Source organism: Helicobacter cappadocius (genome assembly GCF_030688855.1).
Taxonomy (GTDB): domain Bacteria; phylum Campylobacterota; class Campylobacteria; order Campylobacterales; family Helicobacteraceae; genus Helicobacter_J; species Helicobacter_J cappadocius.
The window spans coordinates 1-228,018 of sequence record NZ_JAUYZK010000002.1 but is presented as its reverse complement, the minus strand read 5'-3'; the positions used below and the strand labels follow the sequence as shown (position 1 = coordinate 228,018).

At 32.6% G+C, this 228,018-nt stretch carries 220 protein-coding genes, 2 tRNA genes, 1 other RNA gene and 2 pseudogenes; 89 read left to right on the top strand and 136 right to left on the bottom strand.

Going from position 1 to position 228,018, the window contains the following annotated elements; translation table 11 throughout:
• Positions 1–3,857 (bottom strand): beta strand repeat-containing protein (locus tag Q5I06_RS02450; protein WP_305516620.1); only part of this gene is annotated, 3,857 nt, incomplete at its 3' end.
• A gap of 162 nt (positions 3,858–4,019) precedes the next feature.
• On the opposite strand from Q5I06_RS02450, the gene Q5I06_RS02445 reads away from it, so the two are divergent.
• Positions 4,020–5,120, top strand: a complete 1,101-nt coding sequence (locus Q5I06_RS02445; protein ID WP_305516619.1) for a tyrosine-type recombinase/integrase — start codon at positions 4,020–4,022, stop codon at positions 5,118–5,120.
• 22 nt (positions 5,121–5,142) lie between these two features.
• Here Q5I06_RS02445 and selD read toward each other — a convergent pair whose 3' ends face one another.
• From selD to mnmG, 4 genes are read right to left on the bottom strand one after another with little or no spacing between them, the layout of a single operon-like run.
• Positions 5,143–6,114, bottom strand: a complete 972-nt coding sequence (gene selD, locus Q5I06_RS02440) for a selenide, water dikinase SelD (RefSeq protein ID WP_305516618.1) — start codon at positions 6,112–6,114, stop codon at positions 5,143–5,145.
• 59 nt (positions 6,115–6,173) lie between these two features.
• Positions 6,174–6,524 carry a hypothetical protein gene (locus Q5I06_RS02435; protein ID WP_305516617.1) on the bottom strand — a complete coding sequence of 117 codons (351 nt, stop codon included), beginning with the start codon at positions 6,522–6,524 and terminating at the stop codon, positions 6,174–6,176.
• Positions 6,521–7,675: a succinyl-diaminopimelate desuccinylase gene (gene dapE / locus Q5I06_RS02430; protein WP_305516616.1), complete on the bottom strand. Its 1,155-nt coding sequence runs from the start codon at positions 7,673–7,675 to the stop codon at positions 6,521–6,523. The genes Q5I06_RS02435 and dapE overlap by 4 nt, the downstream gene beginning before the upstream one ends.
• An 8-nt stretch (positions 7,676–7,683) precedes the next feature.
• A complete protein-coding gene (gene mnmG, locus Q5I06_RS02425) occupies positions 7,684–9,582 on the bottom strand; it encodes a tRNA uridine-5-carboxymethylaminomethyl(34) synthesis enzyme MnmG (protein WP_305516615.1) in 1,899 nt (632 codons plus the stop codon).
• Between the two features lie 99 nt (positions 9,583–9,681).
• Between mnmG and Q5I06_RS02420 the strand changes: the two genes are divergently transcribed.
• Together Q5I06_RS02420 and dxr are read left to right on the top strand one after the other, a co-directional pair.
• On the top strand, positions 9,682–10,494 hold the full coding sequence (locus tag Q5I06_RS02420; protein ID WP_305516614.1) for a phosphatidate cytidylyltransferase: 813 nt from the start codon (positions 9,682–9,684) through the stop codon (positions 10,492–10,494).
• A 10-nt stretch (positions 10,495–10,504) separates the two neighbouring features.
• A complete protein-coding gene (gene dxr / locus Q5I06_RS02415) occupies positions 10,505–11,596 on the top strand; it encodes a 1-deoxy-D-xylulose-5-phosphate reductoisomerase (RefSeq protein WP_305516613.1) in 1,092 nt (363 codons plus the stop codon).
• Between the two features lie 38 nt (positions 11,597–11,634).
• Here the strand turns inward: dxr and dnaJ are convergent, their stop codons facing one another.
• Positions 11,635–12,801 (bottom strand): molecular chaperone DnaJ, encoded by a 1,167-nt coding sequence (gene dnaJ, locus Q5I06_RS02410; protein ID WP_305516612.1) that lies wholly within the window; start codon positions 12,799–12,801, stop codon positions 11,635–11,637.
• 89 nt (positions 12,802–12,890) lie between these two features.
• On the opposite strand from dnaJ, the gene recR reads away from it, so the two are divergent.
• The 6 genes from recR to folE all read left to right on the top strand — a co-directional run bounded on the left by recR (position 12,891) and on the right by folE (position 17,631).
• Entirely contained in the window at positions 12,891–13,472 is a 582-nt protein-coding gene (gene recR / locus Q5I06_RS02405; RefSeq protein WP_305516611.1) for a recombination mediator RecR, read from the top strand.
• A gap of 112 nt (positions 13,473–13,584) precedes the next feature.
• Positions 13,585–13,899 (top strand): c-type cytochrome, encoded by a 315-nt coding sequence (locus Q5I06_RS02400; protein ID WP_305516610.1) that lies wholly within the window; start codon positions 13,585–13,587, stop codon positions 13,897–13,899.
• Positions 13,900–13,933: 34 nt separating this feature from the next.
• On the top strand, positions 13,934–14,962 hold the full coding sequence (locus tag Q5I06_RS02395) for an alanine racemase (protein WP_305516609.1): 1,029 nt from the start codon (positions 13,934–13,936) through the stop codon (positions 14,960–14,962).
• Positions 14,962–16,107 (top strand): tRNA pseudouridine(13) synthase TruD, encoded by a 1,146-nt coding sequence (truD, locus tag Q5I06_RS02390; protein ID WP_305516608.1) that lies wholly within the window; start codon positions 14,962–14,964, stop codon positions 16,105–16,107. Before Q5I06_RS02395 ends, truD begins: the two co-directional genes overlap by 1 nt.
• Positions 16,108–16,155: 48 nt before the next feature.
• Positions 16,156–17,082 carry a zinc metalloprotease HtpX gene (htpX, locus tag Q5I06_RS02385; protein WP_305516607.1) on the top strand — a complete coding sequence of 309 codons (927 nt, stop codon included), beginning with the start codon at positions 16,156–16,158 and terminating at the stop codon, positions 17,080–17,082.
• Positions 17,083–17,631, top strand: a complete 549-nt coding sequence (gene folE / locus Q5I06_RS02380; RefSeq protein ID WP_305516606.1) for a GTP cyclohydrolase I FolE — start codon at positions 17,083–17,085, stop codon at positions 17,629–17,631.
• Positions 17,632–17,683: 52 nt separating this feature from the next.
• Here the strand turns inward: folE and ppa are convergent, their stop codons facing one another.
• From ppa to Q5I06_RS02360, 4 genes are read right to left on the bottom strand one after another with little or no spacing between them, the layout of a single operon-like run.
• Positions 17,684–18,202, bottom strand: coding sequence for an inorganic diphosphatase (gene ppa / locus Q5I06_RS02375; RefSeq protein WP_305516605.1), 519 nt, complete (start codon positions 18,200–18,202; stop codon positions 17,684–17,686).
• A gap of 10 nt (positions 18,203–18,212) precedes the next feature.
• The gene (locus tag Q5I06_RS02370) at positions 18,213–18,785 is read right to left on the bottom strand and encodes an adenylate kinase (RefSeq protein WP_305516604.1); all 573 of its coding nucleotides are present in this window, start codon (positions 18,783–18,785) and stop codon (positions 18,213–18,215) included.
• Between the two features lie 19 nt (positions 18,786–18,804).
• Complete coding sequence (aspS, locus tag Q5I06_RS02365) at positions 18,805–20,553, bottom strand: aspartate--tRNA ligase (RefSeq protein ID WP_305516603.1); 1,749 nt, start codon at positions 20,551–20,553, stop codon at positions 18,805–18,807.
• 18 nt (positions 20,554–20,571) lie between these two features.
• Positions 20,572–21,516, bottom strand: coding sequence for a chemotaxis protein CheW (locus Q5I06_RS02360; protein ID WP_305516602.1), 945 nt, complete (start codon positions 21,514–21,516; stop codon positions 20,572–20,574).
• Between the two features lie 112 nt (positions 21,517–21,628).
• On the opposite strand from Q5I06_RS02360, the gene ligA reads away from it, so the two are divergent.
• Positions 21,629–23,608, top strand: a complete 1,980-nt coding sequence (gene ligA / locus Q5I06_RS02355) for an NAD-dependent DNA ligase LigA (protein WP_305516601.1) — start codon at positions 21,629–21,631, stop codon at positions 23,606–23,608.
• Positions 23,609–24,469: 861 nt separating this feature from the next.
• On the opposite strand, the gene Q5I06_RS02350 is transcribed toward ligA, so the two are convergent.
• The 23 genes from Q5I06_RS02350 to Q5I06_RS02240 all read right to left on the bottom strand — a co-directional run bounded on the left by Q5I06_RS02350 (position 24,470) and on the right by Q5I06_RS02240 (position 41,502).
• Complete coding sequence (locus Q5I06_RS02350) at positions 24,470–25,030, bottom strand: FKBP-type peptidyl-prolyl cis-trans isomerase (RefSeq protein WP_305516600.1); 561 nt, start codon at positions 25,028–25,030, stop codon at positions 24,470–24,472.
• A complete protein-coding gene (locus tag Q5I06_RS02345; RefSeq protein WP_305520903.1) occupies positions 25,011–25,970 on the bottom strand; it encodes a tetratricopeptide repeat protein in 960 nt (319 codons plus the stop codon). The genes Q5I06_RS02350 and Q5I06_RS02345 overlap by 20 nt, the downstream gene beginning before the upstream one ends.
• 78 nt (positions 25,971–26,048) lie before the next feature.
• Entirely contained in the window at positions 26,049–26,567 is a 519-nt protein-coding gene (locus tag Q5I06_RS02340; RefSeq protein WP_305516598.1) for an OmpA family protein, read from the bottom strand.
• Positions 26,568–26,649: 82 nt separating this feature from the next.
• Positions 26,650–27,906, bottom strand: a complete 1,257-nt coding sequence (gene tolB, locus Q5I06_RS02335) for a Tol-Pal system protein TolB (protein ID WP_305516597.1) — start codon at positions 27,904–27,906, stop codon at positions 26,650–26,652.
• A complete protein-coding gene (locus Q5I06_RS02330) occupies positions 27,906–28,622 on the bottom strand; it encodes a TonB C-terminal domain-containing protein (RefSeq protein WP_305516596.1) in 717 nt (238 codons plus the stop codon). Before Q5I06_RS02330 ends, tolB begins: the two co-directional genes overlap by 1 nt.
• Complete coding sequence (locus Q5I06_RS02325) at positions 28,622–29,020, bottom strand: ExbD/TolR family protein (RefSeq protein ID WP_305516595.1); 399 nt, start codon at positions 29,018–29,020, stop codon at positions 28,622–28,624. The genes Q5I06_RS02330 and Q5I06_RS02325 overlap by 1 nt, the downstream gene beginning before the upstream one ends.
• The gene (locus tag Q5I06_RS02320; RefSeq protein ID WP_305516594.1) at positions 29,020–29,592 is read right to left on the bottom strand and encodes a MotA/TolQ/ExbB proton channel family protein; all 573 of its coding nucleotides are present in this window, start codon (positions 29,590–29,592) and stop codon (positions 29,020–29,022) included. Before Q5I06_RS02320 ends, Q5I06_RS02325 begins: the two co-directional genes overlap by 1 nt.
• Positions 29,589–29,984, bottom strand: a complete 396-nt coding sequence (gene atpC, locus Q5I06_RS02315) for an ATP synthase F1 subunit epsilon (RefSeq protein ID WP_305516593.1) — start codon at positions 29,982–29,984, stop codon at positions 29,589–29,591. The genes Q5I06_RS02320 and atpC overlap by 4 nt, the downstream gene beginning before the upstream one ends.
• Positions 29,985–29,996: 12 nt before the next feature.
• Positions 29,997–31,397: a F0F1 ATP synthase subunit beta gene (atpD, locus tag Q5I06_RS02310; RefSeq protein ID WP_305516592.1), complete on the bottom strand. Its 1,401-nt coding sequence runs from the start codon at positions 31,395–31,397 to the stop codon at positions 29,997–29,999.
• A gap of 15 nt (positions 31,398–31,412) precedes the next feature.
• Positions 31,413–32,309, bottom strand: a complete 897-nt coding sequence (gene atpG, locus Q5I06_RS02305; protein WP_305516591.1) for an ATP synthase F1 subunit gamma — start codon at positions 32,307–32,309, stop codon at positions 31,413–31,415.
• Positions 32,310–32,324: 15 nt separating this feature from the next.
• Positions 32,325–33,839: a F0F1 ATP synthase subunit alpha gene (gene atpA, locus Q5I06_RS02300; RefSeq protein ID WP_305516590.1), complete on the bottom strand. Its 1,515-nt coding sequence runs from the start codon at positions 33,837–33,839 to the stop codon at positions 32,325–32,327.
• A 20-nt stretch (positions 33,840–33,859) separates the two neighbouring features.
• Entirely contained in the window at positions 33,860–34,399 is a 540-nt protein-coding gene (locus tag Q5I06_RS02295; protein ID WP_305516589.1) for a F0F1 ATP synthase subunit delta, read from the bottom strand.
• On the bottom strand, positions 34,399–34,908 hold the full coding sequence (locus tag Q5I06_RS02290) for a F0F1 ATP synthase subunit B (RefSeq protein ID WP_305516588.1): 510 nt from the start codon (positions 34,906–34,908) through the stop codon (positions 34,399–34,401). Before Q5I06_RS02290 ends, Q5I06_RS02295 begins: the two co-directional genes overlap by 1 nt.
• Positions 34,909–34,919: 11 nt before the next feature.
• Positions 34,920–35,345, bottom strand: a complete 426-nt coding sequence (locus Q5I06_RS02285) for a F0F1 ATP synthase subunit B family protein (RefSeq protein WP_305516587.1) — start codon at positions 35,343–35,345, stop codon at positions 34,920–34,922.
• Between the two features lie 75 nt (positions 35,346–35,420).
• The gene (locus Q5I06_RS02280; RefSeq protein ID WP_305516586.1) at positions 35,421–36,308 is read right to left on the bottom strand and encodes a ParB/RepB/Spo0J family partition protein; all 888 of its coding nucleotides are present in this window, start codon (positions 36,306–36,308) and stop codon (positions 35,421–35,423) included.
• 2 nt (positions 36,309–36,310) lie between these two features.
• Positions 36,311–37,099 carry a ParA family protein gene (locus tag Q5I06_RS02275; RefSeq protein WP_305516585.1) on the bottom strand — a complete coding sequence of 263 codons (789 nt, stop codon included), beginning with the start codon at positions 37,097–37,099 and terminating at the stop codon, positions 36,311–36,313.
• A gap of 14 nt (positions 37,100–37,113) precedes the next feature.
• Positions 37,114–37,743, bottom strand: a complete 630-nt coding sequence (locus Q5I06_RS02270; RefSeq protein ID WP_305516584.1) for a biotin--[acetyl-CoA-carboxylase] ligase — start codon at positions 37,741–37,743, stop codon at positions 37,114–37,116.
• A 37-nt stretch (positions 37,744–37,780) separates the two neighbouring features.
• The gene (gene fmt / locus Q5I06_RS02265; RefSeq protein ID WP_305516583.1) at positions 37,781–38,692 is read right to left on the bottom strand and encodes a methionyl-tRNA formyltransferase; all 912 of its coding nucleotides are present in this window, start codon (positions 38,690–38,692) and stop codon (positions 37,781–37,783) included.
• A gap of 25 nt (positions 38,693–38,717) precedes the next feature.
• Complete coding sequence (gene obgE / locus Q5I06_RS02260) at positions 38,718–39,842, bottom strand: GTPase ObgE (RefSeq protein WP_305516582.1); 1,125 nt, start codon at positions 39,840–39,842, stop codon at positions 38,718–38,720.
• A complete protein-coding gene (locus tag Q5I06_RS02255; protein WP_305516581.1) occupies positions 39,842–40,333 on the bottom strand; it encodes a hypothetical protein in 492 nt (163 codons plus the stop codon). The genes obgE and Q5I06_RS02255 overlap by 1 nt, the downstream gene beginning before the upstream one ends.
• A 110-nt stretch (positions 40,334–40,443) precedes the next feature.
• Positions 40,444–40,698: a 50S ribosomal protein L27 gene (rpmA, locus tag Q5I06_RS02250; RefSeq protein WP_305516580.1), complete on the bottom strand. Its 255-nt coding sequence runs from the start codon at positions 40,696–40,698 to the stop codon at positions 40,444–40,446.
• A gap of 10 nt (positions 40,699–40,708) precedes the next feature.
• Positions 40,709–41,020, bottom strand: coding sequence for a 50S ribosomal protein L21 (rplU, locus tag Q5I06_RS02245; protein ID WP_305516579.1), 312 nt, complete (start codon positions 41,018–41,020; stop codon positions 40,709–40,711).
• A gap of 110 nt (positions 41,021–41,130) precedes the next feature.
• Positions 41,131–41,502, bottom strand: a complete 372-nt coding sequence (locus Q5I06_RS02240) for a RidA family protein (protein WP_305516578.1) — start codon at positions 41,500–41,502, stop codon at positions 41,131–41,133.
• Between the two features lie 69 nt (positions 41,503–41,571).
• Between Q5I06_RS02240 and Q5I06_RS02235 the strand changes: the two genes are divergently transcribed.
• The 3 genes from Q5I06_RS02235 (at position 41,572) to hsrA (ending at position 45,665) form a co-directional block, all read left to right on the top strand.
• Positions 41,572–41,970 carry a hypothetical protein gene (locus Q5I06_RS02235; RefSeq protein WP_305516577.1) on the top strand — a complete coding sequence of 133 codons (399 nt, stop codon included), beginning with the start codon at positions 41,572–41,574 and terminating at the stop codon, positions 41,968–41,970.
• 151 nt (positions 41,971–42,121) lie between these two features.
• Positions 42,122–44,668, top strand: coding sequence for a flagellar hook-associated protein FlgL (gene flgL, locus Q5I06_RS02230; protein ID WP_305516576.1), 2,547 nt, complete (start codon positions 42,122–42,124; stop codon positions 44,666–44,668).
• A gap of 319 nt (positions 44,669–44,987) precedes the next feature.
• Positions 44,988–45,665, top strand: a complete 678-nt coding sequence (hsrA, locus tag Q5I06_RS02225; RefSeq protein WP_305516575.1) for a homeostatic response regulator transcription factor HsrA — start codon at positions 44,988–44,990, stop codon at positions 45,663–45,665.
• An 8-nt stretch (positions 45,666–45,673) separates the two neighbouring features.
• Here hsrA and Q5I06_RS02220 read toward each other — a convergent pair whose 3' ends face one another.
• Both Q5I06_RS02220 and Q5I06_RS02215 read right to left on the bottom strand, forming a co-directional pair.
• Positions 45,674–46,672 (bottom strand): SAM-dependent methyltransferase, encoded by a 999-nt coding sequence (locus tag Q5I06_RS02220; protein WP_305516574.1) that lies wholly within the window; start codon positions 46,670–46,672, stop codon positions 45,674–45,676.
• Positions 46,669–47,826 (bottom strand): aminotransferase class III-fold pyridoxal phosphate-dependent enzyme, encoded by a 1,158-nt coding sequence (locus tag Q5I06_RS02215; RefSeq protein ID WP_305516573.1) that lies wholly within the window; start codon positions 47,824–47,826, stop codon positions 46,669–46,671. Before Q5I06_RS02215 ends, Q5I06_RS02220 begins: the two co-directional genes overlap by 4 nt.
• Before the next feature lie 142 nt (positions 47,827–47,968).
• Between Q5I06_RS02215 and Q5I06_RS02210 the strand changes: the two genes are divergently transcribed.
• The 5 genes from Q5I06_RS02210 to motB are packed head-to-tail and all read left to right on the top strand — an operon-like array spanning position 47,969 to position 51,408.
• A complete protein-coding gene (locus tag Q5I06_RS02210; RefSeq protein WP_305516572.1) occupies positions 47,969–48,580 on the top strand; it encodes an MBL fold metallo-hydrolase in 612 nt (203 codons plus the stop codon).
• 11 nt (positions 48,581–48,591) lie between these two features.
• Positions 48,592–49,371 (top strand): HesA/MoeB/ThiF family protein, encoded by a 780-nt coding sequence (locus tag Q5I06_RS02205; protein ID WP_305516571.1) that lies wholly within the window; start codon positions 48,592–48,594, stop codon positions 49,369–49,371.
• A complete protein-coding gene (locus Q5I06_RS02200; protein WP_305516570.1) occupies positions 49,368–49,781 on the top strand; it encodes a M67 family metallopeptidase in 414 nt (137 codons plus the stop codon). Before Q5I06_RS02205 ends, Q5I06_RS02200 begins: the two co-directional genes overlap by 4 nt.
• 60 nt (positions 49,782–49,841) lie before the next feature.
• Positions 49,842–50,612: a flagellar motor stator protein MotA gene (gene motA / locus Q5I06_RS02195; protein WP_305516569.1), complete on the top strand. Its 771-nt coding sequence runs from the start codon at positions 49,842–49,844 to the stop codon at positions 50,610–50,612.
• A gap of 10 nt (positions 50,613–50,622) precedes the next feature.
• Positions 50,623–51,408, top strand: a complete 786-nt coding sequence (motB, locus tag Q5I06_RS02190; RefSeq protein ID WP_305516568.1) for a flagellar motor protein MotB — start codon at positions 50,623–50,625, stop codon at positions 51,406–51,408.
• A gap of 585 nt (positions 51,409–51,993) precedes the next feature.
• On the opposite strand, the gene Q5I06_RS02185 is transcribed toward motB, so the two are convergent.
• Genes Q5I06_RS02185 through Q5I06_RS02175 form a run of 3 tightly spaced genes read right to left on the bottom strand, consistent with a single transcriptional unit; the run spans position 51,994 to position 54,603 of the window.
• Positions 51,994–52,854 carry a c-type cytochrome gene (locus Q5I06_RS02185; RefSeq protein ID WP_305516567.1) on the bottom strand — a complete coding sequence of 287 codons (861 nt, stop codon included), beginning with the start codon at positions 52,852–52,854 and terminating at the stop codon, positions 51,994–51,996.
• On the bottom strand, positions 52,848–54,089 hold the full coding sequence (locus Q5I06_RS02180) for a cytochrome b (RefSeq protein WP_305516566.1): 1,242 nt from the start codon (positions 54,087–54,089) through the stop codon (positions 52,848–52,850). Before Q5I06_RS02180 ends, Q5I06_RS02185 begins: the two co-directional genes overlap by 7 nt.
• A gap of 10 nt (positions 54,090–54,099) precedes the next feature.
• Positions 54,100–54,603: a Rieske 2Fe-2S domain-containing protein gene (locus Q5I06_RS02175; RefSeq protein WP_305516565.1), complete on the bottom strand. Its 504-nt coding sequence runs from the start codon at positions 54,601–54,603 to the stop codon at positions 54,100–54,102.
• A gap of 371 nt (positions 54,604–54,974) precedes the next feature.
• On the opposite strand from Q5I06_RS02175, the gene Q5I06_RS02170 reads away from it, so the two are divergent.
• Entirely contained in the window at positions 54,975–55,763 is a 789-nt protein-coding gene (locus Q5I06_RS02170) for an NAD+ synthase (protein ID WP_305516564.1), read from the top strand.
• A gap of 10 nt (positions 55,764–55,773) precedes the next feature.
• Positions 55,774–56,682, top strand: a complete 909-nt coding sequence (locus tag Q5I06_RS02165; RefSeq protein ID WP_305516563.1) for a tetraacyldisaccharide 4'-kinase — start codon at positions 55,774–55,776, stop codon at positions 56,680–56,682.
• A gap of 3 nt (positions 56,683–56,685) precedes the next feature.
• Here Q5I06_RS02165 and Q5I06_RS02160 read toward each other — a convergent pair whose 3' ends face one another.
• From Q5I06_RS02160 to Q5I06_RS02150, 3 genes are read right to left on the bottom strand one after another with little or no spacing between them, the layout of a single operon-like run.
• Positions 56,686–57,324, bottom strand: coding sequence for an ABC transporter ATP-binding protein (locus Q5I06_RS02160; RefSeq protein WP_305516562.1), 639 nt, complete (start codon positions 57,322–57,324; stop codon positions 56,686–56,688).
• Between the two features lie 12 nt (positions 57,325–57,336).
• Entirely contained in the window at positions 57,337–58,614 is a 1,278-nt protein-coding gene (gene lnt, locus Q5I06_RS02155; protein WP_305516561.1) for an apolipoprotein N-acyltransferase, read from the bottom strand.
• 16 nt (positions 58,615–58,630) lie between these two features.
• Positions 58,631–58,765: a hypothetical protein gene (locus Q5I06_RS02150; protein WP_305516560.1), complete on the bottom strand. Its 135-nt coding sequence runs from the start codon at positions 58,763–58,765 to the stop codon at positions 58,631–58,633.
• A 198-nt stretch (positions 58,766–58,963) separates the two neighbouring features.
• Between Q5I06_RS02150 and Q5I06_RS02145 the strand changes: the two genes are divergently transcribed.
• The 5 genes from Q5I06_RS02145 to Q5I06_RS02125 are packed head-to-tail and all read left to right on the top strand — an operon-like array spanning position 58,964 to position 63,861.
• Positions 58,964–59,647 (top strand): CvpA family protein, encoded by a 684-nt coding sequence (locus Q5I06_RS02145; protein WP_305516559.1) that lies wholly within the window; start codon positions 58,964–58,966, stop codon positions 59,645–59,647.
• A gap of 14 nt (positions 59,648–59,661) precedes the next feature.
• A complete protein-coding gene (gene lysS, locus Q5I06_RS02140; protein WP_305516558.1) occupies positions 59,662–61,182 on the top strand; it encodes a lysine--tRNA ligase in 1,521 nt (506 codons plus the stop codon).
• A gap of 1 nt (position 61,183) precedes the next feature.
• Positions 61,184–62,434, top strand: a complete 1,251-nt coding sequence (locus tag Q5I06_RS02135) for a serine hydroxymethyltransferase (RefSeq protein ID WP_305516557.1) — start codon at positions 61,184–61,186, stop codon at positions 62,432–62,434.
• Between the two features lie 9 nt (positions 62,435–62,443).
• Positions 62,444–62,986 (top strand): DUF1882 domain-containing protein, encoded by a 543-nt coding sequence (locus Q5I06_RS02130; protein WP_305516556.1) that lies wholly within the window; start codon positions 62,444–62,446, stop codon positions 62,984–62,986.
• 20 nt (positions 62,987–63,006) lie between these two features.
• Positions 63,007–63,861, top strand: a complete 855-nt coding sequence (locus Q5I06_RS02125; protein ID WP_305516555.1) for an SPOR domain-containing protein — start codon at positions 63,007–63,009, stop codon at positions 63,859–63,861.
• Between the two features lie 73 nt (positions 63,862–63,934).
• On the opposite strand, the gene bioV is transcribed toward Q5I06_RS02125, so the two are convergent.
• Genes bioV through Q5I06_RS02095 form a run of 6 tightly spaced genes read right to left on the bottom strand, consistent with a single transcriptional unit; the run spans position 63,935 to position 71,482 of the window.
• On the bottom strand, positions 63,935–64,444 hold the full coding sequence (gene bioV, locus Q5I06_RS02120) for a pimelyl-ACP methyl ester esterase BioV (RefSeq protein ID WP_305516554.1): 510 nt from the start codon (positions 64,442–64,444) through the stop codon (positions 63,935–63,937).
• A gap of 6 nt (positions 64,445–64,450) precedes the next feature.
• Positions 64,451–66,112 carry an AAA family ATPase gene (locus Q5I06_RS02115; RefSeq protein WP_305516553.1) on the bottom strand — a complete coding sequence of 554 codons (1,662 nt, stop codon included), beginning with the start codon at positions 66,110–66,112 and terminating at the stop codon, positions 64,451–64,453.
• On the bottom strand, positions 66,102–67,367 hold the full coding sequence (mtaB, locus tag Q5I06_RS02110) for a tRNA (N(6)-L-threonylcarbamoyladenosine(37)-C(2))-methylthiotransferase MtaB (protein ID WP_305516552.1): 1,266 nt from the start codon (positions 67,365–67,367) through the stop codon (positions 66,102–66,104). Before mtaB ends, Q5I06_RS02115 begins: the two co-directional genes overlap by 11 nt.
• 1 nt (position 67,368) lies before the next feature.
• Complete coding sequence (locus tag Q5I06_RS02105; protein ID WP_370690907.1) at positions 67,369–68,997, bottom strand: mechanosensitive ion channel domain-containing protein; 1,629 nt, start codon at positions 68,995–68,997, stop codon at positions 67,369–67,371.
• Positions 68,998–68,999: 2 nt separating this feature from the next.
• Positions 69,000–70,040, bottom strand: a complete 1,041-nt coding sequence (gene aroB, locus Q5I06_RS02100) for a 3-dehydroquinate synthase (RefSeq protein WP_305516625.1) — start codon at positions 70,038–70,040, stop codon at positions 69,000–69,002.
• A gap of 14 nt (positions 70,041–70,054) precedes the next feature.
• Entirely contained in the window at positions 70,055–71,482 is a 1,428-nt protein-coding gene (locus Q5I06_RS02095) for a COG3400 family protein (RefSeq protein WP_305516551.1), read from the bottom strand.
• Between the two features lie 76 nt (positions 71,483–71,558).
• Here Q5I06_RS02095 and tgt point away from each other — a divergent pair, with 76 nt between their 5' ends.
• Positions 71,559–72,686, top strand: a complete 1,128-nt coding sequence (gene tgt / locus Q5I06_RS02090; RefSeq protein ID WP_305516550.1) for a tRNA guanosine(34) transglycosylase Tgt — start codon at positions 71,559–71,561, stop codon at positions 72,684–72,686.
• Between the two features lie 26 nt (positions 72,687–72,712).
• Here tgt and Q5I06_RS02085 read toward each other — a convergent pair whose 3' ends face one another.
• The 6 genes from Q5I06_RS02085 to Q5I06_RS02060 form a co-directional block, all read right to left on the bottom strand.
• On the bottom strand, positions 72,713–73,459 hold the full coding sequence (locus tag Q5I06_RS02085) for a carbonic anhydrase (protein WP_305516549.1): 747 nt from the start codon (positions 73,457–73,459) through the stop codon (positions 72,713–72,715).
• Between the two features lie 133 nt (positions 73,460–73,592).
• Positions 73,593–73,690, bottom strand: an RNA gene (ffs, locus tag Q5I06_RS02080) — signal recognition particle sRNA small type.
• 67 nt (positions 73,691–73,757) lie between these two features.
• The gene (gene tcuC / locus Q5I06_RS02075; protein WP_305516548.1) at positions 73,758–75,032 is read right to left on the bottom strand and encodes an MFS transporter; all 1,275 of its coding nucleotides are present in this window, start codon (positions 75,030–75,032) and stop codon (positions 73,758–73,760) included.
• A gap of 156 nt (positions 75,033–75,188) precedes the next feature.
• The gene (locus tag Q5I06_RS02070; RefSeq protein WP_305516547.1) at positions 75,189–76,028 is read right to left on the bottom strand and encodes a bifunctional riboflavin kinase/FAD synthetase; all 840 of its coding nucleotides are present in this window, start codon (positions 76,026–76,028) and stop codon (positions 75,189–75,191) included.
• Positions 75,994–76,707 carry a 23S rRNA (cytidine-2'-O)-methyltransferase TlyA gene (tlyA, locus tag Q5I06_RS02065; protein ID WP_305516546.1) on the bottom strand — a complete coding sequence of 238 codons (714 nt, stop codon included), beginning with the start codon at positions 76,705–76,707 and terminating at the stop codon, positions 75,994–75,996. Before tlyA ends, Q5I06_RS02070 begins: the two co-directional genes overlap by 35 nt.
• A gap of 13 nt (positions 76,708–76,720) precedes the next feature.
• A complete protein-coding gene (locus Q5I06_RS02060; protein WP_370690906.1) occupies positions 76,721–77,212 on the bottom strand; it encodes a hypothetical protein in 492 nt (163 codons plus the stop codon).
• Between the two features lie 90 nt (positions 77,213–77,302).
• Here Q5I06_RS02060 and Q5I06_RS02055 point away from each other — a divergent pair, with 90 nt between their 5' ends.
• Both Q5I06_RS02055 and Q5I06_RS02050 read left to right on the top strand, forming a co-directional pair.
• Entirely contained in the window at positions 77,303–78,181 is an 879-nt protein-coding gene (locus Q5I06_RS02055) for an aspartate carbamoyltransferase catalytic subunit (protein ID WP_305516545.1), read from the top strand.
• A gap of 140 nt (positions 78,182–78,321) precedes the next feature.
• Positions 78,322–79,746, top strand: a complete 1,425-nt coding sequence (locus Q5I06_RS02050; protein WP_305516544.1) for an outer membrane family protein — start codon at positions 78,322–78,324, stop codon at positions 79,744–79,746.
• An 87-nt stretch (positions 79,747–79,833) separates the two neighbouring features.
• Here the strand turns inward: Q5I06_RS02050 and Q5I06_RS02045 are convergent, their stop codons facing one another.
• The 15 genes from Q5I06_RS02045 to Q5I06_RS01975 form a co-directional block, all read right to left on the bottom strand.
• A complete protein-coding gene (locus tag Q5I06_RS02045; RefSeq protein ID WP_305516543.1) occupies positions 79,834–80,208 on the bottom strand; it encodes a hypothetical protein in 375 nt (124 codons plus the stop codon).
• Between the two features lie 447 nt (positions 80,209–80,655).
• Positions 80,656–81,276 (bottom strand): ankyrin repeat domain-containing protein, encoded by a 621-nt coding sequence (locus Q5I06_RS02040; protein ID WP_305516542.1) that lies wholly within the window; start codon positions 81,274–81,276, stop codon positions 80,656–80,658.
• Between the two features lie 13 nt (positions 81,277–81,289).
• Positions 81,290–81,997, bottom strand: coding sequence for a hypothetical protein (locus Q5I06_RS02035; protein ID WP_305516541.1), 708 nt, complete (start codon positions 81,995–81,997; stop codon positions 81,290–81,292).
• A 15-nt stretch (positions 81,998–82,012) separates the two neighbouring features.
• The gene (locus tag Q5I06_RS02030; RefSeq protein WP_305516540.1) at positions 82,013–82,135 is read right to left on the bottom strand and encodes a hypothetical protein; all 123 of its coding nucleotides are present in this window, start codon (positions 82,133–82,135) and stop codon (positions 82,013–82,015) included.
• A gap of 80 nt (positions 82,136–82,215) precedes the next feature.
• Positions 82,216–82,911, bottom strand: a complete 696-nt coding sequence (locus tag Q5I06_RS02025; protein WP_305516539.1) for a hypothetical protein — start codon at positions 82,909–82,911, stop codon at positions 82,216–82,218.
• Positions 82,912–82,926: 15 nt separating this feature from the next.
• Positions 82,927–83,118 carry a colicin E3/pyocin S6 family cytotoxin gene (locus tag Q5I06_RS02020; protein ID WP_305516538.1) on the bottom strand — a complete coding sequence of 64 codons (192 nt, stop codon included), beginning with the start codon at positions 83,116–83,118 and terminating at the stop codon, positions 82,927–82,929.
• Positions 83,115–83,423, bottom strand: coding sequence for a hypothetical protein (locus Q5I06_RS02015; protein ID WP_305516537.1), 309 nt, complete (start codon positions 83,421–83,423; stop codon positions 83,115–83,117). The genes Q5I06_RS02020 and Q5I06_RS02015 overlap by 4 nt, the downstream gene beginning before the upstream one ends.
• Positions 83,374–83,664, bottom strand: coding sequence for a hypothetical protein (locus tag Q5I06_RS02010; RefSeq protein ID WP_305516536.1), 291 nt, complete (start codon positions 83,662–83,664; stop codon positions 83,374–83,376). The genes Q5I06_RS02015 and Q5I06_RS02010 overlap by 50 nt, the downstream gene beginning before the upstream one ends.
• A gap of 35 nt (positions 83,665–83,699) precedes the next feature.
• Positions 83,700–83,858 carry a hypothetical protein gene (locus Q5I06_RS02005; protein ID WP_305516535.1) on the bottom strand — a complete coding sequence of 53 codons (159 nt, stop codon included), beginning with the start codon at positions 83,856–83,858 and terminating at the stop codon, positions 83,700–83,702.
• Positions 83,851–84,171: a hypothetical protein gene (locus Q5I06_RS02000; protein WP_305516534.1), complete on the bottom strand. Its 321-nt coding sequence runs from the start codon at positions 84,169–84,171 to the stop codon at positions 83,851–83,853. Before Q5I06_RS02000 ends, Q5I06_RS02005 begins: the two co-directional genes overlap by 8 nt.
• Before the next feature lie 42 nt (positions 84,172–84,213).
• Positions 84,214–84,399 carry a hypothetical protein gene (locus tag Q5I06_RS01995; protein WP_305516533.1) on the bottom strand — a complete coding sequence of 62 codons (186 nt, stop codon included), beginning with the start codon at positions 84,397–84,399 and terminating at the stop codon, positions 84,214–84,216.
• A gap of 713 nt (positions 84,400–85,112) precedes the next feature.
• Positions 85,113–85,247 carry a hypothetical protein gene (locus Q5I06_RS01990; protein WP_305516532.1) on the bottom strand — a complete coding sequence of 45 codons (135 nt, stop codon included), beginning with the start codon at positions 85,245–85,247 and terminating at the stop codon, positions 85,113–85,115.
• A 308-nt stretch (positions 85,248–85,555) separates the two neighbouring features.
• Positions 85,556–85,786, bottom strand: coding sequence for a hypothetical protein (locus tag Q5I06_RS01985; protein WP_305516531.1), 231 nt, complete (start codon positions 85,784–85,786; stop codon positions 85,556–85,558).
• A gap of 51 nt (positions 85,787–85,837) precedes the next feature.
• The gene (locus Q5I06_RS01980; RefSeq protein ID WP_305516530.1) at positions 85,838–86,974 is read right to left on the bottom strand and encodes a hypothetical protein; all 1,137 of its coding nucleotides are present in this window, start codon (positions 86,972–86,974) and stop codon (positions 85,838–85,840) included.
• Positions 86,971–93,663, bottom strand: a complete 6,693-nt coding sequence (locus tag Q5I06_RS01975; protein WP_305516529.1) for a two-partner secretion domain-containing protein — start codon at positions 93,661–93,663, stop codon at positions 86,971–86,973. The genes Q5I06_RS01980 and Q5I06_RS01975 overlap by 4 nt, the downstream gene beginning before the upstream one ends.
• 474 nt (positions 93,664–94,137) lie before the next feature.
• Between Q5I06_RS01975 and Q5I06_RS01970 the strand changes: the two genes are divergently transcribed.
• Complete coding sequence (locus Q5I06_RS01970) at positions 94,138–95,898, top strand: ShlB/FhaC/HecB family hemolysin secretion/activation protein (RefSeq protein WP_305516528.1); 1,761 nt, start codon at positions 94,138–94,140, stop codon at positions 95,896–95,898.
• 1 nt (position 95,899) lies between these two features.
• Here the strand turns inward: Q5I06_RS01970 and Q5I06_RS01965 are convergent, their stop codons facing one another.
• Positions 95,900–97,237: an aminotransferase class V-fold PLP-dependent enzyme gene (locus Q5I06_RS01965; protein ID WP_305516527.1), complete on the bottom strand. Its 1,338-nt coding sequence runs from the start codon at positions 97,235–97,237 to the stop codon at positions 95,900–95,902.
• Between the two features lie 12 nt (positions 97,238–97,249).
• Positions 97,250–97,582, bottom strand: coding sequence for a histidine triad nucleotide-binding protein (locus tag Q5I06_RS01960; protein WP_305516526.1), 333 nt, complete (start codon positions 97,580–97,582; stop codon positions 97,250–97,252).
• A gap of 113 nt (positions 97,583–97,695) precedes the next feature.
• Here Q5I06_RS01960 and pheS point away from each other — a divergent pair, with 113 nt between their 5' ends.
• From pheS to serA, 7 genes are all read left to right on the top strand, one after another.
• The gene (gene pheS / locus Q5I06_RS01955) at positions 97,696–98,685 is read left to right on the top strand and encodes a phenylalanine--tRNA ligase subunit alpha (protein WP_305516525.1); all 990 of its coding nucleotides are present in this window, start codon (positions 97,696–97,698) and stop codon (positions 98,683–98,685) included.
• Complete coding sequence (gene pheT / locus Q5I06_RS01950; protein ID WP_305516524.1) at positions 98,685–101,054, top strand: phenylalanine--tRNA ligase subunit beta; 2,370 nt, start codon at positions 98,685–98,687, stop codon at positions 101,052–101,054. Before pheS ends, pheT begins: the two co-directional genes overlap by 1 nt.
• 68 nt (positions 101,055–101,122) lie before the next feature.
• On the top strand, positions 101,123–102,412 hold the full coding sequence (gene aroA / locus Q5I06_RS01945) for a 3-phosphoshikimate 1-carboxyvinyltransferase (RefSeq protein WP_305516523.1): 1,290 nt from the start codon (positions 101,123–101,125) through the stop codon (positions 102,410–102,412).
• A 9-nt stretch (positions 102,413–102,421) separates the two neighbouring features.
• The gene (locus tag Q5I06_RS01940) at positions 102,422–103,246 is read left to right on the top strand and encodes a 4-hydroxy-3-methylbut-2-enyl diphosphate reductase (protein WP_305516522.1); all 825 of its coding nucleotides are present in this window, start codon (positions 102,422–102,424) and stop codon (positions 103,244–103,246) included.
• A gap of 86 nt (positions 103,247–103,332) precedes the next feature.
• Complete coding sequence (locus tag Q5I06_RS01935) at positions 103,333–104,991, top strand: 30S ribosomal protein S1 (RefSeq protein ID WP_305516521.1); 1,659 nt, start codon at positions 103,333–103,335, stop codon at positions 104,989–104,991.
• Between the two features lie 8 nt (positions 104,992–104,999).
• Positions 105,000–105,470, top strand: a complete 471-nt coding sequence (locus tag Q5I06_RS01930) for a hypothetical protein (protein WP_305516520.1) — start codon at positions 105,000–105,002, stop codon at positions 105,468–105,470.
• A 15-nt stretch (positions 105,471–105,485) separates the two neighbouring features.
• The gene (gene serA, locus Q5I06_RS01925) at positions 105,486–107,075 is read left to right on the top strand and encodes a phosphoglycerate dehydrogenase (RefSeq protein WP_305516519.1); all 1,590 of its coding nucleotides are present in this window, start codon (positions 105,486–105,488) and stop codon (positions 107,073–107,075) included.
• A gap of 7 nt (positions 107,076–107,082) precedes the next feature.
• On the opposite strand, the gene Q5I06_RS01920 is transcribed toward serA, so the two are convergent.
• Both Q5I06_RS01920 and Q5I06_RS01915 read right to left on the bottom strand, forming a co-directional pair.
• Complete coding sequence (locus Q5I06_RS01920) at positions 107,083–107,805, bottom strand: NYN domain-containing protein (protein ID WP_305516518.1); 723 nt, start codon at positions 107,803–107,805, stop codon at positions 107,083–107,085.
• 27 nt (positions 107,806–107,832) lie between these two features.
• A complete protein-coding gene (locus Q5I06_RS01915) occupies positions 107,833–109,836 on the bottom strand; it encodes an FUSC family protein (protein ID WP_305516517.1) in 2,004 nt (667 codons plus the stop codon).
• 200 nt (positions 109,837–110,036) lie between these two features.
• Here Q5I06_RS01915 and Q5I06_RS01910 point away from each other — a divergent pair, with 200 nt between their 5' ends.
• The 10 genes from Q5I06_RS01910 to Q5I06_RS01865 all read left to right on the top strand — a co-directional run bounded on the left by Q5I06_RS01910 (position 110,037) and on the right by Q5I06_RS01865 (position 119,558).
• Complete coding sequence (locus tag Q5I06_RS01910; protein ID WP_305516516.1) at positions 110,037–110,489, top strand: hypothetical protein; 453 nt, start codon at positions 110,037–110,039, stop codon at positions 110,487–110,489.
• The gene (gene uvrC, locus Q5I06_RS01905) at positions 110,486–112,288 is read left to right on the top strand and encodes an excinuclease ABC subunit UvrC (RefSeq protein WP_305516515.1); all 1,803 of its coding nucleotides are present in this window, start codon (positions 110,486–110,488) and stop codon (positions 112,286–112,288) included. The genes Q5I06_RS01910 and uvrC overlap by 4 nt, the downstream gene beginning before the upstream one ends.
• Positions 112,289–112,336: 48 nt before the next feature.
• Positions 112,337–113,611, top strand: coding sequence for a homoserine dehydrogenase (locus Q5I06_RS01900; RefSeq protein ID WP_305516514.1), 1,275 nt, complete (start codon positions 112,337–112,339; stop codon positions 113,609–113,611).
• Positions 113,604–113,930, top strand: a complete 327-nt coding sequence (locus Q5I06_RS01895; RefSeq protein WP_305516513.1) for a YraN family protein — start codon at positions 113,604–113,606, stop codon at positions 113,928–113,930. Before Q5I06_RS01900 ends, Q5I06_RS01895 begins: the two co-directional genes overlap by 8 nt.
• A 75-nt stretch (positions 113,931–114,005) precedes the next feature.
• Positions 114,006–114,323 (top strand): thioredoxin, encoded by a 318-nt coding sequence (gene trxA / locus Q5I06_RS01890; protein WP_305516512.1) that lies wholly within the window; start codon positions 114,006–114,008, stop codon positions 114,321–114,323.
• A 104-nt stretch (positions 114,324–114,427) separates the two neighbouring features.
• The gene (gene trxB, locus Q5I06_RS01885) at positions 114,428–115,366 is read left to right on the top strand and encodes a thioredoxin-disulfide reductase (protein WP_305516511.1); all 939 of its coding nucleotides are present in this window, start codon (positions 114,428–114,430) and stop codon (positions 115,364–115,366) included.
• A 12-nt stretch (positions 115,367–115,378) separates the two neighbouring features.
• Complete coding sequence (gene dapB, locus Q5I06_RS01880) at positions 115,379–116,143, top strand: 4-hydroxy-tetrahydrodipicolinate reductase (protein WP_305516510.1); 765 nt, start codon at positions 115,379–115,381, stop codon at positions 116,141–116,143.
• A gap of 235 nt (positions 116,144–116,378) precedes the next feature.
• The gene (gltX, locus tag Q5I06_RS01875; RefSeq protein ID WP_305516509.1) at positions 116,379–117,758 is read left to right on the top strand and encodes a glutamate--tRNA ligase; all 1,380 of its coding nucleotides are present in this window, start codon (positions 116,379–116,381) and stop codon (positions 117,756–117,758) included.
• A 65-nt stretch (positions 117,759–117,823) separates the two neighbouring features.
• Positions 117,824–118,378, top strand: a complete 555-nt coding sequence (locus tag Q5I06_RS01870; protein ID WP_305516508.1) for a YceI family protein — start codon at positions 117,824–117,826, stop codon at positions 118,376–118,378.
• A gap of 94 nt (positions 118,379–118,472) precedes the next feature.
• Complete coding sequence (locus tag Q5I06_RS01865; protein ID WP_305516507.1) at positions 118,473–119,558, top strand: hypothetical protein; 1,086 nt, start codon at positions 118,473–118,475, stop codon at positions 119,556–119,558.
• Here the strand turns inward: Q5I06_RS01865 and fliY are convergent, their stop codons facing one another.
• The 14 genes and pseudogenes from fliY to Q5I06_RS01795 form a co-directional block, all read right to left on the bottom strand.
• Positions 119,559–120,389 carry a flagellar motor switch protein FliY gene (fliY, locus tag Q5I06_RS01860; protein WP_305516506.1) on the bottom strand — a complete coding sequence of 277 codons (831 nt, stop codon included), beginning with the start codon at positions 120,387–120,389 and terminating at the stop codon, positions 119,559–119,561.
• Positions 120,386–121,447 (bottom strand): flagellar motor switch protein FliM, encoded by a 1,062-nt coding sequence (fliM, locus tag Q5I06_RS01855; protein ID WP_305516505.1) that lies wholly within the window; start codon positions 121,445–121,447, stop codon positions 120,386–120,388. Before fliM ends, fliY begins: the two co-directional genes overlap by 4 nt.
• A complete protein-coding gene (locus tag Q5I06_RS01850; protein ID WP_305516504.1) occupies positions 121,440–122,144 on the bottom strand; it encodes an RNA polymerase sigma factor FliA in 705 nt (234 codons plus the stop codon). The genes fliM and Q5I06_RS01850 overlap by 8 nt, the downstream gene beginning before the upstream one ends.
• Positions 122,141–122,476, bottom strand: coding sequence for a hypothetical protein (locus tag Q5I06_RS01845; protein WP_305516503.1), 336 nt, complete (start codon positions 122,474–122,476; stop codon positions 122,141–122,143). The genes Q5I06_RS01850 and Q5I06_RS01845 overlap by 4 nt, the downstream gene beginning before the upstream one ends.
• An 8-nt stretch (positions 122,477–122,484) precedes the next feature.
• Positions 122,485–123,345 (bottom strand): MinD/ParA family protein, encoded by an 861-nt coding sequence (locus tag Q5I06_RS01840; RefSeq protein ID WP_305516502.1) that lies wholly within the window; start codon positions 123,343–123,345, stop codon positions 122,485–122,487.
• A complete protein-coding gene (gene flhF / locus Q5I06_RS01835) occupies positions 123,342–124,733 on the bottom strand; it encodes a flagellar biosynthesis GTPase FlhF (protein WP_305516501.1) in 1,392 nt (463 codons plus the stop codon). Before flhF ends, Q5I06_RS01840 begins: the two co-directional genes overlap by 4 nt.
• The gene (gene folK, locus Q5I06_RS01830; RefSeq protein ID WP_370690911.1) at positions 124,730–125,215 is read right to left on the bottom strand and encodes a 2-amino-4-hydroxy-6-hydroxymethyldihydropteridine diphosphokinase; all 486 of its coding nucleotides are present in this window, start codon (positions 125,213–125,215) and stop codon (positions 124,730–124,732) included. The genes flhF and folK overlap by 4 nt, the downstream gene beginning before the upstream one ends.
• Before the next feature lie 15 nt (positions 125,216–125,230).
• Positions 125,231–126,283, bottom strand: a complete 1,053-nt coding sequence (locus tag Q5I06_RS01825; protein ID WP_305516499.1) for an aminopeptidase P family protein — start codon at positions 126,281–126,283, stop codon at positions 125,231–125,233.
• Between the two features lie 82 nt (positions 126,284–126,365).
• A pseudogene (gene aroQ / locus Q5I06_RS01820) lies at positions 126,366–126,836 on the bottom strand (type II 3-dehydroquinate dehydratase); the annotation flags it as partial.
• A 72-nt stretch (positions 126,837–126,908) separates the two neighbouring features.
• On the bottom strand, positions 126,909–127,679 hold the full coding sequence (locus tag Q5I06_RS01815; protein WP_305516498.1) for a MotE family protein: 771 nt from the start codon (positions 127,677–127,679) through the stop codon (positions 126,909–126,911).
• On the bottom strand, positions 127,676–128,101 hold the full coding sequence (locus tag Q5I06_RS01810; protein WP_305516497.1) for a flagellar export protein FliJ: 426 nt from the start codon (positions 128,099–128,101) through the stop codon (positions 127,676–127,678). The genes Q5I06_RS01815 and Q5I06_RS01810 overlap by 4 nt, the downstream gene beginning before the upstream one ends.
• On the bottom strand, positions 128,098–129,339 hold the full coding sequence (locus Q5I06_RS01805; RefSeq protein ID WP_305516496.1) for an adenylosuccinate synthase: 1,242 nt from the start codon (positions 129,337–129,339) through the stop codon (positions 128,098–128,100). Before Q5I06_RS01805 ends, Q5I06_RS01810 begins: the two co-directional genes overlap by 4 nt.
• Positions 129,332–130,198, bottom strand: a complete 867-nt coding sequence (locus tag Q5I06_RS01800) for an ATP phosphoribosyltransferase regulatory subunit (protein WP_305516495.1) — start codon at positions 130,196–130,198, stop codon at positions 129,332–129,334. The genes Q5I06_RS01805 and Q5I06_RS01800 overlap by 8 nt, the downstream gene beginning before the upstream one ends.
• Before the next feature lie 17 nt (positions 130,199–130,215).
• Entirely contained in the window at positions 130,216–131,145 is a 930-nt protein-coding gene (locus Q5I06_RS01795; RefSeq protein ID WP_305516494.1) for a ribose-phosphate pyrophosphokinase, read from the bottom strand.
• Between the two features lie 187 nt (positions 131,146–131,332).
• On the opposite strand from Q5I06_RS01795, the gene Q5I06_RS01790 reads away from it, so the two are divergent.
• Positions 131,333–132,778: a catalase gene (locus Q5I06_RS01790; protein ID WP_305516493.1), complete on the top strand. Its 1,446-nt coding sequence runs from the start codon at positions 131,333–131,335 to the stop codon at positions 132,776–132,778.
• Between the two features lie 68 nt (positions 132,779–132,846).
• Positions 132,847–133,764: a transglutaminase-like domain-containing protein gene (locus Q5I06_RS01785; protein WP_305516492.1), complete on the top strand. Its 918-nt coding sequence runs from the start codon at positions 132,847–132,849 to the stop codon at positions 133,762–133,764.
• Positions 133,765–133,796: 32 nt separating this feature from the next.
• Here Q5I06_RS01785 and mnmA read toward each other — a convergent pair whose 3' ends face one another.
• The gene (mnmA, locus tag Q5I06_RS01780) at positions 133,797–134,825 is read right to left on the bottom strand and encodes a tRNA 2-thiouridine(34) synthase MnmA (RefSeq protein WP_305516491.1); all 1,029 of its coding nucleotides are present in this window, start codon (positions 134,823–134,825) and stop codon (positions 133,797–133,799) included.
• A 609-nt stretch (positions 134,826–135,434) separates the two neighbouring features.
• Between mnmA and Q5I06_RS01775 the strand changes: the two genes are divergently transcribed.
• On the top strand, positions 135,435–136,295 hold the full coding sequence (locus Q5I06_RS01775) for a hypothetical protein (protein ID WP_305516490.1): 861 nt from the start codon (positions 135,435–135,437) through the stop codon (positions 136,293–136,295).
• Between the two features lie 61 nt (positions 136,296–136,356).
• Here the strand turns inward: Q5I06_RS01775 and purB are convergent, their stop codons facing one another.
• The 10 genes from purB to Q5I06_RS01725 form a co-directional block, all read right to left on the bottom strand.
• The gene (purB, locus tag Q5I06_RS01770) at positions 136,357–137,685 is read right to left on the bottom strand and encodes an adenylosuccinate lyase (RefSeq protein ID WP_305516489.1); all 1,329 of its coding nucleotides are present in this window, start codon (positions 137,683–137,685) and stop codon (positions 136,357–136,359) included.
• A gap of 75 nt (positions 137,686–137,760) precedes the next feature.
• On the bottom strand, positions 137,761–138,705 hold the full coding sequence (locus tag Q5I06_RS01765; protein WP_305516488.1) for a thiamine pyrophosphate-dependent enzyme: 945 nt from the start codon (positions 138,703–138,705) through the stop codon (positions 137,761–137,763).
• Between the two features lie 10 nt (positions 138,706–138,715).
• Positions 138,716–139,939: a 2-oxoacid:ferredoxin oxidoreductase subunit alpha gene (locus Q5I06_RS01760; protein ID WP_305516487.1), complete on the bottom strand. Its 1,224-nt coding sequence runs from the start codon at positions 139,937–139,939 to the stop codon at positions 138,716–138,718.
• Between the two features lie 10 nt (positions 139,940–139,949).
• Entirely contained in the window at positions 139,950–140,342 is a 393-nt protein-coding gene (locus Q5I06_RS01755; protein WP_305516486.1) for a 4Fe-4S dicluster-binding protein, read from the bottom strand.
• A 10-nt stretch (positions 140,343–140,352) separates the two neighbouring features.
• Positions 140,353–140,913, bottom strand: a complete 561-nt coding sequence (locus tag Q5I06_RS01750; protein ID WP_305516485.1) for a pyruvate flavodoxin oxidoreductase subunit gamma — start codon at positions 140,911–140,913, stop codon at positions 140,353–140,355.
• A gap of 230 nt (positions 140,914–141,143) precedes the next feature.
• Positions 141,144–141,794, bottom strand: a complete 651-nt coding sequence (locus Q5I06_RS01745; protein ID WP_305516484.1) for an HAD family hydrolase — start codon at positions 141,792–141,794, stop codon at positions 141,144–141,146.
• Entirely contained in the window at positions 141,776–143,161 is a 1,386-nt protein-coding gene (locus tag Q5I06_RS01740) for an MATE family efflux transporter (protein ID WP_305516483.1), read from the bottom strand. Before Q5I06_RS01740 ends, Q5I06_RS01745 begins: the two co-directional genes overlap by 19 nt.
• 225 nt (positions 143,162–143,386) lie before the next feature.
• On the bottom strand, positions 143,387–143,776 hold the full coding sequence (gene rpsI, locus Q5I06_RS01735; protein WP_305516482.1) for a 30S ribosomal protein S9: 390 nt from the start codon (positions 143,774–143,776) through the stop codon (positions 143,387–143,389).
• A gap of 11 nt (positions 143,777–143,787) precedes the next feature.
• A complete protein-coding gene (gene rplM / locus Q5I06_RS01730; protein ID WP_305516481.1) occupies positions 143,788–144,213 on the bottom strand; it encodes a 50S ribosomal protein L13 in 426 nt (141 codons plus the stop codon).
• A 96-nt stretch (positions 144,214–144,309) separates the two neighbouring features.
• Positions 144,310–144,774 carry a hypothetical protein gene (locus Q5I06_RS01725; RefSeq protein WP_305516480.1) on the bottom strand — a complete coding sequence of 155 codons (465 nt, stop codon included), beginning with the start codon at positions 144,772–144,774 and terminating at the stop codon, positions 144,310–144,312.
• Between the two features lie 140 nt (positions 144,775–144,914).
• On the opposite strand from Q5I06_RS01725, the gene Q5I06_RS01720 reads away from it, so the two are divergent.
• The 3 genes from Q5I06_RS01720 to Q5I06_RS01710 are packed head-to-tail and all read left to right on the top strand — an operon-like array spanning position 144,915 to position 147,327.
• Complete coding sequence (locus Q5I06_RS01720) at positions 144,915–145,850, top strand: D-2-hydroxyacid dehydrogenase (RefSeq protein ID WP_305516479.1); 936 nt, start codon at positions 144,915–144,917, stop codon at positions 145,848–145,850.
• Positions 145,847–146,545, top strand: coding sequence for an ABC transporter ATP-binding protein (locus tag Q5I06_RS01715; RefSeq protein ID WP_305516478.1), 699 nt, complete (start codon positions 145,847–145,849; stop codon positions 146,543–146,545). Before Q5I06_RS01720 ends, Q5I06_RS01715 begins: the two co-directional genes overlap by 4 nt.
• Positions 146,542–147,327, top strand: a complete 786-nt coding sequence (locus tag Q5I06_RS01710; RefSeq protein WP_305516477.1) for a hypothetical protein — start codon at positions 146,542–146,544, stop codon at positions 147,325–147,327. Before Q5I06_RS01715 ends, Q5I06_RS01710 begins: the two co-directional genes overlap by 4 nt.
• A gap of 1 nt (position 147,328) precedes the next feature.
• On the opposite strand, the gene Q5I06_RS01705 is transcribed toward Q5I06_RS01710, so the two are convergent.
• The 3 genes from Q5I06_RS01705 to msrP form a co-directional block, all read right to left on the bottom strand.
• The gene (locus Q5I06_RS01705; protein WP_305516476.1) at positions 147,329–147,889 is read right to left on the bottom strand and encodes a bacteriohemerythrin; all 561 of its coding nucleotides are present in this window, start codon (positions 147,887–147,889) and stop codon (positions 147,329–147,331) included.
• A 107-nt stretch (positions 147,890–147,996) separates the two neighbouring features.
• Complete coding sequence (gene gdhA / locus Q5I06_RS01700) at positions 147,997–149,343, bottom strand: NADP-specific glutamate dehydrogenase (protein WP_305516475.1); 1,347 nt, start codon at positions 149,341–149,343, stop codon at positions 147,997–147,999.
• An 80-nt stretch (positions 149,344–149,423) separates the two neighbouring features.
• Positions 149,424–150,416, bottom strand: a complete 993-nt coding sequence (msrP, locus tag Q5I06_RS01695) for a protein-methionine-sulfoxide reductase catalytic subunit MsrP (protein ID WP_305516474.1) — start codon at positions 150,414–150,416, stop codon at positions 149,424–149,426.
• 76 nt (positions 150,417–150,492) lie between these two features.
• Here msrP and prfB point away from each other — a divergent pair, with 76 nt between their 5' ends.
• The 10 genes from prfB (at position 150,493) to hisH (ending at position 160,106) form a co-directional block, all read left to right on the top strand.
• Positions 150,493–151,587 (top strand): peptide chain release factor 2, encoded by a 1,095-nt coding sequence (gene prfB, locus Q5I06_RS01690; RefSeq protein WP_305516473.1) that lies wholly within the window; start codon positions 150,493–150,495, stop codon positions 151,585–151,587.
• Between the two features lie 62 nt (positions 151,588–151,649).
• Positions 151,650–152,345, top strand: coding sequence for a chemotaxis protein (locus Q5I06_RS01685; protein WP_305520902.1), 696 nt, complete (start codon positions 151,650–151,652; stop codon positions 152,343–152,345).
• Positions 152,345–153,625, top strand: coding sequence for a peptidase U32 family protein (locus tag Q5I06_RS01680; RefSeq protein ID WP_305516471.1), 1,281 nt, complete (start codon positions 152,345–152,347; stop codon positions 153,623–153,625). Before Q5I06_RS01685 ends, Q5I06_RS01680 begins: the two co-directional genes overlap by 1 nt.
• Before the next feature lie 10 nt (positions 153,626–153,635).
• Complete coding sequence (gene purE / locus Q5I06_RS01675; protein ID WP_305516470.1) at positions 153,636–154,130, top strand: 5-(carboxyamino)imidazole ribonucleotide mutase; 495 nt, start codon at positions 153,636–153,638, stop codon at positions 154,128–154,130.
• A gap of 95 nt (positions 154,131–154,225) precedes the next feature.
• Entirely contained in the window at positions 154,226–154,735 is a 510-nt protein-coding gene (locus Q5I06_RS01670) for a DUF3972 domain-containing protein (RefSeq protein ID WP_305516469.1), read from the top strand.
• Complete coding sequence (locus tag Q5I06_RS01665; protein WP_370690905.1) at positions 154,710–155,615, top strand: damage-control phosphatase ARMT1 family protein; 906 nt, start codon at positions 154,710–154,712, stop codon at positions 155,613–155,615. Before Q5I06_RS01670 ends, Q5I06_RS01665 begins: the two co-directional genes overlap by 26 nt.
• Positions 155,616–155,678: 63 nt before the next feature.
• Positions 155,679–156,317, top strand: coding sequence for a hypothetical protein (locus Q5I06_RS01660; protein ID WP_305516468.1), 639 nt, complete (start codon positions 155,679–155,681; stop codon positions 156,315–156,317).
• A 131-nt stretch (positions 156,318–156,448) separates the two neighbouring features.
• Positions 156,449–158,854 (top strand): molybdopterin guanine dinucleotide-containing S/N-oxide reductase, encoded by a 2,406-nt coding sequence (locus Q5I06_RS01655; RefSeq protein WP_305516467.1) that lies wholly within the window; start codon positions 156,449–156,451, stop codon positions 158,852–158,854.
• A 1-nt stretch (position 158,855) separates the two neighbouring features.
• Positions 158,856–159,395 (top strand): hypothetical protein, encoded by a 540-nt coding sequence (locus tag Q5I06_RS01650; protein WP_305516466.1) that lies wholly within the window; start codon positions 158,856–158,858, stop codon positions 159,393–159,395.
• A gap of 90 nt (positions 159,396–159,485) precedes the next feature.
• Entirely contained in the window at positions 159,486–160,106 is a 621-nt protein-coding gene (gene hisH, locus Q5I06_RS01645; protein WP_305516465.1) for an imidazole glycerol phosphate synthase subunit HisH, read from the top strand.
• 15 nt (positions 160,107–160,121) lie between these two features.
• Here the strand turns inward: hisH and Q5I06_RS01640 are convergent, their stop codons facing one another.
• The 3 genes from Q5I06_RS01640 to lysA are packed head-to-tail and all read right to left on the bottom strand — an operon-like array spanning position 160,122 to position 163,319.
• Positions 160,122–161,024, bottom strand: a complete 903-nt coding sequence (locus Q5I06_RS01640; protein ID WP_305516464.1) for a DUF2156 domain-containing protein — start codon at positions 161,022–161,024, stop codon at positions 160,122–160,124.
• A gap of 2 nt (positions 161,025–161,026) precedes the next feature.
• On the bottom strand, positions 161,027–162,097 hold the full coding sequence (pheA, locus tag Q5I06_RS01635) for a prephenate dehydratase (RefSeq protein ID WP_305516463.1): 1,071 nt from the start codon (positions 162,095–162,097) through the stop codon (positions 161,027–161,029).
• A complete protein-coding gene (gene lysA / locus Q5I06_RS01630; protein ID WP_305516462.1) occupies positions 162,084–163,319 on the bottom strand; it encodes a diaminopimelate decarboxylase in 1,236 nt (411 codons plus the stop codon). The genes pheA and lysA overlap by 14 nt, the downstream gene beginning before the upstream one ends.
• 86 nt (positions 163,320–163,405) lie before the next feature.
• Here lysA and Q5I06_RS01625 point away from each other — a divergent pair, with 86 nt between their 5' ends.
• On the top strand, positions 163,406–163,795 hold the full coding sequence (locus tag Q5I06_RS01625; RefSeq protein WP_305516461.1) for a hypothetical protein: 390 nt from the start codon (positions 163,406–163,408) through the stop codon (positions 163,793–163,795).
• A 27-nt stretch (positions 163,796–163,822) separates the two neighbouring features.
• Here Q5I06_RS01625 and Q5I06_RS01620 read toward each other — a convergent pair whose 3' ends face one another.
• The 5 genes from Q5I06_RS01620 to mltG all read right to left on the bottom strand — a co-directional run bounded on the left by Q5I06_RS01620 (position 163,823) and on the right by mltG (position 167,888).
• Complete coding sequence (locus Q5I06_RS01620) at positions 163,823–164,392, bottom strand: 2-oxoacid:acceptor oxidoreductase family protein (protein ID WP_305516460.1); 570 nt, start codon at positions 164,390–164,392, stop codon at positions 163,823–163,825.
• Between the two features lie 2 nt (positions 164,393–164,394).
• Positions 164,395–165,222, bottom strand: coding sequence for a 2-oxoglutarate ferredoxin oxidoreductase subunit beta (locus tag Q5I06_RS01615; RefSeq protein WP_305516459.1), 828 nt, complete (start codon positions 165,220–165,222; stop codon positions 164,395–164,397).
• A 1-nt stretch (position 165,223) separates the two neighbouring features.
• Positions 165,224–166,351: a 2-oxoglutarate synthase subunit alpha gene (locus tag Q5I06_RS01610; RefSeq protein WP_305516458.1), complete on the bottom strand. Its 1,128-nt coding sequence runs from the start codon at positions 166,349–166,351 to the stop codon at positions 165,224–165,226.
• A 16-nt stretch (positions 166,352–166,367) separates the two neighbouring features.
• Positions 166,368–166,682 (bottom strand): 4Fe-4S dicluster domain-containing protein, encoded by a 315-nt coding sequence (locus tag Q5I06_RS01605; protein WP_305516457.1) that lies wholly within the window; start codon positions 166,680–166,682, stop codon positions 166,368–166,370.
• 276 nt (positions 166,683–166,958) lie between these two features.
• A complete protein-coding gene (gene mltG / locus Q5I06_RS01600) occupies positions 166,959–167,888 on the bottom strand; it encodes an endolytic transglycosylase MltG (protein WP_305516456.1) in 930 nt (309 codons plus the stop codon).
• Here mltG and Q5I06_RS01595 point away from each other — a divergent pair.
• The 11 genes and pseudogenes from Q5I06_RS01595 to mnmH all read left to right on the top strand — a co-directional run bounded on the left by Q5I06_RS01595 (position 167,836) and on the right by mnmH (position 180,136).
• A complete protein-coding gene (locus Q5I06_RS01595; RefSeq protein ID WP_305516455.1) occupies positions 167,836–170,874 on the top strand; it encodes a YhdP family protein in 3,039 nt (1,012 codons plus the stop codon). The genes mltG and Q5I06_RS01595 overlap by 53 nt on opposite strands.
• Positions 170,875–170,956: 82 nt before the next feature.
• Positions 170,957–171,187 (top strand): FeoA family protein, encoded by a 231-nt coding sequence (locus tag Q5I06_RS01590; RefSeq protein ID WP_305516454.1) that lies wholly within the window; start codon positions 170,957–170,959, stop codon positions 171,185–171,187.
• Positions 171,187–171,825: an endonuclease III gene (nth, locus tag Q5I06_RS01585; protein ID WP_305516453.1), complete on the top strand. Its 639-nt coding sequence runs from the start codon at positions 171,187–171,189 to the stop codon at positions 171,823–171,825. The genes Q5I06_RS01590 and nth overlap by 1 nt, the downstream gene beginning before the upstream one ends.
• Before the next feature lie 202 nt (positions 171,826–172,027).
• Positions 172,028–172,330: pseudogene (gene fliN, locus Q5I06_RS01580) on the top strand (flagellar motor switch protein FliN); the annotation flags it as partial.
• 6 nt (positions 172,331–172,336) lie between these two features.
• Entirely contained in the window at positions 172,337–173,155 is an 819-nt protein-coding gene (locus Q5I06_RS01575; RefSeq protein ID WP_305516451.1) for a hypothetical protein, read from the top strand.
• Between the two features lie 19 nt (positions 173,156–173,174).
• Positions 173,175–174,044, top strand: a complete 870-nt coding sequence (locus Q5I06_RS01570; protein WP_305516450.1) for a TonB family protein — start codon at positions 173,175–173,177, stop codon at positions 174,042–174,044.
• A 260-nt stretch (positions 174,045–174,304) separates the two neighbouring features.
• Positions 174,305–175,327 (top strand): dihydroorotase, encoded by a 1,023-nt coding sequence (gene pyrC / locus Q5I06_RS01565; protein WP_305516449.1) that lies wholly within the window; start codon positions 174,305–174,307, stop codon positions 175,325–175,327.
• Complete coding sequence (locus Q5I06_RS01560; protein ID WP_305516448.1) at positions 175,324–176,454, top strand: exo-alpha-sialidase; 1,131 nt, start codon at positions 175,324–175,326, stop codon at positions 176,452–176,454. Before pyrC ends, Q5I06_RS01560 begins: the two co-directional genes overlap by 4 nt.
• Positions 176,451–177,026, top strand: coding sequence for a hypothetical protein (locus Q5I06_RS01555; protein WP_305516447.1), 576 nt, complete (start codon positions 176,451–176,453; stop codon positions 177,024–177,026). The genes Q5I06_RS01560 and Q5I06_RS01555 overlap by 4 nt, the downstream gene beginning before the upstream one ends.
• 67 nt (positions 177,027–177,093) lie before the next feature.
• Complete coding sequence (locus Q5I06_RS01550; RefSeq protein WP_305516446.1) at positions 177,094–179,112, top strand: LTA synthase family protein; 2,019 nt, start codon at positions 177,094–177,096, stop codon at positions 179,110–179,112.
• Positions 179,093–180,136: a tRNA 2-selenouridine(34) synthase MnmH gene (gene mnmH, locus Q5I06_RS01545; protein WP_305516445.1), complete on the top strand. Its 1,044-nt coding sequence runs from the start codon at positions 179,093–179,095 to the stop codon at positions 180,134–180,136. The genes Q5I06_RS01550 and mnmH overlap by 20 nt, the downstream gene beginning before the upstream one ends.
• Here the strand turns inward: mnmH and Q5I06_RS01540 are convergent.
• The 7 genes from Q5I06_RS01540 to metK all read right to left on the bottom strand — a co-directional run bounded on the left by Q5I06_RS01540 (position 180,109) and on the right by metK (position 185,124).
• A complete protein-coding gene (locus Q5I06_RS01540; RefSeq protein WP_305516444.1) occupies positions 180,109–180,714 on the bottom strand; it encodes a DUF1643 domain-containing protein in 606 nt (201 codons plus the stop codon). The genes mnmH and Q5I06_RS01540 overlap by 28 nt on opposite strands.
• Positions 180,715–180,717: 3 nt before the next feature.
• A complete protein-coding gene (locus tag Q5I06_RS01535) occupies positions 180,718–181,704 on the bottom strand; it encodes a beta-ketoacyl-ACP synthase III (protein ID WP_305516443.1) in 987 nt (328 codons plus the stop codon).
• 6 nt (positions 181,705–181,710) lie between these two features.
• Positions 181,711–182,694, bottom strand: coding sequence for a phosphate acyltransferase PlsX (gene plsX / locus Q5I06_RS01530; protein ID WP_305516442.1), 984 nt, complete (start codon positions 182,692–182,694; stop codon positions 181,711–181,713).
• 59 nt (positions 182,695–182,753) lie between these two features.
• The gene (gene rpmF / locus Q5I06_RS01525) at positions 182,754–182,903 is read right to left on the bottom strand and encodes a 50S ribosomal protein L32 (RefSeq protein WP_095273487.1); all 150 of its coding nucleotides are present in this window, start codon (positions 182,901–182,903) and stop codon (positions 182,754–182,756) included.
• Between the two features lies 1 nt (position 182,904).
• On the bottom strand, positions 182,905–183,270 hold the full coding sequence (locus Q5I06_RS01520) for a hypothetical protein (RefSeq protein WP_370690904.1): 366 nt from the start codon (positions 183,268–183,270) through the stop codon (positions 182,905–182,907).
• A gap of 6 nt (positions 183,271–183,276) precedes the next feature.
• On the bottom strand, positions 183,277–183,693 hold the full coding sequence (gene ndk / locus Q5I06_RS01515; RefSeq protein ID WP_305516440.1) for a nucleoside-diphosphate kinase: 417 nt from the start codon (positions 183,691–183,693) through the stop codon (positions 183,277–183,279).
• Positions 183,694–183,966: 273 nt separating this feature from the next.
• The gene (metK, locus tag Q5I06_RS01510) at positions 183,967–185,124 is read right to left on the bottom strand and encodes a methionine adenosyltransferase (protein ID WP_305516439.1); all 1,158 of its coding nucleotides are present in this window, start codon (positions 185,122–185,124) and stop codon (positions 183,967–183,969) included.
• 198 nt (positions 185,125–185,322) lie between these two features.
• On the opposite strand from metK, the gene Q5I06_RS01505 reads away from it, so the two are divergent.
• Complete coding sequence (locus Q5I06_RS01505; RefSeq protein ID WP_305516438.1) at positions 185,323–185,919, top strand: peroxiredoxin; 597 nt, start codon at positions 185,323–185,325, stop codon at positions 185,917–185,919.
• Between the two features lie 44 nt (positions 185,920–185,963).
• On the opposite strand, the gene Q5I06_RS01500 is transcribed toward Q5I06_RS01505, so the two are convergent.
• On the bottom strand, positions 185,964–186,593 hold the full coding sequence (locus Q5I06_RS01500; protein WP_305516437.1) for a class II aldolase and adducin N-terminal domain-containing protein: 630 nt from the start codon (positions 186,591–186,593) through the stop codon (positions 185,964–185,966).
• Between the two features lie 233 nt (positions 186,594–186,826).
• Between Q5I06_RS01500 and Q5I06_RS01495 the strand changes: the two genes are divergently transcribed.
• The 5 genes from Q5I06_RS01495 to Q5I06_RS01475 all read left to right on the top strand — a co-directional run bounded on the left by Q5I06_RS01495 (position 186,827) and on the right by Q5I06_RS01475 (position 191,247).
• On the top strand, positions 186,827–187,615 hold the full coding sequence (locus tag Q5I06_RS01495) for an HrcA family transcriptional regulator (protein ID WP_305516436.1): 789 nt from the start codon (positions 186,827–186,829) through the stop codon (positions 187,613–187,615).
• Positions 187,616–187,637: 22 nt separating this feature from the next.
• Positions 187,638–188,165 (top strand): nucleotide exchange factor GrpE, encoded by a 528-nt coding sequence (gene grpE, locus Q5I06_RS01490; RefSeq protein ID WP_305516435.1) that lies wholly within the window; start codon positions 187,638–187,640, stop codon positions 188,163–188,165.
• A 21-nt stretch (positions 188,166–188,186) separates the two neighbouring features.
• The gene (dnaK, locus tag Q5I06_RS01485; protein ID WP_305516434.1) at positions 188,187–190,064 is read left to right on the top strand and encodes a molecular chaperone DnaK; all 1,878 of its coding nucleotides are present in this window, start codon (positions 188,187–188,189) and stop codon (positions 190,062–190,064) included.
• Between the two features lie 99 nt (positions 190,065–190,163).
• On the top strand, positions 190,164–190,307 hold the full coding sequence (locus Q5I06_RS01480; protein WP_305516433.1) for a hypothetical protein: 144 nt from the start codon (positions 190,164–190,166) through the stop codon (positions 190,305–190,307).
• On the top strand, positions 190,267–191,247 hold the full coding sequence (locus Q5I06_RS01475) for a glycosyltransferase family 8 protein (protein WP_370690910.1): 981 nt from the start codon (positions 190,267–190,269) through the stop codon (positions 191,245–191,247). The genes Q5I06_RS01480 and Q5I06_RS01475 overlap by 41 nt, the downstream gene beginning before the upstream one ends.
• Positions 191,248–191,256: 9 nt before the next feature.
• On the opposite strand, the gene Q5I06_RS01470 is transcribed toward Q5I06_RS01475, so the two are convergent.
• The 6 genes from Q5I06_RS01470 to Q5I06_RS01445 all read right to left on the bottom strand — a co-directional run bounded on the left by Q5I06_RS01470 (position 191,257) and on the right by Q5I06_RS01445 (position 198,933).
• Positions 191,257–191,961 carry a tRNA (5-methylaminomethyl-2-thiouridine)(34)-methyltransferase MnmD gene (locus tag Q5I06_RS01470; RefSeq protein ID WP_305516432.1) on the bottom strand — a complete coding sequence of 235 codons (705 nt, stop codon included), beginning with the start codon at positions 191,959–191,961 and terminating at the stop codon, positions 191,257–191,259.
• Entirely contained in the window at positions 191,961–193,406 is a 1,446-nt protein-coding gene (gene guaB, locus Q5I06_RS01465; RefSeq protein WP_305516431.1) for an IMP dehydrogenase, read from the bottom strand. The genes Q5I06_RS01470 and guaB overlap by 1 nt, the downstream gene beginning before the upstream one ends.
• A gap of 8 nt (positions 193,407–193,414) precedes the next feature.
• A complete protein-coding gene (gene gatA, locus Q5I06_RS01460; protein WP_305516430.1) occupies positions 193,415–194,773 on the bottom strand; it encodes an Asp-tRNA(Asn)/Glu-tRNA(Gln) amidotransferase subunit GatA in 1,359 nt (452 codons plus the stop codon).
• Positions 194,774–194,940: 167 nt separating this feature from the next.
• Positions 194,941–195,534: a dephospho-CoA kinase gene (gene coaE, locus Q5I06_RS01455; RefSeq protein WP_305516429.1), complete on the bottom strand. Its 594-nt coding sequence runs from the start codon at positions 195,532–195,534 to the stop codon at positions 194,941–194,943.
• A 2-nt stretch (positions 195,535–195,536) separates the two neighbouring features.
• The gene (locus tag Q5I06_RS01450) at positions 195,537–196,331 is read right to left on the bottom strand and encodes a spermidine synthase (RefSeq protein ID WP_305516428.1); all 795 of its coding nucleotides are present in this window, start codon (positions 196,329–196,331) and stop codon (positions 195,537–195,539) included.
• 73 nt (positions 196,332–196,404) lie between these two features.
• On the bottom strand, positions 196,405–198,933 hold the full coding sequence (locus tag Q5I06_RS01445; protein ID WP_305516427.1) for an FtsK/SpoIIIE family DNA translocase: 2,529 nt from the start codon (positions 198,931–198,933) through the stop codon (positions 196,405–196,407).
• Between the two features lie 162 nt (positions 198,934–199,095).
• Here Q5I06_RS01445 and Q5I06_RS01440 point away from each other — a divergent pair, with 162 nt between their 5' ends.
• On the top strand, positions 199,096–200,553 hold the full coding sequence (locus tag Q5I06_RS01440; protein ID WP_305516426.1) for a hypothetical protein: 1,458 nt from the start codon (positions 199,096–199,098) through the stop codon (positions 200,551–200,553).
• Between the two features lie 44 nt (positions 200,554–200,597).
• On the opposite strand, the gene Q5I06_RS01435 is transcribed toward Q5I06_RS01440, so the two are convergent.
• Both Q5I06_RS01435 and tkt read right to left on the bottom strand, forming a co-directional pair.
• The gene (locus Q5I06_RS01435) at positions 200,598–202,868 is read right to left on the bottom strand and encodes a PD-(D/E)XK nuclease family protein (RefSeq protein WP_305516425.1); all 2,271 of its coding nucleotides are present in this window, start codon (positions 202,866–202,868) and stop codon (positions 200,598–200,600) included.
• 61 nt (positions 202,869–202,929) lie between these two features.
• Positions 202,930–204,864, bottom strand: coding sequence for a transketolase (gene tkt, locus Q5I06_RS01430; RefSeq protein WP_305516424.1), 1,935 nt, complete (start codon positions 204,862–204,864; stop codon positions 202,930–202,932).
• Positions 204,865–205,063: 199 nt separating this feature from the next.
• Between tkt and Q5I06_RS01425 the strand changes: the two genes are divergently transcribed.
• From Q5I06_RS01425 to Q5I06_RS01415, 3 genes are read left to right on the top strand one after another with little or no spacing between them, the layout of a single operon-like run.
• On the top strand, positions 205,064–206,488 hold the full coding sequence (locus Q5I06_RS01425; RefSeq protein WP_305516423.1) for a COG3014 family protein: 1,425 nt from the start codon (positions 205,064–205,066) through the stop codon (positions 206,486–206,488).
• Positions 206,485–207,099 (top strand): penicillin-binding protein activator LpoB, encoded by a 615-nt coding sequence (lpoB, locus tag Q5I06_RS01420; protein WP_305516422.1) that lies wholly within the window; start codon positions 206,485–206,487, stop codon positions 207,097–207,099. Before Q5I06_RS01425 ends, lpoB begins: the two co-directional genes overlap by 4 nt.
• A 7-nt stretch (positions 207,100–207,106) precedes the next feature.
• Complete coding sequence (locus tag Q5I06_RS01415; RefSeq protein ID WP_305516421.1) at positions 207,107–208,033, top strand: LPP20 family lipoprotein; 927 nt, start codon at positions 207,107–207,109, stop codon at positions 208,031–208,033.
• A 13-nt stretch (positions 208,034–208,046) separates the two neighbouring features.
• Here the strand turns inward: Q5I06_RS01415 and Q5I06_RS01410 are convergent, their stop codons facing one another.
• The 6 genes from Q5I06_RS01410 to glmM all read right to left on the bottom strand — a co-directional run bounded on the left by Q5I06_RS01410 (position 208,047) and on the right by glmM (position 220,809).
• Positions 208,047–216,470, bottom strand: a complete 8,424-nt coding sequence (locus Q5I06_RS01410; RefSeq protein ID WP_305516420.1) for a two-partner secretion domain-containing protein — start codon at positions 216,468–216,470, stop codon at positions 208,047–208,049.
• A 36-nt stretch (positions 216,471–216,506) separates the two neighbouring features.
• Positions 216,507–218,162, bottom strand: coding sequence for a ShlB/FhaC/HecB family hemolysin secretion/activation protein (locus Q5I06_RS01405; protein ID WP_305516419.1), 1,656 nt, complete (start codon positions 218,160–218,162; stop codon positions 216,507–216,509).
• Entirely contained in the window at positions 218,159–218,647 is a 489-nt protein-coding gene (locus Q5I06_RS01400) for a hypothetical protein (RefSeq protein ID WP_305516418.1), read from the bottom strand. The genes Q5I06_RS01405 and Q5I06_RS01400 overlap by 4 nt, the downstream gene beginning before the upstream one ends.
• A gap of 259 nt (positions 218,648–218,906) precedes the next feature.
• Positions 218,907–218,982 (bottom strand) — tRNA-Val (locus Q5I06_RS01395).
• Between the two features lie 31 nt (positions 218,983–219,013).
• Positions 219,014–219,463: a signal peptidase II gene (gene lspA / locus Q5I06_RS01390; protein ID WP_305516417.1), complete on the bottom strand. Its 450-nt coding sequence runs from the start codon at positions 219,461–219,463 to the stop codon at positions 219,014–219,016.
• A gap of 8 nt (positions 219,464–219,471) precedes the next feature.
• Positions 219,472–220,809 carry a phosphoglucosamine mutase gene (gene glmM, locus Q5I06_RS01385; protein ID WP_305516416.1) on the bottom strand — a complete coding sequence of 446 codons (1,338 nt, stop codon included), beginning with the start codon at positions 220,807–220,809 and terminating at the stop codon, positions 219,472–219,474.
• A 112-nt stretch (positions 220,810–220,921) separates the two neighbouring features.
• Between glmM and rpsT the strand changes: the two genes are divergently transcribed.
• Together rpsT and prfA are read left to right on the top strand one after the other, a co-directional pair.
• Complete coding sequence (gene rpsT, locus Q5I06_RS01380) at positions 220,922–221,197, top strand: 30S ribosomal protein S20 (RefSeq protein WP_305516415.1); 276 nt, start codon at positions 220,922–220,924, stop codon at positions 221,195–221,197.
• 62 nt (positions 221,198–221,259) lie between these two features.
• Complete coding sequence (gene prfA, locus Q5I06_RS01375) at positions 221,260–222,321, top strand: peptide chain release factor 1 (protein ID WP_305516414.1); 1,062 nt, start codon at positions 221,260–221,262, stop codon at positions 222,319–222,321.
• Here prfA and Q5I06_RS01370 read toward each other — a convergent pair whose 3' ends face one another.
• The 5 genes from Q5I06_RS01370 to Q5I06_RS01350 form a co-directional block, all read right to left on the bottom strand.
• Positions 222,322–223,161: a cysteine ABC transporter substrate-binding protein gene (locus Q5I06_RS01370; RefSeq protein WP_305516413.1), complete on the bottom strand. Its 840-nt coding sequence runs from the start codon at positions 223,159–223,161 to the stop codon at positions 222,322–222,324. It abuts the gene before it with no gap.
• A gap of 262 nt (positions 223,162–223,423) precedes the next feature.
• On the bottom strand, positions 223,424–223,858 hold the full coding sequence (locus Q5I06_RS01365) for a Dps family protein (protein ID WP_305516412.1): 435 nt from the start codon (positions 223,856–223,858) through the stop codon (positions 223,424–223,426).
• 80 nt (positions 223,859–223,938) lie between these two features.
• Positions 223,939–224,934, bottom strand: a complete 996-nt coding sequence (locus Q5I06_RS01360) for a sensor histidine kinase (protein ID WP_370690909.1) — start codon at positions 224,932–224,934, stop codon at positions 223,939–223,941.
• Positions 224,935–224,995: 61 nt separating this feature from the next.
• Positions 224,996–225,298 (bottom strand): hypothetical protein, encoded by a 303-nt coding sequence (locus Q5I06_RS01355; protein ID WP_370690903.1) that lies wholly within the window; start codon positions 225,296–225,298, stop codon positions 224,996–224,998.
• Positions 225,298–226,302, bottom strand: a complete 1,005-nt coding sequence (locus Q5I06_RS01350) for a flagellar basal body P-ring protein FlgI (protein WP_305516621.1) — start codon at positions 226,300–226,302, stop codon at positions 225,298–225,300. Before Q5I06_RS01350 ends, Q5I06_RS01355 begins: the two co-directional genes overlap by 1 nt.
• Before the next feature lie 149 nt (positions 226,303–226,451).
• Between Q5I06_RS01350 and Q5I06_RS01345 the strand changes: the two genes are divergently transcribed.
• The 3 genes from Q5I06_RS01345 (at position 226,452) to Q5I06_RS01335 (ending at position 227,226) form a co-directional block, all read left to right on the top strand.
• Positions 226,452–226,529, top strand: a tRNA-Pro gene (locus Q5I06_RS01345).
• Positions 226,530–226,702: 173 nt separating this feature from the next.
• Positions 226,703–226,873 (top strand): integrase arm-type DNA-binding domain-containing protein, encoded by a 171-nt coding sequence (locus Q5I06_RS01340; RefSeq protein WP_305516410.1) that lies wholly within the window; start codon positions 226,703–226,705, stop codon positions 226,871–226,873.
• A gap of 104 nt (positions 226,874–226,977) precedes the next feature.
• Positions 226,978–227,226, top strand: coding sequence for a site-specific integrase (locus Q5I06_RS01335; RefSeq protein ID WP_305516409.1), 249 nt, complete (start codon positions 226,978–226,980; stop codon positions 227,224–227,226).
• A 220-nt stretch (positions 227,227–227,446) separates the two neighbouring features.
• Here Q5I06_RS01335 and Q5I06_RS01330 read toward each other — a convergent pair.
• Positions 227,447–228,018: phospholipase D-like domain-containing protein (locus Q5I06_RS01330; protein ID WP_475581209.1), on the bottom strand; the 572-nt coding region annotated here is incomplete at its 5' end.

Below are 228,018 nucleotides of genomic sequence, written 5' to 3'. Positions count from 1 at the left end.
TTACCATTAGCACTAGTTTGAAAACTATTTCCATAAATATCCCCAATGATGCTTGTATTCTTTGAGGTGAGGGTAGAATCACTAGAGAGGCTTACTGTCTTGCTAAGCCCTGTGAGTTTTAAAACTCCACCTGGATTATCTAAAATCAGTTTGTTTTTGGAGCTATCAGTATTAGAAAAATTAATTGTAGGAACATCAAAAATTGAAGTTATGCTTCCTGAGGGAGTGCTTTTCAATTTTCCTTGATATGAGTTTTTTACATTTGAATCAGAGCTAGATAGGAGTGAATTGTGATTTAAGATTACACTCAAAGCAGAATTGTTGTTACTAGAAAGCCTTCCATAGAATTTCGAATTCACAAGCGAAGATGTTCCATCCGCATTTAAAAGAACATTATCCCCAAAGATAAAGCTCCCTCCATTATTCCAATCGCCTATCAAAGAAGTATTAGAAAGTTTTAAACTTGAATTAGTTGCTACTTTATCGGTATTTGTTAGAACCAAAGTAGAATTCGTATCTATTGCTACTATATTCGTTTTGCCACTTCCTAGTGTAACATTAAGCAAATTAGACTTATTAGTAATAGAACCTTGTCCCAAAAAAGAGAGGTTATTATCATAAATATTACTACCTAAATCAATATACTCTCCATTAAAAGAAGAAGCCACTAAAGGAATCGAGGTGTTAGGGTTAAAAACTGGGGAACTTGGATCGTTATTGGCATTTTTAATATTAGCTTCATTGGCAACTTCTGCTGAAGTGAAGGTCAAATCCAAAGCATAATCACTTTCTTTGAGATCAGAGTTAAAAGTGGTATTTAAGAATTTAAAGGTAGTGCCTTTAGTAATAATATTTTTATCAGTACTCTTAACATCCTTATAACCTGAAATATGAGCTTGAGATTTTGAATCAGTAAAAGAATCCGTAGTTCCATTTGAGTTTTTAATACCATCAACCGCATTAATTCCGATCACTCCGGCATTATGTAAAAGTTCAACTAAAGAGTTGTTAGAATCACTTTGTTTGTTTTCAACTCCCTCTAAACCGTAAATAGTGATTTGATTATCAGTATTGTTGCTTCCTGCTATTTTATCAGTGGTTCCTCCTAGAAGAGTACCTCCAAACTTAATAGCATTACTATTGTCAGTGAAGTTAAAAGTTATGTTATGCTTTCCAATTCCTACAATCCCTAGTCCGTAAGGATTGGAATTTTTAGAATAATCTAACGAAATAGAAACATCTTTGGGTGTAGAAGTGACAGTTCCATCTGCTGCTTTGGTTTCAATGGTCTTTCCAATCACATCCACTAGCAATGTATTGTAAAGATTGAGTGTTCCTAAATAATCGGTGATTTGAGAAACATTAAGAGAACCTGCATTATAAAATCCATAGGTAGAATTTGCTGTTCCACCTCTTATAGTTCCTGTATAACCACTTGTTTTATTATCAAAGGTACCTTCTGTAAAAACAAAATTGATATGTTTTTCAATATTATCTCCCACATAACCAATATTTCCATTAGAAGATTTCCCTTTTACATATTCTGCATTTGTGGTGCTAGAAGCAGTATTTGTGAGAGTATAAAAAATATTTGAATCATTAGCAACAATATTAGGAGTCCTATTTGCACTATCTTCCAACATAGCATTTCCAAAGGTTGCATTTAATGCTAAGGAGGTATTAGCCTTACTTAAAGAAAAACTAGAAGTGTTATCAGGAGTTGATGTGTCAGTAGAGGAGGGGGCTAAGATAACGTTAGTCTTAGAGAGAGAAAGGTTTCCTTTGATATTACTTAGAACAATCCCTGTGTTATCAGTAATGCTGTCTAATATATCTGTTTTTAAAGATAAGGTGCCAATATTAGAAAAACTAAAAGAAGAAGAGGCATTTCCTCCAGTAATTTTTGCATTGGATTGCTTGTTGTTGATAATATTATTGTCATCTGAAACAGAAAAGTTAAAAGAAATATCTGCCTTAGAATTAGAACCAAGATAAATATTTCCTATAGTAGTTTTAGAATTTTCATTATCTGTAAAATCAAAATTTGCAAATAAACTTCCATTATATGCAAGAGAACTTGTTCCAATATTTCCATAGCTTTGTCCTTGCGTATTTTTTAAAGACAAAGAGGAATTTTGAGAAGTGTTGATAATATCACCCAAAGAGGAGGAAGAAAAATCACCTGTTATTGTGCCATTATTAAAAGAGATATTTCCTATTTTGGCATTAGAAATATTTTTAAAATTAAGCGTAGAGTCGCTACTAGCAGAAGTAGCTGAAATAGATTTTATATTAAGAGTTGTGTTATCAAAGGAAGCATCCAAGGTAACTTTTCCTGCTTTTAAATTAGTCCCTGCGGTGCTATCAGTGCTAACAGTACCTTCAAAGGAGGAATTTCCAGAAAACGAAACCTTTAATTCATTATTTAGGGTCGTAGGGTTGATTTTTGATACTAATTTGCTTTTAAGTACGATATTTCCCTTCATAGAAGAATCAACAAATGTAACATTACTAACAGTATTTTTTAAATCAGGATCTACAGTACTTGGTGTAATGCCACCACCAATATCTCCTATGAATTGGGAATGGTTTTTAAAAGTAGCATTGAGAGTTCCATCTCGCCAAGTCATCCTTCCGTACATAGTAGAATTATCCAAATTAACAGCAATGCTTCCCCATCTTGCAAATAGCTCATTTGAACTAGAATTAGCAGATTTGCCAATAATGGAATTAGACTCTGCGTTCAATGTGAGTGTGCCACCTAATTTGCCTTGTGTGATACTGCCTCCTGAAGTGGTTATAGTGCCTGCAAAAGAACTTGAGTTTAAAACAATATTAGAAGTGCCACCTGTTGCTTTTATATTACCATCTATTGTAGAGTTGCTCTCTGAAGTGATACTTAAATATCCAGAATCGATTTCTATATCTTTCTTCATATTTGATTGATTTTTAAGAGTAAATATAAAATTAGAATTATCTGTTAATTTTATATTAGCATCTATGCTAGAATTATCTAAACTCCAATTCCACTGCTCTCCTGTGCGATTTGTTATGCTTCCTACTATAGAAGAATTGTTAGTAAAAGTGGCATCTATATTTCCATATGAGGGGGATAAAGTGGTTAACCACTTAGAGCCAGAATCAAAGGTAGCTTCAAGCATAGCTCCTTGTTCTTTATTGTCTTTGTAATTTTTTCTTATTCCACCTTTCCATATGGCACCATCACTAAAGGTCATTTTCATTTTGGCGAGGCGGCTACTAACATTCCCCACAAAAGCATAACCTTTCAAACTTGCATTGCTATCTCCTGTATAATTTCCACTGAAACTAAAGCTAGAAACTCCACCAAAGTTGTTATCAGAATTCTCAATATCTCCATTCCATACAGAATCTTTAAGAGAAGCATTGACAGTTGATCCACTAGCGTAATAAAAATCATCTTTACCTGAACCTGTATTCAAGATACTTTTATATACATTCATAGATTTTATTGAACTTGAACCACTCCAAAAACCACCACTTAGCTTTAAAGTTCTATTGTCGCCACTTCCTGAGAGGGTTAGTCCGCCTCCAGAGTAATTTCCACCTATACAAGCAGATTCTGAATCAAATGTACAGTTAGAATTTCCAAATGTAGTTGCTCTGAGTTCTCCACTAAAAGAAAGAAAAAAACTAGATAAAACTAAAGAAATAATTGGAATAAAAGTTTTTTTTTGAATTTTTTTATTGTTTAAATCTAAAAGTTTATCAAAATCCTTTGAAAAAGGACTTTTAAATAAAGACGATGGGGGGGGGGGCATTACTGAATTTTGTACATCATAAGGCATTAATTTGGTTTTATACGTTATATTTCTCACAGGATTTCCTTGTTTAATTTTAGTTGTCTTTTCGGGGGCGGAAGTGTAGCACAAAAAAGTAAACTTCATATAATGGTTTAGATACTTAGATGTATCGCGGTTAAATACATATAGTTTGAAAATTATGGTTTTCATAACTAAATATAATTTAAAAGGCAAATAATGAGATACTCCTTAGAGGCTGAAGGTTTTGCAAACGATTTATTGTTTTGGTGTTCCAGGTTTATTAGACATAAAATAACCACACTTTCTAATCGCAATGTAAAAGACAAAGAATGCGTCCGAGATGCTCTATTTAAAATAGACAAGATTAAAAATATTTCAGAATTAGAGACTATATGCAAAAATGTCAGAAATGCTGGATTAATAGGCATTGGAACTTACGCATCTCCTGTTATTAAACTTTATGAGCATTTTGTAAGTAAGAATATTTTTACCTCAATGAAAGAAATAGACGAAGAATCTCTGATTGATTTTTTAACCATATATACGAGCAACTTAAGCGTCGCGAGTAAGAAAAACTATCGTATTGCACTCATAGGTCTTTTTGGGTATATTGACAAACAAAATCGTGACAATACAGGCATTTCATATGTTTATAATATAGAACTTAAAAACATTGGTGGCACCAGAGGCAAATCTGGTCAAAAACTCCCGACCTATATGAATGAATCAGAGCTAGAAAAATTTTTTCGTGGCATAGAATGTTTTAAAATGTCCCCAAAAATTGCTTCAAGAAACCGCTTAATTATCAAGATGATTATCTATACTGGAATTCGCGTGAGTGAAGCACTCAATCTAAGATTAAAAGACATAACCTTAGAAAATGATGTATATCTTTTAAGTATCAGAGGTAAGGGAGATAAATATCGTATGGTGATGATTCGTAAAAAAAATATAGAGATTCTTCTGAAAGACTGGCTAAGTATTCGCAATACTATCAAAGATATTGAAAATAATCTACTTTTTTGTAATCAAAAAGGAGCAGCTCTCTCTCAAGCTTATATCTACAAAAATGTTGAAAATATTTTAATGAGTGCTGGAATCAGAAAAGAAAAAAATGGAGCACATATGTTACGACATTCTTTTGCTACCCTACTCTATCAAAAACATCAAGATTTAGTTCTTGTTCAAGAGGCACTTGGACATGCTGATCTAAATACAACGCGTATTTACACACATTTTGACAAAAAGCGACTACTAGAGGCTGCGAACACAATGGAAGATATTCCAAAAGATATGGAAGATATTCCAGAAGATTAAGACAAGAAAATTATAGTTAATATCATTTCAAATAAACATCATATTCACTTTTTATAACAACTTCTGCAATTATACTCGCTTGTATTCCTTCATTGCGAAGTTCATAGACAAGTTTTTGTGCATTTTTTTCATCCATAGCTATAAGCAATCCTCCTGAAGTCTGAGCATCATAGCAAATAATATCATTATATTTGGTTGTATTTTTTACCCTATGTTCTAATGCCTTTTTATTCTCATAACTCCCTCCTGGAACAACACCCTTATCAGCGAGTGTTATAGCATTTTCAAAAAATAAAATCTTATCATAATGCAAACATATAGAAATATCCTTATTCACCATTTCGCATAAATGTCCTATAAGTCCATATCCTGTTACATCCGTACAAGCACTGAGAGGATATTTTTTTGCACACATAGCAGTATTTAGATTTAAAGTCATCATGCTAGAAACCACATCTAAATTCGTGGCAAATTCCAACTCATCATTTTTAAATGCTGTAGTAAGTATCCCACTTCCAATAGGCTTGGTAAGAATAATCACATCACCAATTTTTGCAGTATTGTTGCGCCAAAAAATATTATCTTTAATGATACCGCTTACAGATAATCCATATTTTTGTTCTGTATCATTTATACTATGCCCCCCTAATAACGCACATTCACATTCAATCAATGTATCTAAAGAACCCTGCAAGATTGCATTAATATCTTGAGTATCTAAATGTTCTTTATCCCACATCAGAATACTCATAGCACTGATAGCTTTTGCCCCTTTGGCAAATATATCACTCAGAGAATTTGCTGCAGCAATTCGTCCATAAATATAAGCATCATCTACAATAGGCGTGATAAAATCCACACTTTGAACTAAGAGAGTGTTATTATCTAAACGAAAAATACCACAATCATCGTTGTTTTTAAAATCTAGCAAAAGATTTTTATAATCAGGTTGTTTGAGATTGGCTGTGATTTGTTTGAGATCTTCCAGACCCACTTTAGCAGCTCAACCCGCACAACGAACAAATTTTGTCAATTTTTTGTTCATATCCTTCCTTATAGTGAGATTGTACCTTCATTGCAGAGCATATCTTTCATTACATCAAGTGCGTTACTGATTTTACCCACAAGAACCTTATCTTTTAAGTCAAAATGCACAAGACAAGTTTCGCAAGAAAGTATCTGTACTCCAAATCCTTCTAAAATTTTTAAAGAGGAAATAATATTAGCATTTTGCACGATCGAATTTTCAGTGCTAAGTAGCACTCCACGATTAAGAAAGACAATTTTTTTAGGTAAGATTTCTTTGGGCATTTTGGTGATTGCTATAAAACCATTTGCAACAATACTGCCCAAATCACCCTCTCCTATTTTATCTGATTTCAAAAGTATAGTTTTATTTTTCATTTATTTACTCCTTGATTAAAACAATGGATTGTTTTTAAAAATACTTCATATAAAATTCTTAAATCTTCGATTTTTACACATTCATTAGCTGAGTGAATTCTATCATTTAATACCCCAAATTCTACAACCTCTACCCCAAAACTACTAAAATAACGAGCATCACTTGTTCCTCCACTTGTGCTAAAACTTGGCGTTATGGAGCAAATTTCTACAACAACACTGGATAAAACTTTAGCGATCTTTGAATTGCTACTTGTAATAAATGGCATAGAACTTTGCTTAAGTTCAAGATCGTATTTGAGTCCATTTAGGATTTTCTTAATATAAGTTTCTACATCAGTGATATTTGTGCGAGTAGAATTTCTGATATTAAACATCATTTTAAGGTTTGCCGGGGTTACATTGACTGCTTGTATTCCACCTCTTATATCGGTTACTACAAGCTTACTAGGAGAAAAATGCTCATCTCCATCATCTAGCTCTATACCCGCTATTAAGCCTAGTTTATCACCTAGTAGTTCAATTGGATTAGAACATTTTTCAGGATAGGCAACATGACCTTGAATACCTTGTATATTTATCACTCCATTGATAGAACCACGTCTCCCAATCTTGATCGTATCTCCTATCTTCATGCTGCAAGTTGGTTCAGCAACAATAGCCATATCTGGAAGCAAATTTCGCTTCTTTAAAGTTTCTAAAACAACCTTAGTTCCATAAATACCCGGACCTTCTTCATCGCTTGTTAGCAATACAGAAATAATAAGAGATTGTTTTGCTTGAGCAGATGAATAAGTAGTAGCAAAATCTCTTATTGCACATATAAAAGCACTCACACCACTCTTCATATCTTGCGCACCTCTTCCATAGAGATACCCATCTTTTAAAGTAGATTTAAACGGATCGTACTCCCATCCATCTCCAGGTGGAACAACATCTATATGTCCAGCAAAACATAAATGTAATGGCTTCCCCTCCCCTACTTTAAAATGTTTGAATAAAAATATATTTTTTACATCGCCTTCATGGATTGTCAAAACCTCAAAATCTGGTAGTTGTGATTGAATAAAATCATAGATACCACATTCTTTTGGTGTAACGCTAGGATAGCTTATGAGGTGAGATAAAAATTCACATACATTTGGATACATTTGCTTCCTTAACAAGATTTTCGCAAGTGAATATACAGATGCAATACATCCAAACTTGCAGGGGTTATCCCACTAATTTGAGAAGCATTAAATAAGCTTTTAGGACGAAATTTGTTAAGTTTTTCAACTACCTCAAGACTTAGGCCAGGAATCCCATCAAATACAAAACCTTCAGGAATTTGAACCTCAAGCATTTCATTCATTTTAGAAATACTCTCATATTGTTTTTGAATATAGCTATGATATTTACATTGTATGCGAATTTGATCCAAAGCTAATTCGCTAAAATCCTGAAATATAGGATTAAATTTCTTTAATTTTGCATTATCAAAACTATCCCTACCTATTACAAGCATTGGGGAACATTTATCATTTATTGGAATCTCATTAAGGCTATCAAGCAAAGCTAGATTTTCTTTTGAAGGTGTGAGGGTGGCATTTTCTAAAAATTCCATCGCTTCTGAAATATTTTTGATATCTTTGGAAAATTTTTCATAATCCTTCTGCTCAATTGTCCCTAAAACATGTGCGTATGGTATTAATCGAAAAATTGCATTATCTTCGCGAAGCAAAAGTCGATATTCTGCCCGAGAAGTAAAAACCCTATATGGCTCTTTTGTCCCTTTTGTTACCAAATCATCAATCATTACACCGATATAGGCTTCATCTCTACGTAAGATAAACTCTTGCATATCTCCAAAACAATTAGAAAATCTATCACTCTCTTTTTTTAAGCTCAAAACCGCATTGATACCCGCCATAATGCCTTGTGCTGCTGCTTCTTCATATCCTGTAGTACCATTGATTTGACCAGCAAGATAGAGATTTTTAATTTTTTTGGTCTCTAGTGTATGAAAAAGCTCTGTAGGTTGTACATAATCATATTCGATTGCATAACCATAGCGAGTGATTCTTGCATTTTCAAGTCCTTCTATGGAAGCAATGATTTTTTCTTGAATATCAAAAGGCAAAGAAGTACTCAATCCATTCACATAGTATTCTGTTGCTTCTATGGTTTGAGGTTCTAAAAACAATTGATGACGTTCTCTATCTGCAAAACGATTAACTTTGTCTTCGATACTTGGACAATATCTAGGACCCACCCCTTCTATTTGACCTGTAAATAAAGGGGCTCTATGAAAATTATCACGAATGAGCTGATGCGTTTTCTCGTTTGTATAAGTCACATAACAGGGAAGTTGTATTGGATTAAAATTTTTAACATCAGTTTTATAGCTAAAGCTAGGAGCAGGAAAATCTCCGTTATGAATCTCAAGTTTAGAAAAATCAATCGTTTTTCCATCTATCCTTGCACAAGTGCCAGTTTTAAGTCTTCCCATTTCAAAGCCTAGAGATTCTAGGCTTTTTGAAAGCCCTATTGAAGCATTTTCTCCAAATCTACCATTTTGACTCTTGCTCTCCCCTATATGAACCAAACCTCTAAGAAAAGTTCCTGTTGTGATAATGATTTTATTTGCATAATAAATCTTTCCAATGCTTGTTTTAACTCCAACAACACTATTATTTTGCACAATCAGTTCTTCTGCAATTTCTTGAGAAACGCTTAAATTAGGAGTATTAAGAACAAGATTTCTAGCAAAAATTCTGTATTTATCCATATCAATCTGTGCTCTAGTTCCTCTCACAGCAGGACCCTTAGAGGCATTTAAAGTCCGATACTGTATCCCACAATTATCCGTAATAATCCCTATTGCCCCTCCTAGTGCATCCACCTCTTTTGTCAAATGCCCCTTTCCTAGTCCCCCTACAGCAGGATTACAACTTGCCAACCCTATATTCTCTACCAAAATTGTCAAAAGATGGGTTTTTGCCCCCATTTTTGCACTCACAAGACTTGCTTCAATCCCAGCATGTCCTCCACCAATCACGATCACATCATATTTCATATTTTTTCTTACCCTTAAAAAAATAATTTTTTAGGATTATAACAAGCTTTAATCAGTTTTAGATTATAATTTATCAACAATATTAAGGATGAGGCAAAAATGAATTTTAAAGATTTTTTTTCAAATAGCTTTAGCAAAGAAAAACAACGTTATATCACTGGATTGATCATTATAGCAGCCCTTGTGCTGATTTTTTGGATCAATGAAATCATTCTTGTTTGGGCAGTTCTAGGGGCTGCTTATTTGATTGGATTTTCTGAATCCATCAAGCTTTTTGGTTGCAAATCACATTTTATGATGTATGTGTTAGCTATTCTTGTATGGATATTTGCTGGGCTTAATGGCAGACCTATAGAATCAAGTATTTTTGTGGCAATGTTAATGGCTGGATACTTGGGCTATAGAAAATCTTTTGAACCTAAACAAATCCTCCCTTTTATTTATCCAAGCATCCCTTTTTTAGTGTTATTTGCCGTGTATAAAGATTTTGGAGTTAGGGCTATTATATGGCTTGTTGTAGTGGTTGCACTTACTGATATTGGAGCATATTTTGGAGGAAAAGCATTTGGACGAACTCCTTTTAGTCCTACTTCTCCAAACAAAACCCTTGAAGGGGCTATTATTGGCTTAGCAGTTGCCGTTGCGGTGGGTAGTTTCTTTGGTATAGGGGTAGGAGGAAATTTTATTGTTGGAATAGTATTTAGTTTTGCGATCTCTATCAGTGCTATTTTGGGAGATCTATATGAAAGCTACCTCAAAAGAAATGCAAATCTCAAAGATAGTGGAAGAATTTTACCCGGTCACGGAGGTATTTTAGATAGATTAGATGCGATTTTATTTGGAGCTATTATGATGCACTTTTTGTTGTATTTTTTAGAAATGTGGAAAGAATCCTCCATAATAATGATTTGAGGAATTTTTCGTGATACTTTTAGGAAGCACAGGAAGCATTGGCGTAAATACGCTCATAATGGCTCAAAAATTTAATATTAAAGTGGAATCTTTGAGTGCAGGAAGAAATATAGAGTTATTAAACTCTCAAATTGCCAAGTATCGACCAAAAAAGATTGCCATAATCCACGAAGAAGATATACACAAACTAACTCCCCAAGGTGCAAAAATTTATGTCGGAAATGAAGGTATTTGCGAGATGATTGCTGAATCTTCCTCTTCTTTGGTTGTAAATGCTATCGTCGGATTTGGAGGTCTTGACCCCACACTTACTGCTTTAAAGTACAATAAAAAACTTGCACTAGCAAATAAAGAATCTCTTGTTATTGGTGGCTGGATGATAGATGCTAGTAAGATAATCCCTATTGATAGCGAACATTTTGGATTATGGTATCTAAGTGGCAGTAGGCCTATTAAAAAACTCATTATCACTGCTAGTGGCGGAGCATTTAGAGATATTTCATCAAAAGAAATTCCTACAAAAAAACCCATAGATGCACTCAAACATCCTAACTGGAAAATGGGGAAAAAAATCACCATTGATTCTGCAAGTATGGTGAATAAATTATTTGAAATCCTAGAAGCAAAATGGCTCTTTAGATACGATGAGATAGAAGCTTATATTGAAAGAAGCTCCAATATACACGCCTTGATTGAATTCTTAGATGGAAGCTTGGTGGCACATTTTGCCACTCCAGATATGAAGCTACCCATCGCATATGCCCTAGACACACTTCAAGCAAAAAATACTCCTGTGATAGATGGTATTGATATTTTGAATATCCCTCCCATAAAATTTGAACCTATAGATATTAAAAAATACCCTTTATGGGAACTAAAAGAATCTCTTATAAAAAATCCAAAATTAGGAATTGTATTGAATGCAAGCAATGAAATTGCAGTAGAATATTTCCTCAACCACAAAATTAATTTTGGCAATATTAGTTCCATAGTGCTAAAAAGTATTGAGAGATTCGATCGTGAGGTTAATAGAGTTCAAAATAAAAATGATATATCAGAAATAGATAAAGAAGTTAGAGAATTCAGCAAAAGCTTGATTTAAAAATCAAGCGACCAAAAAAATATTCCAAACTGCTATTTCTAATTTTTCTTATTCTTGGTCTTATTTTCTGGTTTGAACCAATTTTTGATTCTATCAAAACACTCTTCAAAAAGATTTTTGTGTGGCTCACTCTCATAGCCAAAACTATTATGAAGTTCTAGCAAAAGCTCTCTTTGTTCTTCGTTGATAGACTTTGGATAGACAATCTTGATCACTGCTATAAGATTTCCGTAATTATTCCTATTGACCTCCTTAATCCCCTCACCTTTAAACACAAACCTAGAACTATCTTCAGAATTTGGCGGAATGCGAAGTTCAAGCTCTCCTTTCAAAGATGGAATTTTTACATTTGCTCCAAGCGGGATTGAAGTAAAAAATACAGGAACTTCAATATATATATCAATACCATCGCGTACAAAATAATCGTCAGATTCTACATAGGTAAGAATATATAAATCTCCCCTTGATCCATTTTTCTGCTGATTACCCTTGCCAATAATACGAATTCTATTTTCATCATCTACACCTTCTGGCACATTGATTTCAAATTCTTCTTCTATAAAAACAAATCCTTCAGCATGACAGGTTGAACATTTTTCTTTTGCAAGACTTCCTTCTCCATTACATTTTGAACAAGTTTGGGCAAAGGTCATAAAACCTTGACGCATAAATACCTGCCCCTTACCTTGACATTCTGGACAAGTTTCAATCTTTCCATCTTTTGCACCCGTACCGTTGCAATCTTTGCAAAAAGATTTGTATTTGGTTTTGATGTTTTTCTTACATCCAAAAACAGCCTCTCTAAAGCTCAAATCAAGCTTATAAAGATAATCAGGTATAAATTTGCTCTTAGATTCTTTTTTCCTAGAGCCTCCAAAGTTAAACCCAGAACCAAATGCTGACTCAAAAATAGAGCCTAAATCTCCAAATATATCTCCAAAATCCTTGCCACTAAAACCACTGAAACCATTATTTTCAAGTCCTTGTTTGCCATACCTGTCATAAATTTGTCGTTTGGATTCATCACTTAAGACCTCGTAAGCTTCGTTGATTTTTTTGAACATTTCCTCAGCTTCTTTATCATCTGGATTTCTATCTGGATGATATTTGAGTGCCATTTTTCTATAAGCTTTTTTGATTGTTTCTTTATCGCTAGTTTGACTAACTTCTAAGATTTCATAATAATCAAAACTTTCCAAAACCATACTCTCCCAAATCTCAAAATTTTAATTTGTAATTCTATCTCAAAAAAGTTTTATTCATTGTTAAAATACCTTGAGATATTATTTTGATTATGAAAAACTATAAAAACAGCTTAAATCATTTTTTTTCACTTATAGAAGCTTTTGAACAAACCCCTAGCATAGGGAAAAAATCTGCCCAAAAGATGGCTTATAACCTAAGTGTTAGTGATAAATATCTAGGATTAAAGATTGCTCATTTACTAGAAAATGCAATTGATAATATTCGTAAATGCAATCTATGTGGAGGACTTAGCGAAGATGAAATCTGCGAAATTTGTATGGATGAGGAACGAAATAATGGACAACTTTGCATTGTTTTGCACCCTAAGGATATTTTTACAATCGAAGAGATTGGAGATTTCAAGGGCTATTATCGAGTAATTGAAGATCTTGAAAATTTAGATTTTGAGACTCTAAAAAAGCATATCCAAAAATGTGCAATTAAAGAAATTATTTTTGCTTTTTCTCCCACTCTTGCAAATGAAGCTATTATGCTTTATATTGAAGACAAATTAAATGATATTGATATTATTTTTACCAAAATTGCACAGGGAGTACCTACTGGAATTGGACTTGAAAATATCGATCAACTATCTCTTTTGAGAGCATTTAGCAGTAGAGTAAAATTATGATTTTTGGCATTATCATTTTTGTTTCATCTTAGGATTGTCTAAGCTTAAAGCTTGTACAATGATCACCTGAGTTGCTTAATTTGGGCAATTGAGAAAAACAAAAGGAGACACGATGAACAAACTTCTCATTCTAACACTAGTAGGTGCTATGAGCGTAGCAATGGCAGCTGAAGCTCCAGCAGCATTCAAAAAATGCATGGCTTGTCATGGTGCAAATGGACAAAAAGTAGCTCCAGGTGCAAAAGGTGGTATCACAATCGCTGGTTTGCCAAAAGACAAACTACTCAAAGATCTCAAAGGTTACAAAGCTGGAACCGCTGATAATGGTGGCGCAAAAGCAATTATGTATAGTCAAATGAAAAACGTTTCTGATGCAGATATAGAAGTTCTTGCTGATTATATTAGCAAACTTCCTGCAAAAAAATAAATGGTTAGGTGGGGGAAATCCCCGCCAATAAAATATGTCAGAAATACTTATAAATTCAACAAAATTTAAAAATAATCTTGATCTCATCGCTGAACATATTGGCGATAAAGATAAACTAGCTCTTGTCATGAAAGATAATGCTTATGGTCATGGGCTACAAGAAATCGCCACCTTAGCTTGTGCTTATGGTATCAAGAATATTTTTGTTAAAAATGAATCTGAAGCTCTAAAAATAGCTCATTTATTTGAACATATCACTGTTTTATACGGTCGTATCTGCAATGATTCTCCATTGAACATCCACGTTTCCATAAACTCTATGGATAATATTCATTCACTTGAGCCATCGCGTTGCGTAGAACTCAAGGTAAATACAGGAATGAATCGCAATGGAATCCCCAGAGAAAAATTGCAAACTTTTATCGAGGAAATACTCTTAAAGAAACTAGTTCTATTTGGAGTATTTGCGCATAATGGGTATGGAGATGTGTCAGAACAATCTTTTCAAGACGCTCAAAAAGTTTTCTCAGAGGTCAAAGAAGAGGTTTTATATCTAGCCGAAAAATTGAGTTTCAAAATTCCAAGATTTCATTCTCTAAGCTCCTCAGGAACACTAAGAAGTGATAAAATAGAAGATGATCTAGTTAGAATAGGAATCGCTGCATATGGGTATCTTAGCAATACTTTTGATATTCCTTTGAGCAAGAAGCTCACTCCCATAGCTTCACTTTGGGCAGATAAAATCTGCGAACAATCCCTAAAAAAAGGATCTAAAATCGGTTATGGTGGCAAAACCGTATTAGAAAAAGATACCATTATTAGCACTTATGATATAGGCTATGGAGATGGATTGTTTCGTATTAATGGAAATAAACCATCATTAAAAACTGCGGAAGGCTATATCATATTGCCTGTGACTTCAATGGATTGTTTTTCTTGCGAAAGCACCCTTGAAAGAGTTTGTGTTTTTGATGATGCAACCTCAATAGCCAAATTATTTGATACAATCCCTTATGAAGTTCTCACTAGCTTATCTCCCTTTATAAAACGTTCTGTTATTTAATGAATAAAATCTACTCACTCAACCACTCGCCGATTGATTTTCATTTTTCACAAAATCCTAGAGATTTTATTGTTAGAGAAGTTCCTCTTTATCATTTTAGCAATGAAGGTGAGCATCATATACTCAATGTGCGAAAAAAAGGTTTGAACACCATAGAGATGATTAATATTTTTTCCAGTATATTAGGAATCAAATCAAGCGAAATCGGTTATAGCGGACTAAAAGATAAAAATGCGATGACTTCCCAATATATCTCTATTAATAAAAAATTCACTCAAAATCTAGATTCCATACTTCCACTTTTAGAAGAAAAAAATATTAAAATACTCTCCTGCACTTATCACAACAATAAATTAAAAATAGGACACTTAAAGGGAAATAACTTTTTTATTCGTCTCAAAAAAGTCACACCAAGCGTCTTTGAAAAAATAAACTCTGTTCTTAAAATAATCGAAAAAAATGGTTTGCCAAATTATTTTGGTTATCAGAGATTTGGGAAAGATGGAGAAAATTTTTTAGAAGGTCAAAAAATTGTTCGAGGGGAGCTGAAGATAAAAAATAAAAGAATGAGTGATTTTCTCATATCCTCATATCAAAGTTTTTTATTTAACCAGTGGCTTAATTTTCGAGTAAAAATTAGCAAAATTTTCCAAGCTTTTGAACCTCAAGAAATTCTTCAAGCTCTGTGTATGGATAATATATTTTCTGAATACAGACAAACAAATATACAAAATCTAAAAACACTTGATATTGCAAAAATCAAATCTATCAAAAACCAACCTTCTTTATTTAAACTCTTTGAGGGCGATATTATGCACCATTATCCTTATGGAAAAGTTTTTGAACTTGAAACACAAAACGACATTTCTCGTTTTTTTGATCGAAATATCACCCCTACAGGACTACTCAGTGGGAAAAAGGTTCTAAATGCTACAAAAGTAGCTGGAGAAATTGAGACTTGTTTTATTGATAAATCTATCCATGCAACAGGTACAAGACGTTTTGCATGGATTTGGATAGAAAATCTAAAATATAACTATATTCAAGAAAATGCATGGCTAGAGCTTGAATTTTTCTTACCTAAGGGTAGCTATGCAACAACTCTTATTGAGGAGATTGCTCATAGAAATGTTAAGATTGATTAAAATTCTTTTGCGATAATAGAATATATTCATCTGACAAAGGGCAACTAAATGAATTTTCAAAAAATCATATTTCGTAATCATTTAAAAACAAGTGCCGTTTTAGTGACTTATATCGTGATTTTTATTTTTATTGGACTGCTTGTAGATATTATTCGTATCAATGCCCCATCTTTTTTTGAGGCATTGATAAAACTTATCACTTTTCAGATTTTTCCACTTGCAACACTCTGCATGCTTGGAGTGGCTGTTTTGATTATTTGTTTTTCTGTTATAAATTTTAAACAAATTATATTGAGTGGAAGTGAGTATAAACTCTTAGATCCTTCAAAAGTGATGAATCAGACAGAACGTAGAATATATGGTATTTTAGAAGATCTTATCAAAGAATCTGATACCTTATTTGTCCCTAAACTTTACATTATCGATGCTCCCTATATCAACGCATTTGCAAGTGGATGGAATGAAAACAACTCCCTAATTGCACTCACAAGCTCTCTGATAAAGAGACTTGAATATGAAGAAATAAAGGCAGTGATGGCACACGAACTAAGCCATATAAGACATGGAGATATAAGACTTACAATGTGTGTGGGAATATTAAGCAATATTATGCTTTTGGTCACGAATTCTATTGTATGGATATTTTTAGGTTCAAATCACCAAAAAGGTGCAAATACAGCAAGGACAATCTTATTGATTTTGCAATTTATTTTACCCATCTTTACTTTCTTTTTACAGATGTATTTAAGCCGAAGTCGAGAATATATGGCAGATAGCGGAGCTGCGTACATTATGAATGATTCTAGACCTATGATTAGAGCATTACAAAAAATTAGTGCTGATTATAATAGCACCGATTATTCTCAGGTTGATACCAATCCTACCCGCAAGGCTGCCTATATTTTTGATGCTTCTGAAACCTTTAGCACACATCCTAGCACCCAAAACAGAATAAAATCTCTATTAGGTAGATAAATGACTAATCAAAATTATTTCGATTATTTTTTTAAAAAAATCGGTGAAAATATCGATAGAGAAGGACTTAAACAGACTCCTGCAAGAGTAGAGGAATCTTGGGATTTTCTATATAGTGGCTACACAAAAGATCCAAAAATGGCACTTGGAAGTGTGTTTGAACAAGGTGCTTGTGATGAAATGGTAATGATAAAACAAATCGAATTTTATTCAATGTGCGAACATCATATTCTTCCATTTTTTGGACATATTAGCATCGGATACATCCCAGATAAAAAAATAGCTGGGATCAGTGGATTGGTGCGATTAGTAGAAATTTATTCAAGAAGACTTCAAATACAAGAAAGATTAACAACTCAAATAGCAGATACCATCATGGAAGTCTTAAGTCCAAAAGGCGTAATGGTGGTATGCGAGGCTAAACACTTATGCATGAGTATGAGGGGGGTCCAAAAACAAAATGCAAAGATCAATACAAGTGCAATTCGAGGACTTTTTAAATCAGATTCTAAAACCCGATCGGAGTTTATGCAACTTCTAAAATCTTAAAACTTAATTTCCTTAGACATCCCCCCTCCCCACGAAGAGAGAGTTTGTATTCTTATTTAACTGCTTTGATAGCTTTTTCTAAAATTACCTGTGCTTCTGCTTTACCTTGAAAGCCTTTTACCTTTACCCATTTATTTGGTTCAAGCATCTTATAAGTTTCAAAGAAATTCTTGATTCTATCTAATGTAATTTTAGGTAAATCACTCAATTCTTTAATATGATCATATCTAGGATCAATTTTACTCAATGGCACAGCCAAAAGTTTTTCATCCATACCACTTTCATCCTCCATAATAAGAACACCTATCAAGCGAACTTTGATAACACTCCCAGCTTGAAGCGGGTATTCATTCAGAACCAAAATATCAGCTGGATCGCCATCATCACTCAATGTATTAGGAACAAAACCATAGTTAGCAGGATAAAACATCGCACTATACATAATGCGATCTACAACGACTGCTCCACTATCTTTATCTATCTCATATTTAATATTTGATCCATAAGGTATCTCTATGACTGCATTTATTTTGTCTGGATTTTCTCCTACAGGGATTTTTGATATATTCATTTTTAACTCCTTATATTTTAGTTTGGATAAATGTTTCCATTTCACTCACGATTTCTTGAATACTTCTCTCGCCATTGATTTTTTTCAAAATATTCTTTTGGGTATAAAAATCTTGAATCGCATTTAATGGATCGGTATAAACCTTCATTCTATTGTTGAAAACTTCTATATTATCATCAGCTCCCCTTGCTCTTCCCAAAACTCTATCACGAGCTATTTCTTCACTAACTGTTACTTCAATAACACTTATCAAAGAAACTTCATTTTGAGATTTTAGTTCAACATCTAACGCATTCATTTGTTCAACGCTTCTAGGATACCCATCAATAAGAATAACTTCTTTAGGTGCATTTTTTATAGCCGTGATAATAGTACGAACAACGATTTCTAATGGAACTAAATTGCCCTTGCTAGTAAAACTCTCTATTAATTTCCCCTGTTCGCTACCACTTGCCACTTCTGCTCTAAGAAGATCACCTGTAGAATAATGCACGATTTTATCGCTAAAATTTTTTGCGATAAGTTCTGCATCGGTAGTTTTTCCGCTTCCGGGTGCTCCGATAATTAAAAATAACTTTTTCATTTTTTCTCCTCTTAAAATTTTAATTCTTAGAACTTGGGTTTCGTAGTCGAATATGAAGCTCTCTCAACTGTTCTTCACCTACAACACTTGGAGCATTTGTAAGTGGGCAGGTGGCTTTTTGAGTTTTTGGAAATGCAATCACATCTCGAATGCTATTAGATTTTGTCAACAACATCACCAATCTATCAAGCCCTATGGCAAATCCACCATGTGGGGGTGCTCCAAAACTCAAAGCATCAAGCAGGAATCCAAATTTATCCTTTGCTTCTTCTTGAGAAATTCCTAAAATATTAAATACCTTCTCTTGAATTTCTTCTTTATGTATCCTAATACTCCCCCCTCCAAGCTCAACACCATTTAAGACAACATCATAGGCGATTGATTCTATTTCTTCAACATCTTCTTTATCTATATTTTTTGGCATAGTGAAGGGGTGATGTAGGGCATAAGCACGTCCATCCGCTTTTTCAAACATTGGAAAATCCACAACCCATAAAAATTCAAATTGATTGTCCTGGTACATTTTCATATCTTCAGCGATTTTCAAACGCAATCTTCCCATATAATCCCAAACAATCTTTTTATCCCCTGCTCCGAAAAACACAATATCCCCGACTTTTGCTTCAAGTCTCTGTATTAGTTTTTTTAGATTCTCTTCAGATAAAAATTTTACTAATGGTCCCTTTGCTCCATCTTCTTTAATCTGAATATAAGCCAAACCTTTAGCACCAAATTTTCGAACAAATTCTTCAGCTTCCCCCAAAGTCTTACGAGTAAAAAATTCATCGCCTCCATCAACCTTCAATGCCTTGAAGCGATTTTTTCTTGTATCTAAGGCAATGTTTTTAAATATTTCATTACTAGAATCTACAAATAAATCACTCACTTCAAATAATGGCATATTAAATCTCAAATCGGGTTTATCTGAACCATATGATTCCATCGCTTCAAAATATTTCATGCGTCTAAAGGGAGTTTGTATTTTTATCGAGGCTACATCAAAAATGTCTTTGATAAGATTCTCTGCTACTTGCATGACATCTTCTTGAGAACAAAAGCTCATCTCAACATCGATTTGTGTAAATTCAGGCTGTCTATCCGCTCTCAAATCCTCATCCCGAAAACATTTTGCAATCTGAAAATATCTATCAAACCCACTCATCATCAAAAGCTGTTTATAAAGCTGCGGACTTTGTGGCAATGCAAAAAATTCACCATCATTTACCCTGCTTGGAATCAAATAATCTCTCGCTCCTTCAGGAGTCGCTTTTGATAATATGGGAGTTTCCACTTCCATAAATCCCATCTTCATCAAAGAATTTCTTGTGGTTATAGCCACATCACTGCGAATTTTAAACACATTATAAGATTTCTTCGATCTTAAATCTAAATATCTATATTTAAGTCTCAAATCTTCATTTACACTCTCATCGCCAATAGCTATAGGAGGAGTGAGACTTTTGTTTTCTATAATCAGATCACTCAAAATAACTTCAATCTTACCTGTTTTCAACTTTGGATTCTCAAGCCCCTCTCCTCTTGCTCTGATTTTTCCTCTACCAATAAGCACATATTCATCGCGTACATTTGTTGCCACAGAATGCGCTGTTGTAGCAGGATCGGAAACTAGCTGTATAAGTCCGCTCTTATCTCTAAGATCAATAAAAACAACTCCTCCATGATCTCTATAAGTATTACACCAACCACACAAGACAACTTCTTTTCCAATATCTTTTTCATTTAAATCAGCACATAAATGTGTTCGCATTCTTTTCCTTTTATTCAATTAATTTATTAAAAAATTTCTCAATAATTCTTCTATTTCATCAGCATTTGATTTTGTAATAAACCCATCTGCGTGCAAAGTATGTGCCATTTGTTTGTTAGAATCGCTGCTCATTGAAGAATTTACAATCACTGGAATATTATTGGTTTGAGGATTTTCTTTGATGGTTTTCAAAACTTCAAAACCAGAGACTACAGGCATTTCAAGATCTGTAATAATTGCCCCTATATGATCAATTGAAGATTCTGAAAATACATAATCTAAAAGCATTTTTCCATTTGGAAATGTAAAATACTTCAAATCAAGCTTTTCGATGATTTTCTGCAAAGATTTTGCCGCTGATTTAGAATCCTCAGCAAGAAGAATAACTTTATCACTGTGTATCGCCTCCAAAGATTGAAGGTTGAGATTCAAAACATTGTCAAACATAGGAAAAACATCAGCAACCATGCGCTCTACATCTAGTATTTGAATAACAGAACCATCATCATATTTGGTAGTAGCAGTTACCTTACTTGCCCCATCAAAACCATATTCACTACCCACGCTCACTTCTGACCAATTCTTTTGGATAATACGTTTCACTCCCAATATCTTAATACCTACAGTGTAATTTGAAAAATTACAAATCACCACAAGGCTCTTTTGAGAATCAATAGAATAAGCCCTCAAATCACGTTTAGGATCACTAGAGCTATAATATAGCCAACGTCTCATATCTATTAAAGGTATCGACTCACCCCTTACAGTCAAAAATCCTACCATTACGCCATCGTTTTCCCCCGCAGTTTCGGTAAAATCTCCGGTATAATAAATAATCTCACGAATTTTAAAAACATTCATCGCATATAATTGCGAATCACTCTGTTTATCAAGCGTGAAACATAAAAATTGAACCTCATTATTCAGATGTAGCGAAGTAGTTTTGTCAATATCATTTATCAAGATAGATTCCTTGAATGTAAATTTTGGTTTATTTTATCTAAACCAAACAACCCAAATCAATGCTATAATATTACCCAAAAATAGATTGATTTCATATCAAAATGAGGTATCAATGATAGAAAATTTTCAAAAATACCAAGAAATTACCGATCTAGTCAAGAAAATGGCTTATCACTATTATGTGCTTGATGATCCTATCGCAACAGATGAAGAATATGATACACTCTATCACCAGCTCAAAGACTACGAAGAAAAAAATCCTGACAAAATTATCTCCACTTCCCCCACCCAAAGAGTAGGAAACAAACTCTTAGAAGGATTTGAAAAATACAAACATATTGAGAGAATGTGGAGTTTAGATGATATTTTTGAGCCACTAAAGCTTCAAGAATGGGTTAATAGAATCTACAAAGCCTACCCTCAAGCCATTTTTACTTGTTCGCCAAAGTTTGATGGAGCTTCCTTAAACCTATACTACAACAACGGAATCCTCCAAAGTGCTGCCACAAGAGGAGATGGTATAGAAGGAGAGCTAGTAACACAAAACGCAAAAACCATTCAATCTATTCCTTTAGAAATCCCATATAAAAACCCCATTGAAATTAGAGGAGAAGTCGTCATCACAAAAGAAGACTTCGAAGAAATTAATAAAGAAAGATTGAAAAATGCCGAAAGTCTTTTTGCAAATCCCAGAAATGCAGCTGCAGGAAGCCTAAGACAGCTTGATCCTAAAATAACAGCAAAAAGAAAATTGAAATTTGTCCCTTGGGGGATGGGAAAAAATGATTTTGACACAGGGAGTTTTTACAAACTTTTAAATACAATATTAGAGTATGGATTTTATAAAACACCTTTTATCACCCTATGTCAAAATATTCAAGAAATTCAAACCCTCTATGAAACCCTCATAAAAAAACGACAAGATTATTCTATTATGCTCGATGGAATGGTAATCATGGTTGATTCGCTTCAGAGTCAAAAACAAATGGGCTTTACTATCAAATCCCCAAGATATGCCTGTGCTTACAAGTTTCCTGCGATTGAAAAAACTTCTAAAATCCTCTCTATAACACTCCAAGTAGGACGAAGCGGTGTTATTACTCCTGTAGCAGAACTCCAGCCCACAGAGATAGAAGGAGCAATAATTTCTAGAGCTACCCTGCACAATTATTCAGAAATCCAAAGAAAAGATATCAAGATTAATGACACCGTCATCATTATCCGCAGTGGAGATGTGATTCCCAAGATCATCAAACCTATCGTAGAATTACGAGATGGCACACAAATAGATATCAAAAAACCTACTCATTGCCCACAATGTGGTAGCGAAGTACTGATTGAAGATATTTTTATACGTTGTCAAAACCTTTCTTGCAAAGCAAGAGTAAAGGAATCCATCGTTTATTTTGCCTCCAGAAAGGCTCTAAACATCGATGGATTGGGTGAAAAAATAGTCGATCAATTATTTGAAGAAAAAATCATTTCAAATATTTTAGATCTTTATTCTATCAAGATAGAAGATTTGCTTTGTCTACAAGGATGGCAAGAGAAAAAAGCTCAAAATCTTATTGAATCCATCAAAAGCACCAAAAATATCCAGTTATGGCGACTTTTAAATGCTCTGAGCATAGAGCATATCGGCGAAGGAGCAAGCAAAAAACTAGCGATGAGTTTTGGCCGCAAGATTTTCGAAACTCCAGCAGAAGAACTTAGCAAAATCGATGGTATAGGCATAGAAATGGCAAATTCTATTGTTGATTTTGGTATCGTAAATAAAGATTTGATAGAAAAACTCTTTGAAGTTATCGATCCCAAAGAGCCAGAACAAACGATTCCCTCTCACATCTCAGTTTTTACAAACAAAACAATTGTACTAACAGGGACTTTAAGCAAACCTAGAGAGGAAGTTAGTATTCTCTTAGAGTCACTAGGGGCAAAAATGACATCATCTGTAAGCAAAAATACAGATCTGCTCATCTATGGAGAAAACGCCGGAAGTAAACTTGATAAGGCAAAAAGTTTGATGGTAACATCAATAAACCAAGCAGAACTAATTCAATTATTGCAAAAAGAAGGGATAAAATGGGAATAAATCATCAATAAGCATCCAATATAGAAAACATAACTCTTCAGAGATTCCAAACATACCCCTCTTATAAAGATACCGCCATAGACTATCTAGGCTTCATCCCTACCCACTGGGGAGGTTAAAAAGCTGAAGCATGTTTTTAGTCTAATCGTTGAATCTGCTCCAAAAGAAAATAATGAAGAATTGCTTTCAATTTACACAGACATCGGTGTAAAACCTAGAAAAGAGCTTGAAGAAAGAGGAAATAAGGCTTCAACGACTGATGGCTATTGGAAGGTAAAAAAGTAATTTTATTGTGAATAAATTGTTGGCTTGGTTGGGAGCAATTGGATTATCCGAATATATGGAGTTACAAGCCCGGCTTACGATATTTCAAGAGCAAAAGCTCCAATAATTGGAAAATATTATCACGAACTATTTAAAAAAGATTTTCAAAGAAAGTAAAGAAGTATTCTCGTGGTATTATGGAAATGAGATTAAGATTGTATTTTGATAAATTTGGAGATGTTTTAATCCCCCTTCCACCCCCTATTAGAACAAAAGCAGATCGCGGATCTTCTCGATGAAAAGGTAGATAAGATAGACAAAGCCATAAATGCCCAAAACAAATACATTGCCTTGCTCAAAGAATACAAAAACAGCCTGATCAATGATGTAGTCATCGGGAAAATAAAGATAGCTTGAATTATAAACGACTTGATTGACAAGGGAAGCTAAAAAACCCTGCTTTTGGTTCGCCTCTTAGTCCTATGGGAAAAGAGGAGATTTTGTAAAAGCAAAATCCCTCACTATTGCATATCCATATTCCCTAGTCCCGCAATGCTATACTCGCTGTGCTTGGCATAAAGAGATCGGTGTGTGATTCTAGTGTGAGCAGCCACAGCCTCCACCGCCTCCACCACAACATCCACCTTCTCCGTGATGATGTTCATGTTTATCTCCTGATTGGCAACCGCAACCTCCACCGACTCCACCGCTAATAATTTCTTGTTCTGTAGGATCTCTAGAGTCCAAAACCGTGATATTAAAAAGCAAAGTTTTCCCCGCCAATGGATGATTATAATCTATCATTACCATTTTATCACTAAAATCTTTGACCACAACTTGAACAGTTTGTCCATTTTCACCTTGTCCAAAAAGAGTCATGCCTTTTTGTAATTCAATACCTTCAAATTGTTCTCTTGGGACTTCTTGTAAAAAATCATTCTGATAAATCCCGTAAGCTTCTTCTGGTTTGACTTGTATTTCCAATTTTTTGCCTATTTCTGCACCGATAATCGCTTTTTCAAGACCTGTAATCACCTGACCAGCACCGACCAAAAACTCTAAAGGCTTCGCACCGATATTTGAATCAACTATTTCTTTGCTTTCAAAATCCATCACTTCATATTCGATAGATACAACTTTATTTGTTTCTATGTTCATTTTTATCCTTTGTTTTTTTTCTAATGTCCTTGGCCTTTTGACCTTGCTCACTATTGGGATATAAGTATATCAAAGAATCCAAAAATTTTTCATAATTTGGCAAATCTTTTGAATATCTAAACGCCCAAGCAGTGTGCCACAACAAAATAGGCATATAATTTGCCTTATCATTTTCTAGCGCACTTTTTTTATAAAACACAACCGCTTGTTGATAATTCTTCTGTTTGTATGCAATTTCACCCAATAAATATAGGCTGTTTGCAGGTCTGTAGTTCATTTCTACCAACCATTCAAAACGTTCTTTTGCTTCTTTTAGCTTCCCTTTTTTGTAAAGCTCCTCAGCTTCAATGAAGATTGTCTTTTGTTTTGAGCCATCTTTTTTAAATGTATCTGTGTTTGATGTTTTTGATTCTTTGGGTGTGGTTTGTTTTTTTACATTAGAAATTTTAGAGGTATTTGAGGTGCTTGTTGGAGTTGTAGGAATTTCCAAATTTTTTTTAATAAGCTCAAGTTGTGCCATCAAATCAGAATTAATATGTCCGATAAGTTCTGTAATATCATCGACTTTTTTATTCAAACCCTCGATAGCTTTTTGATTTTTATCAATACGATCTTTTAGAAGAGTCAATAAATCAGATTGTTGCTTAAGTGTGTTTGAATGTGTATCTTGAACAGAGCTTAAAGACTTTATTGAATTCTCTTGAGAAGCCGAAGCGTCCAAAAGATTTTTTATCTTCAGGGATTGACCTTCAAACAAGCTTTTCACTCCATCTTGAGATTGATCAAGAGATATAACCTTATTTTGAAGTTCTGTTATAATAGTTTCGAGATTTTTACTACTTGTTTGAAGAGATCTGAGTTCTTTTTTTGTAGCACCACTTTGCATTTCAAATGCCGATGGTTCTGCAGACAAAGGGATAATAAAAAATGGGTGAATCATCACCCCAATTAAAAAATATGAACCAATCTTATGAGGAGATAATATAGTTTGCCTCATATATAATCACTGTTTTTAGTTTTATTTAACTAACTTAACATCAGCTCGTCTATTTTTTTCGTAACAAGCTTTTGTTTTCTCTTGGCAAATTGGTTTGCTCTCTCCATAACTTATTGTTTTAATCTTATCTTTTGCTATGCCTTTTACCACCAAAGCATTTTTTACAGTCAAAGCTCTTTTTGTTCCAAGTGCGTAATTGTATTCATCACTTCCGAACTCATCAGTATTACCTTCAATTAAAACATTCATATCGGAGTCTTTTATTTTTTGTGCAGAATCATCAACTGTCCCTTGCATATCAGGTCTTATGTTATATTTATCAAAATCAAAATAAACACTGCCCACTACTGTTCCACTAGGAATCGCTTCTGTTGTTTGTGGCTGTGGTGTTTCCTCTTGCGGCTGTGGTGCTTCAGCAACTGCAGTTTCAATATTTTCCTGTTCTGAAATTCCAGAATTTGCAACACTGACATCTTTTTCAGCACAAGCACTGATTAATAAAGCGATGGAAACAAATCCGATACCTAGAATTTTATTCATAAAAAAGCTCCTCAAATTTAATTATAGCTCTGATTATACCCAAAAAAATTAATTTTATCCTCAAGTGCTCTCAACTTTTAGGTTACCAATCAAATGCTTGAATTTTAATATTGCTCAATGGAAACAAAAAGCTACGATTATAATCTAATCTAATGATTCCTAAAGCACTTTGATTTTGTGTGTGTTTTAAAAACATAATGCTCCCTCCATCACTAGAAAATCTAGGCATTTGGTTTGTGCCATTGGCTGTAAGGCGTCTGATATAATCACTTTTTGTAGAAATCAAGTATAAATTAAATGTATTTAGTCCAAATTCATTGGCACTTTCTCTGCTTGTATATACGACATAATCGCCATTTGCAGAAGCTGAACTATTATTTCTACCATGATAGACTACCTGCTCTACAGGTGCATTTATATCTAGTTTTTTTGCAAAAATATTAGGATAACCAGCCCTATCTGAAACGAAAATCATCGCGGTATCATTGTTGATAAAATTCCCAGAAACATCTATGCCAGGGTATTTTGTAAGCTGCGTATTTTTTTTGCTGACAAGATCATAAAGATAAATATTTGATTGTGTTTCTGGTGCAAGCGACAACAGCAGTTTAGTTCCATCCTTGCTAACATCTGAAACGATAGCCATACCATCGCTTTGAATAATTTTTTGAGTGATGCCTGTATAGATGTTATATCTAACAATCGTTGGTTTTTTTAAATATTTTGTAAAAAAGATTTCTGTCTGATCCGCATTGGCCCATTTTGGAAAAATATTAAGCCCACCTCGCACAACAATTTTTTGATAAGTCAAACTATAATCAGAGATCAAAATATCAGTTTCTCCAGGATTGGTATATTTAGAGAGAACAACAAATCGATTCATCCACGCTATAGAAGGAGCTTTTATATAATCGTTAATATCAATAGCCATTTTATGTGAAGCAAATGGATATAAGGCTTTATCGGTGATATTATATGTTTTACTTATCTTAATACTTGAAGCGTTTATGTCATATAGGTATAAATTAGCCTTAACTCCATTATCAGTATTTTGAACTTCTACTCGTGCCACAAGATCAATTTTTTTGCTTTTATAGGCAGGGAAATTCACATTACCGCTATATTTGTCCGCATCAAATACTTCAAAATGACCGCTAACTTTTAAATCATTCATTAAAATTTTATAGATTTTTTTAGCCATTTCGGAATTTTTTGAATCCAAATAAGCGACCTCAATATTTGGCGTTTGAATTGTTTTTACAATGTCTAATGTTGCATCTATAGCAAATAAATTTGCATAAAAACTACAGATCAATAATAAAATTTTAAATATTTTCATCAATTTCCTTCTGTTTTAAAATTTACTTCTATACTAATAGATTTTCCTTTGGGATAAGGAGGAAACTTTTTTCCCTGTAATGAATCTAGCAATGCTTGAACACTTTTGTTGTACTCATCATAACGAGAATATCTTAATATTTTATAACTAAAATCTCCATTATCAGTAATCGTAAGCAGAACACTGACAGACGCATTCTGATAAAAACTAGCGTTCCATTTTGAATACAAAATTTTATACACTTTAGAAAACCATTCATCATAAAGTCCATCAGAAGTGTCAGGTTTTGGGGTTTGTGATTTTATATCAATAGTTTTATTTCTAATATTCTGAAGTTTAGAATTGATATTTTGCAAGTTTCCTTGAATTTCTTCAAAGGCTTTCTTTCTTTTTTTGTTTAATTCCAAGTTTTTTGCGATCTCATCACGATTGTCAGATATTTCATCAGTAGGCTGAGTTTCAGAATCAATGGAAGAAAAAATATCTTTTATCCCTGTGCCTTCTACAGGACTACCCCCTTTATCCTCTTGATCTTGTTTTTCAAAAGAAGACACAATGGCATCAATGCTTATGGACTGCTCTATACTTGTATCAGATTTTGAAACATAACGTTTGGGATTGGAAAGATTGAATCCAAAAATCAAAGAAAAAATAACAATAAAATAGATCGCGACAGAAAAAATACCAGATAATATAAATAACTTTTTTGTATTCATCAATCGCTAGTAACCAAAGAAACTTTCAAAAACCCTGCCTCTTTGATACTCTTGAGTAAATAAACAATATTATCATATTTGAGGTTTTTATCTGCACGGATATAAACGCTAGTATTTTTATCATATTGTTTTGCTAAAAGATTAAGACTATCAGGAAAAGAATTATAATCATAAACAGTATTTTTGATATATATTTTCTTTTTTGCATCCATTCGGATTTCAAGAGATTTTTGTTCATCTGCTTTAGAAGTTTTAGAGCCTTTTGGAAGTGATATTTGCTCTTGATAAGTAATAGTGGGTGTTGTCACCATCAAAATAGCTAACAAAACTAGCATAATATCAACTAATGGCGTGATATTTAATTCAGGTTTTTCATCCCAATTAAAATCATTTTCCATTATTTGTGCTCAATATTTTTTGAAAGAATAACATCAATCTGCATTTGAATATATACAGACAAATCATAAGTTTTTCTTCTAAGTAGGAGAAAAAATGAATAAGCCGGAATTGCTGTCAATATACCCGCTGCAGTTGCAACCAATGCCTTAGATATAATAGGTGCTATAACATCAAATGATACTTGACCACCAAGACCAAGCCTACCAAAAGCATTTAAAATCTCAATCACTGTTCCAAAAAGACCTATAAAAGGAGCTGTGGATGAAACTATACTCAATACGACTAATCCTGTAGTGCTATATTTTAGAACTTGATTTTTCCAGATTTGTAACATTTCTTTTGGGGTATTTCCATTTGTACCAAGAATATCAAATATAGGATAATTTGGAAGTTTTTGTTCATTTTTTATGATTCTATCAAGGGATTTTTTTTCTCTTTCAATTGATGCTCTAATAGAAAAAAATTTATATACAAAAATCCATAATGTCAAAACAAAATATATAGATAACCAAGATATTACAAATATCGTTACTGCACCACTTTCATAAAAGAAGGCTTGAATGGAGGTCATTGTATCTTACCTCTAGCGGAGTTTTCTATCCTGGATACAACATTTGATATCGCCACTTTATCTGAAGTAGCTTCTTCTAAAAGTTTTTTTGCACTAGAAATGGCATTAGAAATTTCATTTTCATCTTTACCGCCAATTGCAACTGCACCATCTGCTAGAATATTTACTTTAGTTTCTTTTACTTCCGCATAGCCCCAATTAATAGCGACCAAATCTTTAGTTTTATTCATTCTTTCGATCTCAATTACACCTGTTTTGAGCAAAGAAAGCATATGACTATGTCCTCTAAGAACGCCAAATTCCCCTTCTGAACCAGGGAGAGTAATGCTTCGAACTTCTCCAGAAAAGATTTCCCCATAAGGGGTAATAATATTAACCAATAACTCTTCCATAAGATATACCTTTTATGCGCTTTTCATTTTTTCTGCTTTTTCTATAGCCTCTTGTATATTTCCTACCATATAAAATGCATTTTCAGGAATATGATCATATTTGCCTTCTAAAATTCCCTTGAATCCTTCCAAGGTTTCCTCAAGAGTTACATATTTGCCCGGACTTCCCGTAAAAACTTCCGCAACAAAGAATGGCTGAGAAAGGAATTTTTCTATTTTCCTAGCTCTTTCAACGGTTTTTTTATCCTCTTCAGATAACTCATCCATACCCAATATAGCAATAATATCTTGAAGATCTTTATATTTTTGTAAAATTTGTTGAATGCCTGTAGCAATTCTATAATGTTCATCGCCTACAATCTGTGGATCTAGAATTCTTGAAGTAGAATCAAGCGGATCAACTGCAGGATAGATGCCTTTTTCTGCAATTTTTCTATTTAAAACCGTAGTTGCATCAAGATGTGAAAAAACAGAGGCAGGAGCGGGATCGGTTAAATCATCGGCCGGTACATAAACAGCCTGTACGGAAGTGATAGAACCTTTTTTGGTTGAAGCGATTCTCTCTTGAAGTTTTCCCATCTCACTTGCCAAAGTGGGTTGATAGCCAACCGCAGAAGGTATTCTCCCTAATAATGCAGACATCTCAGCACCTGATTGAGCATATCTAAAAATATTATCAATAAACATCAAGACATCAAGACCTTTTTCATCTCTAAAATATTCAGCCATAGTCAGACCTGTAAATGCGATTCTATTTCTCGCACCTGGTGGCTCATTCATTTGACCATAGCATAGTGCGACCTTATCCAAAACGCCACCTTCTTTCATTTCATGATAAAGGTCATTACCCTCCCTAGTTCTTTCACCAACTCCTGCAAAGACAGAATACCCACTGTGTTTATAAGCGACATTATGAATAAGCTCCATAATAACAACCGTTTTACCAACACCAGCACCACCAAATAAACCAACCTTACCACCCTTTGAATAAGGAGCTAATAAATCAACTACTTTTATACCTGTCTCAAACATCTCTGTTTTAGTGCTTTGGTTTTCAAAAGTGGGTGCACTTCTATGAATAGGCCAAGTTGTTGGATTTTTTATAGGTTCTCCTCCATCAATAGTCTCACCCACAACATTGAAAATCCTGCCCAATACTTGATCTCCAACTGGCACCTCAATCATTTTTCCTCTAGCAAGAACTTCCTGTCCCCTAGTAAGTCCCTCTGTCATATCCATAGCGATAGTCCTGACTCTACTATCACCTAGATGGGCAGCAACCTCTAAAACTAAAGATTTTGAAATACCATCAAAATCATATTTTACATCTAATGCCTCATTAATAGCGGGTAAATATGATTCAAAATCAACATCTACCACTGGTCCCATAACTTGAATAATTTTTCCTTGCATATTTATCTCCTAACTTTATTTCATAGCCTCAACGCCCGCATTAATCTCTACAAGTTCTGTAGTGATAGCCTCTTGCCTTGCCTTGTTATAAGAAATTGTCAAACTTTTTACCAACTCCCCAGCATTATTTGTCGCAGTATCCATTGCCTGCATCCTAGCACTATGCTCCGCAGCCAAAGAATCAATCAAAGCATAATACATATTATATTGTATATATTTCTTAGCTAACTCTTCCAATACAACATCTTCTTCCTCGTCGGGTTCGATTGAAACCGCATCCATACTTGATGAAGCATCTTGTGTTTGAAAATCTAGTGGTAATACTACCTTTACTTTCAGCTCTTGAGATATCATATTTTTAAACCCATTATGAACAATCAAGACTTCATCAGTAAGCCCTTCTAGGTAATCTTGTGTAACTTTCATTATAAAATCAGCAGCTCTTTGAAAATCAGGAAGCGAACTTAGATCTGTTATTTTATCTAACACTTTAATATCATTGAATAGAAAGTAAGCAATACCCTTTTTGCCAATTCCTCTGAGTCTAACTTTGATACCCTTATTTTTATACTCAGTCATAAGACGGCTGACCTCTTTAATGGTTGCAGAATTAAATCCACCACAAAGACCCTTATCTGCAGTAACAAAAATAATATCTACCTTTTTAATATCACGATCTTTTAAGTTCAGAAAATACTTGCTGTTAATATTCTCTAATCCTCTGGTTTTCATTTTTGATAATATATCATCAAATACTTCATTTAACTTGTTTGCAAAAAGTCTGGAGCGTTTGGCCATCTCCTCTGCTTTTTTCAATTTTGAAGTGGAAACTAACTTCATAGCTCGGGTTGTTTTTTGGGTATTTTTAACACTTCCAATTTGTTTTCTAATTTCTTTTAAGTTATTTCCCATTTACAATTCCTAATATCAAGCTGTAAAACTTATTTTAAACTCATCCAAAGCTTTTGACAAGACAGCTTCCAAATCCTTATCCAATGCTTTTTTCATTCTAATGTCTTCAAAAATTTTAGGATATTTTGCTTCTAGGAATGGGTAAAGTTCATCTTCGAATTTTACGACTTTATTAACAGGAATATCATCTAAAAATCCCTTAGCCCCCGCATAAATAGCAACAACTTGTTTTTCAATAGACAATGGAGAATACGGAGGTTGTTTGAGAACTTCAATCATTCTTTGACCTCGGTCTAATTGTTTCCGGCTTGACTCATCTAGATCTGAAGCAAACTGTGCAAAAGCCTGTAATTCTCTATACTGTGCGAGATCTAATCGAAGCGTACCAGAAACCTGTTTGGTTGCCTTGATTTGAGCAGCACCACCCACTCTAGAAACGGATAATCCCACATTGATAGCAGGTCTAATACCAGAGAAAAATAAATCGGTTTCTAAAAAAATTTGACCATCGGTAATAGAAATTACATTTGTTGGAATATATGCCGAAACATCCCCTGCTTGAGTCTCTATGATAGGCAATGCAGTCAAAGAACCAGCACCTTTTTCATCGCTAACTTTTGCAGCTCTTTCAAGTAATCTTGAATGAATATAAAATACATCTCCAGGAAATGCCTCTCTACCAGGAGGTCTCCTCAAAATCAAAGACATCTCTCTATAAGCTACAGCGTGTTTGCTCAAATCATCATATACAATCAAAGCATGTCTAGCATTATCCCTAAAATATTCTCCGATCGTTACTCCCGTATAGGGAGCTAAAAATTGCATAGCTGCAGATTCGGAAGCAGAAGCATTAACGATAACAGTATATTCCATAGCTCCATATTCTTCAAGTTTTCTAACAACTTGAGCGACAGTAGATTCTTTTTGACCAATAGCAACATAAATACAAACAACATCTTGACCTTTTTGATTGATAATAGTATCAATAGCCACAGTTGTTTTTCCAGTCTGGCGATCTCCAATAATAAGTTCTCTTTGACCTCTACCAATAGGAACGAGTGCATCAATAGCTTTTATTCCTGTCTGAAGTGGTTCATGAACTGATTTTCTATCCATAATTCCGGGTGCTTTTTGTTCAACAAACTGATACTCTGCACTTTCAATAGGACCTTTGCCATCTATAGGTTCGCCTAAAGTATTGATGACTCTTCCTACAATAGCATCTCCAACAGGAACTTTCATCAATTTGCCTAATCTTTTGACCGATGTTCCTTCTTTGATATTCTTACCAGATCCAAGAACAACAACCCCCACACTGCCCTCTTCAAGATTTGAAGCAAGTCCCCTATCTCCTGTATCAAACTCAACCATCTCGTAGGACATAACATTTTTCAACCCATAAACTCTAGCAACCCCATCAGCGTAGGCAATTACCTCTCCTGTTTCGGCTATATCAATATTGATTTCAAAATTTTCTATTCTTTCTTTGATGATTGAACTTATTTCTTCTGGTTTTAGTTTTGATAGCACTTTTTAACTCCTTTTTTAAATTAAATTGCTTTTAATATATAAGATCGAAGCTCTCTTAAGAAATATTCTTTAGAAAAAGAAATTTCTATATCCAGGTCTTCAATCACAAGTTTGATACCTTCAATGCTAGTAACTACTTGCTCAATATTAAAATCTATATCCAAACGTTTTGAAAGATTTTTTCTAATATGTTCTATATCTTCAGGTTTTATCTGTTTATCTGTATATAAGATACCTGTATAGAAGTTATTTTGCTCATCAAGGTAGGTCTTAAGCATATCACAAATATATGGAATTAAATCAATTCTATTGCTTTGAACTAATATTTTAATAAAATTCTTCATTTCATTAAATTTAGAATATTTCTTGTCGATAAAATCAAGTAAAAAATCCTGTTTTTTTGTTTTTGAAATATGGGGTGAGTCGATAATATCTACAAACTTATCTGAAGCAAATGCTTGTGTTATTGTTTTTAAATTTTGCAAAAAAGAATCAAGATCAGCAAACCCAATACTCTGAACAACAGCTTTAGCATATTTTTTAGCGATTATTTCAACCATCAGGCAACCCTTTTATTTAGTATATTTACATATTTTGAAACATCAAAAGAACTAGCATCTGTTTGAAACAACCTAGAAAGAATCTCTTCAACTACCTTTTTTTCCATTCGTTTACGTTCAAACTCCATCAACGCTTCATTATTTTTAATCATATTCTCAACATCTAATTTAAACTGTTCATCTAGCTTTTGAGATACTAAATAAGCTTCTTTTTTTGCTAATGCAACCATATCTGTTGCTCTTTCTTTTGCTTCATCTAACCTTTTTATGGCTTCTTCTCTTGCTTTCTTTGCTATCTTTAATTTTTCCTGCGTTTGATTGAGACGTAAAACAATTTGTTCTCGACGATTTGTAAATATATATTTGAGTTTATCTGCGACAAAATACCACAAAATAGCCAAAAAGATAAAGAAATTGATAGTTCTCTCCACAATATCAGTTTGAGAAATATTTACGTCTGCGGCAAATAGCATCGAACTTCCAAGTAAAAATAATAAAATATATTTCATTCTAACTCCACCTACATCTGAGATATTTTAGTCTTAAGAGATAACTCAAAGTCGCTTATATGAGCCACAAGAGAATCTTTTAATACACTCTCTTCTTTCTTTAGTTCTACAAAGAAATCTTCTAATTTTGAAGCAAACTCAACCTTTTTCTTTGCAATTTTGGCTTCATATTCTAGTTTGGCTTCATTGCTAGCTTGTTCTATAATTTGAGTTGATTCCAATCGTGCATTTTCGATGATTTGTTTTATTTCCTCGTTGATTCTAATAATTTCCTGATCGCTTTGTTGCACATGTTGTAAATCTTGAGTTATGGAAGCTTCTCGCTTATCCATAAAACTAAGTAGTGGTCTATAAAGCCAAGTATTCAAGAAAAAAACACTGACCAAAAACACTATAAAGACCAAGAGCATCAAATAAGGATTTACAGTTATGGTCATTTTAACTCCCTGTTTCATATAAAATATCAAATTTAAGGTATTTTAGCATAAAATACCTTAAAAACAATGTTTGAATCAGGATAATTTCTTGATGACCTCGCTGATTTTTGATCTATCAGAAATATCTAATATAAGATGATTGTTTTTTATTGAAGCAGAAATAAGGTATTTTTTTAATAAACTTACCAACTCTCCAATCTTGGGATCAGAGTTTAATACTGTTTTTGGTGATTTGTTTCTATCTGCAAAAGATTCAATTTTGCCTTTGGATTCATTGCTGTCTTTAAGTTTTTTTACCAAACTCTCAGTATCGCGTACTGAAAGTTTTTGCCCCACTATTGAATCTAGTACTATTTTTTGCTCTTTTTGTTCTAATGCTACTAGTATTTTTGCATGACCTTGAGAAATTTTTTCTTCTATTAGCATTTCTTGAATCTCTGTAGATAGATTCAAAATACGCAATGTATTTGTTATTTGTGTCCTCGATTTTTTGATTCTCTTTGCCAATTCTTCATGGGTAATTTGATAATCATCTATCAACTCCCTATACGAATTAGCTAAATCAATTATATTCAAATCTTCTCTTTGAATATTTTCAATTAAGGCAATTTCTCTAAGTTTGGTCAAATCCATTTCAACAATGATGGCTTTAATCGTTTTTATACTAGCAAGTTTAGTAGCTCTTAGACGACGTTCTCCTGCTATTAAGACATAATCGTTATTTTCATCCTCATATACTAAGATAGGTTGCAAAAGCCCATGTTCTGATATCGACTGCGATAGTTCACTTACTGAATCATCAGAGAAATGTTTTCTAGGCTGATAAGGATTTGGTTTGATATTATCAACATCTAATTCAACTACAAGCTCTGAATTATCAGAGAAATTGTTTTCATAAGCCTGACCAACCTCGCTAAGTATAGCACCTAAACCCCTACCTAATGCCAGATTTTTTTTTGCCAAAATTATGCCCCTTGAAGTATTGTTTGTGCTAATGCCTGATAAGCAACACTTCCATTTGATTTTACATCATACAGCAAAACAGGTTTTCCAAAGCTTGGTGATTCAGCAAGTTTGATACTTCTAGGCACGATAATATAGTTGTTATTGGTTTTGTCTTTAAATAACTTCTCGTCAAAATGTTGAGATAAGTCAGAAAAAACCTGTTTAGAAAGATTATTTTGAGATGAATACATAGTAGGTAAAAATCCCTTGATTTTCAAATTTGGATTGATGGAATCACGCAAAATTTTAATAGTACTTAAAAGCTGTGCCAACCCTTCTAGTGCAAAAAATTCACATTGGATAGGAATAATAACTGAATTAGCTACTGAAAGTGCATTGATAGTCAAAGGTCCGAGTGCGGGTGGAGAATCAATAATAATAAAATCATAAGAATCCACAACTTCTTGAACTTTCTTTTTGAGTATAAGTTCTCTCCCGGCATTTTTTTTGCTATAAAATTCTTTTTCAATACCTACCAAACCAATATTTGAAGGTGCTAAATGCATAAAAGGCATTTCAGTTTCTTTTATAATCTGAGAGAGTTTTTTTGTTCCCATCAGCACATGATAAATATCAAATTCAATATCATTTTTACGAAAACCCAAACTTGTTGTAGCGTTTGATTGAGGATCAAAATCTATCAACAAAACATTTTTTTCAGCCAAAGCCAAAGAAGCTGCTAGATTCACTGCTGTAGTAGTTTTACCTACGCCACCTTTTTGATTTGCAACTGCTATAATCTCACACATATTATCACCTCAATTTATCTAAAACTATAAATTTTCTCGCCATTTATTTCTATTCCGCCATCTGAACACAGTTTAGCCTCTTGTAGGTCTATTTTGCGATTTTGATGATGGAAGCTGAAACTAAAATTCTTGTAAAATTCTAGCTCATATTTACTAAAAATATCCTTCCATTCAAGAGTATTTTTGATTTTTTCAAAAAAAATCTCCAAAAATGCCTTTTTATCGATAGTTGTTTTCAATGAGGCAAAGTTACTTGCACTAATATTTAATCCAATCCCACAAACAAGATTATTTTTCCAAACATTCACAATAATACCTGCAATTTTTCTATCTTCGAAATAAACATCATTTGGCCATTTTAACCATACATCAAAGCCCATTGAAGCTAGAGTTTCTTTGAAAATAAATCCAAAGAAAATAGATGCACTCTGAGTAGGTAAATCTTGAGGCAAACTAGATATTTCATAAGAGAAAGAAAATGTAAGAGCATTTTCAACTTGTTTCCAATCATTGCCCCTACTCCCAATTCCTGCACTTTGTTTTTTTGCAACAATGCAAATAGGCGATTTAAGCAATCCCGATCGAAGATTTTCTACTAGATATGTTTGAGTTGATGGGAGCTCATCAAAATCTATTATTTTCATCATCACCTCTTTAGAAATATTTTTTAATCAAGTTTTTTTATTTGAGTATATGCCCAATTTCGAATCTCTTACCTCTAACATAGGCACTCGCAGATATTTTTTGTTTTCCCGGAGCTTGGAGAGTTGTTATTTCTATAATGCCCTTTTTACAACCTACAACAATAGTATTTTTTCTAATCTCCAATATCTCTCCAGGAGAAAAACTCCCATCTTCATCTACGAGATTAATTCCAAAAAATTTCAAGCCATTTTTTAAAAATATATTTGGCCAAGATGCATAAGCTAAGGACTTTAAAAATATTTTTTTAGCATCTCCAAAATCAATTAGTCCATCTTCTTTGAGTATTTTCTTACAATAAGAGCTTTCTGAATGTATTTGTCTAATAGGCTGAATATGACTTAAATTTTGTAAAATTCTTAAAACTAGATCTGCTCCCATCTGTGCTAGAACCCTACTTAAACTATCAATATCCATATATTCTTTTACTTCAAAGGAATGTACCCCTAAAATATCTCCGCTATCAAGAGATTCTTCCATATTAATTACACTCACGCCATATTCACTGTCATCATTTAAAATCATTTCCTGTATCGGAGATGCTCCGCGATATTTTGGCAAAATAGAGGCGTGAATATTGATGCACTTACTCAATGATAATATTTTTTTGGGTAATATCTTCCCATATGCAACCACCAAAATCACATCCGGAGATAAACTAGAGATTATATCCACACATTTTTCATCCAATACTTCAGGTTGAAAAATTGGAATTTTTTCTTTCCTTTGAATTAAAAATTCTTTTGTATCTGGAAACTTTAACTCTTGTTTTCTGCCAAAAGGTCTGTCTGGCTGGGAAAATAAACCAATAATTTGATGAGTAGAGTCCTCTAAGATTTTTTCCAAAACAATTTTAGCAAAACAAGGAGTGCCCATAAATAAAATTTTCATTCAATCTCCTAATGTATCAAAAAATCTACTGATTATCTTTGTATCTCATATCCACTTCAGATATTTTTGTCAATATTTTTGACAAAATAAATTTCAATGCAGTTGTATTAATATGAGCTGATGAAGAAATAGGCAATACAAACAAAGGACTTAATGAACTCTCCAGAATATTTTCATCAAAAAAATCTTTCCTAAAAAGAAAATCCCATTCTTTGCTCAACCCAAATTCATCTCTAGCAGAAGGTTTCATATTAAAAAAATGATAAAACTCATTTTTTTCATCAAAATCTGGATTTATAGTATCTATTTTACTCAAAACTATTCCAAAAGGTCTGTTGGCAAGATCTTGTGAAAAATTCTTTAGCTCTGCTTTAAGTCTTTCGTATTGATCGATAAGTTTTCTATACCCACCTGCTTCGATTACAAAGAGTAAAAATTTTGTTCTCTCTATATGCCTTAAAAACTCTATTCCTAATCCCTTGCCCTCACTTGCTCCATCAATGATACCTGGAATATCTGCCACCACAAAAGAGTTTATTTCATCAATTTCCACAACTCCAAGATTGGGTATTAGGGTTGTAAATTCATAATTAGCTATTTCTGGTTTTGCATTTGAGATGGTAGAAATAAGTGTAGATTTGCCAACATTTGGAAAACCCACAAGTCCTACATCTGCAATCATCTTGAGCTCAAGACGAATATGGCACTCAACGCCAGATAAACCACTTTGTGCATAAGTGGGTCTTTGATTTACTGAGTTTTTAAATCTTGCATTTCCAAGTCCGCCCTTTCCGCCTTTTAAAACCATAATTTTGTCTGTTTGGTTTGTAAAATCATAGAGCAATTGATCTGTGTCAAAGTCGAATATCTGGGTGCCTGGTGGGATTTTTATAACAATATCTTCCCCTCTTTTTCCGCTACATTTTTTACCCCCACCTGGTTGACCATTTTTTGCTCTGTAGTGTTTAGTGCCTCGAAATCGCGAGAGTGTGTCAGTATTTTTATCAATTTCAAAATATACATCTCCTCCATCTCCTCCATCTCCTCCATCTGGACCACCATTGAGAACAAATTTTTCTCTCCTGAAGCTGACAGCCCCAGCCCCTCCATTACCCGAAGAAATAAAAATATCTACATTATCAACAAACATCAATACTCACCTAATTTTTTATCTGAAGAATTCTCTAGCTTTTGATTGCAAATATCCCCCATTTGCTGAAATATTTTAAAATATTTTTCATACATTGAAGGTTTATCATTAAGACTTTTTTGTTTATAGGTCAAGCAACAATGCTTAGATACTTCCATAATATTCAAAGCTTCTACTCTTTTTCTCCAAAAATAAATACCATCTCGCAAATAAAGTCTTCGTATAGAACAAATATCTAAAACTACGTATTCATATCTTTGTTTTGATCTGAACCCTCTACTGTAAAAACATTTAATCACAACATCGCAAACAACAGAGCAGTTTTGAAAAAAGTCAGGAATATAAATTAGTCGCTGAGTATTGATAAGTTTTCCGTTTTTCTCAACATGATGATGAAAAATAATCTTTCTTATATAATATGATAGATAATAATTTAGAGTGACTTTTAGTTTGATGTTTTTTAGACAACATAAAGTAAAAAACCGCCTCATCAATCCCCTTTATAATTAAGCCCCCCAATAAAAATTGTACTATACTAGAAGAAGAGTAAATTTGAAGAATAGGAAAGGATTTCTTAAAAGAAATACTTTCCTGAATTGTATTATGCGGAGACAACAGAGACTTTTTTGCGATATTTATCTTTTTGTTGAAACTTTACAATTCCATCAACCAAAGCAAAAATTGTATGATCTTTACCCATACCAACATTTAAACCAGGATGAACCTTTGTTCCTCTTTGTCTGATAATAATATTTCCAGCTCGAACAAACTGCGAACCAAACTTTTTTACACCTAATCTTCTACCCGCTGAATCACGGTTATTTTGGGTACTACCCTGACCTTTCTTGTGTGCCATTTTTTACTCCTTATCCTACAATCTTCAAAACTCTTACTCGAGTAAAATCTCGTCTGAAACCTCTTTTGGTTTTGCTATCTTTTCTTCTTCTTTTCTTGAATGTAACGACTTTTTTCGCTCTTCCTTCGTTGATAACCTCAATCTCAATTTTAGCTCCTTTTACAAAAGGAGTTCCTAGACTGAATTTATCTTCATTGGAAATAGCTAAAACTTCGTTTAATTCTAATTTTGACTTTGGCTCAAGGCTCATTTTATCAAGTAGGATTATATCACCTTCTTTGACCTTGTATTGTTTGCCTCCATTCTTAAATACTGCATACATTGCTTTTCCTTGCGAAGTTGTTCTTTTGAGACGCTCCAGAGTTTTCAGCTTTTTGGTGCGAAACAAGTGTGCGATTATACATAATAGAATCTGATTTTTAGTTTAAATTTCTATTTTTGTGCAATACATTCTATCTCAACAAGTGCGTTTCTTGGCAATGTTTTTACCGCAACAGTTGTTCTAGCTGGTTTATGGTTTTCAAAATATTGAGCATAAACCTCATTAAGCTGATTAAAATTATTCATATCAGACAAAAAAACTGTTGTTTTAATCACTTTACTCAAAGAACTGTTTTGAGACTCTAGAACGTGTTTGAGATTTTCTAAAACTTGCCTTGTCTGTGAGATAATATCTCCATCCAAAAAACTTCCATCAGGTCTGAGTGCAATTTGCCCTGATGTATAGATAATATCCCCTAAAATAATCGCTTGAGAATAAGGTCCTATGGCTTGTGGAGCATTGGGAGTAGAAACGATTTTCACTTTATATCCTTGTAATTTTTTGTTTTCTCTATTATAATACAGCAAGTCTGAAAATATGAAGGGGCAGTCATGAAAATCCACTTTATTTTTATTATTTTGGGTATTTTTTTTGGCAATCTATTGGCTGATACTACGATCAGCGAAGATGAAATCATCGCAAAAATCCCCCTAAAAGATAATCAAGTTTTATTGTTTGATGGTAGAACTCAAAAAGCTATTGGCATCATAGAGGTAACTCAAAGTGGAAAAATAATCAGAATCCCCCTACCAAAAAAATCCAACAATAATAATGCAGAAAATATCATCGCTCCTACCACAAAAATAGATTTAAACAAAAAAAGCGACGATACTCAAGATGCTACCCCTATAAAATCAACACAACAGATTCCGCTTATTAACAAAAACAAACAATGGGACAAAAAAAAGATTCCTTACTTAATGAAAGAAGAAATTATTCCTGCTGAATAAAAAATTTAAACCATTTATCTAAAAATCCGATGTGCATATAAATATTCATTTGGAAAGCAAAAAGGCTGTATTTATATCAGCCATTAAGACAAGTGGAATTATTTTTGCTTGGCTAATGAAATGATTTTAAACTTATTTTGGGATACTTGGAATGCGTATAACCTTTGGGACAAAATACAATCAGATGAATTATTATCAAAATGTCCTGCAAAACAAATTAAATGAAATGAACACAAAAATAGCCTCAGGATTAAAGATCCAATACGGCTATCAAGATAGCAGTGTGAATAATCAAAACCTCAAGTTAGAGTTTGAAAAAAATACTCTTGAACAAGGTATAGATGTAGCAAAAGATGCTCAAAATACCACCTTAAATACAGATAAAGCACTCTCTGAATTATCTGAAATAATGGTCCAATTCAAAACTAAGCTTATTCAAGCTGCTAATGATATTCACTCTCCAAATTCACGCGAAGCCATTGCCAAAGATCTAGAAAAACTCAAAGATCATATCATCAATTTAGCCAATACCTCTATAGGTGGGGAATTTTTATTCGGTGGAAGCAAAGTTGATAGAGCACCTTTTGATTCGCAAGGAAACTACTATGGCAATGATGAAAAACTCAACGCTCTTATTAGTTCTAACAACCTTGTTCCCTATAATATAACAGGGCAAGAATTGTTTTTTGGTAGAGATTCAGACAAACAAAAACTTATCACTTCAAACATTAAAATGTTCAATCAAAACAAACTTCATCCTGATGTAATGGATGCGCTAAAAAAGGGAGATGCACCAGAGGAAGTCTATATTAAGCCTGAAGACACACTAAGAGATCTTATAGGTGATAATGACAATGATACAACCAATGATGCTAAAGAGTATTTTTATTTGCGGGGTGTAAGACCAGATGGTTCCACATTCAAGTCAAAATTCAGTTTTGATAAAGCTTATAAAAATAAAAACAATGCCACCACTGTAAATGATTTGCTTGAACAAATTGGAAAGGAATATGGTAATACTCCTCAAAACAAAGTTGTAGATGTTTCGATGAATTCTTGGGGTCAAATAGAAATAAGGGATCTTAAACCAGGAAACAGCGTTATTGACTTCAATCTTGTCTCTAGCGATCAAGATGTAGATAATCTTGAAGAACTCAAAAGTAATGGAGCACGTATCACTTCTTTTAATAAAAGTCCTTTCCTAACAGATAGATCGCTATCTAGCATAAAAAGTGTAGATGATACTTATGATTTTAGATACGTACATATTCCTACAGCTTTTATTGATAAAGACAACTCTGCTGCTACAAAAAATACAAAATTGTCAGATATTTTAGGTCCAGATACAGCGACGCTTATCATCGATGGCACACGCCCAAACAACAAAGATGGCACTATCAACCAAGAACCTTTAGAGCCACTTCAAATTGATGTTGAAAACTCTACAATGCAAGATTTAATGGATAATATCAAATCACACTTTGGTGGAAATATAGAAGTAGAATTATCAAATGGAAGACTTAGCATTCTTGATAAAAATGTTACAAACAAGCAACACGATAGCAAATCTCCTCCATTTGATGGAGAACACGGATTAAATGTAACATTAAAAACATTTGATAAAAATGGCTTAGAAACAGATGGTATACCAGCTGATTATGAAACCGAATATGATAAAACCTACTTCACTAATAAAGGTCCAAAACTTATCGGGAATATTTCTCAGGTTTTGGCTGATGGCAGTGGTTTTGCAAGCCCAAATACAAAACTCTCTGAAGTTGCTGGAGGAAGCATCAATGGACAATCCTATACCTTAAAACTAAACGATCATAATGGAATCCCACTACAAGCTCAAATTTTATTTGACGATAAGGGTTCTTATCTCAAACTTCCAAGTAAAACTCCCAATAAATCTGAGTATATTATCCCTTTATATAATCCACATGATGAGCCTCCTGCTATAAGCGTCACAAAAGCTGATGATGTAACCTATCAACAGCTCATGGATGCGATCTCTATAGCACTCAATTATAGTAATGAACCTGCGGATAATTTTCTAAAAGCAGAAGGAAAACGTAACGAGCCCTCCCAAGATGGGAAAGATAATTATGAAGCAATTCTTCAAAGATCTAAAGGACCATTATCTATAAGTATGACCAGAGATGGAAAGATACAAATAGAAGATAATGTTCGTTCAGTTAGCAAAATGAAATTTATGCTTTATAACGATAATACAAGTGATTTTTCAGCACAAGGTATAAAAAATGATATTTCTTCTATTCGTTTAAACGCAAATAATGCACTCACAATTGATCAACCTGATATTAATTTTTTTGAACAAATTGATGATATTATAGACTCAGTGAGAAGGGGTATTTATAGACCCGATGCAACCGGAAAAAACTATACTGAAGATATGCGAAAAATAGGTATACAAAATGGCATATCAGCACTTGATCATCTAAGCGATCATGTTGAAAAAATGGTCTCTTTAAATGGAGTTCATGGAAAAACCTTTGAAAATATTATCAGAAGAAATGAAATATTGAAGGTCCAAGTAGATTCCATCAAAGGCGAGACAATAGGCACGGACATCGCAGAGACTTATAATAAATTTTCAAACCTAACCACAAACTACAATGCAGTCCTAGCATCAACAAGCAAAATCAATCAAATGTCTTTAGTGAATTATTTATAATTTAGGATTTTTTTAAAAATGATAACCACCACCCCTTTATAAGGTGGTGATTACATAGTGGTATTTTTATAAACTTAACAAAACAAAAAGGAGTCGATGTGCAACAAGAGTAGAGAAGGAGGGGAGGTTGCTCTACTCTGCACATCTAACCAAACCCAAATATTAAAGAATTTGGCTAGGACAATTATATGAACAAAAAGTATATAATTAGCTAACGATGTTTAATGAAATTCTAAGTATTATTTCGTTTAAAATAATCTAAAACTATGCTATAATAGCAAGATTTAAAAATATTAAACTTTAAGCTCAAGGATAGTAGATGCGTATTTTAATAATAGAAGATGATTCTGAACTAAGCAAAACTCTTAGTGAATTCTTAAACCAAAATGGCTATCAAATGGATCTAGCAGAGAATTTAAAAGATGGTGAATATTTCATTAGCATTAGAAACTACGATTTAGTGCTTACTAGTGCCAAACTCAGAGATGGTGAAGCTACTAATATTATTCCTCATATCAAATCAAAATACCCTCGCGTTCCAGTAATTATGATTTCTCAAAAACATAGTCCTGAGGAAGAGGTTTTTGCATTTAAGGCCGGTGCGGACGATTTTATTGCAAAACCTTTTGATATGAATGTCTTGCTCGCCAGAATAGAAGCTAGACTTAGATTTTGGGGTTCAAGCCTCATTGAAATAGAAGATTTAGTTATTAATCCAGATGAAGAAAAAATTACCTACAAAGGCAAAGAAATAGAAGTAAAAGGGAAACCTTTTGAAGTGCTTACACATTTGGCAAGACATAGAGATCAAATTGTATCAAAAGAACAACTCCTTGATGCTATTTGGGAAGAACCTGAACTCGTAACTCCCAATGTTATTGAGGTTGCCATCAATCAAATCAGACAAAAAATGGATAAACCATTAAATATTTCAACTGTAGAGACGGTTCGACGAAGAGGCTATCGATTCTGCTATCCAAAACAAGCTGAAGAATAATACTTCTACTATCCTCCAAAGCTTATACATTGAAACCTTTCTCCTAGCCCCATAGGGCTGATGAGAGGTTTTATTTTGCCGACCTCTCTTAGATAGATTGAATAATCTACATTTTCAGAAAATTTTTCTAATAGTTCTAAAATACCCATTTCTATCATTGCTTTTGCTTGAGAAGTGTAAAATATTTTCTTTGCTCCATTTTTTGTAAAAATCCTATCAAGTAAAGAAAAATTTACATCATATGTAATATCGGACTTCTGATAAAAATTCTCCAATCTATCAGAAATTTCCAAAAAATTCTCAACCTGATGTTTTTGATAAGTTCTCAAATTAATATCATTTCTAGCTTCCCAATAACCATAATCAAAACTTAAAAATTCCCATTTTTTACTTTTATTTAAAACATTCACTAAAGAAAAAACAAACTCTTCTAATTTGACAGGTATCTCTCCTTTAATAATCTCATATTGTTTTGCTAAATGCTTTATTTGTGGAGATATATCTCTCCATAGAACTTTATGATTATCTATATAAATCATTTTTGATTCATTGATAACCTCACAAACAAAAGAATCAAAAACTTCATTGGAAAACACAAAAACACTCTCATTTTTATTCAAGATTAAATCTTGAATTTTTTCATAAATTTTAAGTTGATGACCCACGCGATACAAAAAAGCTTCTTTTTGCATCTTGGCTAATTCTGACAATGGCTCAATGGTAGCAAATTCACATTCCTCTATCACTCCAATAGATATAGAGGATAAAAATTCTGCAACATCTCCTATCAAATGAGCCTTATCAGCACCTATTTCAATAATTTTTAAAGGTAAGCTAAGTTTCTCTTGTTCTAAAAGTTTTACAATATATTGAGCAATACTTCCACCAAAAAATTTACTGACTGAAACAGAAGTATAAAAATCTCCATTTTTACCAATCATGGCGGCACGATAATAGCCATTATTCCCGTAGAGCCATTCGTTCATATAAGAAGAAAAACTAATCATAACTTTTCGCAAGCTTTATGTAAACGTTCAAATCCTTCATTGATTTCATCAATGCTTATATTCAACGCAGGTAAGAATCTTATTCTGTCTTTATCTCCTTTGAGTATCAAAAGCTGTTCTTCAAAAGCACTTTCAATAATATTTTTTTGATTTTTTTCATCCTTGATCACCAAACTCAACATAAGACCTACTCCAACTTTTTTTTCAAATAAATTAGAAAAATTCTTTAGTATTTTATCCAATTGAATATTGAATAAATCAATCGTTCTTTCCAAATTTCCACTCTTATGCTCTTCTTCCAATGCTTCAAACACAAGCAATCCAGCCCTTGAAGAAAGAAAATTTCCTCCGAATACATTTTCATAATCACCATGTGTAAAGATATCTTTTAGACTGCATATCGTAGCTCCAATAGGCACTCCTCCACCCAATCCTCCTGAAATTGTCAATACATCTGGCATCAATCCATACAAACTAGATACAAAGATTTCTCCACTTCTATATACTCCACTCTGATTTTCATCAACCATAAAAAGAATTTTCTTTTTTTTCAAAAAATCTGCTAGATGTGTTATTTGAACCATGTGTGTTCTTAAAAATTCTACTCCATCTTCAGAGAACTCCATAAAAATAGCACAAGTTTTATGATCAACCAAGGAATAAATATCATCAATGTCTTGAGCACATATAAAATATTCAGAAACAAAATCATTCTCACCCATAATCCGATCATAAAATTGATTGCCCAATACAATAATCTTATCTCTATCTTTGTCTCCAAACTTCTTTGCAATTCTTATCGCACATCTATTTGCATCCTCTCCAGAGTTTCCAAAAAATATCCTCGCATCAAAACCGCTAAGTTCTAATATTTTTTTTGCTAAAAGAGCTTGAGGTTCTACTAAATAATAATTGGACAAACTTATCAAATCTCGTGCTTGTTCGCTTATACCCTTGACAAATTTTGGATTTCCATATCCTAATATATTCTCACCAATCCCACTTCCAAAATCGATAAATTGCTTACTGCAAGGGGTGTAGAGTTTTGAACCATCTCCATAAGCAAAGCGAATCTTTTTACGTTCATAAGTATGCAATATATATTGATTATCAATCTCCATCAAATCATCTATTTTGTAATTCTTGTCAAACATCTCTTAAGCCTTTTTTACATATTTAATGTGTGTTTTCATAGATTGTACTATCTTTGCCTGAATATTTAATAAAATCTTAGGTTGATATTAGCTAGAATACAACATACTTTGGTTGCAAATGTATAAAAGAAGGAAATAACTGATGAAACTCCTCAAAAAGGCCTTTGGAGCACCTCAAACAAACTGCTATATATATGGTACTTCTAAGGGAGACTTTATTGTAGATCCTGGCATTGGAGCAAGTGAGTGGGTGCTAGAAAACTCTACAAACCCTTTGGCCATACTAATAACTCACGGACACTATGATCATATTTGGAGTTTGGCAGAGTTAAAATCAAACCTTCCGAATACCCCGATTTATTGTCCAAAAAAAGATGTATTTATGCTGGAAACTGATTGTTTTCAAACCGGTCTAACGCCATGCACTCCAAGTAATATAATAGAAGGAGAAAAATCCACTTCTACGTTAAAAATTTCTGATTATACAATCAAATATCATCATCTTCCTGGGCATACGCCCGGATGTTCCATTATTGAAATAGATAATATTATTTTTAGTGGCGATTTTATATTCTATCGCTCAATTGGTAGATATGATTTTCCGTATTCCAACCCTTCTGATATGAAAGAATCTCTTATAAGGTTCCGACAAATTCAATCAGACACAGATAAAACGATTTATCCTGGTCATGGTCAAAACACTTCTTTATTTCAAGAACAAAAAAACGCAGATCTATGGATCAAAAGAATCTAAAAGGAGAAAAAATGAAACTTACTCAAAGTCAAAAAGAACGTTATTTGAGACATATTATGCTTGAAGATGTTGGAGAAGAGGGGCAAGAAAAACTCCTTCACTCAAGCGTTCTTATCATAGGAGCTGGAGGATTAGGATCCCCCAATGCTATGTATTTGACAGCTGCAGGAATAGGAAAAATTGGTATTTTAGATTTTGATATAGTTGAAATCAGCAATCTTCAAAGACAGATTATTCACACGACAGATGAAATTTCGCACCCAAAAACTAGATCTGCGAAAATCAGAATGAATGCCATCAATCCAGAAGTAGAGGTGCATACTTACTTTGAAAAATTTACCTCTTTAAATGCTCTAAAGATTGTGCAAGAATACGATTTTATCATAGATGCTACAGATAATTTTGCAGGAAAATTCCTCATTAATGATGCTTGTATCCTAGCAAATAAACCATACTCCCATGCAGGGGTGCTAAAATACAGAGGACAGACAATGACAGTTATTCCTCATAAAACCGCTTGTTTTGCTTGTGCTTTTGATACCCCTCCCCCAGTGGAACTCAATCCCAAGTTTAGGGCTGGTTTATTTGGAGTTATTCCGGGAATTATAGGCTGCATACAAGCTGCAGAAGCAATAAAATATTTGTTAAATATTGAAGAACTCATCACCAATAATTTGCTAATGATGGATGCAAAAACGATGGATTTTAGGAAAATACAAGTATCTAAAAATCCCGAATGTCGTGTATGTGGTAAAGATGGTATCAAAAAACTGAAGGATTACCCGCAATGATAGTTTTAGGCGAGGTATTTTTTCAAGAACTTATCAACTATGCCAAATTGCACTCACCTAAGGAGTGTTGTGGATATTTTTTTGGTTTTAGAGATACATCAAATAATCAAAACATTGTCAAACAAATATTCAAGATGAATAATATTCATGAAAATCCAAAAGACTTCTTTATGTTTTCTCCTCAAGAACAATTAGATGCTCTAATAAAGTGCAAAAAAGAAAATCTTGAAATTATCGGTATATTCCATTCACATCCACATTCAAAAGCATATCCGTCTAATGAAGATATGAAATATATTTATGATCATAGACATAGCTACACTATCATATCCTTGCTAGAAAAAATACCCCAAGTCAAATCTTTCAGGATCAAAGAAACAGAAATTTGTGAAGAAACAATAAAAATTTAAAAAAATGCCGATTAATTGGTTATAATATATTCAAAATAAAATCAAAATGATGGATGGATTATGGATCTCTCGACTTTATTAGGTATGGTTCTTGCACTCTCTTCAATATCACTAGGAGATATTTTAGAAGGTGGAAATCCATTGCACATTGTCCATTTAAGCTCTGTTATTATTATCGTTCCCACAACCTTGTTTTCTGCAATGACCGGTACACATGCTCGTTTTGTAAAAGCTGGTTACAAAGAACTTAAGGTTGTTTTTCTTGGTTCAAAAGTCAATTTAAACGCTACGATAAGACAACTTGTGGAGTTTGCCACTCTAGCTAGAAGAGATGGTGTTCTATCGTTAGAAGCAAAAGCTGCACAAATTGAAGATGACTTTACCAGAGAAGCTTTATCCATGATTATAGATGGAAAAGATGCTAAATCTGTTAGAGAAGATATGGAAGTTCAAATAGAAGAACTTGAAGAGTATTATCACGGGGCAGCCCATTATTGGATTATCGCAGGAGAATCAGCTCCTACATTTGGTCTTGTTGGGGCAGTTATGGGTCTAATGTTAGCACTACAAAAACTTGATAATCCTGCTGAAATGGCAGCGGGAATAGCAGGAGCATTTACAGCGACAGTTACGGGTATTATGTGTAGTTATGCTATATTTGGTCCTTGGGGAAATAAACTCAAAGCGAAATCAAAAGACATCGTAAAAGAAAAGATTGTCGTCTTAGAAGGAATTATCGGAATCGCCAATGGCGATAACCCTAGAAGTTTGGAAGCAAAATTATTGAGCTTCTTAGGTCCTGACGAACCTAAGGTTTCACAGTTTGAATAAAGAAAAATGAATGGCTAAAAAGAAAAAAGCAGAAGAATGTCCAGCAGGTGAAAAATGGGCGGTACCCTATGCAGACTTTTTGTCCTTATTACTTGCACTTTTTATTGCTCTTTATGCTATATCTGCAACGAATAAATCAAAGGTTGAAGCTCTAAAAGTTGAATTTATAAAAATATTTGACTCTACTGCCAAACCCGAAACCCTCCAGCCTGTTTTACCCATACCTCCAAATCCTGGCGAAGAATCCGAACAGACTGAGGGAGAAAAAATTAGGCAGTCTGATCAAAATTCTTCTTCGATGTCAATAGAAAATGTTGCTCAACTCCAAGATATGACCGAGGAAGGTGGTATTTTAGAACAAATAGAACAAGGAACAACACTTAGACTTCCTGCAAATCTTATATTTAAGGAAGGAAGCTCAGAGATTGCTAATAGCGATATGATAATGTATATCAAAAGAATCGCACAAATCATAAAAAAACTTCCTCCTCAAGTGATGATTGATGTCAGAGGTTTTACAGATAATTCTCCATTGAGCAAAACTTCCGATTTTAAAGATCATTATGAGCTTGCCGCAAGTAGAGCTGCTAAAGTAATGAGAGCGTTAATACAAGATGGTGTTTCACCTAACCAACTCTCTTTTTCGTCTTATGGAGATAGCAAACCTATCGCACCAAATAATAGTCCAGAAAACAAAATTAAAAATAATCGTGTAGAGATTTATCTCTCCACAAATCCAAATAATCTTGAAGAAGTAAAATCCATTCTTGATAAAAATAAGAAAAAAGATAAGTAAATCGTTATATTAATTTTTAATAATTAATCCTAATTAGGTAGTATCATTTTTTTAATTTTAAGATACTATATTTTATTTTTAATTTCCAATCCTTGCGATATCGATTTGCTTTGAATTTGAAAATATCAATAAAGTCCCTCATTGTGAAGCAAGTGAGCTTGATTGAAGATCGCGATAGGATTGCATTTAACTGATAATGACGATTTGGTAAAAAGCTTAAAAAGATAACTTGATATCAAGGTGATAGATATTGATATTGCCTTATTATAGGAAATGATTCTTTTTAGAGTGCTTGAGTTTGCATTCCACAAATTTATTCTTAATTATTCTCTAAATAATAATCGCAATTAAGTATATATGACTGCAAACATTGGTTTAAATTAAAACAGCAATATATTGAGCCTAGTCATCTTATAGTCTTTCCTAAGAAAAACCCTAATAAGATTATTAAAATAAAGGAATATTAAGAATTTATTTGATAATAATTTTTAATTAAACTCAAAACATGAGTAAAATATAGAAGATATACCCTCCCCTCGTAAAACAAGGGAGGGTATTATAATATGAAGCTTTATGTTATTTTTTTTAATGTAAATCACTCCATATTTTCCGTTTCCAAGCATATGCAAGTAATGCCATTACTGCAAAGAATATCATAATCTTAATTCCAAGTGAATCTCTTTGTGCTTTTTTACTATCACCTACTTTTTCCAAATAGCTAATAACTTGTTTCTCGGCCTGTTGTGTAAGTCCAACTCTAGGCATTGGAGTATTAGGTATCATTTTTTGAGGATTATTAATAAATACGCTCAATTCTTTAGGACCTCGACTTCTTATCATCATAGACAAGTCAGGAGCTTTGGTACCCAAATACCTTTCCAAATCAGCATCAGGAGTAAGGGCAACCATTTTATCATACCTGATACTATGACATCTATCACAAGCTTGAGTGAATACATCTTTATCGCTAAGGTTCTTAGATGCGATAGAAGCAAGATAAGCTACAATATCAGAGATTTCATCATCACTCATCCAGTCATAACCAGGCATTGGATAGGGATTGGAGTCACCAAACTTATGAGAAAGTTCAGTTGCCTTAACAGGATTTTTAATGAAGTTTGCCAAAAAATTATGATCAAGCACTGCTGCAATATTTGATAGATCAGGAGGAACTACTCCGTAGCTACTCGCAGAAGAAGCATTATCCATGGGAGGATTAATTTTTTCAGCTTTGATTCCATGACAAGCAGTACAATTCTCTGTAACTAACTTTTTTCCCTTCTGGGCATCACCCTTACTCAAATCTATTTTGTCCAAATCTTTAAACTCATAATCTGCAGGTGCAACCTTTGGATGCATAATAGAATGAGCTAAAGGCTCAACACCCCAATAAATAATACCCACAACAATAATTAAAAGAAGAAGTATTTTTAACTCCCTTAGCATTTTGCACCTCCATTTTTATTTCTTTCCATAATTGTAATCACTGGTAATGCCACAAGAAATAAGAACAAAAATGCTATAGAGGCAACAAACCCTATATAAATACTGTTTCCTTCTGGTGGTAGCTTTCCAAAGATTGTTAAAACAATCAGATCAATTATCATCAACCAATACCAAATAAAAAATAAAGGTCTCTTATGTGCTGGTGCTACTTTTTGACTTCTATCTAACCAAGGTAAGAAAAAGAAAATAACTTGAGCAATACCAAAAGCTATCAATCCTAGATTTGCACTAAAAAAGAATCCTCTAAGTACTTCATAACTCCATAAAAAATACCACTCAGGATAAATGTGTGTAGGTGTTTTCAAGCTATTAGCAGGATCAAAATTTACAGGATCCATAGCAAATTCATAGTGATAACAAACCAAATAAAAGAAAAATATCATGAAGGTACAGATAACAAATATATCTTTTGAGAGAAATACTGGCCAAAATGGAATTACTTTTGAATCTTTTTTCTTCCCTTCAATGTATTTTTTCTCCTCAGCTTCAAAATCAAAAACCTCGCCTTCTTGATTATTAACATGAGGAATTCTAAGCGAATAAAAATGCACTACGATCAAGATCATAATCACTACGGGAAGTAAAAATACGTGCAACATAAAAAATCTTGTCAGTGTAGAATCTGCAACTACATAGTTTCCTCTTATCCATTCAACAACATCATTGCCTATAAAAGGAATACCACCAAAAAGATTTGTAATAACTGTTGCAGCCCAATAACTCATCTGCCCCCAAGGCAACATATATCCACTGAATGCTTCTGCAGAAAATGTCACAAACAGCAACATACCACTTACCCAAATCATCTCTCTGCCTCTTTTATAAGAGCCATAGTAAATGGCAACAAACATATGAATATAAAGAATAACAAATATCATACTTGCTGCAACAGCATGAATATGTCGCCATAGCCAACCATATGCAACTTCTTGCATAATTGTATAATTAACACTATCAAAAGCCATATTTGCATCGGGCTTATAATACATCAATAAAAAAATTCCCGAAACAAGAAGTATGGTAAATAGAGCTGTCAAAACAACTCCCATAGCCCACAAAAAATTTATGTTTTTAGGAATCCAGTATTCAGTCATCAAAACTTTTGTTAATTTTTTGACTCCCAGCCTCTGATCTAACCAATCAATGAATCCATCAGCCTTTTTAATTTCTGCCATTTTTTCCTCCTTATGCCTTGCCTATCATTGTTTGATACTCAACACCCACTTCTCCAAACACAATCTTTGTTCCATCAACCTTAAAAGGTGGTATATCAAAAGGTCTTGGTGGTGGAGTACCCTTTATATTAATTCCATCAATAGTGAATTTTCCTCCATGGCATGGACATAAAAATTCTTTTAAATCTGGATGAAAAATAGGAATACATCCCAAGTGTGTGCAAATTTGAATACCTAATGTAAAAACACTATCATTTATCTTAAAATCTCTTTTGGGATCAAAACCCTCATCGGATGTTTTTCGAATAATATAGATAGGCTTACCTCTCCATTCAGATTGAAAAAACTCTCCTTCTTTGATTCCACTAATATCCACAGTTGTAAAACCTGCAGATACAACACTTGGCAAAGGATCCCAAGTTTTTTTCATAGCGACCAAAGAAGTTATTGCTCCAACAGCGGTTACGCCACCGAGCGTCATTCCTAAAAAATCACGTCGTTTAATCTCAGCCATCGTCCATTCTCCTTTTTGTTGTTAGGTTGTTTTTTTGAAAAACGTAGATTAAAATCTCTGAATTGTATTTGATTTAGACTTAAATATTTTTGATTTTAGAAAAATAACCTAAATTTTAACTCTAAAAATGTTTCAAACAGGGATTGAGATTACTATTTTAACTCCTCATTACTGCGTAAAAATAGGAATTTGTTAGAAGATTATTCAAGTCCATAAAAATTCTAAAAAATCTAAGAAAAAAATCAAAAAAAACATTATAAAAAATCAATTTTTATAAAAAATTACAAAAATTTTCCTCACCATAGCAAAATTAGCAAATATTTTTGGTAGAATTTCACCATTATTAAATCTCTTAAGAATAGGAAAAATATATGAATATACCTGCTTTACCTCAAAATATCGTTAAGTCACTGATAAATTTTTTATATCAAGAAGCAAAAAGTCGTGGCTTCAATCGTGTTGTTTTGGGAGTAAGCGGAGGAATAGATAGTGCAGTGGTCGCAGTCTTATGCAAAATGACTTTTGGTACGCACTTAGAGGCACTTTTAATGCCCTCCATCACCTCCTCAAAAAATAGCCTTACTGATGGTATCGCATTATGCGAACAATTTGATATTCCTTATCAAGTTCAATCTATCAATCAATATGATGAATCATTTAGGACTAATCACAAAGAAGCCAATCTAATTAGAAAAGGTAACTTTTGTACGCGAGTTCGAATGTCTTTGCTTTATGATTTATCTCAAGAAGTTCGTGCGATTGTAGTAGGCACTAGTAATAAAAGCGAATTAATGCTAGGCTATGGAACAATACATGGGGATCTCGCCTATGCCATCAACCCTATCGGAGATTTTTACAAAACACAAGTATATGAATTGGCCAAAATACTCAATATCCCTAGACATATAATAGACAAAAAGCCTAGTGCTGATTTATATGCCGGACAAAGCGATGAAGATGAATTGGGATACACCTATGAAGAAGTTGATAGATTGCTTTTTGAAATCTCTAAAATGTACAGTGACTTATCTGAAATTGATGTGAAGAAATTCTATCAACTTGGTTTTGAAAAAGAAATGGTAAATTCAATCGTCACTAGAATCAAAAAAAATCTCTTTAAAAGAACTCCTCCAGCTATTTTTACGATAAAAAAGGGTTAGAGAGTTAATTTTGCGCTTCATTGATAGATATTTTTATAAACCAAGTTTTTTGCAAAAAATCATTTCCTTTATTCTCTTACCTATCTCTTGGCTCTATTGCATGGCTTCGGTTTTGCGTAGGAAAATATCTCGTTTTGCTGATTTTAAAATACCGATTATAAGTATTGGCAACCTAATCGCAGGAGGAAGTGGTAAAACTCCCTTTATTATGGAAATTGCCAAAGAATATATTGATGTTGCTATTATCTCTAGAGGCTATAAAAGAAAATCCAAAGGGGTCGTGATAGTAAGTCAAAATGGTAAAATTATATGCACCCAAAAAGAATCGGGTGATGAGGCCTATCTAATGGCAAAGAGACTAAAAAATGCAAGTGTAATTGTCAGTAAAAATCGAAATTTGGGGATTCAAAAAGCAAAAGAGATTGGCTGTAAGATTATTTTCTTAGATGATGGATTTCGTTTCAACTTTAAAAAATTGAATGTTTTGCTTAAACCAAAACTAGAACCTTATTTTAGATTTTGTATTCCAAGTGGAATCTACCGAGAAAGACCCTCCTTATACAAAACTGCTGATATTTTAGCTATAGAAGGAATAGATTATAAACGTAAAGTGAAGATTGTTAATCAAACTCAAAGGATGCTTTTAGTTACAGCTATAGCCAATCCCTCTCGACTAGATGAATATCTTCCCAATATTGTTGGAAAAATAATACTAGGCGACCATAGTGATTTCAATATAGATAAATTACAACTAGAAGTTCAAAAACACGGTGCCACTTCCATACTAGTGACCCAAAAAGACGAAGTCAAGCTCAAAGAATGCCCTATTCCGATAAGTCTGATAGAACTTGAACTAGAAATTAATCCAACAATAAAAGAAGCTATCGCTGAATATATTCACTCCCAATCAAACTTATAATTTTTAAATTCGATTTAATCTTTTATTTTCCAATCTAAACATCTGGGTACAATCTGTTGCTATTTTTTCATCATGTGTGGCAAGAACTAACACACCCTGTGTTTTTCTAATATATTCAAAAATAACTTTCATTGTGCTCTGTGCTGTTTCTTTATCTAAATTCCCTGTAGGTTCGTCCGCAAAAATTATTTTAGGTTTTTTGGTCAAGACTCTAGCAATCGACAAACGTTGTTGCTGACCACCACTAAGCTCACCAATATTTTGATAGATTACTTCAAGAATACCCAAATCTCTTAATAACTCCTCATCCAAATCATTAGAAGAAATAATTGAAGCAACTTTCAAATTTTCCATTCCACTAAATCCTCGAAACAAATAATGAGATTGAAAAATAATACCTATATCATAGCGTCTAATTTTTAAGAGTTGTGCATTAGATAAAGAATAAATATCCTTATGTTCTAAAATATCCACCCTTCCTTCTATAGGTTTTAGCATCGTAGAAAGATTATTTAATATAGTGGATTTTCCACTCCCACTCACACCTAAAATAGCCATAGATTGTCCTGAAAAAACTTCAAAATTAAGATTTTCATAAAGTAAATTTTCAAAACGATGAGTTAATTGGATTGCTTTTAACATTTATTCCTTTCTTTAAAGATTTTTATCCCCAAAAACAGAGCTAGAAAGAACATAGGATGGGGATTGATTGCTACTATGAATAACTACTGTTTTATAAAGCCTAGCATAGTATTTTATCAACATTCTTTGAAGAATAGGTTCAATACTAGGCACAAACCAAGCATTATTACTAATAACAATAACATATTTGGGTTTATCTTTATACATTATCGCCGAAGTTCCTTCATAACAAATTGCTCCACGAAAAACTTCCTTACCTATTTGAATATTTCCTGGTTTTTTTGCATCACTAAGCCCTATCTCCTCTCCAAAAAACATTTTCCTCAAAGGTTTTGCTAAAAATTCAGGAAGTGGGATTTTCTCTCCAAAAGGAGCTAGAACAACCTTATCTATATAGCTGAAATTACCATTTTGAAATATGTATATACTGTTATAAATTCTATGATTATCATCCTCACGCAATCCTCCTGCAATAATCACAATGTCTTTTCCGAGTATTTTTAGATTATCGATAAGAAAGCTCCTATTAAGCACAAAAGGAAAAGCCGTCTCAGGTAGAACAACCGCATTTTGATGATCTTGCTTTGCCTGATAAATCAAGTTGAAATTATTATCAACTATATAGCTCATTTCTTTTTCTTCCCATTTTTCAGATTGCGGAATATCTGTTGTGGTAATTTTCAAATTCAATTTGTCCTTATTTATTTCAGAAGTATTGATATTTAAATCCTGCCACTTTCCATCCTCTCTTATATGTCCCCAATCCAATGCAAAAAGCAAAAAGCAAATACTTATAAGTTTATAATACCTTCGAAAATTCCATAATGCAATCACTCCGAGTATCAATCCAAAAAAACTCCATTTATCCACAGCAAAAATACTGTAAGAAAAAAATGATTCGATCACTAGCCAATCAAAACCAAATGGATGAATATAACTAGCTATCATCAAAGTAAATATTCTCCAAAAATAAGAATTGTAAAAAAGTAAAAAATAAAATACAACGCCATATACAATACTCACAAAAATCATTACAAAGGGTATCAAAAACTCCATAGGAGAGAATCGGAAACTAAGTCCTGTCCAATAAAACAGTCCCAATCCAACAAAAAATCCAAACCAAAACTTCAATACTCTAGGTACAAGCAAAAAAATCCAAATACTTAAAAGTCCAAAAAAACTCTCAAAAATCACAGCAGTTTTTTCAAGCCCCAAATAGATAAAAATACCTCCAACATACACTGGTAGCAAAAAAATTGCTGCAAAGATCAAAGCCCAAAATATCCGCATTCTCAAATCTTTATGGTTAAGTAAATATGCATATGAAAAATATTCCTTTATATTCTTTATTTTGGACACAACCATCCAGCAACTCTCCTAAAATATTATCAATCTCAATGTTTATATCAGCATTACTCTGCATATCTTGAAATTTTAGCATTATTCTTGCTTCCTGAAGAATAAATAGAAAATGTTGTTGTGATGAGATTTTTAGACTATTATCAAGATACAAATATGTGCAAACCATACCATCTATAAGTTCATCATCTATTTCCTATTTCTTGATTTATTTTAAGATTTTTATTTTTAGCTTATTTGTTGTAGAATACGAAATAAAACTAAAAAATGCAGAGTGAAAATGGGCTACATAGACTTAATATTGATTATAATCATCGTGGTAATTGGACTAAGAGGTTTTTACAATGGATTTGTAAATGAGGTTTCAGGTGTCTTGGGAATCATACTTGGAGTATTTCTTGGTTCAAGATTTGCCACGAGTATGGGTGAATGGATCACAATCAATGTATATGATTTCAGAACTCCTTCCATAGCTACTTTGATAGGTTTTGTTATTATTTTAGCTGTCATATGGGTAGCGTTTCTAATAGTGGGTGTGATTTTGAGTAGATTTATCAAGATAACAGATTTTTCTATTATTGACAAAACACTTGGTTTTATTTTTTCGTGTTGTAAAATATTTTTAATCATAGGTTTCATACTCTATGGAGTTTCAAAACCAAAATTCACTCAAGGTTTTAATGCTTACTTAGAAAAAAATAGTAAAATATATCCTATAATGAATGCGATTTCTGCAACGATTTTAAAAATCCCTAGTGTTCAAGAAACTCTAGGCAACACACAATCAGTTGGAGAAAGAATACACAAAGATGGAGTAAAAAAGCTTCAAGAAACAGTCAATAGTACAACTCAAGACTTGCAAGATAATATCACAGAAAGCACAAAAGAGGCGATTAAAAAAATCCCCCAAAAACTAACTCCTGATGTTGGTGCTGACAAAAATAATACTCAAGCGGACTTCTAAAAATAGGGATAGGAATGTTTGAAAATCAATATATAAAACAACGGATACAAAAAGCTCAAGACCTACTGGAAATGGGTAAGAAACCTTACAGAAATGATTCTTCCAAAACCATTTCAAATCTTATTTTCACTCAAAAATTTGAAAATCTCAAATCCCTAGCAGAAGGAGAAAGAAAAGATGTTTCTTCTAGTTATTGGGTAAGCGGAAGAGTAAAATTTTTACGTTTGATGGGGAAGGCTGCCTTTATAAAAATTGAAGATCAAAGCGGTATTTTACAAGCTTATTTATCTCAAAATGACTTAGCAGAAGATTTTGAACTTGTAAAAAAAATTCTTGAAGTTGGGGATATTGTAAATATCTATGGCTACCCTTTTGTTACCAAAACAGGAGAACTAAGCATCCACACGATGGAATTTAAGATACTCACAAAATCTATTATTCCTCTACCTGAAAAATTTCATGGTCTTACAGATATCGAACTAAGATATAGACAAAGATACCTTGATCTCATAGTAAATCCAGATGTCAAAGAAACTTTCAAACTCCGATCTGCTATCATTTCAAATGTCCGAAGATTTTTTGAAGATAAAGGGTTTTTAGAGGTCGAAACGCCAATGCTTCACCCAATTCCAGGTGGTGCAAATGCCAAACCTTTTATTACTCACCATAATGCTCTTGATGTTCATAGATACCTCCGTATTGCCCCTGAGCTTTATCTCAAAAGATTAGTAGTTGGAGGATTTGAGGCTGTTTTTGAAATAAATAGAAACTTTAGAAATGAAGGAATGGATCACTCTCACAATCCAGAATTTACAATGATTGAGTTTTATTGGGCATACAAAACATACGAGGATCTAATTACATTAAGCAAGGAACTTTTTGCATATCTATTAGAAAAATTACATCTACCTACAAAAATTCCACATAATGGGAATGTGATTGACTTTAGCAATTTCACCATCATTTCTTACAAAGATGCATTAGAAAAAATAGGAAATATCTCAAGGGACATCATCGAAGATGAACAAAAGCTAAAAACATTTCTTCAAAAACATCATATAAAAATCGATTCTACAATGGGATATGGAAAGTTACTCGGAGAAGCATTTGATGAATTTGTAGAAGAGAAGCTTATTGATCCAACCTTCATTACTCAATACCCTATTGATATTAGTCCATTAGCTAGAAGAAATGACCAAAACCCTGAAATTGCAGATAGATTTGAACTCTTTATTGGTGGTAAAGAAATTGCAAATGGTTTTAGTGAATTAAACGATCCTCTAGATCAACTAGAAAGATTCAAAGCACAAGTGAAAGCGAAGGATGCTGGAGATGAAGAAGCTCAATATATGGATGAGGATTATGTATGGGCACTAGGATATGGTCTACCACCAACAGCAGGACAAGGAATTGGTATTGATAGGCTTGTAATGTTGCTCAGCGATTCCAAAACAATCAAGGATGTTATTTTATTTCCCGCAATGAAACCAGTTAAAATAGATTATAATAACTCCATCACAGAAGAAAGGGAATAAAATGAATTATGAAATACAAAAATCCGATAAAGAGATCTTTGATTTTATTAGCAAAGAACTTCAAAGACAAAATGATCATCTTGAGATGATTGCCAGTGAAAACTATACATTTCCTAGTGTTATGGAAGCTATGGGAAGTGTATTAACAAACAAATACGCTGAAGGATATCCGGGCAAAAGATATTACGGTGGTTGTGAATTTGTAGATGAAATTGAAAACATTGCCATCGCTAGAGCAAAAAAACTCTTTGGCTGTGAGTTTGCAAATGTTCAACCACATTCTGGATCTCAAGCAAATGGAGCTGTTTATGCTGCACTTTTGAAGCCTTATGACAAAATCTTAGGGATGGATTTGAGTCACGGTGGGCATCTTACACATGGAGCAAAAGTAAGCACAACAGGACAAACTTATCAGAGTTTTTTTTATGGTGTAGAACTTGATGGTAGAATCAACTATGAAAAGGTGGCTCAAATTGCTCAAATAGTAAAACCAAAAATGATTGTATGTGGATTTTCAGCATATACTAGAGAGCTTGATTTTAAGAGATTTCGAGAAATAGCTGACAGTGTAGGTGCAATCTTGATGGGTGATGTTGCACACATTGCTGGACTGATTGTTGCAGGAGAATATCCCAATCCTTTTCCACATTGCCATATTGTGACTACTACTACACACAAAACACTTCGCGGTCCTAGAGGGGGAATGATTTTGACAAATGATGAAGAAATTTCCCAGAAAATTAATAAAGCTGTTTTCCCCGGTATGCAAGGTGGTCCTTTGATGCATGTAATTGCTGCAAAAGCTGTAGGTTTTGGAGAAAATCTAAAACCAGAATGGAAAATTTATGCTAAAAATGTAAAAACAAATATCAAAACAATGGCTGAAGTTTTGGTATCTAGGGGCTATAATCTTGTCAGTGGAGGAAGTGATAATCACTTAATATTGATGAGCTTTTTGGATAAGCCTTTCAGTGGAAAAGATGCTGATATAGCACTTGGAAATGCGGGAATTACGGTAAATAAAAACACCGTCCCTGGCGAGAATAGAAGCCCTTTTGTTACTAGTGGAATTAGGATAGGCTCCCCTGCACTTACTGCAAGAGGGATGAAAGAAAAAGAATTTGAATGGATAGGCAATAAAATTGCTGATATACTTGATGATATTACAAATATTTCAAAACAAGCTAACATCAAAGAAGAAATAAAACAACTAACAAAAGGATTTATAGCTTATGAAAAACCTATTTTTTAAGGTAGTCTTATGACTGAGATGGATTTAAAGCTTATCAAAATGAATACTTCTTTTTATTATCAGAAAAAAGACGGTTTAGGCAAAAAGATTGCTCATCTAGGTAGGATCTTTTATGATAAGTTTGAAAAAGTTGATTCGTTACTCACAAGCACACTAATTCAAAAACATCTTAAAAAAGAGGTAATTTTAGCTCACTCTTTAATATTAAATGATAATAAAGTCGAAAATATTGTTTTTGATTACAATGGTAGAAATACTGAAAAATTCTACCATAAAGCCCAACTAATGTTAAGAGAAGAAGGTTTTATGAATTTTACTGCCTACCAATCAAAAACACCTGGTCATCTTCACCTGTATATCCATAAAGGACATACAGAACTAAGTGAAGGAAAAAGATTGGGTAGAATGTTATCGTTGAAGTTATCACAAATGTTTCCAACAGAATGGAAGGTATTTCCAAATGATGAAATGCCCACTGAATTTAATATATTAGCACTACCTTATGAAGTCTATGCAAAAGAGCGTGGTTCTTCATGGGCAAGGCATCTTTAATCTATACTAAGGAGTAAATAATGGAAGACAAAAAAGAGTTAAATGAAATTTTGCTAGGAGATAGCAATAATACACAATCATCAAAAACAAAAAAATTATTCTTGATGATCATCATCGCAATTGTGATTATTTTGATTTTATTGGTAGTAGCATGGAAAATGAAGACTCAAGATACAAAGGAAACCCCTACAACAACAGATAACTCCATCCAAAAAATGGATACTCTACATGATGCAACTGATACTAGTGATATGAATGATGATTTTGATAATATGTCTATTGATGATATGTCAAAGTCAGATGAAGATAGTAAATTTGACAAAATTGTTAAAGATATTAAATCAAAGCAACTAGCTAACCAGAGTCAAGCCGAAGATACTCACTTTAGCCCACCTGCCCAAGATTCTAGCGATGAAATGTTACCTATTACAAATCAAAAGGAAAATAAAGCATCTAGTATTTTAGACAATCACACTACTGAAAATGTGAAACCAGCACCAAAATCTACAACTAATGAGTCTTCCAAGGCGCAATCAATAAAACCGGCTCAAACAAAACCTGTAGTAAAAAAAGATACAAAACCAATCAATACAAAAAAAGAAGCTGTACCCACTAAGCCAAAACCTATCGTCAAAAATGGTTCTAATGCAACACCTGGTCATTATCTACAAGTAGGAGTTTTTAATAAAACACCTAACAAAGTTTTTATGGATAAGATCAGAAAATATACCTATCGCACCCAAACTTCAACATTAAATGGTGAAACTGTTACAAAATACCTGATAGGACCATACAAATCTAGAGCTGAAGCAGATAAAAATCTAGCAGACATTACAGCCAAAATAACAAAACCTGTCTATATTCAAATTAAATAATAGATTTGCTATAAACTCCTCATTAATTAATGGGGAGTTATAAGATTATTTACAATCCCCATGTTAATCATCTTTATTTCAAACAGTGATTGAATCCCTTCATAAAACATACCACCGCCAGTGAAGCAAAAAAATCCTTTGTGGTGTTTGCATCAATAATTCTATCATTTCCACCTAGATAAACTTCAATAGAAACTCCTTTTTTTATAATATATTCTAATTTATCCTTGCACCATTTATAGCTTAACAATGCCTCCAATTCTTCTAGAATACCTTCTTTAAAATATTTATTACACTCTTGATCTGCTCCTGCTTTATCTAAAAAATTTTGTATATAAGCTTGTCTATTTTTTTTGAAAGATAAAATCTGCAGACGTTTATAGGCTTCATTTTTATCTTCAAAAAATGCAGGAGAATAAAGAATGAGTTTTTGTACTCTTTGGTTTTTTTTTAGCCTGTTAAAAACCTCTTCGGTAGCTTTTTGAGCACCATAACTAAACCCGCTTATATCATAAATACTTTTATGTGAAAAATCTGTAAATAGAATTTCTTCGCCTTCAAAACAAAAACCACTAAAATACATCGCTTATCATCTCTTGTTTATTATTTCTTCGATATTTTGCTTAGTTAATCGTTCTTTTTCCAAAAGCACTTTTGATAGAGATATGATTACTTCTTTGTAATTATTTAAAAACTCCATTTGTTCTAAATGGGCAGCAGAAAGAATTCGTGAAATGTCTAAATCTTTAGTGATGATTTTATTTGCCATTCCATAGACTTCACACATTTCTTTGGCTATATTTTTAGCTTTTTTTATATCTTCTTTTGCATTGGTATATTTTTCACTCATTATCAATTCTAGTGCTATAACTCCACTCAAATAGACTTTTATTTTATTATTCATTTCGCTTCTACTTAATATTTCTTTATTCTTGTCAATAATAAAATCTGACACCAAAGCAACCTTGTCAAAATCAATATTTAGGTAGTATGCACTAATGACTTTGGCAGACTGATAAAGTGAGAGGATATTTTTTTCTTCTTCATTTAAACTGATAATCTTTTTTTTACCCAAAGCGACCTTATCTTTCACATCTAAAATATCTTTAAGCTCGATAATATCGCTTTTTCTCCTGAATGCATTTAATGCACTTTCATTTACTACAGAAGCAATCATTGCACCACTAAAACCTACACACATTTTAGATATTTCTACCAAATTAAGATTGTGTTTTTTATTTTGCAAATAGACTTGAAAAATCTCTTTTCTTTCTTCCAAATCTGGCATTTCTACATAAATCCTTCTATCAAATCTTCCGCTTCTAAGAAGAGCTTCATCGATCACTTCTATATTGTTAGTTGCACCAATAACAATCACATTATTGTTATCTCCAAAACCATCCATTTCAGTTAGTAGTTCATTGAGCGTAGCTTCTCGTTCATCGTTTCTTCCCTCTCCTCTGGCCTTTCCTACAGCATCTATTTCATCAATAAAAACTATTGAAGGGGAGTTTGCTTTTGCTTTTGAAAATAGTTCTCTAACTCGCTTCGCACCCATTCCCACATAAATCTGCACAAAACTACTTCCACTTTGATAAAAAAATGGCACATTGGCTTCACCGGCAACAGCTTTTGCTATCATTGTTTTACCTACACCAGGTGGTCCCACCAAAAGAACTCCTCTTGGCAAAGAGATTCCTAATTCCTTGTATTTTTGAGGATTCTTAAGATAATCGATAATTTCTATGAGTTCTTCTTTTGCCTCTTTTATTCCTGCAACATCTTTGAATCTCACCGAAGAGTTTATAGCAACAAGACTAGTATTAGATTTTTCAGGAATATTTTCTTTGGATACAAAGGGTCCATTTTCCAAAAGAAGCGATGTGCTTGAATTCTGGACTTGAATTCTTTTTTTCCAAAACAAAACAAATGCAATACCAAATAAAATAAATATAGTGATCGTATTTAAAATGATTGGGATACTTATATCTGTTTTTATTTGAATGGGAATATTATGTAAAATAGAAGAATCAATACCGATTTTTGCAACTTTATATGTTTTGTTTTCAAATGTAAAATAAAAGTATTGTTTATCTGCAGAAACCTGAGATATACTATGTGTTTGTAAAAACTCTTCAAAAGACTTCTGACTAATGAGTTGTGAGTTATCCTTTGAAAACATAAATACAATCAAAACTAAAACGACAACTATCCCAATAATACCTATCTTTAGATTATTCTTATTCTTCAATTTGTGCCTCGTTTATATCGCTTAACACCTTATAATCTGATACCACTAACCATTTGGAAGAAATAGGTGATTTTGAATGAATTTTGATTTTATTAAAATATTCATCAAGACCATTATAAAAACCATTTTGAAAATTTTCTATGAGGACATTCAGTGATTTTTTTTGAGATTTTAGATTTTTTCTAAAGGTAAGATTTTTTTCTTTGACAATAGTATTAAGTTGATGAAGTCTGTATTTTGAAATATTCCCATTGACTATATTTCCCATTGATGCTGAAGGAGTGTTTTCACGCGGACTATAAATAAATGGATGAATATGTGTAAGAGGAAGAGATTTTACATTTTCAAAAGCTTCTGCCCATACAAATTCATCCTCACCTGGATGACCTATGATAAAATCCGTTCCTATCGCAAATCCCTTTTTTGATATGTTTTGCAAAAGAATAAAATCATTGTCAAAACGATTATGACGATTCATTCTTTCAAGCATACTATTTTGTGTATATTGCAAGGCTATATGCAGATGTTTCTCCATAAAATCAGCATCTAAAAGTTCCAAAAACTCATCATTGATCTGACTTGGCTCTAAGCTTCCTATACGAATACGTTTTATTCCTGTAATCTTCGAGATAGATTTGATTAATTTAGCAATATTAGTGCCTTTATCCATGCCATAGCTACCCACATTTGTCCCTGTAAGAACCACCTCTGATATACCTTTATCTGCTAGGATGCTGATTTGATTGAGAATTTTTGAGCTATCCATACTTCTAGCCTTTCCTCTAACAAAAGGGATGATACAATAACTACAAGCAAAATCGCAACCTTCTTGGATTTTGATAAATGCTCTGTGTTTTCCCACAAATTCACTCACTAAAGTTGAATCAAGATGATCTTCATCTGCTCTATCGGTATAAAAAAATCTCTCCTGATAATGCAAGAAATCATCAATTTTTTCTTTATAGCTATGATCAAAAACCCCAAAAGTAAGATTTTTTTCAAAAAGTTTTTGACCTTGTGTTTTTACCCCACAACCCGTAAAATAAACCTTTTTACCAATATTGTGAAGTTTATTTACATAACTCCTCACACCACTATCAGCACCGTTTGTAACTGTGCAAGAATTCACCACTACAATATCTGCATTTTCCTCATCATCTACACATTCAAAGTTTTTAAGCTTTTCACGCATCACCTGAGTATCAAAAAGATTCGTGCGGCAGCCAAAGGTTTTGAAAAATATTTTTTGTGACATGTCAATCCTTTTCTTCTTCAATACTACCTGTTTTAACGGTTTTATTTCCAAAACCATCGGTACCATCCTTGATCAACTTAGTTGTTGTATAAGCGATAAAAATATCTGGTTCTTTTAAGATTTTTTCAATGATTTCTCCAGAAATAGTACTTCTAATAGTCAAGGTTGCATAAGCATTTGTCTGATACCAAACAGAGATTCTAATTCCATTAGACTCAATAATGCTAAAGGTTTTTGGCTCAATATTATTATTTCGTAAGGAATATTTATCTCTCATTTTATTGAGTTGTTTTCGTGTAATTTCAGTGTATCCACGCGAATATTTTGTTGCAACATCTGATGCAATAGAAAGTGCTTTCTTATAATTGGAATCAAAAGTGATAGTAAAATCCACACCATCCCAAACAGTCTTCATTCCTCCATGTGTATAGTTAGCAAACATCGTAGTAAAAATATAATTATTAGGAATAAAAATGATTCTACCAGCACGACGATTTTCCAAATAGGTAGTGAGGGTTACATCTTCGTGCATCGTGATACGAAGCATAGAAATATCTAAAACATCTCCAACATAGACACTTCCATCTTTACTCACCCTTATCCTATCCCCAACATGCACACTTCCACCAAGCACAATAACAAACCACCCCAAAACGCTCATAAATAAATCTTTCATTGCAATAGCTAGTCCTGCAGATGCAAAACCCAAAAATGCGACCAAATAGGTAACATTCTCTAAATAAGCAAATAATAAAATCAAAATGATGATACTGATATTGAAAAAATTAATGATTTTGCTAGCAGTATAGGCTCTTTCATTGTCATGGATATAACGTCTGACAAACACCTTCAAGGCTAACGCCAAGGCTATGGTAAAAATAACAGTGAGACCAATATAAATAAGTTTGAAAATCTGGTTTTTAATCTGAAGCTTGAGTCTAGCCACGACTTCATCACTATCTTTACTGTAAATATCAATAGTTGTATTAAGAATATTTTGAGCACTTTGAAGTTCTAATTTCTTACTTTGGTTTTGACGAATTTGATCAAGAATTTCTTTTGATTTATCAAACTCCCAAAGCTCCTGTAGTAAAAAATATTTTTTATCTAAATCTTTTATAATAGATTCTAAATTCTTTTGGTTTTTTTTGAGGATAGATTTTTGATTTTCAAGATTTTTGATAAAAGAAATACCACCGATAATGGCTATCGGATTAGAAATATTTGGAATATTGGTAATTTGAGGCTTTTCTATGAGTTCTTTGAAGGGATTGGTTTTATATTCTTGCAAAAGCTCTTCTTGTCTTTCTAGGGTTTCTAGCTTATGATTTAAGGTATTAATTTTGGAATTGTCAGCAGATTTGTGGTTTTTTAAATTTTTGAGTTCTTTTTTGATCTTTTCAATATCTGCTATGATTTGATTGTATATGGCAAAATTTGTGTATTTTTTTAACCAAATACTTTTGTTTGAAGATATTTTGTCGTTAATTTGCTTTATTTGGATTTTGAGTGACTGGATTTGGGAGTCATTATTTTTGATTGTATTATTTACATGTTCAGCTTGCAGTAGATTAAAGCCAAAAAATACGAGAATGAGGGCTATTATAGAGAATTTAAAATGATAGTTCATTGCTATTTGCCCCACTTTTTCAATGTTTCAAAAAGTTTATCTTTAGGCACTTCATCTGTTATTGCAACATCACCAATACCTTTTGGAAAGATAAATTTTATTTTATCATTTTGAGTTTTTTTATCCAAGAAAAACTTGTCATAAAAACTTTCAACATCTTTGATGTGATAGTTGTGATTTAGATCATAACGATTGAGCAAAAAATCTATAGATTTAATATTTTCTACACTCATTAAGCCAAGCTTTAAAGCTAAATCATTTGCCATCCTCATGCCAATTGCCACAGCTTCTCCATGTAAGAATGTATGATAATTGGTTTCGTTCTCAATCACATGAGCAAATGTGTGACCATAGTTGAGTGCTCCACGAATACCCTGCTCTGTTTCATCCAAACTTACAACATTAGCCTTAATCTGAATGCTTCTAGCAATCGCAATTTCAAGACAATCTCTATCGTTTAGATCATTGTCTTTGAGCCAATTAAAAAAATCCTTATCAAAACAAACTGCCATTTTTATTATTTCAGCAACTCCTGCACTAAATTCTCTTTTGGGCAGGGTCTGAAGATACAATGGATTAACATAGACAGCTTTAGGTTGATGAAAAATCCCTACGAGGTTTTTTCCAAACCTATTATTGATGCCTGTTTTACCACCCACGGAAGCATCCACTTGAGCAAGTAGAGTTGTAGGGATCGTTATAAAATCGACACCTCTTTGATAAATCCCACTGGCAAAACCCACCATATCGCTTATAACTCCTCCGCCAAGTGCTATCATTAGAGATTTTCTATCCAACCTACTCTCAAAAGCAACTTCAAGAATCTTATCAATACTTTCAAAATTCTTGTGACTTTCTCCATCAGGAACAATACTCACAAAGACTTCATCAGCTTGGATGCAATCTAACAAATCTTGTAAATACATCCCTGCTATCTTTGGATTACTCACTACAAGAACCTTGCCTTTGTGAATAATTTTATCAAGTCTGCCTATTTTTACAGAGTAAGTGAGATTAGATGTCGAAACAGTGATTTCTTGTATTTTTTTCACGTATATTACTCTGTAATAGGAATAAAAATTTGAGGATTATTATCCAACATAAAAGAAATTTTTTCTACTTTTGTAGAAGCGAACCAAAAAAATCTCGTCCTTGTAATACAATGTTCAAAAGGCAGAAACTGTAAAAGCGGATTTTTAGATTCCTTTAGGAATAAAATAGGATTTTTAGAATTTGTGCGAGTGATTTTAATTTTCTTATCAAAAATACGCGAAAGATTTTGATAATCTCGTGCAACTTCAATTTGATAGTGTTTATCAGGATCAAAATCATAAAGCAACACTCCTAATCCCATCTGAATAGAAATATCAAAAATGATCGAAGAAATATTTTCCCCCTCATTCATTTCATCATTGAGAACAACAACGCTATCTCTTAGATTTTCCAAGCTTCTTGAGCTGCTCTTAAACACAGGGGTAGAAAGTTCAAAAAGTGCCTTTCTATGAAAACGAGAAGAGAAAATTTCTTTACCAATAACAACTAAACCTATTTTCTTTTCAGCATCTTCTTGTAGCTTTTGAACAAAACTCATCCCATTGTATTCTAGCATCACATTTACATCTAGCTCATCAAGTGCTTTTATCTCTTTGAGAAGTTCAAAATTAGATGGATTGAGTACGCAAATATTCAATCTTGCACTTTTTGTATTTTTGTGTATAAAGAGTGCTTGTTGAATATCTCTCATCACGGATTTTTTTGACTGCAAGAGAGTATCAACATAAACATAAATATCTTTTCCAAAAGGTGCAGGGAATTGACCTATATCACTTTTTATTTGCCTATACACATTTTCTAGAACTTTTGGATCTCCAGCTACCAACAAAACATCTGTAGGTTGTATAACAATCGAATAATTACTCAAAATAAATTCGCCATGCCTATAAATCCCAACAATTTTATAGTTTTTTTGTTCTATTGATCCAATATGACGATAGGTAAACACACTACCAAAAGGCACACCTATTTCCATCACTTCACCCTGCTCCAAGCCAAATCCTTGCGGAATCAATGGAACATTAGGAAGTCTAGCTAAGAGTCTTCCTGCAATAGTTTTGGCCTCTTCTATAACAACTGATCTTTCATCTTCTAATATGCTAGGGAGCGTAATTTCATCCTCATAAGCAGTCAAGACAATTCGAATATCTTTGTGCTTATTTTTAATAATTTCATATACAATCTCACGTTCTTTTGGATCTTCCATTATGATAAAAACATCGCTGATTTCATTATTTACAATATTCAAAAGTTTATACGCAGAGGTTGGATCAAAAATTTGAAAATTAAATGTACTAGGAATCTTTTCTGGCACAAAGCTAGAATCTTTTGAAATAACCGTATAGAGATTATTGCTAAAATATTTTTCAAGCACAGTTTCAAAAAATTTTTTTGCTACAATTCCATCACCAATCAAAACAATTTTTTTCAAATATATCCCTTTGCTTAAAGTTAATTTATATTGACCTGTTCTTTTATGCTTATGATTATACCAAAAGGTTTAAAATATGGATTTTAAAATTGATGCTATTGATGAAAATGCCCGGGCAACCACAATTCAACTCGCACATTCTATTGTACAAACACCTGTTTTCATGCCCGTAGGAACACAAGCGTGTATCAAAGGGCTAGATACTTATGATATAAAAAACCTACTAGATGCAAAAATTATATTAGCTAATACCTACCATATGTATTTGCGAATGGGTCAAGAAGCGATGAAAAAAATAGGGGGGTTGCATAAATTCACAGGATTTGATAGAAGTTTTTTGACCGATAGTGGTGGATTTCAAGCGTTTAGTCTGAGTAAAAATATGAAAAAACATACTGAAGGAATTGAATTCAAATCTCATATTGATGGGAGTAAGCATTTTTTCACCCCTGAAAATGTTTTAGATATGCAATATGCCCTAAATAGCGATATTATGATGGTATTAGATGATTTAATAGGACTTCCTGCCAGTAAAGAACGTATCAAAGAATCCGTAGAAAAAACAACATTATGGGCAAAAAGAAGCATAGAATACCATCTTCTACAAAAAAGTTACGATCTGGGACAAACCAATCACCTATTTGCGATCGTTCAAGGAGGCACGGATAAAGATTTGAGAACTTTGAGTGCAAAATCGCTCATAGAGCTTGGAGATTTTGATGGATATGCTATCGGAGGATTAGCAGTGGGAGAAGCTGCTAATGAAATGTATCAAAGCATAGAGTATGTTACAGACCTTCTACCAACAAAAAAACCTAGATATTTAATGGGAGTAGGAACACCTGAAAATATCCTAGAAGCAATTGAGCGAGGTGTGGATATGTTTGATTGTGTGATGCCTACTAGAAATGCTAGAAATGCCACCTTATTTACTTCTAAAGGAAAAATCAATATCAAATCATCTAAATACAAACTTGATGAAAATTCAATTGACGAAAAATGCGATTGTTATACTTGTAAAAATTATTCTAGATCTTACATACATCATCTTTTTAGATGCAATGAAATCACCTACCACAAACTAGCAAGTATTCATAATCTCAGGTACTATCTTAATCTAACCAAAGAGGCTAGAGAAGCTATTATAAATGGAAAATTCAAAGAATACAAAAAAAATATTTACGAGGAGTTTGCAGAGTTATAGCACCGAGTTTGGTGCTATAGATAATATTATTGCTGAATATACAATTCAACCTTTCTATTGTTCAGTGGTTGAACAGGTCTATTGTTGGATTCTTTCAGGGTTTGTTGTATTTTTTTTATCTGATCTTTTGAGACTTCAAGAGGTTCTTTGAGTATAAACCAACTCACGCCTTCTGTACAAGGAGGAGTAGTCAAAGATCCATCATAATGAAAAAAATCAAGTTTTTTTGGAATAAGTTTTCCTAAATCAACATTTGAAACTTTGATTTTCTCACCCACTTTTTGAGGCATAGCCTTCCATACTGGATCTAAAATTTTATTATCTTTGCCCTCTTTAAACCAAATAGCTACAACCAACAAGTGTCCATCTTTATCCTGATGCACCAAGTGCATCTCAAGTGGATATTGCTTATTTTTGAGTAGATTTTCTGCTGGGGAATGGAAGTGGAATTGTGTGAGGTAATATCGATGTCCATCTATAGACACATAAGCATCTTTATTGTATTCAACCCTGATAGTTCTACCATCATCTACTTCTAATTTTGGAAAAGCTTTATAAGAAAAAATGATTTTGTAAGGCATTTTTGTCTCAGTAAAATTGGTTATATTAACCGGTGATTGAGACTTGCCAAGCGAACAGGTATCAAAATCCTTTGAAATCTTCCCCCAATTTTGTGGAGAATTTTTTCCTTCATAATCCCATTTGGGTCCATTAGCAAAAGCTACTGATGAAAACACCAGAGCAACTCCTAAGCATAAAGCTATTTTTTTCATCGAAGATCTCCTTTTTTTGTTTTGTATACACTTGAAAATATGATAAAAAAATATTCATAGAAAGTAAATGAGGGTAAAGTTGAAATATTTTTAAAATAAGAAAATATTGAGAATAAATATATGGGTTATAAACCCCTCTCCAGATGGCTAAGGCACACCATAGTATGGGCTACTCTGCTGTGTTCCCACCCTGAAGCATTATCCCAAGCTATAATTGCATAGGTCTGAAAAGAGGCAAACAAATTATATAATTCTTGGGCTTAATAAAAACTTTTACTCTAAAAAAACTATATTGTTTTTAAATTTTTCTTTTTTTAAATAAAATTGTTGTGGCAAAAAGACTACAAAGCCCGGCTATACTTAGCCAAATACCAGGCATAGCCTTATTATTTGTAAGCTCGATAAAATATGTCGAGATTACAGGAGTAAAACCTCCAAAAATAGCCACTGCCAAAGAATAAGTCAGCGAGAATCCGAGCACTCTCACACTAGAAGGCATCACCTCTGAGAGTGCTACCACCATTGCTCCATTGTAGCTACCATATATGAAACTAAGCCAAAGCTCAACTATCATAAGATTGACAAAGCTGATATGATGCACCAAAAAATACATTACCGGATAAGCTGTGAAAAAACTCAGCAAAGTCATCACTATCAAGATAGGCTTACGACCAATTTTATCGCTTAATGCACCCATAACAGGAAGCCAGAAAAAATTACTTGCTCCAATAATTGCTGTGATTAAAAAACTATCCAATCTTGAAAGATTTAAAATATTACTTGCAAATGTTGGAGTATAGGATGTAATAAAATAAAAAGTTACAGTTGTCATCATGACAAACAACGATCCTAATACCATAATTTTCCAATTTTTAAATATATCAAAAATCATTTCTTTAATCTTGCTCACACCTTGAGATTTTCGCGTTTCAAATTCGGGGGTCTCTTGGAGTGTTTTTCTGATGATTATCAAAAATGGCACAACCAAACAACCAAAAACAAAAGGAATCCGCCAACCCCATTCGCTCATTACCAAGTCTCCAAAAATATAATGCAACCCTACCCCAAAGAGCCCTGCAACAACTGTAGCAACCTGTTGAGAAGCACTTTGCCAAGAAACATAAAAACCTTTTTTATTTGATGGGGCAATTTCTGCTAAATATACACTCACGCCCCCTAACTCTGCCCCTGCACTAAATCCTTGTAGCAACCTCCCTATGACTACAATAATAGGTGCAAAAATCCCTATTTGTGAATACGAAGGAGTTATTGCAATACTCAAAGTTCCAAGTGCCATAAGAGAGAGGGTTATCAAAAGACCTTTTTTTCGTCCGTGTCTATCCATATAAGATCCCAAAACAATCGCACCAATTGGACGCATCAAAAATCCAACCCCAAAAGCCATAAAACTCATCATAATTGATGTAAATTGGCTATGTGAAGGAAAAAATACCTGTGCGATAAAACTAGCATAAAATCCATACACTGCAAAATCATACATTTCCAAAAAATTTCCACTACAAACTCTAAATATTGATTTTGCATCTTCTATTGCTTTTTTACGAGTATTCATCTTTGGCTCCTGAATGGATTATTAAAAGCAATAACTTTGATATGTTTTGACTTAAAAATATATTTATAAAAAAAACTAGCGTATTTTTTTGTACAATTTTTTACATTTTTACCAGTTTTTCCTTTTAGAATAATATTTTACACTTAAAAAATTTATTTAGGTATTCAAGATATCTTTTGCATTTTTGATGTCTAAAGATATTTGATGCTTTAATTCTGAGAGATTTTCAAAATGTCTATTATCACGGATTTTATCGACAAATTCTATTTGAATAGTCTTTTCTTCCAACTCGATATTTTTGTCTAAGATATGAGTTTCAATAGAAAAATGTCTATCTGTACTGAGCCGATTACCCACAAAAGACACCGAAGGAAAAACTCTTGATTTAAAATGAGTAAAACTTGCATACACTCCGTTTCCAGGTAGTACAAAAGATTGGGTTTTGATATTAATGGTAGGATAAAGCTCCTTGGAACCTAAATTTTGACCACAAATTACTCCGCCTTCTAAACTATAGTTTCTCCCTAAAAGTTTATTCGCGAGTTTTATATCTCCAAAACCAATCAGCTCTCTAATAATACTTGAATGTAATGGGAGATTTTCTATTTTGATTTCTGGAACAATCAGCACTTCTGCCTTAAAAAGACTTTTAAGATCATCTGCTCCATAACTTTTATCTTTTCCAAATCTAAAATCATAGCCAACGACAATTCTTTTAAGGTTTGGAAGTTTTTTATCTAAAAAATCCGCAAATCTTTCACCATCCCAAGAATGAATATCCTTAAAAGGAAGTTTATAAGATGGCTTAGAGATTAGTTTTTCGCGTATTTTTAATGGAGTGAGAAATTTTGAATGACTTTTATGTATAACAAGCACACAAGAATTATCATCCAAGTATTTAAAAAGTTTTTTATGTGCAATATGCACTCCATCAAACTTTCCAATAGCAACACTAGAGTATTCAAGACTTTTTGACATGGATAAAAAATTCTTCATTCCCCTCTTTTCCTTTTAATAATGATTTTTCAATATTCAAAATTTTGAGTGACTTAGCATAAAGTTCAGTTGAAAATTGATCTATCCTTTTTCGGATCGCATCTTTATCCATAATCACACCTTTTTTATTGCGTTTGACTCCCACACCAACCTCAAACTGTGGCTTGAATAGCAATATCAATTCATCACTAAAAACACACAAATAATCTAAAATCTTACTCAATGAAATAAAACTAACATCACATACTAGCAAATCAAATTTTTCTTCTAATGAAAAATCTCTAATATCACACTCTTCAAATAATCTAATCTTAGAATTATTTCTCAACGCATTATCAAGCTGATTGCATCCTACATCTACACAAACAACCTCGATTGCACCAAAATTAAGTAAAACTTGTGCAAATCCTCCAGTGCTAGAACCCACATCTAAAACCTTCTTGCCATCACAATCAATATGATTGGCAAAAAAATAGCCTGATAACTTTCTCCCTGCACGGGAAACTAAATATTCATCCATATCTATTTCAACAATATTTTCGATAAATTCTATAATCTCAAAAGAAGGTTTATTGATCACAGAACCATTGATTTTTACCTTGCCATTACAAATAAGTTCTTTTGCTTTTTCTCTACTTTTACAATAATTATTTTTTGCTAAATAAATATCTAATCTCATTTGAAGAATCTTTTCATATTTGCATCGGGGCAGCTTCATAGGCAAAATTAAAAACGATTTTCCCTAAATTATACACCTTCATCACCAATTTTGCATCTCTTGATGCTAGAGGATCAAGCTTGTCAAAAGCAACTAAAAAATTTCTGCTCCATTTGTTTGATGGATGAAGTATCTCATCAAAATCATCTTTTGTTATTTCTCTACTCCAGATGGGAGATTTACCAAAAAGAGTAAACTCAATCATATCGTTCAAAAATATTTCCTTATTTTCACTAAATATCTCCACAAAAAAATATTCTCTTCCGCTATAAATAACATTATCAACCTCATTTAGATGAATCGCCACAGCCACAACAACTGGTTTTTGATGTTTTAATATTTCACCCTTACGAGAAGCTTGTATTTTTTTTTCAAAAATAATATCAGGTTTATAAGTATCTTCATAATAGCTAGTGCAGCCTAGGAAAATAAAAATACCAAGAAGAACCAGAAAAAAACTTTTCATTATTATATAAATCCAAATAAAATATTTTTTGTTTTTATGCTTACTTGCGATAAAATCATAGCGAATTTTATCACAAAGATTGGAGCAAGAATGCGACATTTGATACAAACAACTGATTTGGATAAAGATGAGATCAATATCATCTTAAATAGTGCCAAAAACTATCTAAAAGATGATGTTGCTCAAACCCTTAAAGGGAAGATGGCTATTACAATATTTTTTGAAAACTCTACAAGAACTTTAAGTAGCTTCGAAATAGCACTAAAAAGACTAGGGGCAAGTGTGGTGAGATTAGATGTGTCAAAAAGCTCTACAGCAAAAGGAGAATCCATCTCTGATACGGCAGCTAATCTCAATGCAATGAAACCTAATGCTATCATCATTCGTCACAAAAATGCTGGTGCAGGAGATCATTTGTCCAAATATGTTTCTTGCCCAATTATCAATGGCGGAGATGGAGCTCACGCACACCCAACACAGGCATTGCTTGATCTTTTTACCATACAGAATCATTTTAAAACCACCCTAGAAGGAAAACGCATTGCTATTATCGGGGATATAAAGAATTCTCGCGTAGCCAACAGCAATATCGAACTTCTAGGACGCTATGGAATGAAAATCACTCTAGTTGCCCCTCCGCACTTTCTCCCAAAAACAGATTTGCCAACAACCTCTGACATCACCTCTATTATTGATTCTGTAGATGTTTTGATGAGTCTAAGGACTCAAATCGAAAGACACGATACGCAAACTTATGGATCGCTAAAAGATTATGCACACAATTTTTGCATCACAAAAGAACTCATTAGGGATAAAAACATCATCATTTTGCATCCAGGTCCAGTGAATAGAAATATCGATATTGAAGATGAAGTACTTAAAGATAGCAGATGTAAAGTTTTAGAGCAAGTAACTAATGGAGTGGCAGTAAGAATGGCGGTTATGGAGCATTTTATACTCAATCATTAAAATAGATGTGTAAAAAATGCACAAGAGAAAAACTACCCACTTTTTATAGCCAAGAAACCAAAATAAATGTGTTATAATTTTTAGGAGTGCTCAAAATATCGCTAAGAGCCTCCAAAAACCACTATATTAGGGAGAGCATCATGAAAAAATCATATTTTGGTTTCATTGCACTAGCTTTGTTTGGCACCACTTGGCTAGATGCTTTCGACTATAAAATAAGCGGGAAAGCTGAATCTTTTTCAAAATTCGGTTTCAATAATACGCCTATAAACTCAACAGAAGGTAAATATCCCACTGAGAGCTTTGTAACAATGGTGGGGGGATTACAAATAGACATGAACTTGCTCCCGCAATCTTTTTCAGAACAGAGCTTAACTGGTGGATTAGGTGGAATGGTAGGAGGTCTTGCGTATGATTCTGGGAGAAATCTTATTGATGAAGCCAACGGAAAACCTTTTGGTTCTGCAACCTTTAACTATATCGGATATTATGCAAAATACGATGGTACGGCTGCTTGGCAAAAGCCCGACTCTCAATACAATATCGGAATGACTCAAAATACAAGACATTATGTCCTCTATAATGCTTATTTAAACTATGATTATAATGGTATCTTTGGTATCAAGGGTGGGCGATATGAATCCACTGCTGATTTTCATAGTGGTTTTACGCAAGGATTTGAAGTTTATGCGAAAATTTCTGAAGTTAAACTTTGGTGGTTTAGCTCTTACGGAAGAGCTTTTGCCTATGATGAGTGGCTCTATGACTTCTATGCACCCAAAACATATACAGAGCCTTCAGGAAGAGTTGTTAATCTAGGTATTCATATTTTTAAGACAACTTGGTATCATAATGGTATCACTATCGCTCCATTCATCCAATTCTCTCCAAAAACCTATACAACCCCTGCCATTGAAGTGGGTTATGACACCAATCCCGAATTTGATGGCAATGGCTTTAGATCTCAAACTACCATTATTGGACTTTTTTCTGTATGGGATAAAAATGTGCGAAGCGGATACAGATATGGGAACCAAACAGGTGCAGATGGTCAAACATTACTCATCAAACAACGATTTGACATCAATAACTACAATATTGGCGGTGGAATCTACAAAAACTTTAAAAATGCCAATGCCCATATGGGGACTTATGGAAATCCTGTGGGAATAGATTTTTGGACAGCGAGTGTCTATGATATAGGTGCTTCTATCAGCGATATGATGGGTAAAGATGCTTTTACAGGATTTCTCTATGGTGGGGGATATTATGTACTAGGCAATAGTAAAAACTTCGGAGGTAAGCTTAATTGGGGAATTCTAGGGCGTCTCACAACTAGCGACAGAAGTAATGAGCAAAGTATTGCTGTGAATGCAGACTATCAATTTTCATCCCCTTTTCAATTAGCTGTTGGTCTGAAATTAGAATATTACCGAGATCTCACAAAAGAAGGTTATAAGGTTGGTGTAAGCGGTCCTGTACCGCTAAGACCTGATGGCAGCAAACAACCTCAAGATATATCCGACAGAAGCCATATGATGGCATATATCAGGTATGGATTCTAGGATTTTATATGGCTTATTTTAGAAGGAATGCAAACTAATGAATAATATTTAGCTTGATAGAAACTGGTATATTTTTCCACAATCTTTCTAGCTATCCACATCTATATCGCCCCAATCTTCTTTTGAAAACAGCCGTCCAAAAACGTGTTGTCTCCAAGTAGAGATTCTTAGGATTTCATTGCATTGTTTTTCTGCGGTTTGAAAAAAAAGGTTTTTTCTACCATCAGTTCTTTGTGAAGATTGAAGTTTTGTATGGTGTCTATAGTTTCTATAATAGTCTTTTCCAAAAATATCAGTGATGATATCTTTCAGATTTTCTTTAAATTCTATATTTCCATAACGAAGATATTCTATACATCTCCAATGCCATATCATAGAGATTTCTTTTTGGATATGGATTTCTGTGGTGGGACGTAGAGAAGAAACTGCTAGTGTTTTTTTCACACTATTATCTTGCCCCATAAATATCTCTTCACTTCCTAAAACAATCCTCTTATATCTATATGGACTTATTCTTCCAATCAAATAAATAGACCAAGTCAAAGATTCTATAGACCAATATTCAGATGCTATTTGAAGTTCGTCTTCATCTAATTCACCTACATCTTTTTAAAACGATCTAATTTGATTTTTTGACAAATAAATGATTGGTGCGGAAGATTTTCTTTTACAAGCCAATCAAAAATCACTTGTTTATAATCGTTTTTCCGATCTAAAGAATATTTCTTCCCAAAAAACGATATCACGTTCTAACGCAATTCTTTAGGTAATCACACTAATAATTGTTGCTTGATTGATTATGTCTTTGATTGTCTTTGTTATCATTTTTTATTTCCAAAACTTTGTTTAAACCCGCCTTCTTTATTCCCATGTTGCCTATAGATATCTCAATACAGACAGAATAAATCTTCAAATATACATAATACTAGATAAATATTTTACAATATCTATAAAATCATTATTAACAGCTAGTGCTAGAGGATAGTTGCCTTGCTTTGTTTTTACTCTAAAATTAGCTCCAGATTCAACCAATGAACGAACAATTTCAAAATTATCTCTTGAGTCAGAAATTTTAATCAAACAAGCCATATGCAAAGGTGTGATATCTTGTTTATCTCCCAAATGAATATCTGCACCCATTTGTAAAAATTTATCAAAAAAAGATCTTTGTTTTAGCATAATAGAAAATAAAATAGGAGTACTTCCTTCATTGTCAGAGTCATTTAGCATATTTACAATGGATGGGTATGTCTCAAGTAAATAATGCAATCTTTCTATTTTTTTGCTAAATATCACAGAATGCAATATTCCCTCTCCTAAATCATTCTTCGCAAATAAATCAGCGCCCCTTGATAACAAATATTTATAAACTTCAGAATCACAATCACTGATCGCGTATAAAAGCAACGAGTCATTATATTCATCAATAAAGGAATGATTGATGTCATAGTGATTTTTATAATGCTCTAAAAAATTTTGATCATTATTGCAAAGTGCATTTTTAAGTTTTTCTTCAAAATCAGTATTCATTCATTATTTCTATTTATTTGAAGTTTTGTACCAAAAAATATTTCACATCGGTTTGATTTAACAATAACAAATGCTCTGCACCAAATAAATACAATTCTTTGGCCCTTATTAAGGTTTCTTTATAAAGTAACTTAATCCTTTTTTCTCCCTCTTCTAATTCGATAAGGCTACTTAACTCATCAAACTCCATATCAAAATCAAATTGACATAAAACTACATCCAAAAGAGTATCTGAGAAACAAACCTGAATGCTAAAACGCAATGGTAACAAAAACTTGGATCTAAATACCTTGAAATGATAAGGGTTATGTTTGAAGTTTTTTAGATGATTTACTTCAAGGATAGAAAGATTAGAGGAGTCAAAATCATAAAAATCTAGCAATTCCTCGCTACTATCTAGCAATAGGACATCTCGAACTTTTTTTTCATCAGGAAAATAAATTCTGCTATAAAACATCATCTTGTTATTGATATCAAAACACCCCAAACAATACTCTGGATAAAATGATCTTAAGGGATTATAAAAATAACACTCTATAGAACTCCCAAATACATCTAGCAGAAATCCTAGTCCAAAATCTTTGATTTGTTTTTTTGTGAGTTTTTTGTGTTCCCAGTCCTGACCCAAAATCTTCTCAATTTGAGATTTTTTGATTTTAGGCTTATAGTTAAAACGGACTAGGTCACTCCCTTCTTTTTTGGAAATAAACATTTTTATCATCTTGAAACCTTTATCTTATGGATCAATGCGTTTATTTGGATCGGGTTTTTTTCTTCTGTTATTGTGGTCATCTACTTCTAAATATTTAACTCGTTTAACATCCTTGAACTTTTCTGCTAATATTTCCATTCTTTTCATTTATCTTCATCCTTGTGTACTTTTTATTTCTATTCATTAAAAATTATAAAAATCTCTTACTTTCAATAATATTTGGATAATTATTTGAAATTTTGAACTAAAAGATACTCAATATCAGCCTGATTTATCAATAACAAATGTTTAGCTCCAAATAAATATAATTGTTCATTTAGTACTGGAAGTCCTCCATAAAATATTTTATCCTCCATCTCTTCTTCATTCATGGGAATAAAGGTACTCATTTCATCAAATTCCATATCAAAATCAAATTGACCTAAAAAATTTATAGAATCATAAACCTCAATACTAAATCGAGTTAATGGGGAATATGAAAATCTAAAAATTCTAAAATGATAAATATCTTGAAATACCCTGAGATAATCCATACCCACTAAAGAAAGATTAGAGGAGTCAAAATCATAAAAATCTAGTAATTCCTCGCTATTACTCAAAGAGAGAATTTTTCGAAATTTTTTCTCACTTGAAAAATAGATTCTCCTGTATAATTTAATCTTGTCACCACTATCAAAACATCCCAAACAATAATTTGAAAATTGTCGTGATTTTGAAATCTCATATAAAGAATATTGTGTACGACTCCCAAATACATCTAGCAGAAATCCTAGTCCAAAATCTTTGATTTGTTTTTTTGTGAGTTTTTTGTGTTCCCAGTCCTGACCCAAAATCTTCTCAATTTGAGATTTTTTGATTTTAGGCTTATAGTTAAAACGGACTAGGTCACTCCCTTCTTTTTTGGAAATAAACATTTTTATCATCTTGAAACCTTTATCTTATGGATCAATGCGTTTATTTGGATCGGGTTTTTTTCTTCTGTTATTGTGGTCATCTACTTCTCCTTGATGTTTGCCTCTTTTGTTATATTTTTCCCATACAGGAGCACCTTCTTTTGAATGCATATAATCTTTTTCGTATATATTTCCTTTTTTATCCACTCTTCTTTCTCTTTTGCCATTGTCTTTCATTTCAATCTCAATTCATCAAAAATACTCTTACCCCACAAAACCATTCCAAAACGTTGAATACAATTATTCACATTACTGATCTTTCGATTACTAGTTGTATCAGGATATAGATATTGAATTTCATAATAGTATTTTATTGCCATAATCGCCTTTTCAGAACTAGGCAGAGTGTCATCTATCTTTTTTTCAGATTTAGAAGTGTTGTTTATAGAAAAATCTAATAAAAAATCTGCACTATCTTTAGTTTTATAAAATCTAATAAAAGTTCTCCCAATACCCATCGACACAACTACAAAAGTCTTCAAAAATAGCCTCACCTCTTCCTTTATTCAAAAGTAGTTTTATATTTTTTAAAGTTTTTTGACCTTCTTGCATTAGTACACCTCTAATGTTTATATCATAATCAGTGTTCAGAAAATTATTAAAATCAACAAGTCTGAATCTCCACTCATATATATATCCATCATCAGTCCACATATCACTATTGTACCCAAACGAAAAATAAACTCCTTTTTGAATCTCTTCCAATGCCTCATCTAAGCCCATAAATACCTCCTATTTTGATTTCTCAATACTTACTTTTAAACATCTAATACCTTATCCATAACCTTTATAATCTTTGGAAGTGATTCAAATAGTAATCCTACACCACAAGAAATAAAAAAATCTTGGGAATTAATACTTGAATATGATAAATTTTTATCAAAATTCCCTACTATTTCTATTTTCGTGCTAGACATTAGAGTATCTCTTTTCTTTTTTAAACAAGAGAAAAATTCTCCCTTTGGAGTCTCCGAAATATATTTTATTTTGAAATAAAATCTCACCCTCTCCATTTTCCCAAACCGTTCTAATCTCTTTTAGAATTTTTTTAGCATAATCTTCACCCTCCCAAACTCCCCTAATAGTAATCATATAGTCAGCTTCTGGCGAATAAAGACCAGAAAGAAATTTAAAAGCCCAGTGATAAATAAAATCGTTATACAAATCACGTTCAAATGAGAAATAAGTATATTCCGTAATTTTAGTTAGGGGATTTAAATTTAATATCATCAATAGCTCCTGTTTTTGTATTATAATTGAAATGTATTTCGGCTACAGTTTTTTCCTTAATTTTTTTCTTTTTTTTTCTGGCGTTGGTTGTCTTTTCATAACACTTCGTCTTTTTTCCCATCCAGCACTAGATGGCCATCTAGGGTCTTTCATATCTAAATCACTTGCTTTTTTTGATCCCTCCAAAGGATTCTTCTTAAATTCTTTGAGTAAAATCGATTCTAACAAATTATTAGGTTCCGCTCTCCTAAGTTATAATATTTTAATATAATTGAGATATTCATTATTTACGTCCTTTTATATCTAAATAAGAATAAAAAAAATCTAATAATTGATATTATAAATAAAATACTTGGAGCATATATTAGTATTCTAGTATAAATAAAATAAAATAGATGTATATTGAAAAATCCAATAAAATATATAAATGAAATTATAAATAATAAAATATAAAAAAATATTTTTTTATTTATAAATATAATATAAGAATATATTATATTTATAATATATATTATTAACATATCAAATAAATAAATTGATAAATATGATAAAAAACTATTATAAATATAATTAGATAATATAATAAATATATTTTTCTTCATAAAATAATTTATTGCTATTTTTATTACCACTACTATTGCTATTGATATTAATAGCAATAGTAGTGGTTTTATAAGTTTAATATATGGCATATATTCTTCAATATAAATTAATAAAAATATTAATAATAAATCTATATTATATAATATTAAAATTCTAATAGAAAATATTTTTCTTTCTATTATGCTATTAATAATATATATAAATATTAATATTGGAAAATTAATAAAAATAAAAAAAATAACTATAACACCAAGACCTTCTGGATCAATTGGATATTTTAACTCATTATAAAATAAAATAATATTTTCTATCATTATTTCCCTATTTGCGATCTTGATCTAGTATCCTATAATACTCTCAAAGGAATTTTCATCATAAAAATTATTGTTAGATACATTGTGGTTACGAGCTACATCAAGAGGTATTTTCGAATAATCAATAATTGAATTTTCATAATCAGAAAAAGATATCATTTCTAATCTCCTATTCTATTTAAATCTCTGTCAAAAGTATGGATTATCAAATCAATATTCCTCAAATAAACATTTTGAAACATTAGAAATTCCTTTTGAGTTTTCTAATTCAATATCTTCCAGTTGGATACCCATGTATATTTCCTTTTGAATCCATATGAACCTCTATTTCTCCATACTTTGGATGACTATATCGTTTTTTTATACCTTCTCTATTTAAGTTAACCTCATATATCTGAAATTCAAGCCAAAATATAGATTTCATTTTTAGTTCCAAACATTCCCAACACTCTCTTATCTTATCAGTATCAATCCCTAATAAAACTTGGAAAGAAAATATTTAAAGCAGATAACTTAGAATAATTTTCATCTCCTATTTTTTTGATAGGATACATTTCAGTACTTCTTTTCCAGCTAGATACGATGAGTTTGGCATTTTCTTCATTATCTAAATCATAATTGATAATGCTTCCATCAAGGAGTGTATTGATGGGATCTTTTTTGACTTCATTGCCAACTCTGCACCTACCCTCAAGCATTAAGAACATTATATATTCAAAGAACTCATCTTTGAACTCATCTAAAGGTACTTAGAAAGTAACTCCTAATTCATAATAATAATCATCTAAATAATCAAATTTGATTATTTTAGAAATCTTTAAAAGCTGTTTTTTATCTGGATAAAGCTTACTATCCGAGGTTAGAACCTCTCTAGTTTTCTTCATCCCAAATATCTTTATCAACTCATTCAGATCGAAATTACTTGGAAAAAATATGGTCATAATAAGGTATCCTCCTTCATTATAAATCTGAAGGTACGCTTTAGGAGTGGGAATAATAAAACTATTTTCTGATATTTGTAAAATTCCAAGATAAAAATGATCACTAGGTAATGGCTTATAAAAATATTTTTTGATTAATTTTCTTTGCATATTACTTAATTTGTAGATTTTAAAGTAATTATTGTATTGGAGAATAAGGTTGATATTATTTGTTTTAGCATATCTAGGACCTTCATAACCTAAACTTAATTCATCATAATTATTGTTAATAAAATTATCTACTATGAAACTATTCTTAATGACACCACCCCTAATAAAGTCATCTATCTGCTCAACACTTGGTTTATATACATATGAAAATTCTCTAAGAAGCTTAGGGTAGATATTATTTTTAATTATGGTTCTTTTATAGCTATCTTCAGATTTATAGATAAAATCTAAATGAAGACTTCTCCCAATAAAATATGTCTTATGAAACCCTTCTTCTTTGATAATTTTAGAAATGATTTTAAGTTCTTCGTCACATTCTCTATATTGCGGAAAAAATTCTTTAGGTATTAGCTCAGAAAAAGTTTGTAATTTTGAAAAAGGAATAGCTTCTATGTGGATTTGATTATTATCAAAAGAAATATTAACATACTGACTGTTCAGAAATACATCTACACAACTATCAACATCTAATTTTACAAACCCTATTTGAGATTTAAAAAAATCCAAATCATCTTGATTTAATCTAAAAGGCATAAATACATCAAACTCCCATCGAGAAAAAAATGCTACGAAATTTTTAAATATGTCTTTTGGAATTTTAACTTTTTGTAAAATCTCCAAATCGTTATCTATTTCATACAGATAAAACTGTTTGTTTAGATAGTTTTCTATAAGCAGATCAATAGGTTGTTTTTGTATGTATCGTGGGATTATAAGTGGATTTTTTTTTATCAAGGTTTTATCCTTCTTCCTTTTATAGCATCATCTGTTTTATTGCCATTATGATCAATTTCTCCTTTATGTTCCCCTCTTTTGTTATACACTTCCCACCCTTTGTGTTGGCGATCTCTTTGATAGATATTTCCGTCTTGATCAACATATCCTTGATTTCCCTTTTTTTTAGTGAATATTTTTCCATCTATGTTAGGGGCACCTGGCTGATACACATTTACTTTTCTCTCTTTGGTCTGACTTTGAACATTCTTAGCAATATTCTTAGTTGCTTTATATGTTCCTCTTGTTGCTTTTGTAATACCTGCAGGAATAAAAGGAATAAAAAGAGAAACTCCATCAGCTGTAAGGTCGATAAGAGAATCTTTCTTACCTTCCCTGTCTCCTTTGATACTATAATAGCTATAAGCTAGTGCATCATATACTATGTTCCCTATATCCCAAATGGGATTTAAAAAATTATCCCTATCCTCTTGTTCTACCAAAGAAGCTTGATGATTATTGTAATCTAAAATATCTTTAAAATGGTTGTTGTTATCTGAATTATCTGGATTGTTTTGTTTATCTGGATTGTTGTCTTTATGATTGTTGTTATTTAGATTGAAATCATTGTTTAGGGTTGGATAGCTTTTATGATTGAATCCTGTATTGCTTATTTGGTTTTCATACCATTGTTTAGAAGAGATAGGAGTGTAGGTAGTGGTATTGTCTTTGTTTTGTGTTGGTATGCCTTTTGTGTTGATATGAGAGAATCCTAAGAAGTTTGATAGATGATAAGAGAAATTTCCATAACTTCCTGCGTTATTAGCGATGTTGTCATTATGAGTGAATCTATGAGCATTTTCGTGAGTATAGGTTTTAACGAAAGTTTTAGTATCAGTAGCGATGTTGTTAGCGGCATTGAGATATATCTGTTTGTTTTTGTTATCATAAAAACCATTTACGCCATCTGTTTCATCATAGTAGATATGAACTCTATCGTGGTTTTCTCCTTTGATTGCTGCGATTATATCTGTGATGTCTTGACCACTGCTTAGATCATTGAATGTTTTTCTATCGAGGTTATTGATTGCTACAGCTGCACTTTGGTTGGATTTCCATTGATTGAATACTTCATGTAGAGATATATCAGGATTGAACAATACTTCAGTTGCACTAATAAGGGGATTGAATGCTAAAGTGAGTACACCATTAGTGGTTTTGATAAGATTATTTGGAAGAGAAATGATGTCTTCATAAATAGACTCTCTTCCTTTTTGACTGAAGAGACGGTTATCTATTTGAACGTTTGCATTGAGGGCTGCTGTGATTTTATCTTGAGTGATAGCACTGCTTTTAGAGATATCCCTATTGATAGTGTGTATCAAACCATCAGGGTTGGCTATAAATATCTCTCCTTTTCCTAATGTGGCTAGAGTTTTTCCTTCTGTAACACTTCCTTCTTTAGAAAGTCCTATTTGGATAGAAGAATGTGAGAATAATTGATTATCACTTTGCAGGGAAACAGAGATTCCTTTTGAGGAAATATAATCTTTGTTTTCTTTGTCTTTATAAGAGAAGGTATCTGTATTGAAGAAGAGTTCATCTGAACCTGAAATTAAATAAGCAGCTTCTAGGTAAGTGTGATGTGCTACATTGAGCTTAAGCTGATTTTGAGCAAAGATTCCTGATTGTTCTTGCACCCATTGCTTATCAGTATTGCCTTTGGTCTTTGAGAATCCTCCATTAATAGAAGAACTTCCATAACCTGTAGAAGCAGAAGCAGAATTCATATGAGAGTATTTTGAATCAGAAGAAGAGATAACAGAGAGATTATCTGCTGTTATAACTGCATTTTTTGAAGTGAGTACTCCTCCGTTAATATGAATATCTTTTGGAGTGAATAATGCAATATTTTGTGATTTTAGCGAAGAAATAACAGAAGTAGAAGAAACTTCTCTCTCCCTACTCCCTCCTATTTCTGTATCAAAGCTAAAACCATTATTTCCATAACTTGTGCTTGTGCTGATTTCTTTTGTTTCTTTGGTGAAATGATGCGAACTTAAAGAAGAGAGGATATCAATGTTATTTTTAGCTTTATAAACAATAGCACCTTTTACTTGAGAGTGAGAGCCTATTTGAGAAATACTATCTTGTGCTTGAATGATAATATTCTCTCCTGCTTTTAAGCTAGAAGCAACCACAAAGGTGTTTTGTTCGTCTTTATTTTTTTGTGTGCCAGAAATCTTTGAGGATACAGAGGTATAAAATCCTGTTCCATATGAAGTGCTTGCTGCACTTGCAGCTCCAGAAACAGAACTTGTCATCGCTAAAGAAGCATTAGCGATATTTAAAGAAGCAAAGCCAAGATTATATTTGAACTCATCTAAAGCATTTTTACTCATCTTCCCTTGCTTGTAGAGCTCTTTGTTATGATTGTATTGTTTTTTTAGCTTGTTGAAATTCTCCAAACTTTTATAAAACTTATCTCCAGCGAAATAAACATCTGCATAAGCATTGCCAACATTAAGTGATATATTCAAATGACCTTCTAGATTTTGTTCTTTAGAGGTAGAAGAATCAAGTGCGGAATAAATATGGACATTTTTTGAATCTAAAAAAATATTTTTATCAGCTAAGAGAGTAGAAGCGATGATATTGATATCCCCTTCATCTCCTGTTTTTAAAACCAAATTCCCGCCAATGTCAAACAAAGATCCTAGTGCTTGTTTTTGAAAGTCTTCAGAATGTTTATTTTCATATTTGAAATCCACTCCAGCTGAAAGTTTTTCTTCAAATTTGAAGGTGAGGCCATTGAAATCTTTTGAATTAGAAGAGCTTTTACTTGAGATGGAATTATAATCATTGATAATATTTATATTTCCTTCTTGTGCAAACAGCATTGCATCACCTGAAGTAGAAATATGTGAATCTAAGATATGGATATTTTTATGTGCTTTGATGTCCAAACTCCCTGCTGTGATAGAACTAGAATTTTGGGATATTTCTTGATGATAGTTATCGCCTTTATCACTAAAAAGTCCTGCGAAGCTATGATGGGAAGAATTGGTGGTTTGAACATCAGTATTTTTAGGATTCAAAAGAGTAAAACTTCCTCCTACTAAAATAGAAGTTTTCTCTTGTGAACTTAGCTGCACTCCTGTTAAAGTGGTATCTCCCCCTGTTTGGATAAAAATATTCTTTCCTGCTAGAGTGCTATGAATATAACTTTGAGATTGTGCATTATCTTCTAAGGTATCCCCAGAAAAGTCTATTCCCAACACCCTTTTATCAGAGATATTAGAATTTTCACGGCTATAGCTATTATGAAGAGCTGTTTGGATATAATCTTTATCAGCTAGAATTTTGAGTTCATTTTTTGCTTCATAGTCCCCTCCATTGCTTATAATGCTCCCTTTTGTTTGTATTTGTATGTTGGAAGCTTTAAAAACATTGTCTTTTTGTAAAATAGATGATTCTTTAGTAGAATTGTGATCTGTAGATAAACTCAAGAAACCTTTTTTTTCGCTGTAAAAATCTTTTTTCAAAGAATCTTGATCATCAGAAGCTAAAAGATGAATATCTCCATCTGAATAGAGATGTAAATCATCCTGAGCTGATATATCACTCCCTTCTATATCCAAATTCTCTTTGGCTTTGATAGAAATAGAAGAAGCAAAGAAATGATTTCTTTGATGTGCTAGATGTCGTGTTTGTTTAAAAGAGTCTTGGTAGCTATCTTCTAGCTCTCTTGAATTAATAGAAACCATTCCCCCTTCTAAAGATAGCTTATCTTTAACTTTAAAATCAGCACCAGAGACAGAAACATCTCCAAAGGATTGTATATTGAGATTATCTGCGGTAATAGAAGCTACTTTTAAAAGAGTTTCTTGGGAATATTTTGGAGAGTTGGAATTGCTCAAATAAGCATTGAAGCTCTTGATTTCAGAAGAAAGATCAATGTCTTGCGCACTCAAGATGGTACTCTTAGAAACAATTTCTCCGCTGTGGTAAAGTCTGCCTTCTGAGCTTAAAAGCAAATCTTTAGAATGGATACTTCCTTTATTGATAAGCTTGTCTTTAGAATCTATTTTTGTATTTTCTGCATAGATATAGGAATTGTTATAAAAAGAGGCAGAAGTAATATCAAGCTTGGAAGCAAAAATGCCTTTATCTTTTTGATTAAAAAAATCAGAGTAAGAAGACTCTTGAGTGTTTTCTTTAAAGATTTCTATCTTATGGGCAAGATGATTAGCTTCATAACTTGCAAGCATTCTATCAAGTTTTTCAAGATGGAGACTTTCATTTAAAAAAGACTTAGAATTATAAAAACTAGACAGATAGCTAGATTGCATAGAAGAGTTTTTCAGATAAGATAAAAACACAGAAACATTAGAGGTGTTTTTGAAATGATTATAAAAATAATCCGAAGAGATAAATACCTTAGCATCTGTATAGATTCTATCTTTCAAAGCAATAGAAGGATTTTTAGAAACATCTACAACTGCAAGTGTATCATAAGGGTTAAAAATAAGAAATTCTAAAGAATGTGAAGAATCCAATATTTCTAATGAGTTTGAAACACTAAAAGAAGCACTAGAATTATCTGAGGGTATGGAGCTATCTTTTGTATCATTTGAAGAATTAGAATAAAAAGAGACATGGGAATTTTTAAGATAAAAGGCTAAATCTTCTTCCAAACTAGGCAAGGTAAGAGTAGCATAAGAAGAACTTTCTTTAAAATAATCATCAAAGACTTTTAATCTTGTCACTTCGTGTCTGACATTTGTCTGCTTGATACACAAGGTAAGCCAGTCTATGCCACGACATTCTTTCTCATACCATATATCTTGATAATTTCTTGCTTCCCTGCCCTTATCTTCAGTGATTTCTCTAGCTTGTATTATATCACTATTGAAAGTATTGGCAGAAATCTCTGCAATAGGAGAAATGATAGAGGCATTTTGATTGTTCAATACATCTGCTTGAATAAAAAGCTTCTTAGCACTCATTATGATAGAAGGAGAATAATTAGAAGTATCAAGTATTTCTTGATAAATAGAGCGGGTGAAATCCTTATCTCCATCTTTTAAAAACCTAAAAGGATTAAAACCATTATTAGACGCTGCTTTATTCCACTCTCCTTGTGAAATATGCTCTTGTGAGATGAGCTTTTTTCTCAAAGAAACGTGAGCGATGTTGGAGATATTGTTTGTGTTGATAGATAACTCATCACCGCTATAAATCATTGAGTGGATGTTATTTAGTTCTTTTGAATTTAGAAAAACACTCTTTGCTAAGATAAAAGAAGAATCCGTATTATTAAAATACTCAGTCGTGCTTTTAAGAGTATTTGCATAAATAAAAGCTTTAGCATTATCTAAAGAATTGCTAGAAAGCTCTAAGTTTCCCCAAGAAATAATCGAACCCTTATTGATAAAACTCTCTTGTAAATTAAAGGATGAATCCTTTTGTGTTTGAATCACAGAATCATTTTGTAAGGATTTTGCTTTGATATTAAGAGATTTGGACGCATAAATTCCATTAGGAGGATTTAAAGAAGAGGAATTAGAAATATTATCATTAGTATCTGTGCTAAAAACATCAGAAGAGCTAGTATTTGCATTTGCAGAGATTGCTTTAGCTTCAGGACTAGAAACAGCCAAATGTCCGTTTATATCAATATAAAATCCTCCATCTCCTTCTTCAGAAGAAGGAAAAGTAGCAAGGATTCCAGAGTTTTTAATAACAGAATCTTCATCTGAAGCAATGAGATAAATTGAATTTGCATACACGCCACCTATATAAGCAACATCAAGAGCGAGTTTGGAAGTCTTCTGTTCATCTGGGTTTTTGTCTGTAAGAGGTTGCCATAAAAGCAAAGCACCTTTTTGATCCAAGCTGATATCATTAGATCCTAAGATAATATTTAGATTTTTAGCATAGAGAGTATGAGAGGCACTTAAAGATTTAGAGAGAATATTTAGTGAAGGAATATTTAAGCTATTAAGTGAATCAATATTGATATGACCTTTTGTAACTCTAAAATGAAGGTTATGAGTGAGTTCTTGTGCTAGAGTAGAAGGAGTTGATAAATGAGAATTCAAAGATTCTCTAGAAAGCTGTGTGAGTGCTGAGAGTTCAGAAGGAGGAATAAAACCTGTGGTCAAACTCACTGAAGTTGCATTAGAAAAAGAACAACCCTCACAAGAGATTCCATTTGGATTAGCGATGAGTACTCCAGCTGCTTTTCCAGCTACTTCAAGATGACCCAAGAGGTTGCTAGGATGACTTGAAGTGACTTGATTGAGGATTAAGGAAGCTTCTTTATCGCCGAAGTTAGGATTAGAAGTGATGAGTCCTCCTAACTGCGAAGGAGTGATCGGATTATTTGAGTTATTAATAATAGCTCCAACTTCTTTGATATTGAAATCAAGATAATGATTATTGGAAATTCCAAATTGATTTGGAGAAGTGATATTAATGATTTCTATATTATTGGGAGCTTTATCAATAGAAGGAGCATAATTAGCATCTGAAGTATCAGGAACGATGGAGAGTATCGGGTTCAAAGAAGATGGGGCAGGATTATTCAAGACATCACTAGGGGCAATAGCAGAAGGGATAGAATCTTTTGAAGGGGTATCATTAGGTGCAACAGAAGCTATAGGCTCTGCAAAAATAGGAGAAAATACAAGAGAAAAACATAACAAAGCAGATAAGAACTGTTTGAAAAATCTCTTAAATTGAATCCTTAGAGGATAATTAAAGGAAGATTCAAAAAAATTCAAGGATTTAAAAGAAACTTTAAAATGCTTAGTGTTGATGAAAGGTTTGAAAAAGAAACTTCTACTCCTAAAGAATCGCTCACACTTCAATAACGACTTATTTTTAAATAAAAAAGAAGAATAAGGATAAGATTTGTTCCTAAAAAATAAACGATACCTATTGCCTCTCACTGAAAAAATCTCCTAATAACATATTAAATTCAGTCTTCAATACATCTCTATGAATAAAGTTTATTTATGAGAGATATAGAACAAATAGATTTTTTATTTCTAATGTGTTAGGATTTAATAATAGTATAGAATAGAAATAAAATATTATCTTTTATGATTATAAAAGATAAAAACTTAAATAATAATTAATTATTTATGGGGTAGAATTTTATATATAGGAGAAATAAATTGGTTATAATAAAATATATAAAAATATGGATGATAATTTTATTTATATTGATACAAATAATAACTCTTTATGTTAAAGCTTATTCAAAAGATTTGTTATATAATCCTAATGATGTCAATGAACAACTCAATAATCAAAGAAAAGATTTTTTAGATTATCAAAATTTTCAACAATTCAAAAATCGTATCCCTAAACAGCCTACTCAAAAAAATACACAAACTCTCTCAAAAAATCCTTCTTCAGTTTGTTTTTATATTGACAAAATCTCTCTTCAGTCAAGCATGCTATCACTTCAAGATAAAATACAAAAAGAATTTAAATTCTTAACTCCCATACTAAAATCCTACACTCACCAATGTCTAAGTGCAGAAAAAATCACCGAACTTTTGAATGAGTTAAAATTAAAATCTCTCAAAAAAGGCTATATCACCACAGTTTTTGGAGTAAGTGATCAAGATTTAAACAACAAAAAACTAATCATTACTCTTCAAACCTCTATCCTCAAAGAAATAGAATATAAGGACAAAAAAAATACAACTCGATTTTGGGGAAAAGATTACTCTATCAGACCCGGAGATATTTTTACTATTAGACCCATCGACAGAGGGCTTTACAATCTAAAACGACTAAAAACTCTCAATCCAATCATAGAAATCTCTTCTATAAATGCTGACAAAAATACCCCTATCAAAGAATCCAAAATCACTATCAATAACCAAAGCAAAAATCTTCCTATTTACGCCTCTTTGAATGCCAATAATGCTGGTTCAACATCAACTGGAATTTATCAAACTTCGCTTCAATTTGGAGTTGAAAATCTTCTTTTACTTGCTGAGATATTACGTGTTTATGGTCTACTCACACCTGATTGGAAAAATTCTCACAATCTTTATGTTTCAGCTGATTTCAGTATTCCTTTTAGAAGATTTCTGTTTTCTATCAGTGGATCATACTCTCAATACGCTCAAAATTTATCAGTGAATAAAAATACCTTTAGTTACAATGGCTATTCTGCAAATATGGATGTAAATGGTAATTTTTTGATTTATTTAGATAACCTCAATCAAATCAGCTTTAATCTTGGGTTGGGAAAAAGATGGGCAAAAAACTATATAGAAGATATTGAACTTATTCCTCAGAGGAGAAATCTAACCAATATATATGCAAACATTAATTATATTAGATTTATCTCTAGGGCGTCTATCAATCTAAGCTTAGGCGTCAAACAAGGGATAAAATTCTTAGGTTCTATGGATAATTTTACAAACTCAAAACAATATCCAGATTTTTTCTACACAATTCCTACAATTGATGCTTATATTTATGCACCCTTTAAAATTCTAAATCAAAACTTAGCATATACAAGTCTTGTAAAGACACAAGTTTCAAGAGGCAGACTTTATGCGAGTGAAAAATTTGGTCTAGGGGGAATCTACAGCGTTAGGGGTTTTGATAGTTTGGTTTTAAATGGAGAAATGGGAATATTAAATCGAAATGATATTACCTATTACCTCCCTCCTTTTTTTAAAATTTCACTAGCCCCTGCAATAGGCTTAGACATGGGATATACTACGGATATTTATAAAAACACTGATTATGTATCTAGGAATAATGGATCTCTCATAGGAGGGGGAGTTGGATTGAAATTTTATTGGGGAAAATATTTTAATGCCGAAATTTGGGGATACCACCCCATTTACAATCCAAATACACTAAAAGGAAGATATTTCTATGCTAATTTGGGTTTTAATTGGGAATAATTCAACCACCACGTAATGTTTTAATAGCCTTTTTCAAACTATCTACAAGATATTCCAAATCTTCAAGTGAATGTGTATAATGAATACTTATTCGCAACCAACCAGGTTTTATCTTTAGTGTATCAAAACTTCCATCTTCCATATCAAGTAAGTCGTGTCCATAAGGACCCGCACAGCTACAACCTGCACGAGTTTGAATGCCATAAACACTACTTAAAACAAAGGCTAAGTCATATGGAGATATTCCCCCTACATTCAAAGAGATGATACCTATTTTAGAAGCATCGCCATTGCCATATATCTTCACAGCCGGAATATTGCGAAGTTCGTGAAGAAGCATCTGTGTGAGTATATTTTCTCTACGAATTATATCTTCTAAGCCATACTCATTTCTCAACTGATACGCCAAAGCAGCACGATAAAGCTGAAGTAATCCGGGTGTTCCAGCCTCTTCACGAATATCCACATCTTCAAAATACTCTTGGGTCTTTCTGCTAACATACTTTACAACACCCCCTCCACTAAAGCTAGGGGGAATACTAGTATCAATCAGATTTTTTCTCAAACACAATAAACCACTTGAACCCACCCCTCCTAAAAGTTTGTGAGGTGAGAGAAAACATGCATCAAATAAATCAGAGGATATATTCATATGAGGTGAAGAACTAGCCATATCAAATGCCAATAAGATTTTATTTTTTCTAGCTAAAGATGAAATTTCCCTATAAGGTGCGAGTATTCCCGTTACATTTGAAGCTAAATTAAAAGAAATAATTTTAATATTTTTCTGCAAGTCCAATGCATCTTTTAGTGCCTTTAAATCAAATACTCCTTCTTTTAATGCAAGACGTTCAACCTTGCAAAGCCCCTCTCTCCAGCTAATCTCATTAGAATGATGCTCATAAGGTCCTATGAGAACTCTTGGAATGGTTATTTTTTCTGCATCTAAACCCAAAACATGCTTAGTTTTAGGTGGAATATATATGCCTAAAATCTCCTGAAATCTTTTTATGGCTCCTGTAGCACCAAACCCAGTACAAAGAACTACAAAATCTGAATTTAGTTCTAAGCTTTTTTTCAAAACATCCTTGCTTTTCAAATAAACCTCATTCATCAATTTAGAATGAGTAGAAACCTCTGAATGCGTATTAGAATAATAAGGTAGTAGTTTTTTGACACGTTTTTCGATAAGAGTATGAGCAAGTCCAGAACCTGTCCAGTCAAAATATTTAGTGTCTTTTTCTAATACAATGCCACTGCGAATTTGCTTTAATTTTTCATCTCTAGCATCTATAAGGGGAGCAAAAAATTCACTTAATAGTTTATTTTTTTTAAACATAATCAATCTTTTTTAGATTAACTCAGGCCATTTCAATTTCGCCCCTCCAAGTATATGGAAATGCAAATGAGGAACTTCTTGTCCGCCATCATTTCCGATATTAGTAATCAGGCGATAGCCACTTTCTTTAATACCAAGCTCTTCTACAACTTCTAAAATAAATTCACTCATTTCTTTCATTAGTTCAGGTGTTATCGCGTTGAAATCTTTGATGGATTGTTTTGGGATTACTAGAGCATGGATGGGAGCCTTTGGTGCTATATCATGAAAAGCTAAGAATTTAGAGTTTTCTAAGATTTTTTTAGAAGGGATCTCTCCAGTGATAATTTTTTCAAATATATTCAAACCATATCTCCTTTTTAAATTTTGAGAATTATATCTATTTATAAAGTTAATTTGACTAAAATTTCAAAAATGTTGGTTTAAAAAAATGCGAAAATAAATTATAGGATGCTAACTTGGACACATTATTAGAAAAACTCAAAAATGCTCAAAACTCACAAGAGCTAGAAGCAATCCGCATAGAAGCCTTGGGTAAAAAGGGGATCATTACTCAAAAATTCTCAGAATTAAAATCTCTAGAAGGTGAAACAAAAAAAGAACTAGCAAAAACCCTCAATGATTTCAAGATAAAATTTGAGAGTATTCATCAAGAAAAAAAAACACAATTTCAGATGCTTGAATTAAAACTTGCATTAGAGCAAGAAAGAATTGATGTAAGCTTATTTACATCTAACTCCCACAAGATCATAGGTCATCCAATCAGTTATACCAAAGATAGAATCATTGCTTATTTTACTTATCTTGGATACGAATTATGTACAGGACCTTTGGTTGAAGATGATTTTCATAATTTTTCCGCACTCAATCTTCCAGAATATCATCCTGCTCGTGATATGCAAGACACCTTTTATTTCAAAGATTCAATGCTTTTACGTACGCATACTTCTCCTGTCCAAATCCGCACAATGCAATCTCAAACACCTCCCATCAAGATGATTTGTCCTGGTGCGACCTTTAGGCGTGATTATGATCTTACTCATACTCCAATGTTTCATCAAGTCGAAGGCTTAGTGGTAGATAAGGGAGATAAGGCAAGTTTTGCAAATCTCAAATACACTTTGGAAGATTTTTTGAAATATATGTTTGGAGATGTAAAAGTTAGATTTCGTTCTAGTTTTTTTCCTTTTACTGAACCTAGTGCAGAAGTTGATATTAGCTGTGTATTCTGTGAGGGGAAAGGTTGCCGAGTATGTTCACAAACTGGTTGGCTGGAAGTATTAGGCTGCGGTGTTGTAGATGAGTATGTATTTGAAGCAGTGGGATACAAAAACTCGAGTGGATATGCTTTTGGGATGGGTATAGAAAGACTAGCTATGCTAACTTGCGGAGTAAGTGATTTACGAAGTTTTTTTGAAACAGATCTAAGAGTATTGGAGCAATTTTAATGATTATCACAAGCCATTTATTATCTAAATTTATTAATATATCAGGTATTGATATCCATAAACTTTGTGATACTTTGAGCAGTATCGGGCTTGAGGTCGAGTCTTGTATAAAAATTGAATTACCTCCAAAAGTCGTCGTAGGAAAAGTGGTCGAAAAAAATCCACACCCTGATGCAGATAAACTCAATATTTGTCAAGTCTGTATTGGCAATGAGACACTTCAGATTGTATGTGGTGCAAAAAATGTCGCTAAAGACCAATATGTTCCTGTAGCATTAATCGGGGCACTCTTACCACAAATAAAAGGTGGAGAATTACAAATACAACAGGCCAATCTTAGGGGTGTAGATAGCTATGGAATGATTTGTTCTAGCACTGAGCTTGGGTTGCCTCACATAAATGATGGGATTATGGTTTTAGATGAAAGTATAGGTAAGCTAGAATTAGGCAAAGAATTAAGAGAATATTCCTTATTTAATAACCATATCATTGATATTTCTCTCACTCCAAATAGGGGAGATTGTCTATGTGTGCTAGGAATAGCCAGAGAAATCAGCTGTATTTTTGATCTCCCGATCAATACTTACAAAGAAATAGACTCAGGTGTCGCGTTAGGTGTAGGTAGAGTCTTGCAAATCTTTACTGAAGGAAAAATTCAATCTTCGCTCTTGTATAAAGTAATTGAAGTCAAACAAATCAACACTCCATTAGAAGTCGAATTATGTTTAGCATTTAACAATACATTGCAAAAAAACCCTATCCAAAATATCATTGAATATAGCACCTATATGAGTGGGGTTATTTTAAATGCTTATGCCATAGAAAATCCTGAGATTATCTCATCAAGTAAGGGTGTAGAGGTATCTTTGAGTATCAAAAAAGATGAAAATGGTTTTGAAGCAGTTTTTTTAGATAAAAAACTTTCCATCATCGGTGTAGGAAATCAGATTGATCAAAATCTTGATATTTTGCCCAAAACCCTCATTATAGAAGCAAGCTATATTGATCCTATATCAATTTCAAAAATGCTCTTCAAAAACAAACCCAAGCAAAACAAATCATTAGTTTATCGTTCTACTAGAGGTTCAAACCCTCAATTAGAAACAGGCATGAACTGCTTATGTAAAAATTTTTCAGATTTTACAAAATGCCTCATATATTCTGGGGTTCAAGAAGTGAAACAAGAATATGAAGATACAATCATCAATACAACTTTTGGTGCAATTTGTAATATTGTAGGAAAAAATATCGACAAAGAAGAAATCGCAAAAATTCTCAAGAGTTTGAATTTTAGGATAAAAGCTACTTGTGATGATGATTTTTTCAGTATTATTCCCCCAAGTTATCGTCATGATATTAGAACCAGGCAAGATGCTGCAGAGGAATTCTTACGTATTTATGGCATTCAAAATATTCCCTCAACCCCTCATTTAAGCATTGAAAAACCCTATCACAATAAAGGCTATATTTCTTATAAGAACCAGAGAAATATCGCTACCAAAGCTCTTTCAATGGGCTTTATTGAAACAATTCACTATTTGTTTTATCAAAAAGAAAAATTGCAAACTCTTGGTTTTCCCACTCTCAAAGAAAATCTTGATCTGCAAAATCCCATCACATCAGAATTGAACACTTTAAGAACTTCTTTGATTCCAGCAATGCTTGACTCTGTTGTAAGGAACAAAAATTTTGATTATAAAAGTATTAAAATATTTGAAATAGGTAGTATATATGATGAAGATAGGCACGAAAAGACAAGTGTCGCATTTATGGTTAATGGATTGAAAACTCCAGAAGTTTACCCCTATCCAAAAGGTATTGTTTGGGATTTTTATGATTTTTGCAAAAGCATTTCTTCTATCATCGGAGATTTTGAACTCAAACCTCTGAATGAAAATGAGGGCAAAATAAACAAAACAATTCACCCATATCAAAGTGCTAAAATTTTTATTGATGGAGAAAAAGCTGGGATCATAAGTAAGCTCAATCCTACTCTCACAAAAGAACTAGGAATCTATGAAGGATTTTTCTGTGAAGTTGATTTTGAAAAAATCATACCTAGACATATTGTTGCAAAAGAATTTTCCAAATACCCTGCAACGCAAAAAGACATTACCATACTTATTGATAAAAAAATTTATTTTGACGAAATTTCCACAAAGGTCAAAAAAGCTGAGATCAAAAATCTAAAAAATATCTATCCTCTAGATGTCTATGAAGAATCTCCTACGGATAATTATATTGCACTAAGTATTCGCATAATAATTCAATCAATGGAGGGCACACTCACGGAAAATGATTTTTCTGAGATCACTCAAAAAGTACTTGAAATTATAAGTATCAACTTCAATGCTAAGCTCAAAGAATAAAATGCGAGATTATAATACAAATGCGAAACAAACCCCATAATTCAAAACTTCACTCACAAGGAAAATAAATGAGAACAACTGAAGTTTTTATGACAAAAAAATTTGAATTAGAACTAGAAAATATTGCTTCTGATAAGTCTATTTCTCACAGATGTGCGATTTTTAGTTTGCTCAGCAATAAACCTTCTGTTGTCAAAAACTATCTTTTGGGAGAAGATACCCTAAACACAATAAAGATAGCAAAACAACTTGGATTGCAAGTGGAAGAAATAACACAAAATCAAATGAAATTCACTCCTCCAAAAGAAAAAATCCAAGAGCCTAACGATATTCTTGATTGTGGAAATGCCGGAACAGCTATCAGACTTTATGCAGGACTATTGTGTGCTCAAGAGGGTTACTTTGTCCTTACAGGAGATAAGTACTTAAAAGTGCGTCCAATGAAAAGAGTTATAGAACCACTCACAAATATCGGGGCAAAAATCTACGCCAGAAAACAAGATTCTTTAGCTCCTATGACTATCATAGGTCAAAAGCTAAAAGGCTTTGATTATCAAAGTCCCATTTCATCTGCTCAGATTAAAAGTGCAATGATTCTAGCTGCACTAAATACAAATCAAATCTCAAAATTCAAAGAACCTGAATTAAGCCGAGATCATACTGAAAATATACTCAAAGGAATGGGTGCTAATATAAAAAATACAACTGATGGAATTGAAATTTTTCCATTACAACATCCGCTAGATCCTCTAAATATAAATATTCCTTCAGATCCATCTAGTGCATTTTTTTTCGCAATTGCAGCAGCGATTGTGCCTAACTCTAAAGTTTTGCTAAAAAATGTCCTGCTCAATAAAACAAGAATAGAAGCATTCAAGATACTTGAAAAAATGGGTGCAAAAATACAATACACGATCACAAATAAAGATTACGAAGATATTGGCAATATTTATGTCGAACAAAGACCACTACAGGGGGTCGATGTTGAGGAAAATATTTCTTGGCTTATTGACGAAATTCCTGCTTTAAGTATTGCTATGGCAGTTGCTAAAGGAAAAAGCAGGATCAAAAACGCTCAAGAACTTCGTGTAAAAGAAACCGATAGAATCAAAGCTGTAATTACAAATTTAAAAAAAATGGGTATAGAATGCGAGGAATTTGAAGATGGATACTCCATAGAAGGCGGAGAACTCAAATTTGGTATTTTAGATAGCTATGGAGATCATAGAATTGCGATGAGTTTTGCTATTGCAGGATTGTTAAATGGATCTAAAATAAAAGATTCGGAGTGTATTGATGTATCCTTTCCAAATTTTTTAGAAATCCTTCAAAAAATCACCAATATACAAAATCAATGAGGTTACAATATGCAAATCAAATTAGCTAAAAAATATGGGTTTTGTTTTGGCGTCAAACGTGCAATACAAATCGCAGAAAAAACAAAAAATAGTATTACCTTAGGACCACTCATCCATAATCCAAAAGAAATATCTAGACTTGAGGTAAAATTTGGCGTAAGAGTAGAAGAAGACACACAAATGATAAAAAATGGTGAGCATGTCATCATAAGAACACATGGTATTCCAAAAGGTGATTTAGAATATCTTAAAACCAAAGATGTTCAAATCACTGATGCAACATGTCCATATGTAACCAAACCTCAAGAAATTGTAGAGTTTATGAGCAAAGAAGGTTATCAAATTATTATTTTTGGAGATAAAACACATCCAGAAGTCAAAGGAGTCATGAGCTATTCAACCACACAGCCAATAGTGGTGAGTTCATTGGAAGAACTAAAGGAAGCAAAAATCGGAAAAAAAATAGCCCTAGTCTCTCAAACTACTAAACAAGCTAACAATCTACTTCAAATAGCTTCTTATCTCATCACTCATTGTTATGAAGCAAGAATATTTAATACAATTTGTAATGCAACCCTAGACAACCAAGAATCCGCAAGAGAACTGAGCAAAGAAGTAGATGTAATGATTGTTGTAGGTGGTAAAACTTCTTCAAACACAAAACAGCTTCTTAATATTGCACTTCAAAACTGTACTGATAGCTATCTAGTAGAAGATGAAAATGATTTAGATATGCGATGGTTTGAAGGAAAAAATATCTGCGGAATAACAGCGGGAGCTTCCACCCCTGATTGGATTATTGACAAAGTAAAGGAAAAAATCCAATCTTTATGAGAATTTTCAAAATCAAAAAAAATTTTATAGCTTTAAAAGGAAACTATGGCTAAAATGCCTAAAAAATCAAAAATTAAAGGGAACAGATGAGAGTGGTTTTAGAGAACTTAGAAGGTTTTGAAGAAAATGAAGATTTTGCAAAACTTTTGGAAGAGAGCGAAAAATCCTATGATAGCGGAACGATCAAGGATGGCGTAATCGTATCTATAAACGGTGAATATGCAATGATCGATGTGGGGGAAAAAATAGAAGGTAGATTAAATATTGCCGAAATAAAAGATTCAGGGGAAAATCTTTTATTCAAAGAAGGTGACAAAATAGAAGTATATGTCTCTCAGGGCAAAGGGGAGAGACCTAATGTTTCTTACAAAAAAGCTATTCGTAGTAAAAAAGTGCAAGAAAAGATCAAAGAACTTGGAGAAGATTACAAAGATAAAGTTATTGAAGGAAAAATTATCAGAAAAAACAAGGGAGGGTATATTGTTGAATCTGATGGTATTGAGTACTTTATGCCTAAATTCAACTCTTCTTTGAGGGATGATGCAAAAAATATTGACAAAAAAATCAAGGCTTGTGTGGTAAACATACGTCCTGATGACGATTCTATAGTTATATCAAGAAAAAGGTTTTTTGAGATAGATGATAAAAACCAATCTGAAGTAGCCAAAACACTTGTTGAATCTGGCAAAATTTATAAGGGGATAATAAAAAGCATTACAGCATTTGGGATGTTTATAGAGGTTGAAGGAGTTGAAGGTCTTGTGCATTACACAGAAATAAGCCACAGAGGACCTGTAAATCCCGCTAGATATTATAAAGAAGGCGATGAAGTTGAAGTTAAAGCTATTTCTTATGATGAGGCAAAAAGACGTCTTTCATTCTCCATAAAGGCAATTGGCGAAGATCCTTGGAAAGAAATTCAAAAAGAACTAAAAACTGGCTATGCTATCAAGGTTGTAGTTAGCAATATTGAACCTTATGGTGCTTTTGTTGATATTGGAAATGATATTGAAGGGTTTTTACATATCTCTGAAATCTCATGGAGTAAGGATATAAAACACCCTGAAGAATATTTAAAAATTGGTCAAGAGATTGATGTGGAAGTTATTGAAATTGATTCTGAAAACAGACGTCTACGTGTTTCCTTAAAAAAACTACTTGACAAACCTTTTAATGATTTTATCAAAAAACACCGCATAGGTGATGTGATTAAAGGAAAAATTGCAACTCTGACTGATTTTGGAGCATTTGTAAATTTTGGCGGACTAGATGGACTGCTTCATAATGATGACACCTTTTGGGATAGAGGTCAAAAATGCAAAGATATATTCACAATAGGCGAAGAGGTAGAAGTCAAGCTAACTAAAATAGACAAAGAAAAAGAAAAAATCTCTTTAAGTATGAAAGCACTCAAACCATCTCCTACAGAAGAATTTGCTCAGCAGTATAATATCGATGATGTTGTTAATGGCAAAGTAGTTGATATTAGAGATTTTGGTATATTTATCAAAATAGGAGATATGGATGCCCTCATCAAAAACGAAGATCTCTTTCCTCTAAAAAAAGAAGATATAAAAATTGATGATGATATTGAGGGGGTTGTAGCCTTTATAGATAAAACTGCAAATAAAGTTCGTGTTTCCATAAAGAGACTAGAACGTAAAAAAGAGAAAGATGAGTTAAAAGCCTTCAATTCAAATGAAGACAAAATGACTTTAGGTGATCTCATCAAAGATAGAATCTAGCTGTTAAAATGAATATAAAAATACTATTAGGATTTTTTTTAATAGTTATTTTTGCTCTATCTATTTATTTGATTGGTCTTTTTTATACTCACTATAAAACAAATATAAAAATAGAATATCCAACTTCTAATATTTCTATTCCCGATAAAAATAAAAGTCTTTCAGATCAAGATGATTCTTGGCTCAAAGACTCATTAAAAAACTCAAAATCTTATGCTTATCCAGCGACAGAAATAAAAATCAGTATGGATTTTAAATCTCCTGATGATAAATCAATTCCAACAAAACTAATTGTTGATAATCTAGATGAATATAAGTTTTTTTGCCTCAATGAAGTCCTAAAAGAAGAAAAAATAGAATTTGCTTACTATCAAGCAAAAAACTCTACAAATATCGTTATCTTCCTACCATCAGACAAGAGAAGAGATAAAATAATGGAAGATCTTAAATATTATGAGATACAATATAAACTTCAATAGACTAAGGAGTCAGTTATGGACAATAAATCTAAAATAATCGTTTGTGATCACATCCATCAAAGAGGATTAGATCTACTTGCAAATCAGAGCGACGTCCAGATGCAAAACTTAGCAGATCTTCCAAAAAATGAACTTTTGGATCACCTTAAAGATGCTGATGTGGTTATCACTAGAAGTTCTACAAGCGTAGATGATAAGTTTTTAAACTCTATTGGAAAGCTAAAGGCCATAGTAAGAGCTGGTGTAGGTGTAGATAATGTGGATATAGAAAATTGTTCTCGAAAGGGCGTTGTCGTGATGAATGTCCCTACAGCAAATACTATTGCTGCTGTAGAACTAACGATGGCACACATTATAAATTCTGTGAGAAATTTTCCTGGAGCTGATTATCAACTAAGAATTGAACGAAAATGGAAACGTGAAGACTGGTATGGCACAGAGCTTAAAGGAAAAAAATTAGGGATTATTGGATTTGGAAATATCGGTTCTAGAGTTGGGGCTAGAGCAAAGGCATTTGAAATGAATGTAATTGCTTATGATCCATATATTCAACCTTCAAAAGCTACTGATATGGGTATAACTTATAGTAAAAATTTTGAAGATATTCTCAAATGCGATATTATCACTATCCATACACCCAAGAATGAAGAAACAAAAAATATAATCACCGCCAAAGAAATAGAAAAAATGAAAGATGGAGTGATTCTTATCAATTGTGCAAGAGGTGGTCTATATAATGAAGAAGATATTTTAAATGCACTTAAAAATAAAAAAATTCGATGGGCAGGAATTGATGTTTTCTCAAAAGAACCTGGCACAAATAGCCCATTGCTTGATTTGGATAATATCTATGTAACTCCTCATATTGGAGCTAATACACTAGAATCTCAAGAACAAATTGCCTTACAAGCAGCTCAAGCGGCACTTGAAGCAGCTAGAGGGGCGAGTTATCCAAATGCTCTAAATCTACCAATAAAAGAAAATGAAATTCCCAAAAATATTAAAGCTTATTTGGAACTTACTCAGAAATTAGGTTTCTTTTGTGCTCAAGCAAATAAAGGAGCTATCAGCTCCATTCATTTGAATGTAGATGGAGAAGTCAGTGAATATAGCAATTCTTTAATAACTTTTGCCCTTGTTGGTATATTAAAACCATCATTAGGAGAAAACATTAATTATGTCAATGCTCAGTTTTTGGCAAAAGAAAGAGGGATTGATACACATATCAAAACAAAACAAACCTCCAATTCTTACAAAAACCTCATCACGATAACTCTTACGACCTCAAGCGAATCTCTAAGTGTTAGTGGAACAGTGTTTGAAGATGATATCATTAAGCTCACAAATATCAATGGTTTTAATATAGATATAGAACCTAAGGGAAGAATGATACTTTTTAAAAATACAGATACTCCAGGTGTTATAGGAAGTGTAGGAAATACTTTAGCCAAACACAATATCAATATCTCTGATTTTAGACTTGGTAGAAACTCAAACAAAGAAGCCTTAGCACTTATTATTATTGATGATCAAATACCTCAAAAGGCTATTGAAGAACTCAAAAATATTCCTGCTTGTCTAAGCATACGAACCGTAACCATCTAATAGATGGTTATTTTTTCCTGTATTCCACACTCATAATACTATTATTTGTCCCGCTATAACTTATTTCAAAATAATCAGGTAAAGCCTTAAAAACATCCCCCCAACTATCTTTACCACAAGAAGAGGCTGCTTTAAGATAATTATTTTTTATCCATAGCCCTACCCTTGAAACCAAAGATTTTCCATCGTCTCCAGAGGTTGATTCAACAGCATTTTTTAACAGCTTAATTAGATTTTTATCTTTAGAGAGCTGTGAATTTCCTTTTTCAATAACCCCAATTTCTTCAAAATTCGTAAAAGCTCGTCTAAAATCTTCTCTAGCTTTTTTCTCCCCAAAGCCAATTGCAGGAATCCCCTTTGTTCTGATTTCTTGTGCAAGTGGTGCAAAATCACTATCGCTAGTTGCCAATGCAATACATTCCATTGTGCCAGAATGTAATGTATTGATAACATCAATAGTGATCTTAATATCAGAAGAATTTTTTCCCGCATTCCCTCCATCTCCACTTCGATTGCCTGTTATAATATGAATTGGTTCTATGGAATATTTGATAAGTCCATCTTCCCAATTTTTGATTCCATTACTTCTCCAATCTCCATAGGCCTTTTTTACGCATACTTCGCCAACATCACTGAGTCTTTCCATAATGTCATCAATTAGCTTATAGCTAATATTTTCACAATCTATAAAAAGTGCAACTTTTTTTCTTTCTTTGGTATTTAGCTCCATTTGATAACTCCGATTTATATTTTTATTTTAATACTTCATATTTGATAAAGTAGCCAAGTATAGCTGATTTTGTAATATAAAGATATCTTCAATCATCATATTAAATTTATCATCTGTAGCCAAAAATCTTCCATCCTTTTCTTCTTTGAAATAATACGGCAATCCATCTATGAGCTTAATAAGCATTTCATATCTAGTCAAAACAAGCTTAACATCATTGTTGAAAATTTCTTTATTCTCATTCAGATTTTCAAAATGACAAAGATAGTCATAAAGCTTGTTTGTGCTTTGATTCAAAGAATCAATACTTTCTAATGCTTTTTGGGCATTTGCGATATCTTTTTTAGAATATGTGTTTTTTTCTTCTTTAGCATCATTTATTGAAGCACTCAAAAGATTGTATTGATTAAAAAATCCACTCTCTAGATTAATGAATTCTCTTTTTTTAACACTTAGATTTTCAAGATTTTTATCAATAAGAGCAAGTAATTTTTGTAAAAATGTAATATTTTCTTTAATACTTGGCATCACATCATCTCCACTATACTTTGGCCATATAAACCAAAATGCCCCAAAAACTACGCAAAATGCAATCAAGATATCCAAAAGACGTCCAAAAATCAATTCTAAAAAATCTTCTCTGAGCATTGAGAACATCATTACAAAAGCAACCATCATTACACCAGACCAAATGGCATATGGATACACTCTGAAATAAATAAACAAAAATAATACGATGATAAAAAGAGGATAAAAAACAAATGTCCTCTCAAATAAACTCACAAAAACAATCCCGCAAAATAGTCCAACAAAAGTGCCTAAAAAATAATCTTTACTGATATCTTTTATGGAACCTAAATTTGGTCTCATAATTGCCATTGCACCTATAGCAATCCATATACCATGATCTATTTTTAAAAATTGTGCAATAAAAATAGTAGCTCCCAAAGTTAGCGAATATTTAATTGAATACCTACATACAGGACTTAGATCGGTTATGCTATCAAGAATGTCTTTGAATTTTTTTGATGGCATTGCCTGAGCAAGATAGGCTTCTTCCTCCCCTCCTCTACGGAAAGATTCTATTTTGTTGTAAATAATTTTCACTGAACTTACAAAAACTTTATTGCAATCTGAAAGTAAAACCCTCTGCAATATTTCCCTAGATAGATTAGGTCGAGATCCGTAAAACATCTTTGATAGCTCTCTTAAGTTCATAACAATTTCATCTTTGATCTGATAAAACAAATCATCAATTTTATTTGTATTGAAATAATAGTGAATAGAATTGATAGAATGATAAATCTCTTCAATACGATAGAGATAAAATAAAGTTCGCTTTGTATTTTTGATGATATGAGGATCTTTTATCTTTCCCGCTCGAGAATTAAGAATATGCTTGATAGATTCAATCTGCAAGAGGGTTTGATTTCTAATTTTAAAATAATCTTTAGAGTTAGAAATATTTCCTATCATTAGCTCAAGATCAAAAAGCAAGGATGGAAAGTTTTTTTTGGTAAATTTACCATATTTTCCAATAGAAATAAAAAACAACATCAAAATTCCTATAAAACCACCAATGAAAATGGTTAAAATTTCATCTTCGAGCATTATAGGAATATTAGAATTTACATAAATACAGGCTACTAAGCCATTTATAAGAACCATATTTAGCACTTTTTGTAAATCAATGCTATAAACACTTGAAATTCCGACAATAAAAGCCATTAACACCACAGGCAAAAAAAGCCAAAGTCCAAGTGCAGAAAAAATACTAAAAATAAAAACCGCCAAACAACTTAATAAAATGAATAAAGTCAAATGTCTTATTTTATTCTTATCGCCAATTAGCGTATTTAAAAAATAAATATATATCGGAGATAATGCAGCCCAAACTAAAATGCTCGATCCAAATAAAAAATAATTTATAACAATACTCAAAAATACTGCTATGAGGGTTTTAAGAGAATAGATCAGGCTAAAATAACCTGGATCATAAACATAAACATATCTTAAGAAATGATTTTTCAAAAAACCCCTTAATAAAAAACCATTCATAAAATTTGCTTATTGAATTTTCATAGGTAGTAAAAAATCCCAAAATCAGCAAAAATACTAGAAAATTCCATATTTTTCAAAACTCTGCTGTCTGAAGATGGGACTTTATAAAATGGATCAGCCTTGTATCCACACCCATAAAAAATAAATAATAAATATGCTAAAATCAAGATATGAAAAATTCTCAAAGTATTATCTCCAGTATTAAAAATCAAACACATTTTAAGAAATTGCAAGAAAATTCGCAATTAAATAAACTCAAACTTGTTCTGCCACTTGGAATGCGCAAAGCTATATTGCATATCACATACAAAAATCATCGACTGCTTTTTGCATTTAATAATCCGGGCTTGTGTGCTGAATTCAACAATTATAATCGCAATGATATAAAAGAGAGTTTAAAAAACCATAGAGATTTCTTTGCCTCTATTTCTCCAGATCCTGAAATTTTAGGCTTTGTGCAACATAGTTTTTTACCATCAGATGAAGAAAATGTTTCTGAAATAGAGTCCTACAACGAACACTCCGATGGCGAATTTACAAATCTAGCCAAAAATACCCAGCTGTATGAAATTTTTGAATCCATTCGTGCATCTATCTTAAAAAACCTGAAAGATAACTCTTGAATAACTCCCTAATAGAAAGAATCAAAAATCTCCCAACAAGTAGTGGAGTTTATCAATATTATGACAAACATAACAAACTATTATATATCGGCAAAGCAAAAAACCTCAAAAATCGTATAAAAAGTTATTTCAGAATTGAAAATGACAAAATATTGCCCAATCCCTCCAATAGCCACCGTATCCAAATGATGATCTCCCAAGTTGATTATCTCCAGACTATATTAGTTCAAAACGAACAAGATGCACTCATCTTAGAAAATTCTTTGATAAAACAACTCAAGCCAAAATATAATATCTTATTGCGAGATGATAAAACTTATCCTTATATCTATATTGATATGTCCGAAGAATTCCCAACACCTGCAATCACTAGAAAAATTATTAAAAATAAAAATGTGAAATATTTTGGTCCATACACATCAGGCTCAAGAGAAATACTAGATAGCTTATATGAAATCTTGCCTCTTGTCCAAAAAAAAGCCTGTTCAAAGGGAAAGAAGGCTTGTTTGTTTTACCAGATAAAACGTTGTCTTGCCCCTTGTGAAGGAAAAGTTAATCCCACAGAATATAACAAAATTATCCTTCAAGCTATCTATTTAATCCAAAATAAAAATAAACTCTTAAATGAGTTAGAATCAAAAATGCTTACCCTTTCTGAAAAAATGAAATTTGAAGAAGCAATGATCTATAGAGATAGAATCAAAAAGCTACAAGGTGTTGAAAATTTTTCGAGTATAGATCTAGCAAAACTCTATAATTTGGATATTTTTGCTCTTTCTTATGAAGGAAAAAATGCGATTTTGTCCAAACTTTTTATGCGTGATGGAAAAATTATATCTTCAAACTTTGAACACATTAAATCTGAATATGCCTTTGATGAAAATTCCATCTATGAACAAGCTATTATCAATCACTATAAAGAAGAAATTCCCCTGCCTCCAGATCAAATACTTATACCTTCTATTGATTCAAAGGAAAGTATCATAGAATTAGAAAATTTTCTACAAAACCACTGCAAAAGAAAAATACAAATATTGACCCCTCATAGAGGAGACAAAAAAAACCTCATAGAACTTGCTTTCAAAAACGCTAATGAAATTTTACGACTTCAAAGTTCTAGAAGTTATGCTGAAGATACACTTTTAATAGAACTTAAAGAATTATTACAGCTAAATGAAATCCCTTTTACAATAGAAGTATTTGATACAAGTCATCATTGTGGAACAAATATTGTGGGTGGCATGATTGTGTATAAAAATATGAATTTTACAAAAGAGAACTACAGACGTTATATCCTACAAGGAACAGATGAATACTCTCAAATCAAAGAAATGCTTACTCGTCGTGCCAATGACTTCTGCAAAACCCCTCCCCCTAATCTCTGGCTCATAGATGGTGGCAAGGCTCAAATCAATCTAGCCAGAGATATTCTTCAAAGCGTTGGCGTAGATATTGACATCATAGGAATCGCAAAAGAAAAAATCGATGCCAAAGCACATCGTGCAAGAGGTGGTGCAAAAGATACAATATATACTTTTGAAACATCTTTTCATCTCAAACCTTCAGACAAAAGACTGCAGTTTTTACAGAAACTCCGAGATGAAGTTCATCGATATGCAATCACCTTCCATCGACAAAAAAAACAAAAAGATATGCAAAAAATATCCCTTTTAGAACAAAAAGGCATTGGAAAAGCCAGTGTAAAAAAGCTATTAGATTTCTTTGGCTCCTTTGAAGCAATAGAAAATGCAAATCCTGATGAAATCAAAGAGGTTCTCAGCAAAAAAACTAATCACTAATATAAGAGTTTTGATAAAATACAAAATTATTACATATAAGGTTTTAAAATGATGAAAAATATCAATATTGGCATTATTGGCGTAGGTGTTGTAGGAAGTAGTGTTATCAAAATTTTACAAGAAAACAAAGAAATCATTTCAGCTAGAGCGGGTGTGAATCTGGTGGTAAAAAAAGGTATTGTAAAAGATCTAGCCAAGATTAGAAACGTAAATATTCCATTAAGTCAAAATATTGATGAAATTTTTAACGATCAAGAAATTGATATTGTAATTGAGTTGATGGGAGGGGTTCAAGAAGCTTACGAAATAGCAAAAAAAGCTCTTCAAAGCAAAAAAGCTTTAGTTACCGCAAATAAAGCTATGCTTGCTTATCATCGCTACGATTTGCAAAAAATAGCCAATGATATCCCTATTGGTTTTGAAGCAAGTGTATGTGGAGGGATACCCATCATAAAAGCACTCAAAGATGGATTAGGTGCAAACCACATTCTTGCCTTAAAAGGAATACTAAATGGCACAAGCAACTATATCCTTACTCAGATGATACAAAATAACCAAGACTTTAGCAGTGCCCTACTTGATGCTCAGAATCTAGGTTATGCTGAAGCTGATCCTAGCTTAGATGTAAATGGAGGGGATGCAGGGCATAAATTACTAATTTTAGCTTCACTTGCTTATGGAATAGATGCAAAACCTCAAGATATCATCATAGAAGGTATTGAATCTATCAATTCTGATGATATTGAATTTGCAAATGAATTTGGTTATTCTATCAAGCTCTTAGGAATTGCCAAAAAAGAAGAAAATGAAATCGAACTCCGAGTTCATCCAGCAATGATAAACAAAAATAAAATGATTTCAAAAGTTGAAGGCGTAATGAATGGAATCAGTGTTATAGGCGATAGGGTTGGCGAAACCCTTTATTATGGAGCGGGTGCAGGTGGAGATGCGACTGCAAGTGCAGTGATTAGCGATCTTATAGAAATAGCAAGAGGAAAAAGTTCATTGATGTTAGGATTTGAAAACTCTCCTCATATACCTTTTAGCCTAAAACCCAAAGACTCTATCAAAACCCACTATTATGTAAGACTTCTAACCATTGACAAACCTGGTGTTCTGGCACAAATAGCCTCTATTTTGAGTAAAAATAATATCTCTATCAGTGCATTTTTACAAAAAGAGTCTAAGCAAAAAAATACTGCAAAAATACTCTTTGCAACGCATATTACAACTGAATATGCCATCAAAAATACTATCAGTGAAATCAAAAAACTAGATTCAATCCTTCAAGAACCCTATATGATAAGAATTGAAGATGAGTAGAGAAAAGGGCTTTTATGCAGAAAGCTTGGCTTGTGAATATCTGGAAAAAAATGGTTATGAGGTGGTAGAAAGAAATTTTTCATCCAGATATGGAGAAATAGACATCATTGCACTAAAAAATAAGATTCTTCACTTTATTGAAGTCAAAAGTGGGCAAAATTTTGAACCTATCTACGCCATCACTCCCAAAAAAATTTCTAAAATAATCAAAACGATTGAATATTATCTGCTTCAATACAATCCCGAAACAACTTATTGTATTGATGCTCTAATCATCAAGGGAGAAGATATTTACATGATAGAAAATATCACTTTATAAAAATTATTATTATTGGATTTGAAATTTATATTTTTTATGTATAATCAACGCCATATTTTAACAATGGAGAAGATTATGGGTAAATATATAGAATTAACAAAAGAAAATTTTGATAGCACAACAAAAAATGGTGTTGCATTGGTTGATTTTTGGGCTCCTTGGTGTGGTCCTTGTAGAATGTTAGCTCCTGTAATTGATGAGTTAGCTGAAGAATACGAAGGTAAAGTCGCAATCTGCAAGGTGAATACTGACGAGCAAGATGAACTTTCTGCAAAATATGGTATCAGAAGCATTCCTTCAATTATCTTCATGAAGAATGGGGAAGTTGTTGATCAAATCACAGGTGCAGTTTCCAAGCAAGTTCTCAAAGACAAAATCGATTCTATCTCTTAAACTCTTCCCGTGATTTAAATCACGGGCTTTCCATATACTCATCATTTATGATTCAATACTAATATATTTATCAAGTAAAAATTTTTATCTATCGGAGGTTTTTTATGATTGATTTAGCAATTATTGGTGGCGGCCCTGCTGGATTATCCGCTGGTCTTTATGCGACAAGAGGAGGAATCAAAAATGTTGTGTTGTTTGAAAAAGGAATGCCTGGTGGTCAGATTACAGGAAGTAGCGAGATAGAAAACTATCCAGGAGTAAAACAAATCCTTAGTGGTCTTGATTTTATGGAACCTTGGCAAGAACAATGTTTTCGCTTTGGGCTTAAACATGAAATGACTGAAATTTCCACCATTAAAAAGGAAGGGAAAATATTTAAAATCTTCCAAAACGATGGAAAAGTCGTAGAAGCCAAAAGTGTCATTATAGCAACTGGAGGAAGACCCAAAAGAACGGGTATCAAAGGTGAAAATGAATTTTGGGGCAAGGGAGTGAGTACTTGTGCTACTTGTGATGGTTTTTTTTACAAAAATAAAGAAGTCGCTGTTCTAGGTGGCGGAGACACTGCACTTGAAGAAGCTAATTATCTTACCAAAATGTGTAAAAAAGTCTATGTTATCCACAGAAGAACTGAATTTAGGGCTGCACCAATCACCGTAGAACACGCCAAAAATAATGAAAAAATAGAATTCATTACCCCTGCAATTGTAGAAGAAATAAAGGGTGATAACAATGGAGTAAATTCTATCGTTATCAAAAACACTCAAACAAATCAAACATCACAACTTGATGTTCCTGGTATATTTGTATTTGTGGGTTATGAAGTTAATAACAATATCCTCAAGCAAGATGATGGAAGTATGTTATGTGAGTGCGATCAATACGGATCAATGATTGTAGATCTAAATATGAAAACAAATATTGAAGGCTTGTTTGGTGCAGGAGATATACGTATAAAAGCCTCAAAACAAGTTATATGTGCAGCTGGAGATGGTGCAACTGCCGCACTTGAAGCCATCGCATATCTTGACTCTCATAAATAAAATTAGGAATCGATGATGAAAATAGGTGTATTTGGTGCAACCGGAAGAATAGGAAAACTCCTTTTAGAAGAAATCTCTTCAGATGCTGATCTAGAGCTTGGAAGTGTCTTTGTTCGCAAGGAATTGGATATTTCTCTCCCAAAAGGAACTTTTGTCACAAACGATTTGGAAATTTTTATTCAACATTGTGATGTTATTGTTGATTTTTCACTTCCAGAAGCAACCAAAGCACTTCTACATGCTCTTACTTCAAATCCTAAACCTATCGTATGTGGGACTACGGGATTAGAAAATTCCACTCTAAAAGAAATAGACAAACTCTCTGAAAATATGCCCATATTATATGCTACAAATATGTCTCAAGGTGTAGCCATGCTGGGCGAAATGGCAACTATGCTTTCTAAAATACTTAGCGAAGCTGATATAGAAATCTCTGAAATCCATCACCGATACAAAAAAGACGCCCCTAGTGGAACAGCTATCACGCTTGGGCAAAAATGTGCCAAAGCAAGAGGACTTGATCTTTCAAAAGTTCGTATCTCTAGTAGAGATGGAAACATAGGTCAAAGAAGCAAAGATGAAATCGCTATAATGAGCTTACGCGGTGGAGATATCGCTGGGAAACATACCATCGGATTTTATATGGATGGAGAGTATATAGAAATCACACACAATGCAACTTCTCGTCTTACCTTTGCAAAAGGGGCAATCAAAGCCGCTAAATGGCTAATTAAGCAAAAAAATGGTCTTTATGAGATTGACAATATTTTTCGATAATTTTTAAAAAGAGTTGCTTTAAGTAACAGAAATTTCAGCCAAGAAAAGATTTTAATCGACTATAGAATTTTACTTAAAAATTGCCCATATTTAAAAATACTAATAAAAATAGATTTTGATAAACATATACAGAGATGATTTTTTATATGAGATTAAAAACTACAACACTAGAAACAAAACCAAAATTTTAGTACAATCCCACTAGCAAATATATTCAAAATAACGAGGAAAATCTATGCGTGAAATCATAACCCGATTTGCCCCCTCCCCTACAGGATATTTACACATTGGCGGATTAAGAACTGCTCTTTTTAACTATCTCTTTGCTAGATCTAATGGAGGAAAATTCTTGCTTAGAATCGAAGATACCGATCTGGCTAGAAACTCTATAGAAGCTACAGAGGCAATCATAAAGGCTTTTGAATGGGTAGGAATGGATTATGATGGAGAAGTCCTATACCAATCTAAACGCTTTGATCTATATAAAAATTACATACATAAGCTCATCTCTGAAGATAAAGCATATTATTGTTATATGAGCAAAGAAGAGTTAGATAATCTCAGAGAAGCTCAAAAAGCACGAGGTGAAACTCCAAAATACGATAATCGGTATAGAGATTTTAAAGGAACTCCACCAAAAGACATAAAACCCGTCGTAAGAATCAAAGCCCCATTAGAAGGATATATAGAATTCAACGATGGCGTGAAAGGAAGCATCAAGGTGGAAGTAAAAGAGCTTGATGATTTTATCATAGCTAGGAGTGATGGTAGCCCCACTTATAATTTTGTAGTCACTATTGATGATGCACTAAGCAAGGTAAGCGATATCATTCGTGGTGATGATCACCTCTCTAATACTCCCAAACAAATCATTGTATATAAAGCATTAGGCTTTGATATACCTAATTTTTATCATGTCCCAATGATTTTAAATCCACAAGGGCAAAAGCTCAGCAAACGTGATGGTGCAATGGGAGTGATGGATTATAAAAAAGAAGGTTATCTTCCTGAAGCGATTTTAAACTTCTTGGTGCGACTTGGTTGGAGCCATAAAGATCAAGAAATATTTAGTATGGAAGAAATGCTAAAACTATTTAACCCAAAAGATCTAAACTCTTCACCAAGTAGTTACAATCAAGAAAAATTTCTATGGCTAAACACTCATTATATAAAAGAAAAATCTAATGATGCTTTAGAGAATCTCTTAGAAGAATTTCAATGTCCAAAAATTCAAAAATCACAAAGAAATGTATTATACACTGCCCTAAAAGATAGAGTCAGCACACTCAAGGATTTTGCCGCCAATGCGATAGATATTCTTACTCCCCCATGTAGCTATGATGAAAAATCTCTAAGTAAAATTAATGAACAAAGTTATGAAACACTAAAAAAATTCCTTAGTATGCTAGAAAAGTCTTTCTTAGATACGCCAGAAAAATGTAATGAATGTCTTCATAAATTCATGGATCAAGAATCTCTTAAACCGGGTAATTTTATGCAACCTTTACGTATAGCATTGCTAGGAAAACCCGGTGGAATTGGAATAGCTGAGACAATCTATGTAATTGGAAAAGAAGACACAATCAAAAGAATAGAAAAATTTTGCAAGGCTTAATCATTCCTTGACTATTGTAAAGTACAATGAAGATGTTTTAATCAAAAAAACTCAAAGGAAACACAATGAACAAGTTTTTATCTCTTGCGGCAGTTTCAGCTATATGCCTCACACCAATGATGGCAAAACCTTTTATCATCGATAAATCTCATTCTTCAGTAGGTTTTCAAGTTGAGCATATGCTCATCAGTAAAGTTAATGGAGAGTTTGATAATTTTGAAGGAACTTTAGATATTGATCCTAAAACCAAAAAAATCAATAAACTAGAAGGACAAATCAGTATATCTTCTATAGATACTAAAAACAAAAAAAGAGATGCTCATCTTAATGCTAATGATTTTTTTGATTCTGGAAAATTTCAAAAAGCAACTTTTAAAATGACCAAACAAGAAGGTGATAAAATCTACGGGGATCTCACCATCAAAAATATTACTAAACCTGTAATATGGGAACTAGAGATTAATGGTCCAGTTACAAATCCAAATACCAAAAAGCAATTGATGGCTCTTGATATTGAAGGAAAAATCAATAGAAAAGACTTTCAGGTCGGAGAAAGCACTCCAAACTCTCTTGTAAGCGATGAAGTAAAAGTAAAAATTCAAATTGAAGCTTCGGAATAATTATCTTCTTCTCTCTTCTTATTGCAAGAGAGAATCTCAGCAATACTAAAAGCATATTTTTATACAATTACCCGAAAAATATGAAGGACTTTTTATGTTTCGTGGGTTTTTTGTCTTCCTCTTCTTTGTCATCAGTTCTTATTCATATGAATGGAAATACGATTTAGGTTTTGATTTTTATCTTGATAATCTCGAGGAGTCTCTTCCTTATTGGGATACTCGCACTATTTATGGAGTAAGGTTAGCACCTGAAGTAGGAATTGCATTTGATGAGCACCAATCTTTGATGTTTGGAGGATATGCCATTCAAAATATGGGAGAACAAAAATTTCCCACAAAAGCAAATATATCGATCTATTATAGTGCTATAGGAGAAAAGTTTAGTTCGTATTTTGGAATCTTTCCTCGAAAACATTCGATTGCTCATTATCCGTTGAGTTTTTTTAGAAATGATTTTTATTTTTTCAACCCCAACATTAATGGTCTAATGTTTCAATATAAAAGTGGGGACACTAGCAAAATAGCCAATGGTTATGCAGAATTTATCTTTGATTGGTACGGAGGGAATTTATCTAAAAGATTAGATGAATTTATGCTCTTAGCTTCAAGTCAATATAATTTTTTGAATGATTATTTATTTGTAGGTGGAAATTTCTTAATGTATCATTTCAAAAATGATGAATATCTATCAAAAGATGGATCTAATGGAGATACCTATCTGATGGATAGGATTTACTACAACCTCTATGTTGGCTCAAGTCTAAAAACCCTCATGCCATATATGCAAGAGGCTTACATAAAATTTGGAACACTCAGCAGTCTGGAAAGAAAAAGACGTCTTAGCACAGGTCTAGATCCATTTTATAATGGTTTAGGTTATCAACTTGATATTGGAGCACAATACAAAGGCTTTGGAGTTAAAAATAGTTATTATTTTGGAAAACCACAAATGAAATACTTCTCTGAATATGGAGAAGATTTTTATAGCGGACTGCCATTTTATCAAGGGACAAAGTATGACAGGGCAGATTTTTATTACGAATATAAAAACGATATTTTAAGTGCTAGATTTAGCATCATCTTCCACTTTGTAAATAATACTATCGCCAATCAAGAAATGCTCACTCTCACGCTAGATACACATAAATTATTTAAAATGCTAAAAACTACTAGCGAATGATTAGCCCCTTAGTTGCTCTAACCGCTCTCTCTTAGTTCCAATATCAGTAATTTGCACTCCAAAGTTTCCGTCCACTATGACGACTTCGCCTTTGGCAATAACCTTGTCATCTACGAGAATTTCCAGAGGATCGTTTGCGAGTTGATTAAGTTCTACAACACTTCCTATATCCATTGATATAACATCTTTAAGAAGCATTTTCTTTTGCCCAATCCTCACTTTTACATTTAGTTTTACATCAAGCAACATACCGATATTTTTCATTTCATCTGGATTAAGCAGATGATTGGCAGGAGTTTCAACTACATTAGTAGTAGTTACATTTTCAATATGATTAAAACTATTGGTAAAATCACTTGTTGTTAAAAATAAAAAATTAGACTTAATTTTATTAATAGAAAATGTAAATTGATAACCTTTATCGTATGCAGACAAATCAATAGGATTGACAATAAATTGAATATCTTTACAAGAAAAACTAAGTCTAGGAAGATTTTTTTGAGAACCTAGTGCAGTAGAAATCGCTCCAAATATATTTGAAGTGATTTCTTTGAGTGCATCTAAATCATCATTATCCATATCTGATTTACTAGCCCCCTCGCCACCAACCATCAAATCAGCCAATGCACTAGCAAGTTCAGCAGGAACGATTAAAGCAACACTAGAATCCAAATCCCCTGAAACTGAAACATATGCAATTACATAAGGAACAGATAAGGAAACACCGCTAATAATATCGGTTTTGTTATTTTCGATATCTGGAGTATTGCCCGTAAGCCCTTCAATTGTTGAAATCGCCTCTTGAGTAAAAATCTTTATAAAATCATTCACTGCTCTTCCTCCTGTATATCATTCACCTTGCTTTTTCTTTGAGCTTCTAGCATTTCTAATATTTCTTTTACTTTATCTTTTTCTGTCTTGATAACTTCTTTCATTTTGATAGTTTTGCGATATCTTTGCAACCCTAACGTAGCTAGATATTTTTCCTTGCCATCAACATTTACCAAAACCGTATCATCAGCAGGTCTATCCAATCGAATAATATCACCTACCGTGAGATCTAAAACTTCTTTTAAAGTTAGCTTCACACCTCCCAAAAATACCGATATATTTACACCAGCACCACCAACTAAGGCTTGAAGCTCTTTATTGCGACTTTTCTTTGAACTTGTTTCTGATAGCACAAGATCTCTACCACCCAATCTTGAAAGCACAGTTTCAAGAGAGATTACAGGGTAGCATAAATTCATCATTCCACTACTATGTCCAATGATAATTTCCATCACTACCATAATTACAATCTCATTTTGAGCGACGATTTGCACAACATTTGCACTTGATTCTTTTGCATCAACGGAAGGAAAAATCTCTGTAATAGGCGACCAAGCATCTTTTAATGTCTGCATAATCTGTCTAAGTATAGTATCTAAAAGATTGAGTTCAATATCACTAAACTCCCTAGAGTTATCATAAGGATCACCCTTTCCACCCAACAATCTATCAATCATAGGAAAGGCAATACTCGGATTTATTTCCAAAACCCCAGTACCGTCCATAGGTTTCATAGAAAACACATTAAAACTCGTAGGAGATGGCAAACTCATCAAAAACTCTCCATAAGTCATTTGATCAACACTATGAAGTTGTATTTCAACAATACTTCTCATGATTGCTGAAATCTGACTAGAGAGATTTCTTGCCATTTTATCATGAATACTTCTAAAGGCTCTTAATTGCTCTTTGCTGACACGATTAGGTCGTTTAAAATCATAGAGAGTAACTTGCTTCTGATGCACAATGCTGTGTTTTTGCAAAACTTCAGCATCTTCACCTTCATCAACCACTTCAAGAAGGGCATCTATCTCTTCTTGACTTAATATATCAGCCATTTTTCTCTCCTAATGAATTTCTTATTTTTCTAATAATCTCTTTTATAATTTGCGATATTCGTGATTCAGTAATGTTTAATATATCTTTAATTTCACTTAGATTAAGTTCTTCAAAAAAATATAGCTGCATAATCATCTGTTCGCGTTCAGAAATATTATTTAAAATCTTCTGGATGTTCTCTACAAGCTCTTCGCGCTCAAGTTTTTCTAAAACATCTTCTTGTTCAATCAAGTTATACTGTTCATCAATTGGGACCAAAGAATAAATATCTGAAGCAAGTTTTGCTTCCCTGATTTTGCCAATATCTTCATTCAACACTTTAGATAAATATTCATTGCTAGGTTCTTCTTGGTGTTCGTTAAAATATTTAGAAATTTCAATATCTATGGCTTTAATAAGTTTTCTGGATGCCCGAGATATAATATCCAAAGATCTCAGATAATCAAGCATAGCACCATTTACGCGAGTTTTTGCATAACCCCAAAAAGAATCATTAATTTTATTATCATATCTTCTAGCCAGTTTGATTAACTCTTCTGTGCCAATAGATATCAAATCATTCAGATCTACTGAGCTAGGCACACGCTCTTTGATTCGATATGCCATCGATCTTACAGCAGGAAGATATTGAACTGCAAGCTCATCTTGAGAATATCTGATATTTTGATCATATCCCTGTATGTGGTTTTTATTCATATCACTTCGCCACTACTAGAGTTAATATCTAAAAAATCTGAATTTCTAATATATTGTCTGATATTGCTTGCCTCTTTTTCTCGGATATCAAACTCGTGATCAAAATAATCAAGTCTCTTTTCTAATACTTCTTTATTAAAAAGTCTCTTATCAAAATCAAGAAACCATATATAAACTGAAGCACAAAAAACCACAATTAAATAAAAACCCAATGTAGAAACAATCGTCCAAAATAAAACAATCTCGGGTCTATCAAACTTTGCGATAGAGAAAGCCAAGCCTAAAAAAAACCCAAAAACAACAGAAAAATTGATGTAATTATTCGGCTTCATCTCAATCCTTACAAATAGCCAAGTATCCTTTTAAAAAAACTCATAAAATTCTCTTTAGGATAATTAAGCATATTTTGTTCCACTTTTGATGAGATTTTCTTAGCTATACAACGCATTTCAGATGAAAAATTATTCAAAGGTTCTACTCTGCATAAAAGCTCTCTGTATTTAGTGGATTTTTTTACAGATGCACTACTATATAAAGAACCTAAAAGATGGAGTTCTAGATCGGGGATATTTTTGTGTGCAACATTTTTAATTTTACTAAAAACATTTGATGCCTCTTTTTCTGAACCCACCATATTAATAATAAGAAAAATCTCTTTTTTAAATCTAGCATTAATCTTAATAGTAGCATAAGCATCTGTAATAGCTGCTGGATCTGGGACTGTAACAACTATAAGATCATTACTAGCATTCAAAAATGCTTGTGTAACCTCCCCAATCCCAGCACCCGTATCTATAATCATATAATCCAAGTCATTAAGCATTTGGCTGTCTTCAATGAATTCATCCAAAATATCTTGATTTGCATATTTAAGTATCTCATCTCCACTATCTCCAGGTATAAGATATAAACCCTCTTCAATCGGATAAATCACCTCATCAAACTTGGCTTCTCCCTTAAGTGCGTGCAAAATGTTTTTGCCTATTTTTACACCAAATATCAAATCCAAATTAGCTAATCCAATATCTGCATCAAATATTCCAACCTTATAACCCATTTTTGCAAGTGTATAAGATAAATTCGCACTGATTGTAGATTTTCCTACACCACCTTTGCCACTTGTAATTGCAATAAATTTTGTCTTGCCTTTTTGCTTTACAGTTTTCATCAATGTGTCTAAATTACTAGCTTGATTATTCATTTTACTTCTCTCACAGGATTTGTAAAGCCATCCAACATACAATCTACTAAATAATCATTAGTAGCTACAAGCAAATCCATGGGAACCTCCTGACCTACAGAAAGATAACTCACAGGTTTTTTACTTTCATATACAAGCGAAAACAAACTTCCTAGTCCCCTGCTCTCATCAAGTTTGCTAAAAATCAATGTATCAATATCGAGTTCTCCAAACGACTGATAAATATCTCTAAGATCTTCATATTTCGTAGTGGCAGAAAGCACCAATGCGATATCAATTTTATAATCATTATTGATGAATTTTTTTAGCATATTGATTTTTTGCTTATCATGCTGAGAGTGTCCTGCAGTATCAACCAAAATATAATCACAATAACGTAGAGTATCGATTTCTTTGAGAAAATCCTCTGGTTCAATAACAGTTTCAATACTAATTTTCATCTTCCTTGCATACCATGTAAGCTGCTCTAATGCACCAATACGATAAGTATCTAAAGTAATAATACCAACTTTATATTTTTTATCCATCATTTTTGAATATCTAGCTGCTAGTTTTGCCAAAGTAGTTGTTTTTCCCACACCTGTAGGACCTACTAGCATAATAATTTTTTTATTTCCTGCATCTAAATGTTCATTTCTACAATATATCATCTTTCGCAACACTTCACGAAAATAACGTTTAATAGTCAGAGAATTTTCTCTCATCTTTAATGGCATAAGCTCTAAGCTAAGTTTCATAATCTCATCTAAATGGATTTTATTCATCCCGCTATTTTTGGCGATTCGATAAATTTCTGCAAACTCTTGAGGAATCTGCAATCCTTCGTTTTTTGGACCTTTTTCATCCCAAAACATATTTTGGATGAGTTTGATCTTGTCATTGATTTTATCAAGCTCAGTTTTAAGTTGCTTGAATTCTTTTGTATCATTTTGTTTGCTAATAGCTCTATCTTCTTGTCTTTGTAAGATTTTATTTTCGAGTCTTAAATCCAAACTTTTTGATACTTCTGGAACAATAACTGCCTTTGCAGCTGGACGTTCCATTCCAGCTATTTTACTGATCTCTCTAACAGCATCAGAAAGCTGAATGGTCACATCATCATCAAGGGCTTTGATAGGTTTTTTTTTCTTATCCATACTTTTTTCCAAAATCTCGTCTAGACGTTTTTGGATACTATTTTTTGGTTTTTGAACATTCTCCTCATCTTCGGCAAGTTCTATCTGATTATCGTTTTCCACAGCAACTACAATCTCATAAAGTCCAGGCTGGGTCATCGTTTTTTTTCTAATTTCTCTAGTTTTCACAACTAAAGCATCTTCACCATGCTTGCTTTGTGCGGTTTTTAATGCTTGTGCTGCAGTTTCGCCACCATAAGTATAAAGTTTCATTTTCGTGCCCTTGGGATGAGATATTGTAAAAATAAAGGAATCAAAACCGATTCCCTTTCATTCCATTTTGGATGAGGTATTGTAAGATAAGGTCGCTTTAAAATCAAATTATTGAAGAAAATTATATCAATATCTAATGTTCTTGGTGAATTTTTGAATTCTCTTTTTTTAGATCTACCAAATCTACGTTCTAAATAAAATACAAATCCAAAAAATTGGACGATAGATAAACTAGTGCTAAGCGTTATAGTGGCATTATAAAAATCATTTTGATCTATAAAGCCAAAAGGAGGGTTTATATAGATAGGGGAAGAATCTAGTATCATAATATTTTTATTCCTATTTAAATGTCTATAAAGAGCTTCAAAACGATTACAACAATCCCCGATATTCCCACCTATTCCTAAGGTAACAGTGTTTAACAGGGGATTCAAACAAATCCTCTTAGATGGAAATGAATGGGTAAAAGTTAAGGTTCTCATCATAAATATTCAAACTCAAATGATTTGTGCCTTGCCATTTTTCACAACAACCAAATCTTCTATACGAACTCCATAATGATCAGGAATATAAATTCCTGGCTCAATGGAAAACACCATATTATCTTCTATAACAATCTCAGAACTTCTAGAAATAAATGGCAGTTCGTGAATATCAAGCCCAATACCATGCCCCGTGCTATGAATAAAATATTTTCCATAACCTGATTTTTCTATCACGCCTCTAGCAATTCCATCAATCTCAGCACCACTCATCCCACTTCTTAGTAACTCTATTGTTTTTTCTTGTGCTTTTAGAACGATATCATAAATTTTTTGAATTTCATTGTTTTTAAACTTCTGCTTCTTGCTAAAATCAATGCCTTCTTTGTGAAAAAATGCCGTTCTAGTTCTATCAGAACAATAATGTTTATATTTTATTCCTGCGTCAAATAGCAAAAGATCTCCGCGTTTGAGTTTATCTTTTTTGCTCGGAAGAGCATGAGGTTTTGCAGCATTTTCATTCACACCCAAAATAGGCTCAAAACTTAAATCATACTCACCATAGCTGGTTAAAAATTGCTGTGCATGATAATAGAGTTCTTTTTCGCTCAAAGATTTTCCAGACCTATTGACAAAATCCGCAAAACGATCATAGGCATCTTTATTGAGCTTTTGAGATTTTTTGATTTTTTTTATTTCATCTTCAGTTTTTAAAATTCTCAAATACTGATGAAAATAAGGTTTTGGAAAAAGTTCTATAGAATTTTTTAAAAGATCTTTAAGTTTATGAAATGCACTCACTGTTATTTGTGTGGGATCATATATGAGAGTTTTGATAGAGGTCTTATTAAGTATTTCACAAACAGATGTTATTAAATCACCTGATTGGACAACACTAGCATCTTTTAGTATTTTTTGAGCTTCTAAACTATAGCGGGAATCTGTGATAAAAAACTTATCACTCCCGAGTTTTAAAAACAAAGCATTATCACAACTATATCCACACTCAAAATATTGAGCATTCTCATTAGTGGTTAGATAATTTAGCTCATTTGTCTTTTTTTTCATTTTTGATTTCAGCTTTTAGATCGTGCTTATTTTCTTTTAAATCATTTTTATGATCTTGTGAGTTTTGGGGATTAATTGCACCTGATTGTGCAGCTTGAGCTTGTCTCATTGCTTGAATCTCAGAGAGTATTTGCAACATAGCAATAACTGCCATATGGTAGCCAAAAGCACCAAATCCAGTGATAACACCCGCAGATACAGCACCTGTATAGGTTGTTTTTCTATAATCTTCTCTAGCGTGGATATTACTCAAATGAACCTCTATCACAGGTACACCTGCACCTACAACGGCATCTGCAATAGCTACAGAAGTATGAGAATAAGCACCTGGATTCATTATAATACCAACGTAATCACTTCCTACACACTCTTGAATTTTATCAATGATTTCACCTTCAAAATTGCTTTGAAAAAAATCTAATTCTAAATTATTTTGTTTTGCAAATACTTTCATATTTTGATGGATTTGTTCTAATGTCATTGTTCCATATATTCTAGGATCTCTATGTCCAAGCATATTTAAATTAGGACCTTGTATAACCAAAACTCTCATTTAATTCTCCTTAATATAAATTTTAATTTAAAAATCATATCACAAATAAGTTTAAATACTATAATCCAAAACCTATATTGAGGAATTTTGCGTGTTTTTATCTGGATTTTTATCTAAATTTGCGGGCAATTGTGAATTTTCAGAATTTTCTGACTGAGGTTTTTGAGTTGTTTTTGGCTTTTGTTTTTCAAAGGGAGGACCTTTTTTCAAAACTTCAGTTAGCGTTGCAGCTTTTTTAGGATCCATCTTAGATAGAATCTTTCCCATATCTTGGGCAGAAAGCGCAAACAATATACTAGCAGCTTCATCCTCGGGCAAATTTTCTATAATAGGAGCAGCTTTAGAATCCTTCATTTTTGCATAAGTTTGGGCTAACTTATTGTTTTTGGCTCCATCAATTTGTTTTAAAATATCTTCGTTTTTAGCAATCAAAGCTTTAATATTAGATTCTTTTTTTTCGCTTGTAACTTTAAAATTAGATTCTTTTTCTTCTATCTCTTTTAGTTTTGCACTCAAAGCAGATTCTCTTTCTTTTAGTTTTGCTTCACGTTGATTAAGTAGATTCTGCGTTGCATTTTCTAAAGCTTGAATGGATTGAGTTTTTTCATCTAATTGTCTGATTTTTTCACTCAACTCCTCTTTTCTTGCATCAAAGATAGCATTACATTGTAATAGTCTGTTTGAAGCATTCTGACTGTTTGAAGGTGGTGGTATATAAAGATTTTTTTGTTCTGTATTCTCACTGTTGGTATTTTTTGTTGTTGTATCTGCTACAATCTTGTTTTCTCCTTGTAGCACCCCTATGAATACAAACAAAAATGTGACTATCCATATCTTTTTCATACATTCTCCTTATTGGATTTAAAAAGCATTATTCCAACTTCATCAAGGTCTTTTAGCTCATTTTTCTTGATTTTTAAAATCATCTTTTTTATCTCATTATCTTTTAAATATTTGATTTTTTCATATTCTACAAAAGCTATTTTATAAGATTCTTGAAGTTTTTTACCGATATTTTTTAATCTAGATATCTCATTTTTTGTTTTATCTATTTCATTTACAAAAGCTTTTTTAATATCTTGCATATTTTTAAAATCCCAATACCCACCATTTTTTGGAATATTTACTTCACTCAAATCCTGCAAAAGAATATCAATTTTTCTGTTTTTTGAATCAATGAGTTGATTGTTTTGCATTATATCTATCTCGCATTTATCAAGCTGTTGTTGTTTGATTTTGAGCAAGGAATCAAATTTAGTATTCATAAAACAATTGTATCTTCTCTCTCAGGACTTGTAGAGATTATAGATATTTTTACTCCGATGAGTTTTTGAATATCTAAAATATATTCTTTAGCATTCAAAGGCAGTTTATCAAATTCTCTAACCCCAGAAGTCTTATCCCATCCCTTATAACTCTTATATACAGGCTCTAAACCCTCAAAATCACTCGGCACATAATCAATAATTTCATTATCTTTTTTGTATCCTATACATACCTTAACTTCATCAAGACCATCTAAAATATCAAGTTTCATCAAAGCAATTTCATCACAACCATTTATTCTGCAAGCATATTTCACGCTCAATGCGTCAAACCAACCGCAACGTCTAGCTCTTCCTGTAGTTACACCAAACTCTTGTCCTTTTTGACGTAAAAATTCCCCGATATCTGCAAAATCTTCCGTTGGAAATGGCCCATTACCTACACGCGTACAATATGCCTTACAAATGCCAATTGTTTTTTTAATATCTTTTATGTTAAGACCCGTCCCACTACAAGCTCCTGAAGAAGTTGTAGTAGAGCTTGTCACAAAAGGATAAGTACCATGATCAATGTCTAGCATACTACCTTGAGCACCTTCTAAAAGAATCTTTTTACCTTCGTCCATAGCCTTCCAAAGCATTTGCGTCGTATCTGTAATAAATGGAAGAATTTTTTTTCTTTTTTCTTCTAATAATTCCATTATATTTTCAAAACTAGGTAGCGAAATTTTATAAAGATCTTGAATATATGCAATCTGACTTAAATGACTTTTGAGTTTCAAACCTAAAGATTGTAAATCTCTAAGTTCCCCTATCCTAAAACCATTTCTAGCAATTTTGTCCTCATAGCTTGGACCTATTCCTTTTCCGGTTGTACCAATAGCATTTTTTCTATATCCTTCTTTAGCAACATCAATAATTTGATGATATGGCATAATCAAATGAGCTTTATCGCTGATAAAAAGCCTATTGTGTATATCTCCAAATTGTTCAATTTCTTTACACAAAGCATCTAAGGCGATCACGACACCATTTCCGATAACATTTTTGCATTTAGAATAAAGTATGCCTGATGGCATTAAGTGCAAAGCATACTTTTTACCATCTACAACGATTGTATGTCCTGCGTTGTGACCTCCTTGATACCTTACTACATAATCATAATTTTTCGCGAGCATATCGACGATTTTGCCCTTTCCTTCATCTCCCCATTGAATTCCTACAACCAAATCAGCCATTATTTTTCCTTAAGTCTTTTCTCATCAAGCAATCTACAACATCATCTGTATAGATTCCAAATCCACAAGATTCAGTATCTTCTATCCTGTACTTTCCACCTAAAAGTAAAGTATGATTCCCCTCAAACATTCTAAAAACCAAATCATTATAATATTCAATAGGAGCAAAATCCAAAGGAGAAAAAATCACTCTTGGATAATCACAATCATCTCCGCTTTTCAAGAGAACTTCCAATTCTGCTTTCAAAAAATTTGGGGATATTTTAATAAAATTTTCCAAATCTTCTTTAGTTTGAATTCTAAGCAAAGCCTCAAGATACCCTCCTATAGACAAAATATCATCAATATGCATTTTTTGAAATTTACTTACTTCCATCCCCATATCTTGAGCACAAAGTTTAAGTATCTTAACATTTGATATTTGCAAAACAGGGGAGATTCCAAGCCTGTTAATAATACTCGCACCCAATCGTAATGTCTCACTCATCTCATCTGCATTTAAGCATTCTGCACCTATTTGATGAATTTCATTACTAGGATAGCTATATACAGGCTGAATGTAAAACCATTTTTTTTGATTTGTACTTCTGCCTAAACGCTTGGTAATAATTCTAATAGCATCAATGGTGCTATCATACCTCAAAGAAATTTGATGATTATTTTGCGAACTAAGACGAATAATATTGCGATTAGAAAAATTTTTTTGATGCTCTAAATAAACAAAGCAAGGCGTAAGAATCTCTTCAAAATCATTTTCATAAAAAACCTCACAAGCTGCATGTTCAACCTCGCGCTTAATTTTGGCTGAAGCACCAAAATGCAATTTGCTTCCCTGTGGAATTTCATGTTCTAAAATCATATTTTTCCTAATCTTTCTTATACAAAAAGCGAATTAACGCTTTCATTGTGATAAATTCTCCTGATAACCTCTGCAAAAAGTGGAGCGACACTCAAAACGGTTATTTTTGAAGACTGCTGTTTTAAAGGAATAGAATTGCTCACTACTACTTCATTTAAGGAACTTTTTTCAATTCGTTCAATCGCAGGACCACTCAAAACAGGATGTGTGCCAAGTGCCATCACAGACTTAGCCCCTCTTGTTTTTAAAACATCCGCAGCTTTACACATTGTTCCAGCGGTATCAATCATATCATCTACAAGGATTACATCTTTATCCTGCACATCTCCAATAATATTCATCACTTCGCTTACATTTGCTTTTTCACGTTTTTTATCAACAATGACAAGATCTAAACCTAGTTGATCGGCAAAATACCTTGCACGAGAAACGCCACCAATATCTGGACTAGCGATAATGGGATTTTTGAAGTTCTTCACGCGAATATAATCTCTAAATACAATAGAGCCATATAAATTATCTACAGGAACATCAAAAAAACCTTGTATTTGTCCAGCGTGTAAATCCATCGTAATAACTCTATCAACTCCCGCACTTTGAATTAAATTTGCCACAAGTTTAGCTGTAATAGGAACTCTTGGAGCAGCTTTTCTATCTTGTCTAGCATAACCAAAATATGGAATTACAGCATTTATTGAGTTTGCTGAACTTCTTTTAAAGGCATCTGTCATTATCAAAAGCTCCATCAAATTATCGTTAGTTGGAGCACAAGTTGGCTGGATAATAAAAACATCCTTGCCTCTTACAGATTCGCTGATTTGTACATTGATTTCCCCATCACTAAAACGACTGACAGTTGCTTTTGAAATCACAGCGTCAAGGTGCTTTGCCAACTCTTTACTAAATTCGGGATGAGCACTCCCTGTAAAAATCTTGAATCCTCGCATATAGTTTAAATCCTGCAAATTAAATTTTTATTCACTGCGATTATAAATAATAGCACTTGAGTTCTTGCTTATAAAATATATATTTTTTTGATAATTTTTATCTAATAATAATTTTTTTACAAATTATTAATTATCATCATTTATAATTCATATCGCATCCATAAAATAACATCACAGGAGACAATATATGAAAAATGTTACACTCACAAATGCGACAGGAACCCCTATTGCAAACAATCAAAATTCACTCACTTTTGGTCCTAGAGGACCTATGTTGCTTCAAAATACTTGGTTTTTGGAGAAATTAGCCCATTTTGATCGTGAAAGAATTCCAGAAAGAGTTGTTCATGCCAAAGGAAGTGGAGCTTATGGAGTATTTACGGTAACCAATGATATAACCAAATACACAAAAGCAAAAATTTTCGCAAAAGTTGGCAAAAAAACTCCTTGTTTTTTTAGGTTTTCTACCGTCGCTGGCGAAAGAGGTGCAGCAGATGCAGAAAGAGATCCTAGAGGATTTGCAATGAAATTCTATACAGAAGAAGGAAACTGGGATCTTGTAGGAAATAATACGCCTGTATTTTTCGTTCGCGATCCATTAAAATTTCCTGATTTTATCCACACTCAAAAAAGAGATCCTAAAACGAATCTAAGAAGTGCTACAAACGCTTGGGATTTTTGGAGCTTACACCCTGAATCTCTTCATCAAGTCACTATCACAATGAGTGATCGCGGAATTCCAAAAAGTTATCGTCATATGCACGGATTTGGAAGCCATACCTTTAGCTTCATCAATAGTAAAAATGAGAGGTTTTGGGTTAAATTTCACCTGAAAACAATGCAGGGGATAGAGAATCTTACCAACGAAGAAGCTGCAGCGGTTATTGCCAACGATAGAGAATCTCATCAAAAAGATTTATTTGAAAATATAGAAAAAAAGAACTTTCCAAAATGGAGAATGTGTGTGCAAATAATGACTGAATCAGAAGCAAAAACCTATCGCTTCCATCCATTTGATTTAACCAAAACTTGGAGTCAAAAAGATTTTCCATTGATTGAAGTGGGGATTGTTGAATTGAACAAAAATCCTGAAAACTATTTTGCTGAAGTAGAACAAGCCGCATTTAATCCTGCAAATATAGTTCCTGGAATCGGCTACAGTCCAGATAAAATGCTACAAGGTAGATTGTTTTCTTATGGCGATACACAAAGATATAGATTAGGTATCAACCACACACAATTACCCGTAAATGCTCCAAGATGTCCATTCCATACCACATCTCGAGATGGATATATGCAAAATGGGGCATATGGAAGTATGATTAATTACAATCCAAGTTCATTGCCGGGCTATCAAGAAGATCCAAACGCAAGAGAACCCAAACTTGATCTTAGCAAACTCGAAAAAGAAACCGCTGTCTATGATTGGGACTTCAGAGAAGATGATAGCGACTACTACACTCAACCTGGAGATTTGTATCGACTCTTAAGTGCGGAAGAAAAAGAAAGGCTTTGCCAAAATATCAAATCAGCTATGGAAGGTGTGCCTACCGAAATCAAAAAACGTCAAATAGAACATTTTACAAAAGCTGATCCTGCTTATGGCAAAAGAGTGGCGGAATTAGTTCTGTAGTCTTCAAGTGATGTGTAAATACACATCACTTGCATAAAACATCTACATAAAATCAAACAAGGATAAAAATGCAACGAAGAGATTTTATAAAAACAAGTATTTTAGGAACAGGCATTTTGATGGGCTCAAATATCATGAATGCTAACCCAGCGAAAACAAAAAAATACAATTTAACTTTTGAATACCAAATCAATTTTGCATCAGCAAGTGATACAAAAATATGGATACCAATGCCAATGACAACAAGTTTTCAAAAACCTAGCAATGTTAAAATACAAGGGAATTATGACTTTTATAAAACCTACACTCAAAGCCAAACACCTATCATATATGCACAATACAGCAAGAAACCAAAAAGGATTTTAGCAAGTGTAGATATATTGATAGTTCAAGATAACTCAAAAGAAAAATCCAATCATCTTGAAAATTACTTAAAACCAACTCGCTATATTAGGACAGATGGGATGATTGAACAAATCGCTAAGGAATTGAGTTTAGGTAACGAACAAGAAAAACTAGTCAATATCTATAAATGGATAAAGAAAAATATTGATTATGAAAATGCCAAAGATACTTCAAAAATAAGAACTATCTTATCTAAAAATTCTACCCCTATTTTATCAGGAGAAAACATAAGTGCAAATACTATTTTTGTATCTCTATGTCGTGCATGTGGAATTCCTGCTAGAGAGGCGATAGGAATAAATATAAAAACTCTCACAACCCTAAGTAAAGCACAAGCTTATATCAATGATTCTGGATGGAATTTATATGATCCTATTGCTTCTATTAAAGATTCATCTTTTGATGGTTTTGGAAAATGGAAAGACGATTTTATTTTTCTCAACTACGAAAGAGATATGAAAATTGAAAGCTCTATAGTAAGTCTATTTGATAATGCTTTTGCCACAGTTGATGGAGATAAACTAAAATACTATGAAAATAAAAATTTTACTAAAAATATTAATATCAAAACTCTAATCTAATCTTTACAAACCTTCAATAAAGAAGGTTTGTCTCAAATAATCACTCCACCTCCTAAAACCTTATCATCTTGATATACAACTAATGCTTGTCCTTTTGCAACCCCATAGACAGGCTCTTTTAATTCGGCAATAATTTTATCTCCATCAATAAAAATTTTAGCCTCAGAAGGTGTACTACGATAGCGGATTTTTACTTTATATTCACCCCCATTGAAGTTTTTTAGCAATGATTTGTTGATTGCTTCCACTTTATTAGTGGCAAGATCTTCTTTTTTTCCCACAATGATTTCATTATTTTGCGAATCAATACCCACAACAAAATGAGGTTCGTGAGCACCCTTTACACTAAATCCTTTTCGTTTGCCTATTGTATATTGCATATACCCTTTATGTTTCCCGACAATATTTCCTTGCACATCCCTTACAATACCTTCTTTTTCAACCTCAGTATGTTTTTTGAGAATATCAATATAGTCAGTTTCAACGAAACATATCTCCTGAGACTCTTTATAGGTTTCAAGACTACCAAGCCATGGCATCACCTCAAAAGCCTTAGGCTTAACTTCTTCTTTGAGCATATCTCCAAGAGGAAAAATAAGACGATTGATAGCATCTTGAGAAATGGCATATAAAAAATAACTCTGATCTTTGCTCTTATCTCTAGCTTCTGCAATTCGTTTGATACCATTAACCTCTTGTATTCTAGCATAATGTCCTGTAGCAATTTTTTCACAACCCAAAGAAAGTGCAAGTTCTAAAGCCAAGCCAAACTTCATTAGAGGATTGCATAAAGCACAGGGATTTGGAGTTTCTCCGCGTTTATAAGAGCTAATAAACTCATTATAGACACTTTCTTTAAATTCCTCTTTAGCCTCAACGACTCTGAATTCAAAACCAAGATTTTCAGAGACTTTTTTACAATTACGTAAAAATATTTCGTGTTTAGCTTCCTTGTCGTGAAGTTTAAGGTAAATCCCTTGTACTTCATAACCTTGAGATTTTAGCAAGTAAGCAGAATAAGAACTATCCACGCCACCACTCATCAAAAGTGCTACTTTCATCAACACATCCTTTGTTTTTATTTTTTCTTTTAATTAGATTTTGGGAGAAGGCTTTAGCACCAAATGACCAAGATTCTTAATTATCGAATAAAATCGAACCAAAAAACCTCTTATTTTAAAATCTATAAAATCGCATAAATCATGGGTAAGAATTATAAAATGAAAAAACTAATCTGTAGAATGTTTTGACGCATTTTATTCTGGCGATGATTTAAATCCTTAGCTGTAGGAATTATTTTTTATAAAAAAATCAACAAATATCTAAAAAATAAAAATCTACTCTAATAATGCAAAAATTAGATGACAGAACTTAAGATTATAAATAGCTGATTTAGCATATAGGTGTATCTGTGATTACAAAATTAGACATTTAGCCTCGCAATCTCTTTGGTCTATCTGACCAAAAAATTTCTTGCTCTCATAAATAGTTTGACTTTAACTTTGATATAGTCCTTAAAAACACACATTTTTCATTTCAATAGCATATCAAAAATTTATATTTATTTAATATAGTATAATTAAATAATTAATTTATTTTTAAAATTATTTTGAGTATAGTTTTGTATATTTTATGGTTCATGTACAACACTCTATATAGGAGCTAAAGAAATGAAAAGAGTACTTTATATGTCTATCCTGTTATTTCTTCCCCTTGTTAATAGTTTTGGAAATGAAATGCCAAATACCAAGCCGCTTGTAAACGTAAATGATACAAATACGGTTGTTGGGGATAATATTACAGGTGGATTATTTTTCGGTCTGAGTGCAGGAGCAGATTTTATAAACAATCACTTCAAGACAGATCAAAATCTAACCTCATACAATTATAGTAAAGACGGAGAAAAAGCTGGAAATACCCCCTCTTTTAGCGGTTTTAATCTTGAAGGCAAACTAGGTCTTATCAAAACAACCAAAAATATAGGGATTAGAATCTATGGATATTATGGAAGAGCTTGGGATAGCATGGAAACATTTGGACTTCAATACACGCCTATCAATGCAAATTCCTATTATGAAAGTGCATATTTGGATTCAGAATATTATGGTGGAATGCTTGATATTTTATTTGGGGGATTTCAAACTGGAGATATAACAGGATATTTTTCTATTGGTGGTGGATATCAGTTCACTCATTATAAACTAAGCGGGACAGTTTCTCTAGGTTATGCTAATACATATTTTCTTGATGATGATATCTACCGCTCAAATTTAAGCGGAAATGAATATATTCAAAGTCCTGTAGCAAATATAGGGGGAGGTGTGATTGTAAATAAACATCATATGTTTGAAATCAATTTGAGGTATTTATTCATTAATCCCATTTTTATAAATGACTCTGAGACTAAGATGATTGGAACTGCGGGATTTCCTATTTACAAAAAAAATATTCCTGATAACACCCCTATCACAATCAGAGAAAGTATCGGTTATAATTTCAATCTAACTTTTAACTATATGTATATATTTTAGATAATTCCTTAGATGCCTAAACCACTCTTATACACCTAAGGATTTTTTGATCCTAGAAACCTTATCTGAAAACTCTCTGAAATATCTTATCAACATTTTTTATGTAATAATTATAATCAAAACATTCTTTTATGGCTTCTTGTCCAATAATTTCAACTAACTCTACATCTCGAAGAAGATACTGCAGATACAAGCTCTCTTTATTTTCATTTATAGCACTTTTGCCCTGTTGGAGATCTTCCCATACTTTCATTGCGTTTCTTTGTACAATTTTATAGCTATCTTCCCTACTAATTCCTTTTTTGGGCAATTCCAATAAAACTCTCTGAGAAAAAACCAAACCTCCAGTAAGGTTGAGATTTTTCATCATATTTTGAGGATATACCACGAGATTTTCAACTAATCCCTTTAAGCGATCAAGCATAAAATCAGTTGTGATAAACCCATCAGGCAATATGAATCTTTCCACAGAACTATGAGAAATATCACGTTCGTGCCATAGTGCAACATTCTCCATCGCTGGAACACAAAAACTTCTTATTATTCGACAAAGCCCGGTGATATTCTCACTCAATACCGGATTTCGTTTATGGGGCATCGCTGAACTTCCTTTTTGCCCCTCTGAAAAGTATTCTTCTGCTTCATAAACCTCTGTACGCTGATAATGCCTAATAGCTATAGCGATTTTCTCACAACTACTTGCCAAAAGTGCCAAATCGCTCATTAATCTAGCATATCTATCGCGTTGAATCACTTGATTGCTTACAGGGGCAGGACTAAGTCCTAATTCATCACAAACTAATTCTTCTAATTCTATAGGCGTATGAGCCATATTTCCCATAGCTCCACTGATAGCACCCACACAAATCACATTCATTGTATGATTAAGTGCCTCAAAATGACGACCTATCTCATCATACCAAATCGCTAAAACCAATCCAAATGTGATGGGTTCTCCATGTATTCCATGACTTCTTCCTACCATTAAGGTATTCTTGTGCTCAAATGCTCTTTTTTTAATAGCTTGCCTCAATAGCTCTATATCTTCTAAGATAATTTTCAGACTATCTCTCATCTGCAGGGCAACCGCAGTATCAATACAATCACTTGAAGTGATTCCATAATGCACAAAACGGGATTCTGATCCCAAACTTTCTGAAACCGATGTTGTAAAGGCAATCAAATCATGTTTAGTTATTGATTCAATTTCATCAATTCTCTTAATGTCAAATGTAGCATTTTTACAAATTTTCTCACAATCTTCATCAGGAATAAAACCAAGTTTATTCCAAGCCCTTACAACCGCTTTTTCTACCTGTAGCCAAGCAGAATATTTTGCATTCATATCCCATAATTTTTTCATCTTTTCACGTGCGTATCTTTCAACCATATGATTTCCTTAAAAATTTATCGACAATGAAAGCAAAATAAAATAGAACTCACCCTATCAAAAGAAGTCAAATTCTCAAATTTTGGCTTCCTCTAAACGTTGTAAACGTTCCCATCTAGCATCTACATCTTTTTGAAATTGTTCAATAACATGCTCATTTCCAGGCTTAAAAAGGTGTTTAAATCTTCCTTGTGCCCCCAAATAATCTCTAACAGGAATAATATTTTTGGGTCGATAAGTAATATTAAGATCTGTACCATTTACAATCTCAAACAGTGGAAAAACAAGACTATCTACTGCCAAATCACTCATCTCTACAGTATGATTAGATTCGAATTTCCATTCAGTTGTACAAGCACTCATTGCATTGATAAATGTAGGACCTTCGGTTTCTATAGCTTGTTTAATTTTTTTATTCATGTCTTTCCATTTGTTTGGTGCTACTTGTGCCACATAAGGAGATCCATGAGCTGCCATTACAAATAATATATCTTTCTTTTTTTCTTTTTTTCCATAGCTTGTGCTACCTGCAGGAGTTGTAGAAGTGCTAGCCCCCAAGGGAGTAGAGCCACTTCTTTGGCCTCCTGTATTCGCATAGACTTCATTGTCCAAACAAATATAAGTCATATCATGACCCCTTTCAAAACACCCACTTATCCACTGAAAGCCAATATCATAAGTAGCACCATCTCCACCAAAAGCGACAAATTTAGGTCTCTGACCAGTGTATTTGCCTTTTTTTGCAAGAGCTTTATACATCGCTTCAGCCCCTGCAACTGCAGTAGATCCATTTTCAAATCCAATATGTATCCAAGGAACATCCCAAGAAGTAAAGGGATAAACGGCTGTGGATACCTCCAAACAACCTGTCGAGTTACCCAGAACTACAGGACCATCAACAGCATTCAAAACCTCTCTAACAATCATTCCATGAGCACATCCTGGACACAAAAGATGTGCCCCTTCGAATTTTTCTGCTGATTTGCTAAACTGTTTTAGATTCTTAATTTCTTTTACCATTATCTTCTCCTTAGCAAAAGCTTAGTTTAGGACCTCTAAGTCCTATGAATTGTTGAGTTGGATGAGTGAGTTTGCCAGTTTTTGCATTTTTTTCAAGATCCTGATAAATATCCATTAACTCCACTTGAGTGAGATCTCTTTCCCCCAAACCATAAATATAATTGGAAAGTACGGGATGTTTAGAACCTTCTACTTGGTAAAGAGAAGCGGCAACTTCGTTAAAAAGTGCGCCCATAGCCCCAGCAGGTAAGCTCTTATCCATAATAGCGATAGCTTTGAGATGTTTGAGTGCCTCTCCAAGCTCTCTATATGGGAAGGGTCTAAATACTCGAATTGTGACAACTCCTGCTTTTATTCCATTTTTACGAGCTTTTTTTGCAGCAACTCTAGCAGATTCTGCGGTCGTACCTAATGCAAATATAGCGACTTCCGCATCTTCTAAATCATAAGTTTCTACAATTTTATATTCTCTACCAGTGAGTTTAGCAAAATCTGCAAAGACTTCTTCTATCACAACACTAGAGTGCATCAAAGCATTATGAAGTTGAGCTTTATGCTCAAAATGCCAATCTTCTTCAGCTTGAGCACCGTAGGTCGCAGGTTTTTCAAAATCAAGAAGTGAGTTTTTACTTTGATAATCACCTATAAAATTATAAGCTGCTTCATCGCTCAACGGACGGACATTCTGTGCAGTGTGTGAACACAAAAATCCATCTTGATTGACAATGGTGGGAATCCTAACATTCATATTTTCGGCAATCCTAAACGCCATAAGATTAAAATCATAAGCTTCTTGAGGATTACAAGTGCATAGATTTATCCATCCTGCATCTCTTCCTAGATACATATCGGAATGATCGCCGTGAATATTTAGCGGTGAAGCTAGTGCACGGTTGACTAGATTAAGCACCACAGGGAGCCTCATACCAGAAGCCTGATATAAAACTTCTACCATCAACGCAAAACCTTGCGAACTTGTGGCAGTGGCAACCCTCCCCCCAGCAGCAGCAGCTCCAACACATCCGCTCATCGCAGCATGTTCGGATTCCACAAGCATGAATTCACCGTCAATATACCCATTTCCCATAAAAGTACCATAATTTTGAATAATAGGGGTTGAGGGGGTAATTGGATAAGCGGCAACAACATCAATTTGGGCTTGTCTCATTGCATGACAAGCTGCTAAATTGCCATCCCATACTTCGATTTCTTGCAATTCCATAGTCTTTGCCATAATGTCTCCTTTAGTCTTTTCTCTTCTCTTCTTTTTTGGGCCAGTTTGATAGAGCAGTTTGATTGTTTTCGTGATCGCTGAACATTAGCAAAGATTTTGGATTTGTTGGACAAACATTGACACATATCCCACATCCTTTACAATGCACATAATCTACGCCACTAAGTTTATCTTCTCTAGCAAGTATGGCTGCATCAGGACAATAAACCCAACAATTAAAACAATTGATACACACCTCGCTATTATGAATAGGCTTCTCCACTCTCCAATGAGCTACGCTACTATTAAAAGAGCTATCTGGTGTATATTTACGCTCATTGTTATGTGATTCTATAGCACTCTGACCTTTATTCTCAAATGGAAATAATACAGCTCCAATTTCAAAATCATTCCAACCTTTCATTATAGCCTCCTTATTGGACTTCGTCATACGCACGTTGGATGGCCAACATATTAGCATCAATGACTTTTTGAGAGAGTTTCTTGCCTAAAACTTTTTTGAAAGCATTTTTAAAAAATTCAATTTCAAGCATACCTGACACCTTCATCAATGCACCAAGCATAGGAGCATTTGGAATAGGTTTTCCCAATGTATCAATGGATATTTTAATACAATCCAAAGTGTATATCTTTTTCCCTTTCAAGTCAGGTTTCTTTTCTATAAGCTCTTCTTTGCTTAAGTGGGTTGTAATAATATATTGCGTAGTTGGTTTTTCATTTGCACAAATATCTGTGATGAAGGTAAGACCTGGATCTATTACAAGAATAAAGTCTGGATTCATAAACTTTTCATGATTTAAAATAGGCTCTGAATCAATCCTGTTATAAGCAGTCATAGCTGCTCCTCGTTTAGCAGAACCATAAAGTGCAAATGCCTGTACTTCCTTACCTGTTCCAGCTACTACATCTGCTAAACCCTTAGCACCAGTAATTGCACCTTGACCGGCTCTTGAATGCCATCTGATTTCTAGCATACCTATATCTCCTTCCTATTTGTTTAGTTGTTCTTTTAGAAATGTAAATCATCTGCAATAGTATTCCAATATATCAAACGCTCATAACAAAAATAAATAATAGGCTCTGCACAAACGATACAATTCTAAACTTTTCGTGGGTGAATTCTACTCGCTTTTAGCTTAAATATACAAAATGTAACCCATCATAAGATAAAGTTATAATTTACTTCGTGTAAAAAGGTAGCAGTTTAAAAAGTGCTGATAAATTTGACTGCCTCTAGCGAATCTTCAAAAACATTTTCGCACAACTTGCATAAATCTTCATATACGCCATATCCACATTTTACACCTATAGGATGCACCCCTGCATCTATAGCCGATCTAGCATCAAGAGGAGTATCTCCTACCATAAATATATCTGAGAGAGGAATATTAGTATCAATTTTATTTTTTGCATTCAAAATAGGTTCTTTATGTGGCTTAGGAAATTGTACATCTTCTATGCCAATTACAATCTGAAAATATTTTAAAACACCCAAATACTCTAAAAGCTCTCTAGAACGTTTTGATGTTTTTGTGGTAACAATGCCAAGTTTAGCAAATTCACTAGCTAGCTTAATAGAATCTGTAGCATTGGGTAGCATTTCTGTTTTTTCTAAAAAAACCTTTAGATAAAATTCTCTATAAGAATCCCTAAAAAAACATAATTTTTCTTTATCGGCACCAAAATAGGCAAACATATCATCTAATGTGTGCCCGATTGTTTTTTTTACTTCTTCAAGAGGTGGAATATCAAGTCCATTTTTTTGGCAAGAAAAACAGAAACTATCATAAATAGCATCCGTAGAGTCAATCAATGTCCCATCTAAGTCAAATAAGATTATTTTTTTCTTTGCCATAAAGAATCACCTCCTGCGATTTTTCCTGAAAATATGCCACATTTTATTTCATACCATACCACCACAATAACAACTAAAAAAGCTAATAATTGCGAAATAGGATAAGCCATCCAAATCCCCTCCATACCATATTTTTTACTCAAAAAAGGTAGTAATGCAACAAGAAAAACTAGCGTATAGCAAATCGTAATAATAAACGAACTTTTTGTTCTCTGGACAGATTGAAAAAATATTGCTGAGACAATATTGATTCCAAGAAAAATATATCCTAAATAATAAACACTCATGGCTTTTGTAGTATCTGTGAGCAAATAAGGATCTGTGAGAGAAAAATCTGATCTTAAAAATAACTTCACGAGATATTTATCAAACCCATAAAAAACTAGATAAATCATAATCGCAATTCCCAAGGAAACACTGAGACTAAAAACAAAAATACTTTTTACTCGCTTCATATTTCCAGCACCATAACTAAAACTAGCAATAGGTTGAATCCCCTGTGCTATAGAAAGTAAAATGGTGAAGAATATAATTCCACTATACATAATGATCCCATAGATTGTAACACCCCTTTCTCCGGCTATGGACATTATGGTAGCATTAAACATTATCATAACAATCGCTGCACTGAGTTCAGAAACACACTGAGGAATACCGCTTTTTGCAGATGAAATAACCGCAGAGAAACTAAAACGAGGAATAAAATATAATTTTCCTCTTTTAAATAAAAAATGTTGAAAAAGCACTAGAAAACCTATTCCATGTCCTAAAATTGTTGCTAACGCACTTCCATAGATACCAAACTCAAAAACAAATAAGAATAAATAATTCAAGATGATATTCATAAAAGATCCGATTATCATAGCACTCATTGCTAAAATAGGCTGTTTATCATTGATCGCAAAAACATCACACAGAGGATGTAAAACCATTACAACAGATCCTAAAAAAATCACCTTCAAATATTCTACAACTAGGGGTTTGAGAATTTCACTACTACCCAACAAAATAGCAATTTCATCTACAAAAAAGTAAAGAATTACGCCAATAGCAAAAGAGCTTAGGATCACAAAATAAAATACCGAACTAAAGATCAATCTAGCCCTATGAACTTCATTTTTTCCCAAAAAATATGAAGTTATTGAAGCTGCACCAAGTCCAAAAAGTAGTTCATAAGCAATCAAAATAGGAAAAACTGGCCAACAAATACTCACTGCAGCAAGAGCGTTTTCGCCGAGTTTTTTACCTACAAAAATCCCATCTACAGTAGAATAAGTTGAAAGTGCAATCATCGCACACAAAGAAGGAATAAAATAATAAAAAAATAACTTTTTTATAGAGTCATTTCTTAGATCGATACTGAACATAAAATCACCTATTATTAGATATTTGAATTATAGCCTTATTCTATAATCAAGCGATTAAGAAACCTTACAATATTCAAAAACATTACCAAAAAACAAACAAAAACGAATAGAAAAATAAATTAAAAGAACAAAAATTGCCTGATAAATACTGAGGAGATTTTTAGGGGCTTGTGGTTAGAGGATAAAGATACAAAAGTCCTTTGCAAGACTCTTGTATCCAAAAAATTATCTTTTTGAGAATTGTGGGCTTCTTCTAGCTTTTTTCTTTCCATATTTTTTTCTTTCAACTACTCTTGAATCTCTTGTGAGCAAACCTTTGGGTTTTAAAATCGCTCTAAATGCTAAGTCATAAGCATTCAATGCCTTAGAAATTCCATGTCTTAATGCTTCTGCTTGAGCGGAATAGCCTCCTCCCAAAGTAACAGCTATAATATCCACAGACTTATCCTGTTTGGTAAGAATCAGGGGTTGCATCACTTTCATTTTGATAGCTTCATGTCCACCAAGCCAATCATTTAAAGTCTGATTATTGATAGTCATTTTTCCAGTTCCATTAGTAAGCCAAACTTTTGCTATTGCTGTTTTTCTCTTCCCTGTTGCATAAATTTTTGCCATTGATAATTCCTTTATTTACTTTTTGTAGTTTGGGCTGTATGAGGATGTTCGCTACCCTTATACACTTTTAGCTTCTTAATCATTGCTCTGCCTAATTTTGTCTTTGGTAACATGCCCCTAACAGCAAGATGATAAAGCTTTTCAGGAGACTTATCTAGCATTTCCTTAAGAGTTTTACTCTTGGTGCTTCCAAAATATCCTGAATGAGTAAAGTACTCTTTATCCTCAAGCTTCATTCCAGAAAATTTTACCTCAGTAGCATTGATGATAATAACAAAATCACCACAATCTACATTAGGAGTGTAGCAAGGCTTATGTTTGCCTCTCAAAATCGTAGCCACTTCTGTAATCAAACGACCAAATGTTTTATCTTTTGCATCTAAAACAACCCAATCACGTTTTATTTCGCTAATTTTAGCAGTTTTTGTTATGTCCATATTTGTTGCCTTTTATTAATCTATATAAATTTAAAACTTGGTATTCTATAGCTCAATATCTTATAAATAGCTTAATTTAAGAAATATTTTATATAATTATTGCCTAAATGTTCGCTCTTGATACTCTAACATCCGTTTATTTTCATTACTAATAATGTATTCCTCGTCATATGCTTTTTGAATAACCGAACGAATAATATCTCTTTGAGTTTCATAACCCTTATCTTTGAGAATATCAAGCACGATAGAATAAAACTGAATATCTTGAACAACAGCATTGAAAGCACGATCTCTATCTTGCATGTAGAGTTTTTCATCTCTTGCATAATCAGATACACAAATCACAATTCTATCAAAAATTTTTGAAGCCAAATTTGATGGTTTGACCATTTTAGAGATAATAATTCTAGCTTGTTCAAACTGAGCTTCTAAATTAGGTCTGCCCATATAAACAAGCACTGAAAGTACGAGCATTAATGTATCGATTTTTGGTCCAAGAGAACGAGTTTGCCATTTTATAAGAAGTTTTTGCAGATAAGTGAATTTTATTTTTTCTGTCATTGCCTTATCTCTACCTGTTCTATTATTGTTCTCCAAGATCTAGCGATAATAATGATTTTTTTGTTTGTTTGCACACAATTCCTTTTATAAAACTAACTATGCTATTATATAAAAATCCACGCCAAAATAGAGGAGAGAATATGAAAATAGTTATTTTAGATGCAAAAACACTAGGCGAGTGCGATTTAAGTCCAATAGAAAAATTTGGTGAGTTCAAAATCTACCAAACAACCACACCTGAAGAAACTCTCACAAGATCTCAAGATGCCGATATTATCTTGACAAATAAAGTCGTACTTGACGCTTCCGTATTACAAAAACTTCCTAAGCTCAAACTTATCTGCGTAACAGCCACTGGGACTAATATTATTGATATGAAAACAGCACAAGAAAAAGGTATCGTAGTCAAAAATGTTGCTGGATATTCCACAAATAGTGTTGCACAACATACTTTGACATTAGCATTAAATCTTCTTTCAAAATTAGATTATTATGATCACTATTGCAAAAGTGCTCAATGGTGCAAAAGCGATGTTTTTATGCACATCAATGGGGGTTTAAACGAGCTTGATGGAAAAAAATGGGGTATTATAGGGCTCGGTAGCATTGGCAAAAAAGTGGCGTCACTTGCAGGGGCTTTTGGTGCAAATATTAGTTATGCTTCCACAAGCGGAAAAAATCTCGATAAGACCTATCTCCAAAAACCTCTTAAAAATCTACTTGAAGAGAGTGATATTATCTCCATCCATGCACCTTTAAACGAAAATACTAAAAACCTCATCTGCAAAAAAGAACTTTCCTTACTCAAAGAAAATGCTATCCTTATTAATGTTGGTCGTGGCGGTATTGTAAATGAGTCTGACATAGCCATGACCTTACAGTCAAAAAATATATATTTTGCAACAGATGTACTAGAAAAAGAACCTATGGATAAAAATCATCCTTTCTTAAATCCATCAATTCAAGAGAAAATGATACTCACGCCACATATTGCTTGGGCATATGGAAATGCTAGAGAAACCTTGATTAAAATGGTGATTGAAAATATAAAAACTTTTGTGCAAGGAACTTTATGAACAATTCAAGTTTATTAAGCATACAACATCTCACAAAGAGCTACGTCGGAATTGAAACATTACATGATATCAATCTAGAACTTCCTGCAAATAAAATCATTGGTCTATTAGGTCCTAATGGTGCAGGAAAAACAACACTCATAAAAATATTAGCCAATCTTTTAAGTCAATATGATGGTAAAATCCTCATCGATGGTCACAAACTAGGGATTGAAAGCAAAAAAATTATTTCTTATCTACCTGATACAAGTTATTTGAATGAAAAATGGGAAGCTCGAAAAATTTTGGATTTTTTTGAAGATTTTTTTGAAGATTTTCAATACTCAAAATCATTAATGCTCCTAGAACAATTTCATATCCCCTTGGATAAATCTTTCAAATCTCTATCAAAAGGAACAAAAGAAAAACTACAACTCATAACAACTCTTTGTAGAAATGCGAAGCTTTATCTCTTTGACGAACCGATTGCAGGTGTGGATCCACTAGCTCGTCAAGAAATATTTGATTTGATCTTACAAAATCGCAATCCACAATCAAGTGTAATTATCTCTACGCACTTGGTATCTGATGTTGAAAAATATGTTGATATGTGTATTTTCATCAAAGAAGGTAGCATCATCAAATTCGGTGATACTAGCGAAGTCAGAAAAAACTACTCAAATTTAGAAGAAGCATTTAAGGGGAGTTTTAGATGAGAAAAATTTTCAAATATGATTTTTTAGACAATTATCTTGGAATTTTATTCATTGATATATTAGTGTGTCTCTCCATTTTAGGAATGGGGTTTTTTTCGCAAACTGAATATGCAAAATATTTTGCTTCAGATATTATAAATATGATCTGTTTCATCACTTTAATTGTGAGTGGTTTCCTGTGGTTTGCATTTATTATTCTGGCGGTTTTAGATTCTATCAACAAAAAAATGTTTTCCCTTCAGGGGTATCTAACTTTTTCTCTGCCTCTAAAAATCGATGAAATATTGATTCCAAAAATCCTTATTAATGTTTTTTGGATAGCTTTTAGCTCAATTTTACTAGCTATAACTCTATATATAAATACCTTTTGGAATCACTACGGAATGTTGGATATGTTTTTTAGACAATTTATCGCCGGGATTCTCTCTCATCCTTTTTGGACTTTTTTGGCATATGTAAATTTTTTGGTTTGGATAGCTCTATTTCTGGTCAAATTTTTACTTGTTCTTGGAATATTAAATATTGGCAAAATCAAAAAATACCGCCTAATGATAGGGATTTTAATATTCATAGCTTTGCAGATTATTTTAGAAATCATCAAAAATCAATTTTCGATTTTTGTGCCCAATCTTAGAGACTTTTATAACTCTATATTTGCAATGAATGATTCACTTCTTTATACACAAGGTTATGGAATACAAATCCTTATCAATACAATTGAATTGCTTGTAATATATGCAATAGCACGATATTTGATAAAAAATAAATTAGAATTAGAGTGAATCAATGTTTTAATCGAAGAATTTGTTTGCAAAATCGACAAATAAACTTTGCATTTTGGTGTTGTATTTTTTCATGAATATTGGGAGGAACTTCGTGAATCTTCCCTTTACAAGAACAGATGTATTCATATTTTTCTACAGAAATACCTAAATCCCTTTGGACAAACATCCTCTCTTTACAATAGCGTCTTATGAGCATATCTTCTTTGAGAATATGCTGCAAAAGCCACTCTTTAGCAATCACTCCGATTTTTTCTTTCAGATCATTTGCAGAATGAATCTCTTTGACACATTCAGAAAAATCAGCGATGATTTGACGATGAAGTCTTTTATGTTCATCTAGCCTAGGATAACCAATAGAAATCATATAATCTTCTTCATCTTTGAAGTGATCGCGCATATATTCAAAAAACTCTCTCAAAACTTCCTTGATCTCATCTTTTGATACAGAATGATTCACCATCAAATAGGCCTTCTGTGCCAAATCAAAAAGTTTTTTATGCTGCATGTCAATCATTTCATTATCAACACTATAACCCTCTTCCCATTTCGGAAGTAACAATACATTCTCCTCAAGTTTTTATTCTATATTATCAAGCATATCAAAAAAATAAAAAATAAAAAATAAAATGTATATTAAAATATATAAAATTTTACTTCATGTAAAATTTATACTCCCTGTTCTATCATCGCATCTGCAACTTTTCTAAACCCTGCTATATTCGAACCCAAAACAAGATTAGTAGGATCTCCAAATTCTTTAGCAGTTTCAGAGGATTTCACAAAGATGTTTTCCATAATAGAACGCAAATGATTATCTACACTTTCAAAATCCCATGAATGCATACTCGCATTTTGTGCCATTTCAAGTCCGCTCACAGCTACTCCTCCAGCATTTGCTGCTTTGCCCGGTCCATAGCATATCTTAGATTTCAAAAATAAATCAATAGCTTCAAGAGTAGATGGCATATTTGCACCTTCACTTACACACTTGCAACCATTTTGTAAAAGATTTTTCGCATCACAAAGATTGAGTTCGTTTTCTGTAGCACTTGGAAATGCAGCAAAACAAGGAATGTTCCATACTGCATTCGTCCCTTCTTTGTAATCACTGATTTTTATGTATTTACATTTGGGCTTTATTTTTGCATATTCCTCCAAACTTTCTCTTTTGTATTCTTTAATTTCTTTCAACAAACCTAAATCAATTCCATTTTCATCATAAATCATTCCTTTAGAATCACTTGCAGTTACTGGTTTTGCTCCCAATTGATAGAGTTTTTCTATAGTATATATAGCCACATTTCCACTCCCTGATACAGTGCAAGTTTTTCCACTAAGTGATTCCCCTCTCTCTTTGAGCATCTCTTGTGCAAAATATACACAACCATAACCGGTAGCTTCAGGTCTAGCTAAACTTCCTCCCCAATTTAACCCCTTACCAGTGAGTACTCCATCAAATCGATTTGTTATTTTTTTGTACTGGCCAAAAAGATAGCCAATTTCTCTAGCCCCTACCCCAATATCTCCAGCAGGAACATCAGTATGTGCCCCAATATGACGATACAACTCATTCATAAAAGCTTGGCAAAACCTCATAACTTCAGCATCACTTTTTCCTTTTGGATCAAAATTGCTCCCACCTTTTCCACCACCTAAAGAAAGTGTAGTAAGCGAATTCTTAAGAACCTGTTCAAAACCTAAAAATTTGATAATTCCGATATTCACACTAGGATGAAATCTAAGTCCTCCCTTATATGGACCTATAGCCGAGTTAAATTCTACTCGATACCCTGTATTGACTTGAATTTCTCCCCTATCATTTACCCAATCCACACGAAAAATAATCTCTCTATCAGGTATAATCATCCTCTCCAAAATAGCATAATCTTGATATTTTTTATGCTTTGCAATAGCTGGAGCCAAAGAAATAAGAACTTCTTGCACTGCCTGATGAAACTCTCGTTGATCTGGATAATTCACTTTTATTTGCTTGATTATATCCTCCACATACATCACATCTACCTTTTATTGAAATTTTAATATGATTTGATTGTATCGCAACAAAAGCAAAATGAATCAAAGGGTTTTGAAAGTCAATAATTTTTTTTCATATCCATTCCTGCATACATCTTTGCAACCTCTTGTTCATACCCGTTAAACGGCTTTGTAGCTATTTTATTAAATGAAAAACCATCTCCTATGAAGCGTTCATTTGCTTGAGACCATCTAGGATGCGGGACATCAGGATTAACATTTGCATAAAAACCATATTCAGAACTATCTAGCTTATTCCAAGTAGAAATTGGCATTTTTTCAACCAAAGTGATTCTGGAAATAGACTTTATATTTTTAAAACCATATTTCCACGGAACTACTAGCCTTAGCGGAGCACCATTTTGATTGGGCAACACTTTGCCATACATTCCCACTGTAAGCATAGTTAAAGGATTTTTTGCTTCATCTAATCTCAAACCCTCTTTATAGGGAAACTTTATATAAGCAGCTATGGAAGGGTTTTTTACTGCAGGCATACTATCTTGTACCACAGTTTCAAACAAAACAAATTTAGCATTACTTTTAGGTCTAACAAAATCTATCAAATCCCCTAGTTGAAAGCCAAGCCAAGGAATATTCATACTCCAAGCTTCCACGCAACGAAAATGATATATTCTCTCTTGGAGTTTAAATCTTTTTAAAATATCTTCTAGTGATATTTTGATAGGTTTTTGCACCTCACCGTCAATAACCACATCCCAAGGGCTTGTTTTTAGAACTCTTGCACGATTAAATGGATCATCTTTTTGCATTCCAAATTCATAAAAATTATTATAAGTAGTAGCTTTTTGATATGGCGTAAGTGGATATTGGATAAATCTTGAATCCACATCATAAAAATATTTATTTTTATCAATTTCTATTGTTTTTGTAGTTTGATTTATTTCAGCATCTAAAATATCTACACCAAATACGCTTCCTAGTCCTAAAACCCCCATTTTTTTAAGTAGATTTCTACGTTCATTGTAAATATCTTCTGATGTAACTAGATTCTCTTTTATCTCATAAGATTTTTTTATTCTCAACAACATCACATTTCCTACTAAATTTTATTTTTAATGATACATTGTTTTTGTACAATTACATCAAATCATTCAAAGGGCAACAATGGATTCTTATGAATATGGCGAACTGTTAAAAGAACTCAAGAATAAATGTGAAAATATCGCCAAAATTATCAAACCCGAAAGTCTCCAAAAAAGACTTGAAGAAATAGTTCAGATGCAACAAGATCAAGATTTTTGGAATGATTCAAAAAAGGCAGGGGAAATCAGTAAAGAAAAAGTAAAAATTGAACGCATACTTAAAACTTACGACAATGCAAAAAAATCTATTGATGATTCTAGTGAATTGTTTTCTTTAGTCTCTTCTGATAATGATCCTTCAACACTAGAGCTTTTGTTTGAAGAAGCTCCTGAGCTAGATTCAAGAATTAAAAAAGTAGAAATAGAGGTAATGTTAAGTGGAGAAAATGATAATACAAATGCAATTGTTACAATACAACCTGGTGCTGGGGGAACCGAAAGTCAGGATTGGGGAAGTATTCTTTATCGAATGTATTTAAGATGGGCTGAACGTAGAGGATTTAAAACAGAAATTTTAGATTATCAAGATGGGGAAGAGGCAGGTATCAAAGGAGTCGCTTTTCTTATTAAAGGCGAAAATGCTTATGGATATATGAAAAGTGAAAATGGTGTTCATCGATTGGTGCGGATATCCCCTTTTGATGCAAATGCAAAACGACATACAAGTTTTGCAAGCGTACAAGTGAGTCCTGAAGTTGATGATGATATTGACATTGTTATTGAAGAAAAAGATATAAGAATAGACACTTATCGTGCAAGTGGTGCAGGTGGTCAGCATGTAAACAAAACAGAATCTGCTATTAGAATCACTCATCTTCCTAGCGGAATTGTCGTGCAATGTCAAAATGATCGCAGTCAGCACAAAAATAAAGCTACTGCATTAAAAATGCTCAAATCTAAACTTTATGAACTTGAACTTGAAAAACAAAATTCTTCAAACACCACAGGAGAAGAAAAAAGTGAAATTGGATGGGGACATCAGATTAGAAGTTATGTTTTAGCACCTTATCAACAAGTCAAAGACGCCAGAAGCAACATTGCTTATAGTAATGTTGAAGCAATACTTGATGGGGATATTGATGATATAATAGAAGGTGTTCTAATATCAAAAGCTTAAAATTAATCTAAAATATATCAAAAAAAATTTATAATAATAAGGTTAAATCTCAAGGAGAACCAATGACTCAAGAAGAACTAGATGCTCTGATAATGTCAGGTGAAGCTGATTTGGATGTAAAAGAAACTCCCAAAAAAGAATCTCAAAAAAATGAAGAGTCCCAAGAAGAATTCACTGCCGGATTTATTGATCCTAACAATTACAAGGTTGAAGCAGGAAAAAAATGGCCTCCTCCTCCAACAGACGATCATAAAGTCGTGCATCAATTAGATGATGTCACAAAAGATTCAGAGGCAAAGGCAACTGAAATTTTTGATCAACTTGATAATATAAGTTCTAGTGCTGAAAAAATTATAAAGTCATCAAAAGAAATCAAAAAGTATTTTGAAAAACATCAAGAAATTTTTGAAAAATTGTCTGAAAAATTTCCACAAATTGAAGCTTTCAGCAACTCGCTAGAAGAATCTAAGCAAATAGCAGCTATCTTAAAGGATATTTCAAATGATGCAAATGACTCTTTAGATGCCTCTATGCAGGCTATGGATATTATGCAATTTCAAGATATCCATAGGCAAAAAATCGAACGCGTTATCAATGTAATGAGAGCTTTAGCTCAATATATGAATTCATTATTTGAAGGCAAGATCGATGATTCTAAACGTGTCAGTTCTGCAGTCTTTATCGCTGGAGATAACAAAGAAGATATGGCTAGTGAAGATGATATTGAAGCATTAATTGCATCATTTGGCAAAAAATAATGAGTCACAACTCTTCAAAAAAGGTTCAACTACTCTCTCCAGCAGGTAATCTAACTAAACTAAAGATTGCTATTGATTATGGTGCAGACGCTGTTTATGGTGGCGTAAGCCATTTTTCCTTACGCAATCGTGCTGGAAAAGATTTTAATTTAGAGAGCTTCAAAGAAGGTATTGATTACGCACATTCTAGAGGTAAAAAAGTATTTGTAACCATCAATGGCTTTCCCTTCAACTCTCAACTCAAACTACTTGAAAATCACATCGCCAAAATGGCCGATTTGTCTCCTGATGCATTCATTGTGGCAGCACCAGGTGTGGTTAGATTAAGCAAAAAAATTGCTCCTACAATTCCGATACACCTATCCACTCAAGCAAATGTTCTAAATGTATTAGATGCGGAAGTTTTCTACGAAATGGGTGTAAAAAGAATTGTTGCAGCAAGGGAACTCAGCCTCAAAGATGCCATTGAAATAAAAAAATATATTCCTGATCTTGAACTAGAAATCTTTGTGCATGGGAGTATGTGTTTTGCATTTTCAGGTAGGTGTTTGATATCTGCACTTCAAAATGGTCGCGTCCCAAACAGAGGAAGTTGTGCTAATGATTGTCGATTTGACTATGAATATTATGTAAAAAACCCAGATAGTGGTGTGATGATGAGACTTGAAGAGGAAGAAGGAGTTGGAACGCATATTTTTAACTCAAAAGATCTTAATCTTGCTAGTTATGTTAAGGAAATCCTTGATTGTGGTGCTATTGATGCACTAAAAATAGAAGGAAGAACTAAATCAACCTATTATGCAGGACTTACTGCTAGAACTTATAAAATGGCTATTGAGGATTATTACAAGGGTATTTATAGACCTGAATTTTATCAAGAAGAACTCCACACTCTAAAAAATCGTGGTTTTACAGATGGTTATCTCATCAGACGACCTCATGAGAGACTTGACACTCAAAACCATTTCAGTGCTATCAGTGAAGGAAGCTATCAGGTCAATGGAGAAGTGGGTGAAAACGGTAAGTATTTTTTGTGTAAGTACACGACCAAAACAGGTTGTCCATATGAAATTGTAGCCCCAAGAAATGTTGAGATAAAGTGTATTGATAATGAAATCGGAAAAATTTATCAAGAAAATGAAAAATTTTATCTGATTTTGAATAAAATCATTTTGGAGAATAATAAAGAGCTTCCAGAAATACATAGTGGAAATGTTAATCCCGTTCTACTTCCTGAGATATTACCTCCATATACGTTTTTGAGAACTAAAACAAACTAGAGGAGTTTAAATGGATTTCATATCAGTTGTAATGGGAAGCAAAAGTGATTGGAACATCATGAATGAATGTATTGAGGTATTTAAGAAATTTGATGTGAAGTTTGAGGTTATCATCAGTTCTGCACACAGAAGTCCCAATCGAACCAAAGATTATGTAAAAGAGGCTGAAAAAAAAGGTGCTCAAGTCTTTATTGCTGCAGCGGGTATGGCAGCACATCTTGCCGGGGCAATTGCATCTCAAACTTGTAAGCCAGTCATTGGAGTACCTCTCAGTGGAGGAGCTTTAGATGGGATAGATGCTCTCCTATCCACAGTTCAAATGCCTGCAGGAATGCCTGTAGGAACACTTGCTATTGGTAAGGCAGGGGCTATTAATGCAGCTTATATGGCAATGCAGATATTGAGTCTAAAAAATGGAAACTTAGGTACAAAGCTTATAAAAGATAGATTAGATAAAGCAAAAAAGCTCGAGCTTGATTCTAAGGAAATTGAAATTTTGTTATAGAGCTTTATTTTCTTAAATTTTTAATGATTTGTTTTTTATTGCTTATTTTGAAAATTTATGCGAAAATTGCTCAACCTTATCTTAGAAAGGTATAAATGGAAAATAAAACATCTACAAATCCAACTTGGTTGAGTCTAAAGGAATTTGTCAAACTCTCAGGAATTGAAGAAAAAAAAGTTTTGGAACTAATAGATGAAGGTAGCATTATTAGCAAAACTCATAATGATACTCTTTTTGTAGATGTCTCAAGTGGTGCACAAACCATTGTGAAAAGCGTTGAAAATAATCTTGTATCTGCTGATATGAGCGGAAATTCTTTAGATCCTATATTTGTAGAAAAAACTATTAATACCATATTAGGACTCCACGATAAAGTTATCAGTGCAAAAGATGAAACTATCGGGGCATTTAAAAATGAAAATATCTTTCTAAAAGATGCTCTAATCTCAATGCAAGAGGTTTATGATGATGATAAAAAAACAATAGACACTATGAGAAACGAACTTCAAAAAGCTAGAGAAGAAATCGAATTTATGAAAAGAAAATATCGCCTGATGTGGGGCAAGGTTTCTGGATTAGGTGGAGGTAATCGACGTGAAGATTGAGAAAAAATGTCTCTTATGTTTAGCAAATCAATGCAATCAAACAATGGAGATCACTTTTCAGCCTAAAGAAATTGCAAATAGAGCAAAACAAGCTATCGAATCTTTGATACAATCTTTACCCTATGAAAATGTTCCTCCTCCTAAAATTGCTATAGATATTTATAAAAAAATTGCTTCTATTACTTCTACAGACGATATTTATCAACATATTAAAACAGAGTGCATTCAAAAAGCAAGAATTATAGTTGATGATATCTTATGTAAAAAACCCATTTTCAAAACACCTGAAGAAGAATTACAATGGGCTATTAAAATTTCTGCACTTGGGAATATTATTGATTATGGAAGTGCGACAAAATTTAGTATTAAAAATGAAGTGTTTAATATATCTAAACTTGATTTTGCAGTTTTTGATCTAAAAGATTTTTACAAAAAAATACAAAATTCAAAAACATTGCTATATCTTGCAGACAATGCAGGTGAAAATATATTCGACGAAGTGCTTATATCTACCATAAAATCTATCTATCCACATATAAAAATAACTTATCTCACCAGAGGAGCACCCATTATTAATGACATCACACTTAATGACATGAATACACATTTGGAGTGTAAAAAAATCTTCGATTTTTGCGAAGTTGCAGATAGCGGAGTCAAAAGTCCTGGTTTTATCTATGAAGATGCCAATCCTGCAGCTCAACAATCATTCAATCAAGCAGATATAATTCTTGCCAAAGGAATGGGGAATTTTGAATGTTTGGAAAATATTCCTGATTCTAGAATATTTTTATTATTCAAAATTAAATGTGAAGTGGTCTCAAATCATCTAAAAATCGCATTAGGGAAGATGATGTTCAAACAAAATTCTGAAAAATAAATATTTATTTTTATTTACACTTCATCAATCAAATGTTAAAATACAAAATTTAAAAGGTTCTGAATGAAAAAAATTATTTTGAATTTAATAATGCTCTTTGTAAGCTTTGATTTTATATATGCTACGAACAACTCTACGGAAAATAATAAAAGTATTACTACAGAAACAATAGTTCCTAGCAAAGATGCTGAAGATACAAATTTAGATACCCCTCAAATAACTTCAAAGAAAGAGGACGCTCAAGAGAAAGCTTCGAATACAAAACAATCCAAATGGGGCTATAATATTTGGGGTCCTATGGGTATTTTGAAGATGATTGATTTTGGAAAAAATAATCAAGATTTTGCTAAAAATGGAATTCTTGAAGTTACCGTGATGGCAGGTCCTACTTATGAAATGATAAAAGATCTAAAAATTGGAGCAAATATTGGCATAGGTGCACAATTTGACATCAACAAAGTTTCTTATGTGTTTCCAATAGAAGCAAATCTACTCTATGATTTTAATAAAGAATATTCTATTTTTGGCGGAATAGATTATAGTTATGGTGGTCTAACAAACGATATTAGTATCTATGCTGGAACTAATCTAATGGGTTATTCACTGCGTATAGGATATATTCCTTATGCTTTCAGTAATTTTAATTCTTCAAGGCTAACGGGCTCTGGATTCTATTTTAGTTTTGCTGGACTTTTTTTCTAGGTTTTGAGTCTAAATACAGATTAAACATTCAAAATTTCACACTATATATTTATTTATACAACCATTTTTTGTTTTTTTTAAATAACGGGTGGCTATAATTTCTAGTATCTTACAAGATAAAAGGAGATTTTATGGCCATTTCAAGAAGAAATATGCTTAAGGGGACTGCAGGAGTTGCTTCTTTGAGTGTTTTGGGTTCATCCCCACTAGGTGCAGTAGGAGTATTTAAAAAAACAGAAATGATTCCACATGCGACCCATTTTGGACCCTTTATTGCAAAAGTTGAAGATGGGATAATGAAAGATGTTATTTCTCAAAAAACCGATGCCAATCCCTCTATTATGGTTAAAGGAATGATTGATAGAGTCTATTCAGATACAAGAGTAAAATATCCTTGTGTTAGAAAAAGTTATCTAGAGGGGAAAAAAAATAACAGAGAAAAACGTGGAAAAGAAGAGTTTGTCCGCGTTAGCTGGGATGTAGCACTTGATCTTGTAGCAAAAAAACTAAAAGAAATTCCTCGTGAAAATATTTATAATGGAAGTTATGGAGGCTGGGGGCATGTGGGAAGACTTCATAATTCAAATATTGTTGCAGGAAGATTTTTTAACACAACTCTTGGAGGTGCAGTTGGAACAGATGGTGAATACAGCAATGGAGCTGCTGGAAGAGTAAATCCCACCATCATGGGAGATATGGAAGTATATTCTTTGCAGACTTCACATGAAGAGATGATTGCCAATTGCAAGGTTTATGTACTTTGGGGGACTGACTTATATAAATGCAACAAAATCGACTATGTTGTGCCAAATCACGTAAATGACATCTACTATCCCAAATACAAAAAAGCTGGAATAAAATTCATTTCTATTGATCCTATCTATACTGAAACAGCCCAAATGTTTGATGCAGATTGGATTAAAATCAGACCCAATACAGATGTTGCCCTGATGCTTGGCATGATGTATTATCTATATACATCTGGAAAATATGATAAGAAATTTATCGAAAAATATACAGATGGTTTTGATAAATTTATTCCTTATGTTTTAGGAAAAGGCGAAGATAATATTCCAAAAACACCTGAATGGGCAGAAAAAATAACAGAAGTTCCTGCAAATAAAATTAAGGAACTTGCTGATCTTTTTGTTTCTACGCGAACTTTTTTGGCGGGTAATTGGGCTATGCAAAGAGCTCAACATGGAGAACAAGCAGACTGGGCTCTCATAACTCTCGCTAGTATGATAGGTCAAGTTGGACTTCCTGGAGGAGGATTTGGTTTTTCTATGCACTACTCTGGTGGAGGACAAGCAAACTCTGGCTATAGAACCACACCTGGTCTTTCTCAGGGAAGAAATAGGGTTGAAACTTCTATACCTGCTTCTAGGGTATCAGAGGCAATTTTAAATCCCGGAAAAGAAATCAACTTCAAGGGTAGAAAAATAAAACTTCCAAAAATTGATATGGTTTATGTATGCGGTGCTTCTCTACTAGGACATCATCCAAATACAAATGAGCTTATTGAAGCATTAAGAAAGGTTGATACTGTTGTTGTTCATGAACCTTGGTGGACACCTCTAGCAAAAATGGCTGACATTATATTCCCATCTACTTGCACACTTGAAAGAGATGATATTACTTCTGGAGGGACTTATTCTAGAAATGTAATTTATGCTATGAAAAAAGTGATAGAACCTATATATGAGTCAAAAGATGACTTTGAAATTTTTAGACTTCTTGCCAACAGACTTGGAGGAGAAAAGGTTGAAAGACGTTATACAGGTGGTAAAACTTATATGGAATGGATTAAGGGTTTTTATGAAAAAAGTGATGGACCTGTATTTAAAGAATTTGATAAATTTTGGAAAGATGGTTTTGTAGAGTTTGATATTCCAGAAGAAGCTAGAAAATATGTTAGACATGCGGAATTTAGAGCTGATCCCATAGAAAACAAACTAGCAACAGAAAGTGGCAAAATTCAAATATATTCAGAAAAATTTGCCTCTTACAACCTCCCTGATTTTAAAGGTCATCCCACTTGGTTTGAACCTGCTGAATGGCTAGGAGGCAAGGAAGCAAAAAAATATCCTTTCCATTTGGTATCTCCACACCCAAGATACAGAGTTCATTCGCAACTTGATAATACTTGGATTCGAGACATATATAAAATACAAGGACGCGAACCCGTGATGATAAATGACAAAGATGCTCAAAAACTTGGTATTAAACACGGCGAAGTTGTCGAAGTATTTAACGATCGAGGAAGAGTTTTGGTTGGAGCATTTGTAACTCCAAACATTAGAACGGGTGTTGTAGCTATCCAAGAAGGTGCTTGGTATGATCCTGAAGACAGACAAGCAAAAAAACCTAGATGCAATGCAGGACATGTGAATGTTCTCACATCTTCACGTCCTACTAGTGAAATGGCACAAGCAATCTCTGCAAATACAGCACTTGTCAATGTGAGAAAACTAGACAAGAATGAAGTGGTTACGCCTTATAAATCAACATCAGTACCTGATATCATAGGAGCATAAAATGAAAAAAATCACGATTTTATTTTTTATATTTTTTGGTGTTTTAGCATCTGCAGAAACGCTTTATGTAATGGACAACACCGACGCATATGACAAAGACGGAAAAACCATAATAGGAACAATTGTTAGAGGAACTCCGGGAGAAAAAATTGGAGAAGCGAATGGGAAAATTATTATTAAAGTCACGGGCTATTTAAAACCCAATGATACAGCAACCTTATATGGGACAAAAAATCTTGAATTGCCATTTATCAAACTAAAAAATATTAAGATAGACTCTAACACTCTTGAAGTTTCTCTTCCAAAAAACGAACTCACTCCAAATCAAGCTGATGCATGGGCAGATGCAGAATTTTTATATTATGATACCTGCTCAATGTGTCATGCTGCACACGCCCCCAAAGAACACAATATGATGGAGTGGGATGGATTATTCACCACGATGAGGGCATTTGCAATGCCTACCGATAAGGATGCAGATATTATTATCCAATATCTCAAGGCACATGCAACCGATGGATATGCGACTGATGATGAGTGATTTTATTATCTTTTATTTGGCTAATTCTAATTCTTTAGCCAAATAAACTCTCTACAAGGTATAATACTTAGAAAAAATCGAAGTAAAAAAATGCAAATAGCTATTTTAAACTACAATATTGGAAATCTAGCAAGTGTCAAAAATGCTCTTGAAAATACCTCAATCAAAAATCTCCGTGTTGATATTCAAGATAATCCTGATAAGCTACTAAATTATGACAAAATTATTCTACCAGGAGTAGGAGCGTTTGGAGATGCAATTTCTTGTTTTGAAAATTCGGGATTAAAAGAATCTTTTATTGATTTTATCAAAAGTGGCAAATATGTATTAGGTATTTGTTTGGGAATGCAACTTCTGTTTGAAAAAAGTTTTGAATTTGGAGAACATAAAGGACTTGGACTCATCAGAGGCGAAGTGATTAAATTTAACCCACAATCCCAACTAAAAATTCCCCATATGGGTTGGAATACTTGTAGATTAAAAAATAATAACCACCCTTTATTTAAAAACATAAAAGATGATGTCTATTTATATTTTGTGCACAGCTATCATGTTACTTGCAAAGACTCCAAGGACATTATAGGAACTTCTGAATATGGATATATCTTTCCTTCTATCATAGCTAAAGAAAATATACTAGGTATGCAACCACATCCTGAAAAATCCCATCAAGAAGGTCTAAAAATATTAGAAAATTTTTTAATGTTGTAGATTTTAATCTCTGACTTATTTGTCAAATATAGCCTCAAATTTTTCAACCAAAAATACAGGATTATAACTCATCTTTGCTCTTCTTAAGCCTTCTATGCCCAAATCTTCTTCCCTATTTGCATATACAAAAGAATTAAATTCATTCAATAAAAGTTGTTGATTAATGATTTGATAAGCTCCGTGATAATCAGAATCTGCCTTTTCAATATGAATGACTACCATCTCCGAATTAATGACTTCACCAAAGCTAAAAGCAACAATATCGCTACCCACGCTCACAAAACCACCCTTAAGCCCAAGCAACTCATAATCGCTCAATGCATTAATAATGCCAATATTTTCATTCTTTAATCCCTGGCTGACTTCCCCTTGCAATTGGGAAAACCATTTTTTCCACACAGATAAAACCTTATTTTTATTAGTAGCGTCAATACTTTGATAAGTAAAATCAGGATAATTTTGTAAGAATTGATTGAGATGGTTCTTTTTTTTATGATACTTTCTCCCTGAAAGTTCAATTAATTCTTTAATGCTATAGATATAATCACTTCTATCTCGATTAGATTTGAAAGTAAATTGTCCATCAAAATATTTCTGAAGAACTTGTAAGGACATTGATTCCAAAGAATGAAATTCAAGTTTTTCTCCTCTTTCCTCACAATCTTTTATAAGCTCTTTGATACATTCAATTTTATCTTTTTCATCTCCTGCAATTGGATAAAAATAAAAAGGCTTCTCTCCGACATAGCAAGTGCGAATAACCAAACACTTCCCTATAATACTAAAACTTATCTCTCTAGCTTTATGCCATATATAGAGATTCCCAAAACTAATGTCAGAAAGATAAAAAAAATCCTTGCTTAAATAAGAATCAAACAATGCCTTATCTTCTAAAGAGATTTTTTTATATTCAATCATTTTTAACCTTCCATCTTGACATAGCTACCCAGCCATTTGAGTTCATTTTTTCGTAATTCGAAAAGTTTTTTAATATGCTCATCATCCTTATGTCCATCAAAATCAATATAAAACCCAAAACTAAAATCGGTTTTAGTTTTTATCGGTCTTGAGTCAATCTTAGTAAGATTAATACCCATTTTTGCAAAATCCCTCAGCAATTCAAGCAATGTCCCAGATTTATCAAAATCATTCAGATTGGCAAATACAGAGGTTCTATCCTTGCCACTAGCTTGATTAGAAAAATCACTAATAATTACAAAACGAGTTTTATTTTCATTAGAATCTTCAATATTATCAAACATAATGGGTAAATGATACAATTTTCCTGCAATTCTTGAGCAAATGGCTGCAGAATTTTTATCTTCTTTGGCAAGTTGTGCTGCCCTAGCCGTAGAATCTACAGGCACTCGATCCACCTCTCCTAGCTGATGGGATTCAATAAATTTATTACACTGTCCAAAAGCAATATCTTTAGAATAAATTCGTTTGATATCTTTAATATGTTCACAGTCACTTGCAAAGCTATGATGAATAGGAAGAATAATCTCAGCAATAATTTTAAGATCTGAATTTGCTAATAAATCTATTGTATCTCCCACCATTCCATTAGTATTATTTTCAATTGGTATCACTCCATATTTTGCACGTTTGAGTTCAACGGCTTTAAAAACAGAGTGAATATTTGTCATTGCTAGATATTCACTCATAGCCCCAAATCTTTCTTCTGCAGCCTGGTGAGTATAACTTCCTAATGGCCCCAAATAAGCCACCTTTTCTGGAAGTTCTAAATTCCTTGAAATTGCAAAAATTTCTTGATAAATTGCTTCAATGGCTTTATAGTTAAGATGAATAGATTCCTTTGATGCCAAACGTTCAATGATTTGTTTTTCACGTTCTGGTTTATAAATACTAGATTTTGATTTTATTTTATCTCTTCCAATATCTGAAACAATATCCATTCTTTTATTTAGAAGTTCAAATATAGCATCATCAATAGCGTCAATCTGTGCTCTTTTTTCACTCAAATCCATTCATATCTCCCTTTAAAATTCTCAACTCATCAGCAACCATATTTTCAAATTTTTCACGTCTTTTTAAGATTCTATCCTTGCCATTTTCAAGCCCTACCTCTGCGGGTCTTCTTCGCGTATTATAGTTACTTGCCATACTATAGCCATATGCTCCTGCATTCTCAAAAACAATCAAATCACCTGGCGATAATGGCGGAAGTAAAACATCTTTTGCCAAATAATCACCACTTTCACAAATAGGTCCTACAACATCGGCTATGCTTTGCTTTGTATTGTCAAGTTTGTCTTTAGAATAAACACTAAGTTTATGAATAGCCCCATAAAGACTTGGGCGTATCAAATCGTTCATTGCTCCATCAATAATAATAAAACGTTTTTTATCGGTATATTTCTCATACAAAACCTTGGTAACCAAAAAACCACTCTCGCCAACAATATATCTACCAGGTTCGCAAATTACTGTAAAATCTAATCCCTTCAAAGCATTTAATATAGCCTGTGCATAATCATAAAGCTTGATAGTTTTTTCATCTTCATAAACAATTCCAATCCCCCCGCCAACATCAAAAAATTTCAAATCTATTTTTAAAGCAAGAAGAGAACGAGCAAATTCGACAATCTTTTGTGCGGCAACAGATATTGGTTCTAAATCACTAAGTTGCGAACCTAGATGAAAATGAATCCCTATAGGATCTAAAAAAGAAGATTTTTTTGCATAAAGATAAAGTCTTGAGGCAGTTTGCGTATCAACTCCAAACTTATTTTCATGCAAACCTGTTGAAATATAAGGATGAGTTTTTGCATCTATATTAGGATTGACACGAATAGAAATTCTTGCGGTCTTCCCCATTCCTTGTGCAATACTCTCAACACGTTGGAGTTCTTGCTCAGATTCTACATTGATAAACAATATATCAAGCTCTAAAGCTTCTGTAATTTCCTCATCACTCTTCCCTACACCACTAAATATAATTTTATATTTTTTAATTCCTGCCAAAATCGCACGTCTAACCTCTCCAATAGAAACACAATCTGCACCACTATCAAGTTTAGCAAGAGTATTGATAAGGCTCAAATTAGAATTTGCCTTCAATGCATAACAAATCAAACTCTTTCTACCACTAAAAGCTTCCTTAAAATTCAAAAATTGATTTTTTACTTTATCTAAATCATACACATATAAGGGTGTTTTATACTTATCTGAGAGTGTTAAAAAATCCATTTTTTTATTCCCTTAACAAAAAATTAAAAATAAAAAGGCTACAATTGTAACCGAACAAATTCAGTAATGTTAATAAATGAGGAAAAATGAACCCAAATGCTTTTTTTATTGTTATCTCTTTTGTAGTCGTGCTAGGGGTATTCCTCATTACGCTTTTGAGTGTTTTAAGAAAAAAACAAAACCCTACCCTCAAAAGCCAAAAAAAAACTATTGATTTCCAAACTGTTATGCTTCTTTTAGAATCGAAATACAGCACCATCAAGGATATTGAGAGAGCTTCGAGATATTTTTTCGACAATTATACAAAATGGAATCTCAATAAATCTCAAAAACAAAACTTTTTATTTGTTTTATGCCTACACCAAAATACGACTTCAAAAATGATACTGCAAGCTCAAGAACAACTTTCAAAACTCAATCCTGATATGAAAAAAGATTTTGAAAGAATTGTAAAAAAAGCCATTGATCTAAGATAGTTCCTAGATCAACTTCTGAGATAAACCTCAAGAATTTGCAGCTCCTAATTTTAGTGCTTCTAAAGCGTACTTTTCTCCTAAATCAAAAGCCTTTTTATTTAACTCAACGACCTTTTGAGGAACTTTGCTAATCATTGTATTGAAAACCAAATCCCTATCAACACATTTAGTAAAAGTAACAGTCACCGCAAGAGCCACAACCGATTGCGTTACGACATTTCCAACTTCTTCTTTTGCAATAGTGATAATTGGAATTTTATAAATCTGGTATTTTTGAAAGTCTTCGGCTGTAGGATAAACTAAATTAGGCTCGATCACAACAAGAGCACCATTTTTTAAACCACCTTTAAACTGATTGTAGCTGACTTGGGCTGTGGATAACATAAAGTCTATCTCTCCCTCATTTGCATAAGGATAGAGAATTTCTTGAGAATCAAGCAAGATATCAACCTTAGTTGGTCCTCCTCTAACTTGGCTGGTATAAGTAGAGGCCTGGATACCATACCCACCTGCCACAATTCTAGATTCTGCAAGTATCTCTCCAGCAAGTAAGACTCCCTGTCCGCCCACACCTGTAAATCTTAACTGGGCTTCCATGCCTAATGCCCTCCTTTTTCTTGTGCTTTTTTAATAACTTCTTTATATGCTTGAGTATATTCTGTCTTACTTGTATCGTGTTTTAAAATTCCTGTTGGAAATTTTCCTATTTTTTCTTCTTCACTAAGCTCATCGTATTTTCTTTTTGAGAGAATTCTAGAATCCATCCAGTTAAGAACCTGAACTGCTTCACCCATTTTATTTTTCCTACCCAAATTGATATGACAATTGCTGTGAATATCAAAAAAACTAAACCCTTCGTGTTTAAATCCTTCAGTAAAAACTTTTTCTATTTTTTTCGGATCCAAAACACTCTCTCTAGCTACAAAAGTTGCTCCTGCTGCATCTGCTAACCTGCAAGGATCAAAATTATTATCAATATTCCCATACTGAGCAGTTACCGTCCACATTCCTTGTGGTGTAGTAGGTGATGTTTGAGAATTTGTCAAACCATAGATAAAATTATTTACAAGTACGAAATTAATATCAATATTTCTTCTACAAGCATGAATAGTATGATTCCCTCCTATAGCCAGAGCATCACCATCACCAGAAACAACAATAACATGTTTATCGGGATTTGCCATCTTAATGCCTGTTGCATATGCTACAGCTCGTCCATGTGTTGTATGTACGGTATTGCAATTCACATAAGAACTCATTCTTCCACTGCACCCAATTCCACTCACCAAACAAACATCATTCATATCCCAACCAATAGCATCAATAGCACGAATGATTGATTTCAAAATGACGCCATCTCCACATCCCCAACACCAAAGTGTGGGCATTTTTTCTACTCTTAGGTATTCATCGTAATTAAATGCCATTTTAAAGCTCCTTTATCTTAGAGATGATTTGGCTAGGCGAAATACTTCGACCATTTGCTTGTCCCATAAAATGCACTTTTCTATGCAATATTCTCTCGATTTCTTCAACATACTGACCCTTATTTAACTCAATTACCAAAATTTTTTCAAATTTTTCCCCTAAAGCTTTGATTTGCTTCTCTGGGCTAGGCCAAATTGTTATAGGCCGAAAGAGTCCCACTTTTTTACCATTTTGTTTTTTCAGCTCTATCATCGCTTCTTTTACCGCCAAAGAAACTGATCCATAAGCAATAATAGCAATCTCAGCACCGTCTAAATCAAGTTCTTCATTTTTGGTTATCGTATCTATTCTGGAGTCAATTTTTCCAAATAATCTATCAATCAATGCTTGTCCCATCTTGGCATCTTCGGTTGGAAATCCAATAGGTCCATGATGAAGACCTGTTATATGATAACGATAACCTTTAAAAAATGGATTTAAAACAGCAGGATCGTTTTGAGAAACCCCATAAGGTTGATAATCTTTTGGATCACCATCAAATCTTTTTCTATTAATAATGGTTTTTTGAATATCTTCTAAATCTGGGATCATTGTCTTACCATACATGTGGCCAATTGTTTCATCCATCATCAAAAATACTGGGGTCATCAATTCTTCGGCTAGATTAAAAGCCCTGAAAGCCTCTGTATAAGATTCTGCCAAATTACCTGGTGCCAAAGCCACTGCTTTAAAATCGCCATGTGTTGGGTGTTTTAAAAATGAAATATCACCCTGTGCTACACGCGTAGGCATACCAGTAGAAGGACCTGATCGCATAACATCAGCAATAACAAGAGGTATCTCTGCCATAAACCCTAAACCGATTTGCTCTACTTTCAGAGAAATACCCGGTCCAGAGCTTCCTGTCATTGATTTGACGCCACTCATACTTGCACCCAAAGATACTGAAATACCACTGATTTCATCCTCCATTTGGATAAAATGCCCACCATATTTAGGGAGCAAAACACTCATTTGATGCATAATATCTGAAGAAGGTGTGATAGGATACCCGCCATAAAATCTACAACCTGCATCTATTGCAGCCATTGCTACTAATTCATTTCCACCAGAAATAACTTCTCGCATATCTTCCCTTTATTTTTTAATCAAGCAACATAAAGCTATTTGCTTTAACTTTTTCAGCTCTTTCTTGAGCTTCTTGTGATACCTTTGCAAATTTAAACTCTTTTCGATCTGCCACATAAATGGCAAAATCAGGGCAATGCAACTCACAATCAAGACATCCAATGCAACTCTCTGGATGTCTCACCTTAACAATCTTTCCTAATACTTTATTTGCATCCATTTTCATACCAAGCACTCCTGCAGGGCACAAAGAGACACAAATATCACAGCCCTTACAACGATTTTCATTCACCCATACAGGGGAATCTTTAGGTGCGGCCATATTAGACATTCTCTCTCCTTTGATTCTTTAGTTGATATATTCCTAACTTGTTAGCTCTAGCTCAATCAAAAAAAATACTAACATAAAATCTTGAATAAACCTTATCCCAATCTTCCAAAAATACAAAATTATATATCTGACAGACATAATTCCCAAAAAATACTAATCTGAAATAACTTTTGGATCAAAAAAACAAATCGGGACTTAAGATATCATCCGAAAATTTCAAGCGTTAGTTTCTTATAAATAAACTTAAGAATCACTTTAAGTAAGTAAAAATTGGTTTTACTTAACATTTTTAAGATGTTGTTTGTAGGTGTTGCTAAAAATATGCTTACCGGTTTTTGTTTTTACAAAATACAGATATTTTACATTTGCAGGGTTGATAACTGCTAGTATTGCATCCATACTTGCACTACCTATAGGATAAGGAGGAACCCCTCTGTGTTTGTAAGTATTATAGGGTGTAGTATCATTCTTGATACGTTCTGGAGTAACTTTGATATGAGAATATTTCCCATAATTTAGAGATCCATCCATCTGTAATGGCATACCAATCCTAATTCTATTATAGATAACAGCTGCGATAATAGGCATTTCCTCCTTATCCGCTGCTTCTTTTTGAACAATAGAAGCCATCGTTACATATCGAAACCATTGTTTTGCATCAAATTCTCCGAGCACTTTAATTGCCAATTCTTTATGCTTATTCATCGATTGATTTAATAAATATTGCATGAAATAATTTGCACTAATACCTAGTGGGAGTTTATAAGTATTAGGCAATATGATTCCATCAGGAAGTGGTGAGTATTTATGATAAGCATCCCAAAGAGATTTTTCACTCAATCCAAATATTTTACTAGCATCTTGAATAAAAAAATACATCGTCTCACCAGGTATGAGAGTGATGTCTTGAAGTGCCGCTTTTGATTTGGTAAGTTTGTATAAAAAGTCGCCTTTTGTAAGCTCCGTACTTCCAATATCTATCCATCCACTTTGAGGTTTCCCCATTATTCTCAAAATATATTTGTCTAATTGATTAATATCGAAATTGTTTTTTGATAAATATGTTATAATTCCACTAATTGAACCCTGAGGCATGTAGATCACGCTACTTGACCTTATAGGGATACTTAAATAAAAAAAGACTGACACAACTATGAGTAAAATCGTATCAAAAAAAATATTGAGCCTAATTATATTCTTCGTCATCGTGCTTATACTACTTTTTACAGGTTATAGAATTTTATCCGATGGATTTCATATCAAAAATCTAAAAATCGGCAAAATAAACATAAATGGATTATATCTAAAACTAGACAATAAGCTTATATTAGATGTCAAAAAACTTGATGTATCTGCATATCTGAAAACGCCTTCTAAAAAATCATTTGATATAGAATCTATCACAGACAATATAAAATATGGAATTTGGGCTATTTCTTATTTTCAAAAACTCTCTATCAAAAATATCATCTTAGATCAAGAAAACCAAGCTTCGGTTATATACGATGGTCAGAAATACACGCTTCAATTTCCAAATATTCAAGCAAACTTTGCAATTGAAGACAACAATAAAGATATCAAATTAAAAATCCTCGATCTAGTTCTAAAAAAAATGGGGGTTCAAACAGATGGTGATATTATCTATTCTACCCAAAGTAGAAAACTTGGCTTTAATCTCATAGTTAGTCCCATAAATGAAAAAAAAGACAAACTCTATCTGCAGGGAATCACAAATCTAAAGATTCTCAAGCTCAAAGCAAAAACCTCTGAAATCAAAAACATTGATTTTTTAAAATCATATCTAACTGAAAATGAAGAAAATGATGAGTTGGGGAAATGGCTTTTTGAAAAAATAAAATTTTCCACTCTTCAAATTGATTCTGCACAAATACAAGCAACACTAACCAAAGATAGTTTTTTGCCCAGTGTTATCCAGAGTGCAAACATTAAAGCAACAATCAAAGAGCCTCACATTTTCCTTGATGAAAGTATTTCACCTATTACTGCCCAAATGGCTACATTAAGACTAGAAAAAGAAAAACTCTCAATTGATTTACAAAAACCTAACTATGAAGATACAGATCTTCAAGGCTCAAAAGTCGAGCTCACACATCTTTTACAATCTCCAACCCTGCAGATAAATATACTTTCTAAGGATGCTTACTATAATGATTCTATAAAAAATTTACTGAAAATTTATAATATTGAACTCCCTATTGATTCTGTAAGCTCAAGAGTAGATGTAGGTCTATTGATATCCTTGCAGTTCCTCCAAGATTCTGAGCCCATTATAGGTGTAAAAGGACAAATAAATACTCAAGAAAGCAATATCTCGGTTTATAAAACACCTCTGTGGGCAAAAAATGTGGGTGTTTCGTTAGATATTGGTCCAGAGTATGAATATGTCTATATTGACACCACAGATACGCACTATCAAAATATAGCTGATATAGATGCTAAAATTACCCTAAACTTGATAGAAAAAACACTTCAAGCAAATGCAAAAATCCACAAAATTCACATTAGCACAGATAATGATATCAATACAAAACCATATGAACCAAATGCGTCAACACAACAAGAAGCGTTATCACAAACCCAAGAGAGCAATTCTAACAACGAAGATCAAGGCGAGGAATCAAATATAGCCACCGATAATGTTGCTTCTACCTATCAAACTCAAGATCAAAAAAATAATCTGTCTAAAAAACCTCAGCAAACCAAATTTATTTTTCCGACACAAAAACTCTCTCCACAGACTCTTAGACGCAAAATTATAGAAGCTATCAAAGCAGATAATCAGAAAAAATTTATCGAGGATATTTTTTACGCTACCTCAAAAACATTGCCCACACTTGATGTGAATATGGATTTTTCAAATCCAGAATCCATAAAATTATCTATTCCAGATATTGGAATTTCTGGTAGTATTGAAAATAATACCTATTCTGTGAAGGCAAATGATATTGGTAAGCTTTATCCTTATTCACCACTTCTGAAATATATTGGGATTACAAACGGAAATGCTGATATAAAAACAAGTGATTTTGAAAATATCAATTTTGATATTCAATTGTGGAATCTAAACATTCCTCTTTATTCAAAAGATGGGAAAAAAATATCAGAATTATCTTTATCTGGAAAAATAAATAAAGATGTCGTGATTGCGAACTCTCCAAATAACGATATAGCAGTAAGCATAAAAGGTCCTCAAACAAAAATAAGATTAAAAAATATGGATTTTAATCTCAATGAATTTCTTGAAAGCAAAATCCCCGCAATAGAAGAAATGTTAGCAGATGATAATCCAAAAACTCCTGATTTGAGTTATAAAGAAATCGAGCAGGAGACTTTTTTTATTCGCGAAAAAAGAAAATATGAACGCTCGCACAATATTGATCCTAGTATTATAAACCTAGAATCAGATAATTCCACCATCACATTTAAGGAATATAAAATCCCCCTAGATAGCGTAAATTTAAGAATACAAGATGGACGGGTCGCTATAGATGCAACGCATAAAAATGGAGTGGCAAATTTAGATCTCGTGCATAAAATCATCTTCGTTCGTGCCAATAATTTTAGCGGGGATTTTATCAACAACACATTCAAAACAGATTTCATCCAAGGGGGGTTATTTTCGCTCTTTGGAGCTTACAAAAATGAAATCTTTAATGGTGAGTTAAATATTCAAAATACACTATTTAAAAACTTTGTTGTCCTCCAAAATATCATCAATCTTATTGATACTATTCCTTCTTTGATAGTTTTCAAAAATCCAAATCTAGGTACAAAGGGATATGAAATTCAAAAAGGACATATCGTTTTTGCCATCAATAAAAAATATATTGGATTTGAACGCATTGACCTTATAGGAACTTCAATGGATGTGAGTGGGAATGGTATCATTGAGTCAGATACCGATGAGATTAATATGAATCTCAAAATTTCCACCATCAAGAATTTCAGCAATATTTTGAATAAAATCCCAATCTTTGGCTATCTCATACTGGGAAAAGAAGGTAAAATATCTACAAATGTTATTGTGAATGGCACTCTAAAAGACCCAAAAACACAAGTGAGTTTAGCTGAAGATGCCATCAAAGCACCATTTAATATTCTCAGAAGAGCTTTTACTCCTATTGATATTATTATCAATGAAGTCAAAAAAGAAATGAATGAAAGTGAGTAAAATAAATCAATCTAAAAAAGAATAAATTTAATATTTAGTATTATAATAATCTAAAATTATACGCATATCAAGAGGAGCGAAAATGACATTAGATAAGTGCCAAATAGATCATCAATACAAAATAACAAATATTGATTTCTCTGATGAAGCTCTAAAAAACCGCTTCATAGCCTTTGGAATCACAAAAGGAGCTATCATAAAGTTGATGCATCACACAGCAAAAAAATCTACTCTCTCTATTTGTATTGATCAATCTCAAATTGCTTTGCGCGATTATGAAGCCAAACAAATTCAAGTAGAAGTTGTTTTATAATGACCAAAATCCAAAAAATTCAGGAAATAAAAAAACGTTTTTTACAACATTATGCAAATCCAAAAACAGAGTTACAATATAGAAATATTTATGAACTTCTAGTTTGTGTAATGCTCTCTGCACAATGCACTGATAAAAGAGTTAATATCGTTACCCCTGCTCTATTTTCCAAATACCCTACTCCTGAAATTCTAGCAAAAGCAGATATTTTAGAAGTCAAAGAACTTATAAAATCCATCTCTTATTTCAATACAAAAGCTAATAATCTTATCAAAATGGCAAACCAAGTAATGGAAAATTTTGAAGGCAAAATTCCTTCCACTCAAGAAGAACTTAAAACTCTTGCGGGAGTAGGACAGAAAACTGCCAATGTAGTTCTTATAGAGTATTTTGAAGCTAATTATATGGCTGTAGATACGCATGTATTTAGAACATCTCACAGATTGGGTCTTAGCAAAGCAAAAACTGCATTACAAACAGAAATAGATTTAAGTAAGGCTTTTAAAACAAACTTGAGTATTCTTCATCAAGCTTTTGTGCTTTTTGGAAGATATACTTGCAAGGCATTAAAACCTGAGTGTGAAAAATGTTTTGTAGAAGAATTTTGTCTCTCAAAAAGCAATTTTAAACCTGCTTGATAGCTTGAAGATATTTTTGTGAATTCAATAATAACAAAAAACTATCGAGCATAAATTAAGGTATAATTATCAAAATTTGATACGATTTATGAGATTCAAATCAGACCCAGATAAATGAGAGTAGCTTAAATATAGTATTTAAAGGCAAAAAATGAATGAGCAAAATTCTATTTTAGACAAGCAAAAAATCCATTCTGAAAAAGATATTGAGTTAGCAACCTATCTTGAAGATCTGATGAGCAACTATGAAGGATTACTAGATATGGAAATAACCTTTAATGCTGAACTAGGTTCAACAAAAATTCCCCTATCTGAGATACTCAAATTTGAAAAAGGATCTATCATAGATCTAGGAAAACCTGCTGGAGAAAGTGTAGATACCTTTGTTAATGGAAGAGTTGTTGGGAAAGGCGAGGTAATGGTCTATGAAAAAAATCTAGCCATTAGACTCAATGAAATACTTGATTCAAATGCAATTATTTACTACCTCACAAGAGATTCTTAATCATAGATGAAAAAAATATTTATTGTATTTATTATATTTTTTCATTCTTTGTTCGCACAGGCGATGATCAAAAAAATAGAAGTTTTTGATCGTGGAAATAGCATTGATGTGATGTTTTTCTCCAATATGCAATTCACCTCATCTCCTCAAGAATTCAATATCCAAAACGAAAAAATAATCTTGCTAAAAAATGCGACAACTAAACAAAAACTGCAAAGAAATTTTGCCTCTTCTGTTTTAACATCCCTTGAAATTTTTTCAAAAAATAAAGATATTTATATTGTTCCAAAATCAAAGATTCCTTTTGAAATCAATGCAAGTAAGTCCAAAGATGGCTATACTTTAAGATTGCGTTTTCTATTCAAAAAATCCATTGATAATGTAAATTCCATCATAAAAACACCCTCTTCTATAAAGCCCGATCTATTTAAATCAGAAACTTCTTCTAACTCTACAAGTCTAGGAATGCAAGATTATCAGTATTGGTTAGTGTTAGGATTTATGGTGGCACTTATTTTAATAATGTTCTTTGTAAGAAAAAAAATCCGTTCCTCTACAAACAAAACAATCTTTGAAATTAAAAATTCAAAACTTCAAATTCTAGCAACCAAAAATATCGATGCAAATAATAGACTCCTTCTACTTGGAGGAGAAAAATATCAATATCTGATACTGCTGGGAAATAAACAAAATATTCTTATTGATAAAATAAACATAGATAATTCTTCAGAATTCATCAAAGAAATGAAAAATGCTTCTGAGGCAAAGGGGAATAAAAAAAGAATGATCGATGATAAAATTTGGACTTCTTTAAGCAAAAAATAAAGGTTAAATAAAAAGAAAAATGCAAGACAAAGGATCTGAAAAACGTTTTATTATTGCATTATTTCTATCTATTTTTTTTCATCTATTGGTATTGTTGCTCGTCTATGCACTTAGCAAACTTACTCACACTCCCCCACGCTTAGAAAAAATAGATGCGAGTAATTTATTGGTTCTCAAAAGAGGACATTCTCAAGATCCTTCAAAAAATAAACCCGGTGCCCCACCAGTAACTAAGGCAAATAAAAGTAACCCTACCCCCATACAATCTATCAACACTCCCCCAACTATGCCAACACTAGATGCCACCCCAAGTAAAAATAATCCTGCCCAAGCCCAAAAAACACCTCCAAAACAAGAGGAAAAGAGTAAAATAACTCAACAAAAAAAACAGCAGGATTCAAAAGAAAAAGCTCTTCATAAATACGATAAAGATTATATTGATCCCAAAAATCTCTCTCTACTCTCCAAGCAACAAATGATGGCATTACAAATACCTCAAAATTCTTCACAAAGCCTTCAAGACGATAAAGGATTGGATTCTGACACAAAAGAAGAGATTGATGAACTTTATGGGGATGAATTTGGAGATTTAGGTAGTGCAGAAAAAGACTTTATCAAAAACAACCTAAGAGATATTGGAAGAATCACACAAAAATATCTACAATACCCAAGAGAGGCTGGATACTTGGGACAAGATGGAGAAAATGCTATAGAATTTTACCTATATCCTAACGGTGATATTAGTGATTTGAAAATTATCAAAAATTCAGGATCTATTATCCTAGATAAAAATACCACCAGAACAATAGAAATAGCCTATAAAGATTATCCTAGACCCACCACAAAAACTCTCATAAGAATTAAGGTAAGATACTTTCTTTATAGATAATCTAAATTGGATTCTGTATGGTGTCTAATTTTATTTTTGAGCTTATTTGTTATTTCCCTATAAATAAAATTTATGATTTATTTTATATTAAATTAATGATAAGAATTATTTTTAATTTAATATATATAATATAAATATCATATATTGGGGATTTTTATACTAGATAAATTTCACTATATATTAATTAATTTTTTAAAATTGGAGTAAAATTAATTCTAACATAGTAAAATTAAATCCTAACAAAAAATCAAGGATCCCCTATGGAAGAAATTGTTTTGAAAGACCCGCTTGATATGCATTTACACTTGCGAGAAGGTGAAATGCTGAAAAATATCATTGAATATACAACCTCTCAATTCGCAGGGGCAGTAGTTATGCCAAACCTAACTACGCCTATCACAACAACTGAACTCGCACTTCAATATGGTGAAGAAATTACTTCAAACTCAAAACACAAAACTTTTAAACCTTTTTTAACTCTCTATATTACAGATTCTATAAATGAAGAAGAACTCAAATATGCCAAAAACAAAGGTATTAAAATTCTCAAGATTTATCCAAAAGGAGCAACCACTAATAGCGAAAATGGTCTGAATGAAATCTTAACACCCCATATGTTAAAAATATGCGACATAGCAGAAAATATGGGGTTTATACTATCTATTCACGGAGAAACAAATGGTTTTTCTATGGATAGAGAATACCAGTTTGGAAAAATCTTCGCCAAATTAGCACAAGATTTTCCTAAACTCAAAATCGTTATTGAACATATGAGCGATCATCGGAGTATTGAGCTATTGGAAACATACCCTAATATTTATGCCACGCTTACATTACATCATATCACAATGACCTTAGATGATATGCTAGGAGGTGCTCTTAATGCCCATCGATTTTGCAAACCTATACTAAAAACACCAAAAGATAGAGATATGCTATTAAACCTTGCACTCAATGCACATCCAAAGGTTAGTTTTGGTTCTGACAGTGCACCACATTTAGAAAAAAATAAACTCAAAGATAGTGCTGCAGCTGGAATATTTTCTTCTCCAATGATATTGTGTGCATTAGCCACTTTATTTGAAAAACACAACAAGCTTGAAAATCTTCAAGCTTTTATCAGCAACAACGCTAAAAAAATATACAATATCAACGATCTACAACCTAAAGAGATAAGGTTGTGCAAGAAACATTCTTGGGTGCCCACACAAATCAAACTTATACAAAATAATATTATCCCCTTCAATGCGGGTGCATTATTGGAATGGACGCAAGTTATATGAAAAAAATCTATTTTATCCTTATTGTAATTTTGCTTGGAGGATGGTTTTCCTACCTTTCCTATCAAGTCCCTAAAGATAAAATGGATTTTCAAATAGCTATCAAGCCTATCCCCTACACTGAACCCTATTTTTCAAAAATAGATATTCCCATGCCTGAAGGAGTAGCTTCTGCACACTCTGCAACACTTACAAGTCTTGAAAATGGAAACCTTTTGGCTGCATTTTTTGCAGGAAGCAAAGAAGGTGCCAAAGATGTCAAAATTTATGGTAGCATCTATGATAGTAAGAAACGCTTCTGGAGTAAGCCATTTGTAATGCTTACAAGAGAAGATTTGAGCAAAAAATCCAAACAATACATCAAAAAACTTGGCAATCCCGTATTATATAGAGTTAAAAATAGGATTTATCTTTTTGTGGTTGGCGTAAGCATTGGAGGATGGGCGACAAGTAAAATCTATGAATTATATAGTGATGAATTTTCGCCACAAAAAACTCTTACTTACAAACAAATGCTTGAATTGAGCCCATTTGGAAATATTAGTAATCTTGTTCGATCTACTCCTATCGCACTTAGCGATGGGGGATTTATTTTACCCATTTATCATGAACTTGCCGATAAATATTCACTAATGGTTAGATTCGACTCTTCTGGCAATGTTGTTTCTACCAACAAGCCAAATAATCTTCATGGTCAGCTTCAACCAACTCTTGCTCCACTATCGCATACAAAATGTTTAGCCGTTTTTAGAAACAAAAATGTCTATCAAAATACAATGTTTTCACAAGTATGCGAAGATGGTGGAGAGAAATGGCTACCCCCAGAGAAAACAAATATAAAAAATTATGATAATTCTGCCAATTTAATTAGATTTAATAAGGATATTTATCTCATTCATAACACTTTCAATAAATCTCCTGGCCTTGAACGAGGAACACTAACTTTATCTATAATGATTTCTCCAAAACAATTTAGAAAAATCACTGATTTGGATTATACCACCTCTGCTGAAGTGAGCTATCCTACAACTATTACAGATGGTGATAATATCGATATTGTATATACTTTTAATAGAAAAAATATAAGGCATATTCGTTTAAATCGCTCATTTTTAAGGACAAAACTATGAATGATTATGTTTTTTCTTTGGCTTATATGGCATTTCTAGGATATTTTGGACATAGGGCAAAAGTTTCAAAAAAAATAAATTTTATCCTGATGATACTAGGTGCAATTGTCGTAAATATTCCTATAAATAATCTCTCAATTAATATTTTGACCTATAGTTACACAGGAAGAATGAGTGTATTTTTATTTACTTTTTGCATTATGACAATATTTGAAAATCTCAAAACCCATCAAAACAATCTTATAAGCCTAAGAGGATTTGTATTTATTTTTCTCTTCGGGCTTATTTTGTATTTGAGTGCATTAAATCTCATACCCATCAACCTATATTATCAATCATCTATTTTTATTATTATCACTTGTTGTCTGATTACTATTGTTGCTTATTATATTGACAAAATATTGGGCATTATTTATTTGCTATGTCTTTTTGCATATTCTTTAAATACAATGGATTCTAAAAACTTATTTGATTACTTTATTGATGTGCCCACATGGATATTATCTATTATTTCTATAATAATTTATTTTATTAAAAAAATATCAAATAATAATTATTATAATTTAAAATAATTTAATTCTTTTTTATAAAAATATCCTTATAATACACTCTTTTATTTTTAATATTATAAGGATTGTTGTGAGAATCTTTTCAACTATACTTAAAACAATTAGCTTTACTCTTTTTCTTGCTTTTTTATTTATATGTATTCGTATTTGTTTTATACTTTATACCGGAATATACCAAAATGCAATGGGGGAAGTAAGCTTCTATGATATTATAAATACACTCATAAATGGCTCAAAATATGATAATAAAACAGTAGCGTTTGCAAGTGTTATGTTTTTGATTCTTGGAATTTTATTGTGTTTTTTTTCATTTCAAAAATATATTTTAAATGTTTATGCAGGAGTTATCTTTTTTATCTGTATTTTTTTAGGTATTTCAAATATAGCTTTTTTTAGTATTTTTGGAAATGTATTTGATAATAACCTCTTAGGACTTATCAATGATGATAAAACTGCTATCTTTAAAACAGGATTGCAGGGAAATTATTACATCGGCACAAAAATTATCATTTTGATACTATGTACTGCTATTTCTATTTTTATCTACAACAAATTTTCCAACCTTGTAGATTCTTTTTTTCTAAGAAAATTCCCAAAAAAATATCCTAAAATTTCCTCTTTGATAGCTTTTGGTATTTTATGTATCATAATGCTGATTTTTATCACTTCCCATCTAGGATTTAAAGAAATTTCTCTAGATATGAATACAAAATTTTCAAAAGATCCATTTTTAAAAAAAATAACTCCAGGAGCATTTCGTAATCTTTATGTTGTCTATCATAATTACAAAGCAAATTCAACTTTTTTTTACAATAAATCTCCCATTGATACAACCAAAAGCTTTTTTAATCTTCCTTTAGATTCAAATCCCCCTTTTGATCTTTCTATTTTGCTGCAACACACTAGCACCAACATACAAAAAGCACCCCAAATCAAGCATATTTTTTATATCGTCTCAGAAAGCTTGAGTGAATGGAATTTTGATAATGAATTTAATGAAATTGGATTAATGTCTGGACTAAAATCTCTTATAGATGGAAAACACGGCTTAAAAATAAAACATTTTATAGAAAATGCTGATGTAACGATAAGAAGCCTTGATGTACAAATTACGGGACTTTTTAATTTTGATACAGCTTTGAATTCTAAAGCGGGTATTATGCCATTGTTTCCAACCGCCGTTGGAGGTATTATGAAAAAGCTTGGATATGAAACTAGATTTTACTATGGGGGATCTGAAGCTTGGCAACAACTTGATATATATACTCATTCTGAAGGATTTGATAAAATATTTGGAAATACAGACTTATTGGAATATACTCAAGATAAATCCTATCCCAAACCGCTTGAAAATATTTGGGGGGTGTATGATCCTATTTTATTTGACTATCTTATTGACAATACTGCGATGACGCAAAATCCTACATTTAATATGGTAATGACCACTTCTAATCATCCTCCATATGATGTAGATCTAAAACACTACAATGTCCCAATGGATAAAATAAATACATTTTTAAAAACCCATATTTCAAAAAAAGAATTTAATCATAATGAGGATGTCGCAACAATGTTAGGTCATGCCTGGTGGTATGATAAACAGGTTACAAAATTTATCAAGGAAGCTTCTAAACGTTTTCCACAATCTCTTTTTATTATTACTGGCGATCACTATGGCAGGATGTATGTTAGAGCAAAATTAAATAATCAAAAAGGAAAATCTATTCCGCTGATTGTATATTCTCCCATCTTGACTCCAAAACAACTTTACAACATAGGTTCCCACATAGATATTGCCCCAACAATTGTAGAACTTGTATCTCCAAAAGGTTTTAAGTATAGCAGTTTTGGAAAGCCTCTTTTAAGTAACAATCATGCAAACAAATACCATGAAGATGGTTATGCGCTTGGATATTATGTGATTGCTACCAATCGTTTTATTTATGTCCCTAACATGCCAATAGAATATTTCAAAAACACTACTCCAATACCTAGCGATCAAAAGGAAGCAAAAAAACTCTATGAAAAACTTGAAGAGGCCAAAGCTATTAGCTGGTGGATGTTTACCAATGGCAATATTATCAAATAAGAATCTCTTTAAAGAGTTTGATTATATTATTGATGTCAGAACTCCGAGAGAATATGATTATTCCCATATACCCAACTCTATCAATCTACCTGTTTTTAGCAACGAAGAACATGCAAGAATTGGGACTATCTACAAACAAGAATCTCCCCTAAAAGCGAGTATTTTAGGAGCAAGTATTGCTTGTAAGAATATCTCTGCACTCCTAGATTCTATCTCTGAAAATGAAATGCTACAAGCCATACTCAATCACAAAAACAAATCTATTGTCTATTGTGCAAGGGGCGGAAAAAGAAGCGAAGCGATGAAAACTATTTTAGGGCACATTGGTTTTCGAGTATCCAAACTAGAAAATGGCTATAAGGCTTATAGAAATGAAGTGCTAAACTATTTTAATACCCCCTTAAAGCATCGCTTTATTAGCCTTTGCGGTCCTACTGGATGTGGAAAAAGCGAAATTATAGAAATTTTAGAAGATTCTAGCATTCATTTAGAAAAATTAGCGAGGCATTATGGATCTAGTTTTGGAGGAATGGCAACTTATTACATGGGAAAACAACCCTCTCAAAAGATGTTTGAAAACATTCTTTATGAAGATATCCAAAATAAACAAAACCAACCTATTTTATTTATAGAGGCAGAATCCAGAAAGCTAGGAAATCTTATTATTCCAAATAGTCTCTTCAGTGGGTATCACAATGGAATAAATATTTTGATACAAGCCCCTATAGAACAGCGAATTGGACGTATTGTAAAACTATATAAAAATATTCCTGAAGCAGACTTTTTTTGGGCAATGGAAAAAATCAAACCTTACATTCAAAAAAATATTTTTGCAATTATTGGGAAACTATGGGAAAATCAAGAATTAGAAAAAATTGCTGAAATCTTAATAGAAAAATACTATGACAAAGTCTATAAAATAGGAAAATATTCCCATATTATCTCAAATACAAATTCTGTTGATACTGCCAAAGAACTGCTAGAATTTAAAGAATTCTACAAAGATTCTTTTAACCCTTTATAATGGCACTCTTCAAGCAAAGTACCATTTTGCAAATCATTTAAAAATCTAGATAGCAAAATCCCCCCATCTTTTGGGACAATGTGGCAAGGATGAGAACTTTTAAGCAAACCAAAACAATATATCTTATCTCTATAATTCTGTATTTTTTTCCATAATTGGGTGGCATAATCATTATGTATCTTAATTTTTCCGGCTCTGCGAAAAACATTGTCACCCCAAGCACAAAATACTTTTTTACTTTTATTTACGCAATATTGAATATATTCTAGATTTTTCTCGAACATTTCTCCATCATATTCAAGCAAGTCAGTCGTCTTATGAGTAATGTAAGGATAAAGATTCAACATACAAACCCCTCCATAACTTCCATCTTCAAATATCATTGCAAACTCTTTACAGACAAGCAAAGTGCTATCCCAATGGTAAGTATCTGAAGTTTCAGGATTTAGAGTAATAAAACATAACTTAGGTTTTTTCTCATCCCAAGTACGTTCTAACACAAAACGATAGCGTCTATCTCGAGAAAATATAGATAAAAATTCATAGTTCTTACCTATTTTATCAGATACAAAAAGCACTATCTAGCCTCCAAAATAAAGCAATGCCGAACCCCAAGTAACCCCACCACCAAATGCATCCAGTAAAATTAAATTTCCACTTTTAAGTCTTCCACTTTCATAAACATCGTTCATTGCCATCGGGATACTTGCTGCGGAGGTATTGCCATATTTTTGTACTGTTATAACGACTTGTTCTGAAGAAAATTTTAGCTGCTCTCCAACTGCAGAGATAATACGCAAATTTGCTTGATGAGGAATAAAAAAATCTACTTGACTGGGCAAAATTTCATTCTTTTGCAATATTTCCTCAACATCGCTAATAAGCGTTTTTACTCCAAGTTTAAAGGTTTCATTTCCCTTCATTTGAATACATTGAGGAATACTCTGTCCCTGTATAAATTCACTTTTTTTAGTTACTCTTGGAGTAAATAAAAAGTCATTATAAGCACCATCTGCGGAAATATGCACATCCAAAATAGAGTGATTTTTATCTGTAGTGGGAGTAATAACAGCTGCACCTGCACCATCTCCAAAAAGTACGCAAGTACCTCTATCAGTAAAATCAAGTACACTGCTAACTTTTTCAGCACCTATGATGAGTATATTGTTATAAGTATTTGACTCAATAAATGCTTTTGCCAAAGAAAGCAAATAGATAAACCCTGAACAAGCTGTAGAAATATCAAAGGCTGGTTTATTTCTAATACCTAACTTTGCACTAATAAGACAGGCTGTAGAAGGCATATTCAAATAATCTGGACTCAATGTTGCAACAATCACCAAATCAATATCACTAGCTTGAAGTCCTGAACGATCTAGTGCAAGTTTTGCAGCTTGAAAACCCAAGTCACTTGTGTTTTCTTCATCAGAAGCAAAATAACGCGTCTGTATTCCTGTGCGTTTTTGTATCCACTCATCTGTTGTATCTAATGTTTTTTCAAACTCAGAATTTTTGACACATCTTTTAGGAACATAAGAAGCGATGGATTTTAAACAAGCGTATTTCATAAACCATCATCCCTTATTAACAAAAGCTTGAGCAATCTTCTCACAAACATTTGCTTCTATAGCTCTTATAGCTTGATAAATAGCACACTCAATTGCCCTAGCGTTACTTTTTCCATGGCTAATAATAACAGTTTTATTCACACCTAAAAGGGGGGCACCGCCATATTCTGCATAATCTAACTTCTTCTTGAGCTTGGCAAAAGCACCTTTGAGAAGATAACCGCCCAAAAGCCCACTCAAAGAAGATTTAATATGTTCTTTTAAAATATAGCTTACCGAAGTTGCCACACCTTCACTCGCTTTTAAGACAATATTTCCAGTAAATCCGTCACAAACAACAACATCTATGCTTCCATTATAAATATCGTTTCCTTCAACATTTCCTTTGAAAAAATCATACGATTTCAAAATTTTAAAAGCTTCTTTTGTGAGTTCATTCCCCTTAGAATCTTCCTCTCCATTTGTCAAAAGTCCTACACGTGGCTTAGCATAACCTAATACATTTTTGGCATACTCATAGCCCATAATAGCAAAATCAACAAGATATTCAGGTTTGCAATCAGTATTTGCACCAGCATCTAAAATAATGCTAGGATTTGCAGTAATAGATGGCATTAATGTACAGATTGCAGGTCGTGCAACACCCTCAATTCTACCGACCCTCAAAGTAGCAAGACTCATTGTTGCCCCACTATGTCCTGCAGAAACAATCGCTTGAGCTTGATTATCTCTAATAATCTCCATACCAACATAAATAGAAGATTCCTTTCTTTTTGCTGCAATAGATGCAGCCTCTTCCATCCTAATATAATCAGAGCAATGCACAACTTGAACTCTATCAACAATATCTTGAGAAATCAAAGGTTTTATCAAACCCTCATCACCTACTAATATCGCTTGAAAATTTTGATTTTTTAAAGCTCTCTTTACTCCATCTATGATGGGTAAAACACCATTATCGCCACCCATGACATCAATAACTATTTTCAACATTAAGCCCTTCCAATATAAATTAAATTACCAACACTAGCGGGGTTTATAATCTTGTATTACTTATAAGAGCCTGTAAACTTATTTATATGATGGGGCATTTTCCAACTTCCGTCTTTATCGCGAACAGGTCGTGCCAATGTTACTTTATAGTGTGTTCGTCTCTTTGCTGCCCTAGTCTTACTTACTCTTCTGTCGGGAACTGCCATTTTATACTCCTTGTTCTTCTTTTATATGATAGTCCATTTTGATTGATTCTATCTCACTTTGTAAAATATACTCTACATCAACAAAGCCATCAAAGAACTCAATGATATCAAAATCATCAAGTCTTGAATTTTGGCTTTGTATATCCCAGATACCATCTGAAATATACAAAACCAAAGGTTGTTCAAAAAATTTAACAAACAAATCTCCACTTATATCGCAAATAAGCTCCAAAGAACCTTTCAAAATAGCTTCCATTTGAAAGATTTTTGAAGTTTTTCTATAAATCTGACCCTTTAATTCAATCCCATCAGAAGTAATAGAAAAAGTCTTTGGGAGTTGAGTTATTTTTCTCATTTCTATTTTCATCTGAAGCTAACAAATTTCCCTTTTTGAAAAGAAAAATTCGATTTCTAATTTTGCATTTTCAATGCTATCACTTCCATGAACCGCATTTGCATCTATGCTTTCTGCAAAATCTGCACGAATAGTTCCAGGCTTTGCCTCTTTTGGATTTGTAGCTCCCATTAGATCGCGATTTTTAGCAACAGCATCTTCACCCTCTAACACCATAGCCACTACAGGACCACTGATCATAAATTTTACTAAATCCCCAAAAAAAGGTCTTTCTTTATGCACAGCATAAAAAGCCTTCGCATCATATTCTGACAATTGAAGTTTTTTTATAGCCACAATTTTAAGATCGTGACTCTCAAATCTATCGATAATTTTCCCGATCACTCTTTTTTGCACCGCATCTGGCTTGATAATTGAAAGTGTTTGCTCTACCATGAAATAAATATCTCCTCATTTGTGTATTTTGCGACCATAAATAATCCAAACTGAAATTATAGCTAAAAATAATATTCAAAATGCTTAAGGTATGCTATTAATGTAGAATTTTTTGAGTTTTGCAATAAATAAAGCAATACCACAAAAGAAAATCAAAAAACTTTAATTTAAGAACTTGATTGAAGAATATCTTTCAATCAAGTTCTAACAGATGTTTTTGCCAGAAGAAAAACCTATAGTCATATTAAATTCTAAAAAACTAAATCCTATCACTCACATTCCCAAAAATTCTTTTATTTCGGTCACTTTATCTATTTTTTCCCAACTAAATTCTGGCAATTCTCTTCCAAAATGTCCGTAAGCAGAAGTTTTTCTATAAATAGGTCTAAGTAAATCTAAACTTTCTATAATTCCCTTAGGGGTGAGTCTGAATACTTTTCTAACACAAGCTTCTATTTTTGCATCATCATATTTAGATGTACCATGCGTATTTACATAAATAGACACAGGTTCTACGACTCCAATAGCATAAGCTAATTGCACTGTAGCTTTTTCACAAGCTCCACTAGCAACTAAATTTTTAGCGACATATCTAGCTGCATATGCTGCACTTCTATCAACCTTACTGGGATCTTTTCCACTAAATGCTCCTCCGCCATGAGGACAGCTCCCGCCATAAGTATCTACAATAATCTTTCTGCCTGTAAGTCCAGCATCTCCTTGAGGTCCACCAATGACAAATTTTCCAGTTGGATTCACATGATATTTAATATCATTATTCAAATACTCCTGAGGTAATATCTTATGAACAATTTCCTCTATGACAGATTCTCTGAGATGCTTTTGATCAACCTCAGGAGAATGCTGGGTTGAAATAACAATTGTATCAATAGATACAGGTTTTCCATCTACATACTTAACGGTTACTTGAGACTTACCATCAGGTCTTAAAAAAGGAAGTGTCCCATCTTTTCTTTTTTTTGCAAGTGCTTCAGTGAGTTTGTGAGCAAACCAAATAGGTAAAGGCATCAATGAATCAGTTTCCTTACAAGCATATCCAAACATCAATCCCTGATCTCCAGCCCCTATCTCACCATCAGATCTATCTACCCCTTGATTAATATCAGGACTCTGCTCACCAATTCCATTCAATACAGCTGCACTTCGATAATCAAATCCATACAACGCATCTGTATATCCTATATCTTTAATAACTTCTCTAGCAATCTCTTGCATAGGTGCATAAACAGATGTTTTTAATTCCCCAGCTATGACGCAAAATCCATTAGAAACAAGCGTTTCACATGCAACTCTAGCATTTTTATCTCTACCTATTATATAATCCAAAACAGCATCGCTTATTTGATCTGCCATTTTATCTGGATGACCTTCAGTCACTGATTCAGACGTAAAGAGAAATTCATTTTTCATAAAACTCACCTTGTATTTTAAAATTTTCCTTCGGATTGTACCACATTTTTGACAAATATTTCCATATAAACACATCTTCGTTTTGTGTTCCCAAAAGACATTACTTATCAATTAACTTTTGATTGTTATTATTTCTAATTGATAATTATTATCTCATTATCAAAATCAAGAACATAGAATTAACACTAAGGAGAAAAAATGTTAGTAACAAAAAAAGCCCCTGATTTTAAGGCTGCGGCTGTATTGGCTAATAACCAAATCGTAGAAGACTTTGAGTTGTCAAAAAATCTTGGCAAAAATGGTGCAGTTGTATTCTTCTGGCCAAAGGATTTCACATTTGTGTGTCCTTCTGAAATAATTGCTTTTGACCATCGTGTAAAAGATTTTCAAGAAAAAGGTTTTAATGTTATTGGCGTATCTACAGATACTGAAGTAGTGCATTTTGCTTGGAAAAATACTCCTATTGAAAAAGGTGGTATTGGCAATGTAACTTTCCCAATGGTTGCTGATGTAACTAAACAAATTTCAAGAGATTATGATGTGTTGTTTGATGGAGCAGTAGCTCTAAGAGGATCTTTTTTGATTGACAAAAATCAAGTTGTTAGACACGCTGTTATTAATGATTTACCACTAGGTAGAAATATTGACGAAATGCTAAGAATGGTAGATGCTTTGGTATTCTTTGAGCAAAACGGTGAAGTTTGTCCAGCTGGTTGGAGAAAAGGTGAGAAAGGAATGAAAGCTACTCACGATGGAGTTGCTCAATATCTTTCTGAAAACGCAAACAAACTATAATTCTCATTTAGGCTAAGGAACACTCCTTAGCCATATTTGAAAACTTAAATATTAAACCTCGTTTCATTTTCATATCCAATATCTACCATCTTAGCTAGATTTAATAATTTACAACTATTTTCTATTAAAGCGATCGTTTTTGCCAAAGAATACAGATCTCTGTGATAAGCATAAATTCCATATCCCTTTATAAATATAAAGTCTTTTTTTGTTTGTTTAAAATATCTCAAAATGTTAATATCCGCTCTTTCATACCAACTATCATAATCTTTTGGATCAAAAATATCTATCTGTTTACCTAAGAAACGATAACCAAAATAATCCTTTGGAATCAAAACATCATGTGATAAAGAATATGCTACGCTATAAGGTGGCATAGCATATACAACAAAACGTGCTTCTGTAATATTTTGATAAATATTAGAATGAATGAAAGCATCTATACTTGCTTCCTGCCAACGATAGTCTTCTTTATCATAAAGCATAATCAATGAATTGCTATCTATCCTATCAAAAATAGCATCTTTTTTGTTTATCAAAAATCTATTTTGAGATATTCTGGAAGATATAGATCCATGAAAAACGCCAAAGAAACTCTTCCTAAACATCGCCAAAGAAACACTACTGATTTGTTCAACCAAAGATTGATCTATATTTTTTGTATGTATATTCATAGGGCTATTCTAACATTTAATTACTTACAATCACAATAAAAATATTTTCATCGATATTTCAAGATATTTATATAAAGAATATTTAGTCATCTACTTTATATAAGTTTATTGATATTGACTAAACCTTTTAAAATTTTAGCAATAATTTTATATGAATGCTAATTTCATTAACTTTTTTTGCTATAATACCGCAAGATATTTTTCGCATTAAAAACGCAAATAAGGTTTTAGATATGAATCATAAAAAAGATTTGCTTTTAGATGGAATCATCAAACGATATGTCCAATTCAATGAACCGATAGGATCGGAGTCTCTAAAAATGTCTATGAGCATAAAAATTTCCTCTGCGACGATTAGAAACTACTTTAAAATTCTTTCAGAAGAAGGAATCTTAACCCAACCTCACATCAGCAGTGGAAGGATTCCAACCAACAGGGCACTCAAAGGCTACTGGAGAGCCAATCTCCAATACAAAGAAAACATTCTAAATGTAGATATTGGGAAAATCCAACAAGCCTGTCAAAAAATTGGTGTTTTTTGTGTTATTAGAGAAAAAACATCACAAATACTAAAAGAGGTTATCAATTATGAGAATAGATTTTTAATATTAGCTTTTGAAAACAACGAAATTGCTGTTCCCTTTAATCATTCTGTGGAGCGATTTTTAAAAGAGCTTATCGGATTGGAATTTGAGGATATTAAAAAAATTGCTTCTCAAGTTTGTGCTACAGCCCTACTAGAAAAACTAAATCTTGTTTCTAATGTAGCTTTACACAAATTTGGCATAGAATTTTTAGCTCTTCTACTTAGGTATCAAGAGTTTCATAAATTATTCTTTGAAATAACTGATGGACATATTTTTGATAGATTACCTAAGGGAATCTATTTTGAAAATACCGTTCCAGAAGGTAGTATTGGTATTGTTCAAGACATCAGTATTGATAAAAAAGAGGCACAAATGTTTTGTATGGGGGAACTAAACAAGAACTATACATATTTTTATGAAGAAATAGCTTCGTAAATTTAACATCAAAGGAGTAAAAATGGAAACAAACCCAGAAAATCAAGAAGAAATTCAAGATCAAGATATATCTAAAGAAGATTCTTCCAAACAAGAAGATACCCCAAAACAGGAGGACTATGAAAAAAAATATCAAGAACTTCAAGAAAATTATATTCGTGTTCACGCGGATTTTGAAAATACCAAAAAACGTCTTGAAAAAGACAAATACCAGGCTTTAGAATACGCTTATGAAAAAATAGCACGTGATCTATTGCCTATTGTGGATACCCTCGAAAAAGCACTCCAAAGTGCAAAAGAAACTTCAGGAGCGGAGGGTATTTCACAAGGATTAGAACTCACGCTTGATAATTTGCATAAAGTTTTAGCAAAACATGGTATTGAAGGAATTTCTTGTAGTGAAAACTTCGATCCTAATTTCCATGATGCTATTATGCAAGTTCCTGCAGAAGACAAACAAGATGGAGACATCGTGCAAGTTTTACAGAAGGGTTATAAGTATAAAGAAAGAGTTCTAAGACCAGCAATGGTAAGTATCGCAAAAAACTAAATTTAATACAAAGGATAAAAAATGGCAAAAGTAATTGGAATCGACTTAGGAACAACAAATTCTGCGATGGCAGTTTATGAAGGAAATGAAGCAAAGATCATCGCTAACAAAGAAGGTAAAAATACAACTCCTTCCATCGTGGCTTTTACAGATAAGGGTGAAATATTGGTAGGTGAACCTGCAAAAAGACAGGCCATCACAAATCCTCAAAAAACTATTTATTCTATCAAAAGAATTATGGGCTTAATGTTCAATGAGGATAAAGCTAAAGAAGCTGAAAAAAGACTTCCTTATAAAATCGTTGATAGAAATGGAGCCTGTGCAATAGAAATAGCAGACAAAGTTTATACTCCCCAAGAAATCTCTGCAAAAATCTTAATGAAACTTAAAGAAGATGCGGAGGCTTATTTAGGAGAAGAGGTAAATGAAGCTGTTATCACCGTTCCTGCATACTTTAATGACGCACAAAGAAAGGCTACAAAAGAAGCAGGGACTATTGCTGGTCTGAATGTTTTAAGAATTATTAATGAGCCCACATCAGCTGCCCTTGCCTATGGACTTGATAAGAAAGAATCAGAAAAAATCATGGTTTATGATCTAGGTGGAGGAACATTTGATGTTACTGTCCTAGAAACAGGTGACAATGTTGTAGAGGTTTTAGCAACTGGTGGAGATGCTTTTTTAGGCGGTGACGACTTTGATAATCGGATCATTGACTGGGCAGCAAAAGAATTCAAGGACGAAAGTGGCATTGATATCAAATCCGATATTATGGCCCTTCAAAGACTCAAAGATGCGGCTGAAAATGCAAAAAAAGAGTTGAGTTCAGCTCAAGAAACTGAAATTAATCTCCCCTTCATTACTGCTGATGCAAGTGGTCCAAAACACTTTGTAAAAAAACTAACACGAGCTAAATTTGAAAATTTGATAGATGATCTCATAGATGAAACTATCAAAAAAATTGAATTTGTTATCAAAGATGCCGGACTTAGCAAAGGCGATATTTCTGAAGTGGTAATGGTAGGTGGCTCTACGCGAATTCCAAAAGCTCAACAAAGAGTAAAAGATTTTATCGGTAAAGAGCTCAATAAATCTGTAAATCCTGATGAAGTTGTTGCTATTGGTGCGGCCATTCAAGGAGGGGTTTTAAAAGGTGATGTAAAAGATGTATTGTTGCTCGATGTAACACCACTTAGTTTGGGTATTGAAACTCTAGGTGGAGTAATGACCAAGGTAATAGATAGAGGAACAACCATTCCTGCAAAAAAAGCTCAAGTATTCTCAACTGCTGAAGACAATCAACCTGCAGTATCTATTCATGTTTTGCAAGGAGAGAGAGAACTAGCTAAAGACAATAAATCTCTAGGAAAATTTGATCTTACAGGCATTCCAGCTGCCCCTAGAGGAGTGCCTCAAATTGAAGTTACTTTTGATATAGATGCAAATGGAATCTTAACTGTATCAGCAAAAGACAAAGCGAGTGGAAAATCTCAAGAAATCAAAATTTCTGGATCAAGTGGTTTATCTGATAGTGAAATAGAAAAAATGGTGAAAGATGCTGAACTTCATAAAGAAGAAGATTCCAAAAGAAAAGAAGCTATTGAATCAAGAAATCAAGCTGATAGCTTAGTGTATCAAACTGAAAAAAGTTTAACAGAACTAAAAGACAAGCTCGAAGCTACAGAAGTAGAGAAAATTCAAAAAGCTCTTGATGATCTCAAAGAAACTTTAAAAAATGAAAATGCTTCAAAAGAAGAAATCGATACAAAACTAAAAGCTTTAACTGAAGCTAGTCACAAACTTGCTGAAGCTATGTATGCAAAAGAAGGTGGCGATCAAAATGCTCAATCCAACAAAAATAAAAAAGATGATGATATCATTGATGCAGAAGTAGAATAAAATTCGATTATCCATCCTCGCCTTTAATGGCGAGGATTTCAAGCAATCTTTTATAAAAATCTCTATACAATTCCCCATATAATCTCAAAAAGGATATTGATGCAAAACACAACCGCTCAAAAACAAATTATTCCAGTGATGTTTTGTTTTGATACTAATTATGTTATTCCTGCTAGCGTAGCTTTTTTTTCGCTACTAAAAAATACAAAATATACCTATATGGGGGGGGGGGATAGAATATAAACTCTATGTTCTACATGATAACATCACCCAAGATCAACAAGCCTCCCTACAAAAGACCATTGAATCCTTTTCAAACTGTTCTTTGGAATTTATTAATACTAAAGGACTCTTTAGCGATATTTGGGAAAGTCTTACTTCAAAACATCATTTCAGCAAAGAAATTTTTTATAAATTTATTCCATCAAGATTTTTTCCGCAATATGACAAAATAATCATTACAGATGTTGATGTAGTATTTCTAGGAGATGTGAGCGAGAGTTTTTTAGATTTTGACGCAAACACTTCCTCGTATCTAGCAGGAATCAAATTAAACAATCCTGATCAATTTTATCCTCTTATCGGCTGGAAAGAGGGTTATAAAAAGTTCTCAAAAATAGAATTTGAAGCAATTCAAAATGGCATAGGTGCAGGATATTTTATCGCCAATCTAAAAGCAATGCGAAAAAATAATATCGAACAAAAATTCATCGATTATGCAACATCAAATATCCACAAGCTTATCCTACCTGAACAAGATGTGCTCAATATCATTTGTTATCCGCATATTCATACACTTAGTCTCAAGCATATGATTGCAAATTATACTTGGAAAGTGTGTGGAGAAAAATGGGAAAAACTCTCACCTTGTGTTTATACTCAAAAACAAATTGACGAAGCCAGACTTCAACCGATTCAAATCCATTATGCAGGTCATAAAAAGCCTTGGTTTTATACAGATGAACCCAAATCCGATCTATGGTTTTTTTATCTCGCACAAACTCCTTTTTTACAAGAACATCTCAATAGACTACCATGCACAATCATAGCACTGCATAAAAAAACTCTATTGCTATATAGAATCAAATCCTATCTTCAAAAAAATCCTCTATTTTTATTTCAAGCTAGTTTTTATCTTAGGTTTTATAAAAAAATCAAACAAATATTAAGATTTAACTCATAAAAGAAATGCTTAGTTATATTCAATAAAATTCAATTTATCTAGTGGTTTTTTTGTCAATAGAGTGCTTTTTCTAGTAAAGCCACTTTGATGTTCATAAACAAAAAAACCCGCCTCTTTGGCTGTTCGTTTTACAGCTGAATGCGTACAATAAGTTGTAACAATAGATTCATCTGTTGCTATTTCAAATAGCTTTGCAAAATACTTGGCATCCCATAACTCTGGATTTTTTTTCAGGCTAAAGGGATCTTGGTAAATAATATCAATGCTATTTGTTCTAAAGGTATCAAGATATTCTCTAGCATCACCAAAAAATATTTCAAGACTAATCTGTGGAGTTGGAAAGGATTTTTTAGTAGTTTGCAATTCATTGATAATCTTAAAAATATCAATATTTTCAATCTCTGCAGGATATTCTAATAAAGCTAATTTTTCAAATATTTTTCCGTCTTTTTCAGGTGAAAATATCTCTAATTTCCCTTTATACCGCCTCTTCAAATACTGTGAAATAGTTGTAAAAGAATTGTATCCAAGTCCAAAGCAAATATCCAAAATCCTAAGATGCGACTTGTAAAACAGATTTGTGAGCTCTATGGGTGGCAAAATATGTTTATATAATGTCTCTGTATAAGCGCCATCTCCAAGACTATGATAACATTCATTGAATTCTTTGTTATACAAAGTGAAGGTATTATCACTAGTTTTGATGACTTTCATCATCCGTGATAATTAGGAGCTTCTTTTGTAATATCAACATCATGAACATGTGATTCTCTAAGTCCAGCAGAAGTAATTTCTACAAATTCTGCATTTTCTTGCAAATGTCTCAAGTCCTTACTACCCAAATACCCCATAGAAGATCTAAGTCCTCCAACTAACTGATGTATCACATCAGCAATCTTTCCCCGATAAGGCACCCTACCCTCAATACCCTCAGGAACAAGTTTTTCTTGAGCTGTCCCTTCTTGGAAATATCTATCTGAGCTACCCTTACTCATTGCACCAATGCTTCCCATTCCTCTGTAACTTTTATATTGTCTGCCTTGGAAAATCATCAAATCTCCAGGGGATTCTTCTGTTCCAGCTAACAAACTCCCTATCATGACGCTAGAAGCACCTACAGCGAGAGCTTTTGCGATATCGCCTGAATATTTTATCCCTCCATCTGCAATAATAGGTACTCCATGCTTGATTGCTACACCTGCACAACCATCAATAGCTGAAATCTGAGGCATACCTACTCCAGCTACGATTCTTGTAGTGCAAATACTACCTGGTCCTATACCCACCTTTATTGCATCTGCTCCAGCACTAATAAGATCTGAAGTAGCCTTAGGAGTCACAACATTCCCAACAATAACATCTACTTTTAATTTATTTTTTACATTTTCCAATGTTCGAATAACATTAACAGAATGCCCATGAGCACTATCTAATACCAATACATCTACACCCGCTTGAACCAACGCTTCTGCCCTATCAATCTGATTGACACCTATAGCTGCACCAACCCTCAATCGCCCCAATTCATCTTTATTTGCATTAGGATATTCAATACGTTTTTGAATATCTTTAATAGTAATCAAACCTTTTAGAACATTTTTATTATCAACAATGGGAAGTTTTTCTATCCTGTGTTTGTGCATAATCTCTCTAGCTTCTTCCAAACTAATACCTACATTCGCTGTTATAAGTGGAGCTTTTGTCATTACATCTCCAACCTTTTTACTCAAATCTGTTTCAAATCTGACATCTCTATTAGTGAGAATACCTATGAGTAATCCATCAGAATCAACAACTGGAACGCCTGAAATTTTATAATTATCAGTGATTGCCTTTGCATCTGCCAAGCTACGATTAGCTTGGATATAAATAGGATCTGTAATGATGCCACTTTCACTTTTTTTGACTTTTTTTATTTGATTGACTTGAGAAGCAATATCCATATTTTTGTGGATAATCCCTATTCCGCCTAATCTAGCCATCGAAATAGCTGTTCTATACTCTGTTACTGTATCCATAGCCGCACTTACAAAAGGAATATTCAGAGTGATATTTCTAGTGAGTTTAGAGACAACACAAACCTCTTTTGGTAACACTTCAGAGTAACCCGGCACTAATAATACATCCTCAAAAGTTAGGGCTTTTTGTATCAATCTCATTTTTTCTCCTAATTAAAATCTATATCTAAAATCTTTTCGATTCCATAAGCACAATCAAGTATCTCTTGCTCACCAAAATTTTTTCCGATAAGCTGCATTCCAACAGGAAGATTGTCTTTTGATTTTCCCACTGGCAAAGAAATTGCAGGGATACCAGCAAGATTTACACCAATAGTATAAATATCACTCAAATACATTTCAAGAGGGGAGTGTGAACTTCCAAATTTTGGGGCAACACTAGGAGCTATAGGGCTTAAAATCATATCAGCATCATCAAATATTTCTTCATATTGTCGCTGTATCATTTTTCTGATTTTTTGAGCTTTGATATAATAGGCATCATAATAACCACTGCTTAGAACAAAACTTCCTAACATAATCCGTCTTTTAACTTCTTCACCAAATCCCTCGCTTCTAGTTTTGATATACAAATCCTTCAAATCATCCAAACAATCAGCCCTATTTCCATATCTTACGCCATCAAACCTAGCTAGATTTGAACTCGCTTCAGCAGTGCAAATAATATAATATGCAGAGATATGATAACTCGTATCTAACATACTCTTGGAAACTATTTTATGCCCCATTGATTCAAGCGTCTTGATAGTATCCTGATAAGATTTTTGAATTTCAAGATCAGCATCTTTGAGATAATCATCCAAAACAGCTATTTTAAATCTTCTATCTCCATCTAATTTTGAAAATGTCTGAGTAGAGGGTAGATTAAAACTAGTTGAATCCATCTTATCAAAACCACTGATGGCATCAAACAATATGGCACAATCTTCAATATTTTGAGTAATAGGACCAATCTGATCAAGACTAGAGCTATAAGCAACAAGTCCATATCTGCTGACCCTTCCATATGTAGGTTTTAATCCTACACATCCGCAAAACGCTGCAGGTTGTCTGATAGAACCGCCCGTATCACTTCCAAGTGCTGCTATTGCAATACCAGCAGCAACCGCTGCAGCACTTCCTCCAGAACTTCCTCCAGGAACCCTTGAAATATCTCTAGGATTTTTAGTTCTACCATAGCAACTTGATTCAGTTGTGCTACCCATAGCGAATTCATCCATATTCGCTCTTCCATAAGCACACATGCCATTTTGATGAAGTTTATCTATTACGCTTGCATTATAAGGGGATATGTAGCCTTTGAGTATCTTGCTAGCACAAGTAATCTCCCAATCTTTTACATTTATATTGTCTTTTATTAAAATAGGAACCCCTTTATCAGCACTCGATAAGGGATCTGTTATATAAGCATTTATCTCAAGATTTTCTTTGACTTTCTTTGCAATATCATCTTTTATATGTTTGAGTTCTTCTTCATTTAGCGATAAAGCTTTCTTGAGAGTTATCATATTTTTCCTTCAAATTAGGATTAATCTGCGAGAATTATAAACCTTTATAGCTTAAAAATCTCTCTAAATCCTCAATTTTTTTAAGCTATATTATGTCTCCAAAAAACCCTTAATGATAATATTTGGTAATCTAAAATTTTAAATTCACCGCATGTTAATATATCAATTCAAAGTGTTTTTAAAAAATTCTCGACCTCTTCTTGAAGATATTTCAAGCCTCTTGTGTTCTTGATGATATTTTCACTTTGCAATTTTTTCTTCTCAATATCCATTTGTGCATCAATGCGTTTTATCGCTTCTTCTTCAGAAATGCCATCTCTAGTCACAATTCTTTGTATTTGCATTTCTCTAGGAGCATAGATCAATAAAACCTTATCAACCTCATAAGTTTCTCTACCTCCAACTTCAAAAAATAATGGGATATCTAAAAAATAATATTGCTTATAAATCTCAAGATCTGAGGCTTGATTGAGTATTTCTTGACGTATTTTTGGGTGCAAAAAATGTTCTAATTTTCTTCTGTCTTTTTCATTAGAAAATATAATTTGAGCTAGTTTTTTTCTATCTATTTTCAAATCTTTGTCTAAAATATCCTGAGAAAATAATTCTTTCACTAAAGCACTATTTTCTTCCAAAACCTGATGGGCTATCTTGTCTGCATCTATAATGGTATAGCCATACAAACGTAAAATAGTTGAAACTGAACTTTTTCCTGTTCCTATACCTCCAGTAATGACAATAGCGTATTTAAAAGCTGACATATTTAATTTTTTAATATACCCTTGAGTTTTTCATTCAGAAGATTTGGCAATGCAAAACTAGCCTGATGAATATCAGGATTATAATATTTAAGTCCTTCTAGCATATCTATTTTTTGCAATAGCATATCTGCCAAAGGGTGGTATCTTTTGGACGCAAAAACAAAACCTTTGTCGGTAATAATTGACAGAGGAGCAAAAAATGGCATCACTATATTAAAAAATTCACCTGCACTTGAAATACTATCTTTAAAAGAATCAAATTCTAGCAATGGATGTTTTGTAGAAAAAATCAAAATACCTTCTTTTGAAAGCATCCTAGAAATTCCATCTATCTCATGTCTATTTGGTTGATTGAGGCAAATAATGAGATCATACTTTTTTACAGGCAAATCGATCGCTCTATCATATTTTTTAAATCTAATATCTTGAGTCACTGAAGAAAAATTTGGCAAAAAACTAATAAGAGAGTCAAAAACCTTCTCGTCGCTTTGGACAAAATCAACTTCTACTCCCTCATGCCTCAAAATTTCATAGGCAACCTCAAGATTAAATCCTCCCAATATCAAAACATTTTTTGGATCTGGATGAGAGCACATGCCTATGTGAGCATTTAATTCACTTTCAATGTAGAGATATTTTTTTAACATAATGTATTTTTCATCTATCATTGCAATTTGGTCAAAATCATCACTTTTAAAAATTTCTAAGATATGTTCCTTGCTTCTAGCATCAAGAATCTTCGTTTCGATGGTGTATTCCTGCCTAAAATTTGGGCTAATTTGTCTAGTAATCCACATAAAAATCCTTATAAAATGTATTTTAAAATATTAACTCAAAAATAAATAAATTCCAAGATATTTCGAAAAATATTTAATTCCCCACAATCTCTCTAATTCCTTTTGAATTTGGAGGAGAGAGAAATCCCTGACTTTCAAGCTCTTCAATAATGGAAGCAGATTTATTATATCCCACTCCAAGTTTTCTTTGCAGGTAGCTGATAGAAGTTTTTCTATCCTGCAAGATAATTCTTTTGGCATCATCAATGAGTTCTCCACCTTCAGAAGGAATGTTTTTAGAAACGAGATTAGATTCTTCAACGAAAAAACTCTTATCGTATTCAACCTCTCTTTGAGATTTGATAAATTCTACAATTTCTTCAATTTCTTCTTCTGATGCCCAAGGAGCATGAAGCCTAACAACCCCACTAACACCAGGGGGAGTAAATAGCATATCCCCCCTTCCTAAAAGACTTTGTGCTCCTTCAGTATCTAAAACAACCCTAGAATCTATTTTTGAACCTACTTTAAAACTAATCCTTGAAGGAAGATTGGTTTTTATAAGCCCAGTTACCACATCCACGCTAGGACGTTGGGTAGCAACTATGAGGTGAAGCCCTGCTGCTCTACCCATTTGGGCAATTCTGGCAATTGGAAATTCAGCTTCTTTTCCTCCAGTCATCATTAAATCAGCAAGTTCATCAATAATAATCACCAAAAATGGAAAAACCTCCAAACCTTCTTGTTTGGCCTTGGGATTGTATTTGTCAATATTCTTTGTCTTTGACTCACTCATAATCTTATAACGACGTTCCATCTCATTGACTGCGCTTGCCAATGCTGAAATTGCTTTTTTAGGATCTGTAATAATAGGAGTGAGCAAATGCGGTATATCACTATACATGCTAAATTCAACCATTTTAGGATCTATCATAATAAGCTTAAGATTATCTGGAGAATTTCTAAAAAGAAGTGACAATATCATTGAATTTACACCCACACTTTTACCACTTCCTGTCGTTCCAGCAATCAAAAGATGAGGAAGTTTTTTTAGATCGGTAATAAATGGATTACCAACAATATCTTTTCCAAGTGCCAAAGTAAGTGGCGAAGAAGAATTCTCAAAAAGATCACTTTCTAATATCTCGCGCAAATAAATAATCTCTGTTTTGGCATTAGGTATTTCAATGCCCACAACATCTTTTCCTGGTATTGGAGCTTGAATACGTATAGATTGTGCCCTAAGTGCCATCGCCAAATCATCTCCCAAAGTCAAAATCCTACTAACTTTGACATTTGCTGCGGGTTTAAATTCAAAAGTTGTGACAATTGGACCTGAATAAGTTCTAGAAATATCTCCATCGATTTTGAACATCTTCAGTTTTGCGAGAAGATCTTGAATTTTTTGATCGATTTCATTTTCATCAATTTGAATTGATTTAGTTTTTGGTTTTTCTAAAAGATCAAGATTAGGGAGTTTATAGTCTTTTGGTTTCTCTGGTTCTCCAAATTCAAGCTCTTGAAGAAGTTGTGTATTCTCACTAAGCTCTTTTACTATAACCGTTTTTGATCTATATGTAGGAATATTTTGAGTAAAACTAGGTATTTCACCTATAATATCTGTTCCCTGATTTTGCTGAATCGTTTGAGATGCTTCCAAATACTCTTGAGAATTAAAATTATCTACTGATTTTTCTTGAAAATGGCTAACTTCATCGGATTTCAAATCCTCTTTGAGTAGTGATGATTTTTCATCAAGATGACTTATATCTGAAAAAACCTCTTCTTTAGAAATTTTCTTTGTTGTTTGAATATTTTTTGAAATATCTCTTATGATTTTCTCAAAATCTTTGTTAGATTTTTGCTCTCCTTGTTCTTCAAAATGTTCTTTGGATAACTGATCAAAGAATTTTTTATTTTTATCCAAAAAGTATTCAACATCTGCTTTTCGAACCTCTCCTTCCTCATCTTCACCAACCAATCTAACCATATCTGCATATTTTTTTTCTTCATCATTTTTATCTACAACATGATTATAAGTGACCTTAATATTATTTTCATTAAAACGAATTTCAGGGGCTTTTAAACTAAGAGTATCTTGAGAATCTTCATCTTCTTTATTTGAAATTGAGGTTGGATTAAAGATTTGTATATCAGAAATGGGTTTAGGATGAAAATGTGCATCATTTTTAGTTTTATCAAATATTGAAATATGTTTTCCAAAGGTTTTAAAATCAACATCCTTTATGAAATCTGAAACTTTTTTAAAATACATTCTAACAACAAGAGTCAAACGCATAAAATGTCTTTGAAAAAAGATTATATAAGCAATAAAAAACATCAATAATACCAAGATAAAAATTCCAAAGGTTCCTATAAATGGATGTAAAAAATCGAAAATAATTTGACCCAAAAATCCTTTTTGAAAAATCATCGCTTGAGCAATAAGTAGCCCAAGAAATCCTAAAATTCCGCCTAGTATAAGTTCCAAACGACGTTGATTAAACTCTTGATTCTTATACAACCTATAGGCAGGATAAATCAAAAAAAGCAAGTACACATAAGAAAAATATCCAAAAATATAGATATTTTTTTCTGCAAAAAAAACCCCAAACTTCCCCACTAAGCCAGTATTACCAAATATTGTAGCGATAGAAAAAAATATAAAAGTTGCAGAAAATATGACAAAAGTGTATAATTTTTTGATAGTTTGTCCTTTTAGATAGAATTCTAATTTTAGAATTATAGCACAGTAGCGAACGCACAACAAAAATTAGGATTGATAATGCACGGAAAAATATTGAGATATTCTATTTCAACAGGTTCAGGGGTCGTGACCAATTCTTCCAAAAAAATATTTGAGCTAAGAAAAGAAAGTTGGCACGATTCCAGATTTTTGCCCGTTGTGGGTATGCTAGTGGAATTTCGATGTGATAGTAATGGATATTCAATCACAGATGCCAAAGCCTCTTATTATCAAGATTTTCCACCTGGTTCAATCATCAAAGAAATAGACTTTTGGAAAAGTAACTCCGATGAAGAACTTAAGCAAAAAGAACAGGATATTCGCAATCAAATAGCACAAAAGATATTTAAAGAAACAAATTATTTCACATTAAAAAATATCGAACTGACTTCTTCGGTACAAGATTGTTTGAAGGAATATTTTGCACAAGAATTCAGTGCGATTAATTTTATTATGAATGAATCAAATGAAAAAGCTAAAATCAACTATTTGCAAACCAAACGATTCCTATTAAAAGCAATGGATTATTTGGTATTTACAGATAGAAATATCACGATGGATGCCTTTGTTATAGATTTACAACGACTTAATAGGCTAGAGTATTCTTATAAAAATTTCACAAAAAATGTCAATATAAATGCGAGTAAAATTTATGAAGAATCTTTTTTGGACATGCAATACAACTATAGAGGCGTTACTAAAGCTATTTTAGGAACAAAAGAAAAAATTCTCCAATTAAACAACAAAATCCGCAACGGGGTGTATGAAATCAAACAAATAAGACTCAAGCTAGAGAACAAAAAAAATGATGAAAAAGCCTTGAATGCAAAACTAGAAAATATACGTGCGATCATCTCAAAATCTGAAGAAGAAATAAAAATACTCCAAAAAACTCTGGAAAATCTTACAAAATTGGCTGAAAATTTTAAGGCACAATTTTTTAAACTCTTTGAAGCAACATTTAAAAAGTTTTATGAACTTCTAATAGATAAAACAGTTGAAGCGATGAATGTGTGCGCAACACAGCTTGATGATAGGATATGGAAACTAGGAATGAATTCAAAGGCTATCAAAAACATGTTCTTTAAGCATGATATTAATGATTCATATTGCACGATGACATTTTTAGGTCAATACCTACGTAGATTAGATAAAAATAAATTAAGCGATAATGAAAAGGCTGTATATAACTACTATTATAAATATAAACAAACCCATGAGAAAAAGTTCTTGATTTTTACAACCAATCAAAAATTAGAAATGTCACTAAAAATCCAAATTATGTCTATTTCAAAAGATTATAGCGTGGTGATTGTAAAAAAAGATGGAGAATTTTATGCAAATATTAGCCGTCAAAAATTTGAATTAGGCTATATCGATCCCTATGTTGATGCAGACATCAAGCAACTTTTGGAGGAAGCTAGAAATTCTAAATGCAATGAAAATACAAAATTTACCGTCGTTTCTAAAGAGCAAATCGCAAGTCTAAAAGACTGATTTCTACTCTAAAATTAAAACTCAAAAGAAGATATTTACATCTTCTAAACACAGCAAATATCCTCATAGGGACAATATCTGCAGGTTTTCTTTTCTTCTGTAGTTTCAAAGTTTATTTCTTCGTGGAATATTTTTAATTCTTCTAGCAATTTTTGTTTATTTTTTTCAAAAGATTCCTCTTCTAATAATTCTCCTTTTTTGAGATCATAGATATAACCTTTTATTTTTCCATCATAGCCTAAAGATCTAGCTCCATAGTCATAAACTGCCAGCTGAAAATCGGGGTATTGGGTTTCTTTTTTTGAATTCACCTTTAGCTTAGATTTGTATTTATAATCAATCAAATAAATAACACCATCTAACTCATCAATTCTATCTATCCTACCTAAAAAATTAAATCCTGCTATATTTGTTCTAAATTCTTGCTCACAACCCAATACCATACAACCTTCAAAAGATCTCTTTTGTTCTATTTTCCAAAAATTTTGAAGTTCAAAAGCCGCCATTTCAATCTTAAGTTTATTGATTTTACTATCCACTTGAAATTGATCGATGTATTTTTGAAAATTGTTTTTGATAGTCTGCACATCTAAAACCTTTCCAATAAAGGCGCTGTATTGCAAATTCAAAGCCTGGTGAATGATAGAGCTTATCTCTCCACTAGAATCTTTTGGGGGTGTAAGTTTTTCTATGTAGGCATAATAAAATCTTCGCTTACAAGAAAAAAAGGTATTGAGTTTTGAAGCCGAAAATACAAAATCTGATGGTATCTTCAAAACAATCTCTTCTTTTTTGTAAATTTTTTCTTCGTTGATTGGAAAAATAGTGTATTTTTCATCTCCATTTATGATTTTTTCACTCAAATCAAGTTCATCAAGCATTTTGGAATATGGATTACTTTCGGTATTTGTAAAAACAATATCAACCTTATGAGTATTTTTAAAAATCTGTAAATAATAATGCTTTTGTAAATCCTGTCTATCTTTTACAGTAGGGATTTGTAATGATTTTCTAATAGTGGTATTTAAGAACATATCACTATCTTTATAACTAGGTACAAATTGATCGTTAAAATCCACAATCACAACAGCTTCAAAGCTAAGACCTCTGGATTCTAAGACACCCATTACTTTTATCTTTCCACCACTTGCATCATCTATACGAAAATTCATAAAATCCGATAAATACAATTCCAAAATTTCACAATAAGAGAATTCATCAAAAATATTTTTAATTTTCTCATAAGATGTTATCAGTTCGTCGTGAAAATTTATCAAAATTCCTTTATCGGAGTTAGATTCTAAGACTTCATTTGTTATCTGCACGAGCCAATATAAAGGATGTTCTTTTTCCTGTAATGGGGTTTCTTTTATAGATTTGAGCTTGTTTTTTAGTGTTTGAATATAAGGATATTCTGCTATATTTTTACCCATTGCAAGATTGAGATTATTGTGTTTATCTAAAAGCTTGAGATACTTGGCAAAATCTTCACTTGGAGTAATAATTGCTACCTTTTGAGGATCTATACCCGAACTCAACCATTCATTCACTCTTGCAAAAACCAAAGCTGTTTGTGAAAGTCTTGAACTGAAACCAAAAACTTGAATTTCGTTTTGATTTGCAATAGATTTTTTTGAAATAATTTCAGAGTTTCCTAGATTAATTTTATACTCATAATCTGGCTCAAAAGCGATATTGAGAAAATCAAAATGAGAAAGATTATACTGATCTGTTTTAATGTGTAAAAATACCGGAACCACCTCTGAAACTTTGGTCAAAATCTGCTTCTCTTGAGTGGATAAAAAACCATCTAAATAAAACTCAACACAAGAATTATTTTCAAAATATTTATTCAATATCTCATAATTATTTCCAACTAAAGCATCGTAGAATCCATATTCTTTAAGCTTTTGAGTATATTTTTCATAGATACCAAAAAGAACCTGTAAATGATCTTCGTAATCCCCGTATGTATCCTTTAAAGGGATTTGTTTAATATCTATTAAAAATGAGGTCATCTCATCAAAAAAATTAAATAAAAAAGAACTACTTTCCAAATAAGCCAAAAAACTTTTTTCAAATACGAGCATAGAAGTGAGATTTTCAGCTTGTGCGATAGCACTTAACAAAAATACCTTGCGAATATTTTTTGGTACAGCCTTGAGAAAAGGTACAAATACAATGGTAGAAAAAAACTCCCCTGCACCCATAACTTGAGGCAAAAAACCATCTTCAAATTCTCTATAAAATTCATTAATATATCTTTGGGTAGAAAACACATACAGGGGAGATTTTTGTTCAAAAAGTTCTTTCAATACAATTCCCTTTTTAATTAGTTTTTTGTATTTATTGTATCAAACATTTTAGCATCTATCCTTATTTGATCAATGCTTTTGCTCTCACGGCAATATTTTCAGCACTGAAGCCATAATGTTTGAATAACTCATCGCCTTTTGCAGAACTTCCAAAACTATCCATAACAAGCACATCATCAGCAAAAACATACCATTCAATCCCCCTAGAAGCCTCTATGGCTAGAACCTTAGTATCTCCAAAAAGGGATCGAATATATTCTTTATCCTGAGAGATAAGCAAATCATAACAAGGTACACTAACAACCCTGGTTGCAATTCCTTGACCTTCTAATATCTTTGCCCCTTCTAATGCGATATGCACTTCAGAACCTGTGGCTAAAAGTGTTATTTGTGCAGAAGCACAATCCTTCAAAATATATCCACCTCTTGAAACTTTATCTTCTTGAACTGCTCTAAGAACTGGTAAATTTTGTCTTGAAAGCACAAACGCACTGGGACTTTTTAATCCAAGTGCTATTTTCCAACAAGCAATATTTTCATACGCATCAGCAGGGCGAAACACATAAAGATTAGGAATAGCTCTGAGATGGGTGAGCTGCTCAATGGGTTGATGCGTTGCCCCATCCTCTCCTACACCAATACTATCATGAGTGAAGATATAAAATAATTTTGCTTTCATAATAGAAGCCACTCGGATACTCGCACTCATATAATCACTAAAAACAAAAAATGTCGCACAAAAAGGTAAAAATAGTCCATAATTTGCTAAAGCATTACTGATAGCTCCCATCGCGTGTTCGCGTATTCCAAAATGTAGATTTTTTCCTTTTGGAAAATCCCCTCGTCCTTCTAAATGCGTATTATTTGATGGTGCAAGATCTGCACTTCCACCAATAAACCCTTCTAGTGCTTTGGAAATGGCATTTAAAATCTTTCCATTACTCACTCTAGTTGCCAAGCTAGTTGAAGTTGAAAAATCAGGATAAACAATCTTAGAAAAATCAGGATGTTGTAGTTCATAAATCTTCTGTTTTACACTTTCTTGGAGTGAATCTTGCCAAATCTTTTCACTCAACTCCCCTCTTTCTAGTACATTTTTAAAACGAATTGCCACATCATCTGCAATCGCAAAAGTCTCCCTCTCATCAAAACCAAAAGCTTTTTTTGAAGTTCTAATAACTTCCTCACCCAAGGGTGTTCCATGAGATTTATGAGAACCTTCTAACCCTAGTGCATTTTTGGCAATCGTTGTGTTTGCAATAATAATGGTGGGTTTATCAGATTTTCTAGCATCTGCGATAGCATTATTAATGGAAATAAAATCATGACCATTACATTTTAAAACCCTCCAACCTTGTGCATCAAATCTCCTGCTTATATCTTCACTCATCGCAACATTTAAATCACCCTCTATAGTGATAGCATTGCTATCATAAATCATAATAAGATTATCAAGCCTATGATGACCTGCTATCGAAGAAGCTTCATAGCTAATACCTTCTTCAAGATCTCCATCTCCACAAAAACAATAGACTTTATGATTGATAACCTTTTCTCCCAAAATACTTTGAGCATACTTAGATGCCATAGCGAATCCAACAGCATTAGCCACACCCTGCCCTAATGGACCTGTGGTAATCTCTACCCCTTGTGTATGACCAAATTCTGGATGACCAGGTGTCTTTGATCCAAACTTACGAAAAGATTTCAAATCATCTAAAGTAATATCAAAGCCCCACAAATGGATTAAACTATACACCAAAGCACTAGCATGTCCCCCACTAAAAACTAATCTATCGCGATTTATCCAATTAGGATTTTTAGGATTAATATTAATATGAAAAGAAAGAACAGTAGCAATATCTGCTAGTCCCATTGGAGCTCCTGGATGTCCGCTATTTGCAGATTGAACCATATCCGCACACAAAAAACGAATTGTGTTAGACATTTTTTCAAGCATTGGAAGATGGTCTGGTTGTATAGATAAAGAATGCATTTTAACCCCTATTTGTTTAGACTTTATAATGCTATAATTTTGCCTTTTTGTTCTTTATAGATAGCTTTAGTCCTCCATTTCTTGATTATCATTTGTATTTTAAAACCATACATAGTAAATCTTTTTAAGCATAATATTGAGTTTTAAGGTTTTTTAAGATTTAATAAAACAATTAGAAATCCCTTAAAAGATATTTATAATGAAAAGTTTTTATACTGCTTCGTTTTTATTTTTTTTATTGATATTCACCGGATGTGCCTATCAGGAAAATCTCAATACCTTTAACAGGCTTTATTATGAAAAAAAACCACAAGAAGCCTTTGTATTTTCAAAAAAGAAAATCAAAAATCATCTTTTATGGCAAATTCAAAGTGGTGTAAGTGGCTATATAGCAGGAAACTATAAAGAATCAATGTCTATTTTAGATACTGCTGAAAAATTACTGAATCACAAACAAGCACAAGGAATATTATCAAATTCTCTGAGCAATACAGGGGCTACACTCATTAACGACAATGTAAAAAGCTATCAAGGGAGCATTTATGAAGGTGTACTTATCAATTACTACAAAGCCCTTGATGCACTGGCTATAGGCGATAATTCAAGAGCACGAGTAGAGTTCAATCGTGCTAATGATAGACAAAGAAGAGCAAAAGAATATTATGAAAAAGAAATTCAAAAAGCCATAAAAATACAAAAAGAAAAATATAAAAAAGATCCTAAGGCTTCAGAAGAAATCAATCAAAATACTTCTAGCGAAAAAATTGATAAAATCTTGAATTCTCAATATTCCAACCTAAAACATTTTGCTATTTATAGTGGTTTTATTAATCCTTTAGTATCTTATATATCTGGTTTATATTTTTCTCTACAAGGAGATCCAAAAGGAATGGATTTACTTAAAGAAGCCTATGGGATCAATCACTCCAAAATTATTGCTCAAGATATGTTTGCATTTCAAAATAATAAATATGACAAAAAAAAATACACTTGGATTGTGATTGAAGATGGAAAATCCCCCACGAAAAAAGAATTCAGTATAAAATTACCACTATATCTCATAAGTAGTGAGGTTCTTTATTTTGGATTAGCATTACCGCAACTAGAAGAAGGAATTAGCTTTTATAATTCTTTTGACATCAAAACAAAAATGGGGTCTAAAAATTTTGAAGAAATATCTCTTTTTGATGGCATAATCGCCAATGAATTTTCAAAACAATTACCCTATATCATCACTCGTGCTATCATTTCAGCAGTCTATAAAGCTTCTATGCAAAGTGTTTTAACCCAAACACTAGGAAGTTATGCTGCCATAGGAGGAGCTCTATTTTCTGCAGCAACCACAGCTGCTGATACTAGAATCACAACCGTGTTTCCGCACAAAGTATGGCTAAATCGCATAGAAAACAATAAAGAACAAATAAACCTTTTAGCTGATGGCAGAGAAATCTTAGAAATTGGGTTTGAAGATTGTACTAAAAACAAAAACCCTCCCCTTGTAGAAAAATCAACCCCCGTGAATGAAAAAGAATACAAAATATGCAAAAATAGCAATAATATTATATACATAAGAACAACAAAAAATAATATAATACCTAAACTGATCATAGGAGAAAAACAATGAATACAAAAATTTTGAGTATGGTAGCCTTGAGTGCATTAATCTTTATTGGTTGTGCTGACAAAGTCAAATATATCGATACAAAAGACTCTAAAGAATATACAAGTATTGGATTAGATTATCATGATATTGAAGATGCGGCAAATAAAAGTGTTCAATCCCTGCTTCAAAGTGGCTATGTAAAAAATCTAGCGACCGAAAAAAAACCAAAGGTTCTAGCGATTTCAGATGTTACTAACGATACGATGCAAAATTTCAGCACTGAAGAGCTTACTCGAAAAATAACTCGAGATATGCGAAATAGTGGAAAATTTATCCTCACAATGGCTCTTTCTGGAAGTGGGGGAACAACTGACAAAATGCTACAAAAAGCTCGAGATGCCAGAAAAAATGATGAATTTAATCAATATACTGTTCAAGAAAAAGGGAGCCTAATAGCCCCTGAATTGTCTCTCTCTGGAAAAATCGTTCAAAGAAATACCAAAATAGGCTCAAAGCAAAGAGTGGATTATTACTTCTTGCTCACACTTACAGACATCAAGACAGGTCTTGTGGTTTGGGATGATGAGGTTAATATTATAAAACTAGGCAAAAACAAATCTGTTGCTTGGTGATAAGATTGTGTTAAAAAATTTAATATTGCTTTTTATTGCATTGCTATTTAATGCCTGTTTTGCGGTGGAGGAAGTCTCACCCCCGCCAAAATGGTTTCTCTCCCTTCCAAAAGATAATGTTTTTTTATATGGAAATGGAAGCGGAAAAACTCTTGAGGAGTCTAAAAAAAATGCTATCAACGACTTGGCATCTAGCATTAAACTAAAGGTTAATTCAAGCACTAGCATCTTAAATATTCAAAACAATCAAGAACAAGAATCAAAAATTTTACAAAATATCCAAGTATCTATAGAAAATATAGAACTTCAAAATATCACATTTACCCACACTGAATACAAAAACAAACAATATTATTCTCAAATCAAAATATCTAAAAATCTTCTCCTAAAAACCCTTGAAGATAAGTATCAAGATCTCTACACACAGCTAGGTAGTCTGAATTCTAAAAACTGCAAATCAATTTCCATTAAAGATAAAAATACCTTCGAAGATCTACTCAATCAAGCAAAATCTTTGGTTCAAAGCATTCAGGCTCTTGATTTTTCATCAAAACTTCCATCTTTAAAAGCTTATGAAGATATATTCAATCAAAATTCTCCTCTAGTGTTAGCTAGGCTTGTTTTTTCAGATACTGATGACAAAGAAGCTATAAAAATTTTGAGTTCAGAATATGCAAAATTTATACAAAATGTCGATGAAAAAAATATTCAGACTATTTATAATAAAATCACCATAGAACCTCAACAAAATAAAATCATAGCTTCCTTACAAGCAAATATCAATGACTGCGATAATAAAGTGGTTTTTTATATACAACTTCATAGCACAGAAATAAACAAACAAAAAGCTCTTGAGCGTCTAAAAATCCAGCTTTATAAAAAACTAAAAGAATACCAAGGGAATAACCAAGGCAATATACCCAAGATTTTTTGACTAAAAATGGTGGCTATATTTTATTTTTATTAATCTGAGATTCTATAACTTTAATCACATCAGCATCCTTAAATGGATTTTCAATAACTTGTTTTTTGACGGTAAATTTTAAATTAGGATGTGTTCTGTAATTTTGATAAATATATCTCAATTCTTCTGCAGTTATAGATTCATAATATTCATCATTAAAATTGAATACATTTTCTAGTTTTTTCAAATCAACATCTTCAATTTTATCTGTAAAAGGATGATAGTTAGTAACAAGCTCATCTAGGTTAAAATAAATTTTTCCTCCGGAATCTAGAACATTTTTAAGAACACCTATGGTTTTAGCACCAAAAAATCTCTCTTCATCTAATGCTGTAGCATACCCAACATAACGTTCATATAATTCTTTTTCCTTAGGCGTAAGGTCTGAATCACTAATTCCATAAACAATAACATCATATAGTCTTTCAAAATCCCTATTTTTTGCTATTTTTTTAATAATTTCCATTGCCTTTTTATTGGTATCTATATTTTTGATAATCTTTATAATAGCTTCATTGCTGACCAAATGTTCAAAAATCGTTTCATTATCTTTTCTTGGGATGGAATTGATACCCTCATCTCTAGGACTTTCAACAGGTTCTTGATAGTCCAAAATGATATTTTTAAGCAAATTTTTACTCCCAATAGCAACCGAACTTGCAAAATCATAAAATCTTTTTTCTTTCTCGGAACTTTCATTAGCATTTAAGGCTTCAAGATAATCATCGGCTATCAGAGGTCTTTTTCTGATTTCTTCTAAAGGTATTGATTCTAATAAAATTTCTCTATTTGAACTCAGACCATACACAAGAGCTACATTTGAAAAATTAGGATCACCTTCAAGTGTAGATTCAAGATTTTTATTACGAGTAGGAAAATGCTCTATCTTGGGGAAAGCATCTGAACTAGGTAACATTGAATTAGGATTGTTTTCAGAGTTCTGCTTGGAAAATATATTCAACACTCTCTGAAAAAAAGGTTTTGTATTTCTCTGTGGATTTACTGAAGGAATATTTAGTGATTGTTGTGAGCTAGAAAAAGAAATATCTGATAATTGGTCATGATTATCCACAAGTGAATCCGCAAATTTTTTCATTGTTTCTTCTCCATGCTTAAAGGCTTCCGCTTCCAATATCTGATTTCTATATAGATGATAACTATCTTTTTTACCTTGAGCATAAAATTGAAAATTTAAACCTATAATCGAAGCATAGTCTTTAACATTTTGAGAAATTTCAGGATTGTCTATATTTCTAACAAAAAGATTTTGTTGTTTATGGGTCATTTCATGAACAACAACATTTAAAAAATGTAAACCAACCTCTTGTGATGTAGGATTTTGATTTTTAAAATAAATATTCTTATATTCTTGAGGTGTAGGAATATGAATGTCATCATTGCTTGATAAATAAAAAGCACTTTTAAATTTTTCCGAAAAATGAATATTCGTATTTGTGACATCTAAATTCACACTCTTGAGTGTTTCAGTGTAATGAGCAACAACTTCTTTTGCTAATCTCTGAAAGTGATTTTTACTTAAATCATCAAAATTCTTTATATAGTGTTCAATTTTAGGATTGTTTATTATTTTATCATCCAAATTTGCATATATCTCACCTGTAATTTTTCTATAATCTTTTGAATCTGGGTGATAAGGGAAGTTGTCGCCTACTTCTGAAAGCAGTTCTATGAAATAATTTTTTAGACTTTCCTGTTGATGATTTTGCATGAAAATTGGATTTTTTGCAACTCCATTAAGCACATCAACGCTTTGAGATAAATTCAAGCTTTGTATATCAAAAATACCTCTGTCAATGAAATCCTCCAAATCCATTACATCTCCTTCACTAGTTTTTTTCTCTTTTTTTAGCGGGATTCTAGGAGGTATTTCTTCTCCCATAGCAGCAAATTTATCCAAATCTTTTTCGTGCTTTATCATAGATTGTTCAAAGAGTACAGATTCTGATTTTGCAGGAATATCATCATAAATTTTTCCATAAGAAACAAGTTTGGCATCTTCAGAAACCAAGTTTAAGTCTTCGGCAGTATAAGAGCCTTTATTCTTTCTAAAAATATTTTTGATTTTTTGAACCAAAGATTGATTATGCAAAGTAGATTGGGCTTGATCTGATATGTTAGAAGAAGATATATTGGCTTCTGTAGAAGAATTAGGACGAATTGAAGGTGGAGCAAAATTTGGTTGCTCAACATTTTCACCATATTGCAAAACAAAAGTTTCTTTAAAGTCATCATCTTGTTTTAAAAAATGATTTTTTTTAGAAGTTTCATTTTCATCAACCCCTATAGGAGATGAATATGTTTTAGAACCTAAAACCTCTCTAATTCTATTCACATCACCACTAAAACTAATATCCCCTCCTGAAAAAGAAGTACTTGAAAGAATGGTTTTGGTTTTTTCAGTGTCATTGTAAATATCCTTAACAGAAGCTTGTATTCCATTCACAGTGATGCCATCTTTGACTTTTGTAGTTATATTTATTGCACTATGAAGTTTGTTTTTTTCACTTTCATAATCCCCCACATTGATATGACCACCAAAATTACCAGATAATCCTCCAGAAAGATTTACATTTCCTCCACCCATATCCTTATGTAAGTCTAAATCTGAAATACTAAGCTTTCCGTCAACCTCAAAAAGCCCTTCTTGTATTTTAGAGTCCAAAACACTTCCTTTAAGAATTGCATTTCCTTTTACTTTCACATTCAGTTTTCCTTCGGTAACGATGCCAGATTGAATCTCTACATTTTTAGAATTTTTATAATAGTATCCACCACCACCATTGAAAGAAAAGTTTCCTTTTCCAATAGTGCTACTCGCAGCACCCAAAGAAATATCTCCACCTAAACTTGCATTCAAGCTTTTAGAATCTTTAATATCAGCTACACTCGCAACAAGCATATTTTTACCAACTTGCACATCTGCATTTGTAGCATTGATTTTTCCTCCTATGATGCTTATATCTTCTTTGGAAATAATCTTTGCTTGATTTTTGATTTTAAAATTTGAAGCTTGATAGGAAATTTCATTTTTTTGATTATAAGAAACATTAACATTCCCCCCAACACCAACATCAGTATTGTTTCCCCATAAAGCAGAATAACCGGCTGATTCTTGAACCCTTGCCTGAATTCCAAAAGAAAAACCATTTTCCTCACTTGTATTTTTTGCCGCTACAATATTTATATCTTTTGCTGAATCAAGACTCAAAGAACTTCCTTTAACATCAACACCCACTAAATTAATGTTTCCTTTGAGGGTTTGCATAACAATATTTCCACCTGCATTTATATTTGATATATTTTCAGATGTTTTATTAGAATTTTGATAGTTGATTTGAAAACTGCCTTCTTGTGTTGAAACAGCCCCTATTAAATCATTAAATATGAGATTTGTAACTGATCCTACAGCTTCTGCTGCAACAATTCCCCCATTAATATTCTTTCCATCAGCAGCTTTTATACTAACATTTGAAATCATATTCATCGCATCAAATGCAGAGCTAGTTATCTGTCCTTTTTGCTTAATAGAAAGATTAAAACCTATTGAATGTTTAGTGGTTTCATCAATATATTTAGAAGTCTCAATAGTTCCAGCTTGTAAAATAATATCTTTGAATGATTGTAAATTCGCACCTCCAATGTCGGCACTCTCTTCCACAATACCTTTTATACTTCCTGTGGTTTTGATATTTGAATTTGCATAATATATACTATTTGTTTTTTCAGAGCTATAGCTAAACTCCAAACCAGCATCTGCTGAAACCAAAGAATCCATCTGCATCTTTCCAGAAACGAGCGTTTTAGAATCAAAATTACTTTGAGCCCCAGCAAAATTCTGTCCGTCATTAACCCCAAATCCTGCAGAAACCTTACTTTCCATCACACCTGCATTTATTGAACCAACAATCCCAAAACCATAGGATGTACTCTGCTGATTGAAAGTATTTTTTCCTGCCTCAATTTTTAAGTCTTTTTTACTTCTAAATACAATATCTCCATCCCCGCCATTAATTTCTGATCCAGATATATGGATGCTTTGTTTAGAATCAAGAAACACTCCTTTAGTTGCATTAATAAAAGAAGCTGATGAAACAGAAGAAGATTGATTATCCTCTCCTCCTTTAATCCCAAAAACCTGATAAGAACTATAAGATGAGTTTAAAACAGAAATATTTTGAGAATCCAAAATATCGATTTTACCCTCTGTATTAAAAGATATTTTCTCGTTAGATTGGACTCCTGAAGACCGAATAATCAAATCTTTCTTAGCTTTAATGTTAATATTCCCCAAACCACCAATAAGGCTATTTGCACTCTGATATTGCTTTTGAGTGATATTTGTTACGGTAGAATATTCACGCATTCCACTGCTTTTATTCACTCCACTAAAGGAAGTGCTAGTTTTAATATCCCTATCATTCATACCCGCAATGATATTAATATTTCTATCTGAAATAAGATTAATGCTTCCCTCTTTTGAATTCTGGAACAAAGAAGAACCTTTGATTGTAATGTCTGTGGCACTTTTAAAATTAATATTACTTCCTTGAATCACCGAACCACTACTCAAAGAACTACTAGTAATAGTTGCACTTTCCCAAGAAGAGTCTGAATTGTGCTTACTTTCTCCTTTGTAATCTATTTTTTTAATCATCTCGTCAATAATTTCAATTGAACCTTTTTTTGAAATCAAATTGATTTTAGAATCTCTTCCATCCGAAGAAATTAAGGAGTTTTGAATCTTAATATCTCCCTCAGTTTGGACTATCACATCTCCCTTGGAGAAAATTTTTCCCTGATGGGGAGTATCAAAATTTCCAGACTTATGAATGCCCAATTCACTTTGAGATAAAAAATTCTTCGCATTTATGGCAATTTTATCACCTGAAATAACTCCACCTATATTTTTTACTTCCCCTTTCGCATTTATAACTGCAGTGCCATCTGCATTCAAATCTGAAGATTGATTTTGAAACATACCCACATCTAAAAATAGATCACCCAAGGAAGCTATATTTGAATTTTGTGTTGTGGTAGTTTTTTTGAAAGAGGTATTTTTAGAATAATACAATTGTGGAACCAAAACATCATTTCCATTAATTTTTTGGCTTACATACCACACAATATCCTTATTGAGTTTTGAAATCTGTTCTTTATTCAAAGCTTCACCAATAACTAGTCCAAGTTTTTTTTGCTCCAAAACAGCATTATCCAAAAAATCTTTTACATCATTAGCACTTAAAGCATTACTATAGCCAAGATTTTGAATGAGCTGATGATTCAAAAGCCTATTTTCATAATAAGCATCTCCAATAACTGAAATAGGTTTATTAGGTTCATAACCCACCTGAGTGAAAAAATACTGCGATCCGTAAAATTTATCCATATCCACCAATTCCGGTCTTGTCTCAATGTAATAGCTGATTTTTGAATTCAAAATATCACTACCAGCATGAAACAAAAGCTGTTTTCCAAGTCCTAATATATCCTGTTCGCTTAATCCTACAGATTCTAAAATATTTTCTTTTGAAGTATTTTTGTCTGCATCATCAATGGAATTTTGATTTTTTAACTTATCTAAATCTGGACTATTTTCAGAGACTTTTTGAGCAGTATTAGTATCAAAATCTTGAATATTTTTCAGATTTGTCTTGATGGTATTGATATCCTCTTTTATTTTTTGAATCGAACCCGTAGAGTTATAAACAACCTCACCACGAATACTGATGTCGTCCCCCGCAACAATTTGAGCGGGATTTTTAGACACAAAAGAAATATTTGCTTTTTGATTTAAATTGAGCTCTTTGGGATTATCTTTAGAAAGCCAATCTACCCCGAAACCCTCCGCCATCAGAGATTTAAAAAGCTGATTTTTACTTGAAAAATCCTTTAATAATCCAAAATAACCGGCATTATCATCACTAGAATATTTTGCCTTATCCAAAACCTCCAAAGGATTTCCTCTTCCCAATCTATAAACATTTGTATTACCAAGGTAAGTAGGGGTAGCTTCTATGGATTCAATCGAAAATCTTTTTAACAAATCTTGTACGCTGTATTCTTTTTTGCTTGTTGTGTTATATACATTACCTACAATGTCGATATTTTTAAATGCAGCAATAATTGAATCATTATTATAAATATCTGTTTTTCCCCCATCTATAAAACCAATTTTGAGGTTACCTCCAGATTTTATCACTGCTTGCGTATTTTCAAGAGTATTTATTATATTATAGCCAGTATAAGATGCATTAAAATTTCTATTTCCAAAATAATCTTTGGCAAAATAATAATGCAACCATCCCGGTCTTGTATCAATAAAGTTCAGACTACCTAATGTTTTTCCTGTATTATTCAAGGTCTTGACAAAAAGTTCCATATTCCCACCCGAATTTATCGTACCCATATTATTATCAATCGTATCAGCCCTTAAAGATACAATGAATTGAGCATCTATTGTGCTATTTTCACTATTTATAATATCGTCTGCTTTAATCGTAATATTTTTTCCAAAAACATATCCTCCTGCACGATTTAAAAAAGTTTTTGCATCTAAATAAACATTATTTTGAGAGGCCAAAAGTGTATCATTGTCTTTAAAAATAGATCCCGTAGCTTTCAAACCAATTGAACCGATATTGCTAAAAGTTTTTTTGATAGAAATATCTCCGTTGCTTTCAATTAATATTTTCCCATTAGCACTCATTTTTCCAAACTCAGAGTCAATATCTACCGATCCGCTTTTGAGACTTAAAGTATCGTCGCTGTGGAAAATTCCTTTGCTATTGTGAAAAAAATTAGAGAGGTTTTCAGAAGTATCTTTAAAAATCAGAAATAGCTGATTTACACTCTCAATATTTCCAGTATTTTCTATTTCTTGAATATTTAATTGGATGTTAAAGGTGCTAATTTGGGAACTATTAATGAGCTTTTGGGTGTCTATATCCAAATTACCTATTTTGATTTTTCCTTGATTTTCAAAACTCTCTGAGTTAAAAATCCCTGTATTGGAACTGATTGTTCCTTGATTGAAATAGTTTTTTGTCTGCACACTGAATAAATCCGATTGAATATCTCCGAAATTAATATTTTTTTCGAAAACTTGAAGTTTAAGATCACCAGAAGAAATCACACCACTATTTTTAAATACAGATGTTTGAATCATAATATCTTTAGAAGATATATTTCCTTTGTTTTCAAACTCTCCAAAATTACTCAAAGAATTCATATAAATGCCTTGAAGAGCAATAATTTTGCCCTGATTGAATAAATTTGTCATTTTTAAATCAATATTTTCCCCTTGAAGATAAGAGGTTTTTAGTTCCAATCCTAATTTTTCCATCACATTATAATCAGCTGTATCAAAATTATTTAGAGTATGAGCTTCGATCATGAGTTTTTTATCAGCAACAATCAAACCTTTATTATTTATATCACTAGATGATTTTAGATCAATATTTTGGGCTATCAATGCGGATGTTTGAATATCTCCTTTAGCATCAATACTAATATCACTTGCACTTTTGATTACTCCAGAATGTCGCACACCTACCCCATTTTCGGTGCTAATAAAATGGATATAACCGGCATACATAGAACCCAGCATATTCCCATCAATAGATAATTCAGGTTTTTTAGAACCTGATGCTTTTGTATCTTTAATCACAGGATCACTTATATCTGTTGCCAATTCTACATCATTCACACCTGCGATAAAATTTATCTTTTTGAGTGGATTTCCATCAAGCCTTCCAATACTTCCAGAAAGTTTCATGCTCTGAGAAATTATGGAAAAATAATCCCCATCTAATCCCACTCCTCCATTTAAAATATTCACTTCTCCTTGACGGATCGAAATTTGCCAATCAACATCATCAATAACCCCTGTAGTTAATGTAACTCCTCCAGTATTAATAAAAGATACGCCATTAACAACCAGACCATTTTCATTGGCAATGATAACATCTGCATTTTTTCCAAATACCTCAAGCGTACCTTCCAAAGAAGTGTTCTTATTTGATAGTATTTCATTTATAATCAGCTTAGCATTTAAGGAAAGATTTGGATTTGCGGCCACAAAACCTCCTGTAATAGATACTCCATTTTCTTGGGAATTATTCAAAATAACTCCATTATCTTTGGCAATATCAAAACTTTCATATTTGTTATGCGAAATTCCTTCAGAGTTTGGATTAACGATATTGACAACATCCCTTCCATTTGCAGAAGTATTCATTTGAGGTGTAAATGAGTTGTTTCCTAATGGCTGAATATGATTTCTAGGTCTCAAATCTGCTGCAGAAAGATTCACCAAAGATGTTGAAAGAACCTGCGTCAATGATACTGATATTGACAAATATTTTTTAACAGAAAAATTTAGATTCACTTTTGTTTCCTTATTGATAATTGATGTCTTTAATTACTAAATTGAAATATTTAGATTAAAATAGACGGGTATAGATTCTTTGGGCATGTCTATAGAATAGAACAATGGCTTGGAAATCGTAACCCCAAAGCTAATGATCTTCCAAAAATAATTTGCTCCAAAAGCAACTCCTGCAATCTGATCGTTATAATTCAAGCCATAATCTCTACCACCTCCATAATCCAATCCAAAAAAAGGCTCGATATTCCAAACACTTCCTTGAAAATAAATAGGTTTTAAAATAATAGTATTTGCAATATATCCACCTTTATCAAGTGCTAATGAGCTTTCTTTGAATCCTCTTACAGTGTATTGATCCCCGATAAAAAATTTATCAGCATAAAATAATTCATCATTACTATAACTCGCCCCAACATTCAATCGATATATCAATGCTACATAAGGACTATAATAAAAATATTTTTGCCAAGAAGCATTAAAATTTACTTTATTGTATTCTGCTTTAAAAATAGAATCCTTCCTATCACCCTGCCCTCCAAATATAGGTACTCCGCGCAAATACTCAATATCTAAATACAAATTTCCACCAAATAGTTTATTGACATGTTCTATTCCAGCTCCAATAGCCGTGTAATTTTTACTATTTATTTCTATCAAAAGATTATTTACCTGATTTTTTTGTCCCCTCATTTTGCTTTCCGTATAAAGGGTAGTTTTACTATTTTTATTTCTATGTAAAACTCTCTGTATTCTAAGATTTTGACGAAAATTTTGACTTTTGTTAGTATAATCTGCATACTGTGCTTTAATATTAGCATAGCTATCAGTATAACTCCAGGAATAAGAAAATTTCCAATACTTAAAAGGAATAGAATACATTCCGGAATAAATACTCTCTTTATTTTTATTACGATCATGAATAAAACGTTCCATATAGGTCAAAGATAATATATCATTGATTCCAAATAAATCGTATTGAGTAAATCCTAATATGGATCTAAGTGCACCCTTATCAATAGTAGAACTGTTATTCAACCCTAAATTAATGCCCCCAGAAATCTTTTTTTCACTAAGCACAATATCAGAATATCCGATCTTTTGACTTGGTTCAACCTGCATATGATAAGAATAACCACCATTGTTCAAATTTTCTAATCCTTGATCTAGTGCATAAATATCTAAAATATCTCCCTTTTTGATTGGAAAAGCATCAAAAATCCTGATTTTGGAATATTTGGAATTTTTAATATTAATACTATTGATATATCCAAGCTTTACCTCTAAAATCAATTCTCCAGTTTTTATATTCCCTGATTTTATGGTCACCAAGGTGGTCGTAAAGCCCCTTCTAATATAGTATTCACTTGTTTTTTTGATTAATTCAAAAATGTCTTGTTTTTTTAAAGGTCTATTTTCATAGCTTTTTGAAATTTCAAGGACAACTTTAGATATTTTATGTTTGCTTTGCACACTAATATTTTTAAAAATATATTCTTTATTATCTTCAAATTCTTTGATTTCATCTTGAGGATTATTTTGATATTTATCTGGATACTGAAGTTGTTCCTGAATATATTTTTCTTCCTTCTGTTTATGTAATAAATCCAAAACTCTATTTTGATTTTGAAGTTGCAAGTCCATATTGCTACCCGAAAGCTTCATGACAATAAGAAAAATACAGACTTTTTTCAAATTTTTATCCCCATTTTAAAAACAACCGAACGATAGTGCAAATCAATATTGTTACTTTTGAGCTGCATATCATCAAACAAAACTTGAAAAACTAAACTAAAAAAAGATTTTTCAATACCAAGTCCATAATAAAAACTATTTTCTAAAACTATATTTTGTAAAAATCCCAATCTAATAATAAATTTTGTGTCAAGAAGAGTAGGAAATTTTAAAAGAGCGAAAAATAATCCTACATTTTTCTTATCAATCAATAAAGGATTCAATCTCCTTATTTCTCCACCAATTCCAAATTCAAAATTTTTCATCTTGGGTATAGAAGAATATATATCCACACCATAATCAAAAAAATTATCCAGAGTTTCAGATTCCACTTTAGATTCAAAATTCTGATAAGGTGCAATACCTATTTTTGGTTCAATAGAGATAAAATCGATCCCCATAGCCATTTGACAGAAAAAATAAATTATCAATAAAAAAAATTTCATATTTTCCAATCCAAAAAATCTAAAATAGATTCTTATTTGAAAATCTAATTCTAATCAGAATTTTTATTATAACAAAATAATTATTATTATAAAAAATTATTTGAAAGATTGGAAAATAAATACTATATAGCTTCATATTTTATATTAAAATCAATATATTTATTTCAATATAAAACAATATAAAAATATTATTAAAAAATAAATTTAATATTAAAGATTAGATTAGAAGAATTTAATGAAAGTATTTAACTAATATGAATGGTGGCCACGATTGGATTTGAACCAACGACCACTACCATGTCAAGGTAGTGCTCTACCAACTGAGCTACGCGACCGAATTTTAGGACAGAGATTATATACTAAGCATTATTTAGTTTTACTTAAAAACAACATTTTTAAAATCAAAATTCCCACTCCAATATCAATCATCACATCAGCAAAGTTAAACACTGCAGGAAATTCAATAATATAGTGCCAATGGATATAATCTACTACTCCTGCATAAGTAAATCTATCAAGTATATTCGAACAACCTGCCCCAAAAATGATCCCGAAAATACAATGATTTTGAATAAAAAATTCTCTTTGACGAAGCAACATTATCCATACCACAAGCACTAGAATTATTTGAATATATTTCAAAGCAGAGCCCAAAAAACTAAGCATAGAAAAGGCAACACCTTTATTATAAACAAGCATAATAGAAACGGCCTCGCTTTGATAATCAAATCCATTCACTACTAGATATTTAATCCATTGATCTAACACAAAAATTACCAAAAATAAAAAAATAAAAATAAAAAGACTCTTTTTCATTGCATCTCCTAAGAGAGTTTATTTTTGAGAAATTCGCTCAAATCTTTAATATTTGATTCAAGCAATGTCTTATCTTTTCCTTCTAGTAGAATACGTAATTTATTCTCCGTACCAGAATATCTAATAAGATGACGCATACCCAATGAGGAGATTTTTTGAATTTTTTCTTCATATCCAGTAATACAATCCAATGGAATTTTTTGTTCAACATTTAAATTGATTAATTTTTGAGGATAAAGCTCAAAAGCATTGAACAAATCTGAACTTTTTTTACCACTCTCATTTAATGCTGCCATTACCTGAAGAGCACTGAGAAGACCATCTCCTGTCTTTGCATAATCACCAAAAATAATATGCCCGCTCTGTTCTCCTCCCAAACTGGCCCCATTTTTTTGCATTTCATCACAAACATATTTGTCCCCAACATTACTTCTAATGAGCTCAATATGATTTTTCTTCAGATATTCCTCAAGTGCGAGATTACTCATTACGGTGGTTACAAGCTTATTGTTTTTTAGACCTCCGATCTTCTTTTGATATACACCCAAAACCCCGATAAGCTTATCGCCATCAACTACATTTCCCTTATTATCAACCACCACAAGTCTATCAGCATCTCCATCAAGTGCAAACCCAATATCAGCACGATAACGTCTAACTTCATTGCTAAGAGATAAGGGGTGCATAGCCCCGCACTGCTCATTGATATTATAACCATTAGGTTTATTGTTGATAACCACTACATCTGCTCCTAGTTCGCTAAATATTGTCGGAGCGACCTTGTATCCAGCACCATTTGCAGCATCTACAACCACTCGAATTCCCTGCAGAGTAAGATTTTTAGGGAAGGAATTTTTTATATGTACAATATAGCGACCTATCACATCATCAATACGTTTGGAACTACCTATTTCCAATCCTGTTTTATAGCTACTTTCAATAAGCTCTTCATTGTCAAATAATTTCTCAATCTCAACTTCAGCACTTTCATCTAATTTGTAGCCAAATCGATTAAAAAATTTGATTCCATTATCTTCATAGGGATTATGAGAAGCACTGATCATGATACCTGCATCACATCGCATATCTTCGGTTAAAAATGCAATTGATGGAGTGGGCATAGGTCCTACCTGTATCACATCATACCCCACAGAAGTCAAAGCACTTACAAGTGCATTTTCTATCATATATCCACTTTTTCGAGTATCCTTACCTACCAAAATCTTATTGGTGATGGAATGTTTGCGAAAATACAGCCCAGCGACAATTCCTAATTTTATCGTAAGGATAGGAGTAATATCTATTCCAGCCTTCCCTCTAACTCCATCAGTTCCAAAAATCTTCATTTATTAATCTCCGTAAAAGGGGTAAATTCTAACGCGTAATTTTAAACTACTTTTAATCAAATCTAAGGCATAATTCTGCCCTATAAAAAATTATAAAAGGATTAACCAAACAATGGCGAATCATAAATCTGCAGAAAAAAGAATCAGACAAACCGAAAAAAGAACTGAGAGAAACAGATATTATAGAACTAGAATCAAAAATATCATCAAAGCAGTTCGCGAAGCAGTCAATGCAAACGATATAGCAAAAGCTCAAGAAAGCTTAAAAATAGCAAATAAAGAGCTACATAAATTTGTCAGCAAGGGTATTATCAAAAAAAATACAGCCTCAAGAAGGGTTTCTAGACTTAACGCTTCTGTCAAAAAAATTGCCACCAAAGTCGCGTAAATTCTTTGGTGGTTAGCTCTTTAAAGTCTCTTTATTGACTTTGTAATTGTAGGGGCTTTCTAATGCTTGTAAACAAACTCATACCCATCATTCAACGCTATGACGAAATTTCTTCATTGCTTTCAAACTCCGAAGTTATTGCGGACATCAAAAGACTAACATCTTTAAGCAAAGAGCAGAGTGATATTGGAGAAATCGCACAAAATGCAAAAAAATACATTCAAACATTAGAATCCATCAAAGAAAATAAATCCTTATTGGAAGATAAGGAACTAGGTGAACTTGCCAAAGAAGAGTTAAAAATATTAGAGGTAGAAAAAAATAATCTAGAATTAGAAATAAAAATACTCCTTATGCCCAAAGATCCAAACGACAATAAAAATATTTATTTAGAACTACGAGCTGGAACAGGTGGTGATGAAGCAGGAATTTTTGTAGGAGATCTTTTTCGTGCCTATTGTCGATATGCAGATATTAAAAAATGGAAAGTTGAGATAATCAGTTCAAGTGAAAATAATTTTGGCGGATATAAGGAAGTGATTGCACTTATCAAGGGAAAAGGAGCGTACTCTAGACTTAAATATGAAGCAGGAACGCACAGAGTACAGAGAGTTCCTGAAACAGAATCACAAGGTAGAATTCATACCTCAGCCATTACCGTAGCAATTATGCCAGAAGTGGATGATGTGGAAGTGAACATCAACCCAAACGATCTAAAAGTAGATGTATTTCGTGCAGGTGGGCATGGGGGGCAATCGGTAAATACCACTGATTCTGCTGTTCGTATCACTCATATCCCCACAGGAATCAGTGTATCCATGCAAGATGAAAAATCTCAACATAAAAATAAAGATAAAGCAATGAAAATCTTAAAAGCTCGTATCTATGAAGCTCAAATAGATGAACAAAAAACTCAGAATTCAGAAGCGAGAAAATCTCAGGTAGGAAGCGGAGATAGGAGCGAACGAATACGGACATACAACTATCCTCAAAATCGTCTCACAGATCATCGGATAGGTCTAACTCTTTATAGTCTTGAAGAAATAATGCTATCTGGAACCCTTGATATGATTATTGATCCACTGACTGCAAGTGCCCAAAGCGAAGCAATGGGCGGAGAATAATTAGTTTTTAGTATCTTCTTCAAAAATTACAGAAGCTGGATCCACTTCAGTTCCGTAAATTGGAGCAAGTGTAGCATCATAAGCTTGTTTGATAAAACCATCTTCATTTAGAGTTTTTATTTCATTATTTAGCCACTCCAAAAGTTCTTTATTGCCCTTCTTTACTGCTGGAGCAATAACTTGTTCATCGCCTAAAGAAGATATGCTAACTACAAAACCTGGATTTTCTTTTGCCCAAGCGAATAATAAAGTATTATCATGTGCTAATGCATCTGCTCTACCATCTTTCAAAGCTTGAAATGCTTCAGTATTTTGATCGTATTTAAGTAGTTTTATATCAGGATAATTTTTGCTGAAATAAAAATCTGCAGTGGTCCCCTTATTAACAATCAGTGGTTTATCTTTGAGATCATCGATACTTTTTATTTCTCCATTTTTAGAAACAACTCCAAGTGCAACCTTCATATAAGGCATGGCAAAATCAACAACTTCTTCTCTTTCTTTTGTCTTGGTAAAATTAGCCATGATGATATCAACTTTGCCCGATTTGATGAATTCAACCCTAGACATTGCTTCAACTGGAATAAATTCTATTTTCGATTCATCTCCAAGCATATCTTTTGCGATTTTTTTGGAAATATATACATCAAATCCATCATATTGTCCTTGTGCATTAATAAATCCAAAAGGAGGTTTGTCACTAAAAACGCCCACTCTTAAAACATCTCTTTTTTTAATAGAAGAAATACCATCTTGATCTTTAGTATCTGAACAAGCAACTACAAAAATACTAAGAAGCCCTATAAAGCCTATTACAAAGAACTTTTTTAAATTTTTCATTTGATTCCTTTAATTTTTTGATATGTATTACATTAACATAAAAACTTTAAAAACTTCCCAGAAAATCAACTTATGATGATATATTTTGATTTTTTAATATTCTGGAGGGGTGTAAAATTCGTTTGGATTACCATCAATAACTATGTATTTTTCAACAAAATGACTTATAGACAAATTTATCTGAGTTACCATAAAAGAGGGATTAAAGATTGGAAAAAACCTTAAAATACACTCCCCTCCATAGGAAAGGAGGGTTAAAAAATTAACCCAAGTGTGCTTTAAGCATCCAAATAGATTTTTGCAAACTAGCAACTTGTTCATCAGCATAAGAAGCTGTGACCTTATCTTTTTCTTTATCTGAAAGTTCGGATAATTTTTTGAATTCTTTTTCAAGATATTCATAATCAACCAAAATAGCTTTAAAAATACTATCGGATTTGAAATCTGTCTTGGTTTCTTCTTTGACTTTTGCACTAGCAAGAGCTTCAGTAAGTGTAACAACTGGTTTATCGCCCAATTGAACAATCCTCTCTGCAAGATCATCAAACATATCTGCAAATTTTTCGTAAATTTCTTCAGTTGCTTTGTGTGTATGATAAAAATCTGAACCTTTTACATTCCAATGGAAATTATGAATTTTCATAAAAAGTACAATCGAATCAGCTTGAAGCTGTTTAAGTAATTTTACAACGCTCATTTAAAATCCTTTTTTGTAGAAAAATTTTATCAATTAGATAATGGATTAATCATATACCAAAATAGTAAATAAGACGAGAATTATAAAAAATTAGGGATTTTTATTTCAAAGATTTTTTGTTCTTGATCTAAAAGCTTTATGCTACCATTATGAGCCTCAACTATTTGTAATGATAAAGCTAATCCAAGTCCATTACCCTTAAGTTTTGTAGTCTTAAAGGGTTCAAAAAGCAGATTTTTATTTTCTATAGGTTTTCCATTATCGCTGATAGAAAAAATAATCTGATTATCTATAACCCCTGCTTTGATCAAAATCTGACCATTACTTAAATTATCATTATCTTCAATGGCATCAATAGAGTTATAAACAAAATTTTGCATCACTATTCCCATCAAATCTAAATCAAATAATGCTTCCTTATCTTGAAAATCAAACAAAATATCTATCTGTTTTGAATAAGTGTATTGCTCAATTACATCTTCAATATCATTTTTCAATTCCATTAAATTGTGTAAGTTTTTCTGTGCACTTACTCCTTTTGAAAATAGAAGTGTAGCACTGATTATTCGTTCCACTCTCCAGAGGGATTTTTGTATTTCAAAAACAATAGGTTTTAAACTATTGTCACTTCGTTTTAATAATGTAGATGTAAGGATTGAAATAGAGCCAATAGGATTACGGATTTCATGTGCAAGATGTGCTGAAACCTGCCCCATCGAAGCTAGACGTTCTTGTCTTTTTTGCAAAGTAATATCTGTAGCTGCTACAACCTGTCTATTTTGAATACTATTACTTTGAAAAAGATAAGTTTTTTCATCTCCTTCAATTTCACCATTAAAATTATGTTTTTTTGCTTCTTCAAAAATACTCTCTATTTGCGATGCTAAGGTATTTTTATAGAAAAAACTTCCATTATTATTGATCACCCAAATTGCTTGAGGAAGAATTTCTATCACCCATTCATAAAGTGCCTTGTAATCTTTGAATTCTTTTTCTATTTTATAGGTTTGTAAAATAAACTCATTTAATAACTCTAAAAGCTCATTTTTATCATTGGAGCTAATCTTTTCAAGCATTTCTTTTCCAATAACCTTTTCATCCGATAGAGTTGAAGCATCCTCAAACTCTAAGGTATTTTTATCTTTTTCCAACTTCTTGTTCTTTTAGAAAATTAAATAACAATTCACTATAGCCAAAACTTCCGCTCAGTTCTTTGGATAAATTCTCTTTATACATGGCCTGATATATTTCTGTTCCAGCTTCTTTTGGATACAAGGGGTTATCAAGTTTTAAGGATGTATCAAGAAAAAATTTCAATATCAATGCTTCAAATTCATCAGTTTGTTTTTTTAGTTTTTTATCATCACCTTTGAGATCTGATTGTTTCAAAACCTTATCAGTTTGATAGTTACTATAAATGGAATTCACATCTAACTTCATCATATCACCTCGATTTCAGCACTAATAGCACCGCTTCTTTTCATAGCCTCTAATATAGAAATCATACTTTTGGCACTCGCACCCATTCTTTGCAGAGCTTTAACAACACTTGAGATAGTAGCGAACTTACCATTAGAACTAAGAGTATTTTGTTTAGCATCAAAGGTTGTGTTTGCATCTATTTTTTGTGCATTATCATCATCTAATGGATCTTTTGTGATTTTTATAGTTATATCTCCGCTACTAACCATCACAGGATGAACAATAATGCCCACACCTGCAACAATAGTTCCTGATTTTTCATCAATGATAATTTTATCACTATTGCTATAATCAACATTAACCTCTTGCACCAACGCTAGAAATTCTATCATGCTTAGATTTTTTGGACGAACGATCTTAATTGTTCTAGGATCGATTGCTAGTGCAATATCTGAACCAAAAACTTTATTGATTGCATTTTGAATCTTAACTGCGTTTTGAAAACTAGATTTTTTCAAACTCAAGCTCATTCCTGTTTTATCATACAAATCATAAGTCACCTCTCGCTCTATAGTAGCCCCATTTACCACAGTTGCCGAAAGAGCATTTTGAGAATTTCCCAAAACTACCGCCCCTTGTGCGATTGCATAAATATTGCCATCTACCGCAGTAAGGGGAGTCATAATCAATGTGCCTCCCTGTATAGACTTTGCATCTCCAATAGAAGAAATTTGTATATCAATTTTATCACCCTGTCTTGCAAATGAAGGCAAAGAAGCTGTGATCATAACTGCTGCCACATTCTTAGATTTAATATCATCTGGAGAAATCTTGACATTCACACTCTCAAGCATATTGGCAATAGACTGCATCGTAAATTTTGAGCTGTTTTTATCTCCTGTCCCATTAAGACCAATAACCAAACCATAACCAATGAGTTGATTATCTCTGACGCCAACAATACTAGCAATATCGCCTATTTTTTCAGCCTGCACATTCACACTAAATAGACATAAAATCATAAAAATAAATCGTCTTAAATGGATCAAAAATACCATCATTCTCTCCTTAGAATTCTAGCTAACTAAGCAAAATGAAGCAAAAAACATTCCTCTTATACAAAAATCTTAAGAACTCATTTTTTATGCTACAATACCAACTCCAATTTTTTCGGAGTATAGCGCAGCCTGATTAGCGCGCACCCTTGGGGTGGGTGAGGTCGTGGGTTTGAATCCCGCTACTCCGACCATCAATTTTCTTCCATTCATCTTCGTTCATAGCATATTGTATCCCATTCATAGCATATTACAGCCCACAAAAAGTGGTTACAAAAAAGATATAATCTGATATTTATAAATTTTATAACCAGTTTAGCTCTCATAATCACCATTTAGGGAATTGAACATATAAGGAACAAAAAAAATGACAGATATTGAGATCAAAAATGCCAAACCAAAAGACAAGGATTATTCTTTAACAGACATAAAAGGTTTAAGAATTTTAATACATAGAACTGGACATAAATATTGGCAGTTTCGTTATAGCTATCAAAAACAAAACTTCCTCTTTCTAAACAAGCCCTTGTCATTTTAAAAGAAATTCAAATTTTCACAGGCTTTGGAGAGTGGGTTTTTCATTCTATCAAAGATCATAAAAAGCCAATCATTAGCGAATCACTAAATAAAGCTCTCAGAAGTATGGGCTTTAATGATGAATCAAGAGAAAGAAAACAAATAGTGCATTCTTTTAGAGGAACTTTCAGAAGCCTTTGTGATACCTATCAGAATGAACATAACATTTCTTTTGAAATAAAAGAAGCTGTCTTAGATCATCATATTGGAAATGAAGTTACTCAAGCATATAATCACAAGGCTGATTATACTGAACAAATCAGACCATTACTTCAATGGTGGGCTGATTATTTAGATAGAATAAGAGTTACATAAAAATTAAGTATAATATAATTATTCTAATATATAAGGGTGTAAAAATGAATTGCAAAATAAGCTCAGCTTATTAAACCATTTGATCCTAAAAATAAATCCACAAAACATATAAAATATATCCCTTCTTTAGACAATTACATAGACAAATCTTCTGTATCGCTTTGGTCATTTTATATTAAATATAACTTAAATTGATATTTTCAAAAATCAGCACTTTTTGTTAATTTTCTTTCTTTTTGATAAACATAATCAAAGGGAAGAAGTCAGGAAAAAACTTGTGAATCATCTTAGGAATTGGTATATAAGCCTCATCTAAATTTCTTTCTTTTCCTCCTGCATTCCATTGATTTAGCTGACTTCTTTTTGGTACATTTTTTTCTCCTTTTGAACTAAAAAGTGGCAAAATAATATAATCATTGATAATATTATTTTGTCTAAAATTAGAATGGAGTATATTTTTTCCAATTTGCTTTAAAATATCAAAAGGATTCTCAATGATATTAATATTGATTTTTGAGTGTTGTTGAGGAATATAAAATTTTTTTTGCAAGACACTTTTAGAGAAATTAAAATAATATTCATTTTTACCATCACTAAAGCTAAGAGATTTTTCAGTGCGTTTAATGTTCCGTATGTCCGAGAGATTAACTTCCTCATAATCTGTTTCAAAAAATACAAGCTCTTTTTCTTTTCTTGCGATAATATGATAGATGGGTTCTGTGGCAATTTCAAAGAGAGGTTTGCCATTTTGGTTCATTCTTTGGTTTCCATTTTCATCAAGTAAGGGGATTT

Coding starts and splice junctions, on each gene's coding strand:
- Q5I06_RS02445 (WP_305516619.1), top strand. CDS start 4,020: ATGAGATACTCCTTAGAGGCTGAAGGTTTTGCAAACGATTTATTGTTT.
- Q5I06_RS02435 (WP_305516617.1), bottom strand. CDS start 6,524: ATGAAAAATAAAACTATACTTTTGAAATCAGATAAAATAGGAGAGGGT.
- dapE (WP_305516616.1), bottom strand. CDS start 7,675: ATGTATCCAAATGTATGTGAATTTTTATCTCACCTCATAAGCTATCCT.
- mnmG (WP_305516615.1), bottom strand. CDS start 9,582: ATGAAATATGATGTGATCGTGATTGGTGGAGGACATGCTGGGATTGAA.
- Q5I06_RS02420 (WP_305516614.1), top strand. CDS start 9,682: ATGAATTTTAAAGATTTTTTTTCAAATAGCTTTAGCAAAGAAAAACAA.
- dnaJ (WP_305516612.1), bottom strand. CDS start 12,801: ATGGTTTTGGAAAGTTTTGATTATTATGAAATCTTAGAAGTTAGTCAA.
- recR (WP_305516611.1), top strand. CDS start 12,891: ATGAAAAACTATAAAAACAGCTTAAATCATTTTTTTTCACTTATAGAA.
- Q5I06_RS02400 (WP_305516610.1), top strand. CDS start 13,585: ATGAACAAACTTCTCATTCTAACACTAGTAGGTGCTATGAGCGTAGCA.
- Q5I06_RS02395 (WP_305516609.1), top strand. CDS start 13,934: ATGTCAGAAATACTTATAAATTCAACAAAATTTAAAAATAATCTTGAT.
- truD (WP_305516608.1), top strand. CDS start 14,962: ATGAATAAAATCTACTCACTCAACCACTCGCCGATTGATTTTCATTTT.
- htpX (WP_305516607.1), top strand. CDS start 16,156: ATGAATTTTCAAAAAATCATATTTCGTAATCATTTAAAAACAAGTGCC.
- folE (WP_305516606.1), top strand. CDS start 17,083: ATGACTAATCAAAATTATTTCGATTATTTTTTTAAAAAAATCGGTGAA.
- ppa (WP_305516605.1), bottom strand. CDS start 18,202: ATGAATATATCAAAAATCCCTGTAGGAGAAAATCCAGACAAAATAAAT.
- Q5I06_RS02370 (WP_305516604.1), bottom strand. CDS start 18,785: ATGAAAAAGTTATTTTTAATTATCGGAGCACCCGGAAGCGGAAAAACT.
- aspS (WP_305516603.1), bottom strand. CDS start 20,553: ATGCGAACACATTTATGTGCTGATTTAAATGAAAAAGATATTGGAAAA.
- ligA (WP_305516601.1), top strand. CDS start 21,629: ATGATAGAAAATTTTCAAAAATACCAAGAAATTACCGATCTAGTCAAG.
- Q5I06_RS02350 (WP_305516600.1), bottom strand. CDS start 25,030: ATGAACATAGAAACAAATAAAGTTGTATCTATCGAATATGAAGTGATG.
- Q5I06_RS02345 (WP_305520903.1), bottom strand. CDS start 25,970: ATGATTCACCCATTTTTTATTATCCCTTTGTCTGCAGAACCATCGGCA.
- Q5I06_RS02340 (WP_305516598.1), bottom strand. CDS start 26,567: ATGAATAAAATTCTAGGTATCGGATTTGTTTCCATCGCTTTATTAATC.
- tolB (WP_305516597.1), bottom strand. CDS start 27,906: ATGAAAATATTTAAAATTTTATTATTGATCTGTAGTTTTTATGCAAAT.
- Q5I06_RS02330 (WP_305516596.1), bottom strand. CDS start 28,622: ATGAATACAAAAAAGTTATTTATATTATCTGGTATTTTTTCTGTCGCG.
- Q5I06_RS02325 (WP_305516595.1), bottom strand. CDS start 29,020: ATGGAAAATGATTTTAATTGGGATGAAAAACCTGAATTAAATATCACG.
- Q5I06_RS02320 (WP_305516594.1), bottom strand. CDS start 29,592: ATGACCTCCATTCAAGCCTTCTTTTATGAAAGTGGTGCAGTAACGATA.
- atpC (WP_305516593.1), bottom strand. CDS start 29,984: ATGGAAGAGTTATTGGTTAATATTATTACCCCTTATGGGGAAATCTTT.
- atpD (WP_305516592.1), bottom strand. CDS start 31,397: ATGCAAGGAAAAATTATTCAAGTTATGGGACCAGTGGTAGATGTTGAT.
- atpG (WP_305516591.1), bottom strand. CDS start 32,309: ATGGGAAATAACTTAAAAGAAATTAGAAAACAAATTGGAAGTGTTAAA.
- Q5I06_RS02295 (WP_305516589.1), bottom strand. CDS start 34,399: ATGGTTGAAATAATCGCTAAAAAATATGCTAAAGCTGTTGTTCAGAGT.
- Q5I06_RS02290 (WP_305516588.1), bottom strand. CDS start 34,908: ATGAAATATATTTTATTATTTTTACTTGGAAGTTCGATGCTATTTGCC.
- Q5I06_RS02285 (WP_305516587.1), bottom strand. CDS start 35,345: ATGACCATAACTGTAAATCCTTATTTGATGCTCTTGGTCTTTATAGTG.
- Q5I06_RS02275 (WP_305516585.1), bottom strand. CDS start 37,099: ATGTGTGAGATTATAGCAGTTGCAAATCAAAAAGGTGGCGTAGGTAAA.
- Q5I06_RS02270 (WP_305516584.1), bottom strand. CDS start 37,743: ATGAAAATAATAGATTTTGATGAGCTCCCATCAACTCAAACATATCTA.
- fmt (WP_305516583.1), bottom strand. CDS start 38,692: ATGAAAATTTTATTTATGGGCACTCCTTGTTTTGCTAAAATTGTTTTG.
- obgE (WP_305516582.1), bottom strand. CDS start 39,842: ATGTTTGTTGATAATGTAGATATTTTTATTTCTTCGGGTAATGGAGGG.
- Q5I06_RS02255 (WP_305516581.1), bottom strand. CDS start 40,333: ATGAGGCGGTTTTTTACTTTATGTTGTCTAAAAAACATCAAACTAAAA.
- rpmA (WP_305516580.1), bottom strand. CDS start 40,698: ATGGCACACAAGAAAGGTCAGGGTAGTACCCAAAATAACCGTGATTCA.
- rplU (WP_305516579.1), bottom strand. CDS start 41,020: ATGTATGCAGTATTTAAGAATGGAGGCAAACAATACAAGGTCAAAGAA.
- Q5I06_RS02235 (WP_305516577.1), top strand. CDS start 41,572: ATGAAAATCCACTTTATTTTTATTATTTTGGGTATTTTTTTTGGCAAT.
- flgL (WP_305516576.1), top strand. CDS start 42,122: ATGCGTATAACCTTTGGGACAAAATACAATCAGATGAATTATTATCAA.
- hsrA (WP_305516575.1), top strand. CDS start 44,988: ATGCGTATTTTAATAATAGAAGATGATTCTGAACTAAGCAAAACTCTT.
- Q5I06_RS02220 (WP_305516574.1), bottom strand. CDS start 46,672: ATGATTAGTTTTTCTTCTTATATGAACGAATGGCTCTACGGGAATAAT.
- Q5I06_RS02215 (WP_305516573.1), bottom strand. CDS start 47,826: ATGTTTGACAAGAATTACAAAATAGATGATTTGATGGAGATTGATAAT.
- Q5I06_RS02210 (WP_305516572.1), top strand. CDS start 47,969: ATGAAACTCCTCAAAAAGGCCTTTGGAGCACCTCAAACAAACTGCTAT.
- Q5I06_RS02205 (WP_305516571.1), top strand. CDS start 48,592: ATGAAACTTACTCAAAGTCAAAAAGAACGTTATTTGAGACATATTATG.
- Q5I06_RS02200 (WP_305516570.1), top strand. CDS start 49,368: ATGATAGTTTTAGGCGAGGTATTTTTTCAAGAACTTATCAACTATGCC.
- motA (WP_305516569.1), top strand. CDS start 49,842: ATGGATCTCTCGACTTTATTAGGTATGGTTCTTGCACTCTCTTCAATA.
- motB (WP_305516568.1), top strand. CDS start 50,623: ATGGCTAAAAAGAAAAAAGCAGAAGAATGTCCAGCAGGTGAAAAATGG.
- Q5I06_RS02185 (WP_305516567.1), bottom strand. CDS start 52,854: ATGCTAAGGGAGTTAAAAATACTTCTTCTTTTAATTATTGTTGTGGGT.
- Q5I06_RS02180 (WP_305516566.1), bottom strand. CDS start 54,089: ATGGCAGAAATTAAAAAGGCTGATGGATTCATTGATTGGTTAGATCAG.
- Q5I06_RS02175 (WP_305516565.1), bottom strand. CDS start 54,603: ATGGCTGAGATTAAACGACGTGATTTTTTAGGAATGACGCTCGGTGGC.
- Q5I06_RS02170 (WP_305516564.1), top strand. CDS start 54,975: ATGAATATACCTGCTTTACCTCAAAATATCGTTAAGTCACTGATAAAT.
- Q5I06_RS02160 (WP_305516562.1), bottom strand. CDS start 57,324: ATGTTAAAAGCAATCCAATTAACTCATCGTTTTGAAAATTTACTTTAT.
- lnt (WP_305516561.1), bottom strand. CDS start 58,614: ATGCGGATATTTTGGGCTTTGATCTTTGCAGCAATTTTTTTGCTACCA.
- Q5I06_RS02150 (WP_305516560.1), bottom strand. CDS start 58,765: ATGCTAAAATTTCAAGATATGCAGAGTAATGCTGATATAAACATTGAG.
- Q5I06_RS02145 (WP_305516559.1), top strand. CDS start 58,964: ATGGGCTACATAGACTTAATATTGATTATAATCATCGTGGTAATTGGA.
- lysS (WP_305516558.1), top strand. CDS start 59,662: ATGTTTGAAAATCAATATATAAAACAACGGATACAAAAAGCTCAAGAC.
- Q5I06_RS02135 (WP_305516557.1), top strand. CDS start 61,184: ATGAATTATGAAATACAAAAATCCGATAAAGAGATCTTTGATTTTATT.
- Q5I06_RS02130 (WP_305516556.1), top strand. CDS start 62,444: ATGACTGAGATGGATTTAAAGCTTATCAAAATGAATACTTCTTTTTAT.
- Q5I06_RS02125 (WP_305516555.1), top strand. CDS start 63,007: ATGGAAGACAAAAAAGAGTTAAATGAAATTTTGCTAGGAGATAGCAAT.
- bioV (WP_305516554.1), bottom strand. CDS start 64,444: ATGTATTTTAGTGGTTTTTGTTTTGAAGGCGAAGAAATTCTATTTACA.
- mtaB (WP_305516552.1), bottom strand. CDS start 67,367: ATGTCACAAAAAATATTTTTCAAAACCTTTGGCTGCCGCACGAATCTT.
- Q5I06_RS02105 (WP_370690907.1), bottom strand. CDS start 68,997: ATGAACTATCATTTTAAATTCTCTATAATAGCCCTCATTCTCGTATTT.
- tgt (WP_305516550.1), top strand. CDS start 71,559: ATGGATTTTAAAATTGATGCTATTGATGAAAATGCCCGGGCAACCACA.
- Q5I06_RS02085 (WP_305516549.1), bottom strand. CDS start 73,459: ATGAAAAAAATAGCTTTATGCTTAGGAGTTGCTCTGGTGTTTTCATCA.
- tcuC (WP_305516548.1), bottom strand. CDS start 75,032: ATGAATACTCGTAAAAAAGCAATAGAAGATGCAAAATCAATATTTAGA.
- Q5I06_RS02070 (WP_305516547.1), bottom strand. CDS start 76,028: ATGAAGAATTTTTTATCCATGTCAAAAAGTCTTGAATACTCTAGTGTT.
- tlyA (WP_305516546.1), bottom strand. CDS start 76,707: ATGAGATTAGATATTTATTTAGCAAAAAATAATTATTGTAAAAGTAGA.
- Q5I06_RS02060 (WP_370690906.1), bottom strand. CDS start 77,212: ATGAAAAGTTTTTTTCTGGTTCTTCTTGGTATTTTTATTTTCCTAGGC.
- Q5I06_RS02055 (WP_305516545.1), top strand. CDS start 77,303: ATGCGACATTTGATACAAACAACTGATTTGGATAAAGATGAGATCAAT.
- Q5I06_RS02050 (WP_305516544.1), top strand. CDS start 78,322: ATGAAAAAATCATATTTTGGTTTCATTGCACTAGCTTTGTTTGGCACC.
- Q5I06_RS02045 (WP_305516543.1), bottom strand. CDS start 80,208: ATGGGGCAAGATAATAGTGTGAAAAAAACACTAGCAGTTTCTTCTCTA.
- Q5I06_RS02040 (WP_305516542.1), bottom strand. CDS start 81,276: ATGAATACTGATTTTGAAGAAAAACTTAAAAATGCACTTTGCAATAAT.
- Q5I06_RS02035 (WP_305516541.1), bottom strand. CDS start 81,997: ATGATAAAAATGTTTATTTCCAAAAAAGAAGGGAGTGACCTAGTCCGT.
- Q5I06_RS02030 (WP_305516540.1), bottom strand. CDS start 82,135: ATGAAAAGAATGGAAATATTAGCAGAAAAGTTCAAGGATGTTAAACGA.
- Q5I06_RS02025 (WP_305516539.1), bottom strand. CDS start 82,911: ATGATAAAAATGTTTATTTCCAAAAAAGAAGGGAGTGACCTAGTCCGT.
- Q5I06_RS02020 (WP_305516538.1), bottom strand. CDS start 83,118: ATGAAAGACAATGGCAAAAGAGAAAGAAGAGTGGATAAAAAAGGAAAT.
- Q5I06_RS02010 (WP_305516536.1), bottom strand. CDS start 83,664: ATGGGCTTAGATGAGGCATTGGAAGAGATTCAAAAAGGAGTTTATTTT.
- Q5I06_RS02005 (WP_305516535.1), bottom strand. CDS start 83,858: ATGTCTAGCACGAAAATAGAAATAGTAGGGAATTTTGATAAAAATTTA.
- Q5I06_RS02000 (WP_305516534.1), bottom strand. CDS start 84,171: ATGATATTAAATTTAAATCCCCTAACTAAAATTACGGAATATACTTAT.
- Q5I06_RS01990 (WP_305516532.1), bottom strand. CDS start 85,247: ATGATATCTTTTTCTGATTATGAAAATTCAATTATTGATTATTCGAAA.
- Q5I06_RS01985 (WP_305516531.1), bottom strand. CDS start 85,786: ATGCTTGAGGGTAGGTGCAGAGTTGGCAATGAAGTCAAAAAAGATCCC.
- Q5I06_RS01965 (WP_305516527.1), bottom strand. CDS start 97,237: ATGTTTAAAAAAAATAAACTATTAAGTGAATTTTTTGCTCCCCTTATA.
- pheT (WP_305516524.1), top strand. CDS start 98,685: ATGATTATCACAAGCCATTTATTATCTAAATTTATTAATATATCAGGT.
- aroA (WP_305516523.1), top strand. CDS start 101,123: ATGAGAACAACTGAAGTTTTTATGACAAAAAAATTTGAATTAGAACTA.
- Q5I06_RS01940 (WP_305516522.1), top strand. CDS start 102,422: ATGCAAATCAAATTAGCTAAAAAATATGGGTTTTGTTTTGGCGTCAAA.
- Q5I06_RS01935 (WP_305516521.1), top strand. CDS start 103,333: ATGAGAGTGGTTTTAGAGAACTTAGAAGGTTTTGAAGAAAATGAAGAT.
- Q5I06_RS01930 (WP_305516520.1), top strand. CDS start 105,000: ATGAATATAAAAATACTATTAGGATTTTTTTTAATAGTTATTTTTGCT.
- serA (WP_305516519.1), top strand. CDS start 105,486: ATGGACAATAAATCTAAAATAATCGTTTGTGATCACATCCATCAAAGA.
- Q5I06_RS01920 (WP_305516518.1), bottom strand. CDS start 107,805: ATGGAGCTAAATACCAAAGAAAGAAAAAAAGTTGCACTTTTTATAGAT.
- Q5I06_RS01910 (WP_305516516.1), top strand. CDS start 110,037: ATGAAAAATTCTCAAAGTATTATCTCCAGTATTAAAAATCAAACACAT.
- Q5I06_RS01900 (WP_305516514.1), top strand. CDS start 112,337: ATGATGAAAAATATCAATATTGGCATTATTGGCGTAGGTGTTGTAGGA.
- Q5I06_RS01895 (WP_305516513.1), top strand. CDS start 113,604: ATGAGTAGAGAAAAGGGCTTTTATGCAGAAAGCTTGGCTTGTGAATAT.
- trxA (WP_305516512.1), top strand. CDS start 114,006: ATGGGTAAATATATAGAATTAACAAAAGAAAATTTTGATAGCACAACA.
- trxB (WP_305516511.1), top strand. CDS start 114,428: ATGATTGATTTAGCAATTATTGGTGGCGGCCCTGCTGGATTATCCGCT.
- dapB (WP_305516510.1), top strand. CDS start 115,379: ATGATGAAAATAGGTGTATTTGGTGCAACCGGAAGAATAGGAAAACTC.
- gltX (WP_305516509.1), top strand. CDS start 116,379: ATGCGTGAAATCATAACCCGATTTGCCCCCTCCCCTACAGGATATTTA.
- Q5I06_RS01870 (WP_305516508.1), top strand. CDS start 117,824: ATGAACAAGTTTTTATCTCTTGCGGCAGTTTCAGCTATATGCCTCACA.
- Q5I06_RS01865 (WP_305516507.1), top strand. CDS start 118,473: ATGTTTCGTGGGTTTTTTGTCTTCCTCTTCTTTGTCATCAGTTCTTAT.
- fliM (WP_305516505.1), bottom strand. CDS start 121,447: ATGGCTGATATATTAAGTCAAGAAGAGATAGATGCCCTTCTTGAAGTG.
- Q5I06_RS01850 (WP_305516504.1), bottom strand. CDS start 122,144: ATGAATAAAAACCACATACAGGGATATGATCAAAATATCAGATATTCT.
- Q5I06_RS01845 (WP_305516503.1), bottom strand. CDS start 122,476: ATGAAGCCGAATAATTACATCAATTTTTCTGTTGTTTTTGGGTTTTTT.
- Q5I06_RS01840 (WP_305516502.1), bottom strand. CDS start 123,345: ATGAATAATCAAGCTAGTAATTTAGACACATTGATGAAAACTGTAAAG.
- flhF (WP_305516501.1), bottom strand. CDS start 124,733: ATGAAACTTTATACTTATGGTGGCGAAACTGCAGCACAAGCATTAAAA.
- folK (WP_370690911.1), bottom strand. CDS start 125,215: ATGAGAACCTTAACTTTTACCCATTCATTTCCATCTAAGAGGATTTGT.
- Q5I06_RS01825 (WP_305516499.1), bottom strand. CDS start 126,283: ATGAAAAAAAAGACAAATGAGCTAAATTATCTAACCACTAATGAGAAT.
- Q5I06_RS01815 (WP_305516498.1), bottom strand. CDS start 127,679: ATGAAAAAGATATGGATAGTCACATTTTTGTTTGTATTCATAGGGGTG.
- Q5I06_RS01810 (WP_305516497.1), bottom strand. CDS start 128,101: ATGAATACTAAATTTGATTCCTTGCTCAAAATCAAACAACAACAGCTT.
- Q5I06_RS01805 (WP_305516496.1), bottom strand. CDS start 129,339: ATGGCTGATTTGGTTGTAGGAATTCAATGGGGAGATGAAGGAAAGGGC.
- Q5I06_RS01800 (WP_305516495.1), bottom strand. CDS start 130,198: ATGATTTTAGAACATGAAATTCCACAGGGAAGCAAATTGCATTTTGGT.
- Q5I06_RS01795 (WP_305516494.1), bottom strand. CDS start 131,145: ATGCGAGGATTCAAGATTTTTACAGGGAGTGCTCATCCCGAATTTAGT.
- Q5I06_RS01790 (WP_305516493.1), top strand. CDS start 131,333: ATGAAAAATGTTACACTCACAAATGCGACAGGAACCCCTATTGCAAAC.
- Q5I06_RS01785 (WP_305516492.1), top strand. CDS start 132,847: ATGCAACGAAGAGATTTTATAAAAACAAGTATTTTAGGAACAGGCATT.
- mnmA (WP_305516491.1), bottom strand. CDS start 134,825: ATGAAAGTAGCACTTTTGATGAGTGGTGGCGTGGATAGTTCTTATTCT.
- Q5I06_RS01775 (WP_305516490.1), top strand. CDS start 135,435: ATGAAAAGAGTACTTTATATGTCTATCCTGTTATTTCTTCCCCTTGTT.
- purB (WP_305516489.1), bottom strand. CDS start 137,685: ATGGTTGAAAGATACGCACGTGAAAAGATGAAAAAATTATGGGATATG.
- Q5I06_RS01765 (WP_305516488.1), bottom strand. CDS start 138,705: ATGGTAAAAGAAATTAAGAATCTAAAACAGTTTAGCAAATCAGCAGAA.
- Q5I06_RS01760 (WP_305516487.1), bottom strand. CDS start 139,939: ATGGCAAAGACTATGGAATTGCAAGAAATCGAAGTATGGGATGGCAAT.
- Q5I06_RS01755 (WP_305516486.1), bottom strand. CDS start 140,342: ATGAAAGGTTGGAATGATTTTGAAATTGGAGCTGTATTATTTCCATTT.
- Q5I06_RS01750 (WP_305516485.1), bottom strand. CDS start 140,913: ATGCTAGAAATCAGATGGCATTCAAGAGCCGGTCAAGGTGCAATTACT.
- Q5I06_RS01745 (WP_305516484.1), bottom strand. CDS start 141,794: ATGGCAAAGAAAAAAATAATCTTATTTGACTTAGATGGGACATTGATT.
- Q5I06_RS01740 (WP_305516483.1), bottom strand. CDS start 143,161: ATGTTCAGTATCGATCTAAGAAATGACTCTATAAAAAAGTTATTTTTT.
- rpsI (WP_305516482.1), bottom strand. CDS start 143,776: ATGGCAAAAATTTATGCAACAGGGAAGAGAAAAACAGCAATAGCAAAA.
- rplM (WP_305516481.1), bottom strand. CDS start 144,213: ATGGACATAACAAAAACTGCTAAAATTAGCGAAATAAAACGTGATTGG.
- Q5I06_RS01725 (WP_305516480.1), bottom strand. CDS start 144,774: ATGACAGAAAAAATAAAATTCACTTATCTGCAAAAACTTCTTATAAAA.
- Q5I06_RS01720 (WP_305516479.1), top strand. CDS start 144,915: ATGAAAATAGTTATTTTAGATGCAAAAACACTAGGCGAGTGCGATTTA.
- Q5I06_RS01715 (WP_305516478.1), top strand. CDS start 145,847: ATGAACAATTCAAGTTTATTAAGCATACAACATCTCACAAAGAGCTAC.
- Q5I06_RS01710 (WP_305516477.1), top strand. CDS start 146,542: ATGAGAAAAATTTTCAAATATGATTTTTTAGACAATTATCTTGGAATT.
- gdhA (WP_305516475.1), bottom strand. CDS start 149,343: ATGTATGTGGAGGATATAATCAAGCAAATAAAAGTGAATTATCCAGAT.
- msrP (WP_305516474.1), bottom strand. CDS start 150,416: ATGTTGTTGAGAATAAAAAAATCTTATGAGATAAAAGAGAATCTAGTT.
- prfB (WP_305516473.1), top strand. CDS start 150,493: ATGGATTCTTATGAATATGGCGAACTGTTAAAAGAACTCAAGAATAAA.
- Q5I06_RS01685 (WP_305520902.1), top strand. CDS start 151,650: ATGACTCAAGAAGAACTAGATGCTCTGATAATGTCAGGTGAAGCTGAT.
- Q5I06_RS01680 (WP_305516471.1), top strand. CDS start 152,345: ATGAGTCACAACTCTTCAAAAAAGGTTCAACTACTCTCTCCAGCAGGT.
- purE (WP_305516470.1), top strand. CDS start 153,636: ATGGATTTCATATCAGTTGTAATGGGAAGCAAAAGTGATTGGAACATC.
- Q5I06_RS01670 (WP_305516469.1), top strand. CDS start 154,226: ATGGAAAATAAAACATCTACAAATCCAACTTGGTTGAGTCTAAAGGAA.
- Q5I06_RS01660 (WP_305516468.1), top strand. CDS start 155,679: ATGAAAAAAATTATTTTGAATTTAATAATGCTCTTTGTAAGCTTTGAT.
- Q5I06_RS01655 (WP_305516467.1), top strand. CDS start 156,449: ATGGCCATTTCAAGAAGAAATATGCTTAAGGGGACTGCAGGAGTTGCT.
- Q5I06_RS01650 (WP_305516466.1), top strand. CDS start 158,856: ATGAAAAAAATCACGATTTTATTTTTTATATTTTTTGGTGTTTTAGCA.
- hisH (WP_305516465.1), top strand. CDS start 159,486: ATGCAAATAGCTATTTTAAACTACAATATTGGAAATCTAGCAAGTGTC.
- Q5I06_RS01640 (WP_305516464.1), bottom strand. CDS start 161,024: ATGATTGAATATAAAAAAATCTCTTTAGAAGATAAGGCATTGTTTGAT.
- pheA (WP_305516463.1), bottom strand. CDS start 162,097: ATGGATTTGAGTGAAAAAAGAGCACAGATTGACGCTATTGATGATGCT.
- lysA (WP_305516462.1), bottom strand. CDS start 163,319: ATGGATTTTTTAACACTCTCAGATAAGTATAAAACACCCTTATATGTG.
- Q5I06_RS01625 (WP_305516461.1), top strand. CDS start 163,406: ATGAACCCAAATGCTTTTTTTATTGTTATCTCTTTTGTAGTCGTGCTA.
- Q5I06_RS01620 (WP_305516460.1), bottom strand. CDS start 164,392: ATGGAAGCCCAGTTAAGATTTACAGGTGTGGGCGGACAGGGAGTCTTA.
- Q5I06_RS01615 (WP_305516459.1), bottom strand. CDS start 165,222: ATGGCATTTAATTACGATGAATACCTAAGAGTAGAAAAAATGCCCACA.
- Q5I06_RS01610 (WP_305516458.1), bottom strand. CDS start 166,351: ATGCGAGAAGTTATTTCTGGTGGAAATGAATTAGTAGCAATGGCTGCA.
- Q5I06_RS01605 (WP_305516457.1), bottom strand. CDS start 166,682: ATGTCTAATATGGCCGCACCTAAAGATTCCCCTGTATGGGTGAATGAA.
- Q5I06_RS01595 (WP_305516455.1), top strand. CDS start 167,836: ATGAGTAAAATCGTATCAAAAAAAATATTGAGCCTAATTATATTCTTC.
- mltG (WP_305516456.1), bottom strand. CDS start 167,888: ATGACGAAGAATATAATTAGGCTCAATATTTTTTTTGATACGATTTTA.
- Q5I06_RS01590 (WP_305516454.1), top strand. CDS start 170,957: ATGACATTAGATAAGTGCCAAATAGATCATCAATACAAAATAACAAAT.
- nth (WP_305516453.1), top strand. CDS start 171,187: ATGACCAAAATCCAAAAAATTCAGGAAATAAAAAAACGTTTTTTACAA.
- Q5I06_RS01575 (WP_305516451.1), top strand. CDS start 172,337: ATGAAAAAAATATTTATTGTATTTATTATATTTTTTCATTCTTTGTTC.
- Q5I06_RS01570 (WP_305516450.1), top strand. CDS start 173,175: ATGCAAGACAAAGGATCTGAAAAACGTTTTATTATTGCATTATTTCTA.
- pyrC (WP_305516449.1), top strand. CDS start 174,305: ATGGAAGAAATTGTTTTGAAAGACCCGCTTGATATGCATTTACACTTG.
- Q5I06_RS01560 (WP_305516448.1), top strand. CDS start 175,324: ATGAAAAAAATCTATTTTATCCTTATTGTAATTTTGCTTGGAGGATGG.
- Q5I06_RS01555 (WP_305516447.1), top strand. CDS start 176,451: ATGAATGATTATGTTTTTTCTTTGGCTTATATGGCATTTCTAGGATAT.
- mnmH (WP_305516445.1), top strand. CDS start 179,093: ATGGCAATATTATCAAATAAGAATCTCTTTAAAGAGTTTGATTATATT.
- Q5I06_RS01535 (WP_305516443.1), bottom strand. CDS start 181,704: ATGAAATACGCTTGTTTAAAATCCATCGCTTCTTATGTTCCTAAAAGA.
- rpmF (WP_095273487.1), bottom strand. CDS start 182,903: ATGGCAGTTCCCGACAGAAGAGTAAGTAAGACTAGGGCAGCAAAGAGA.
- Q5I06_RS01520 (WP_370690904.1), bottom strand. CDS start 183,270: ATGAAAATAGAAATGAGAAAAATAACTCAACTCCCAAAGACTTTTTCT.
- ndk (WP_305516440.1), bottom strand. CDS start 183,693: ATGGTAGAGCAAACACTTTCAATTATCAAGCCAGATGCGGTGCAAAAA.
- metK (WP_305516439.1), bottom strand. CDS start 185,124: ATGAAAAATGAATTTCTCTTTACGTCTGAATCAGTGACTGAAGGTCAT.
- Q5I06_RS01505 (WP_305516438.1), top strand. CDS start 185,323: ATGTTAGTAACAAAAAAAGCCCCTGATTTTAAGGCTGCGGCTGTATTG.
- Q5I06_RS01500 (WP_305516437.1), bottom strand. CDS start 186,593: ATGAATATACATACAAAAAATATAGATCAATCTTTGGTTGAACAAATC.
- Q5I06_RS01495 (WP_305516436.1), top strand. CDS start 186,827: ATGAATCATAAAAAAGATTTGCTTTTAGATGGAATCATCAAACGATAT.
- grpE (WP_305516435.1), top strand. CDS start 187,638: ATGGAAACAAACCCAGAAAATCAAGAAGAAATTCAAGATCAAGATATA.
- dnaK (WP_305516434.1), top strand. CDS start 188,187: ATGGCAAAAGTAATTGGAATCGACTTAGGAACAACAAATTCTGCGATG.
- Q5I06_RS01480 (WP_305516433.1), top strand. CDS start 190,164: ATGCAAAACACAACCGCTCAAAAACAAATTATTCCAGTGATGTTTTGT.
- Q5I06_RS01470 (WP_305516432.1), bottom strand. CDS start 191,961: ATGAAAGTCATCAAAACTAGTGATAATACCTTCACTTTGTATAACAAA.
- guaB (WP_305516431.1), bottom strand. CDS start 193,406: ATGAGATTGATACAAAAAGCCCTAACTTTTGAGGATGTATTATTAGTG.
- gatA (WP_305516430.1), bottom strand. CDS start 194,773: ATGATAACTCTCAAGAAAGCTTTATCGCTAAATGAAGAAGAACTCAAA.
- coaE (WP_305516429.1), bottom strand. CDS start 195,534: ATGTCAGCTTTTAAATACGCTATTGTCATTACTGGAGGTATAGGAACA.
- Q5I06_RS01450 (WP_305516428.1), bottom strand. CDS start 196,331: ATGTGGATTACTAGACAAATTAGCCCAAATTTTAGGCAGGAATACACC.
- Q5I06_RS01440 (WP_305516426.1), top strand. CDS start 199,096: ATGCACGGAAAAATATTGAGATATTCTATTTCAACAGGTTCAGGGGTC.
- tkt (WP_305516424.1), bottom strand. CDS start 204,864: ATGCATTCTTTATCTATACAACCAGACCATCTTCCAATGCTTGAAAAA.
- Q5I06_RS01425 (WP_305516423.1), top strand. CDS start 205,064: ATGAAAAGTTTTTATACTGCTTCGTTTTTATTTTTTTTATTGATATTC.
- lpoB (WP_305516422.1), top strand. CDS start 206,485: ATGAATACAAAAATTTTGAGTATGGTAGCCTTGAGTGCATTAATCTTT.
- Q5I06_RS01400 (WP_305516418.1), bottom strand. CDS start 218,647: ATGAAATTTTTTTTATTGATAATTTATTTTTTCTGTCAAATGGCTATG.
- lspA (WP_305516417.1), bottom strand. CDS start 219,463: ATGAAAAAGAGTCTTTTTATTTTTATTTTTTTATTTTTGGTAATTTTT.
- glmM (WP_305516416.1), bottom strand. CDS start 220,809: ATGAAGATTTTTGGAACTGATGGAGTTAGAGGGAAGGCTGGAATAGAT.
- rpsT (WP_305516415.1), top strand. CDS start 220,922: ATGGCGAATCATAAATCTGCAGAAAAAAGAATCAGACAAACCGAAAAA.
- prfA (WP_305516414.1), top strand. CDS start 221,260: ATGCTTGTAAACAAACTCATACCCATCATTCAACGCTATGACGAAATT.
- Q5I06_RS01370 (WP_305516413.1), bottom strand. CDS start 223,161: ATGAAAAATTTAAAAAAGTTCTTTGTAATAGGCTTTATAGGGCTTCTT.
- Q5I06_RS01365 (WP_305516412.1), bottom strand. CDS start 223,858: ATGAGCGTTGTAAAATTACTTAAACAGCTTCAAGCTGATTCGATTGTA.
- Q5I06_RS01360 (WP_370690909.1), bottom strand. CDS start 224,934: ATGCTTGAAAAGATTAGCTCCAATGATAAAAATGAGCTTTTAGAGTTA.
- Q5I06_RS01355 (WP_370690903.1), bottom strand. CDS start 225,298: ATGAAGTTAGATGTGAATTCCATTTATAGTAACTATCAAACTGATAAG.
- Q5I06_RS01350 (WP_305516621.1), bottom strand. CDS start 226,302: ATGATTTTATGTCTATTTAGTGTGAATGTGCAGGCTGAAAAAATAGGC.
- Q5I06_RS01340 (WP_305516410.1), top strand. CDS start 226,703: ATGACAGATATTGAGATCAAAAATGCCAAACCAAAAGACAAGGATTAT.
- Q5I06_RS01335 (WP_305516409.1), top strand. CDS start 226,978: ATGGGCTTTAATGATGAATCAAGAGAAAGAAAACAAATAGTGCATTCT.